The organism is Nocardia sp. NPDC049935 (assembly GCF_055586645.1).
Window position 1 is genome coordinate 333,235 of sequence record NZ_JBVJHV010000004.1, and the last position, 227,383, is coordinate 560,617.

Annotated in this window: 217 protein-coding genes, 1 tRNA gene and 2 pseudogenes (2 of these 220 running past the window's edge); 120 read left to right on the plus strand and 100 right to left on the minus strand. The window is 69.7% G+C overall.

The genetic code is table 11. The features are described from left to right. Together ACZ6SF_RS18330 and ACZ6SF_RS18335 are read right to left on the minus strand one after the other, a co-directional pair. Positions 1-290 carry the 5' portion of a hypothetical protein gene (locus tag ACZ6SF_RS18330; RefSeq protein WP_466063341.1) on the minus strand. It extends 64 nt beyond the left edge of the window, so only the first 290 of its 354 coding nucleotides appear in the window; the start codon lies at positions 288-290; the stop codon falls past the left edge of the window. A gap of 153 nt (positions 291-443) precedes the next feature. Next, entirely contained in the window at positions 444-1,460 is a 1,017-nt protein-coding gene (locus tag ACZ6SF_RS18335; protein ID WP_466063342.1) for an alpha/beta hydrolase, read from the minus strand. Between the two features lie 250 nt (positions 1,461-1,710). Here ACZ6SF_RS18335 and ACZ6SF_RS18340 point away from each other — a divergent pair, with 250 nt between their 5' ends. Continuing rightward, positions 1,711-2,853 carry an NADH:flavin oxidoreductase gene (locus ACZ6SF_RS18340; protein ID WP_466063614.1) on the plus strand — a complete coding sequence of 381 codons (1,143 nt, stop codon included), beginning with the start codon at positions 1,711-1,713 and terminating at the stop codon, positions 2,851-2,853. Positions 2,854-2,891: 38 nt separating this feature from the next. Here ACZ6SF_RS18340 and ACZ6SF_RS18345 read toward each other — a convergent pair whose 3' ends face one another. Then, complete coding sequence (locus ACZ6SF_RS18345) at positions 2,892-3,377, minus strand: nuclear transport factor 2 family protein (protein ID WP_466063343.1); 486 nt, start codon at positions 3,375-3,377, stop codon at positions 2,892-2,894. Between the two features lie 329 nt (positions 3,378-3,706). Between ACZ6SF_RS18345 and ACZ6SF_RS18350 the strand changes: the two genes are divergently transcribed. Next, positions 3,707-4,585 carry a phosphatidylinositol mannoside acyltransferase gene (locus tag ACZ6SF_RS18350; RefSeq protein WP_466063344.1) on the plus strand — a complete coding sequence of 293 codons (879 nt, stop codon included), beginning with the start codon at positions 3,707-3,709 and terminating at the stop codon, positions 4,583-4,585. A 64-nt stretch (positions 4,586-4,649) separates the two neighbouring features. Here the strand turns inward: ACZ6SF_RS18350 and ACZ6SF_RS18355 are convergent, their stop codons facing one another. Next, positions 4,650-6,092, minus strand: a complete 1,443-nt coding sequence (locus ACZ6SF_RS18355) for an MFS transporter (protein WP_466063345.1) — start codon at positions 6,090-6,092, stop codon at positions 4,650-4,652. 100 nt (positions 6,093-6,192) lie between these two features. On the opposite strand from ACZ6SF_RS18355, the gene ACZ6SF_RS18360 reads away from it, so the two are divergent. From ACZ6SF_RS18360 to ACZ6SF_RS18415, 12 genes are all read left to right on the plus strand, one after another. Further along, positions 6,193-6,582, plus strand: coding sequence for a MarR family winged helix-turn-helix transcriptional regulator (locus ACZ6SF_RS18360; protein ID WP_466063346.1), 390 nt, complete (start codon positions 6,193-6,195; stop codon positions 6,580-6,582). Between the two features lie 38 nt (positions 6,583-6,620). Continuing rightward, positions 6,621-7,487, plus strand: coding sequence for a methyltransferase domain-containing protein (locus tag ACZ6SF_RS18365; protein ID WP_466063347.1), 867 nt, complete (start codon positions 6,621-6,623; stop codon positions 7,485-7,487). A 137-nt stretch (positions 7,488-7,624) separates the two neighbouring features. Then, the gene (locus ACZ6SF_RS18370; RefSeq protein ID WP_466063615.1) at positions 7,625-8,122 is read left to right on the plus strand and encodes a (2Fe-2S)-binding protein; all 498 of its coding nucleotides are present in this window, start codon (positions 7,625-7,627) and stop codon (positions 8,120-8,122) included. A 2-nt stretch (positions 8,123-8,124) separates the two neighbouring features. Next, positions 8,125-9,114, plus strand: coding sequence for an FAD binding domain-containing protein (locus ACZ6SF_RS18375; protein ID WP_466063616.1), 990 nt, complete (start codon positions 8,125-8,127; stop codon positions 9,112-9,114). After that, a complete protein-coding gene (locus tag ACZ6SF_RS18380; protein ID WP_466063348.1) occupies positions 9,111-11,321 on the plus strand; it encodes a xanthine dehydrogenase family protein molybdopterin-binding subunit in 2,211 nt (736 codons plus the stop codon). The genes ACZ6SF_RS18375 and ACZ6SF_RS18380 overlap by 4 nt, the downstream gene beginning before the upstream one ends. Before the next feature lie 79 nt (positions 11,322-11,400). Further along, positions 11,401-12,606: an XdhC family protein gene (locus ACZ6SF_RS18385; RefSeq protein WP_466063349.1), complete on the plus strand. Its 1,206-nt coding sequence runs from the start codon at positions 11,401-11,403 to the stop codon at positions 12,604-12,606. A 445-nt stretch (positions 12,607-13,051) separates the two neighbouring features. After that, the gene (locus ACZ6SF_RS18390; protein ID WP_466063350.1) at positions 13,052-15,799 is read left to right on the plus strand and encodes an AAA family ATPase; all 2,748 of its coding nucleotides are present in this window, start codon (positions 13,052-13,054) and stop codon (positions 15,797-15,799) included. A 107-nt stretch (positions 15,800-15,906) separates the two neighbouring features. Next, positions 15,907-16,431: a hypothetical protein gene (locus ACZ6SF_RS18395; RefSeq protein WP_466063351.1), complete on the plus strand. Its 525-nt coding sequence runs from the start codon at positions 15,907-15,909 to the stop codon at positions 16,429-16,431. Positions 16,432-16,849: 418 nt separating this feature from the next. Further along, positions 16,850-17,146 carry a WXG100 family type VII secretion target gene (locus ACZ6SF_RS18400; RefSeq protein WP_466063352.1) on the plus strand — a complete coding sequence of 99 codons (297 nt, stop codon included), beginning with the start codon at positions 16,850-16,852 and terminating at the stop codon, positions 17,144-17,146. Then, positions 17,139-17,642 (plus strand): hypothetical protein, encoded by a 504-nt coding sequence (locus tag ACZ6SF_RS18405; protein WP_466063353.1) that lies wholly within the window; start codon positions 17,139-17,141, stop codon positions 17,640-17,642. Before ACZ6SF_RS18400 ends, ACZ6SF_RS18405 begins: the two co-directional genes overlap by 8 nt. A 49-nt stretch (positions 17,643-17,691) precedes the next feature. Continuing rightward, positions 17,692-18,432 carry a hypothetical protein gene (locus tag ACZ6SF_RS18410; protein ID WP_466063354.1) on the plus strand — a complete coding sequence of 247 codons (741 nt, stop codon included), beginning with the start codon at positions 17,692-17,694 and terminating at the stop codon, positions 18,430-18,432. Beyond that, complete coding sequence (locus ACZ6SF_RS18415) at positions 18,429-18,770, plus strand: hypothetical protein (RefSeq protein WP_466063355.1); 342 nt, start codon at positions 18,429-18,431, stop codon at positions 18,768-18,770. Before ACZ6SF_RS18410 ends, ACZ6SF_RS18415 begins: the two co-directional genes overlap by 4 nt. 213 nt (positions 18,771-18,983) lie before the next feature. Here ACZ6SF_RS18415 and ACZ6SF_RS18420 read toward each other — a convergent pair whose 3' ends face one another. From ACZ6SF_RS18420 to ACZ6SF_RS18440, 5 genes are all read right to left on the minus strand, one after another. Further along, on the minus strand, positions 18,984-19,307 hold the full coding sequence (locus tag ACZ6SF_RS18420) for an inorganic diphosphatase (protein WP_466063356.1): 324 nt from the start codon (positions 19,305-19,307) through the stop codon (positions 18,984-18,986). A 140-nt stretch (positions 19,308-19,447) separates the two neighbouring features. After that, positions 19,448-19,996, minus strand: a complete 549-nt coding sequence (locus ACZ6SF_RS18425) for a hypothetical protein (RefSeq protein ID WP_466063357.1) — start codon at positions 19,994-19,996, stop codon at positions 19,448-19,450. A gap of 181 nt (positions 19,997-20,177) precedes the next feature. After that, positions 20,178-20,582 carry a nitroreductase family deazaflavin-dependent oxidoreductase gene (locus ACZ6SF_RS18430; RefSeq protein ID WP_466063358.1) on the minus strand — a complete coding sequence of 135 codons (405 nt, stop codon included), beginning with the start codon at positions 20,580-20,582 and terminating at the stop codon, positions 20,178-20,180. 131 nt (positions 20,583-20,713) lie between these two features. After that, the gene (locus ACZ6SF_RS18435) at positions 20,714-21,136 is read right to left on the minus strand and encodes a hypothetical protein (protein WP_466063359.1); all 423 of its coding nucleotides are present in this window, start codon (positions 21,134-21,136) and stop codon (positions 20,714-20,716) included. Between the two features lie 296 nt (positions 21,137-21,432). Further along, positions 21,433-21,645, minus strand: coding sequence for a hypothetical protein (locus ACZ6SF_RS18440; protein ID WP_466063360.1), 213 nt, complete (start codon positions 21,643-21,645; stop codon positions 21,433-21,435). A gap of 189 nt (positions 21,646-21,834) precedes the next feature. Here ACZ6SF_RS18440 and ACZ6SF_RS18445 point away from each other — a divergent pair, with 189 nt between their 5' ends. The 3 genes and pseudogenes from ACZ6SF_RS18445 (at position 21,835) to ACZ6SF_RS18455 (ending at position 23,820) form a co-directional block, all read left to right on the plus strand. Continuing rightward, positions 21,835-22,269 carry a DUF6188 family protein gene (locus ACZ6SF_RS18445; RefSeq protein WP_466063361.1) on the plus strand — a complete coding sequence of 145 codons (435 nt, stop codon included), beginning with the start codon at positions 21,835-21,837 and terminating at the stop codon, positions 22,267-22,269. Between the two features lie 158 nt (positions 22,270-22,427). After that, a pseudogene (locus tag ACZ6SF_RS18450) lies at positions 22,428-22,691 on the plus strand (SDR family oxidoreductase); the annotation flags it as partial. Between the two features lie 184 nt (positions 22,692-22,875). Further along, positions 22,876-23,820: a DUF3048 domain-containing protein gene (locus ACZ6SF_RS18455; protein WP_466063362.1), complete on the plus strand. Its 945-nt coding sequence runs from the start codon at positions 22,876-22,878 to the stop codon at positions 23,818-23,820. 87 nt (positions 23,821-23,907) lie between these two features. On the opposite strand, the gene ACZ6SF_RS18460 is transcribed toward ACZ6SF_RS18455, so the two are convergent. From ACZ6SF_RS18460 to ACZ6SF_RS18470, 3 genes are all read right to left on the minus strand, one after another. Continuing rightward, positions 23,908-24,366 (minus strand): hypothetical protein, encoded by a 459-nt coding sequence (locus ACZ6SF_RS18460; protein ID WP_466063363.1) that lies wholly within the window; start codon positions 24,364-24,366, stop codon positions 23,908-23,910. A gap of 203 nt (positions 24,367-24,569) precedes the next feature. Next, positions 24,570-25,025, minus strand: a complete 456-nt coding sequence (locus tag ACZ6SF_RS18465; protein ID WP_466063364.1) for a hypothetical protein — start codon at positions 25,023-25,025, stop codon at positions 24,570-24,572. A gap of 329 nt (positions 25,026-25,354) precedes the next feature. Next, positions 25,355-25,954 (minus strand): TetR/AcrR family transcriptional regulator, encoded by a 600-nt coding sequence (locus ACZ6SF_RS18470; RefSeq protein WP_466063365.1) that lies wholly within the window; start codon positions 25,952-25,954, stop codon positions 25,355-25,357. A gap of 105 nt (positions 25,955-26,059) precedes the next feature. Here ACZ6SF_RS18470 and ACZ6SF_RS18475 point away from each other — a divergent pair, with 105 nt between their 5' ends. Next, positions 26,060-26,806 carry an SDR family NAD(P)-dependent oxidoreductase gene (locus tag ACZ6SF_RS18475; RefSeq protein WP_466063366.1) on the plus strand — a complete coding sequence of 249 codons (747 nt, stop codon included), beginning with the start codon at positions 26,060-26,062 and terminating at the stop codon, positions 26,804-26,806. Positions 26,807-26,852: 46 nt separating this feature from the next. On the opposite strand, the gene ACZ6SF_RS18480 is transcribed toward ACZ6SF_RS18475, so the two are convergent. The 3 genes from ACZ6SF_RS18480 to ACZ6SF_RS18490 form a co-directional block, all read right to left on the minus strand. Then, positions 26,853-27,461, minus strand: a complete 609-nt coding sequence (locus ACZ6SF_RS18480) for an SMI1/KNR4 family protein (RefSeq protein WP_466063367.1) — start codon at positions 27,459-27,461, stop codon at positions 26,853-26,855. 43 nt (positions 27,462-27,504) lie between these two features. Continuing rightward, positions 27,505-28,392, minus strand: coding sequence for a hypothetical protein (locus ACZ6SF_RS18485; RefSeq protein WP_466063368.1), 888 nt, complete (start codon positions 28,390-28,392; stop codon positions 27,505-27,507). A gap of 381 nt (positions 28,393-28,773) precedes the next feature. After that, a complete protein-coding gene (locus tag ACZ6SF_RS18490; RefSeq protein WP_466063369.1) occupies positions 28,774-29,394 on the minus strand; it encodes an MspA family porin in 621 nt (206 codons plus the stop codon). Positions 29,395-29,615: 221 nt separating this feature from the next. On the opposite strand from ACZ6SF_RS18490, the gene ACZ6SF_RS18495 reads away from it, so the two are divergent. Then, the gene (locus tag ACZ6SF_RS18495) at positions 29,616-30,752 is read left to right on the plus strand and encodes a DUF6183 family protein (protein ID WP_466063370.1); all 1,137 of its coding nucleotides are present in this window, start codon (positions 29,616-29,618) and stop codon (positions 30,750-30,752) included. A gap of 50 nt (positions 30,753-30,802) precedes the next feature. On the opposite strand, the gene ACZ6SF_RS18500 is transcribed toward ACZ6SF_RS18495, so the two are convergent. Beyond that, on the minus strand, positions 30,803-31,165 hold the full coding sequence (locus ACZ6SF_RS18500) for a hypothetical protein (RefSeq protein WP_466063371.1): 363 nt from the start codon (positions 31,163-31,165) through the stop codon (positions 30,803-30,805). 239 nt (positions 31,166-31,404) lie between these two features. Between ACZ6SF_RS18500 and ACZ6SF_RS18505 the strand changes: the two genes are divergently transcribed. After that, a complete protein-coding gene (locus ACZ6SF_RS18505) occupies positions 31,405-32,508 on the plus strand; it encodes a DUF3558 family protein (RefSeq protein WP_466063617.1) in 1,104 nt (367 codons plus the stop codon). Between the two features lie 48 nt (positions 32,509-32,556). On the opposite strand, the gene ACZ6SF_RS18510 is transcribed toward ACZ6SF_RS18505, so the two are convergent. After that, positions 32,557-33,249 (minus strand): NAD(P)H oxidoreductase, encoded by a 693-nt coding sequence (locus ACZ6SF_RS18510; protein ID WP_466063372.1) that lies wholly within the window; start codon positions 33,247-33,249, stop codon positions 32,557-32,559. Positions 33,250-33,379: 130 nt separating this feature from the next. Between ACZ6SF_RS18510 and ACZ6SF_RS18515 the strand changes: the two genes are divergently transcribed. Both ACZ6SF_RS18515 and ACZ6SF_RS18520 read left to right on the plus strand, forming a co-directional pair. Next, positions 33,380-34,315 carry an AraC family transcriptional regulator gene (locus ACZ6SF_RS18515; RefSeq protein ID WP_466063373.1) on the plus strand — a complete coding sequence of 312 codons (936 nt, stop codon included), beginning with the start codon at positions 33,380-33,382 and terminating at the stop codon, positions 34,313-34,315. An 81-nt stretch (positions 34,316-34,396) separates the two neighbouring features. After that, a complete protein-coding gene (locus tag ACZ6SF_RS18520; RefSeq protein ID WP_466063374.1) occupies positions 34,397-35,350 on the plus strand; it encodes an SDR family NAD(P)-dependent oxidoreductase in 954 nt (317 codons plus the stop codon). Positions 35,351-35,363: 13 nt separating this feature from the next. Here ACZ6SF_RS18520 and ACZ6SF_RS18525 read toward each other — a convergent pair whose 3' ends face one another. Then, on the minus strand, positions 35,364-36,017 hold the full coding sequence (locus tag ACZ6SF_RS18525; protein WP_466063375.1) for a TetR/AcrR family transcriptional regulator: 654 nt from the start codon (positions 36,015-36,017) through the stop codon (positions 35,364-35,366). 117 nt (positions 36,018-36,134) lie between these two features. Between ACZ6SF_RS18525 and ACZ6SF_RS18530 the strand changes: the two genes are divergently transcribed. After that, positions 36,135-36,863 carry a nuclear transport factor 2 family protein gene (locus tag ACZ6SF_RS18530; RefSeq protein WP_466063376.1) on the plus strand — a complete coding sequence of 243 codons (729 nt, stop codon included), beginning with the start codon at positions 36,135-36,137 and terminating at the stop codon, positions 36,861-36,863. A 14-nt stretch (positions 36,864-36,877) separates the two neighbouring features. On the opposite strand, the gene ACZ6SF_RS18535 is transcribed toward ACZ6SF_RS18530, so the two are convergent. The 6 genes from ACZ6SF_RS18535 to sucB form a co-directional block, all read right to left on the minus strand. Beyond that, complete coding sequence (locus ACZ6SF_RS18535) at positions 36,878-37,165, minus strand: putative quinol monooxygenase (RefSeq protein WP_466063377.1); 288 nt, start codon at positions 37,163-37,165, stop codon at positions 36,878-36,880. Between the two features lie 216 nt (positions 37,166-37,381). Further along, a complete protein-coding gene (lipA, locus tag ACZ6SF_RS18540) occupies positions 37,382-38,404 on the minus strand; it encodes a lipoyl synthase (protein WP_466063378.1) in 1,023 nt (340 codons plus the stop codon). Next, positions 38,401-39,174 (minus strand): lipoyl(octanoyl) transferase LipB, encoded by a 774-nt coding sequence (gene lipB / locus ACZ6SF_RS18545; RefSeq protein WP_466063379.1) that lies wholly within the window; start codon positions 39,172-39,174, stop codon positions 38,401-38,403. The genes lipA and lipB overlap by 4 nt, the downstream gene beginning before the upstream one ends. Before the next feature lie 2 nt (positions 39,175-39,176). Further along, the gene (locus ACZ6SF_RS18550; protein WP_466063380.1) at positions 39,177-39,704 is read right to left on the minus strand and encodes a GNAT family N-acetyltransferase; all 528 of its coding nucleotides are present in this window, start codon (positions 39,702-39,704) and stop codon (positions 39,177-39,179) included. Continuing rightward, the gene (locus ACZ6SF_RS18555; protein ID WP_466063381.1) at positions 39,701-40,591 is read right to left on the minus strand and encodes a TIGR01777 family oxidoreductase; all 891 of its coding nucleotides are present in this window, start codon (positions 40,589-40,591) and stop codon (positions 39,701-39,703) included. The genes ACZ6SF_RS18550 and ACZ6SF_RS18555 overlap by 4 nt, the downstream gene beginning before the upstream one ends. 10 nt (positions 40,592-40,601) lie before the next feature. After that, positions 40,602-42,350 carry a 2-oxoglutarate dehydrogenase, E2 component, dihydrolipoamide succinyltransferase gene (gene sucB / locus ACZ6SF_RS18560; protein ID WP_466063382.1) on the minus strand — a complete coding sequence of 583 codons (1,749 nt, stop codon included), beginning with the start codon at positions 42,348-42,350 and terminating at the stop codon, positions 40,602-40,604. A 254-nt stretch (positions 42,351-42,604) separates the two neighbouring features. Here sucB and ACZ6SF_RS18565 point away from each other — a divergent pair, with 254 nt between their 5' ends. Beyond that, positions 42,605-42,949, plus strand: a complete 345-nt coding sequence (locus ACZ6SF_RS18565) for an oxidoreductase (protein WP_466063383.1) — start codon at positions 42,605-42,607, stop codon at positions 42,947-42,949. Positions 42,950-43,003: 54 nt separating this feature from the next. On the opposite strand, the gene ACZ6SF_RS18570 is transcribed toward ACZ6SF_RS18565, so the two are convergent. Both ACZ6SF_RS18570 and ACZ6SF_RS18575 read right to left on the minus strand, forming a co-directional pair. Beyond that, positions 43,004-44,515: a leucyl aminopeptidase gene (locus ACZ6SF_RS18570; RefSeq protein ID WP_466063384.1), complete on the minus strand. Its 1,512-nt coding sequence runs from the start codon at positions 44,513-44,515 to the stop codon at positions 43,004-43,006. Positions 44,516-44,524: 9 nt separating this feature from the next. After that, positions 44,525-45,325: a TetR/AcrR family transcriptional regulator gene (locus tag ACZ6SF_RS18575; RefSeq protein WP_466063385.1), complete on the minus strand. Its 801-nt coding sequence runs from the start codon at positions 45,323-45,325 to the stop codon at positions 44,525-44,527. Between the two features lie 104 nt (positions 45,326-45,429). Between ACZ6SF_RS18575 and ACZ6SF_RS18580 the strand changes: the two genes are divergently transcribed. The 3 genes from ACZ6SF_RS18580 (at position 45,430) to ACZ6SF_RS18590 (ending at position 48,357) form a co-directional block, all read left to right on the plus strand. Continuing rightward, positions 45,430-46,041, plus strand: a complete 612-nt coding sequence (locus ACZ6SF_RS18580; RefSeq protein WP_466063386.1) for a GNAT family N-acetyltransferase — start codon at positions 45,430-45,432, stop codon at positions 46,039-46,041. Between the two features lie 52 nt (positions 46,042-46,093). Further along, positions 46,094-47,188: a glycine cleavage system aminomethyltransferase GcvT gene (gene gcvT, locus ACZ6SF_RS18585; RefSeq protein WP_466063387.1), complete on the plus strand. Its 1,095-nt coding sequence runs from the start codon at positions 46,094-46,096 to the stop codon at positions 47,186-47,188. A gap of 68 nt (positions 47,189-47,256) precedes the next feature. Further along, positions 47,257-48,357: a branched-chain amino acid aminotransferase gene (locus ACZ6SF_RS18590; protein WP_466063388.1), complete on the plus strand. Its 1,101-nt coding sequence runs from the start codon at positions 47,257-47,259 to the stop codon at positions 48,355-48,357. Positions 48,358-48,413: 56 nt separating this feature from the next. On the opposite strand, the gene ACZ6SF_RS18595 is transcribed toward ACZ6SF_RS18590, so the two are convergent. From ACZ6SF_RS18595 to ACZ6SF_RS18620, 6 genes are all read right to left on the minus strand, one after another. Then, entirely contained in the window at positions 48,414-49,127 is a 714-nt protein-coding gene (locus tag ACZ6SF_RS18595; protein WP_466063389.1) for an MBL fold metallo-hydrolase, read from the minus strand. A gap of 90 nt (positions 49,128-49,217) precedes the next feature. After that, positions 49,218-49,967: an adenosylcobinamide-GDP ribazoletransferase gene (locus ACZ6SF_RS18600; protein WP_466063618.1), complete on the minus strand. Its 750-nt coding sequence runs from the start codon at positions 49,965-49,967 to the stop codon at positions 49,218-49,220. A gap of 27 nt (positions 49,968-49,994) precedes the next feature. After that, positions 49,995-51,071 carry a nicotinate-nucleotide--dimethylbenzimidazole phosphoribosyltransferase gene (gene cobT / locus ACZ6SF_RS18605; protein ID WP_466063390.1) on the minus strand — a complete coding sequence of 359 codons (1,077 nt, stop codon included), beginning with the start codon at positions 51,069-51,071 and terminating at the stop codon, positions 49,995-49,997. Positions 51,072-51,283: 212 nt separating this feature from the next. After that, positions 51,284-51,925 (minus strand): maleylpyruvate isomerase family mycothiol-dependent enzyme, encoded by a 642-nt coding sequence (locus ACZ6SF_RS18610; protein WP_466063391.1) that lies wholly within the window; start codon positions 51,923-51,925, stop codon positions 51,284-51,286. A gap of 89 nt (positions 51,926-52,014) precedes the next feature. Continuing rightward, entirely contained in the window at positions 52,015-52,560 is a 546-nt protein-coding gene (locus ACZ6SF_RS18615; protein ID WP_466063392.1) for a bifunctional adenosylcobinamide kinase/adenosylcobinamide-phosphate guanylyltransferase, read from the minus strand. Between the two features lie 5 nt (positions 52,561-52,565). Continuing rightward, positions 52,566-53,246 (minus strand): DUF3043 domain-containing protein, encoded by a 681-nt coding sequence (locus tag ACZ6SF_RS18620; protein ID WP_466063393.1) that lies wholly within the window; start codon positions 53,244-53,246, stop codon positions 52,566-52,568. A 241-nt stretch (positions 53,247-53,487) separates the two neighbouring features. Between ACZ6SF_RS18620 and ACZ6SF_RS18625 the strand changes: the two genes are divergently transcribed. Together ACZ6SF_RS18625 and ACZ6SF_RS18630 are read left to right on the plus strand one after the other, a co-directional pair. Beyond that, on the plus strand, positions 53,488-53,844 hold the full coding sequence (locus ACZ6SF_RS18625; RefSeq protein ID WP_466063394.1) for a HesB/IscA family protein: 357 nt from the start codon (positions 53,488-53,490) through the stop codon (positions 53,842-53,844). Between the two features lie 418 nt (positions 53,845-54,262). Further along, positions 54,263-55,234, plus strand: a complete 972-nt coding sequence (locus ACZ6SF_RS18630) for a carbohydrate kinase family protein (RefSeq protein ID WP_466063395.1) — start codon at positions 54,263-54,265, stop codon at positions 55,232-55,234. A 75-nt stretch (positions 55,235-55,309) separates the two neighbouring features. Here the strand turns inward: ACZ6SF_RS18630 and asnB are convergent, their stop codons facing one another. Next, positions 55,310-57,253: an asparagine synthase (glutamine-hydrolyzing) gene (asnB, locus tag ACZ6SF_RS18635; RefSeq protein WP_466063396.1), complete on the minus strand. Its 1,944-nt coding sequence runs from the start codon at positions 57,251-57,253 to the stop codon at positions 55,310-55,312. Positions 57,254-57,597: 344 nt separating this feature from the next. Between asnB and ctaC the strand changes: the two genes are divergently transcribed. Both ctaC and ACZ6SF_RS18645 read left to right on the plus strand, forming a co-directional pair. Then, positions 57,598-58,686, plus strand: coding sequence for an aa3-type cytochrome oxidase subunit II (gene ctaC / locus ACZ6SF_RS18640; RefSeq protein ID WP_466063619.1), 1,089 nt, complete (start codon positions 57,598-57,600; stop codon positions 58,684-58,686). A 14-nt stretch (positions 58,687-58,700) separates the two neighbouring features. Then, a complete protein-coding gene (locus tag ACZ6SF_RS18645) occupies positions 58,701-59,117 on the plus strand; it encodes a cytochrome c oxidase subunit 4 (protein WP_450003224.1) in 417 nt (138 codons plus the stop codon). Positions 59,118-59,700: 583 nt separating this feature from the next. Here ACZ6SF_RS18645 and ACZ6SF_RS18650 read toward each other — a convergent pair. Both ACZ6SF_RS18650 and ACZ6SF_RS18655 read right to left on the minus strand, forming a co-directional pair. After that, complete coding sequence (locus ACZ6SF_RS18650) at positions 59,701-60,978, minus strand: FAD-binding oxidoreductase (protein ID WP_466063397.1); 1,278 nt, start codon at positions 60,976-60,978, stop codon at positions 59,701-59,703. 277 nt (positions 60,979-61,255) lie between these two features. Then, on the minus strand, positions 61,256-62,020 hold the full coding sequence (locus ACZ6SF_RS18655; RefSeq protein WP_466063398.1) for a sporulation protein: 765 nt from the start codon (positions 62,018-62,020) through the stop codon (positions 61,256-61,258). 165 nt (positions 62,021-62,185) lie between these two features. Here ACZ6SF_RS18655 and ACZ6SF_RS18660 point away from each other — a divergent pair, with 165 nt between their 5' ends. Both ACZ6SF_RS18660 and ACZ6SF_RS18665 read left to right on the plus strand, forming a co-directional pair. After that, positions 62,186-63,499, plus strand: a complete 1,314-nt coding sequence (locus ACZ6SF_RS18660) for a hypothetical protein (RefSeq protein WP_466063399.1) — start codon at positions 62,186-62,188, stop codon at positions 63,497-63,499. Next, positions 63,496-64,380 carry a hypothetical protein gene (locus ACZ6SF_RS18665; RefSeq protein WP_466063400.1) on the plus strand — a complete coding sequence of 295 codons (885 nt, stop codon included), beginning with the start codon at positions 63,496-63,498 and terminating at the stop codon, positions 64,378-64,380. Before ACZ6SF_RS18660 ends, ACZ6SF_RS18665 begins: the two co-directional genes overlap by 4 nt. On the opposite strand, the gene ACZ6SF_RS18670 is transcribed toward ACZ6SF_RS18665, so the two are convergent. The 10 genes from ACZ6SF_RS18670 to ACZ6SF_RS18715 form a co-directional block, all read right to left on the minus strand. After that, positions 64,289-65,014: a phosphoribosylanthranilate isomerase gene (locus ACZ6SF_RS18670; protein ID WP_466063401.1), complete on the minus strand. Its 726-nt coding sequence runs from the start codon at positions 65,012-65,014 to the stop codon at positions 64,289-64,291. The genes ACZ6SF_RS18665 and ACZ6SF_RS18670 overlap by 92 nt on opposite strands. Before the next feature lie 22 nt (positions 65,015-65,036). Then, entirely contained in the window at positions 65,037-65,762 is a 726-nt protein-coding gene (locus ACZ6SF_RS18675; protein WP_466063402.1) for a lysophospholipid acyltransferase family protein, read from the minus strand. Positions 65,763-65,985: 223 nt separating this feature from the next. Beyond that, entirely contained in the window at positions 65,986-66,960 is a 975-nt protein-coding gene (locus tag ACZ6SF_RS18680; protein WP_466063403.1) for an ROK family glucokinase, read from the minus strand. Further along, the gene (locus tag ACZ6SF_RS18685; protein WP_466063404.1) at positions 66,957-67,409 is read right to left on the minus strand and encodes a hypothetical protein; all 453 of its coding nucleotides are present in this window, start codon (positions 67,407-67,409) and stop codon (positions 66,957-66,959) included. Before ACZ6SF_RS18685 ends, ACZ6SF_RS18680 begins: the two co-directional genes overlap by 4 nt. Then, positions 67,406-68,677: an ArsA family ATPase gene (locus ACZ6SF_RS18690; RefSeq protein ID WP_466063620.1), complete on the minus strand. Its 1,272-nt coding sequence runs from the start codon at positions 68,675-68,677 to the stop codon at positions 67,406-67,408. The genes ACZ6SF_RS18685 and ACZ6SF_RS18690 overlap by 4 nt, the downstream gene beginning before the upstream one ends. Positions 68,678-68,739: 62 nt before the next feature. Beyond that, positions 68,740-69,177 carry an SRPBCC family protein gene (locus ACZ6SF_RS18695; protein WP_466063405.1) on the minus strand — a complete coding sequence of 146 codons (438 nt, stop codon included), beginning with the start codon at positions 69,175-69,177 and terminating at the stop codon, positions 68,740-68,742. Positions 69,178-69,219: 42 nt separating this feature from the next. Then, the gene (locus ACZ6SF_RS18700; protein ID WP_466063406.1) at positions 69,220-69,600 is read right to left on the minus strand and encodes a polyketide cyclase / dehydrase and lipid transport; all 381 of its coding nucleotides are present in this window, start codon (positions 69,598-69,600) and stop codon (positions 69,220-69,222) included. A 316-nt stretch (positions 69,601-69,916) separates the two neighbouring features. Continuing rightward, positions 69,917-71,041 carry a glycosyltransferase family 4 protein gene (locus tag ACZ6SF_RS18705; protein ID WP_466063407.1) on the minus strand — a complete coding sequence of 375 codons (1,125 nt, stop codon included), beginning with the start codon at positions 71,039-71,041 and terminating at the stop codon, positions 69,917-69,919. Between the two features lie 45 nt (positions 71,042-71,086). Then, positions 71,087-72,034: an NlpC/P60 family protein gene (locus ACZ6SF_RS18710; protein WP_466063408.1), complete on the minus strand. Its 948-nt coding sequence runs from the start codon at positions 72,032-72,034 to the stop codon at positions 71,087-71,089. A gap of 279 nt (positions 72,035-72,313) precedes the next feature. Further along, complete coding sequence (locus ACZ6SF_RS18715) at positions 72,314-72,892, minus strand: C40 family peptidase (RefSeq protein ID WP_466063409.1); 579 nt, start codon at positions 72,890-72,892, stop codon at positions 72,314-72,316. A gap of 535 nt (positions 72,893-73,427) precedes the next feature. Between ACZ6SF_RS18715 and ACZ6SF_RS18720 the strand changes: the two genes are divergently transcribed. Continuing rightward, complete coding sequence (locus ACZ6SF_RS18720; protein ID WP_466063410.1) at positions 73,428-75,236, plus strand: DEDD exonuclease domain-containing protein; 1,809 nt, start codon at positions 73,428-73,430, stop codon at positions 75,234-75,236. 68 nt (positions 75,237-75,304) lie between these two features. After that, positions 75,305-75,580 carry an Lrp/AsnC family transcriptional regulator gene (locus ACZ6SF_RS18725; RefSeq protein ID WP_357429319.1) on the plus strand — a complete coding sequence of 92 codons (276 nt, stop codon included), beginning with the start codon at positions 75,305-75,307 and terminating at the stop codon, positions 75,578-75,580. A 28-nt stretch (positions 75,581-75,608) separates the two neighbouring features. Here the strand turns inward: ACZ6SF_RS18725 and trpD are convergent, their stop codons facing one another. Beyond that, positions 75,609-76,667 (minus strand): anthranilate phosphoribosyltransferase, encoded by a 1,059-nt coding sequence (gene trpD, locus ACZ6SF_RS18730; protein WP_466063411.1) that lies wholly within the window; start codon positions 76,665-76,667, stop codon positions 75,609-75,611. A gap of 298 nt (positions 76,668-76,965) precedes the next feature. On the opposite strand from trpD, the gene ctaE reads away from it, so the two are divergent. The 4 genes from ctaE (at position 76,966) to qcrB (ending at position 81,379) form a co-directional block, all read left to right on the plus strand. After that, positions 76,966-77,574, plus strand: a complete 609-nt coding sequence (ctaE, locus tag ACZ6SF_RS18735; RefSeq protein WP_466063412.1) for an aa3-type cytochrome oxidase subunit III — start codon at positions 76,966-76,968, stop codon at positions 77,572-77,574. Positions 77,575-77,618: 44 nt separating this feature from the next. Next, positions 77,619-78,482, plus strand: coding sequence for a cytochrome bc1 complex diheme cytochrome c subunit (gene qcrC, locus ACZ6SF_RS18740; protein WP_466063413.1), 864 nt, complete (start codon positions 77,619-77,621; stop codon positions 78,480-78,482). Between the two features lie 105 nt (positions 78,483-78,587). Beyond that, positions 78,588-79,736 carry a cytochrome bc1 complex Rieske iron-sulfur subunit gene (qcrA, locus tag ACZ6SF_RS18745; protein ID WP_466063621.1) on the plus strand — a complete coding sequence of 383 codons (1,149 nt, stop codon included), beginning with the start codon at positions 78,588-78,590 and terminating at the stop codon, positions 79,734-79,736. Next, complete coding sequence (gene qcrB / locus ACZ6SF_RS18750; RefSeq protein ID WP_466063414.1) at positions 79,733-81,379, plus strand: cytochrome bc1 complex cytochrome b subunit; 1,647 nt, start codon at positions 79,733-79,735, stop codon at positions 81,377-81,379. Before qcrA ends, qcrB begins: the two co-directional genes overlap by 4 nt. Positions 81,380-81,448: 69 nt before the next feature. Here qcrB and ACZ6SF_RS18755 read toward each other — a convergent pair whose 3' ends face one another. Next, positions 81,449-81,946, minus strand: a complete 498-nt coding sequence (locus ACZ6SF_RS18755) for a polyadenylate-specific 3'-exoribonuclease AS (protein WP_466063415.1) — start codon at positions 81,944-81,946, stop codon at positions 81,449-81,451. 454 nt (positions 81,947-82,400) lie between these two features. Here ACZ6SF_RS18755 and ACZ6SF_RS18760 point away from each other — a divergent pair, with 454 nt between their 5' ends. After that, entirely contained in the window at positions 82,401-83,786 is a 1,386-nt protein-coding gene (locus ACZ6SF_RS18760; protein WP_466063416.1) for a class II 3-deoxy-7-phosphoheptulonate synthase, read from the plus strand. 411 nt (positions 83,787-84,197) lie between these two features. Here ACZ6SF_RS18760 and pknB read toward each other — a convergent pair whose 3' ends face one another. Beyond that, positions 84,198-86,132, minus strand: coding sequence for a Stk1 family PASTA domain-containing Ser/Thr kinase (gene pknB, locus ACZ6SF_RS18765; protein WP_466063417.1), 1,935 nt, complete (start codon positions 86,130-86,132; stop codon positions 84,198-84,200). Positions 86,133-86,258: 126 nt separating this feature from the next. On the opposite strand from pknB, the gene ACZ6SF_RS18770 reads away from it, so the two are divergent. Next, a complete protein-coding gene (locus ACZ6SF_RS18770) occupies positions 86,259-86,627 on the plus strand; it encodes an Rv2175c family DNA-binding protein (protein ID WP_466063418.1) in 369 nt (122 codons plus the stop codon). 230 nt (positions 86,628-86,857) lie between these two features. Here ACZ6SF_RS18770 and ACZ6SF_RS18775 read toward each other — a convergent pair whose 3' ends face one another. From ACZ6SF_RS18775 to ACZ6SF_RS18790, 4 genes are all read right to left on the minus strand, one after another. Then, positions 86,858-87,862 (minus strand): phytoene/squalene synthase family protein, encoded by a 1,005-nt coding sequence (locus ACZ6SF_RS18775; RefSeq protein WP_466063419.1) that lies wholly within the window; start codon positions 87,860-87,862, stop codon positions 86,858-86,860. Continuing rightward, on the minus strand, positions 87,859-89,523 hold the full coding sequence (locus tag ACZ6SF_RS18780) for an alpha-(1->6)-mannopyranosyltransferase A (protein WP_466063622.1): 1,665 nt from the start codon (positions 89,521-89,523) through the stop codon (positions 87,859-87,861). Before ACZ6SF_RS18780 ends, ACZ6SF_RS18775 begins: the two co-directional genes overlap by 4 nt. A 73-nt stretch (positions 89,524-89,596) precedes the next feature. Beyond that, positions 89,597-91,234 carry a phytoene desaturase family protein gene (crtI, locus tag ACZ6SF_RS18785; RefSeq protein ID WP_466063420.1) on the minus strand — a complete coding sequence of 546 codons (1,638 nt, stop codon included), beginning with the start codon at positions 91,232-91,234 and terminating at the stop codon, positions 89,597-89,599. Further along, positions 91,231-92,355 (minus strand): polyprenyl synthetase family protein, encoded by a 1,125-nt coding sequence (locus ACZ6SF_RS18790; RefSeq protein WP_466063623.1) that lies wholly within the window; start codon positions 92,353-92,355, stop codon positions 91,231-91,233. Before ACZ6SF_RS18790 ends, crtI begins: the two co-directional genes overlap by 4 nt. Positions 92,356-92,563: 208 nt before the next feature. On the opposite strand from ACZ6SF_RS18790, the gene ACZ6SF_RS18795 reads away from it, so the two are divergent. Further along, a complete protein-coding gene (locus ACZ6SF_RS18795) occupies positions 92,564-93,565 on the plus strand; it encodes a methylenetetrahydrofolate reductase (RefSeq protein WP_466063421.1) in 1,002 nt (333 codons plus the stop codon). A gap of 28 nt (positions 93,566-93,593) precedes the next feature. Here the strand turns inward: ACZ6SF_RS18795 and ACZ6SF_RS18800 are convergent, their stop codons facing one another. The 6 genes from ACZ6SF_RS18800 to ACZ6SF_RS18825 form a co-directional block, all read right to left on the minus strand. Then, positions 93,594-93,977, minus strand: coding sequence for a hypothetical protein (locus ACZ6SF_RS18800; protein ID WP_466063422.1), 384 nt, complete (start codon positions 93,975-93,977; stop codon positions 93,594-93,596). 102 nt (positions 93,978-94,079) lie between these two features. Continuing rightward, complete coding sequence (locus ACZ6SF_RS18805) at positions 94,080-95,279, minus strand: glycosyltransferase (protein ID WP_466063423.1); 1,200 nt, start codon at positions 95,277-95,279, stop codon at positions 94,080-94,082. Further along, positions 95,276-96,052, minus strand: coding sequence for an LppM family (lipo)protein (locus ACZ6SF_RS18810; RefSeq protein ID WP_466063424.1), 777 nt, complete (start codon positions 96,050-96,052; stop codon positions 95,276-95,278). The genes ACZ6SF_RS18805 and ACZ6SF_RS18810 overlap by 4 nt, the downstream gene beginning before the upstream one ends. Before the next feature lie 16 nt (positions 96,053-96,068). Beyond that, a complete protein-coding gene (locus ACZ6SF_RS18815) occupies positions 96,069-96,911 on the minus strand; it encodes a carotenoid biosynthesis protein (protein ID WP_466063425.1) in 843 nt (280 codons plus the stop codon). Then, on the minus strand, positions 96,908-98,473 hold the full coding sequence (locus ACZ6SF_RS18820; protein WP_466063426.1) for a phytoene desaturase family protein: 1,566 nt from the start codon (positions 98,471-98,473) through the stop codon (positions 96,908-96,910). The genes ACZ6SF_RS18815 and ACZ6SF_RS18820 overlap by 4 nt, the downstream gene beginning before the upstream one ends. Then, positions 98,470-99,084, minus strand: a complete 615-nt coding sequence (locus ACZ6SF_RS18825) for a GNAT family N-acetyltransferase (RefSeq protein WP_466063427.1) — start codon at positions 99,082-99,084, stop codon at positions 98,470-98,472. Before ACZ6SF_RS18825 ends, ACZ6SF_RS18820 begins: the two co-directional genes overlap by 4 nt. A gap of 242 nt (positions 99,085-99,326) precedes the next feature. Between ACZ6SF_RS18825 and ACZ6SF_RS18830 the strand changes: the two genes are divergently transcribed. From ACZ6SF_RS18830 to ACZ6SF_RS18945, 24 genes are all read left to right on the plus strand, one after another. Beyond that, the gene (locus ACZ6SF_RS18830) at positions 99,327-99,716 is read left to right on the plus strand and encodes an SAV_6107 family HEPN domain-containing protein (RefSeq protein WP_466063624.1); all 390 of its coding nucleotides are present in this window, start codon (positions 99,327-99,329) and stop codon (positions 99,714-99,716) included. A 197-nt stretch (positions 99,717-99,913) separates the two neighbouring features. Next, entirely contained in the window at positions 99,914-100,342 is a 429-nt protein-coding gene (locus ACZ6SF_RS18835) for a DUF3040 domain-containing protein (protein ID WP_466063428.1), read from the plus strand. Positions 100,343-100,827: 485 nt separating this feature from the next. Further along, positions 100,828-101,259, plus strand: a complete 432-nt coding sequence (gene mraZ, locus ACZ6SF_RS18840; RefSeq protein ID WP_449998187.1) for a division/cell wall cluster transcriptional repressor MraZ — start codon at positions 100,828-100,830, stop codon at positions 101,257-101,259. 279 nt (positions 101,260-101,538) lie between these two features. After that, positions 101,539-102,516, plus strand: a complete 978-nt coding sequence (gene rsmH, locus ACZ6SF_RS18845) for a 16S rRNA (cytosine(1402)-N(4))-methyltransferase RsmH (RefSeq protein WP_466063429.1) — start codon at positions 101,539-101,541, stop codon at positions 102,514-102,516. Between the two features lie 229 nt (positions 102,517-102,745). Beyond that, on the plus strand, positions 102,746-103,615 hold the full coding sequence (gene ftsL / locus ACZ6SF_RS18850) for a cell division protein FtsL (protein WP_466063430.1): 870 nt from the start codon (positions 102,746-102,748) through the stop codon (positions 103,613-103,615). A gap of 170 nt (positions 103,616-103,785) precedes the next feature. After that, on the plus strand, positions 103,786-105,546 hold the full coding sequence (locus ACZ6SF_RS18855) for a peptidoglycan D,D-transpeptidase FtsI family protein (protein ID WP_466063431.1): 1,761 nt from the start codon (positions 103,786-103,788) through the stop codon (positions 105,544-105,546). Positions 105,547-105,635: 89 nt separating this feature from the next. Next, a complete protein-coding gene (locus ACZ6SF_RS18860) occupies positions 105,636-107,252 on the plus strand; it encodes a UDP-N-acetylmuramoyl-L-alanyl-D-glutamate--2,6-diaminopimelate ligase (RefSeq protein WP_466063432.1) in 1,617 nt (538 codons plus the stop codon). Next, entirely contained in the window at positions 107,249-108,802 is a 1,554-nt protein-coding gene (locus tag ACZ6SF_RS18865; RefSeq protein ID WP_466063433.1) for a UDP-N-acetylmuramoyl-tripeptide--D-alanyl-D-alanine ligase, read from the plus strand. The genes ACZ6SF_RS18860 and ACZ6SF_RS18865 overlap by 4 nt, the downstream gene beginning before the upstream one ends. After that, on the plus strand, positions 108,799-109,875 hold the full coding sequence (gene mraY, locus ACZ6SF_RS18870) for a phospho-N-acetylmuramoyl-pentapeptide-transferase (protein WP_450003918.1): 1,077 nt from the start codon (positions 108,799-108,801) through the stop codon (positions 109,873-109,875). Before ACZ6SF_RS18865 ends, mraY begins: the two co-directional genes overlap by 4 nt. 49 nt (positions 109,876-109,924) lie before the next feature. After that, a complete protein-coding gene (gene murD, locus ACZ6SF_RS18875; RefSeq protein ID WP_466063625.1) occupies positions 109,925-111,391 on the plus strand; it encodes a UDP-N-acetylmuramoyl-L-alanine--D-glutamate ligase in 1,467 nt (488 codons plus the stop codon). Continuing rightward, the gene (gene ftsW / locus ACZ6SF_RS18880) at positions 111,388-112,833 is read left to right on the plus strand and encodes a putative lipid II flippase FtsW (protein WP_466063434.1); all 1,446 of its coding nucleotides are present in this window, start codon (positions 111,388-111,390) and stop codon (positions 112,831-112,833) included. The genes murD and ftsW overlap by 4 nt, the downstream gene beginning before the upstream one ends. A gap of 62 nt (positions 112,834-112,895) precedes the next feature. After that, positions 112,896-113,990, plus strand: a complete 1,095-nt coding sequence (gene murG, locus ACZ6SF_RS18885) for an undecaprenyldiphospho-muramoylpentapeptide beta-N-acetylglucosaminyltransferase (RefSeq protein ID WP_466063626.1) — start codon at positions 112,896-112,898, stop codon at positions 113,988-113,990. 68 nt (positions 113,991-114,058) lie between these two features. Then, complete coding sequence (murC, locus tag ACZ6SF_RS18890) at positions 114,059-115,498, plus strand: UDP-N-acetylmuramate--L-alanine ligase (protein ID WP_466063627.1); 1,440 nt, start codon at positions 114,059-114,061, stop codon at positions 115,496-115,498. 3 nt (positions 115,499-115,501) lie between these two features. After that, positions 115,502-116,197 carry a cell division protein FtsQ/DivIB gene (locus ACZ6SF_RS18895; RefSeq protein WP_466063435.1) on the plus strand — a complete coding sequence of 232 codons (696 nt, stop codon included), beginning with the start codon at positions 115,502-115,504 and terminating at the stop codon, positions 116,195-116,197. 385 nt (positions 116,198-116,582) lie between these two features. Further along, on the plus strand, positions 116,583-117,878 hold the full coding sequence (ftsZ, locus tag ACZ6SF_RS18900) for a cell division protein FtsZ (RefSeq protein WP_466063436.1): 1,296 nt from the start codon (positions 116,583-116,585) through the stop codon (positions 117,876-117,878). 174 nt (positions 117,879-118,052) lie between these two features. Next, a complete protein-coding gene (gene pgeF / locus ACZ6SF_RS18905; protein WP_466063437.1) occupies positions 118,053-118,784 on the plus strand; it encodes a peptidoglycan editing factor PgeF in 732 nt (243 codons plus the stop codon). A gap of 182 nt (positions 118,785-118,966) precedes the next feature. Continuing rightward, entirely contained in the window at positions 118,967-119,737 is a 771-nt protein-coding gene (locus ACZ6SF_RS18910; RefSeq protein ID WP_466063438.1) for a YggS family pyridoxal phosphate-dependent enzyme, read from the plus strand. A gap of 105 nt (positions 119,738-119,842) precedes the next feature. Further along, entirely contained in the window at positions 119,843-120,619 is a 777-nt protein-coding gene (locus ACZ6SF_RS18915) for a cell division protein SepF (RefSeq protein WP_466063439.1), read from the plus strand. Between the two features lie 90 nt (positions 120,620-120,709). Further along, entirely contained in the window at positions 120,710-121,012 is a 303-nt protein-coding gene (locus tag ACZ6SF_RS18920; protein ID WP_030523839.1) for a YggT family protein, read from the plus strand. 63 nt (positions 121,013-121,075) lie between these two features. After that, entirely contained in the window at positions 121,076-121,918 is an 843-nt protein-coding gene (wag31, locus tag ACZ6SF_RS18925) for a DivIVA-like cell division protein Wag31 (protein WP_466063440.1), read from the plus strand. A 59-nt stretch (positions 121,919-121,977) separates the two neighbouring features. Then, entirely contained in the window at positions 121,978-122,175 is a 198-nt protein-coding gene (locus ACZ6SF_RS18930) for a hypothetical protein (RefSeq protein WP_466063441.1), read from the plus strand. A gap of 345 nt (positions 122,176-122,520) precedes the next feature. Further along, the gene (gene ileS, locus ACZ6SF_RS18935; protein WP_466063442.1) at positions 122,521-125,658 is read left to right on the plus strand and encodes an isoleucine--tRNA ligase; all 3,138 of its coding nucleotides are present in this window, start codon (positions 122,521-122,523) and stop codon (positions 125,656-125,658) included. Positions 125,659-125,792: 134 nt separating this feature from the next. Further along, a complete protein-coding gene (locus ACZ6SF_RS18940; RefSeq protein WP_466063443.1) occupies positions 125,793-126,752 on the plus strand; it encodes a hypothetical protein in 960 nt (319 codons plus the stop codon). A gap of 275 nt (positions 126,753-127,027) precedes the next feature. Further along, positions 127,028-127,543, plus strand: coding sequence for a C40 family peptidase (locus ACZ6SF_RS18945; RefSeq protein WP_449996572.1), 516 nt, complete (start codon positions 127,028-127,030; stop codon positions 127,541-127,543). A gap of 15 nt (positions 127,544-127,558) precedes the next feature. Here ACZ6SF_RS18945 and ACZ6SF_RS18950 read toward each other — a convergent pair whose 3' ends face one another. After that, complete coding sequence (locus ACZ6SF_RS18950; RefSeq protein WP_466063444.1) at positions 127,559-128,434, minus strand: UTP--glucose-1-phosphate uridylyltransferase; 876 nt, start codon at positions 128,432-128,434, stop codon at positions 127,559-127,561. A gap of 134 nt (positions 128,435-128,568) precedes the next feature. Here ACZ6SF_RS18950 and ACZ6SF_RS18955 point away from each other — a divergent pair, with 134 nt between their 5' ends. From ACZ6SF_RS18955 to ACZ6SF_RS18975, 5 genes are all read left to right on the plus strand, one after another. Beyond that, positions 128,569-130,143, plus strand: coding sequence for a DNA polymerase IV (locus ACZ6SF_RS18955; protein WP_466063445.1), 1,575 nt, complete (start codon positions 128,569-128,571; stop codon positions 130,141-130,143). A gap of 97 nt (positions 130,144-130,240) precedes the next feature. Next, entirely contained in the window at positions 130,241-130,744 is a 504-nt protein-coding gene (locus ACZ6SF_RS18960) for a WKL family lipoprotein (protein ID WP_466063446.1), read from the plus strand. A 124-nt stretch (positions 130,745-130,868) separates the two neighbouring features. Beyond that, positions 130,869-134,096, plus strand: coding sequence for an arabinosyltransferase domain-containing protein (locus tag ACZ6SF_RS18965; RefSeq protein ID WP_466063447.1), 3,228 nt, complete (start codon positions 130,869-130,871; stop codon positions 134,094-134,096). Positions 134,097-134,130: 34 nt separating this feature from the next. Beyond that, positions 134,131-136,560: a cation-translocating P-type ATPase gene (locus ACZ6SF_RS18970; protein ID WP_466063448.1), complete on the plus strand. Its 2,430-nt coding sequence runs from the start codon at positions 134,131-134,133 to the stop codon at positions 136,558-136,560. A gap of 124 nt (positions 136,561-136,684) precedes the next feature. Beyond that, entirely contained in the window at positions 136,685-137,308 is a 624-nt protein-coding gene (locus ACZ6SF_RS18975) for a GNAT family N-acetyltransferase (protein ID WP_466063449.1), read from the plus strand. A 6-nt stretch (positions 137,309-137,314) separates the two neighbouring features. Here the strand turns inward: ACZ6SF_RS18975 and ACZ6SF_RS18980 are convergent, their stop codons facing one another. After that, positions 137,315-138,058: an AraC family transcriptional regulator gene (locus tag ACZ6SF_RS18980; protein WP_466063450.1), complete on the minus strand. Its 744-nt coding sequence runs from the start codon at positions 138,056-138,058 to the stop codon at positions 137,315-137,317. A 140-nt stretch (positions 138,059-138,198) separates the two neighbouring features. On the opposite strand from ACZ6SF_RS18980, the gene ACZ6SF_RS18985 reads away from it, so the two are divergent. After that, positions 138,199-139,305 carry an MFS transporter gene (locus ACZ6SF_RS18985; protein WP_466063628.1) on the plus strand — a complete coding sequence of 369 codons (1,107 nt, stop codon included), beginning with the start codon at positions 138,199-138,201 and terminating at the stop codon, positions 139,303-139,305. 209 nt (positions 139,306-139,514) lie between these two features. Further along, on the plus strand, positions 139,515-140,333 hold the full coding sequence (locus ACZ6SF_RS18990; RefSeq protein ID WP_466063451.1) for a PhzF family phenazine biosynthesis protein: 819 nt from the start codon (positions 139,515-139,517) through the stop codon (positions 140,331-140,333). A gap of 1 nt (position 140,334) precedes the next feature. Here the strand turns inward: ACZ6SF_RS18990 and ACZ6SF_RS18995 are convergent, their stop codons facing one another. From ACZ6SF_RS18995 to lspA, 3 genes are read right to left on the minus strand one after another with little or no spacing between them, the layout of a single operon-like run. After that, positions 140,335-141,048: a hypothetical protein gene (locus tag ACZ6SF_RS18995; RefSeq protein WP_466063452.1), complete on the minus strand. Its 714-nt coding sequence runs from the start codon at positions 141,046-141,048 to the stop codon at positions 140,335-140,337. Between the two features lie 8 nt (positions 141,049-141,056). Further along, complete coding sequence (locus tag ACZ6SF_RS19000; RefSeq protein WP_466063453.1) at positions 141,057-141,983, minus strand: RluA family pseudouridine synthase; 927 nt, start codon at positions 141,981-141,983, stop codon at positions 141,057-141,059. Further along, entirely contained in the window at positions 141,980-142,678 is a 699-nt protein-coding gene (gene lspA, locus ACZ6SF_RS19005; RefSeq protein WP_466063454.1) for a signal peptidase II, read from the minus strand. Before lspA ends, ACZ6SF_RS19000 begins: the two co-directional genes overlap by 4 nt. Before the next feature lie 223 nt (positions 142,679-142,901). On the opposite strand from lspA, the gene ACZ6SF_RS19010 reads away from it, so the two are divergent. From ACZ6SF_RS19010 to ACZ6SF_RS19040, 7 genes are all read left to right on the plus strand, one after another. Continuing rightward, positions 142,902-143,795 carry a hypothetical protein gene (locus ACZ6SF_RS19010; RefSeq protein ID WP_466063629.1) on the plus strand — a complete coding sequence of 298 codons (894 nt, stop codon included), beginning with the start codon at positions 142,902-142,904 and terminating at the stop codon, positions 143,793-143,795. Positions 143,796-143,877: 82 nt separating this feature from the next. Continuing rightward, positions 143,878-144,339 carry a VOC family protein gene (locus ACZ6SF_RS19015; RefSeq protein WP_466063455.1) on the plus strand — a complete coding sequence of 154 codons (462 nt, stop codon included), beginning with the start codon at positions 143,878-143,880 and terminating at the stop codon, positions 144,337-144,339. An 83-nt stretch (positions 144,340-144,422) separates the two neighbouring features. Continuing rightward, positions 144,423-145,169: a LytR/AlgR family response regulator transcription factor gene (locus ACZ6SF_RS19020; RefSeq protein ID WP_466063456.1), complete on the plus strand. Its 747-nt coding sequence runs from the start codon at positions 144,423-144,425 to the stop codon at positions 145,167-145,169. After that, entirely contained in the window at positions 145,166-145,534 is a 369-nt protein-coding gene (locus ACZ6SF_RS19025) for a hypothetical protein (protein WP_466063457.1), read from the plus strand. Before ACZ6SF_RS19020 ends, ACZ6SF_RS19025 begins: the two co-directional genes overlap by 4 nt. Positions 145,535-145,555: 21 nt before the next feature. Next, positions 145,556-147,313 carry a sodium/solute symporter gene (locus tag ACZ6SF_RS19030; RefSeq protein ID WP_466063458.1) on the plus strand — a complete coding sequence of 586 codons (1,758 nt, stop codon included), beginning with the start codon at positions 145,556-145,558 and terminating at the stop codon, positions 147,311-147,313. A 147-nt stretch (positions 147,314-147,460) separates the two neighbouring features. Further along, entirely contained in the window at positions 147,461-147,814 is a 354-nt protein-coding gene (locus ACZ6SF_RS19035) for a DUF485 domain-containing protein (RefSeq protein ID WP_357423175.1), read from the plus strand. Beyond that, positions 147,808-149,445, plus strand: a complete 1,638-nt coding sequence (locus ACZ6SF_RS19040) for a solute symporter family protein (protein WP_466063630.1) — start codon at positions 147,808-147,810, stop codon at positions 149,443-149,445. The genes ACZ6SF_RS19035 and ACZ6SF_RS19040 overlap by 7 nt, the downstream gene beginning before the upstream one ends. A gap of 99 nt (positions 149,446-149,544) precedes the next feature. On the opposite strand, the gene ACZ6SF_RS19045 is transcribed toward ACZ6SF_RS19040, so the two are convergent. Continuing rightward, positions 149,545-150,735, minus strand: a complete 1,191-nt coding sequence (locus tag ACZ6SF_RS19045) for a sensor histidine kinase (RefSeq protein WP_466063459.1) — start codon at positions 150,733-150,735, stop codon at positions 149,545-149,547. A 325-nt stretch (positions 150,736-151,060) separates the two neighbouring features. Continuing rightward, a complete protein-coding gene (locus ACZ6SF_RS19050) occupies positions 151,061-151,510 on the minus strand; it encodes a hypothetical protein (RefSeq protein WP_466063460.1) in 450 nt (149 codons plus the stop codon). Positions 151,511-151,791: 281 nt separating this feature from the next. Here ACZ6SF_RS19050 and dnaE point away from each other — a divergent pair, with 281 nt between their 5' ends. Continuing rightward, positions 151,792-155,343, plus strand: coding sequence for a DNA polymerase III subunit alpha (dnaE, locus tag ACZ6SF_RS19055; RefSeq protein ID WP_466063461.1), 3,552 nt, complete (start codon positions 151,792-151,794; stop codon positions 155,341-155,343). Between the two features lie 28 nt (positions 155,344-155,371). Here the strand turns inward: dnaE and ACZ6SF_RS19060 are convergent, their stop codons facing one another. Continuing rightward, positions 155,372-155,989: a class I SAM-dependent methyltransferase gene (locus ACZ6SF_RS19060; protein WP_466063462.1), complete on the minus strand. Its 618-nt coding sequence runs from the start codon at positions 155,987-155,989 to the stop codon at positions 155,372-155,374. Between the two features lie 105 nt (positions 155,990-156,094). Here ACZ6SF_RS19060 and ACZ6SF_RS19065 point away from each other — a divergent pair, with 105 nt between their 5' ends. Continuing rightward, complete coding sequence (locus ACZ6SF_RS19065) at positions 156,095-156,262, plus strand: DUF4236 domain-containing protein (protein ID WP_450001184.1); 168 nt, start codon at positions 156,095-156,097, stop codon at positions 156,260-156,262. Positions 156,263-156,288: 26 nt separating this feature from the next. Here ACZ6SF_RS19065 and ACZ6SF_RS19070 read toward each other — a convergent pair whose 3' ends face one another. From ACZ6SF_RS19070 to ACZ6SF_RS19090, 5 genes are all read right to left on the minus strand, one after another. Further along, on the minus strand, positions 156,289-156,792 hold the full coding sequence (locus ACZ6SF_RS19070) for a PNPOx family protein (protein ID WP_466063463.1): 504 nt from the start codon (positions 156,790-156,792) through the stop codon (positions 156,289-156,291). Between the two features lie 65 nt (positions 156,793-156,857). Continuing rightward, positions 156,858-157,583: an amino acid ABC transporter ATP-binding protein gene (locus tag ACZ6SF_RS19075; protein ID WP_466063464.1), complete on the minus strand. Its 726-nt coding sequence runs from the start codon at positions 157,581-157,583 to the stop codon at positions 156,858-156,860. Between the two features lies 1 nt (position 157,584). Continuing rightward, the gene (locus tag ACZ6SF_RS19080) at positions 157,585-159,381 is read right to left on the minus strand and encodes an ABC transporter substrate-binding protein/permease (RefSeq protein WP_466063465.1); all 1,797 of its coding nucleotides are present in this window, start codon (positions 159,379-159,381) and stop codon (positions 157,585-157,587) included. Between the two features lie 124 nt (positions 159,382-159,505). After that, on the minus strand, positions 159,506-160,543 hold the full coding sequence (locus ACZ6SF_RS19085; protein WP_466063466.1) for a phosphotriesterase family protein: 1,038 nt from the start codon (positions 160,541-160,543) through the stop codon (positions 159,506-159,508). Positions 160,544-160,789: 246 nt separating this feature from the next. Then, on the minus strand, positions 160,790-162,064 hold the full coding sequence (locus ACZ6SF_RS19090) for a PucR family transcriptional regulator (RefSeq protein WP_466063467.1): 1,275 nt from the start codon (positions 162,062-162,064) through the stop codon (positions 160,790-160,792). 179 nt (positions 162,065-162,243) lie between these two features. Between ACZ6SF_RS19090 and ACZ6SF_RS19095 the strand changes: the two genes are divergently transcribed. Beyond that, on the plus strand, positions 162,244-162,795 hold the full coding sequence (locus tag ACZ6SF_RS19095) for a hypothetical protein (RefSeq protein WP_466063468.1): 552 nt from the start codon (positions 162,244-162,246) through the stop codon (positions 162,793-162,795). Positions 162,796-162,828: 33 nt separating this feature from the next. Here the strand turns inward: ACZ6SF_RS19095 and ACZ6SF_RS19100 are convergent, their stop codons facing one another. Beyond that, positions 162,829-163,689 carry a helix-turn-helix domain-containing GNAT family N-acetyltransferase gene (locus tag ACZ6SF_RS19100; RefSeq protein ID WP_466063469.1) on the minus strand — a complete coding sequence of 287 codons (861 nt, stop codon included), beginning with the start codon at positions 163,687-163,689 and terminating at the stop codon, positions 162,829-162,831. Positions 163,690-164,327: 638 nt separating this feature from the next. Here ACZ6SF_RS19100 and ACZ6SF_RS19105 point away from each other — a divergent pair. Then, positions 164,328-165,554, plus strand: coding sequence for a serine hydrolase domain-containing protein (locus tag ACZ6SF_RS19105; protein WP_466063470.1), 1,227 nt, complete (start codon positions 164,328-164,330; stop codon positions 165,552-165,554). 39 nt (positions 165,555-165,593) lie between these two features. Here ACZ6SF_RS19105 and ilvA read toward each other — a convergent pair whose 3' ends face one another. Further along, positions 165,594-166,949 carry a threonine ammonia-lyase IlvA gene (gene ilvA / locus ACZ6SF_RS19110; RefSeq protein ID WP_466063471.1) on the minus strand — a complete coding sequence of 452 codons (1,356 nt, stop codon included), beginning with the start codon at positions 166,947-166,949 and terminating at the stop codon, positions 165,594-165,596. Positions 166,950-167,046: 97 nt separating this feature from the next. Further along, entirely contained in the window at positions 167,047-167,481 is a 435-nt protein-coding gene (locus ACZ6SF_RS19115; protein ID WP_466063472.1) for a nitroreductase family deazaflavin-dependent oxidoreductase, read from the minus strand. A 154-nt stretch (positions 167,482-167,635) separates the two neighbouring features. Between ACZ6SF_RS19115 and ACZ6SF_RS19120 the strand changes: the two genes are divergently transcribed. Both ACZ6SF_RS19120 and ACZ6SF_RS19125 read left to right on the plus strand, forming a co-directional pair. After that, positions 167,636-167,863: a hypothetical protein gene (locus ACZ6SF_RS19120; RefSeq protein ID WP_466063473.1), complete on the plus strand. Its 228-nt coding sequence runs from the start codon at positions 167,636-167,638 to the stop codon at positions 167,861-167,863. A 137-nt stretch (positions 167,864-168,000) separates the two neighbouring features. Next, positions 168,001-169,401 carry an amidase gene (locus ACZ6SF_RS19125; protein WP_466063474.1) on the plus strand — a complete coding sequence of 467 codons (1,401 nt, stop codon included), beginning with the start codon at positions 168,001-168,003 and terminating at the stop codon, positions 169,399-169,401. 48 nt (positions 169,402-169,449) lie between these two features. On the opposite strand, the gene treY is transcribed toward ACZ6SF_RS19125, so the two are convergent. Together treY and ACZ6SF_RS19135 are read right to left on the minus strand one after the other, a co-directional pair. After that, a complete protein-coding gene (treY, locus tag ACZ6SF_RS19130; RefSeq protein WP_466063475.1) occupies positions 169,450-171,852 on the minus strand; it encodes a malto-oligosyltrehalose synthase in 2,403 nt (800 codons plus the stop codon). Positions 171,853-172,104: 252 nt separating this feature from the next. Next, positions 172,105-172,632, minus strand: a complete 528-nt coding sequence (locus ACZ6SF_RS19135) for a cupin domain-containing protein (RefSeq protein WP_466063476.1) — start codon at positions 172,630-172,632, stop codon at positions 172,105-172,107. Positions 172,633-172,661: 29 nt separating this feature from the next. On the opposite strand from ACZ6SF_RS19135, the gene ACZ6SF_RS19140 reads away from it, so the two are divergent. Both ACZ6SF_RS19140 and ACZ6SF_RS19145 read left to right on the plus strand, forming a co-directional pair. Then, positions 172,662-173,111, plus strand: a complete 450-nt coding sequence (locus ACZ6SF_RS19140) for a MarR family winged helix-turn-helix transcriptional regulator (protein ID WP_466063477.1) — start codon at positions 172,662-172,664, stop codon at positions 173,109-173,111. A 120-nt stretch (positions 173,112-173,231) separates the two neighbouring features. Beyond that, entirely contained in the window at positions 173,232-174,551 is a 1,320-nt protein-coding gene (locus ACZ6SF_RS19145) for an adenosylmethionine--8-amino-7-oxononanoate transaminase (protein WP_466063478.1), read from the plus strand. Between the two features lie 37 nt (positions 174,552-174,588). On the opposite strand, the gene ACZ6SF_RS19150 is transcribed toward ACZ6SF_RS19145, so the two are convergent. From ACZ6SF_RS19150 to ACZ6SF_RS19175, 6 genes are all read right to left on the minus strand, one after another. Beyond that, positions 174,589-176,805, minus strand: a complete 2,217-nt coding sequence (locus ACZ6SF_RS19150; RefSeq protein ID WP_466063479.1) for a DUF2339 domain-containing protein — start codon at positions 176,803-176,805, stop codon at positions 174,589-174,591. A gap of 99 nt (positions 176,806-176,904) precedes the next feature. Further along, on the minus strand, positions 176,905-177,540 hold the full coding sequence (locus ACZ6SF_RS19155) for a response regulator (protein WP_466063631.1): 636 nt from the start codon (positions 177,538-177,540) through the stop codon (positions 176,905-176,907). Between the two features lie 139 nt (positions 177,541-177,679). After that, positions 177,680-178,852, minus strand: a complete 1,173-nt coding sequence (macS, locus tag ACZ6SF_RS19160) for a MacS family sensor histidine kinase (protein WP_466063480.1) — start codon at positions 178,850-178,852, stop codon at positions 177,680-177,682. 9 nt (positions 178,853-178,861) lie between these two features. Beyond that, positions 178,862-179,614 carry a dethiobiotin synthase gene (gene bioD, locus ACZ6SF_RS19165; RefSeq protein ID WP_466063481.1) on the minus strand — a complete coding sequence of 251 codons (753 nt, stop codon included), beginning with the start codon at positions 179,612-179,614 and terminating at the stop codon, positions 178,862-178,864. Beyond that, complete coding sequence (locus ACZ6SF_RS19170; RefSeq protein WP_466063482.1) at positions 179,611-180,777, minus strand: 8-amino-7-oxononanoate synthase; 1,167 nt, start codon at positions 180,775-180,777, stop codon at positions 179,611-179,613. Before ACZ6SF_RS19170 ends, bioD begins: the two co-directional genes overlap by 4 nt. Before the next feature lie 40 nt (positions 180,778-180,817). Next, the gene (locus ACZ6SF_RS19175; RefSeq protein WP_466063483.1) at positions 180,818-181,402 is read right to left on the minus strand and encodes a TetR/AcrR family transcriptional regulator C-terminal domain-containing protein; all 585 of its coding nucleotides are present in this window, start codon (positions 181,400-181,402) and stop codon (positions 180,818-180,820) included. A 157-nt stretch (positions 181,403-181,559) separates the two neighbouring features. Here ACZ6SF_RS19175 and bioB point away from each other — a divergent pair, with 157 nt between their 5' ends. The 4 genes from bioB (at position 181,560) to ACZ6SF_RS19195 (ending at position 184,222) form a co-directional block, all read left to right on the plus strand. After that, positions 181,560-182,594 carry a biotin synthase BioB gene (gene bioB / locus ACZ6SF_RS19180; RefSeq protein ID WP_466063484.1) on the plus strand — a complete coding sequence of 345 codons (1,035 nt, stop codon included), beginning with the start codon at positions 181,560-181,562 and terminating at the stop codon, positions 182,592-182,594. A gap of 67 nt (positions 182,595-182,661) precedes the next feature. Beyond that, positions 182,662-182,871: a biotin synthase auxiliary protein BsaP gene (bsaP, locus tag ACZ6SF_RS19185; RefSeq protein WP_466063485.1), complete on the plus strand. Its 210-nt coding sequence runs from the start codon at positions 182,662-182,664 to the stop codon at positions 182,869-182,871. 2 nt (positions 182,872-182,873) lie between these two features. Next, positions 182,874-183,566, plus strand: coding sequence for a DUF2567 domain-containing protein (locus ACZ6SF_RS19190; protein ID WP_466063486.1), 693 nt, complete (start codon positions 182,874-182,876; stop codon positions 183,564-183,566). 125 nt (positions 183,567-183,691) lie between these two features. Continuing rightward, positions 183,692-184,222, plus strand: a complete 531-nt coding sequence (locus tag ACZ6SF_RS19195) for a DUF1353 domain-containing protein (RefSeq protein WP_466063487.1) — start codon at positions 183,692-183,694, stop codon at positions 184,220-184,222. A 5-nt stretch (positions 184,223-184,227) separates the two neighbouring features. On the opposite strand, the gene ACZ6SF_RS19200 is transcribed toward ACZ6SF_RS19195, so the two are convergent. Beyond that, positions 184,228-184,989 (minus strand): NUDIX hydrolase, encoded by a 762-nt coding sequence (locus ACZ6SF_RS19200; RefSeq protein ID WP_466063488.1) that lies wholly within the window; start codon positions 184,987-184,989, stop codon positions 184,228-184,230. A gap of 63 nt (positions 184,990-185,052) precedes the next feature. On the opposite strand from ACZ6SF_RS19200, the gene nadA reads away from it, so the two are divergent. From nadA to nadC, 3 genes are all read left to right on the plus strand, one after another. Beyond that, a complete protein-coding gene (gene nadA / locus ACZ6SF_RS19205; RefSeq protein WP_466063489.1) occupies positions 185,053-186,108 on the plus strand; it encodes a quinolinate synthase NadA in 1,056 nt (351 codons plus the stop codon). After that, the gene (locus tag ACZ6SF_RS19210; RefSeq protein WP_466063490.1) at positions 186,105-187,697 is read left to right on the plus strand and encodes an L-aspartate oxidase; all 1,593 of its coding nucleotides are present in this window, start codon (positions 186,105-186,107) and stop codon (positions 187,695-187,697) included. Before nadA ends, ACZ6SF_RS19210 begins: the two co-directional genes overlap by 4 nt. Before the next feature lie 88 nt (positions 187,698-187,785). Further along, positions 187,786-188,646 carry a carboxylating nicotinate-nucleotide diphosphorylase gene (nadC, locus tag ACZ6SF_RS19215; protein ID WP_466063491.1) on the plus strand — a complete coding sequence of 287 codons (861 nt, stop codon included), beginning with the start codon at positions 187,786-187,788 and terminating at the stop codon, positions 188,644-188,646. Between the two features lie 149 nt (positions 188,647-188,795). On the opposite strand, the gene ACZ6SF_RS19220 is transcribed toward nadC, so the two are convergent. Then, on the minus strand, positions 188,796-189,098 hold the full coding sequence (locus tag ACZ6SF_RS19220; protein WP_466063492.1) for a hypothetical protein: 303 nt from the start codon (positions 189,096-189,098) through the stop codon (positions 188,796-188,798). Between the two features lie 261 nt (positions 189,099-189,359). Here ACZ6SF_RS19220 and ACZ6SF_RS19225 point away from each other — a divergent pair, with 261 nt between their 5' ends. Both ACZ6SF_RS19225 and ACZ6SF_RS19230 read left to right on the plus strand, forming a co-directional pair. After that, positions 189,360-190,094 carry a helix-turn-helix domain-containing protein gene (locus ACZ6SF_RS19225; RefSeq protein WP_466063493.1) on the plus strand — a complete coding sequence of 245 codons (735 nt, stop codon included), beginning with the start codon at positions 189,360-189,362 and terminating at the stop codon, positions 190,092-190,094. 4 nt (positions 190,095-190,098) lie between these two features. Then, positions 190,099-190,581, plus strand: a complete 483-nt coding sequence (locus ACZ6SF_RS19230; RefSeq protein ID WP_466063494.1) for an NUDIX hydrolase — start codon at positions 190,099-190,101, stop codon at positions 190,579-190,581. Here the strand turns inward: ACZ6SF_RS19230 and ACZ6SF_RS19235 are convergent. After that, positions 190,557-191,093 carry an HD domain-containing protein gene (locus ACZ6SF_RS19235; RefSeq protein WP_466063495.1) on the minus strand — a complete coding sequence of 179 codons (537 nt, stop codon included), beginning with the start codon at positions 191,091-191,093 and terminating at the stop codon, positions 190,557-190,559. The genes ACZ6SF_RS19230 and ACZ6SF_RS19235 overlap by 25 nt on opposite strands. Before the next feature lie 182 nt (positions 191,094-191,275). Between ACZ6SF_RS19235 and ACZ6SF_RS19240 the strand changes: the two genes are divergently transcribed. From ACZ6SF_RS19240 to ACZ6SF_RS19265, 6 genes are all read left to right on the plus strand, one after another. Continuing rightward, positions 191,276-192,133 (plus strand): inositol monophosphatase family protein, encoded by an 858-nt coding sequence (locus ACZ6SF_RS19240; protein WP_466063496.1) that lies wholly within the window; start codon positions 191,276-191,278, stop codon positions 192,131-192,133. Positions 192,134-192,408: 275 nt separating this feature from the next. Then, complete coding sequence (locus ACZ6SF_RS19245) at positions 192,409-193,941, plus strand: ABC transporter substrate-binding protein (RefSeq protein ID WP_466063497.1); 1,533 nt, start codon at positions 192,409-192,411, stop codon at positions 193,939-193,941. Continuing rightward, positions 193,938-194,867, plus strand: a complete 930-nt coding sequence (locus tag ACZ6SF_RS19250) for an ABC transporter permease (RefSeq protein ID WP_466063498.1) — start codon at positions 193,938-193,940, stop codon at positions 194,865-194,867. The genes ACZ6SF_RS19245 and ACZ6SF_RS19250 overlap by 4 nt, the downstream gene beginning before the upstream one ends. Then, on the plus strand, positions 194,864-195,670 hold the full coding sequence (locus ACZ6SF_RS19255) for an ABC transporter permease subunit (protein WP_466063499.1): 807 nt from the start codon (positions 194,864-194,866) through the stop codon (positions 195,668-195,670). The genes ACZ6SF_RS19250 and ACZ6SF_RS19255 overlap by 4 nt, the downstream gene beginning before the upstream one ends. Beyond that, positions 195,667-197,118 (plus strand): ABC transporter ATP-binding protein, encoded by a 1,452-nt coding sequence (locus tag ACZ6SF_RS19260; RefSeq protein ID WP_466063500.1) that lies wholly within the window; start codon positions 195,667-195,669, stop codon positions 197,116-197,118. The genes ACZ6SF_RS19255 and ACZ6SF_RS19260 overlap by 4 nt, the downstream gene beginning before the upstream one ends. Positions 197,119-197,195: 77 nt before the next feature. Then, positions 197,196-198,059 carry an arylamine N-acetyltransferase family protein gene (locus ACZ6SF_RS19265; protein ID WP_466063501.1) on the plus strand — a complete coding sequence of 288 codons (864 nt, stop codon included), beginning with the start codon at positions 197,196-197,198 and terminating at the stop codon, positions 198,057-198,059. A gap of 61 nt (positions 198,060-198,120) precedes the next feature. Here ACZ6SF_RS19265 and ACZ6SF_RS19270 read toward each other — a convergent pair whose 3' ends face one another. After that, positions 198,121-198,759, minus strand: coding sequence for a GNAT family N-acetyltransferase (locus ACZ6SF_RS19270; protein ID WP_466063502.1), 639 nt, complete (start codon positions 198,757-198,759; stop codon positions 198,121-198,123). A 31-nt stretch (positions 198,760-198,790) separates the two neighbouring features. Continuing rightward, positions 198,791-199,972, minus strand: a complete 1,182-nt coding sequence (locus ACZ6SF_RS19275) for a winged helix DNA-binding domain-containing protein (protein WP_466063503.1) — start codon at positions 199,970-199,972, stop codon at positions 198,791-198,793. Positions 199,973-200,081: 109 nt separating this feature from the next. On the opposite strand from ACZ6SF_RS19275, the gene ACZ6SF_RS19280 reads away from it, so the two are divergent. After that, a complete protein-coding gene (locus ACZ6SF_RS19280) occupies positions 200,082-201,056 on the plus strand; it encodes an alpha/beta hydrolase family protein (RefSeq protein WP_466063504.1) in 975 nt (324 codons plus the stop codon). Positions 201,057-201,087: 31 nt separating this feature from the next. Here ACZ6SF_RS19280 and hisH read toward each other — a convergent pair whose 3' ends face one another. The 8 genes from hisH to ACZ6SF_RS19320 all read right to left on the minus strand — a co-directional run bounded on the left by hisH (position 201,088) and on the right by ACZ6SF_RS19320 (position 208,502). Further along, positions 201,088-201,708, minus strand: coding sequence for an imidazole glycerol phosphate synthase subunit HisH (hisH, locus tag ACZ6SF_RS19285; protein WP_466063632.1), 621 nt, complete (start codon positions 201,706-201,708; stop codon positions 201,088-201,090). A 73-nt stretch (positions 201,709-201,781) separates the two neighbouring features. Then, complete coding sequence (gene hisB, locus ACZ6SF_RS19290) at positions 201,782-202,414, minus strand: imidazoleglycerol-phosphate dehydratase HisB (RefSeq protein ID WP_466063505.1); 633 nt, start codon at positions 202,412-202,414, stop codon at positions 201,782-201,784. A gap of 20 nt (positions 202,415-202,434) precedes the next feature. Next, positions 202,435-203,598 (minus strand): histidinol-phosphate transaminase, encoded by a 1,164-nt coding sequence (locus tag ACZ6SF_RS19295; RefSeq protein ID WP_466063506.1) that lies wholly within the window; start codon positions 203,596-203,598, stop codon positions 202,435-202,437. After that, on the minus strand, positions 203,595-204,932 hold the full coding sequence (gene hisD / locus ACZ6SF_RS19300) for a histidinol dehydrogenase (protein WP_466063507.1): 1,338 nt from the start codon (positions 204,930-204,932) through the stop codon (positions 203,595-203,597). The genes ACZ6SF_RS19295 and hisD overlap by 4 nt, the downstream gene beginning before the upstream one ends. 180 nt (positions 204,933-205,112) lie before the next feature. Next, on the minus strand, positions 205,113-205,544 hold the full coding sequence (locus tag ACZ6SF_RS19305; RefSeq protein ID WP_466063508.1) for a hypothetical protein: 432 nt from the start codon (positions 205,542-205,544) through the stop codon (positions 205,113-205,115). 68 nt (positions 205,545-205,612) lie between these two features. Next, positions 205,613-206,215 carry a maleylpyruvate isomerase family mycothiol-dependent enzyme gene (locus ACZ6SF_RS19310; RefSeq protein WP_466063509.1) on the minus strand — a complete coding sequence of 201 codons (603 nt, stop codon included), beginning with the start codon at positions 206,213-206,215 and terminating at the stop codon, positions 205,613-205,615. Positions 206,216-206,300: 85 nt separating this feature from the next. Further along, the gene (locus ACZ6SF_RS19315; protein ID WP_466063510.1) at positions 206,301-206,732 is read right to left on the minus strand and encodes a hypothetical protein; all 432 of its coding nucleotides are present in this window, start codon (positions 206,730-206,732) and stop codon (positions 206,301-206,303) included. 201 nt (positions 206,733-206,933) lie between these two features. After that, positions 206,934-208,502 carry a serine/threonine-protein kinase gene (locus ACZ6SF_RS19320; RefSeq protein ID WP_466063511.1) on the minus strand — a complete coding sequence of 523 codons (1,569 nt, stop codon included), beginning with the start codon at positions 208,500-208,502 and terminating at the stop codon, positions 206,934-206,936. 277 nt (positions 208,503-208,779) lie between these two features. Between ACZ6SF_RS19320 and priA the strand changes: the two genes are divergently transcribed. Genes priA through hisI form a run of 4 tightly spaced genes read left to right on the plus strand, consistent with a single transcriptional unit; the run spans position 208,780 to position 211,529 of the window. Then, entirely contained in the window at positions 208,780-209,511 is a 732-nt protein-coding gene (gene priA, locus ACZ6SF_RS19325) for a bifunctional 1-(5-phosphoribosyl)-5-((5-phosphoribosylamino)methylideneamino)imidazole-4-carboxamide isomerase/phosphoribosylanthranilate isomerase PriA (RefSeq protein ID WP_466063512.1), read from the plus strand. A gap of 40 nt (positions 209,512-209,551) precedes the next feature. Further along, complete coding sequence (locus ACZ6SF_RS19330) at positions 209,552-210,397, plus strand: inositol monophosphatase family protein (RefSeq protein ID WP_466063513.1); 846 nt, start codon at positions 209,552-209,554, stop codon at positions 210,395-210,397. Beyond that, positions 210,394-211,167: an imidazole glycerol phosphate synthase subunit HisF gene (hisF, locus tag ACZ6SF_RS19335; RefSeq protein ID WP_466063514.1), complete on the plus strand. Its 774-nt coding sequence runs from the start codon at positions 210,394-210,396 to the stop codon at positions 211,165-211,167. The genes ACZ6SF_RS19330 and hisF overlap by 4 nt, the downstream gene beginning before the upstream one ends. Next, on the plus strand, positions 211,167-211,529 hold the full coding sequence (gene hisI, locus ACZ6SF_RS19340; RefSeq protein ID WP_466063515.1) for a phosphoribosyl-AMP cyclohydrolase: 363 nt from the start codon (positions 211,167-211,169) through the stop codon (positions 211,527-211,529). The genes hisF and hisI overlap by 1 nt, the downstream gene beginning before the upstream one ends. A gap of 36 nt (positions 211,530-211,565) precedes the next feature. Here hisI and ACZ6SF_RS19345 read toward each other — a convergent pair whose 3' ends face one another. After that, positions 211,566-212,057 (minus strand): MarR family winged helix-turn-helix transcriptional regulator, encoded by a 492-nt coding sequence (locus ACZ6SF_RS19345; protein WP_466063516.1) that lies wholly within the window; start codon positions 212,055-212,057, stop codon positions 211,566-211,568. A gap of 138 nt (positions 212,058-212,195) precedes the next feature. After that, the gene (locus ACZ6SF_RS19350; RefSeq protein ID WP_466063517.1) at positions 212,196-212,660 is read right to left on the minus strand and encodes a peroxiredoxin; all 465 of its coding nucleotides are present in this window, start codon (positions 212,658-212,660) and stop codon (positions 212,196-212,198) included. Between the two features lie 66 nt (positions 212,661-212,726). Between ACZ6SF_RS19350 and ACZ6SF_RS19355 the strand changes: the two genes are divergently transcribed. From ACZ6SF_RS19355 to ACZ6SF_RS19395, 9 genes and pseudogenes are all read left to right on the plus strand, one after another. Then, on the plus strand, positions 212,727-214,337 hold the full coding sequence (locus tag ACZ6SF_RS19355) for an anthranilate synthase component I (RefSeq protein WP_466063518.1): 1,611 nt from the start codon (positions 212,727-212,729) through the stop codon (positions 214,335-214,337). Next, the gene (locus ACZ6SF_RS19360) at positions 214,334-215,218 is read left to right on the plus strand and encodes a TIGR02234 family membrane protein (protein WP_466063519.1); all 885 of its coding nucleotides are present in this window, start codon (positions 214,334-214,336) and stop codon (positions 215,216-215,218) included. The genes ACZ6SF_RS19355 and ACZ6SF_RS19360 overlap by 4 nt, the downstream gene beginning before the upstream one ends. Before the next feature lie 143 nt (positions 215,219-215,361). Next, the gene (gene trpC, locus ACZ6SF_RS19365; RefSeq protein ID WP_466063520.1) at positions 215,362-216,180 is read left to right on the plus strand and encodes an indole-3-glycerol phosphate synthase TrpC; all 819 of its coding nucleotides are present in this window, start codon (positions 215,362-215,364) and stop codon (positions 216,178-216,180) included. Continuing rightward, complete coding sequence (gene trpB / locus ACZ6SF_RS19370; protein ID WP_466063521.1) at positions 216,180-217,472, plus strand: tryptophan synthase subunit beta; 1,293 nt, start codon at positions 216,180-216,182, stop codon at positions 217,470-217,472. Before trpC ends, trpB begins: the two co-directional genes overlap by 1 nt. Beyond that, on the plus strand, positions 217,469-218,269 hold the full coding sequence (gene trpA / locus ACZ6SF_RS19375) for a tryptophan synthase subunit alpha (RefSeq protein WP_466063522.1): 801 nt from the start codon (positions 217,469-217,471) through the stop codon (positions 218,267-218,269). The genes trpB and trpA overlap by 4 nt, the downstream gene beginning before the upstream one ends. A gap of 178 nt (positions 218,270-218,447) precedes the next feature. Beyond that, positions 218,448-219,300: pseudogene (lgt, locus tag ACZ6SF_RS19380) on the plus strand (prolipoprotein diacylglyceryl transferase); the annotation flags it as partial. A 508-nt stretch (positions 219,301-219,808) separates the two neighbouring features. After that, positions 219,809-220,321 (plus strand): TM2 domain-containing protein, encoded by a 513-nt coding sequence (locus ACZ6SF_RS19385; RefSeq protein ID WP_466063523.1) that lies wholly within the window; start codon positions 219,809-219,811, stop codon positions 220,319-220,321. A 276-nt stretch (positions 220,322-220,597) separates the two neighbouring features. Then, positions 220,598-222,016, plus strand: a complete 1,419-nt coding sequence (gene pyk, locus ACZ6SF_RS19390) for a pyruvate kinase (protein ID WP_466063524.1) — start codon at positions 220,598-220,600, stop codon at positions 222,014-222,016. Between the two features lie 26 nt (positions 222,017-222,042). Next, on the plus strand, positions 222,043-222,933 hold the full coding sequence (locus ACZ6SF_RS19395; RefSeq protein ID WP_466063525.1) for an acyl-CoA thioesterase: 891 nt from the start codon (positions 222,043-222,045) through the stop codon (positions 222,931-222,933). A gap of 12 nt (positions 222,934-222,945) precedes the next feature. Here the strand turns inward: ACZ6SF_RS19395 and ACZ6SF_RS19400 are convergent, their stop codons facing one another. The 3 genes from ACZ6SF_RS19400 to ACZ6SF_RS19410 form a co-directional block, all read right to left on the minus strand. Next, positions 222,946-223,314 (minus strand): hypothetical protein, encoded by a 369-nt coding sequence (locus ACZ6SF_RS19400; RefSeq protein WP_466063526.1) that lies wholly within the window; start codon positions 223,312-223,314, stop codon positions 222,946-222,948. A gap of 192 nt (positions 223,315-223,506) precedes the next feature. Next, the gene (locus tag ACZ6SF_RS19405) at positions 223,507-224,136 is read right to left on the minus strand and encodes an arsenate reductase/protein-tyrosine-phosphatase family protein (RefSeq protein WP_466063527.1); all 630 of its coding nucleotides are present in this window, start codon (positions 224,134-224,136) and stop codon (positions 223,507-223,509) included. A gap of 428 nt (positions 224,137-224,564) precedes the next feature. Then, positions 224,565-224,648, minus strand: a tRNA-Leu gene (locus tag ACZ6SF_RS19410). A gap of 220 nt (positions 224,649-224,868) precedes the next feature. Here ACZ6SF_RS19410 and ACZ6SF_RS19415 point away from each other — a divergent pair. The 3 genes from ACZ6SF_RS19415 to ACZ6SF_RS19425 all read left to right on the plus strand — a co-directional run. Beyond that, positions 224,869-225,465, plus strand: coding sequence for an ANTAR domain-containing response regulator (locus ACZ6SF_RS19415; RefSeq protein WP_357429293.1), 597 nt, complete (start codon positions 224,869-224,871; stop codon positions 225,463-225,465). Positions 225,466-225,735: 270 nt separating this feature from the next. Continuing rightward, positions 225,736-226,923, plus strand: coding sequence for a branched-chain amino acid ABC transporter substrate-binding protein (locus ACZ6SF_RS19420; RefSeq protein ID WP_466063633.1), 1,188 nt, complete (start codon positions 225,736-225,738; stop codon positions 226,921-226,923). Positions 226,924-227,016: 93 nt separating this feature from the next. Then, on the plus strand, positions 227,017-227,383 hold the beginning of the coding sequence (locus ACZ6SF_RS19425) for a branched-chain amino acid ABC transporter permease (RefSeq protein WP_466063528.1). It continues 671 nt past the right edge of the window; 367 of the gene's 1,038 nt are visible here — the first part of the coding sequence; the start codon lies at positions 227,017-227,019; the stop codon falls past the right edge of the window.

The window sequence follows — 227,383 nt, forward strand, 5'->3', positions numbered from 1 at the left end:
GGAAGCAGAACATCCGCGGATCCGGTGGCCGCGCCCTGCTCGTCGCCTTCCCCGCTGACATCACCGGGGGCAGGGGTTCCGGTGGCGGGGGCCTCGGCGGAACCGGACAGCAGCAGGGGGAGCAGGGTTTCCGCCGAACCCGTGCCCGTCTCGTCCTGGATATCGCCGGTGACCGGCGCTGCCTCGGTCAGGGGAAGAGGTTCGGCGTTCGCGGCACCACTCGCCGCACCGACCCCGGCTGCGGCTATGAATACGGCACCGGCGAACGTACGGAATCTCTTGGCTCTCATTCGAGTCCTCTCGTTGATATCCCTGATGGGATAGTTGTGGTTACGCTCACATATGTAGCACTGGGCGCATTGTGTTACACCCCAATTTCACATTTCGAGCGACGAGAGGCCGAAGGCCGTCGCACCGCGATCACGCGGTGCGACGGCCGGGAATCAGTTCGGCGGCAGCCCGACCGACTGTGCCAGGAACGGCCAGGAGCTGCGCAGATCGTCTTCCCAGTAGCCCCACGAGTGGGTGCCGACGGGCCGGTCGTTCAGCGTCACCGGGATATTCAGCTCCCGCAGCCGGTTGGTGAGGTTCAGGGTGCAACCTCGGATGGCCGCCTCGATGGGCCCGCCGAACGCGATCTGCACCGGCAGCGGGATGCGGCCTTCCTGCACACGCTTGTCGAACGGGGTGTCGTGCGGCGCGGCCGGAATACCGCTGCCGGTGCTGAGGTAGACGGCCGTGCCGCGCAATCCCTCCGCGTTGACCAGCGGATCGTTGGCGCGCCACAGCGGGCCGTCGGCCGGGCCCCACATGTTCTCCACGCTCTGCCCCCCGCCCCAGTTCTCCACCGTGAGCCGGACGAATTCGTGCCCTACGGGGTCGGAGGTCTGCGCGCAGCCGCTGTAGGAGGCGACGCTCTTCCAGAAGCCGGGTTTGGCGATGGCCAGGTTCAGCACCGAGGTTCCGCTCATGGACACCCCGGCCAGCATCCGGTTGCCGTCGGCATTCAGGTGGCGCTCGATCACCGGCGGCAGTTCCTCGTTGAGGAAGGTCTGCCATTTGTTGTAGCCGAGGTTGGCGTCGTTGCGGATCCAGTCGGTGTAGTAGGAGTTGCTGCCGCCGTAGGGGGTCACGACATTGACATCTTTACCGCCCAGATAGCCGAAGGCGTCGGTCTGCACATCCCAGCCGCTCTGATTGGGTCCGCCGCCGGATCCGTTCAGGAGGTAGAGAGTCGGCCGCGACGGACTCTTCGCCCGGATCACCTGTACCGGGATGGCCCGGTTCATCGCGGGGGAGAACACGTTCACCACCTGCTGTGTGTCGTTGACCTGCTCCACCGAGACCACACCGGGTTCGGCGGACGCGGTGCCGCTGGTGGCGAACAGTCCGGCCGCGGCGAGCGCGCCGGCGAGTAACAGGCGCAGGGTCGCGGTGGGCGTGTGTCGCGGGGTTCGCACTGGGGAGACCTCCCGGGTAGTCCTCGTCGTCGGCCGATCGGGAAGAGCGCCGTGAGCGCCCTGATTCGGCATCCGAAGGGGTTCGCAGCGCGCGCCGGTGCGGTTTGGTGTCTCCGCGAACTCGTACCCGGCCGGTGCCGGCGCACTCGGGACGCGCGGCGCGGATTCTCGATGATCGGCGGCTTCCGTTGAGTAGGACGGCGGGCTGCGGCGGTCGCCCGGAGAGGCTTCCATTGCCCCTGTGATCACGATGACCGAACCGCATCCCGCGCTGTTCCGGCCCCTGGATATCCGGTCGCTGCGCCTTCCGAACCGGATCGTCATGTCGCCGATGACCCGTTCGGCCTCGCCGGGCGGCGTTCCCGGCTCCGATGTCGCGCGGTACTACGGCCGCCGCGCCGCCGGGGGGACCGGTCTGATCATCACCGAGGGAGTCGCCGTCGACCATCCGGCCGCGGTCGACAATCCCCGGGTCCCCCGGTTGTACGGTGACGACGCCCTGGCCGGTTGGCGCACAGTCGTCGACGAGGTTCATGCGGCGGGCGGCCGGATCGTTCCGCAGCTCTGGCATGTCGGGCCGCTGTGGGGCGCGATGGGTGAGCCCGACTCGACGGTCACGCCGATGCGGCCGTCCGGCCGGTGGGGCACCGTCGGCGCCACCTCCTACTCCGGCGAGTACATCGCGCGCGCCGCGCCGCCGACCCGGCCGATGACCGAGGACGATATCGCCGATGTTCTCGCGGCCTACGTGCGCGCGGCGGTCACCGCCGCGGAACTGGGTTTCGATGGTATCGCCCTGCACGGGGGGCACGGCTATCTGCTGGACGCGTTCCTGTGGCACGACACCAACACCCGCGACGACCGCTGGAGCGGTGATCATGTGGCGCGCACCCGGTTCCCCGCGGAGGTGGTCCGTGCGATCCGCGCGGCCGTCGGCGCCGAACTGCCGATCTTCTTCCGGTTCTCCCAGCACAAACAGCAGGACTACACGGCCCGCATCGCCGAGACTCCGCAGGAACTGGAGATGATCCTCGGGACGCTCGCCGATGCCGGTGTGGACGTTTTCGACGCCAGTATCCGGCGTTTCGATCTACCGGCGTTCGACGGCAGCGAGCTGTCGCTGGCCGGGTGGGCGAAGAAACTCACCGGCAGATACGCGATGGCGGTGGGCAGTGTCGGCCTGGCGAAACCGTTGCGCGACAGCCGTGCCGAGGGCGCGGCGGAGGTCGCCGACAATATCGGCGAGGTCGAGCGGCGGCTGGAGTCCGGTGAATTCGACCTGATCGCGATCGGCCGGCTGCATCTCGCCGACCCGGCGCTGGCGACCACCTTGCGCACCGGGGCGCCGCTGACACCGTTCCGGCGCACGGCCCACGAGCGCAACCTGTACTGACCCCGCGGCCGAGGCCCGGGCCGGTGCGGCGGGCCCGGTCAGTGTCCGGCGCGGGCGAGGAGTTCGCGCGCTGCCGCGCTGCCGTCGAGCAGCCGGGCGGTGCGCCGCCGGATCAGCCAGCTTCCGTCGACGCGGGCCAGATCGAAGCGGTTGGCGGTGACGCGCCACACCCGGAACGAATCCTCCTCGGCGTTACGGCGCAGCAGCAGCGAATGACAGGTCGCGACCGCCGTATCCCCGTCGATCCGGATGTGGACGGGATCGAGCAGATGCCCGCAGCCCTCGTGGATGTAGTCCTGATGCGGTGCGGTGCGCACCATCTCGGTGATCGCGTCGCGCCCCCGCATCACCCGGATATCGATGTCGTAGACGGCGTCCTCGGCCCACAGCCGGCCGACGGCCTCGGCGTCTCCGGCGTCGACGGCGGGCCCGTAGGCGGTCAGGACCTCGTGGACGGCGGCCTTGTCCTCGAGGAGTCGCACACGCTCGAGCAGCGAGGCCACCAGGTCGGCGGTGTCGGTCATGGGGATCCTTCCCGGTCGTCGGCGGTATCCGGACAGCGGTGCCGCTGGCTCTGTTCTACCGGTCGCGCGCGACCCGGGCCCCGGGCATTCCGCTCACCGGAAACGCGGGTGTGCCGTTGCGGCGGCGCGCGCACCGCACTGCGCCGACGCCCATCCGGCTCGGCGCGTCTCCACCCGGATCGGGCCGGCCGAGTGGACCCGCCCGGCGCGTAACCTGGGCATATGGCTCCTCGACGCGACGGTTTCGCTACCGGGGCGCGTGGTCGCGCGGTGATCGGCCGGAGTCCGGTGAGCGGGCCGGTCCGTCGGACGGTGCGGGGCCCGGCCGGATGAGCGGCAGAGCGCGAATAGCGGATCTCGGGTACGCGGCGGGCTGGCGGTTCGTACGCGTGGTACCCGAGCGGTGGGCGTCGCGCATGTTCGAGCGGTTCGCCGACCGGGCAGCTCGGGGCGGCGGGCCCGACCAGTTGCGGCGCAACCTTTCCCGGGTGCTGGCGACCACCCCGGAGCAGGTGCCGGACGAATTCGTACGCGCGAGCCTGCGCTCCTACGCGCGGTACTGGTGCGAGGCGTTCCGGTTACCGTCGATGGATCCCGTGCGGCTGGCCGATCGGATCGAATCCGCCGCGACCGGAATCGAGCACATCCGGGCGGCGGCCGGCCGCGGTAGCGGAGCCGTCCTGGCTCTGCCGCACAGCGGCAACTGGGATCTCGCGGGAGTCTGGCTGGTGCAGCGGGTGGGACCACCGACCGTGGTGGCGGAGCGGCTTCGGCCCGAATCGCTGTACCGGCGGTTCGCCCGGTTCCGGGAAGGCCTGGGATTCGAGATCATTCCGCTCACCGGAGGCGCGGTGCCACCGTTCGAACTCCTCACCGCGCGGCTGCGGCAGGGGCGGATGGTGGGACTGCTGGGCGAACGTGATCTGTCCGGTGCGGGAGTGGAGGTCGATTTCTTCGGCGAACCGGCGAGTATGCCGAGCGGCCCGGCCCGGCTCGCCATCCGCACCGGCGCGCCGCTGTTGCCGGTGCAGTGCTGGTTCACCCCGGGCGGATGGGGTTTCGATATCGGGGCGCCGATCGAAACCGGCGGTGGGGTCGCGCGCACGACGCAGCGATTGGCCGACCGGTTCGCCGCCGGTATCGCGGCGCACCCCACCGACTGGCATATGTGGCAGCCGCTGTGGACCGCCGATCGCCGGGACCGGTGACGTTCGAGAGACGCAAATGGGGCCGCCGATCCGGCGACCCCATCCGCTCGCGAACCGAAATCGGCTAGGCGACTTCGGCGAGTGCCGGTCGGCGGTTGAGCAGCGCCGTGGCCGAGGCGATCAGGCCGACCACCGCGACCGCGGTGACCAGGTACAGCCCGGGCCGGTAGCCGGCGATACCGTCGGTGGCGGCATGGCCGATGAGTCCGGTGGCGACGGCGAGCACCACCGCGCCGCCGATCTGGAACGAGGTCTGCACCAGACCCGAGGCCAGCCCCTGCTCGTGGTCGGCGATGCCCTCGGTGGCCTGCGACATCACCGCGGAGAAGCCGAGTGCGAAACCGAGACCCAGCAGCAGGAACGCGGGCAGGTAGTCGACCGCGTAGGCCGGGTCGGGGCTGCCGCCGCGTGCCAGGAACCAGACGTAGCCGGCGACGAACGAGGTGAGTGCCGCGATGATCATCGGAGCGGTGCCGAACCGGTCGATGAGTTTGCCGGCCAGCGGGGACAGGACGGCGACGATGATACCGGCCGGCGCCATCGCGAGCGCCATCTGCAGCGGCTCCCATTCCAGGGTGTTCTGCAGGTACAGCGACACGATGGTCTGGAAACTCAGATAGGAGCCGAAGATGGCGAGTGCGGCCAGATTCGCCCGCACGATCGATTTCACCCGGAAGATGCTCAGCCGCACCAGCGGATGGCTCACCCGGTTCTCGACCACGAAGAAGGTGCCGAGCAGGCCGACGGCCAGGATCGTGGTCGCGATGACGGTGGTCGTGAAACCGGTCTCCGGCGCGGTGACGATCGTGTAGACCGCGGCGAGCATACCGCCGGTGAGCAGGGCCGCCCCGGTGTAATCGATACGGCCCTCTTCCTTCTCGATGGTGCGGGGCACCACGATGTAGGCGGCCACGAGGACCAGTGCGACCACGGCGACCGGCATATAGAAGGTGAGCCGCCAGTCGATACCGGTGAGCAGCCCGGACACGATCAGGCCGGAGGCGTATCCGGTGGCGCCGAAAATGGTGAAGATCGACAGCGCGCGGTTGCGGTCCGGGCCTTCCTTGAAGGTGGTGGTGACGATCGAGAGGGCGGCCGGCGCGGTGAAGGCGGCGGCCACGCCCTTGACGATGCGGGTCGCGATCAGCAGCCAGCCGTCGTCGACGAGTCCGCCGACGAGGGAGGCGATTCCGAAGACCACCAGGGCGGTGAGGAAGACCTGGCGGCGTCCGAGCAGGTCGGCGGCGCGTCCACCGAGGAGCAGCAGACCGCCGTAGCCCAGGATGTAGCCGTTGACGATCCATTGCAGCGCGGAGGTGTCGAGTCCGAGGTCGGCGCCGATGGAGGGGAGTGCCACGCCGACCATGGAGACGTCGAGCGCGTCGAGGAACATCGCCAGTCCGGCGACGAAGAGAATCGCCCACAGCTTCGGCCCCCAGCGCCCGGAGGCGGGCGCTGCGGATTCGGCAGAGGCGAGATTCTGCGGTGTGGTTGCGGTGAGGGTCACCCGAGAGAATTTAGATGCGCGAGCATTGAATGTCAACGCATGAAATGCAGTCGCATGAAATGACCATGCATTAAATGACTTGACATGCTAATCTCGGGTCATGTACCACGACTCCGACAACGATGTCTGTGCGAAGTGGTCCGAAACGCTGCGTCGGTACCACGTCACCTCCTGCGAGCTGGAGAACGCGCTGCAGGCCGAGCACCGGCTCGGGCTCAGCGAATTCGAACTCCTGCAGGTTCTCGGTGGCCGCTGCGGGGCGGCGGAGTCCGCGAAGGTCAAGATGAAGGACATCGAAGCGGAGATGTACCTGAGTCAGAGCGCGCTGTCGCGCACGGTGACCCGGCTGGAGAAAGCCGGTCTGGTGCAGCGCGCGGCCTGCGATTTCGACCGGCGCGCCAACTTCCTCGCCCTCACCGACGACGGTCGCGCCCGGCTCGAGGAAGCCCGCCCCACCCACCTCGAGGTGCTGCGCAAACATCTGGGCTGACCGGGCGGCCCCGCAAATCCGGGGTTACCCTCGGGATCATGCCGAGCGAGCACCCCGTGCCGCCTCAGCGGACACCCTCGTTCCATCTCGATGCCCTCGCCGCCGACCGCGACGAGGGCGCGACGCCGCCCGGCGACGACCCGATGGCACTGCTGGTGACCATGCTCGATCTCCAGGCCGACCTGCCCGGTATCCGGCGGATGCGCGACTGGGGACACCGGGCGCTGGACGCCGGCGCGGGGGAGCGGGTGCTGGACGTGGGATCGGGCACCGGGTCGGAGGTGGTGGACCTCGCCGCCCGGGTGGGGCCCGCGGGCGCGGCCGTCGGCGTGGAACCCAACCCGGCGATGCTCGCCGTCGCCCGCGCCCGCGCCGCGGCGGCCGGGGCCCGGTGCCGTTTCGTGGCGGGCGACGTCTACCGCCTGCCGTTCGACGACGACGCCTTCGATGCGGTGCGCTGCGAGCGGGTCTACCAGCATCTCGACGATCCGGCGGCGGCCACCGCGGAGATCGCCCGGGTGCTGCGGCCGGGCGGGCGGGCGCTGCTGATCGACAGTGATTGGCAGACCGCGATCCTGCACCCCGGCGACACCGGGGTCGTCGCGCGGATGACCGCGGCGATGCTCGAGGCCACCCCGAACGCCCGCTCCGGACGCCTGTTGCGTGGACAGCTGATCGCGGCGGGGTTCGAGATCGACGATATGGGCTCGGAGGCGGTGATCTGGGATCCGGTGGCCGTCCGCCCGATGTTCGGGCAGCTGGGCGGGAGCGCGCTGGCCACCGGGGTGATCACCGAAGACGAGTTCGGGGAACTGGTCGCGCGGATCGACGCGGGGATCGCCTCCGGCGACCACCACCTCTCCGTGACGATGTTCGCGGTGCTCGCCCATCTGCCCACGTCCTGAGGGTGCCCCAGGGACGAGGCCCGTGGTCCACCCGGGTCCGGTCCGCGGGTATCGCGGGGGATAGTCGAACGGCACCCGTCGTGGCCGAGATTCCCGCACCCCCGAGCGGAGGCGCCGTGAAATACGCAGAGCCCGATATTCGTCCACCGGCCCAGGGGCCGCCGCGGCCGCCCGAGGTCGATATCACCCTCGATGTGAACGGGGCGGCCCATCATCTGCGGGTCGACACCCGGGTGACCCTGCTGGACGCGCTCCGCGACCATCTGGCCCTCACCGGGGCGAAGAAGGGGTGCGATCAGGGTGCGTGCGGGGCCTGCACCGTGATGGTGGACGGGAAACGGGTGGTGTCGTGCCTGCTCCTGGCCGCCCGGTGCGAGGGGCGCGCGATCATCACCGTCGAGGGCCTGGCCGTAGACGGGGAACCGCATCCGATGCAGGCGGCCTTCGCCCGCCACGACGCCTTCCAGTGCGGATACTGCACACCCGGCCAGATCATCTCCGCGATCTGCCTGATCGCCGAGGGCCGGGCCGGATCCGACGCCGATATCCGCGAATACATGAGCGGCAACCTGTGCCGCTGCGGCGCCTACCCGAATATCCGCGCGGCGATCCGCGATGCCCGAGAGGAGCGGTGACGGTGCATCCTTTCGAATACGAGGTGGCGGCCGAGACCGGGCGCGCGGTCGCCACGGTGACCGCCGATCCCCGCACCTCCTTCCTGGCGGGCGGGACGACCCAGCTGGATCTCATGAAGGACGGTGTGCTGCGGCCCGCGCGGCTGGTCGACATCACCCGCCTTCCGCTCACCGGTATCACCGCGACCGAGACCACGCTCCGCGTCGGGGCACTGACCACCATGGAGGAACTCGCGGCCGATCCGGTGGTGCGGGAGCGGCTGCCGTTCGTCCGGGAGGCGCTGCTGCTCGGGGCCTCGGTCCAGTTACGCAATACCGCGACCCTCGGCGGCAACCTGCTGCAGCGCACCCGGTGCCGCTATTTCCGCGATCCCACCGTCGCGGCCTGCAACAAACGCGATCCCGGGTCCGGATGCGCCGCGATCGGCGGTATCCAGCGCATGCACGCCGTCCTCGGCGTCAGCGAGCACTGCATCGCCCTGCACGCCTCGGATGTGGCGGTCCCGCTCACGGCGGTGGACGCGGTCGTGCACACCCGGGCCGCCGGCGGTACCCGCGAGATCCCGCTGACCCGGTTCTATCTGCCGCCGCACGACACCCCGCATCGCGAGAACGTGCTGCAGCACGGGGAACTCGTCACCGAGATCGAGATCCCGCTGCTTCCGGCCGGGACGCGGTCGCACTACCTCAAGGTCCGGGACCGGGTGTCCTACGAATTCGCGCTGGTCTCGGCGGGTGTGGCGCTGACGGTCGAGGACGGGGTGATCGAGGACGTGCGGGTGGCGCTGGGCGGGGTGGGGACGGTGCCCTGGCGCGCCTGGGGCGCCGAGGACGCACTGCGCGGCGCCGCCCCGGAACCGGCCGTCTTCGCCGCGGCCGCCGAAGCCGCGATGGAGGGCGCCCGGCCGCTGCGGGGAACGGCGTTCAAACTCGACCTCGCCCCACGCACCCTGATCCGCGCGCTGGAAACCGTCACGGGAGGCGTCCCGTGACCGCCGTCGATGCCCGGACCGTGATCGGCGCGGGCATCGACCGAGTCGACGCCGCCCCGAAGGTGACCGGAGCCGCGCACTATCCCAACGATTTCGCCTATCCCGGGATGGTGCACGCCGCACTGGTCGGCAGCACGATCGCCGCCGGACGGGTGCGGCGTATCGACGCGTCACGCGCGGAGGCCGAACCGGGCGTCCTGGCCGTGATCACCCACCGCACCGCGCCCGCCCTGCGTCGTGCCCCGGACAATCTGCTGGGCTGCTCACCCCCCGCCCCGTTGTGCGACGACCGGATCCTGCACTACGGACAGCATCTCGCGGTGGTGGTGGCCGAAACGCCGGAACAGGCGCGATACGCGGCGCGACTGGTGCGGATCGACTACGAGCCCGGCGAACCGGTGCTGGAGATGGACGACCCGCGCGCCGAGATCCTCGACGACCCGTGGGGCCAGGACACCGACCGCGGGGACGTCGAGGCGGGATTCGCCCGGGCCGACGCCGTCGTGGCGGCCACCTACACCACCCCCGACAACACCAACAACCCGTTGGGCCTGATGGCGACCCTGGCGGTGTGGCAGGGCGATTCGCTCACCGTGCACGACTCCACCCAGTGGCCGCACAATGTGCGGACCTCCCTGGCCGCGATCTTCGAGGTACCCGAGAGCGGGGTCCGGGTGCTCGCTCCCTATGTGGGTGGGGGGTTCGGGGCGGGATTGCGGGTGTGGTCGCATGTGATCCTCACCGCGCTCGCGGCACGGCTGCTCGAACGGCCGGTGAAACTGGTGCTGACCCGTCCCGAGATGTTCACCTCCGTGGGACACCGGCCGCTGAGCGTGCAGCGGATCCGGGTCGGCGCCACCGTCGACGGTGATCTCCTGGCCATCGAACATCACGCCCTCTCGCCGGTCGCGCGGGAGGACGACGACTACGAGGCGGTGTCGTATGGTTCGACCTTCTCCTACGCCTGCCCGAACGTCCGCACCCGCGACCGGCAGGCCCGGCTGAACATCCCCTGCCCGGGGTCGATGCGCGCCCCGGCCGAAGCGCAGGGCAATTTCGCGCTGGAATCGGCGATCGACGAAATCGCCTATGCCGTGGGGAAGGACCCGCTCGATATCCGGCTGCGCAACTACGCCGAGGTACATCCGGTCTCGGGGCTGCCCTGGTCGAGCAAGGCGCTGCGGGAGTGCTACCGGGTGGGCGCCGAACGGTTCGGCTGGGCGCGGCGCGCGCCCGAACCGGGTTCCATGCGCGAGGGCCGGTGGCTCGTCGGCTACGGGGTCGCCGGTGTCTCCTATCCCTTCTACGGGGTGCCCTGCCAGGCCCGCGCCTCGATCCGCCGAGACGGTTCGGCCTATGTGCGCAGCGCCGCCACCGATATCGGCACCGGCACCTACACCGTGATGACCCAGCTGGCCGCCGCGGAACTCGGTCTCGATATCGGCCGGGTCCGTTTCGATCTCGGCGACTCCGATATGCCGTATTCGCCCCAGGCGGGCGGGTCGGGACTCACCGGTGCGCTGGGTAACGCGGTGCGGATCGCCTGCCGGCGGCTGGTGCAGGAATTCCTCGATGTGGTCGCCGACGATCCCGAATCACCGTTGCGCGGAGCCCTACTCGACGATGTGACCGTCACCGACGGCCGGATCCATCGCCCGGCCGACCCCGCCCGCGGCGAGGCCTACGCCGATATCCTCGCCCGCCACGGCCTCGAGGAACTCAGCACCGACGGCCGCAGCACACCCGCGCGCGATACCGAGCTCGGCACGGCGGTGGCGGGCGCGTTCGGCGCGAAATTCGCCGAGGTGCACGTGGACCCCGGGCTGGGATCGCTGCGGGTGACGCGGATGGTGTCGGTGATCGACGGGGGACGGATCCTCAACGAGAAGACCGCCACCAGCCAGATCATCGGCGGCACGGTCGGCGGGATCGGGCAGGCGATGTTCGAGGAGACCCTCACCGACGAACACACCGGACGGATCGCCAACGCGACATTCGGCGACTATCTGGTCCCGGTGAATGCCGATGTGCCCGATATGGACGTGGTCTTCGTCGGCGGTCCCGACCCCGCGAGCGCGCTCGGGACCAAAGGCGTCGGCGAGATCGGGCTGGTCGGGGTGGCCGCGGCCATCGGCAACGCCGTCTATCACGCCACCGGCCGCCGGATCCGCTCACTGCCCATCGTCGTCGACCGGCTCATGCTGTGAACGCCGGGAAGGTGGTGCCGCGGCGGGAGTCCGGCCGGTCGTCCACGGCAGGGTCGCGCGGCGGCCGCGGGAGGTGGCGATGCTCGGACTCGCCCGGGAACTGAACCACTGGTTCGAGACCGGCCGGGATTTCGCGGTGGCGACCGTGGTCGCGGTGCGCGGTAGTGCGCCCCGGGGCCCCGGGGCCGCGCTCGCCGTGGACGACACCGGGACGGTCGTGGGATCGATCTCCGGCGGCTGTGTCGAGGCCGCGGTGTACGAACTGTGCCGGCAGGCGCTGACCGACGGTCACACCGCTTCCGCGCGCTTCGGACCCACCGGCGACGACCCCTTCGCCACCGGACTGACCTGCGGCGGTGCCATCGATGTCCTGGTCACCCCGGTCCGGGCCGCCGCACCGGGTCCGCTGCGAACCGCCGTGGCCGCCGTCCGCGCCGGCGAACCGGTGGCGCTGGCCCTGGTGGTGGACGGCCCAGCGGAGACGACGGGGCATACGCTGGTCGCCGGATCCGACGGTGCGTTCGAGACCACCCTGCCGGGGCCGGACCGGGATATCCGCGCTGTGGCGGCGCGGGCCCGCGCTGCATTGGCCGCGGCGCGTACCGAGCGGGTGGCGACCGGCGACGCGACGCGCGGACGGCTCACCCTGCTGATCGAATCGAGCGCCCCGCCCCCGCGCCTCATCGTGTTCGGGGCGATCGAGGTGGCCGCCGCCCTGTCGCGGCTCGGGAAATTCCTCGGCTACCACGTCACCGTCTGCGATGCGCGACCGGTGTTCGCGACCCCCGCGCGGTTCCCGGACGCCGACGAGGTGATCGCCGATCGGCCGCACCGCTACCTCGAGACCACAGCGGTCGACGACCGGACCGTTCTGTGCGTCCTGACCCACGACCCCGAATTCGATATCCCACTGCTCACCCGCGCACTGGGGCTCCCGGTCGCCTATGTGGGGGTGATGGGGTCGCGGCGGACGCAGACCGAGCGGATCGACCGGTTGCGGGCGGCCGGCGTCACCGCCGCGGAACTGACCCGCCTGCGCGCACCGACCGGCCTGGACCTCGGCGGCCGGACGCCCGAGGAAACCGCGCTCGCCATCGCGGCCGAGTTCGTCGCCGAACGGCACGGCGGGACCGGCCTGCCGCTGGCCTCGACCCACACCCGCATCCACCACGACGCGCCGCCGCAGTTCACCGACGTCGCCCTGGCGGGCACCGGTCATCCGGACGAACCCGACCGGCGGCCGGGAGGGGAGCGGGGAGCCGACCGCTGTCCGGCGCGGTCGTGACAGTCGAGGGCGTCCGGTGCCGGCACCGGTTCCGCTCCTGCCCGGCGCCGATCCATCCGTGAGCCGATCCGCAGTACGAAAGCACCCCCGGGGGCCCGGTCCGCCGCCCGGTTCCCGCCCGCACGACGAGCCGACCTCCGCCGGGCCGGTTACCCTGAATCCATGCCGACAACAGTGCTGGTCGTCGCTGCCCGGCACCATCGGGGAACAATCCGGCCCGGTTCCGGTGCGCCCCGGTCGTGGGCGCGGCCCCGGACGCCGTCGGCGGCGGATCGTCGGCCACCGGACCCATAACAGGCTCCGGCGGCCGTGAGATCCGGGACGCGGCCGAGCCGGCCCGTCCCCGTCCGGCCTCGCCGGTACCGGCAGCTCTTCCGATATGCGTCAGGCGCGCTCCCCGTACGGGAGCCGTTCCGAGTCCGTTCGACAGACCGACGGGAGCACCATGCAGCCGCGTGTTCCGGGACGAGACCGCGAATGCGAACAGCTCGACGAACTGCTGCGCGCGGTGCGCGCCGGCGAGAGCCGCGCCCTCGTGATCCGGGGCGAACCCGGTGTCGGCAAAACCCGGCTGCTCGACTACCTGGTCGAGCACGCGCGGGGGTTCCGGGTCGCGCGGGTGACGAGTATCCAGTCCGAAATGGAACTGGCCTTCGCCGGCCTGCACCAGCTGTGCCTGCCCATGACCGACCGGCTCGGCGAACTGCCCGGCGCCCAGCGCGACGCGGTCGGCGCCGCACTCGGGCTGGGCAGCGGGCACGCCCCGGACAGTTTCCTGGTCGCCCTCGGAGTGCTCGGCCTGCTGTCGGAGGTCGCCCGCGAGCGACCGCTGCTCTGTGTGGTCGACGACGCCCAGTGGCTCGACCGCGCCTCGCTGCAGACCCTGGCGTTCACCGCCCGGCGGCTCGGCGCCGAATCGGTGGCCCTGGTGTTCGCGGTCCGGGCGCAGGACGACGCGGTCGCCGAACCCGCGGAACCCCTGGGCCTGCCCGAACTGCGTCTCGAAGGCCTCGCCGACCCCGACGCGCGCGCCCTGCTGCGCGCCACCATCCCGGGCCCGGTCGACGATCACGTCCTCGACCGGATCGTCGCCGAGACCCGCGGCAACCCGCTCGCGCTGCGCGAACTGCCCAAGACCTCGACCCTCGGCGAACTTGCCGGCGGCTTCGGCCTCCCCGCCGCCCCCGCGATCAAGGCGCGCCTGCGCGACGCCTACCTGCGCCGGACCGCCGATCTCCCGCCCGAAACCCAGCACTTCCTCCTGGTCGCGGCCGCCGACCCGACCGGTGAACCCGCACTGCTGTGGCTCGCCGCCGAACGGTCCGGCGTCGATATCGACGCCGCCGCCCCCGCTGTCGCGGCAGGTCTGGTGGAGTTCGGCGACCGGGTCCGGTTCACCCACCCCATCGCCCGCTCCGCCGTCTACTGGGCCGCCTCACCCGACGACCGCCGCAGCGCCCACCGCGCGCTCGCCGCCGCCACCGATCCGGCCGCCGACCCCGACCGCCATGCCTGGCACGCCGCCTACGGCGCGTCCAACCCCGGCGAAGCCGTCGCCGCCGAACTCGAGCGCTCCGCCCTGCGCGCCCGCATCCGCGGCGGTGTCGCCGCGGCCGCCGCCTTCCTGGCCCGCGCCGTCGAACTGACCCCCGATACCGACCGCCGCCGCACCCGCGCCCTCGCCGCCGCCCAGGCGACCCACGAGGCGGGCGATCCCGATACCGCGCTGAAACTGCTCTCCCTCGCCGAGGCCGGACTCGACGACGACCGCCTGCGCGCCGAAGCCGACCTGGTACGCGCCCGTATCGCCTTCACCACCAACCGCGGCAGCGCCGCTCCCGCCCTGCTGCTCGACGCCGCGAGCCGGCTCGCGCCCCACGATCCCGCCCACGCCCGGGAAACCTATCTGGAGGTCATCGACGCCGCGATCTTCGCCGGCCCCCAGTCCTACGACCGCGGCCAGAACGACGCCGCCCGCGCCGCCCGCGACACCCCCGCCCCGCATCCGCCGCGCCCGTCCGATCTGCTGCTCGACGGCTGGGCCACCCGCATCCTCGACGGCCACAGCGCCGCCGTTCCCGCCCTGCGGACCGCCCTCGGCGCCTACCGCCGTCCCGAACTCCAGCCCGAGGAGGCGTTGCGCCGGCTGTGGCTCACCGCCGCGACCGCCGCCGGCCTGTGGGACCACGACACCCTCTCCGCCCTGAGCATCCGCAACCTCGACCTGGTGCGCCGATCCGGCCTCGCCTCCGCACTACCCCTCGCCCTCACCGTCCGCTGCCTGGTCCACGTCACCGAAGGCGACCTCGCCGACGGCGAAACCGCCGCCGCCGAGATCCGCACCGTCTCCGAAGCCGTCGGCATCCCCGCCCCCCTCTACGCCGACCTCCTCGTCGCCGCCTGGCGCGGCCACGAAACCGAATGCCTCGACCTCGGCCGCCGCGCCGAGGAAGGCGCGCTGCGCCGCGGCGAAGGCGTCGGCCCCGTGGTCAGCAGCTGGGCGTGCGCCCTGCTCTACAACAGCTTCGGCCGCTACGACGAAGCCGCCGAAGCGGCCCAGCAGGCCAACAGGGAATACGTCCAGCTGGAGGTGGGCATCCCCATCTGGTCGCTCGTCGAATACATCGAAGCGGCCGCCCGCACCGGCGCCACCGACGAAGCTCGCGTGGCCCTCACCCGCCTCACCGAGGTCACCACCCCCGCCGGTACCGACTGGGCCACCGGTATCGAAGCCCGCTCCCACGCCCTGCTCGCCACCGGCACCGCCGCCGAAACCCGCTACCTGCAAGCGATCGACAGCCTCTCCCGCACCAGCCTGCGCGGCGAACTGGCCCGCGCCCACCTGGTCTACGGCGAATGGCTACGCCGCGAACGCCGCGGCCATATCGCCCGCGAACACCTCCACACCGCCCACGACCTGTTCACCACCATGGGAATGGGAGGATTCGCGCAGCGGGCCGCCCGCGAACTCGCCGCCACCGGCGAGAACATCCGAAAACCTATCGCGGACAACGGAAACGAACTCACCGCCCAGGAAACCCAGGTGGTGCGGCTGGTGCGGGAAGGTCTCACCAATCCGGAGATCGGGGCCCGGTTGTTCATCAGCCCCCGCACGGTCGAATGGCACCTGCGCAAAATCTTCGCGAAGCTCGGCATCAAGTCCCGCCGCGAGCTTCTCGCCCCGCCCTCGTGATATCCGCGTAGCCCGTAGTTCAATTCCTCGGGCGCGCAATCCGGTTGAGGATCATCGAGCGAATTGATACTCTCCCGCACAGACGCATACCGGCTTGGGGGCTGCAGTTGACGGTGACAATCCGCGTGAAATCCCTCCGACCGTACTGTCATCTCCTGACGGCCGCCCTCGCCGCAACACTCGCGGCGGGCTGCGGCGGAGATTTCGAGGAGCCCCGGGACTGGCGCTCGCTCGACGTGTGCTCACTGGTGGAACCGGTCGAGGTCGCCGAGGTCGACGCCGGCAGATCCGCCGACGACATCACCCAACCGCAGCGATCCGACACCGATACCTCCTCCGTGTGCACCTGGGGGGAGCACCTGAAGATCTCCGTGCAGGATCGCGCCGCCGCAGAAAACGTGTCGCCCGATCACGTCCGCGATATCGAGATCGGCGGTCGACAGGCCGTCGTCGACTATCAGCGAGGCGGCGATTGTGTTGTCCGTCTGACGTTCCGCGACGCGGAGATGGGCATCCATATCGACACGGCCCGGAACAAGACGGACGTCGAACTCGACGACACGTCCCAGGCCAGCTGCGACCTGCAGCTGCCCCTGCTCAACTTGATCGTCGCCCGGGCGGATCTCCCCTGAGGCCGGCCTGTACTCTTCTATATGCCATCAGTGCCACAGATGCGGCGGTACCATATTCCGCGTTGCGCGGATCGAGCTCATCGGTACTCTCGAGGCCATGGTAGATCAAGGGGGAATCCGCATCCTGGCGTTGTTGTTGTGCCAGAGGAGGTTCGGTCCGTGGGGCGATTCGTGGCCGAAATCGCCGGCAACCTACGTTCGGGCTTGGACTCGGCCAGCATGGATGTGGACGCACTTCTCGCGGACGGGTGGACCGGGGACTCTCCGACGAGTTCTTCGGGGGTTGGACCGAACTCCGCGCCGGCGGGCTGAAAATCCTGCAGGCTTTGGACGGAATGGCGCAGCAACTGGGAGTCCAATCGGATACCTATGAGGCCACTGACAACGGCGTATCCCAACAGTTCCCGAGTTTGAACCTGTGAAGTCCGAATTCACCGTCGACCTGGACCGACTCGACGGCATAGCGGTTCGGCTGGCAAATCTCGCGACCTACATCACCGAGCAACTCGACCTCATCGACGACAGAGTGGCGGGCCTCGATGGTGCGTGGGAGGCGATCGCTGCGGCCGCTTACAGGGATGCGCATCAACTGTGGGCGACCGGAGCGCGCGAATTTGCGACCGGGATGACGGAGATGAGTGATGCCGCCCGCGAGGCCCATGATCGGTATACCGGCGCGATCGAGTTCAATCGAAAGTTACTGGGCGATGGGTGACCCGGTAATCAGGGTGGATTGGCGACTGTACTACGAGGCAGCGCAGAAATGTCACGAGCTCGCCGATGACCTTCGCGCTGCCGACAAGCCGGTCCATGACGCCGTCAAAGTCGAATGCGCGGGGATGGCAGGCGACGCTCCTGGCTGCAAGCAGTGGGGAGAGGTATATGACAAGCATGCTCATGCGGTATTGCAAGCCTGCACGAATCTCGCCGATGCATTGACAAACTTCGGTTATCTACTCCGGGCTATTGGGTATAGGCATGGGGTTGCGAACAACAGCCACCCCGACCGGCCCACTATCTTTCAGATGTCCGTGCATGACGTGCAGATCCCGAGCTCCGTCGCTGATAACGGCAACGGTCTGGGCAATGAAGGTGGGATCGCCGAGTTTTTCGATGATCTCGTGAAGAAGGTAACCGACCAGTTCGGTAAACTACCGAACGGCGATATCGACACTGGCCGGTGCCAGTGCTGCATGGGCCACATTCGGTGAACACCAGTTCGTTACCGGTTCTATTGCCCGAATAACCACGATCGCTGACATGTTCATCGGTATGGACGAGCCGGTCACTGCGCAGATGATCGGAGATCATTTCGTGGTCATGAAAAATGCTGCCCAAGGGATTATTGATTCATCTCCTTTCATGGCCTTGTGTGTAGGGAATTACCGAACCTCAACAGTCGACGTCAGCACGACCATAAAAAGCGAAGTCGAACATTTACTATTCGAGATCGGCGTTACGATTGCTGCCGCTGCCGCGATATCTTGGCTCAGTTTCGGTGGCAGTCTCGCAGCTGCGGGAGTCGGTGTCGGCGGCATGGTCGCCCGGACCGTCAAGGCAATACACGATGCGTACGTGCTCAGCAACCTTGCGGAAGTCCTGGGCCTCGCGGTCTTGGCTGATGGTGCGGTCGGTTCAACCAAGGAATTCGATATTCTTCCCGACCTCGGACCCGTCACGGCGCAATTGGCTGCGATCGTATCCAAACCGGCGCTTATCTATGAGGCATCCCCGAAACACGGCCCGAAACAGCGGGGCGACGCCGCACCCGCGCCGACCAATCCGCAGGAAACTCTCGATAACTCTGTGCGGCTGAACGAGAATACTCCCCGGCGGGTGGGGTATGATCCTGCGACCGGAGAGTTCGCAATTTTCGATCTAACCGAACATGAAACGGGTATCTACCATGGACACAGGCGCACGTGGGAAGAGCTTACTCAGGCGCAGCAGAGTGTTTTGATAAAGGCGGGCATTGTCGACAGGAGGGGTAGGCCGCTGTGAAATATGAAGAGTTGTATCCGATCGATCGTGAGGAGGCGCTCGCGATGCTCCAGGCCGGCGACGTACGGAGCGTTTCTCAAGCGATTCTGAGGCTTGCGTTACATGATTCTGATGATCATTGGGTGACGGAAGAGGCTTTGAAACTATTAGATAACCCAGAGGTGGGTATCAGGGTTGTTGCAGCTACGGCGCTTGGACATATTGCTCGAATCCACAAAAGGATCGACGAGCGTGTCGTTCCTGCGTTACAAAAGTTGTTGATCGATCCGGAAACGTCGGGACGTACGCAGGATGCGTTGGATGACATAGAAGTGTTCGCGTTGCGCTCAGCGAAGTAGGAGCGATTCCCGCGACGTCAGGGACGCGGAGATGGGAATCCATATCAACCTGATCGTCGCCCGGGCGGACCTCCTCTGACGCCAGATGCACTGGTCCCGGCCGTCCGGCGCCCCGCCGCGGAAGCCCCCGAGGTGTCCCTATCGTTTTCGTAGAGCGCCATCGGCAGGATCAGTGTCTGATGATGAGGTAGTGCCCGGCGGTCTCTTGGAACTCTACGACGGCGGTGATATCCGCGTCGTCCAGTGCTGTGGCGGGTTGGGAACGACGATGAGTTTGTCGTCATCGTCATGGAGCCGGTGGACGATCGCGATGCAGGTGCCGTGTGCTGAGGTCATCGGTTCGGAATGGCCCAGATAGTAAGCGTCGAGTTCCTCGCCGTCGGGCGCTAGTGTGCCGGGCACGTAGCCGTAGTTGGCAAGGTGGAGAAACCCGCAAGTCGGGTGCGGTTCCGTAGGGTCGGTCGATAGTGAGATCCACGGGTCGGCCGGCGCCAGCTTCAGCGATTCGGACTCCTCGAACGCTGCTGGGCCGGCCATCGTCGCAAGCACCCTGTCCGCATCAGCGGTCCGTCGACGCCACCACAGTCCGGCGACACACCAGGAGCATGCGAACGACGGGGTAAGAAGTCGTATCGAGCCTGGCTGACGTGGGGCCGGGTTCCCACGAAGACAACGGGCTACCTGACGATCTCGATACCGGGTACGGCCCGCTCCAGTGCCGTGCGGTACTCCTGCAATGTCGGCGAGGTGTAAACCGTGGGTTCACCTTTGAACCACATGATGGAGGGGCAGGTGTAGTGGGCGGCGTCGACGGTCACCTCGGCTACCTGCTCCGCCGATCGAGCTTCGAAAATCGTCACCTTCGCGCTGGAGCGTAAAACCTTCGCCGTCTCACCCTCATCGAAGGTGCAGGTCCCGACACTCTCGTGGTCTTCCCCGTGTTCGGCGCAGGCGACCAGTTGCACCTGCTTCGGGTCGCCGATGGGCTCCAGATCCGCATCGCTCGAAGAGAAACCGGTCCAACTGTTGGATGACGACGGGTGTTCGACACTCGCGTTCTCGATGATCACCAGTGGATTCCGGCCGCCCTCGTAGGCCGCCGCGTCGGGGAAGGACGTCCGCTTCGGGCCCAGGAAATCACCACCGGTACAGAGCGCGTCGAAGTCGCTCGTCTCACCGATCGGAGTCGTGCTGGCCTGCACTCCTCCACATGCCACCAGTGCCACCGATGAACCGACGACAAATGACAGCAGCGCAATCCGACCAACGGGCATTCCCCACCCACCCCATCCATACTCCGAAATTCGCTCCCTGCGGTACCGGTGGAGTGTATGTCACCGGACTGCAACCGATTCCGGAATCCCGGCACAACTTCGCGGGTGGGGTCGCGTCGGACGCACTGCCGTCCTAGGAAGCCGGCTTCTCGAGCTCCCGGACGATCTCGACACCGAGGAAGTCCGGAGCATTGATGACCCGGCGCAGCATGAACCGGATGAACAGCGGCATCCCCCGGGCCGATTCATCCCGGTAGAGGTGCGGCGAACCGACGAGATAGCGCCGCCGTCGCGTCTCCAGTTCACAGCCGCCGGCGGCGAGCACGTTCTTCACCCAATCCGATTCGGTCCCGTAGGTCAGGGCGATCACGAAACCGTTGTCCCGGCGAAACACCCACAGCGGCGTCCGGAAGACCCGGCCCGACTTCCGCCCTCGATGCACGATGACCGCCCACCCCGGAGCCCAGGGCGCGATGAACCGGGTGACCTTGTTGAGCCCGCTGCGGTTGGCGCGGGCGACCCATCGCGGTGTGGGCATCGCTGACTCCTGGCTGTTCGAAGTGACATTGGGTGGATCGGGAGATTCTGAAGGTGAGGTCAAGCGGCTCGATATCTACCAGCTCGACTGATGTCGATGCGGTAGCGGCCCTCTGGCTCCGGCGGCTTACCTCACTGCGGTTGATCGGCCACCGTGTCCACCTCCTGAAGCAGCCCCCATGAGAATCTCAGGAAGAGGTGTCTACCGGTCCTCCGGTCTCGAACGGTGTAGCTGTTGTAGGTGCCCCAGGAATCGACCTCTCGGACGTCAGCGAACTTCTCGCTCGTGTGGATTTCGAGAAACTTCCACGGGACAACCTCCTCGTCGGCACCCTCGAGGTCGACGAACTCGACTCTCTTCATGAAGGGGAGGTCGTCCAGCTCCAACCGGAGCGCGAATTCTTCCCATAGCGGGAGCCGATACAGAAGAATTTCGGATTCGGGACCGCGGGTCTCGTTCATCAGGGCCTCATGCAGAATCGGCTTCAGTGCGTGCGCCGATCCACCTTTGCCCGGCATGATCTGCTTCGATATCGAATCGGCGCTTGCGAGCATGTGTCCGGTCGTACTGTTCAGGCGCGACAGGGCGGAATCCAGGATAGGTCGAGGCGGTTGCATCGTCTTCAACAGATAGAGTTGGAAGTCGATCGAACCCAACTTGTCCGATGTCATGATCCAGTGACTCCGTTGAGCCCGCTGCCGTTGGCGCGGGCGCCCATCGCGGTGCCGGCACGGTCGCTCCTCGTATGCACCTCGCTACTATTGCCGCCCTCACGCCGGGGCCAGGTGGCGGGATCTCCATCGACAGCGGCAGCCTACTCTGCTGTCCGCCTGTCTCGGTCGCCGTCGTCCTACCCGTTCGTGCAGTGATCCCGGTCGACCACGTAGTCGCGGACCACGAACTTATCGGGGTGGTCGGAAAAGCCGGTACGAATACGGAGCCGGGTCACGGCGGATCGCGCTTCCTCTGCCGACGCGTACACCCCGATGCGTTTCACCTCCTCCACGGCATGGTGACGGTAGACGTGCTCGACCAAGAAGGCCGATTCCTCTGGATTGCCCATGTTCATGCACCCGCCTTGAAGAAACCTTCGGTCCAATGGTCTCGCCCGATCGTGTACCTCTCGATATGGAAGTCGTCGGGACGATCACGAAAACCCGGCAGGTGCTTCGCGTGCTCCCCGGAGGCGTGGCATCGGAGGACAGCATCGGGAACATCTTCGACCACGAAGAGCCGGAGTGAGGACCTTCTCATGAGCAAAGTCATTCGAGAGTACGAGGATCGATGGGTACTGCCGCTGCGCGGGAGTCATGTGATCGATATTGCGGTGAGGGGTGGCGACCTCACACTCCGAGTGGATTCGGGGATCGAAATCCGAGTGGGAATGGACGCTGAACTGACCCGCGGATCGATCGCTCGCAAGGACGGACAGTTGCGGCCATTGGAAGGAATGGACTTCGAACTTGTCCGGCAAGCTCTCGCAAGTGAGATCCTGTCGTGCGTGGTCGGAAAGTCCGGTGCTCTGCGTATTGTCTTTCGCAGCGGATGGAAGCTGGTTGTTGCCGCCGACCGAGGCGGCGTCGGGACCTCCATCATCGAAGGGACGATCCCGTTGTGGACCCGCAGCAGCGGTCTGTCGTCAGCACTCGGCTACCTGGTGCGTGATATGAACGAAGGTCGGCAGTGACGAGCCCTCGGCCCGGGGTTTCCCGCCTGTCACCTCATCGGTGTGTTATCCGACCGCAATCCGGTGAGATCCGATCGACGCCGAACAGATGAGCGTGCGCAACAACGGAATCCTCCGCCGCGCTCGGGCGCGGTAGGGCGCTCCCGGCCACCGGGAAAGTCGAAGACTTCACAGCCGGACAACTCGACCGCGCTCTCGACGTGAACTTGCGGGCACCCATGCTGATGACCCGGCAACTGCTGCCGGGGATGCTGGACCGCGGGCGTGGGCACTTCGTTTATGTTTCGTCGATCGGCGGCAAGCTCACGATGGCCCGAACCTCCATCTACGCGGCCACCAAATACGGTCTGCGCGGATTCTGTGCGGCGCTTCGCCAGGATCTATACGGATCGGGGAGTTCGCGGGTGTGGCGCCACAGCTGACAGCACGTCTCGGACGAAGAAAGGAGGTCGTCGCGTGGGGTGATCAGATGGCCGAAGGTCTCCGTCAACTCCGCTGAGAACATCATCCGGGCGTGCACGGCTTGCACTGTCGCAGGACCGTATCGGCCCCACGCCTGCCGTGCAGCGTGCGGCGTAGACTCGGGTGCGTTCGGAAGTTACCCCTATGCAGCGGCGATGGTGGTTGTGGATTGCGGCGTTCCTGACGACACTGGGGATGTGCGCGGTACTCGCGTGCAGTAGCGGCACCCGACCCGAGCGCGCTTCACCCGGTGAGGACACACCCTCCCGGGCGGGGGTACCCGTACTGGTCGCGAAAGTGGACAACAGTCCGCAGGCACGGCCACCGGTCGGGCTGGCAGCCGCCGATGTGGTCTACGTCGAGCCGGTCGAGGGTGGTTTGAGCCGGTTGGCCGCGGTGTTCTCGGCCGATAAACCGCCGGTGATCGGACCTGTCCGCAGCGCGCGGGAGACGGATCTGACGCTGTTGGATCAGTTCGGCAACCCGACATTGGCATCCTCCGGTGCCGCACCCGAGCTGACTGCCTCCGTCGACCGGTCGCCGCTCCAGAACGCCTCGGCCGAGCGGCAACCCGCGGCGTACTTCCGCGACTACGACCGCGCCGCTCCGCACAACCTGTTCGTCCAGTCCGATCAGCTGCCCGAAGGCGGCGGCTGGCCGCAGGCTACGCAGCTGCCGTTCGGTCCCACGCCTGCCGGTGGCCGGCCCACACAATACGAGGAGGCGCGGTACCAGGACGCGGTGTTCGGTTTCGACTGGTCACCCGAGAACCAGCGGTGGCTGGTGTCCATGGACGGTGCCGCCTATACCGTCGCCGATACCGGACAGGCTATGGCGAGTACGGTCGTGCTGCAGAGTGTGCAGGTAAGCGATTCGGCCGTCAGCGATGTCGCGGGCAGCGTCTCACCCCTGGTCCAGACGACCGGTAGCGGTGACGCGGTCGTATTGCGCGACGGTCGAGCGTTTCCGGCCGTGTGGTCCCGGCCCTCCCCGGAGTCGGGCACAACGTATACAACCCCTACCGGTACAGCCATCCCCTTCGCGCCTGGGCAGGTCTGGACGGTCCTGGTTCCGGCGCACCTCTGGTAACCGGGACCAGAGGGCTTCCAGATGCCGTCATCGTGAACGGGAAGCAAGGGGCCGATCGCGCGACGAATCGGCCCCAGGGGGTGCTTCCTACTTGTTGAGGGTGATCCAGGCCATGCCCGAGAGCTGTTCCAGCTCAGGGTGCTGAGGGTAGTGGTCGGCGGTGGCGACCAGGGTGGCCTCCACCCGCCCCGGTCCGGGGCCCATGCCGATACCGGTGATCACATTTCCGGGCGCGTACTCGAGGACGCCGTCGGCGAGGACCTTGTGGGACTGGCCGCCCGTGGCGCCGGTGTCGAGATTCTTCCACCGGATCGCCACCCGGTAGGGCCGGCACCCTGTCCCGACCTGGGTGATGTCCACTTTCACCCCGAGATGTCCCACCCCGGGCTGCGGAACCGTTTCGGCGTTGATGATGGCCGAGCAACCCGACCCCGGCACCCGGGCGAGGGTGGGGTTGAACTGCGTGACCTGATCGGACGGCACCGCGGCCGCTGGACTACTGAAACCGACGAGCGCGGCAACGGCCGCCGCGGCAGCCACCCCCACCTGAAGCGAAACCTGTTTTCCACAAGCGCTTTTCAGACTCATATCCGGCATATCGGCGGCCGCCGGGGCGTCGTTAGTCACTGATCGGTCTCGATGCGGGACAAGCCCGCCGGGAAATCCGGGAGTCCGGCAGGCAGTGCGATCGGGTCCGCTTCCGCCGGTAGCGCGCCTTCGTGTTGGGCGCGGGGGACGCGGATCCGGATTCAGCAGTCGGTGCGCACGAAGATCCGGCGCGTGTCACCGCCTCCGTCGTGGATGACGACGTAGCGGCGTGGATCGCGGTATTCGTCGATCGAGTGTTCGTTTCCCGTATCGGCCGACAGGACATCGGCCATTCCACTGTCGTGCCAGTAGGACGGCCATGACGGAGGAACTCCGGGCTCGAACCGGGCGAATCCGGAAAGCCGCGAGAATTCACCGACCGAGTCTGCGGGAATATCGACGACTGCCGCCGAGGTTGCCTCGCGAAAGGCGCTGTCGGTCCACGACCACAGGGCATCCATCTCCTCGGGGAAGACAATGCCTGCGCATTCGACCAGGCTACGAGCGTCTTCCTCGTCGGAGGAGCACCCGGCGAGAGTCGATACGGTGATACATGCCGCTGTGCCGATGCCGACCGCTCTCCGAATACTTCTGTGCGTCACAGATTTCCGATCCATTGTTCGAGCCTCGGCGCTTCACCGTGGACACGGAAACTCCGGGCCCATCCGAATTCTTCGAGTTCCCGCATCTCGTTGTTGACATTCGTTCCGACATTCAATCTGAACGTGTCCTGCTTCTTGTGGTCGAAGTTGTAGAACTCGTAGATGTAGATACGGTAGATGATCTCTGCTCGAAGTCCGCCGTCTACTGCCTCCTCCCGCGCCTTCGCGCCGGCTGCCGTAGGGGGTCTAAATAGAGCGGGCGTCGTTGGTGCGAACGGGAATTCGAGACGGTGCCAGAACCTCGATCGGCTTCGGATCCGAGACAGCGTGAACGGTTCGTGGTTTCAGTCGCCGGGGTGGTCCGGCAGGAGCTGGGCCGCGAGTGATCGTGCGGTGGCCGTGAGTGTGGCCGTGTCCAACCCGGTGCGGCTCATGAACACGATCCCTTGCTGCGCGGCCAGCAGGGCCCGCGCCAGTGCGATCGGGTCCGCTTCGGCCGGTAGGTCGCCTTCGCGTTGAGCCCGGGCGACGCAGTCGACGATCAGCGCGGTGGAGGTCTCGTAGGTGCGGTGGGCGTGGGCGAGGACTTCCGGATCGGCGGTGCCGAGTTCGCAGGTGCTGTTGGCCATGAGGCAGCCTCGCCGGGTATCGGCGCCGGTCGGGTCGGTGATCGGCGCCTCGAGGAGCATGCGGAGTGCGTCCAGGGCCCGTGGCTCCTCGGTGAGGGCTTTCCGGAGCCGGTCGTGGTTGTCGTCGGTGTAGCCGCGCAGTGTCCGCAGGAAGAGTTGGCGCTTGTCGCCGAACGCCGCGTAGAGGCTGCCTTTGCCCAGCCCGCTGACCCGCGTCAGGTCGTCGAGTGAGGTCGCGGCGTAACCGGCGTTCCAGAACTGCTCCCGGACCGAGTCGAGTACCTGCTTCTCGTCGAACGCGCGGGGACGGGCCATACCGATCACGATACGGGTTATTGACCGAATGGTCCAGAACTGCTTATTGTGGACCGGACGGTCAATAACTCCGTTGCATGTCATACCGAGGGAAGTGGGAAGCGCATGGGAAAGCTGGATGGCAAGGTGGCGATCGTGACCGGCGGATCGCGGGGGATCGGGGCGGCGTCGGCGCTGGCGCTGGCCGACGAGGGAGCCGATGTCGCTATCGGCTACTCGTCCTCGGCCGATCGAGCCGAGGCGGTGGTCGCCGAGCTGGAAGCAAAGGGAGTGCGCGCGGCGGCCTTCCGGGCCGACCAGGCGGACGCGGCGCAGGCGGCGGGTCTGATCCACGATGTCGTCCGGCGGTTCGGAAGGCTGGACATCCTGGTCAACAATGCGGGCGTCACCGTGCCCGGCCCGATCGACAGCGAACTCGCCGACGAGTCCGCGCTGGACCGCCAGCTCGCCATCAACTACACCGGTGTGGTGGCCGCGATCCGGGCGGCGTCCCCGCTGCTGCCCGAGGGCGGGCGGATCATCGGTATCAGCTCGGGTGTGGGAACGCGGGTGGGTTTCCCCGGTATGGCCGACTACGCGGGCACCAAATCTGCCCTCGAGGGCTACAGCCGTGGCGCGGCCCGCGATCTGGCCCACCGGGGTATCACGGTGAATATCGTCCAGTCCGGATTCGTCGACACCGAGATGAATCCCGCCGACAGCCCGGCCGCATCCATGTTCCTTCCGACGACGGCGATGGGCCGGTACGGCAGGCCGGAGGAGATCGCGGCAGGCGTTGTCTTCCTCGCGAGCCCGCAGGCCTCCTACGTCACCGGTGCGGTGTTGAGGATCGACGGAGGATACGGCGCATAGCGCGACCGCGCGGCCGGCGGCGGGCCGATATCGGAGTCGGCCCGGTTCACATCTGGTTCAAGGTGTCGATCTCCGATTGGATGAACGCTTTGAGATCGTCGTATCTGGTGAAATCTCCGTGGGCGAATTCGTAGACCGGCATGCTCGCGGTCTCGGGAGTGGGGGCGGCTTCGACGGTGATGAAGTCCGTGCCCGCCCGGGTTCCGCCGATAACGATCAAGCGGTCGAACGAGTCCACGCCGACCATATCGGGGGTGAATTCCGCGTTCTCCAGGAACACCCGGAGGTTCCCGGCGGGGATCGAGTCCGGCGCGATCTCGTCGAGCGGGAAGAAGTCGGTACCGCCGGAGAACGCCTTCCAGCCGTTCACATGGCGGAGCCACTCGGTGTACTGCTGATCGAAGTTCACTCCGAGGCGTTGTTCGGCGGCATGGATCGCCGCGTCGGACGCGGGCGGCTCGGGACCGGTCACCATCCAGGAGTCGTCGATCCCGTCCTTCTTCTCTTTCTCGTACCAGGCCCGCTGCGCGTTGGTGAGCTGGGTGATCGCGGTCCGATACCAATCGTCGGCAGCGGGCTGCGGTTCCGGGCCGGTGGTGGTGCAGGCAGTCGCGATCGCCGCGGCGAGCAGCAGGGACACTCGCAACACATTCATGAGGTGCCTCCAGCGCGGATAGGACGTGCTTCGGTCGTTCATGCTAGGCCCCGTATGCGGGTGGTGCGGACAGTCCATACGGTGTGGCTGCGGGGATGCATCGTCCGGCCGTCCACTCGCCGGGAACGAAGGCGATGGCGCGATATCCGTGGGGGTAGGCGCCGGCTTGTCCACCGATCGAGGCGTTGAGACTGCTGTCCAGCGCCTCCCATCTGTAGGGCGTGGGACTACCGGGAAGCGGGCCGCTCCAGGTGGTGTCGGGGACGTGCCCCGCGGCGGCACCGTTCGGGAATTGATACGGATCGTTCGGGTACTTTCCCGGGTTGGCGTTCCGTTCCTGTTCCGCGGCCTGGCTTGCTCTGCGTCGCAAGGCCTTGTCCACCGGAATCCGGATCGCGGGATAGCCCTGCGACCGGATGTAGTCGTTGACCCCGACGATGTACCTGTCGCGCTGCTGGGTCAACGGCGGAGTGACGGGCTCACCGGCCTTGTAGCAGACCGCCACCAGGCCCTCGCAGTCCTTCGACCTGTTCTTCCCGCCTTGGCAGTCGGCACGGTTGTTGCGCTCCTGGAAGCGTTTTCGATACAGCCGGTACCACTCGTCGCGGACCTCGTTCCACACCTGCTGCTTGATCTGATCCTTGGAACCGAAATCGCATTTGTTCAACCCGTTCGTGCGGTCGATCACCCGGCGGACGAACGGATCGTTCGGATTCTCTATTTCGAGGGGGCCGATGATCTCGATAACGACGTCGTGAACGTCTTCGCTGCTGAGGACTCGGATTCCTCCGGCGCAGGCCGGGTTGAGGTAGGGCTCGATCAGCTCGCGCGGATTCGGCGGTACCGGGTCCGAACCCGACGAGCACGGCGGACGGGGAGGGTTTCCCGGCAACGCCGGCGGAACATAGCCGGGCACCGGGATGATGGCCACACACGGATCCGGTGGCGGAGTCGGCGGTGGCGGGGTGAGTGCGGCGGCCGGTGGTGGCGGCGCTGTCGCCGATGGTGGAATGCTGGGCGTCGGCACCGATTGTGGCACCGCAGGCGGTGTGACGGGAGGGGCGCTCGGGAGGGTGGGTTCCTCGATCTCCGGGAAGTTGCCCCAGCAGGGCCAGCCCGGATGCATCTCCTGCCATTGGGGGCACGGCACGTAGGGGTTGATCGGCTTCGCTGTGGCGGACGGTTTCTCACCGACCCCGGCGCTCGTCACAGTGATGACCGACGCTGCCGCGACAGTGGCCACCACTACCGCGCACCAGCGGCCGAAGCGGCCCACGGAACCCGGAGTCCTCGCAGCAGACATCGGCGCGTCTCACAGGTAGATCGGGTCGCCGTACACGGCCAGCGAATTATCCGCGGTCGGCGTCGATATCCTGACCTGCGCGTACGATCGCAAACTGACCGGACCCAGGCAACCGTCGATCTTGATATGCACCTGATCGGAGGTGATCGACGCATGACGTCCGGTCAGCGGCTTACTCCCGAACGGGATATCGGTGATCGTGCCCGGCTTCAGGTAAACCGTCGGGGAGACTGTCGCACTGGCCCCTACCCCGGTGGTCACGCCGATCGAGATACTCGGGCCGATCGCCACTCCGATCGCGGCACCGCTGGTCACGTCGACCTGGCAGCCGATCTGGTAGCCGAGGCTCACCGAGCCGGTGTTGACCGGAGCATTTCCCGCACCGTCGATATCGGCGGCGGCCTCGAGGCTGACGAAACCTTCCCGCGTGAACGGGGTCGCTGCCAGATTCGGATACCGGTCCAGGTTCTCACCGGATTTCGTGATCCGCATCTGCCAGCCGTCATCGGTCGTGATCTCGCGTGATTTGTCCGCCAGTGGCTCCGCCGATGCGGCACCGCCGGACACGGCGCCCATCGCGGCGACAGCGAGGAAACCCAGGATCGACGTGGTCAGCGACCGCAAGCGCATAGCATCCCCAAGACTAGATCTACCCAGCCCCCGACAGGCGAATTCGGCTGCGATGCAGTCGGATTCCCCCGCTTAAAGACCGGCCCCTTCTCCGGCGGAGACGCTATCACAGCCTCGGATGCCCTGCACCGCAAGCGCACCCGGTGGGGTCACTGAGCCCAGCCGCTGCTGCGCTGAATCGGCGCCGGTGCGGGGCCGTCGATGGGAATACGCTCGGTGGTGTGGACGACCGGATAGCGAAGATCGTGGTGGGGTTGGCGGACGTCGAGAATGTCCAGAGCATCTGGAAGCTGGCCGACGACGCTCTGGGTAGCGGAGACGCCGCATTCGTCGCGGATCTCGGGATCGCGCTGGCGCGCCGCTACGATGCCGAGTCGGACCGGATGTGGCAGTACCGCAGCGTGTTCGCTCATATTCTGCGGCTACTCGCCTGCACCCGCGGTTCGGAGAACGTCACCCAGGTGCTGCGGCTGCTCGCGGCCGTGGACGATCGCCGGCGGCATCGGTACGCGGCGTCGTTGCTCGCCTCCGGGCAGGCGCCCGCGGATCTCGCCGGAGTATTCGCCGGGGGGAGTGCGCACGCCGGCGCGTCGGAGGAACTGCGTTCCTGCCTGGTTCACGAGATGCTCCTCCGCGGGGTGGATGTGGCGGCGGCAGGGGCGGTCGCGACGTGGGCGGTATCGCCGCATCGCGGTCATCATCCACTGGCCTGGCTGCCGCTGACGCTGTCCCGGTTCGAGCGGAATCCCTCGCTTCCGAACTACAGCGCACACGGCAGCAGTCATTCGATGCCGTTCGGTCCCTCGCCGGGCAGCCGTGAGCCGATCCCTGCCGGTGGCCTGGTCCCGACGGCGCTCGAGACGACAACACCGACGCGCGCCGAGGCTGTCACGGCGGCAGTGGCGAATTGGGTCGAGGAGTCCAACGGGCGTGTGGAGGCGCGAACTTTCGAATTCGCGGAGCCCGTAGTACCCCAGACGATTACGGCCACGGTGGCGAGCCTGGGATTGGCATGTCTGGAGGGCGCGGGCGGCAAGGCGGGTTTCGAGGTCACGGCCTGTTCGCCGGTGGAGGTATGGCGGATCCTCTTCGCCGCCGCGTCCACCGGGGGCGCGTACAACTCCGGCCGGTACGCCGCCTATGGGCGACTCGACGCCTGGCGCTCCCTCGCCGGGTTGGCGGGATGTCCGGCCGACGCGGACGCAGCGGCGGTCGAGGCACTCGTCCTGGACTGCGCCTGGTTCGAACTGCATGCGTCGACAGAGTGGTTCGAGCAGGTGGCGTGGGATTTCGGGGTGGTCGCGCTGAGCCCCGACGGACGGGGTATGGCCGTGCTGGCGGCCACGGATACCGATTGACGGCGCCGTGACCGCCCGCACCGCCCGGAGAAGCTATCGGGAAGCGGGTATCACTGGTCGCGCAGACTGCGTTCGTAGTCGGTTTCGGCGCTCGCCTGCCACAGGATGGGGTGGGCGCCGGGGCCGCAGTCCTCGCTCCAGGCGGTGGTCGATTCGGGCCGGATACGTTCCCCGGCCCGGTAGAGAATGCGCAGGTTGGTGCACAATCCGATCACGCCGGCGGTGGCCGCGCCCACATCGGTGTTGGTGCACTGGATATCGAGCCGGCTGCCTACCGGGACAGCGGTGCAGAACGCGTCACCGGCCGGTACCGCTGCCGCGGATCCCGCGCCGAGCGTCGACGAGACCGCGACGATCGCGAGACCTGAGATCACCGCGCCGGCCAACGGTCGGGCAGTCGTACGAATTGTCATAGGAATTCCCCCTCTTATTCTGTGCTGCAGATGAATTCGCAACACACTACGCATAACGCGACGATTCGGCACCCGGTGATCCCGCCGGTTGCCCGAAGGGCGCGGGTACGGCTGTCCCTCGTGTACCGTGCGGAGGTCGGATCGGGCTGCGCGGTCCGTTCTCTGCAGGGGGTGTCATGGGGGTCGGGCGTGGGAGTCGGACTGCGTTTCCGCTCGTTGTGTTGTGCGCGTTGCTGTGGGTGACGGGCTGTTCGTACGGACCCGATGAGCCGGAGTACCGGCCCGGCTTCTCGTCGTTACCCGCGACCTGTTCCGAGGCGATGGAGCCGCTGGCGCCGGCCGTCCGTGAGTTCGCGGGGGATCTGCACGATTCACCCGCCGGTATAGAAGACGACGACCGCCGAGCGAACTCCTACAGTCAGGATCTGTACTGCGGAGCGAAATACGCGGAGATGGTCCCCGCGGCGCCGCTGGGGTCGGCGCGGATGCCGGTGACCCGCAGTTTCAGTATCTCCTACGGGATTTCGATGCTGCCGCAGTACGCGGATGCCACCACGAGCGCTCTGCGGGACATGGACACCGGCGACGACAGCGCGCACCCGGTCGACCTGCCGGGGCTCGGCGAGGACGCCGTCACCTGGGAGAACTCCCGTGGCGAGGGTGACGTGGAGGTCGCTGTCCGCTTCCGGATCGGCAATCTGCTCGTCGCGGTACGCACGTCCGGACTGGACTGGCCCGCGGCCCGGGTGATGCCGGTCGGCGATTCGCCGGAACTCCGCGAAGACCTCCGGACCGGTGCGAAGGCCATCGCCGCGGCTGCCGCCCGGCACGCCGGCACGGACCTGCCGACCACCGAGCTCACCTGGCCGTCCGGTATGCCGACCGCCGACTCCGAGACCTCGACGACCACCACAGCGCCCCGCGGCGCTTCGTGGGATCCGTGCGGTATCCGGGAAAGCGATATCGCCGCCGCCGGGTTGGTGCCCGGTAGCAAGAAGTCGGAAGGCACTCCGGAAAGCCCGTCCTGTGAATGGAGCGGAGGATGGTTCGATATCCGGATTTCCCTCCCCGACCTCTCCTTCGAATACGAACTGTTCCGGACCGAGACATACGCGCGGCCGGAACGCGTGACCCCGCGCGGGCGCCCGGCGCTCATGGTCGTCTGGGCGGAGAGCGAGTACTTCTGCGATGTCGCGTTCGAGCTGCCCGGCGATGAGCACCGCGAACCGGGGCTGGTCCTGGTGGAAGCCACGGCGAACGAGGAGGGGAGGCTTCCCGCGCTGTGTGGCGAACTCACGAAGGTCACCGAGGCGGTGGCGGGAGCCATCCCGGCCGGCCGATAACAGGCCGGCCGGTCGGGCGCGCCGGGAACCGCTCCGGTCGAAGGCAGGTCAGGCCGGGATCCGGTCGGCGGTGAGGAAGTCGTCGACGAATCCCAGCGCCCGCTCTTCCAAACCCGCGTAATGGGCGTCGCGGACGCTGCCGGTCAGGGCGTCGTCGAGCAGGAGATTGCCCGCCGCGTCCAGTCGCTGCCGCTTCTCCTCCGCGCCGGGCAGCAGGCCCACCTTCGAATCCGAGAAGCCGCAGTAGAAGGCGATTCCGTCGTTGAGTTGCGTGCTCAGGGCTTCCTGCATGAGGTCGACGACCGCGTCGTCGTCCGCCGCGCCCGCCAGGCCCAGCCACAGCATCCGTTTGCCGGCGAGCCGGGGTTTACTGCGGCCGTAGGCGAATCCGTAGTTCCAGACCCGGTCGATCCAGCCCTTCAGGATGGCCGGGACCTGCAGCCAGTACACCGGGAACACCGCGACGATCACATCGGCGGCGAGGACGCGGCGCATATGGTCCTCGACCTCGGGGGAGTAGGCCTTTTCGCGGTTACCCCATTCCGGCAGGTCGGCGGCGGTCATCCGGGGGTCGAAGTTCTCGGCGTGCAGGTCGAGCAGGTCGATCCGGTAGCCGGCGGCGGTGAGGCGGTCGGTGGCGAGCCGGGCGATATGGGCGGTCAGCGAATCGCGGCGCGGGTGGGCGACGACGACCAGGGCGGTGCGGGTGGTCGTGGTGTCGTCGGACGGGTTGTGCGACACGGGGGCCTCCATCTCGATCCGGTTCCCCGGATATTCGGTTGTGCGGTCTGATCTCATTCCACACGGCTCTGGATGGACGATCTATGGGTATTGCTCTACATCTGATAGGAGTTCGTCTACTCTCGGAGGAGTGGATCCCTTGAGCAAATTGCTGGGCGGTATTCGTGCGGACGGGTCCGTTCTCACCAACGCGGTTCTGGAGGCGCCGTGGAGCATCCGGTTCGCCGACCGGGCGCCGCTCACCATGATCACCGTGCTGCGCGGCGGCGGCACGCTGCTGTTGCCCGGCGGGGTGCGGCGGCCGGTCACGGCCGGGGACACCGCCATCGTGCGCGGTCCGGAACCGTTCCTGCTGGCCGACCGCGCGGAGACCGTCGGCCTGCCGCACGAGGAATACGAGATCGCCTGTTTCGCACCGGATGTGAAATGCGATGCGCCGCTGGAGGACGGCCGCTGGGGCAACGACCGGGCGGGGGAGACGAGGCTGATCGTGGGCGCCTACCGGACCTCGGGCCGGCGGCACGAACGGCTCATGCGCGCGCTGCCGCCGGTGCTGGTGGTGTCCGACGATCCGGAGGTCTGCGAGTGGATGGAAACGGTGGCCGCCGACGCGTCCCGGCGGCCGGCCGGTGCGCAGGCGCTGATGGACCGGCTGCTCGACTGGGGGCTGGTGTGCACGCTGCGTGACTGGTTCGAGAGTCAGGACTCCGACGCGCCCGGCTGGTATCGCGGCCCGGCCGACCCGGTGGTCGGGCCGGCGTTGGAGGCGATGCACGGAAAGCCCGCCGCCGGCTGGACGGTCGCCGCGCTGGCAGCCGAGGCGGGGGTGTCACGGGCGCTGTTCGCGCGGCGGTTCTCCGAGGTGATGGGGCAATCGCCGCTGGCGTATCTCACCGAATGCCGGATGGACGACGCGGAGGAGTTGCTCACCGACCGCAGTCTCACGGTGGCGCAGGTGGCCAAGTCGGTGGGCTACGCGGACGCGTTCGGGTTCAGCGCGGCGTTCAAACGGCATCGCGGGATACGCCCCAGCGATTTCCGGGCCGCCTCCGAAATCGGCGCCTGACTCGCGGGGGTGCCTCCCCAGGGTGCTCGGCAGATCGGTCGACGATCACTATGCGTGAACCCGGGCCTGACCGGGCGGTCTATGCTGAAGGGGGAGGATCCGACGGATTCCGAGGGGCACGCGATGGCGACCATGGTGATGACCGGCGGAACATCGGGGTTCGGGGCCATAGCGGCCGGCCGGCTCCGGTGTTCGGGGGATATTCGACTGCTACTGGGCACGCGCACCGATCCGCAACCGGATTCGCTGTGCCTGCCGCTGGATCTTGCCGTTCTCGATTCGGTGCGGGTGTTCGCGGACGCGGTGCGCGCGGAAGTGGCCGATACCCCGGTCGACGCGCTGGTTCTGAATGCCGGGCTGGTTCTCGCCGACGCCGGTCGCCGGACCGCCGACGGATTCGAGACGACTTTCGCCGTCAACCATCTGGCCCACTACCTACTGCTCCGCCTGCTCCTGCCCTCCCTCGGTGCGGGCGCCCGGGTGGTGCTGACGACGAGCGGCACCCACGACCCCGCCATGGGCGCCGGACTCGAACCGCCCCGCCACGCCGATGCCTCCCTCCTGGCGTATCCCGATCGCGACCCCGGATTGCACGACCGTCCGCGGAAGGCGGGCGAACACGCCTACACCGCGTCGAAGTTGTGCGCCGTGCTCACGGCGCGGGCGATCTCGGAGCGCGAGGAGGTGCGGGACAAGGGGATCGTCGCGCTGGCCTACTGCCCGGGCCAGGTCTTCGGGACCGGGCTGGCCAAGGATCTGCCGTTCTATATGCGCATGGCGTGGTCGGTGATGGGATCTCCGGTGCTGAGCCGCCCGGCGCGGCGGTTCGACCCCACCCTCAATACCCGCTCCGATGCCGGGGACACCCTCGCCGACCTCGCGTCCGGAGCCGTGCGGCCGCCCGCGGGCCGGGTCTACGCGGCGTTGCGCGGCGGCCGGCTCACCTGGCCCGAGCCCTCGGACGTGGCCTGCGACGCGGCCGCGGCCCGTGCGCTGTGGGAGCGCAGCGCGGAACTCGTGGGCCTGCCCGCCTGAGCCCGCCGGGCCGTCACGGATTCGCGGTGCCGTCGGCGGCGGCGGATTCGCGGGCCGCCTGCTCGGTGAGTGCGAGAACGATCGCGGTGGCGGTATCGACGAGCCGCTCCCGCGGGAGGGTCAGCCGGCCGTCGACCCAATCCACGTACAGGGCGACCAGCGCGCCGCCGAGCGCGGTGCCGATAACCGCCAGGGTCTCCTCGCTGTCCGGTATCAGTGCGGCGGCGGCCTCGCCCAATCCGGGGACCGTGCTGCGCAGGAACAGCGGCAGGCGGTGGGCGCTGTGCTGTCGGAGGGTGTCGTCGGTCATCGGTTCGCGCAGCAGGATCCGGGCCCGCCGCGGATCTTCCTCGAAATAGGCGGCGCACACCAGCAGCGCCGCGCGGACCGTGGCGGTGAGGTCCGCCGTGGCCGGCGCCGCGGCGAGCCGGGCGAGCAGTTCGGCCTCGTGCCGGTCGTAGATCGCGACGATCAGCGCCTCGCGGTTGTCGAAGCTCTCGTAGAAATAGCGCGGGCTCAGATCGGCCCGGCGGATCACCTCCCGCATGGTCACCGCGGCCGTTCCGCCGGTGCCGAGCAGTTCGGCGCCGACGTCGAGAAGCCGGGCGCGACGATCCGCCGAGCGATCGTCGAGGGTGCGGCCGCGCCACAACTTGGGGGTGTCCACCGGATCATCATGGCATCGGCGCGAGCATCCATTGACATCGGGTGATTCAACATGAATCATCTGATTCACGTTGAAGCTCGATTGCGGTCCCACCGCGCTCGTCGAAAGGCTCGTGCCGTGTTCAGTGACGAACAGTTCCAGCAAGCCCTGCGCCGCCCCCGGCTCGCGCGCCCGGCCCCCGAATTCCTCGACGGCAACCGGGCCGTTCCGATCCGGGTGGTCCCCGAACGCGAACTGCAGGCCACCACCGAGGAATGGTTCGTGCAGTTCGACCGGAAACTCGAGTACTACGGCAAACTCGGCCTCGACCTGTCCTGGCTGATGGAGTGGGCGAAGAAGTACTGGTGGAGTTTCCTGGCCCGGGATATGAGCCTCAACCACGAGCTGTACGCGCCGGATATCCGCTACACCGATGTCACCACGTTCGGGCGCACCATCGTCGGTATCGACGAATTCGTGAAATACAACTTCGCGTTCTTCGACGCCATCCCGGACTGGCGTTACGACCCGCTGCCCGGCCAGGTGTACCTGGATGTGACGCCCGACGAGAAGGTGCGGGTCGTGATCCGCTATATCGGCAGCGGGCACTGGGACGGGCCGCTGCGCCTGTATCCCTACGACGAGAGCGCGCCCGTGCTGTACGGCACCGGCCGTTTCATCCAGTGCCCGGCGGTCGACCGCTACCACTTCGACGCGGACGGGCTGATGGAAGAAGGGGAAACCCTCTACGACGCCTTCGACGTCACCCAGCGCGGAGGGATCCTCCCGCGTGACGACAGCTGGCAGTTCAAGGCGCTCATGTCGGCGTCCAAGATCCCGGCCCTGCTACAACGCTTCACGCTCTGACCGGGGCAGCCGGTTCAGGTCAGGGAACGGATCGCGGCGATATCGTATTCGGCCACCGACGCCGCGCCGATCGCCGCGTTCTGCTCCTCGCCGGTGCCCGCGCCGCGGAACGCCTCGACCGCGTCCCGGCTCTCCCAGCGCTCGAAGATATTGATCCGGGCGGGGTCGGTGAGGTCGGCGGAGAGGGCGAAATCGAGACAGCCGGGTGCCGACCGGGCCTGCGCCACCACGGTGACGCAGCCGGCGAGATAGGCCTCCCGGGATGCCGGGTCGACGAGAAGATGTCCGGCGACGATGACCATCTGCGCTCCTGACTGTCGGGTTCGTACCACAGTCGAGACCCGTTCACCGCGCCCGATTCATCGGTGCCGGGTCCGGCATCCGCCGCGCACGGTTACGGGGGTGGCCGGCGCAGCTGGTCGATTTTCCCGCGGACCGAATTCCGCGGACCCGCGCCGTAATCGACGATCACGGTCACCTGCGGGTCGCGTTGCGCGGCGGCCTCCCGGCGCGGGAACTCAGGCCCGGGAACCGAACCGTTCCAGTACGGCGCTGGCTTCCTGGCTGGCGGTGCCCTCCTCGGCCAGATGGGACATGGTCTCCGGGATCGCGCGGCCGTGATGGGCCATGGCCTGGGCGTAGAGGCGGCCGGCGCGATAGGAGGAGCGGACCAGCGGGCCGGCCATGACTCCGGCGAAACCGATCTCCTCGGCGGCCTTCGAATGCTCCACGAACTCTTCGGGTTTCACCCAGCGGTCTACCGGATGGTGGCGCGGCGAGGGGCGCAGGTACTGGGTGATGGTGAGGATATCGCAACCGGCTTCGTGCAGGTCACGCATGGCCTGGGTGACCTCTTCGGGGGTTTCGCCCATACCGAGGATCAGATTGGACTTGGTGACCAGGCCGTCGGCGCGGGCCGCGGTGAGCACCTCGAGCGAACGTTCGTAGCGGAACGCGGGGCGGATCCGCTTGAACACCCGCGGGACGGTTTCCAGGTTGTGGGCCAGCACCTCGGGGCGGGAGGAGAAGACCTCGGCCAGTTGGTCGGGCTTGGCGTTGAAATCGGGAATCAGCAGTTCGACGCCGGTATTCGGGTTGAGTTTCTTGATGGCGCGCACGGTTTCGGCGTACAGCCAGGCGCCGCCGTCGGCGAGATCGTCGCGGGCGACACCGGTGATGGTGGAGTAGCGCAGGCCCATCGCCTGGACGCTCTCGGCCACCCGGCGCGGTTCGTCGCGGTCCAGCGGGGAGGGTTTGCCGGTGTCGATCTGGCAGAAATCGCAGCGGCGGGTGCACTGTTCGCCGCCGATGAGGAAGGTCGCCTCGCGGTCCTCCCAGCATTCGAAGATGTTCGGGCAGCCCGCCTCTTCGCAGACCGTATGCAGTCCTTCACGTTTCACCAGGCCCTTGAGCTCGGTGTATTCGGGACCCATGGTGGCGCGGGTGCGGATCCAGCCGGGTTTGCGCTCGATCGGGGTCTCGGCGTTACGGGCCTCGATACGCAGCAGTTTGCGGCCGGCGGGGGCCTGGGCGGAGGTCATGAGTGAGGACCTTTCGGTTCGCGTGCCGGGGTACCGGCGGCGTGGTCCGCGGCGGCCGGGGTGCCGGCCTGCGGAATATCGTGTTCGGTGACCGGGAGCTCCCCGTCGAGCGCGGCCGGGACGAGTTCGGCGAGCCGCGGCCGGGCCTCGGCGACGGTGACCTCGCGGCCGAGTTCCTGGCTCAGGCTGGTGGAGCCGACATCGCGGATACCGCACGGGATGATGGCGCCGAACGCGCCCAGGTCGGGATTGCAGTTCAGCGAGACGCCGTGCAGGGTGACCCCGCGCTGCACCCGGATACCGATCGAGGCGATCTTGCGTTCCGGCAGCAGGCCGCTGGCGGCCAGCCAGACACCGGAGCGCCCGGGGACGCGTCCGCAGGGCACGCCGAGATCGGTGACGGTCCGGATGAGCGCCTGTTCGAGCCGGCGCACGTAGTCGACCACGTCGAGCGGTTCGGCGAGCCGGATGATCGGGTAACCGACGAGCTGACCGGGCCCGTGCCAGGTGATCTTGCCGCCGCGGTCCACATCGATGACCGGGCTGCCGTCGGTGGGCCGGTCGGCCTCCTCGGTGCGGCGGCCGGCGGTGTAGACGGGCGGATGCTCGAGCAGCAGCAGGGTGTCGCGGCCGGCGCCGCCGGCGCGGGTGGCGGCGAGTTCGCGCTGCAGATCCCAGGCCTGCTGATAGTCGATCAGGTCCAGATCACGCACGTCGACGGGGGTGGTGTCGTAACGCGCGGACCGGGTCGCGGTGCGGGTGTCGTTCACGATCACGACGTTACGCTCATCTCCAGTGTGAGCTGCATCAGTGTCAGATCCATCCAGCCGCCGAATTTGTGCCCGACTTCGGGCAGTACGCCGACGGTCCGGAAACCGAACCGCTCGTGCAGGGCGATGGAGGCGGTGTTGCTCGATTCGACGGCCGCGATCATCGCGTGGATATCGCCCGCGTTCCGGGCGCGCGCGATCAGCTCGGTGAGCAGAGCGGCGCCGATACCGCGGCGCTGGAACCGGTCGGCGATGTAGACGGAGTTCTCCACGGTGTGCCGGTAGCCGGATTTGGGCCGCCACGGCCCGTAGCTGGCGTATCCGGCGACCTCCCCGCCGATCTCGGCGACCAGCACCGGACGGCCGTGTTCGGTGCGGTTGGAGTACCAGGCCACCCGCTCGTCGAGGCCGACCGGTTCGTCGTCCCAGATGGCGGTGGTCTCGGCGATCGCCCGGTTGTGGATCTCCAGGATCGCGGGCAGGTCCCCGGTCCGCGCGTCGCGGACCAGGGAGGCGGCGGTCCCGGTCACCGGCCCACCGCGGCGGCCAGCGCCGCGCCGACGGTGGGGTGGCGGAACTCGTACCCGGTCTCCTCGAGGACGCCGGGCAGCGCGCGCGGACTGTGCAGGATCGCCTCGTCGGCGAATTCGCCGATCGCCAGGCGCAGCGCGATCCCCGGGACGAGCAGCGGCGTCGGCCGGCGCAACGCCCGCCCCAGCGCGCGGGTGAACTCGGCGTTGGTGACCGGCGCCGGACCCACCGTGTTGAGCGGGCCCCGCACCGCGGGATTGTCCAGCGCATGCCGGATCGCGCCGACCTCGTCGTCGAGGGAGATCCACGGCTGATACTGCCGGCCGCTGCCGAGCCGGCCGCCCAGACCCAGCAGGAACAGGCCTTTCAGCTGGGGCAGCATTCCGCCGGTCCCGGCGAGCACGACCGCGCTGCGCAGCAGGACCACCCGGGCGCCCGCGTCGCGGGCGGTACGGGTCGCCCGCTCCCAGTCGCCGCACAGCGTGGGCAGGAAACCGGTTCCGGGAGGTCCGGATTCGTCCACCGCGCGGGCCCCGGTATCGCCGTAGTAGTGCACCCCACTGGCATTCACCAGCGTCGGCACACCGGCGCGGGCGACGGCCGCGGACAGCACATCGGTGGGGGTGATCCGGCTGTCCCGGAGTTCCTGCTTGTAGGCGCCGGTCCAGCGTTTGTCGCCGATACCGGCACCGCAGAGGTTCACCACCGCGTCCACGCCGTCGAGGATCCCCGGGTCGAGTTCGGCCCGGGCCGGATCCCAGCGGCGTTCGTCGGGGGCGGCGGCCGGCCGCCGGACCAACCGGAGCACCTGGACCCCGTCGCGGCGCAGTGCCGCGACGAGGGCGGTTCCGATCAGTCCGGACGAGCCGGCGACCACGACAACCATGCGGATGCCCTTACAGGCCCAGGTCGGCCTCGAACGCCGCCTCTTCGAGGCGGTGCCGGATGGTGGTGAGGAACCGGCCGGCATCCGCGCCGTCGATGAGGCGGTGATCGTAGGTCAGCGGCAGGAAGCACATCGAGCGCACGCCGATGAATTCGCTACCGGACTCGTCGGTGACCACGGTCGGACGCTTGACGATCGCGCCGGTACCCAGCATCGCCGCCTGCTGCGGCATCAGGATCGGGGTGTCGAACAGTGCGCCCTGGCTGCCGATATTGGTGATGGTGAAGGTGCCACCGGCCAATTCGTCGGGCTTGAGCCCACCGGTGCGGGCCCGGTTGGCGATATCGGCGATGGCCCGTGCCAGACCCGCCAGCGACAGATCACTGGCGTTGTGGATCACCGGCGAGAGCAGGCCCTGCTCGGTGTCCACGGCGATGCCGAGGTGCACCGACGCGTGGTAGGTGATCTCCTTGCTGTTCGCGTCGTAGTTGGCGTTGACGTTCGGGTGCACCCCGAGCGCCTCCACCACGGCCTTGGCGAAGAACGGCAGGAAGGTCAGGTTCACGCCTTCGCGTTTGGCGAATTCGGCCTTGGCCTTCTTGCGCAGCGCGGCGATCTTGGTGACATCGGCCTCGTGCACCTGGGTGAGCTGCGCGGTGGTCTGCAGCGATTCCAGGGTCTTGATGGCGGTGATCTGCCGGATCCGGTTGGCCTTCTGGGTGGTTCCGCGCAGCGCGGCGAGCGCGGGGCTCGGCGCCTGGGCGGCCGGAGCCGCGGCGGCGGGGGCGCCGGCGGACCGGGCGGGGGCCGCGGCCGGGGCGGCGGGCGCCTTCTTGGCCTCCGCGGCGGCCAGGACATCCTGCTTGCGGATCCGTCCGCCGACACCGGAACCGGTGACCGAGGCCAGGTCCACGCCGTTCTCCTCGGCCAGTTTCCGGACCAGCGGAGTGACGTAGGGGGTGGCGCCGTTCGAGGAAGCCGGAGCCGGGGCGGGAGCCGGAGCGGCCGCGGCGGGTGCCGGCGCCGCCTGGGGCGCGGGGGCGGGCTGCGGAGCCGGAGCAGGTTCCGGCTTCGGTGCCGGTGCGGGAGCGGGAGCGGCGGCGGCCGGTTCGGGTGCCGGGGCCGGGGCGGAACTCTGCGCGGGGCTACCGGAACCGATCACGCCCAGCTGTCCGCCGACCTCCACCACATCGTCTTCGTTCGCGGTGATCTCCAGCAGCGTGCCCGCCACGGGGGAGGGGATCTCGGTGTCGACCTTGTCGGTGGAGACCTCGAGCAGCGGTTCGTCGACCGCGACCTCGTCGCCGATCGCCTTGAGCCACCGGGTCACGGTGCCTTCGGTGACCGATTCGCCCAGTTCCGGCATTTTCACCGAGGTACCGGAGGTGTCGGAGGGGGCCGAGGAGGATGCGGCTGCCGGTGCCGGCTCGGGAGCCGGAGCGCTCTCCTGCGCGGGCGCGGGAGCTGCTTCCGGTTCGGCGGCGGCCGGTTCGGGGGCCGGGGCGGGCGCGGGGGATTCACCCGCGTCACCGATGACACCCAGTTCGCCGCCGACCTCGACGACGTCGTCTTCCTGGGCGACGATCTTCGTCAACACACCCGCCGCGGGGGACGGGATCTCGGTGTCGACCTTGTCGGTGGAGACCTCGAGCAGCGGCTCGTCGACCTCGACCGTGTCTCCTTCCTGTTTCAGCCACCGTGTCACCGTTCCCTCGGTGACGCTCTCACCAAGAGCGGGCATCTGGACGGAGAAGGCCATGTCCGTTGACTCCTCTAACTGCTCGACGGGTCTACAACAGTTCGTTCCGGTCGGTCCCGCCGCGGGTCGCGGTGGGGTCCCAGCCGGCTTCATTCTGCGCGGCGCCGGAGATCCGTGTGGTTGTTGTTCCGGTAACCATCCTTGCATTCGCCGCCGCGCGCGGTTACCGGAGGGCTTCCCAATCCGCCGCCTGGCACCATGGAATCACCGCCGGATTCGGTGGGATTCGGATGTCGAGCAGGAGGTCGGCGACGGTGGGTTTGCTCGACCGATTCCGTCGTGGGCGCAGCGGCGTTTCGCGGGCCCGCACCGCCGAGGCCCGCTATCTGGCGCAATGGGTGCGCGCGCGTACCGGAGTGGAAGGATTCGTCGAACCGAAGACCACTGTGACCGATGTCACGGTGGTGCTGGTGGCCTCCGACGGGGAATGGACCCGCCGCGTGGTCGGCGAGCGCGGGGCCCGGCAACTGGCCCGCGATCTGGGCATCCCGGTATACGACGTGGAGCGCACGGGATACCCGCAGCGGATGCGCGATTACGACGCGCGCCGCCGGATCGAGCGCCGGCGCGACCTCGACCGCGATCTGACCGAAGACTGAGCCGCGCCCGGCCCGGGACGGTCCGGACCCCACCCGGACCGTCCGGCGAACGCGTTATTCGGCGGCGATGTCCTCGAGCACCGCGATCAGGGTGCGCACCGGTACCCCGGTCCCGCCCTTGCCGATATAGCCGAACGGCCCGCCGGTGTTGTACGCCGGTCCGGCGATATCGATATGCGCCCACTGCACGCCGTCTGCGACGAACTCCCGCAGGTACGTCCCGGCCACCAGCATGCCGCCCCAGCGATGGGAGGTCGCGTTGACCATATCGGCGACCTTGGAGTCCAGGTCGGCGCGCAATTCCTTGGGCAGCGGCATCGGCCAGCCGTGTTCGCCCACCTCGCGGGAGATCCGCGCGACGCGGTCGCGGAACTCGTCGGTGCCCATCACGCCGGGGGTGCGGGTGCCCAGCGCGACCATCTGCGCGCCGGTCAGCGTCGCCACGTCGATCAGATACGCCGGATCGTCCTCGCAGGCACGGACCATCGCGTCGGCCAGGATGAGACGGCCCTCGGCGTCGGTGTTGGTGACCTCGATGGTGGTGCCGCCGTACTGGGTGAGCACATCGCCGGGCCGCTGCGCGGTGCTCGACGGCATGTTCTCGGCCATCGGCACCGTCGCGGTCACGGTGATCGGCAGGCTGAGCCGGGCCGCGAGCAGCGTGGTCGCCACGACCGCCGCCGCACCGGCCATATCGGAGGTCATGTTCTCCATATTGGCGGCGGGTTTGATGGAGATACCGCCGGTATCGAAGGTGACACCCTTGCCCACCAGCGCCACCCGCTTGTCGCCGCCGCGGTAGGTGAGCCGGACCAGCCGCGGCGGTCGCGAGGAACCCTTGCCCACCCCGAGCACACCGCCGTAACCGCCGTCTTCCAGCGCTTTCTCGTCGAAGACCTCGACCTCGAGGCCCGCACCCTCGGCGAGGAGTTCGGCGCGGCGCGCGAACTCGGCCGGGAACAGGTGGCTGGGCGGGGTGTTCACGAAATCACGGGCGGTGGCGACGGCTTCGGCGGTGAGCTGGCCGCGCAGCAGCGCGTCGCCGCCGAATTCCGGTTCGGGGACCAGCAGTTCGACCCGGGCGAGCGGCGCGGCCTCGGGTTTCGGCGCGGATTTCGCCGACCGGAACGGTGTGAACGAATACGCGCCGAGGTAGAAACCCTCCGCCGCGGCACCGATATCCAGGCCCGACAGCGTGGTCACGGCGCGCGCCACTCCGGTGAGGGAGCGGGCGGCGACGCCGGCGCTGCGGCGGATCTGCTCGGCGTCGAACTCGGCGGCGCTGCCCAGACCCACGGCCAGCACGCTGCCGACGCCGTCGAGGCCGGTGGGCGCGGGAACCCGGATCAGCTGTTCGGCCTTGCCCGTACCGCCGACGGCGGTCACCTGATCGAGGAGCCGGGTGCGCAGGTCGGCGTCGAGCACATCGCCGAAGAGGTCCTCGGGGACGAGGACGGGTCCCGTATCGGTGGTGGCCACGCCGACGACGAGGACGTCGGTGCCGGGCTCGATGGTCTGGGTACGTGCCAATTCCGGTCCGAGGGGACGATCTGCGACTGCGGTCATGGCCACAGGCTATTCGCCGGACGCGACATCCCGTACGGCGACGCCGTCCAGCAGCATGTCCACGGCCTCTTCCAGGAGCCGCTCGAAATCGAGTTCCGGCGGGGGTCCGGCCGGATCGAACACCTTGTGCAGGGTGGGGCGGATCCGGGGATCGATGAGTCCGGCCAGGTCGGCGGGTATCCCGGCCGCGGCCTCCGCACCACCGATCCGATCGAGCCGCTCCGAACTCCACACCAGCGCGAGTCCTTGGACGAGCGCCGAATAACCGAGATAGGCCGACATCAGCCGGGCCCGGGGTAGTTCGAGTTCGTCGAGGGCGGCGAAGGCGCGTTCCAGGGCGTCGAACAGTCCCTGGCCCAGCGGCGGCCGGACCCGCGCGAGTACCGCCAGCAACCACGGATGCCGGCGGTACAGCTGCCATTCCTGCTGCGCCTCGTAGTGCAGCCGGGCCCGCCCGCCCTTCCGCTCCGGCGGTGGCGGCGGGGTCTCGGCGAGCACCAGATCGGTCATCGACGCGAGCAGCCGGTCACGGTCGCCGATACGGCGGTAGAGCGCGGCGGTGGTCACGCCCAGTTCCGCGGCGAGCCGCCGCATGGTGAGGCCCTCGAGACCCGAGTGATCGGCGAGGGCCACCGCGGTCCGGGTGATCTCGACCGTGGAGAGGCGGCGGGGGACGGGCCGGACGCGATCGGGGACGGTGCTGCGCCGGGCGCGGTAGGCGCGTGCCTGGCAGGAGCGGGAGCAGTAGCGCCGGCGGCGGCCGCGCGCGGGCTGGCGCAGGGCGTCACCGCAGACCGAGCAGGGTGTCACGACTCCGATTTCAGCACACGAAATGCTGTGACGAAATAGTGGGCAAGGCGTGGTCACGGGCATAGGTTCGCTGGCAGGAACATCGTTCACAGAGAGGCGGCGACGTGGGTACGCAACTGCGGGTACGGCGGGCGGGGCGCGACGATTTCGATCCGCTGGTGGCAGCGATGCGGGAGGCCGCCCCGGACGAGGCGGTGACCGAATGGATGATGCGCGACCATCCGGCCGGGGAGTTTCTCGACGTCTATCTCCCCGAGATGATCGAACGCGGTCTGGACGGTGACGAGATCTGGGTGGCCGGGGTGGACGACGAGATCTGGGCGGTCTCGGTGTGGCAGTACGTCACCTCGGCCGAACGCCTGCTGGCCGAGGCGGTCGAAGCGCGCCGCAACGCGGACGGTATGCCCGGCGTCCGGCCGCTGCAGCGCTGGGCCTATGCCAGCGACCTGCTGGCGCGCGAACATCCCCGGCGCTTTCCGCACAGCTACCTGGAGCTGATCGCGACGGTGCCGAGGTATCGCGGGCAGGGCGCCGGAGCGGCCATCCTGGCCGACCGCCTCCGCGCCTGTGCCGCCGCCGGGCGGCCGGCCTACCTGGAGGCCAGTACCGAGAGGTCGGCGCGCCTGTACACCCGGCAGGGTTTCGTGCGGATCGGGCACACCGTGACCCTCCCCGAGGACGGGCCCACCCTGATACCGATGTGGTTCGAGGCCTGACCGCTGCGCGCGGGACGGGCGGCGTCCACACGAGCCGGGATAGGCTCGCCGGGTGAGCGATGCCGAACTGCAGCAGGGCCCCGTCCATGACGTGCATGTCGAACTCGGTGCGAAGTTCGCGCCGTTCGGCGGCTGGGAGATGCCGGTCTCGTACGCGGGCACCGTGGCCGAGCACACCGCGGTCCGGGAGTCGGTGGGGCTGTTCGATGTGAGCCACCTCGGTAAGGCGACCGTGCGCGGTGCGGGCGCGGCGGAGTTCGTGAACTCGGCGCTGACCAACGATCTGGGCCGGATCGGCCCCGGAAAAGCGCAGTACACGCTGTGCTGTGCGTCCGACGGCGGGGTGGTCGACGATCTGATCGCCTACTACGTCGGTGACGACGAACTCTTCCTGGTGCCCAACGCCGCCAATACGGCCGCGGTGGTGGACCTGCTCGCCGCGGCCGCCCCGCCGGCGATCACCGTGACCGGCGAGCACCGCGGCTACGGTGTGTTCGCGGTGCAGGGCCCGCAGTCGGCGCAGGTACTGGCCGCGATGGGCCTGCCCGCCGACCTGTCCTATATGGCGTTCGCCGACACCGTCTGGGCGGGACACCCCGTGCGGGTGTGCCGCACCGGATACACCGGTGAGCACGGCTACGAGCTGCTGCCCCGCTGGGAGGACGCCGAGGTGCTGTTCCGGGCGCTGGTGGCACAGGTGCGGTCGGCCGGGGGCGCGGTCGCGGGGCTGGGCGCCCGCGACACCCTGCGCACCGAGATGGGCTATCCGCTGCACGGCCACGAGCTGTCCGCCGAGATCACGCCCGTACAGGCCCGGGCCTCCTGGGCGGTGGGCTGGGCCAAGGACACCTTCTGGGGCAAAACGGCACTGGAGGCGGAACGCGCGGCCGGCGCGAAACGCGTCCTGCTGGGGCTGGAAGCCCTCGACCGGGGGATCCCGCGGGAGAACCAGGTGGTCCGCCACGACGGCATCGAGGTCGGCGTGACCACCTCGGGCACCTTCTCGCCGACCCGCCAGATCGGGATCGCGCTGGCCCTGCTGGACCCCGCGCTGACCCCCGGCGCCGAGGTCGAGGTCGACGTCCGGGGCCGGTCGCTGCGCTGCACCGTCGTCAAACCACCGTTCGTCCCCGCCCGCACCGCCTGAGCCGGGCACCGGCGATCCCACCGGACCACCGGCGGTCGCGCCCGGACCCAGGACATAGACTGCTGGTCATGACCGCTGCTGCACAGTTCGCCCGTATCCCTCATCCTGCGCCCACCCCGGCGCAGCGGGTACAGGAGATTCTGGCGGCTCCCGGCTTCGGCCGGTATTTCACCGACCATATGGTCACCATCGACTACACCGAGGCCGACGGCTGGACCAACGCCGTGGTGGAGCCCTACGGCGCGCTCACCCTCGATCCCGCCACCATGGTCTTCCACTACGGGCAGGCCATCTTCGAGGGACTCAAGGCATACCGGCAGCCCGGCGGGCAGATCGCGTGTTTCCGGATCGATGCCAATGCCGCCCGGTTCCGCCGGTCGGCGCGGCGGATGGCGATGGCCGAGCTCCCCGACGAACTGTTCATCGAATCGGTGCGCCAGCTGCTCGAGGTGGACGGCGCCTGGGTCCCCGAGGCCGGGGGCGAGGAATCGCTCTACCTGCGGCCGTTCATGTTCGCCACCGAATCGGGTCTCGGGGTGAAACCCGCGTCCTCCTACAAGTACCTGCTGCTCGGTTCCCCGGCGGGGGCGTACTTCCCGCGCGGCGTGAAGCCGGTGCGGGTGTGGCTGTCCACCGACTATGTGCGGGCCGCGCCCGGCGGCACCGGCGAGGCGAAGGTCGCCGGGAATTACGCGGCCTCGCTGCTGGCGCAGGCCGAGGCGACAGCCAAGGGCTGCGACCAGGTGGTCTGGCTGGATGCCTGCGAACGCCGCTATGTCGAGGAGATGGGCACCAACAATCTGTTCTTCGTCTACGGATCGGGTTCCGACGCGCGGCTGGTGACCCCGGAGCTGTCCGGCTCGCTGCTGCCCGGTATCACCCGCGATTCGCTGCTCACCCTCGCCGCGGATTCCGGTTACCCGGTCACCGAACGCAAGATCTCCGTCGACGATTGGCGCGCCGGCGCGGAATCCGGTGAGATCACCGAGGTTTTCGCCTGCGGGACCGCCGCCGTGATCACCCCGGTCGGATCGGTCTGCGGACCGGACGGTGAGTTCACGATCGGTGGCGGCGAACCGGGCGAAGTGACCATGGCGCTGCGCGAAACCCTCACCGGTATCCAGCGCGGCACCTTCGCCGACGTCCACCAGTGGATGCGGGTGCTCTGACCACCCCGCCCACGGGCCGGGTACCGGGCGCTGCCGCCCGGTACCGGTACCGAGGTTCAGCCGGGCATCAGGGCGTGCCATTCCGCGAGTGAGCGGGGTCGCAGCACATAGTTGTTGTCGCGGATGGAATCCAGCGAGGCGTGCGGGTCGGCGGAGTACCAGTGCCCCGGATAGACCTCGGGGTTGATCGGCATATCGGCCAGATGCCGCAGGCTGGCGTACATGGCGTCGTTGTCCCCACCGGGGAAATCGGTCCGCCCGCACCCGTCGATGAACAACGTATCGCCGGCGATGAGCTTGTCGTCGACCAGGAAGCACTGGCTCCCCGGAGTATGCCCGGGGGTGTGCAGAAATTCGATATCGAAGGCGCCGACACCGAGGGTGTCGCCGTGGGTGTGCCCGGTCAGCTCGCTGGGCGCGATCCCGGTGACATTGGCCACCCAGGATTTCTCCTCGTCGTTCACATGGACGGGAACCGTGGTGTGTTCGAGCAGTTCCTTCACGCCGCGCAGCGTGAAACCGAGCATGGTGCCGCCGATATGGTCGGGGTGGTGGTGGGTGACCAGCACCCCGGACAGTTTCAGTCCGTCGCCCTCGGCGATGGCGGCCAGATCGCCCGCGGCATAGGCGGGGTCGACGACCACGCATTCGCCGGTGTCCCGGTCACCGATCAGATAGGCGAAATTGCGCATCTGCGTAGCGATCGGGTCGCCCACGGCGAAGTCCCGACCGGCCAGCAGCTGACGAAAATAGAGACGCTCGGCTGACATACCACCACCTTATGGGCAGCGCCCGGAGGGCGAGACGCGGCGTCGTCGAGTTGATGCCGGGTGACGTCAGATCGCCTGCCGCGTTGTGGCTCAGACAGAGTTCGCGGCCACCGCGAAACCCAGTGCGGCGAGCGCGGTACCGATTTCCACCGCGGCCCCGAGCAGATCACCGGACAGCCCGCCGAACCGCCGGACGCCGTGATCCACCAGCAGGGACGCGGCGATCAGCGCGACCACCACCACCAGCGGCCCCGACCAGGGCAGGCCCGGAATCGCCCACACCGCCGCTCCGGTGGTCACGATCGCCCACCCGAATACCGCCGCCCGCGACTGCGTGCCCGCCACCAGCTCCCCGAAACGGGTTCCGGGGGCGGCCCCGATCCCGCGCCGGCACGCCGCCACCACCGCGACCCGGCCGGCCACCACGGCCAGCATCACCGCGCCCCAGCGTCCGGCACCGGCCAGCGCACCGAGAGCGCCCGCCTGGATCCCGGCCGCCAGGACGAGGGCGGCCACCCCGAACGGGCCCGCCCCACCGGTTTTCATGACCTCCCGGGCACGTTCGGGCGACCCGTAGACACCGAGACCGTCGAAGGTGTCCGCCAGGCCGTCCAGGTGCATACCCCGGGTGAGCAGGGCCAGCGCCGCGACCGCCGCGAAACCGGCCGCGGTCCCGGCCGGTCCGAGCAGCCACAGCACCGCCGCGGCGGCGAGCCCGAGCACCACTCCCACGATCGGCGCCCCGGTGATGGCCCGGCCCGCCGCGCGCCGGTCGATATCGGCCGGACCGCGCACCGGAAGCACGGTGAGCCAGGAAAAGGTGAGGCGCAGGGTCAGCATCGGCACCGGCTCACCGGACTGCCGCCGTCATTTCTGCAGGTCGACGGCCGGAACGGGTTCGGCGGTCGCGGTGCTGACACCGGCCTCGGCGAAGGTCGACATCTCGGCGAGCACGGCCACGGCCGCGCGCAGTACCGGCAGCGCGGTCAGCGCGCCCGACCCTTCGCCGAGCCGCATCTCCAGATCGAGTACGGGGTCGAGCCGGAGTTTCGTCAGTGCCGCGTCGTGCGCGGGTTCGGTGGAGCGGTGGGCGGCCACCCACCAGGCCGACGCACCCGCGGCCAGATCCTCCGCGACCAGCGCCGCCGCCGTGACGATCAGGCCGTCGAGCAGGACCGGGGTGCGCCGGGCCGCCGCCCGGGCCAGGAAACCGGTCATCGCCGCGATATCGGCGCCGCCGGCCACCCGCAGCAGTTCCACACCGTCACGGGCCACGGGGCGGGCCCGCCACATGGCGTCGCGCACAGCGGCCACCTTGCGCATCCAGCCCTGGTCGTCGACCCCGGTGCCGCGGCCGACCGCGCGCACCGGTTCGGTGCCGGTGAGGGTGGCGATGAGGGCGGTCGCGGGTGTGGTGTTGCCGATACCCATATCACCGGCGATCAGCAGATCGGTGCCCGCGTCGATCTCCTCGTCGGCGACGGCCGCTCCGGCGGCGAGGGCGGCGGCGACCTCGTCGGCGGTGAGCGCGTCCTCGCGGTCGATGGCGCCGCTGGACCGGCGCACCTTGTAGGAACCGACGGCCGGATCGGTATCGGCGGCCACCGCGATATCCACCACCCGGACGGTCGCGTCCGCGACCCGGGCCAGCGCGTTCACCGCCGCGCCGCCGGCCCGGAAGTTCGCCACCATCTGCGCGGTCACCTCGGCCGGGTAGGCCGACACCCCGTGCCGGGCGACACCGTGATCACCGGCGAACACCACGACCCGGGCCCGTTCGAACTGTTTCGGCGGGCAGACGCCCTGGCAGGCGGCGACCCAGTTGCCCAGCTCCTCGAGCCGTCCCAGCGAGCCCGGGGGTTTGGTCAGCGAGCCCTGACGCGCCTCGGCGGCCGCGCGGACCTCGGCGTCCGGCGGTGCTACGGGTGCGAATCCCTCTGTCACTGTTCGAGCCTTCCGATCGGGTGCGGGCGGGCGGCACCCTCGCGGGTAGCGCGCAGCCGTCTCCCGGACAATATTGCCCGCCGGTCCGGAAGACACCGTGGGGCACCCGGAACGTGTCGGCGGCCGGGATCGGGCAACCGGAGCGACACGGGGCACGTGATCGCACCCGCGCCGCCGGTCACCGCCTCCGCCGAGCTGTCCGTCGATCCCGATCAGGCGTCGATACGCTCGCGCAGCGTGGCCACACCGGCGCCGGTCAGATCGGCGCAGTACACGGGACGCCCGGCCATCGCCATGACCAGGGCCGATGTCGTGCCGCGCACCTCGGGCCCCGAACCGGCCCGGAACGGGCCGTCGGTCGCCGTGAGCCCCAGCCCCGCGGTGACGGTACGGCCGGGGACCGTGAAATCGCGCCCCGCGAAGAACCGCGCGACCTCGGTGACGGCGTCGAGGCCGGGCGTGCCCGGGAGCCCGAGCGGCCGTCGGATGTCCTGCCCGTGCACGATCACCTCACCGAGCCAGGCGGGCGTATGCCCGGAGGGCGCCGTCGTATTCGGCACCGCGGCGCGGAACCGCGCCAGCGTCTCGGCCGGATCGGCGCCGCGATACTCGGCCATCCGGCGCCGGTTGTGCAGATCGGCGTCGAAGCGCGCCCCCGCCATGCTCCGGAGCCACCGCAACCGGCCGACGCTCGCGGCGGCGGTCAGATGGGCGAGCACCTCCTCCACGGTCCACTCACCACACAGCGACGGGGTCTGCCACTGCGCCGGGGTGAGGCCGTCGAGCTCTGCGGCGAGAGCGGCCCGCTCCCGGTGGATCGCCGCCCAGAGGTCGGAGTTCGATGTCTTCGGCACGCCGCCGATTCAAGCACCGCCCTCCGACACCGGCCGCGCGGCACGCTGCCCGTTTCGGTGCCCGGCCCGGCCCGGTTCACCGGGCTCACCTATTTCAGGCGTTGCGCCAGCCCGGCGATGACGAAGAACACCTCGTCGCAGACCTGGGCGAGGCGCTGATTGCACAGACCGATCTCATCGCGGAACAACCGGCCCGACCGGGTCGCGGGGATCACGCCCAGACCGACCTCCGGAGTCACCACCACCAGCCGGCCGGCGTAATCCGCGACGGCCGTGACGAGGGCGTCGATATCCGGGGTGACCGTCCCGCGCGGGGCGTCCCAGGCCTGCCGGGTATCCAGGCGGGCGGTGAGCCAGGTGCCGATATCGTCGACGAGGGTCGCGTGCGGGGACCGATCGCGCAGCACGAGGGCCGGATCGGCCGCCTCGACCACGGTCCAATCGGCGGGACGGCGGTCTCGATGGGCCGCGATCCGGGCCGCGAAATCGGTATCGCCGGGGTCGGGTATCGCGGTCGCCAAATAGCGGACCGGGCCACCGGCGACCAGGGATTCGGCGAACGCCGATTTACCGGAGCGGGCGCCGCCGAGCACCAGCGTGCGCCGTCCGGGACCGGGCTGCGGAGTCGGCGGCACCCGGATCAGATCGCGTCGCCGGGGCTCACCCGCGGTTTGGGAGCGCGCATCTTGCGCATCTGGGACGCCCGGACGAACGAGTACCAACCCAGCCGGAAACCGGTATCGGTGGATTTGGGGAAGCGTTCCCGGACCCGCCGGTTGACGATGCGGCCGAGCAGGAAACCCTCGGCGATCATGAACACCATCATCACCAGCATGGCCAGCGTGATGATCGACTGCCACGCCGGAGCGGCGAACATCGACAGGATCAGCAACAGCGCCATCGGCATGAACAGCCCGACCAGGTTGCGGCGGCCGTCGACGATATCGCGGACGAAGGCCCGCACCGGGCCCTGATCGCGCGGCAGCAGGTATTTGTCCTCACCGGCCAGCATCCGCGCCCGCCGGTCCGCGGCGGCGGCCCGGCGGTCCGCGGCGGCCGCCTTGCGATCCTGCTTGGAGCCGCGGGTCTCCTTACGGCGGGCCCGGGCCTCCTTGGACGTCATGGGCGGCGGCGCCACGGGACCGCGGCGTCTGCCCTCGGCGTCACGCCGGGCCGGCGTGGGACGGCCCTTGCCCGCGGTGGGGGCGGCCTTCGCACGCGCCGAATCGGCCTCGGTGGCGCTCGCGGTGGCGGTCGCGGCCCGGGAACTGTCGTCGGGCACGCCGGTATCGCTGGACTCACCGCGTCGGAACAACTTCACGGTAACCAGGCTAATCGGTCGGCTGACCGGCCCGGAAGCGGGGCGGTAGCCGGGTGCGCCCGGTCACGCCGTCCGCCCGGCGGCGTCCCGGTCACCGGGGGATCGCCTCTCGAAACTCGCCGGGCACTGGGGCCGGTGGGGCCGGAGATGGCAAGATGGGGGAATAGCAGCCCGTCCGAGGGCGTTGATCCCTTAACCGTGCGCTGTTCACGGACCGACCACGCTGTCCATAGGAGAGTTCATGACTGTGCAGAACGAGACCGCGACCGAAACCCACGGTGTGAAGCTGACCGATGCCGCCGCCGGCAAGGCCAAGGCGCTGCTCGATCAGGAGGGCCGCGACGATCTCGCGCTGCGGATCGCCGTGCAGCCCGGCGGCTGTGCCGGCCTGCGCTACCAGCTCTTCTTCGACGACCGCACCCTCGACGGTGACCTCACCGTCGAATTCGGCGGTGTCACCCTCACCGTCGACCGGATGAGCGCCCCCTACGTGCAGGGTGCCGCGATCGATTTCGTCGACACCATCGAGAAGCAGGGCTTCACCATCGACAACCCGAACGCCACCGGCTCCTGCGCCTGCGGCGACTCGTTCAACTGAGTTGGAGCAGCTCCGCTGAGTTGGAGCAGCTCCGCTGCTCGAGGTTCGGCCCTCCTGAGCGTCGGCTGTCAGCCCTCGAGACTCGCGGCTTCGCCGCATGCGCTTCGAGGGCTGACAGCCGACGCGGGCCGAACCCTTTCACGTCGGTGGACACTCGGTAACCGGGTGGGATCGGCCGATGGTGCTGCCGAGTGACTTCTGGTTCGCCCGGGTGTCGCGCGGCGGGTGGCGTGATCGGATGTAGCGGGGTCGTTACCACATCCGGTCGGAGCTGTTACGTCACGTAGATGGGCATTTACGCCACGTGGGCAGACAATTACGACACGTAGTCGTAGCCTTGGCGAATTGATACGGTGAGTCGGGGGCGCAAGGCCCCGTTCACTTCTTGTTCGCGCTGATTCCGAAGGGGCCCACTTACGTGTCCATTGCTGTATCCGCGTCCATCGCGACGGACCACCTCATGCGCTTCCCCGGCCGTTTCGCCGACGCGCTGCTGCCCGATCAGCTCGAGCATGTCTCGCTGAGTTTCCTCGTCGACGATCTCGTGATCCGCCGCGGCGGTGTGGCGGGCAATATCGCCTACGCCATGGGTCTTCTCAACCGGTCGCCGCTGCTGATCGGCGCCGTCGGCCGCGATTTCGACGAGTACCGGAACTGGCTGCAGTCCCACGGTGTGGACTGCTCCGCGGTCCGGGTATCCGAAACCGCCCATACGGCGCGGTTCGTCTGCACCACCGACGAGGACATGGCCCAGATCGCCTCGTTCTATCCCGGCGCCATGAGCGAGGCCGGCGATATCTCGCTCACCGCACTGTCCGAGGAGCGGACCCTGGATCTGGTGCTGGTCGGCGCCAACGATCCCGAGGCCATGCTCCGGCACACCGCCGAATGCCGGGAACTGGGCGTACCGTTCGCCGCCGATCCGTCCCAGCAGCTCGCGCGGCTGGACGGCGATCAGGCGGTCCAGCTCATCGAAGGCTCCACGTACCTGTTCACCAACGAGTACGAATGGGGTCTGCTGAAGCAGAAGACCGGTCTCACCGAAGAGGAGATCGCGGCGCGTGTCGGCGTACGGGTCACCACCCTCGGCAAGGACGGTGTCCTGGTGGTCGGCACCGACGGCACCGAGGTGCGGGTCGAGGCCGTTCCGGAGAACGCGAAGGTCGATCCGACCGGCGTGGGCGATGCGTTCCGGGCCGGATTCCTCACCGCGCATACGGCGGGTCTGAGCCTCGAGCGGTCCGCGCAGCTCGGCTCGCTGATCGCGGTGCTGGTGCTCGAGACCGTCGGCACCCAGGAATGGACGCTGGACCCCGACGCCGCCCTCAAACGGCTCGGCGAGGCCTACGGCGCCGACGCCGCGGCCGAGATCGAACCGCTGCTGCGCTGAGGCGTCGCCGCACCACAGCTCGACGAGAGGGCCCGCACACCCCTGGTGTGCGGGCCCTCTCGCGCTCCGGCGGGTCTACACCTGCACGGGGTAGGTCGGTTCGGCGATCTCCGGTTTGATGCGGTCCTCCACGAAGATGCCGTGCCAGATCATGAACACCAGCAGCGTCCACAGACGGCGGCTGTGATCGGATTCCCCGGCCCGGTGCGCGTCGAGCATGGCGGCCACGGCCGCCTTGTCCAGCAGATGATCCGTCTGTGATTCGGCGATCTGCTGCCGGGCCCAGTCGTAGAGTTCGGTTCCGCGCAACCAGTGCCGCAGCGGCACCGGGAACCCGAGCTTCGCCCGGTGCAGCACATGGCCGGGCACGATGCCCTCGAGCGCCTGCCGCAGCGCGTACTTGGTGGTCTCCTTGGTGATCTTCTGCTCGAGCGGGATCTGCTCGGCGACCCGGAAGACCTCGCTGTCCAGGAACGGCACCCGCAGCTCCAGCGAATTGGCCATGGTCATCTTGTCGGCCTTGACGAGGATATCGCCGCGCAACCAGGTGAACAGGTCCAGATGCTGCATCCGGGCCACCGGATCCCAGCCGGCCGAACGGGCGTAGATCGGGGCCGTCACGTCCTGGTGGGTCCATTCCGGGCGGAACTCCCGCAGCACCGACCGCAGCTGGGCGTCGTTGAAGCTGCGGGCGTTGCCGTAGTACCGCTGTTCCAGCGACAACGAACCCCGGTGCAGGAGGCTCTTGCCGCGGGTGCCGTCGGGGATCAGGTCCGAGACCTTGCCGGCCAGCCGGCGCACTCCCCGGGGCAGCCGTTCGAACGGCGCCAGCGACAGCGGCTCCCGGTAGATGGTGTATCCGCCGAACAACTCGTCGGCGCCCTCCCCGGACAGCACGACCTTGACGTGCTTACGGGCCTCCTTGGCCACGAAATACAGCGGGACCAGCGCCGGATCGGCCACCGGGTCGTCGAGGTACCAGACGATCTCCGGGATGGCGGCCGCGAACTCGGCGGGCGAGACGACCTTGACGATATGGCGGGCGCCGATCGCGGCCGCGCTCTCGGCCGCCACATCGACCTCGGAGTAGCCCTCCCGCTCGAATCCCGTGGTGAAGGTGATGAGCTTCGGGTTGTGCCGCATGGCCAGCGCCGCGATCGCGGTCGAATCGATACCGCCGGACAGGAACGACCCGACGGTGACATCGGCCCGCATATGTTTGGCGACCGAATCCTCGAGCGCCGCGGCGATCTCCCCGTACCGTGACCCCGCGCTGCCCTGGGCGAACGGCCGGACCCCGAACCTCGGCTCGAAATACCGGGTGACCTCGGGGGCCGCGCCGGCGCGCAGCACCGCGTAGCTGCCCGATTCCAGCCGCCGGATACCGGCGTGCAGGGTTTCCGGTTCGGGGACGTATTGCAGCACCGTGTAGTGCTCGAGCGCGCGGTGGTCCAGCGATTCGTCGAGCCCGAGATCGGGCAGCAGTTCCAGCAGGCTCTTCTTCTCGCTGCCGAACGCCGTACCTCCGGGACCGGTCGCCAGGAACAGCGGTTTGATACCGAACGGGTCGCGGGCCAGGAACAACTCCCCGGTCCGGGTGTCCCAGATCGCGAACGCGAACATGCCGCGCAACCGGCGCACGGCATCCGGGCCCCAGTAGTGGAAGGCCGCGACGATCGCCTCGCCGTCGCCCTCGGTGGCGAACATCGGCGTGTCGCCGAACTCCGCGGCATACGCCTCGGCCAGCTCGGCGCGCAGTTCGAGATAGTTGTAGATCTCGCCGTTGAAGGTCAGCGCATAACGCTGCGGATCATCGGCCGGACCCCAGCGCAGCGGCTGATGCGAATGTTCGATATCGATGATCGACAGCCGGTTGAACCCGAAGATCAACCGGTCGTCGTGCCAGGTGCCGCGCTCGTCCGGGCCGCGATGGCGGACACAGTGCAGAGCGTCGTACACCCGCTCCACCGTTTCCGGAGCGGCAGTATCGGAAGTCAGAAATCCGAGCAGTCCACACACTGCGGCGCCAACCTCGTTTCCTCTGGTCGCAGGACCCGCGCCGGGGCACCGGGCGCGGCGGGCGAAATCTAGTGTCCGAGTATGCCGCACGCCGGGTCCGGTCGTGCGATACACCTCCGTACCGCCCCCCGGCCGCCGAACGGAGTGTCGAACCCGACCCGACGGCGTACCGGGCGCGTGTTTGGTCTACGCTGCGTAGTACTCGGACAGTTCCGGGTGGTGCCGCGTGGTGCGCGGAACCACCCATCGGGGCCGGGACGAGCTGTTTTTCTGTATCACCGGAGGCGGATCCCCGCCCCCGCGGATGCGATGTCGGAATGTGTGGCGACCAGGAAGGCGTGAGCGTGGCGCACAAGGCGAGCGACGAGATCGGGGCACGGCCTGCCCGGCAGCGGGGTCGTGTCCTGCGGCGGGCCGGACTGGTGGTATCCCTCGGGATCACCGCCGTGCTCGTATCCGGCTGCTCGATCGACAATGTGTGGTTGCGGTTCGGCTGGCCCTCGGGTGTCACCCCGCAGGCCCACCGGATGCGGGAACTGTGGACCTGGTCGGTCGTCGCCGCCCTCATCATGGGTGTGCTGGTCTGGGGCCTGACCTTCTGGACCATCATCTTCCACCGCAAGAAGAAGGACTCCCCGGAGTTCCCGCGGCAGACCGGCTACAACGTGCCGCTCGAACTGACCTACACCGCGATCCCGTTCGTCATCATCGCGGTCCTGTTCTACTTCACCGTCGTCGTGCAGAACTACGTGCACGAGAAGGTCGACAACCCGGACGTGGTGGTCGACGTGACCGCCTTCCAGTGGAACTGGAAATTCGGGTACCGCAACGTCGACCTGAAGAACGGCTTCACCTACAACGGTGTCGACACCGTCCGCGAGGACGCGAACCAGGAACAGCTGCAGGAATACGCCGAGCGCGTCAACGAGGACGGCCACGAACAGCCCGGCCCCGTGCACGGCCGCCCCGAGAACGACATCCTCTCGTTCCTGCACTACAACAAGATCGAGACCATCGGCTCGAGCACCGAGGTGCCCGTCCTGGTCCTGCCCACCGGCAAGGTCATCGAGTTCCAGCTGGCCGCGGCCGACGTCATCCACGCCTTCTGGGTGCCGGAGTTCCTCTTCAAGCGCGACGTCATGCCGAACCCGAAGGAAAACAACTCCGACAACGTCTTCCAGATCAGCGAGATCGACCGGGAAGGCGCCTTCGTGGGCCGCTGCGCGGAAATGTGCGGCACCTTCCACTCGATGATGAACTTCGAGGTCCGCGCGGTTTCGCCGGACAAATTCCAGCGCTATATCCAGGCGCGTGAATCCGGTATGACCAACGCCGCTGCGCTCGAATCCATCGGGGAGTCCCCGGTGGCCACGTCCACGCAGCCGTTCAACACCGATCGCACGCTCAAATCCGACGCCACCTCGAGCAAGTGAGGAACTGATCTGAGATGAGGATCGAAGCACGGCTGTTCGAACTGCTGACGGTGTTCTTCATCATCGTGGGCGTCATCTACGGCTTCTTCACCGCCCAGTCGCGGACCGGTATCGAATGGGCCGGCACCACGGCGATCGTCCTCACCGCGGGACTGTCGCTGATCATCGGCACCTACTTCCGCTTCGTGGCCCGCCGGCTCGACCTGCGCCCCGAGGACTACGAAGACGCCGAAATCGTGGACGGAGCCGGCGACCTGGGCTTCTTCTCGCCCGGCAGCTTCTGGCCCATCCTGCTGGCCGGCGCCGCCTCGGTCACCGCCCTCGGCTTCGCGTTCTTCGAACCGTGGCTGCTGGCCCTCGGCGTCATCCTGGTACTCACCGCCGCCGGCGGCCTCGTCTTCGAGTACTACCTCGGACCCGAAAAGCACTGAAGTGTTGGAGCGGCTCCGCCGCTCGAGGGCGGGGCGGTAATTTTGGAGGCGCTCCGCGCCTCGAGGCGGGGCCCTATTAACCCCGGTTCTTCACTCCCGGCGGTCGGTCGCTGCGCTCCCTCCCTCTGGTCGCTGCAGAACCGGGGCGGGCCCCGCCCAGGGGGTGCGACCGCTTGGTTGAATGTGAGAACACCCGCCTGGGATATGCCCAGGCGGGTGTTGTCGTGTGTGGGGGGTCGGTGATCGCGACTGGTGGCGGGGTGCGCACCGGTTGAAGAATGCGCCCTATGAGAGGAAGCGTTGTAAGATCCCCGCGGAACTTGGTCCGCAGATCCCCGCGACAGCTTGGTCCGCGCACCAGTTGCTTCCTCTCTCAGCAACCACCCCGAACGCTTCGGAACCGGGCGCTTCAGAACCCACGGCCCGTCGGCGCCGAGTTCAGCGAGGCCCTCAAAGGTTTCGGCCCGCGTCGTCGTTCAGCCCTCGAAGCGCATGCGCCGCAGGCGCGAGTCTCGAGGGCTGAACGACGACGCACAAGGGGGCCGAAACCCCGCGCGCGCCAGCGCGCCGAAAACACAGCCGGCTATTCGGCCGGTTCGTAGCGCATGCTGTTTTCCGAGCGGCAGATCTCGTCGATTCCGGTGACGATATCGTTCAGCTGGTCCGACGGCAGGGCGTAGGGGCGCAGGCGGCAGGTGAACGTGATGAGGCCGTGGTCGGCCGCGGGGAGGTTGTGGGCGGCCGATTCGGCGCGCAGGTATTCCGAGCGGACGCCGTAGGTCATGGCGGAGATGACGGTGAAGCAGCCGGTGCGTTCGCGGTGCCCGTTGAACAGGTCGTGCAGGCGGTAGAACACCGAGGTGTAGTTCGACAGCGGCGCGAAGACGCCGACCCGATAGGCCGGGCCGCGTTCCGACGAGCTGATCACCGTATCGGCCAGATATTCGGCGTCGCGCAGGGTGAGGACCTTGGGGGTGAACATCACCGCGCCCGCGGCGGCGTTGCGGACCGGCATCCCGGCCTTGCCGCCGGTGGCCGAGGCGATGGCGCCCAGCGATTTCCGGGCCCGGCTGCCGACCTCGCGGCGGGCCCGCAGCGACCGGGTGGGGGCGGTGGGGTAGAGGCTCGACCACTGACCGAAGCGCACGGTGCCGAGCTGCACCTGGCCGGCGCCGACCGGGCGGGACACCTTCAGCGGTGCGGTATCGACCCAGCGTCCCACCTGCAGGACCGCGTCGCGGGGGCGGCTGACCTCGGTGTGGGCGTAGTCGACGAAACTGTCGAAATCGAGGAAACGATGGGAATCGGTGGACAGCCAGGTGTTGTCCTTGTCGACCTCGACGGTGTCGAGGGTGAGCGCGGTGATGATGCCCGCCCGCCCGCCGGCGCCGAGGATCCGGTGGAATCGCTCGGTGTGATGGGTACGCCCGCACGTGCCGATCCGGCCGTCGGTGTCGACGTATTCGAGGTCGGCGATCCGATCGATGAACAGGCCGTAGCGGTGTGAGGAGGTGCTGACGCCGCCGACGGAGGCGAAGCCGCCCGCGGTGATATCGCGGTGGTCGCCCACGACCGGTAGGCCGAGTCCGTGTGCGGCGAGGCGGCGGTCGATATCGGACAGCCGCGCTCCGGCCTGCACCCGCACGGTGCGCCGGCCGAGATTGAGATCGAGGATCGCGTTCATCCGGCGCAGCGACACCACGGTCTGCTGGTCGGGCAGGGTGAGACCGTCGGTGGCGGGATCGCCGCCGTGGATGGTGAGCGGCCTGGCCTGATCACGGGAATTCCGCACGGTGCGAACGACATCCGCGGTGTCGCGAGGAAGGTACTCGGCGGGGGCAACGATGTGCGGCGTGCTCATGGCACGAAAGCTAACCACAGCGCGGCGGCGCTGGCGATATCGATTCACCGATCGAATCCCGCCCATCTGCCCGATGGTGTGTGACCTGCGGCTTCTGCGTGGTTCCGTCCGGGGTGGCGAGCGTGCCGGGCAGCGCGCCCGCCTGTTGCTGCCGGGAAGTGTAGCGCCGGAGGTGGGGGCCGGTCGACCATATCCGGAAGTGTCGCACGCCGAGTTGAACGGCAGGTCGACCGAATTCGCCGAGGCGGACAATTCCGGCCCGGTCTCGCGGGCCGGATCAGCGCGCGAGCGACCGCAACCGCTGACCGACCACCTCCACCCAGTTCACCTGTTCGAAGGTGGCGAAATCGACCCGGATCGCGTCCATGACATCGCGGCCGGGTGCGAACAGGAGGGCCCGCTTATCGGCCTCAAGGACCACGTACATGCCCTGCGGATCGGCCAGGAACGTCACCTCCAGCTGGTTCAGGCCCGGGAACTGCGGGGAGGGACCGAATTCGATCTCCTGGAAGAACGGCAGCACATGCGGGATCCGGTCCACCCGTCCGGCCTCCACATCGGCGTGCCGCAGCCCGAACCCCCACGCTTCCACCGCGGCCAGCAGTACGTGCTGGGGCGGCAGGGCGCCCACGCCGATGGGATCGGTATCGGCGGCGTCGAATCCGCCGTCCACATCGACCCGGGTCCGTACCGCCACCGCGGTGCCGTGCAGATGGCGTCCGTTGTAGAAGGTGACGGGTGTTTCCCACGGGGCCACCAGCTCGAACTGCCCCTCGAGCGGATATCCGGGCACCAGTTCGAACGGGCCGAACACCGGCTGCCGGGCGAAGGACAGGTCGACGAGCTGTTCGCCCTCGTCGTATTCGCGTTCGGCCCGGGTGATGAACTCCACGGCGACACCCTTGATCCGCGCCGGGCGATCCTTGCACCGCATCCGGATCACCCCGCGCACCGGCTGCCCGGGCTGGACGCCGGGCGTGAACAGCTCCGTCTCCACCTCGACGGTATTCGCGCCCAGCGCGCCCAGCAGTGATGTGAACATCCGAATCTCCCTCCGCCCCGCCCGCGAGTTCCGGACTCGCCGTGGGTTATCGGGTCCACAGCGTAGACGTAAACCCGCACCGATGTATCGGGTGTCCCGGTAGGGTGATGAGAATTCTTGGGCGCCTGCGGAATCCGGTGTCGGGGGCCCGAGGGAGGGGTCGGTGTGTCGAATATCGAGCAGCGGATCGACTGGGCCGTCGACTGGTTGCATCGCAGCCAGCTCGGCGATCGTGGTGGCGGCGCCGGATGGGGCTGGGTGTCGGATGTGCCGCCGAACCCGCAGAACACCGCGGAGGCCGTGGTCGCGTTGACGGCCGCGCGCCGGCCGGTACCGCGCGCCGACGAGGTGCTGACCCTGGTGCGCCGCGATGTGGTGGACACCGACAGCGGCGCATGGGAGTTCCGCTCGCCCATCGATCTGTCCTGGCGCTTGCGGGCCCTGAGCTGCCTGGGCGCTCCGCCCACGGACCCCGCGGTGGCCGGGTGCCTGCGCGAACTGCTGGCGAAACGGGATCCGGACACCCGGGGCTGGCGTTTATCGGGCCCGGTGGGCCCGGTATCCCTGACCGCCACCACGGCCGCGCTGCACGCCCTGGCGAATCTGTCCGCCGCCGACGAGACCGCCGCCGCGGCGTTGCTGCACGGAACATCGCTGGTGGTCTCGCTGATCCTGGACGAGGATCCGCGGACCCAGCCGATGTACACGTGCGCGTACACCGCGCTGCTGCTCTCGCGGCCGGAGATCGCCGCGGTGGGCGGTAAACGGGTGGACCGGGTCCGGGCGATGACCGTCGAGCGCCTGCTGCACGGGTTGCGGCAGGGCGAGGCCAGGGTGGAGGAGGAGCCGTTCCGGCGCGGGCCGGTCGCCGATACGTGGCGGCATCTCAGCCTGCATCTGGCGGTGGCCGCGGTGGTCACCGCGGACGAGCGCGCGGTATTCGATCCGGGCGTGCGGCGCGGACTGGTGGAACTGCTGGAGTTGCAGGAGACCCAGGATCTCTCCGCGGCGCGTGGCGGATTCCGCACCTCCACCGAGGGGTTCGTGACGTCCTACGCGACCGTCCAGGGCCTGGCGGCCATGGACGCGGTCCGGCGGATGGTCAACGAACGGGTCAATCCGGCGACCGTCTTCGACATGATCTGCCGGGAGCAGGGCGTGCATCCGCGCGACGCCCAGGAGGTGGTCGGTTTCCAGGGCCGTTCGGTGCTGATGAACAACGACGCCGGAGCGATGACCCTGTTCGCGGCGGTACCCGCGGGACTCACCATCGCCCTGCTCGCGATCCTGTTCGCCGAGGACCTCGGTGTGGTGGTCAGCCGCTCGCTGGTCGTCTGGGGGTCGTTCTTCGTGGCGCTGGGGACCTTCACCGGAATCGCGACCCGGCTGCCCTCGGTCCCCAAGGGCCGCACGGCCGCCGCGGTGTTCGCGGCCTATACCGCCGTGATCCTGCCGGTCGTCACCTTCCTGCTGTCGTGAACGGCACCGGCCGCGGGCTGGTGCTGCTGATCGCGGCCACCAGCCTGTGGGGTGCGTCGAGCGCGGGCATCGCCGGTGTCGGGGCCGCGGGTTTCGCGGCCGCGCCGGTGGCCGCGGGCGGCGGGCTGGCGCTGCTGGCCTTCACGGCGTTGCGGGGCGCGCGGCCGTGGCAGGACTTCCGGGACGCGCCCGGGGTGTTCCTGAAACTCGGCGCGCTCGAAGTGCTGAACCTGGTCTGCTACGTCGCCGCCTTGCATATCGGGCCGCTGCCGGTGGTGGTGGCGCTGCACCTCACCGCGCCGGTGCTGATGATCATCACCCAGATCCTGCGCGGGCGGCGGGCGGTCACCGTCGCCGTGGTCGCCGAACTCGTGGCCGTCGCGGCGGCGATCTGGCTGGTCGCCGGAAACCAGCCCGCCGATATCGCTCTCGCACCGGCTCTGGCCGGATGCGCGCTCGCGGTGGCCAGTGCCGCCTGCGTCGCCGGTCTGATCACCCTGGTGGTCCGGGAGTCGGCGGACCGGCCCAGCGGCCCGGCAGCCGGGCTGCAACTGCTCACGGCGTCGGTGCTGGGGGCGCCGCTGCTCGGGTTCGCGGTCTTCGCGGGCGCGGGCCCCTCACCGGGGCAGTCCATCGCGCTGGCGGCGATCGGGGCGCTGCTGCTGGGGCCGGGATTCGCTTGCTACTGGCTGGCGCTGCGGGATCTGAACGAGGTCACGGCGGGACTGGTGGGGTTGAACGAGGCGGTGGTGGCGACGCTGGCCGGTGCGGTGCTGGTGGGCGCCGATATCACCGGTGCGACCCTGCTGGCCGGAGCTCTCGTACTCGGGGCCGTGGGCCTGGAACTCGGTAACCCGGGTCGCTTTCGTGCGCCGTCTTGACGAATGCGGCGCAGGCCGCGAAATCCTTGTCTCCGGTGCCGGTTTCGACACCGCTGTTGACGTCCACCCCGTACGGGTGCACGGCGTCGATCGCCTCGTCGACGTTATCGGGAGTGAGGCCCCCGGCCAGGATCACCGGCCGGCCGATCCGCGCGAGATCACGGACGATCCGGGCGCTGAGCGACCAGTCGTGGGTGCGGCCGGTACCGCCGAGCCGGTCGGCGGTCCGTGAGTCCAGCAGGACCGCGTCGCAGTCCGCGGCGACGGCGCGGGCGGTCGCGAGGGAATCCGGGCCGGTGACATGGACCGCCCGGACGATCGTCCGGCCGTGGGCCGCGCGGTGTACCGCGCGCAGGGTGTCGGCATCCACCAGACCGTGTACCTGGATGATGTCGACCTCGATCCGGTCGGCGAGGTCGAGGATGGCGTGGGCGTCCTCGAGATGGGTGACCAGGACCCGGTCCACGAACGGGGGAGTGCTCGCCGACAGCTGCGCGGCTGCCTCCGCGGTCAGCACGTCCTCGCTGTAATGGGTTGTCCCGGAGATGAATCCGACGGCATCGGCGCCGGCATCCACCGCCGTGTCCAGGTCCGTCCGGGACCGGATACCGCAGATCTTCGCACGAACCGTCATTTGTCCATGGTACGCGCCGGGCTCAGCCGGCGGCGGACTCCGGGATACGCGGGGTATGTGATGCCGGTCCCGAGGGCACGCCCTTCTTCAGGCTGGCCGCGTAGACGTCCACGTACTCCTGGCCGGACATGCGCATCAGTTCGTACATGACCTCGTCGGTGACCGCGCGCTCGACGAAGCGGTTACCGCCCATCCCCTCGTACCGGGAGAAATCGATCGGTTTACCGAACTTCACCGTGACCTTGCGCCGCTTCCAGCGGAAGCCTCCGGGCGGGCTCACCTCGTCGGTGCCGATGACGGCGACCGGGATCACCGGGACCCCGGTTTCCAGCGCGAGCCGCGCCATACCGGTTTTGCCCTTGTAGAGACGGCCGTCGGGGGAGCGGGTGCCTTCGGGGTAGAGACCGACCAGCCGGCCCTCGTCGAGCAGTTTGCGCGCCGCGGTGAGCGCGTCCTCGGCGGCGGAGGCTCCGCTGCGGTCGATCGGGTACTGGCCGCTGGCGCTGAAGAAGAACTTCTGCAGCCGGCCCTTGAGCCCGGGGGTGGTGAAGTACTCCGCCTTGGCGAGGTAGCTGATGCGGCGGGGGCTGGACAGCGGGGCGAAGAGCCAATCCGCGATGGAGAGATGGTTTCCCGCCATGATGGCCGCGCCGTCGGCCGGGATATTCTCCACGCCCTCCACCTCGGGCCGGTTGTAGAGGTGAATGAAGGGACCCAGCAGCACGAACTTAAGCAGCCAGTAGAACATGACGTCCTTATCTCCGGGAACCGGGATGGAATGTTGTGGAATACCTCTCGGGGCCGACTCTACCGCTGGTTACAGATCACATCCAACCTGCCGCGGAATCTCACTCATACCTTCCCCGACACACTTCACCAGTGCGTTTCACCGATGTGAACGAATTACGACGGCTCGGATCGCGTCGCGCGGATACCTTTCGGCACGGTCGGTGGTGGCGTATCGGCCCTGGTCAGTGCCCCGCGATCAGCGCGGTCCGGGCCAATTCCGCGGCACCGACCATACCGGCCGCCTCGCCCAGCTGCGTGGTGCGGATCCGCGCCAGCGGGCGGTGTCCGTGACCGGTGACCGCCGCCGCGTACTCCTCGCGGGCCTCGTCCAGGAACAGTGGCGCCGAACTGCTCACCCCGCCCGCGATCACCACCAGGTCGGGGTCGAAGATATCGCCGACGAATGCCAGGCCCAGCCCGAGCCACCGGGCGAAATCGGCCATCACCCGGACCGCCAGCGGGTCGCCGTCGTGGGCGGCGTCGGCCACCCGCCGTCCGGTGAGGGCGCCCGGATCGGCCAGTACATCGCGCGCCAGCGTCGAGGGCGCCGCATCGGTGGCCAGCATCTCGATCGCGGTCTCGGCCAGCGCCGTTCCGCTGCAGTAGCGTTCCCAGCAGCCCTGTTTCCCGCAGCCGCAGTCGCGCCCTTGGGGGACCACCTGCAGGTGTCCGAGTTCCGGCGCCACTCCGTGCGTGCCCCGATACAGCTGCCCGTCGATCAGCAGGGCCGCGCCGATCCCGGTACCGATGGCCACCAGCACCACGTTGTGGCCGCCCGCCGCCGCCCCGAACCGGTATTCGGCCCACATGGCGGCGTTCGCGTCGTGTTCGAGCAGGACGGGCAGCCCCAGCCGCTCGGTCAGCCTTTTCGCCACCGGGGCGTCGCGCCAGGGCAGATGCGGGGCGAACCGCACGGTGCTGCGGTCCTGCGAGACGAACCCCGCGACGGCGAGCCCCACGGCGTCGAGGGTGTGCCGGCGGGCGAGTTCACGCACTGCCCGGTCCAGTGCCGATTCCAGGGCGGGGGCCGAATGCGGAGTGGGGCACTGCACCGTTTCGAGCACCGAACCCGTGTCGTCGACCACGGAGGCGCGGATATTGGTTCCGCCGATATCGATACCGACGGTCAGTGGGGCGCCCGATGCGGAGGCCGTCATTGTTTGATGTTCACGGGTATGCCGACGTAGCGCGATTTCCCGGACGCCGCCGCGCCCTCGGCGCCCGCCGCCCCTGCCGCGGCCTCGGTGCCGGTATCCGGCGACGGCTCCGTGCCGGGCCGGTGCCCGGTCGCCGCGGATCCGGGATGGTGGTGGTCGTGGGCCACCAGCGGGTCCACCGGTACGCCCGCCAGCGCCTCGCGCAGCACGGTGACGATCGCGGCGCCGTGGGTGGCGACCGCCGCCAGGACCTCGTGATGCTCACCGCGGATCAGCGCGGCCGCGGCGCAGACCGGACACCAGGTGCAGCTGGTCCATTCGGGCAGTTCCTCGGACGCGGCGGCGCGCAGCACCGGTTCCACCCGCTCGAGTACGGCCTCGGCGAGCAGGCGGAGTTCGTCGGCGAATTCGGCGATGCCGTCCGGCTGCCGATAGTGGGTTCCGGTCACTGCGGCCACTCCTGCGGGTCGGGGCGGAAACGGACAACGAGGTATCCGTCGTCGAGTTCGGCGGCACTGACGGTACAGCGCCGCAGCACCGGCGCCAGTCGTAGGCGGCGGCGGACCCCGTCGGCGCCGACGATCAGATCGTCGTCCACCCGGCCCAGCCGGAGGGTGCCGGGATCGGCGACCGGGAGATGGATGCGCAGCGCGTACACCGACTGCAGGCCGCTGCCCGACTCCAGCCGTACCGCGGGCCCGGCGGCGGCCGTCCCGCCGGCCTCCGCGCCGTCCGTGCCGGTCCCGTCACGGAGGGGATCGGCGTCGTAGGGAGCGGCGTCCGGTGTCGCGGCCACGCAGGACAGTGCCGCCAGGGGGCCGATTCCCACCGGTTCGGCGCCGGTGTGCCCGGCGACCAGCACCGGTACCTCCGGCATCGACCGGCGCAGGCCCTCGATGACGTCGAGCTGTTCGGCGTAGCGATGCAGATACCAGTGCACCGCCGGATGTTGCGGTTCCGGGCCCGGCGCCGGTACCGGGGGCAGCACCTTGTTCACCACCACCGCCTCGAGCCGCAACCCGAGCAGCGCGGTGGCCGACCGCACCCGCGCCGATTCGGCCACCGCGACCCGCTCGGGCAGGGCGATGAGGCGGGCGCCGGTGCGTTCCCGGTCGGCCAGCAGGTCCCGGACCTCGGTGACCGCCGCGACGATCCGCTGCGCCGTGGCCGCCAGTACCGCCCGGCGCAGATCGGTCCCGGCGGCGCTCATCATCCGCTGATGCGGCGGCCAGACCCGGTCCAGATAGCCGAGCACGGTCTCCGGCGCGGTGACGATGCGCAGCATATCGGCGGTGGGCGGGCAATCGAGCACGATCACATCCCACTCGTCGTCCGCGGCGTACTGCGCGATCTCCACCAGCATCAGCAGTTCCTGCACACCCGGCAGACCGGTCAGCTCGGCCGGATCCAGAGCGGCGAGATCGATCCCGTGATCGTGCCCCGTATCGGCGCGCAGAAGGTCGGCCACCGTGCGGAACCGGTCCTCGAGCAGGGCCAGCGAATCGAGCTCGATCACCTCGAGCCCCGGCACCACCCGGGTGATCCCGGGCACCGCGCCCGGGTCGTGCGCGAACCGGAACCCCAGCGCGTCGCCGAGCGAATGCGCCTGATCCAGCGAAGCCAGCAGGACCCGGCGACCGTCGCGGGCACACCGCATCGCGTGCGCGCAGGCCAGGGTCGTCTTGCCGACACCGCCCTTGCCGACGAACAGTTCGATGCGCGTGCGCGGTCGCGCGTCGCGGAAATCCGCGCGCCCCCCGCCGGTGCTGCCCGGCCCGGTCAGCCTTCGACCCGTTTCTTCAGTTCCTTGAGCGCGGTATCGGTGATCACCTTCTCCGCCTTGCGTTTGAACATGCCGATCATCGGAATGGTCAGGTCCACGGTCAGTTCATAGCGCACCTCGGTGCCGCCGTCCGGCTGCTCGACGAGTTCGTATCGCCCCTCCTGGGCCTTCTGCAACTCGCCGCTCACCAGAGTCCAGCTCACGGCCCGGTCGTCGGGCTGCCAGGTGTAGGACAGAACGTAGGTGTCCTTGACCACGCCGGCGTCCAGGACGAACCGGGCGGTGCGCGCGCGGCCGTCCGGCCCGGACTCCAGCACCTCCACGGACTTGGCCGCCGATACCCATTCCGGGTAGGACGCCAGATCGGCGATAACGGACATCACCTGCCGCGCGGGTGCCGCGATGACGATCGATCTCTGGGTCCGGTCGGCCATAGGTTCTCAGTGGTTCCTTTCGGCGGTGCGGTACGGAATACGTCAGGGCTCGCGCGGGTCGACCCCGGCCGGCCGGTCACCCTCGAGACGATCCTTGATCTCGAAGGACATGACCTTGCCCGCCACCCGGCGTGCCCGGTTGGCCGCGGCCAGCTTGCGCGGCGGCAGCGGTCGCGGTGGTTCGGCGTGCAGGAAGTAGTGCAGGATCACCCCGTCCAGCGACGGCTCCAGCCATACCTCCATGGTGCCCGACAGCGCCCCCCGCACCGACCAGCGAATCCCCTTGTCGCCACGGTCTTCCCGGACATCCAGTTCGAGATCCGGCCACCAGCCCCGCCACCGGCTCGGGGCGGCCAGCACCGCCGCCACCGCGTCGCCGGAGGCGGCGAGAAAAGTCTGGTCCGCGACCTGGATACTGCTCACCCGCGAAAGTTTATGGCGCAACCTCCCCCACGTCGCGTACCGGGTGCACTTGCCCGAAGTTCGCGCCCCCACCCGGGTCGCACCCGCCCGGACGTGAGAGCCCCCGGCCGACGCCCACCCCGTCCGCATGTGCCCGAAGCCGAGAGCCCCCAGCCGCCACCCACCCCGTCCGCATGTGCCCGAGGGTCCACACCCGCCAGGGTGGGGCCCGCCCGGTTCTGGAGCGACCAGAGGAAGGGAGCGCAGCGACCGCCCGCCGGGAGTGAAGAACCGGGACGTCAGGGCCCCACCCTCGAGCGGCGGAGCCGCTCCAAAATCACAGCCACTGCCGCAACCGCGTGCCCAGGGCGTCCCAGCGCCATTGGCGTTCGATCCAGGCCCGTCCGGCCGCTCCCATCGCGGCGGCCGCCTCGCGGTCGGCGAGGATATCGGCGACCGCTTCGGCGACGTGGTCGGCGCGGCGGCCGTCGACCACCCGGCCCGTTTCGCCGTCGAGGACGGTTTCCGGTGCGCCACCGGAGTTTCCGGCCACCACGGGAACCCCGGTCGCCGACGCTTCCAGATAGACGATCCCGAGACCTTCGACATCGAGTCCGGCGCCGCGGGTGCGGGCGGGCATGGCGAAGACATCGGCGATGGTGTGGTGGGCGGCGAGTTCGGCGGCGGGGACGCGTCCGGTGAACACGACGTCGTCGCCCAGGTCGAGGGCCTGGGCGAATCCGCGCAGGTGTTCTTCGTAGGGCCCGCTGCCCGCGATGACCAGGACCGCGCCGGGGATCCGTTCCCGGATCCGGCGCATGGCCATGAGCAGTACGTCCTGGCCTTTACGCGGGACGAGCCGGGACAGGCACAGCACGGTGGGGCGGTCGCCGAGGCCGTAGCGTTCGCGGAGTTCGGCGCGGGCGGCGGGGTCGGGGCGGAAGGTGTCGGGATCCACGCCGGGGGGCAGGTATTCGAGAGCGGCGTTGCGCCCGAACGCGGCGGCGAACCGGCCGCGGGTGTATTTGCTGACGTAGGTGACCACATCGGTGGTTTCGCCGATGACCCGCAGCGATTGCCGGGCCGCGGGCAGCATCGACCAGCCGACCTCGTGGCCGTGGGTACTGGCGACGATCCGTTCGGCCCCGGCCCGGCGCAGCAGCGGCGACAGCAGCGCCAGCGGTGCGGCGGCGCCGAACCAGACCGTTTCGCAGCCTTCGGCGCGCATGATCTTGCGGGCCCGCCGCGCGACCGCCGGGGTGGGCAGCATCAGGGTGGTGGGGTGGCGGACCACCTGGAACGGCTGGTTCGCGTCGAAGCGAGTATGGCTGTCACCCCGCCACCGGGGGGCGTAGACGACCAGGTCGTCCGGGGGAAGCTGCCCGGCCAGCGCCTGCAGATAGGACTGGATACCTCCCGGCCGGGGCGGGAAATCATTGGTAACCAGCAGAGTTCGAGCCATGCGATCCACAGTATTGGCGCGGCGCCGGGGCCGGCGCTCCGGGGCTCAGTACCGGCGGGCCGAGTGGTACGGGGTGGAGTCCATGGGGGCCACGGCCACCGGCACTCCGAAGGTGGACGCGTGCAGCATGAGGCCGTTACCGGCGTAGATGCCGACGTGGGAGATGTCGTCGTAGAAGAAGACCACGTCGCCGGGTTGCAGTTCGGACCGGTCGACCGGGGTGCCGTAGGCGGCCTGCGCCGAGCTGGTGCGCGGGACCTCCTTGCCGACCTGTGCGAACGCCCACTGCACCAGACCCGAGCAGTCGAACTGGTCGGGGCCGGTGGCGCCCCAGACATACGGGTCGCCGACGCGGGTGAGTCCGGCGGCGAGGGCGCTGGTCCCGCTGCCGGGTACGAGATCGCGCAGCAGGGTGTCGCGGTCGAATCCGGGTGGGAACGGGGATCCGGCGAGGGCGTTGCGGTCGGCGGTGGACAGGGCGCCCCAGGCTTCGATGACCCGGGCCACCGCGTTCTGCAGATCGGTTTGTTTGCGCTGCACATCGCCGCGGACGGCGTTGGCCTGGTCGGTGGCGGCGCGGGCGGTATCGGCGGCGGCGCGGGCCGCCGATTGCGCGTCGGTGGCGGCGTCGGTGGCGCGTTTGTACTGCTCGAGCTGATCGGCGGTCTGCGCGGTCACCACGTCCAGGGTCGACATCTGGTCCAGCAGTTGCTGCGGGGAGTCGCTGACCAGGACCGAGAACAGGCGGTTGGTCCGGGCGCCCTGGTAGGCGGCGATGGCGGTGCGGTCGATCATCGGCCGGTACTTCGCGACTTCGTTGCGCGCCGCGTCGACCGCCGCGGTGGCATCGGCGACCTTGGCGTCGGCATCACGCTGAACGGCGAGTTTCGCGTCGAGATCGGCCTGGGTGGTGAGCGCCTGCTGGTTGAGCTGTTCGGCCTGCCGGGACAGGTCGATCATCTGCTGGACCGCTTCGCCCGCCGAGGTGGGCATGGGGGCGGGGTCGGCTCCGGCGGGGCCGCCGCCGTACAGGGCGGCCGCGAGGAGTCCGGCGGCGAGGACGGTCCGGCCGGGCCGTCGGTCCCGTCGAGGGTTCCGAGGACTCCGCTGATCTGTTGCCACGGCCTGCCGTGCCCCGCTCTCGTAGTGACGCCTTGTGCGATCAAGCCGGTGAAGGTCTCGATTAGATTACGGAACGCCCCGTGGGGTGTCCAGTACGGCGCGGACGGTGGCGTCCGCCCGCGCGTACGACCTTCCCACGGGGCGTGCCGGTCAGTAGCGGACGGCCCCCGCGACCGGCATCGACGAGATCGGCGCCACCCGGACGGGGGTGCCGGAGGTGGAGGCGTGCACGACGTTGCCGTCGCCGGCGTACAGGCCGGAATGGCCGCCGCCGTAGAAGGACACCACATCGCCGGGCTGCAGATCGTTCATCGAGACGGCCGCGCCCTGGGAGAGCTGGGCATCGCTGGTGCGGGGTAGCTCCCGCCCGGCCTGTCTGTACGACCACTGCACCAGGCCGGAGCAGTCGAAGGCGTCCGGTCCGGCGGCGCCGTAGACGTAGGGCGATCCGACCTTCGACAGCGCCGCGTCGAGCGCGAGTTCGCCGGCGGTCTTGGTGGGGGTGACGAACGGGGGCGCGACGCCCGCGGCGGCGGGCGCGTCGACGCCGGGAATGCCGGCGGGGATCTGGATCTCGTTGGGGATCTCGAAGGTTCCCACGCCGTGGATGGTCACCGGCTGGGCGGCGGCCGGGGCGGCGGGGAGCAGGAACGCGCCCAGGGTGGCAGCGCCGACGGCTCCGGTTGCGGCAACGCGCCGCGCCTGTCGCGAGACGGTGGTGAACGCCATGATGCGGTCCTTTCGATCTCCCCGCCCGGACACACCGGCTCTGGTGTACCGAACTCTGCGAGGTCTCGAAAAGATTACGAACAGATCACGGTGTTTTGTAAAGCCTCAGACCCCGGGGAAAGTCCTCGAGCCAGCTTCCGGCGAGCAAATTGTGCGAGAGAAATCACAGCCCGGTCCGGGATTGCGCCCCGGTTACGACCGGGTGAGCCGGGGTGTCGTCATCGGGTGTTCCGTCCGGTGTCCGGCGTGGGTTCGATCTTGATTTCCGCAGCTCGAGCGGGAGCGTGTCCGTCGTCGGACAGTGGCGCGGGTGGGTCCGGCCGAATCGTTTGCCTCCGGTCGGTTCCGCGGTTTTGGGCCTTTCGACCATTTTCCCGATATTCGGGCAATTACATAGCTAATACACATCGTGTGTGAACTGGCGCACAGAAGGGTGGTAAGCGAGGGTGCGGCTGGGAACACGGACAGGTTCGGCCCCTTCGGACAACGATCCGGTCACGCGAAGTTGTCGGACCCGACCCGTACTCTGCCCGCCGTGTCCGAAGCCCAGCCGCTGCCCGCCCGGCAGCTGGCGTTCGACCAGCTCGACACCCCCCTCTACGACACGACCTTCGTGGTCGTCGACCTGGAGACCACCGGAACCAGCCCCGGCGCGGACGCCATCACCGAGATCGGGGCCGTGAAGGTTCGCGGCGGTGAGGTACTCGGCGAATTCGCGACCCTCGTCGACCCCGGCCGCGCCATCCCGCCCGCGGTCGTGCAGATCACCGGGATCACCACCGCGATGGTGCGCGCCGCGCCGCCCATCGAGGCCGTCCTGCCCGGATTCCTGGAATTCGCCTCCGGCGCGGTACTGGTCGCGCACAACGCGCGATTCGATATCGCGTTCCTGAAAGCCGCGGCCGTGCACTGTGACACCACCTGGCCGCGCGCCCAGGTGGTGTGCACCGTGCGGCTGGCCCGCCGGGTCCTCGCCAAGGACGAGGCACCGTCGGTGCGGCTCGGCGTCCTGGCCCGGCTCCTCGGCGCGAGCACCACCCCCACCCACCGGGCTCTCGACGACGCCCGGGCGACCGTGGACGTTCTGCACGCGCTCATCGGCCGGGTCGGCAACCAGGGCGTGCACAGCCTCACCGAACTGATCGACTATCTACCGGAGGTGACCGCCGGTCAGCGGGCCAAACGCGCGCTCGCCGTGGATCTGCCGGCCGCCCCCGGGGTGTACCTGTTCCGGGGCCCCTCCGATGAAGTCCTCTATATAGGGACGGCGGTGAATCTGCGCCGGCGGGTCCGCGGCTATTTCACCGGTTCGGAGACCCGCGGCCGGATCCGCGAGATGGTGCGGCTGGCCACCCGGGTCGACCATGTGGTGTGCGCGCACGGTCTCGAGGCCGGGGTGCGCGAACTGCGCCTGCTCGGCGCCCACGCCCCGCCGTACAACCGGCGCTCGAAATTCCCGAAACGGGTCTGGTGGATAGCGCTCACCGCGGAGGCGTTCCCCCGCCTGACCCTGGTCCGCGACCCGGCCGGCGCGGCGGTGGGCCCCTTCCACGCCCGCGCCGCGGCCGCCGAAATCGCCGCCACCCTGGCCGAGTACTGCGGACTGCGCACCTGCACGACCCGGCTGGCGCGGTCGGCCCTGCACACCTGCGTGCCCGAGGCCGTGGGCGGATGTCCGGCCGCGGCCGCGGAGCCCCGGACGGCCGCCGCCTACGCCGCCGCCCCGGCGCGGGCCCGCGCCCTGTTCACCGGAGCCGACGACGCCCCGATCCGAATGATGCTCGGCCGCGTCGAGCACTACGCCGCTGCCGAGCAATACGAGGCCGCGGCCCGGCTGCGCGACCGTACCGCCGCCGCTATCCGCGCCCTGCGCCGTACCCAGCGGCTCGCCGCGCTGGCCCGGATTTCCGAACTGATCGCCGCGCACCCCGACGGCGCGGGCGGCTGGGAGTTCTCGGTGATCCGCTACGGCCGGCTCGCGGGCGCGGGAACCGCCGGCCGCCGGGTCCCGCCGATGCCGGTGGTGGAGCAGATCGTCGCCGCGGCGCAGACCGTGCGCCCCACGGGTCCGGAGGTGATCGAGACGGCGGCGGGGACCCTCGGGGACGAGTCGCCACCGGACCCGTCGTGGGCGGTGGCGCCACCGCTGCGGGGCGCGCCACCGGAGGAGACCGGGGTCATCCTGCGTTGGCTCGAACGCCCGGGCGTCCGGATCGTGCGCACGGCCGAGGGGTACGCGGAACCGGTGGGTGGCGCCGGGCGCTGGACCGGCTGGGCCGACGCGGCGGACGCGGCCGCGGGGGCCGCCCGCGAAGCCACCACCTACGACGAATTACGCGGCTGACCCGGCGCGCGTGCCGCCCGGCGGCGCTGCCGCGCCCGGGACGGCCCCGCGGTGCCTAGGCTGTCCCCATGATTACCGCGATCGTGCTGATCCAGGCCGACAACGGCCGCATACCGGAAACCGCGCAGGCGGTCGCCGATACCGAGGGCGTCGCCGAGGTGTACTCGTGCGCCGGGGACGTCGATCTGATCGCGCTGGTCCGGGTGCGTGACCACGAACAGGTCGCCGAAGTGGTCACCGCGCGGATCGACAAGGTGGCCGGCGTCCAGCGCACGGTCACCCATATCGCGTTCAAATCCTATTCACGTGCCGATGTCGAGGCCGGGTTCTCGATCGGGGAGTGAACCGGGCGGCGACCGGCCCCGTGTGGGCTCAGTCGTCGCCGAGGGTCCGGGTGAGCGCGGCCCAGCGGTCGAGCAGGGCCGCCGCCGCGCCGCTGTCGACGGCGGTGGCCGCGCGTTCGATCCCGGCGGCGAGGTGATCGTCGAGGTCGCCGGCGAGCTCCGCGCCGCGTGACAGGTCGTAGGCGGTGATCGCGGCCGCCGAATTCAGCAGTACGGCATCACGCACCGCACCGGGGTTTCCGGCGAACACATCCCGCGCGACCCCCGCGTTCACCTGGGCGTCCCCGCCGCGCAGGGCGTCCAGGTCCACCCGGGGGATACCGAGACGTACCGGGTCGATCACCGTCCGGTGGACCGTGCCGCCCGACACCACGTAGGCGTCGGTGACATCGGAGGTGGTGATCTCGTCCAGGCCGTCACGTCCCCGGACCACCAGGGCGCCCGCGCCGCGGCCGGCGAACACCCCGGCGATGGTCTCGAGCAGATCGTCGAACGCGCATCCGACCAGACCGGCCCGCGGCTGCGCCGGATTGGTGAGCGGGCCGAGCACGTTGAACACGGTCGGGATCCCGATCTCCTTACGCGCCGGACCGGCGAACCGCAGCCCGGAATGGAACAGCGAGGCGAAACAGAACCCGATACCCACCTCGCGGACGCAGCGGGCCACCGATTCCGGGCCCAGCGCCAGTTTCACCCCGAGGGCCTCGAGCACATCCGCGCCGCCGCTCTTGGAGGAGGCGGCCCGGTTACCGTGCTTGACCACCGGCACCCCGGCGGCGGCCACCACGATCGAGGACATGGTGGAGATATTGACCGAACCGGACCGGTCCCCGCCGGTGCCCACGATGTCCACGGCGTCGCCGTCGATCTTCACCAGGCGGGCGTGCCCGAGCATGCCGCGCGCCATCCCGGACAGTTCGGCCGGTGTCGGGCCCTTGATCTTCATGGCCACCCCGAACGCGGCGATCTGCGCCGAGGTCGAGTTGTCGGTGAAGATCTCGTCGATCACCCAGGTCGTATCGTCCGCGGTGAGGTCCTGTCCGTCGGCGAGGGCCCCCAGCATCAGGGGCCAGCTGCGCACGCTCATCTCAATCTCCTCGTCGCACCGATTCACGGGGTGACCGAAACGGTCACGCACACCCTAAACCGCGAAGTGGGGCGAAGCTCATCCGCAGACCGGGTGCGTCCGCGGGTTCGCGCGGCCGGTGTCGCGTGGGGGTGTATCCGGGCTCTTGGCCTGCGAATGCGGACGCCGGAGCGAAGGCGGAGGATCGCAACACGCCGAACCGGTTCGAGAGGTCCACGGAGCCGGTGAATCCCGACACAAATGATCGAGTTGGGAACCCGACTTCGACTGTCGTACTACGAAGAGTCATACTTACCCCGTGACGACCGCAGTAGGTACCTCAGGATCGGCCATAACCCAGCGTGTGCATTCGCTGAACCGGCCCAACATGGTCAGCGTCGGTACCATCATCTGGCTGTCCAGCGAGCTGATGTTCTTCGCCGGCCTCTTCGCGATGTACTTCGTCGCGCGTAGCCAGGCGCCGGAGTGGCCGATGCCGCCGACCGAGCTGAACCTCACGCTCGCGATCCCGGTCACCGCCGTGCTGATCGCCTCGTCGTTCACCTGCCAGATGGGTGTGTTCGCGGCGGAGCGCGGTGACGTGTTCGGGCTGCGCCGCTGGTACCTGCTCACCTTCTTCATGGGCGCGTTCTTCGTGGCGGGCCAGGGCTATGAGTACATCCACCTGGTGGATCACGGAACCTCTATCGCCGGCAGCTCCTACGGATCGGTGTTCTACATCACCACCGGTTTCCACGGCCTGCACGTCATCGGCGGTCTGATCGCGTTCCTGTTCCTGCTCGCCCGCACCACGATGAGCAAGTTCACGCCCGCGCAGGCCACTGCCGCGATCGTCGTCTCGTACTACTGGCACTTCGTCGACATCGTCTGGATCGGGCTGTTCGCCGTGATCTATTTCGTCCAGTGACACCAGCTCACCAGCCCGGTTCCGTCTACTCCAAAGGGACACAGATGAGTTCATCGCCCCCGACAGCGCCAGCGCCCGCCAGCGGTGGGCACGGCGAGGCCAGCAAACAGCGCAGGCAGCGCCGCGTCCGCCGACGGATCGCGGGCGGGCTCGCGCTGCTGGTGGGTCTCGTCGGAGCCGGATTCCTCGCCTCGGCGCTCACTCCCGAACCGCAGGTCGCCACGGCGAACGAGGATTCGGTGGCGCTGATCCGCGAAGGCCAGCAGCTGTACGAGACCTCCTGCATCACCTGTCACGGCGCGAACCTGCAGGGCGTGCCCGACCGTGGTCCCAGCCTCATCGGCGTCGGCGAAGCGGCCGTGTACTTCCAGGTGTCCTCCGGGCGTATGCCGATGACCCGCAACGAAGCGCAGGCCGAACGTAAGCCCGCGAAGTTCGACGCCCACCAGACCGACGCCCTCGGCGCCTATGTCGCCGCGAACGGCGGCGGCCCGACCGTGATCCGCGACGCCAACGGCGAAATCGCCCAGGACTCGCTGCGCGGCGGCGATATCGGCCGCGGTAGCGAGCTGTTCCGGATGAACTGCGCGTCCTGCCACAACTTCACCGGCCGGGGCGGCGCGCTGTCCTCCGGTAAGTTCGCCCCGCCGCTGGATCCGGCGTCCGAACAGCAGATCTACGCCGCGATGATCACCGGCCCGCAGAACATGCCGAAATTCTCCGACCGGCAGCTCACGCCGGAGGAGAAGCGCGACATCATCGCCTACGTCAAGGACTCGGCCGAGGCCAAGACCCCCGGCGGCTGGGGCCTGGGCGGCTTCGGGCCCGCCACCGAAGGCCTCGCCATCTGGGCGATCGGCATCGTGGCGGTCGTGGGTGCGGCGATCTGGATCGGATCCCGGACATGACCGGGTCGATGCCCGGAGGCGGCAGCGTGCGTAACCACGGAGGGCGTCCGGTCATGTCCCATGGGAAGGGCCCTAGTCATGAGTGAAGAACAGGAGCGAAACGAGATGGGTCGCCTGGACAAAGATTCCGCGGCCGCGACCCCGGCGGAACCGACCGAGGCCGAACTGGACGCGATGTCGCGTGAGGAGCTCGTCGAGCTCGGTACCGCGCGCGACGGTGTCGAGGTCGTCTACCGGCGCGAACGCTGGCCGGTGCCGGGAACGCGCGCGGAGAAGCGCGCCGAACGGCAGGTCGCGATGTGGTTCGCGATCTCGGGCCTGGCCGCGGCCGCGCTGGTGGGTGTGTTCCTGTTCTGGCCCTGGGAGTACAAGGGCAAAGAGGACAGCGGGCACGGCCTGTACTCGCTCACCACCCCGCTCTACGGCCTCACCTTCGGTATCTCGATTCTGGCCATCGGCATCGCGGTGGTGCTGATCCGCAAGAAGTTCATCCCCGCCGAACTGTCGGTCCAGGATCGCCACGACGGTAAGTCCGCCGAGGTGGAGCGGCGCACCCTGCACGCCGAACTGACCGACGCTCTCGACACCTCGACCCTCGGCCGCCGCAAGCTCATCACCCGCACCGCGGGCGCCGGCGTCGGTGTGCTCGGTATCGGCGCCCTGCTGGTGTTCGTCGGCGGCATGGTGAAGAACCCGTGGGCCAAGGGCGACAAATCGCCGCTGTGGGTATCGGGCTGGACCCCGGACTACCCGGGCGAGACCATCTACATCCGCCGCGACACCGGCCGCCCGCAGGACATCGTGCTGGTGCGCCCGGAGGATCTGGACGCCGGCGCCATGGAGACCGTCTTCCCGTGGAAGGAATCCTGGCGCGGTGACGAGCACGCGACCCTGCAGTCGCTGCGCGGTATCCGCAACGCCGTGATGATGATCCGCCTGCGTCCCGAGGACGCGAAGAACGCGATCAAGCGCAAGGGCCAGGAGAGCTTCAACTTCGGCGACTATTTCGCCTACTCGAAGATCTGCACCCACCTCGGCTGCCCGACCTCGCTGTTCGAACAGCAGACCAACCGGATCCTGTGCCCGTGCCATCAGTCGCAGTTCTCCGCGACCGAATGGGGTAAGCCGATCTTCGGTCCCGCCGCCCGGGCGCTGCCGCAGTTGCCGATCACCGTAAACTCAGAGGGGTACCTGGTCGCCAACGGTGACTTCATCGAACCCCTCGGCCCGGCCTTCTGGGAGCGTCGATCATGAGTGCTGGAACGGGCGTAGGCCGCAAGCTCGCGGCGCAAGCCAACGAAATGGACGAGCGCTACCGCGCCGCCGCCTTCGTGAAACGATCGATCAACAAGGTGTTCCCCACCCATTGGTCGTTCCTGCTGGGTGAGATCGCGCTGTACGCGTTCATCATCCTGCTGCTGTCGGGTGTGTACCTGACGCTGTACTTCGACCCGTCGATGGCGCACGTCACCTACGACGGCGCCTATCAGCCGCTGCGCGGCGTCGGTATGTCGCGGGCCTACGAGACCGCCCTGAACATCTCCTTCGAGGTGCGCGGCGGCTTGTTCGTCCGGCAGGTGCACCACTGGGCGGCGCTGCTGTTCGCGGCCTCGATCATCGTTCACCTGTTCCGCATCTTCTTCACCGGCGCGTTCCGCAAGCCGCGTGAGGCGAACTGGGTGATCGGCTCGCTGCTGCTGATCCTGGCCATGTTCGAGGGCTTCTTCGGCTACTCGCTGCCCGACGACCTGCTGTCGGGCACCGGCCTGCGGGCGGCGTTCTCCGGTATCACCATCGGCGTCCCGGTGGTCGGCACCTGGCTGCACTGGCTGATGTTCGGCGGGGACTTCCCCGGTGAGATCATCGTCCCGCGCCTCTATATCGCCCACGTACTGTTGCTGCCGGGCATCATGCTGGCCCTGATCGCCGCGCACGTCGCGATCGTCTGGTACCAGAAGCACACCCAGTTCCCCGGCCCGGGCCGTACCGAGAACAACGTCGTCGGTTCCCGGATCGTGCCGGTGTTCGCCGCCGACCAGGGCGCGTTCTTCGCCTTCACCCTCGGTTTCGTGGCGATCATGGGCGGCGTCCTGCAGATCAACCCGATCTGGAACCTGGGCCCGTACAACCCGTCGCAGGTCTCCGCCGGTTCGCAGCCCGACTTCTACATGATGTGGACCGACGGTATGGCGCGCCTGATGCCGCCGTGGGAGCTGTACCTGGGTCGCTACACCATCCCCGCCGCCTTCTGGGTAGCGCTGATCATGGGCCTGGTGTTCGCGGTCCTGGTCATGTACCCGTGGATCGAGAAGAAGCTGACCGGCGACACCGCGCGGCACAACCTGCTGCAGCGGCCGCGCGACGTCCCGGTCCGCACCGCGATCGGCGCCATGGCCATCGCGTTCTACGTGGTGCTCACGCTGTCCTGCGTCAACGACATCATCGCGCTGAAGTTCGATATCTCGCTGAACGCGACCACCTGGATCGGCCGTATCGGCCTGCTGGTGGCGCCGCCGGTGGCGTACTTCCTCGCCTACCGGTTCTGCATCGGCCTGCAGCGCAGCGACCGGGCGGTACTGGAGCACGGTATCGAGACCGGCGTCATCAAGCGCCTGCCGCACGGTGAGTACATCGAGGTGCATCAGCCGCTGGGCCCGGTCGACGACCACGGCCACCCGCTGCCCCTGGAATACCAGGGCGCGGTCGTGCCCAAGAAGATGAACCAGCTCGGTTCCGCGGGTCAGCCCGGCACCGGCAGCTTCCTGCGGGCCGATCCTCGCGAAGAGAGCGATCACCATTTCGCGAACGAACTCGAGGAAGAGCACAAGCAGCTCGCGGTGCTCAAACGAGTGCAGGACGAAGCCGGCTCGAACGGCAACGGTCAGCACGGTCACTGACCGCGGCGCGAACGCGAAAGGCCCCCTGGAATCCAGGGGGCCTTTTCGTATGGAGGGACGTCAGCCCGTTCAGCTCGCGCGCCGCCGCCGCGCCGACTCGATGGCCTCGAACTTCGCCAGATTGTGCCGGGCATCGGCGAGCGCGTCGTGGGCGTCACGCGGTGGCGGCGGCAGCTCCGGCCGCCCATGGGCCTCCCAATGCTGGCGCAGCTCGTTGGTGTAGCGCGGCAAGGCCGCCGGCAGATCCACCATCGACCCCCACAGCTGGCAGAGCACCACATGGTCGTACGCCGCCACCCAGGCCCACATCTCCGGTTGCACCGTGGACCGGGGCACCAGGAACCGGTACAGGTCATCACGGATCTGGGCGCGGGTCCTCCACAGCGGTGAGGTCCGCGGCGGAAGCTTCGGCAGCACGTTCTTGTTCACCCACGGTCCCGCCAGCCCCGCGTCGAACTCGGAGGAGACGGCATAGAACTCCCGCCCGTCCTCGCAGACGACCCCGATCGAAACAAGATCGATAACACGGCCGTCCTCGATGAACTCCGAATCGTAGAAATATCTCAAGTAGCAGGCTTCCTAGGCAGCGGACAGACAAGCTGAGCCTAGCTCGATTTTTGGAGCTGTAATTTTGGAGCAGCTCCGCTGCTCGAGGTTCGGCCCTCTTTTGCGTCTGCTGTCGGCCCTCGAGACTCGTGGCTTCGCCACATGCGCTTCGAGGGCCGACAGCAGACGCGGGCCGAACCTTTTCACAAACCGGCAGGCCCAGGGCAGCGACCCATGGTCCGGGACAGTGACAGCTCAGCAAGTCACGAGGATGTGACGATCTGGGGGCGTGGATTCTCGAGCGCGTTCTCCACATCTGCCTCGGGGGTCACCTCCGCTGGGCGGGGCCCGCCCCGGTTCTGGAGCGACCAGAGGGAGGGAGCGCAGCGACCGACCGGCGGGAGTGAAGAACCGGGGTTAATAGGGCCCCGCCTCGAGGCGCGGAGCGCCTCTAAAATTCCAGTATCCTGAACTGGTGAATTGGACCGTCGACGTTCCTATCGACCGTTTGCCCGAGCTGCCGCCGCTGCCCGCCGAGCTGCGTAAACGTCTCGACGACGCGTTGTCGCGGCCGGCGCTGCAGCAGCCGTCGTGGGATGCGGGGCAGGCGGCGGATATGCGCACGGTGCTGGAGAGCGTGCCGCCGATCTGCCTGCCGGCCGAGGTGGACGAGCTGCGGGAGCGGCTCGCCGAGGTGGCGCGTGGGGAAGCGTTCCTCATGCAGGGCGGGGATTGCGCGGAGACTTTCGCGGACAACACCGAGCCGCATATCCGCGGCAATATCCGGACCCTGCTGCAGATGGCGGTGGTACTCACCTACGGGGCGAGCCTGCCGGTGGTGAAGGTGGCGCGGATCGCCGGGCAGTACGCCAAACCGCGTTCTTCCGACACCGACGCGCTCGGGTTGCGGTCCTATCGCGGGGATATGGTGAATTCGCTGGTCGCGGACGCGGCGGTGCGGGAGCACGATCCGTCCCGGCTGGTGCGGGCCTACGCCAACGCGAGCGCGGCCATGAACCTGGTCCGGGCCCTCACCAACGCGGGTATGGCGGATCTGCACCGGGTGCACGACTGGAACCGTGATTTCGTGGCGCAGTCCCCGGCCGGCGCGCGGTACGAGGCGCTGGCCGAGGAGATCGACCGGGGCCTGCGGTTCATGACCGCGTGCCGGGTCAACGATCCCAGCCTGCAGTCCGCCCGTATCTACGCCTCGCACGAGGCGCTGGTGCTGGATTACGAACGGGCCATGCTGCGTCTGGCCGAGAACTCCGCCGGGGCCCCGGCGCTGTACAACCTGAGCGCGCATTTCCTGTGGATCGGGGAACGGACCCGCCAGCTCGACGGCGCGCATATCGCGTTCGCCGAACTGCTGGCCAACCCCATCGGCCTCAAGATCGGCCCGACCACCACTCCCGATCAGGCGGTGGAGTACGTGGAACGGCTCGACCCCACCAACGAACCCGGCCGGCTGACACTGGTCTCACGGATGGGCAATACGAAGGTCCGCGAGGTGCTGCCGCCGATCGTGGAGAAGGTGCAGGCCACCGGCCATCAGGTCATCTGGCAGTGCGATCCCATGCACGGCAACACCCACGAATCGTCCACCGGGTTCAAAACCCGCCACTTCGACCGCATCGTCGACGAAGTGCAGGGCTTCTTCGAGGTGCACCACGCGCTGGGGACGCATCCGGGCGGGTTGCATATCGAGCTGACGGGCGAGGATGTCACCGAGTGCCTGGGAGGGGCGCAGGACATCTCCGACCTGGACCTCTCGGGCCGGTACGAAACCGCGTGCGACCCGCGCCTGAACACCCAGCAGTCCCTGGAACTGTCCTTCCTGGTCGCCGAGATGCTGCGGTAATTTTGGAGCAGCTCCGCTGCTCGAGGTTCGGCCCTTCTGAGCGTCGGCTGTCAGCGCTCGAGACTCGTGGCTTCGCCACATGCGCTTCGAGCGCTGACAGCCGACGCGGGCCGAACCCTTTCAGGTCGGGGCGCTCTCGCTGAACTGGGCACCGCGTGGGGTGGCCTTCCTGTGGGGTCGTCCGATCGGGAGTTGGTAGGTTCGGGCGTCGGCCTACTCCGGTCCACCGATAGCCCCTGGCCGCGAATCCGCTTCTCCTCCGAGCGCCGAGTTCAGCGAGGCCCTCCGAGGGTTGCGGGCCGTCCCGTGTTTCCGGCCTCGAAGCGCATGGGGCGCAGCCGCGAGTCTCGAGGCCGGAAACACGGGACACAAGGGGCCCGCAACCCCGTGGCGCCGGAGGCGCCACCAAAATTACGGCAGGGCTACCAGGGTGACCGAGGCTCCTGATTCGACGTTGGCGTTGGCGGCGGGGTTCTGGGATACCACTACCGACGAGTCCAGGGGGGCCAGCTGGCGGACCTGGACCTGTAGTCCGAGTTCCTGCAGGGTTCTGCGGGCTTCGGCGACCGATTTGCCGACCACCGAGGGCATGGTGACGGCTTCGCAGACGATGAGGGTGACCGCGGAGCCGGCGTCGACGGTGATACCGACGGCGGGGTCGGTGCCGATGACGCGTCCGGCTTCGACCAGTTCGTCGTAGGCGGGGCGTTCGCCGGCGACGGTGAGGCCGAGGTCCTCGAGTTTCTTGCGGGCCTGGTCGGGGGTGTCGGCGCGGAGGTCGGGCAACTGCACCGGTTTGGAGCCGTTGCTCTTCCAGACCTGGACGTGGGCGCCCGCGGGCAGGACCGTGCCGGGGCCGGGGTCGACCTTGGCGACGGTGCCTTCGGGGGCGGTGCTGGCGATCTCGCCGCCGTTCACGGGTTGCAGGCCCTGGTCGCGGATGAGCTGCTGGACCTCGTCCCAGTCGTCGCCGGGCGCGATGGCGGGGACCTGGGGTTTTCCGCTGGAGACCAGGATGTCGACGGCGGAGCCCTTGGTTTCGCGGGCGCCGGGGCCCGGATCGGAGCCCACGACGCCGCCCACGGGGACGGTATCGGAGGCCTTGTCGCGGGTGCCGGTGTCGAATCCGGCGTCCTGGAGTTCGGCGGTGGCCTGTTCGAGGGTCATTCCGGCGACCGAGGGCACGGTGGTGTAGCGGCCCATGCCCATCCACCAGCCGCCGATGCCGACGACGAGGGTCAGTGCCACCACGACGGCGGCCCAGATCATGCCGTTGCGACGGCCGGTGGCCCGGGTCTCCTGGTAGGAGCTGTAGTGCGTCGGATGCTGCTGCGGGGGGATGTAGGCGGGCGGCGGGGGCTCGTTGCGCGGGTGGGCAGTGGTGACCATCCGGGTGGCGTGCGCGGCGGGTGTGGCCGCGGGTTCGGGTGCGGGGTGGGTGACCGGATGCCGGGAGCTGGTGTGCTCGGCCGACTCCTGCGGCGCCGGTACCCGGTAGGGCGGCAGATTCAGGCGGTCGGCGATGGCGCGGAGTTCGGCCACCATCTCGGTGGCGTCGGCGAAGCGGTGCGCGGGTTCGCGGGCGGTGGCGCGTGCCACCAGCCGGTCGAACTCGGGTGGCACCCCGGCGATGAGATCGCTGGGGGCGGGTACGTCGTTCTCGACCCGCTGGTAGGCCACCGACAGCGAATTGTCGCCGGTGAACGGCACCCGGCCGGTGAGCAGTTCGAAGATCAGGATCCCGAAGGCGTACACATCGCTGCGGGCGTCGGCGCTACCGGAGGTCACCTGCTCGGGTGAGAGGTAGGCGGCGGTGCCCAGGATGACGCTGGCGGAGGTGGTGTTGGCGGCGGCGACGGCGCGGACCAGGCCGAAGTCGGCGATCTTCACCTCACCGGCGTCGGAGATCAGGACGTTCTCGGGTTTCACGTCGCGGTGCACCAGTCCGGCGGCATGCGCGACGCCGATCGCCTCGAGGACCGGCTCGGCGACCGCGCGCACCGCGTGCGGCGGCATCGGGCCGCGTTCGCGCAGCAGTTCGCGCAGGGTGCCGCCCTGGACTAGCTCCATCACCAGGAACGGGTACTCACCGTCCACACCCTGGTCGTACACCTCGACCAGCGACCGGTGCTTGAGACCGGCGACGGCGCGGGCCTCGAATTCGAACCGGGTCAGGAATTGCGGATCCCCGGCGAACTTGGGGTCCATCACCTTGATGGCGACCTGGCGTCCCAGCCGGGAATCCAGGCCACGGAACACCATCGACATCCCACCCCGGGCGATCGGCGCGTCGATCCGGTAGCGCCTGTCCAGAACGGCGCCGATCAATTGTCCTCCGGCTGTCACGAACCCTCTCCACCTTCGTACCGTGTCCGACACGGTGCCGCCCCGCGCGGCCCCACCGATGGTATCGGCCGAACCGGTGCGGGTGTCTCACCGCGGGCGGACCGACAAGGTCTACCGTTGTCTTCCGTGAGCGCCTTTCCTTGCAGTGCCGACGTCCTGCCCGCCTCGGTACCACTGCTCTCGCTGCCCGATGTGGCGAAGAATCTGGGTGTCGTCGTCACCCGGGTCCATCAGATGTTGCGCGATAACCAGCTGCTCGCGCTGCGCCGCGACGGCGTGGTGGGTATCCCGGAGATCTTCTTCGACGATACGGGCGCGGTGGTGAAGATGCTGCCCGGTCTGATCACGGTGATGCGGGACGCCAAGTACACCGACGAGGAGATCATGGAGTGGATCTTCACCGACGACGAATCCCTGCCCGGTAAACCGGTGGAGGCGCTGCACGGCCCGCTCGCCCGGGAAGTGGTGCGCCGCGCCGCCGCGGAACCGTTCTGAATGGTTGGAGCAGCTCCGCTGCTCGAGGTTCGGCCCTCTTTTGCGTCTGCTGTCGGCCCTCGAGACTCGTGGCTTCGCCACATGCGCTTCGAGGGCCGACAGCAGACGCGGGCCGAACCCTTTTCGGGTCTCGTGGGACTCGGCATCGAGGGGGCGGTCATGCCGGGCACCGGGGGTGTGCGCATGCTGTGGATGGGGTCGGCGGGGCGGCTGTGGTGTTCGCGGAGGTGCTAGCCGGTGATGATCGCACCGGCGGCCAATCGCAGCCGCCGGTGGTTCGGGACGACCGCGCGCGCCGCGAAGACGGCGTAGTCGTCCTCCTCGATGCGGTCGAGAATGGCGCTGTAGAGACTCGTGGCGGCCCGGATCGCGGGGCGCACGCGGGGGGCGAGCAGGTCGACACCCGGTGCGGCGGTGCGGTAGAGATCCCGGTTCAGCGCCACCAGATGCGCGAGTGCCCGGCGGAGCGGCGGTTCGGTGTACCCGGTGGCGCGGCAGTGCCGTAGGAGACCTTCGTCGACTCCGAACGCGGCGAGTGCGTCGGCGGGGAGGTAGATCCGGTCCCGGTCGAGGTCCTCGCCGATATCGCGCAGGAAATTGGTGAGCTGGAAGGCGTTGCCGAGAGCGGCCGCCGCCGGTTCGGCGTCGGTGCGGGGGCACACCGTGCCCAGGACGGGGAGCAACTGCAGGCCGATGGCGGCCGCGGACCCGCGCATGTAGTCGTGCAGTGCCGCCATCGTCGGGTAGCGGTTGCGGAACAGCGGCGAGCCCGGGACGTCCATTCGCATGGAGTCCAGGAAGGTCGTGAAATGCCGCTGCGCGATATCGAAGCGCCGGACCGTATCGGTGAGCGCGAGGAGGACGGAGTCGAACTGCGCGGGCAGTCCGGTCGAGGTCACGGATGCCGGGATGGCCGACCAGATCGTCGACAGCCGGGATTCGACGGCGTCGAGCGCGTCGATCGGCGCGGCCGCGCTCCGATCGACGGGGGTGTCGACGATATCGTCCACCGTCCGGGCGAAAGCGTAGAGCGCGTGCACGGCGGGGCGGCGGTCGGCGGACAGCAGCCGGGTGGCCAGGTAGTAGCTGCGGCCGTGCCGGGCCGCTATCCGCCGGCAGTGGCGGTAGGACTCGTGGACGGCGTCCGGCCCACCCGGTGGGGACGCGGCGCCGGGACCGGGGAGGGGGTGCGGCGGGCGGCCCGCCGCGAGGTCACTCTCGCGGCGGCCGCTCACAGTCCGTGGGTGACGGTCGGTGTAGTGACCGGGCGGGGCGCGCCGCGCAGGCGGAGCGGATCGACCGTGCGCAGCGAGAGCGCGGCGACCACGGAGGCGAAGGTCGCCGCGGCGACATGCCAGAAGTTGTAGAGGCCGATGGAGCCGTCGGGCTGGAACACCAGCATCAGCCAGGTGCAGATCCCGACCAGCGTCATGAGGGTCGTGGTCGACAGCGCGAAGCCCGCGGCCAGGGCCAGCGGCCACGAGTAGTACCAGGGCAGCGCAGCCGGGGAGAGGATGACGATCGCGACGAACGCGATCAGGATGCCCAGCACCGCGTCGCGTTCGGTGAGCTTGAACCGCCACCAGGTCCACACCAGCAGCACCACCAGCGCCACCATGCACAGCATGCGGGTGATCTCGAGCACCGAATCCAGGCCGAACGGGGTGATCCAGGTGGTGGCGTGGGCCATGACCGTGGGCAGCGACAGCCAGTTGATGATCTTGCGCGAGCCCGACAGCGCGGTCAGCCAGCCGATACCCACTCCGGCGATGGCCGAGGCCGCCACGAAGACCACGGCGAACACCGCCAGTCCCAGCGAGGCGATCTTGGCGAACATCTTCCAGTGGTGCGCCAGGAATTCGCGGCTGCTGGTGGACAGGGCAGCCGGCTGGCCGTCGGCGGCGCGTCGCTCGCGTTCGTGCAGCATCCAGATCCACACCAGGAAGGGCAGCGCCACCCCGGCGGTCGCCTTGATCGCGACCCCGATCGCCACCACCACGATCCCGGCCACATGATGGCGTTCCAGCACCAGCGCGATACCCGCGCACATCAGGCCGACCATCAGCATCTCGTTGTGCACGCCGCCGATCAGGTGGACCAGCACCAACGGGTTGAGCACCGCCAGCCACAGCGCGACCGTGGGCTTTCCGCCGAGGTGTTTGGTCAGATACGGCACCGCCCACATCATCAGGGCGAGGCCGGGCAGCATCACGAACCGCAGCACGATGGTGCCGGCCACCACACTGTCGCCGGTGACGGCGGTGATCGCGCGACCCATGAGCAGGAACGCCGGGCCGTACGGTGCGGTGGTGGTGGTCCAGACGGTGGAGACGTTGTCCAGCAGGATGCCGGGATTGGCCACCGGACCCACCTGGTACGGGTCGAATCCGTCCCGGAGCAGCGCGCCCTGGGCGAGATAGGAGTACGCGTCGCGGCTGAACATGGGGACCGCGAACATCAGCGGCGCGATCCAGATCCCGACGATGGCCCGCAGTTCGTTGAGCCGGACCTCACCGGAGTGGCCGCCGAAACCGAGGGTGATCCGGCCCAGGCGCACCCAGGCGGCGATCATCATCAGCACCCCGGCCCAGACGCAGATCATCGACAGCGCGTAGCCGTGCCCGAACCGCAGCCAGGACAGATGGACCGCCTCGAGCAACGGATCGCGTTTGCGCACCCCGCCCGCGCCGAACCCGCCGAAGGTGATCATGAGCGCGCCGGTGAATCCGAGCAGCGCCGCATGTCCCTCCGGACTGCGCAGGAAATCGGCACAGAAGCGCAGCCACCCCCACATACCGGGGGCGAACCCGGCCCGCCCGGCCGTCCGTGCGGACCGCGGGACGGTCGCGGTGGCGCCGGGATCGGCGACCTGGACCGGGGTGGCTGTGCTGTGCATATGGGGGGCTGGCATCAGGTGTCGGTCCCCCCGGATGGTCGGCGGTCGCAACCGCAGGCGAATAGGTCGGCGCTCAGTTTACGGCTTCCCTCGGATGAGACGACCGGACGGTGGCAGGGCCGCGCGTCCGGACGATGCGATTCTCGCCCACAATGCGCTGGGCCGCGAGTTTTCCGGACAGCAGTACGGTCGGTACCCCGACCCCGGGCGTGGTGCCGCAACCTGCCAGGACCACGTTCCCGCTGCCCCGCGCGAGATTCCGGGTGCGGAACGGCCCGGTCTGGCGGAACAGATGGGCGGCCGAGAACGGGGTCCCGGCGAGCATCCCCTGATCGCGCCACCGCGCGGGCGTGTCGAGGCGGTCGATCCGGAACCCGTCCGCGATCCCCCGATAGCCGCGCTGTTCGAGCACACCCAGCAACTCCCGGAGATACGCCGATCCGATCCGATCCCAGTCCAGCGGAGCCGAATTCAGGTTCGGGCACGGCGCGAGCAATGAGAAGGGTTCGTAGCGGACGCCGTCGCGGGTGATGTGCATCCCGGGATCGCTGAGGGCCGGGCGGGTGAGCAGCAGCGACGGATCGCTCATCAGGCGTCCGCCCCGGCGCGGGGTGATCTCGGCGAAGGTCCGCGACCAGGCCGCGCCGAAGTCGATCGTGTGATGCGCCTGCACCGGCCACGCCGCCGCGATCTCGGACGGAACGGTCCCGTGCGCGACCACCGCCGACGGTGACGCGCGCAGGCCGCGCGGCACCGCGACCCCGAACCGGTGCAGCGAACCGAGATCCGCGGTGAGCACCACCGCGTCGCAGTCGATACCGCGCCCGTCCGCCAGCCGTACCCGCCGGGCCCGTTTCCGGCCCCGGCCGCCGCGGGTGTATTCGAGACCGGTGACCTCGGCGCCGAGTTCGAGGGTTCCGCCCGCCGCGGTGAAAGCGCCGGCGAGGGTCTCGGCGACCGCGCGCATCCCGCCCTCCGGGAAGTACACGCCCAGACCGGTGTCCATATAAGGAATGGCGCCGTAGACCCCGAGCGCCTGGGCGGGCGCCATTCCGGCGTAGAGCGCCTGGAAGGTGAACAGCCGCGACAGCCGCGGATCGCGCAGGGTACGTGTCACCCGCCGCCCCAGCCGGCCGAACCCGCCGAGCCGCACCAGGTCCAGCAGGGCCGCGCGTTTCTCCGGGAACCGGACCAGGTCCAGCGGCGAATCGAAGTTGGTATCCAGGAATTCGTCGTATTCGGCCAGGTAGACGCGAGCCAGCCAATCGCGCAGCCGCCGGTACCGGGCGGCCTCACGCGGTCCGCAGACGCGGTCGATCTCGGCGGCCATCCGGTCGGGATCGGAGAACACCCGCAGTTGCGAATCATCGGCGAAGCGCGCGTGATACGCGGGGCTCATCGGCCGGATCCGCAGCGGCGGATCGGCGGTCGCGGTATCGAGTCCCACGGCGGCGAGCGCCTCGTCGACGAGCCCGGGCAGGGTGAGCACGGTCGCGCCGGAATCGATGTCGTAGTCGCCGAACCGGTACCGGCCCACCCGGCCGCCCACGTGATCGGCGCGTTCGAGCAGGGTCACCGAACAGCCGGCGCCGGTCAGGTACAGCGCGGCCGACAGTCCCGACAGCCCCGCCCCGACCACCACGACACGCTCCACCGGACCCACCACCGATCGCAACGACCGGGCCGCCGCCTCCGGGCGCCGACCACTCACGCCGTGCGCCGAGTCGCGGCCAGCGCCATCGCCCGCAACCGCTCCTTGGCCTCCGGAGTGGCCGAACTGGTGTCGATGGCGCGCAGGCCCTGTTCGGTAAGGGTGGCGATCCGGGTCTCCACGGCGTCCACCGCGCCGAGTCCGGTGAGCAGGGAACGCAGTTCGACCACCTGCGACTCGGACAGGTCGGTGCCGATCTCGGCGCGCAGCCGGTCGCCCGCGGCCGGATCGATATCGGCGGCCCTGACGAGTGCCTCGGCCACCAGGACGGTGCGTTTGCCCTCGCGCAGATCGTCGCCGGACGGTTTCCCGGTGACCGCCGGGTCGCCGAAAACGCCCAGTAGATCGTCGCGGAGCTGGAACGCGATACCGATATCGGTGCCGTAGGTGCGGTAGGCGGCGATCAGGCCGGGGTCCGCGTCGGCCAGGGCCGCGCCCAGATGCAGCGGGCGTTCGACGGTGTAGGCGGCGGTTTTGTACCGGTTGATCCGCAGCGCCGCGGCCACTGATTCGTCACCGCTGGCCTCGCCGTGCACATCCAGCAGCTGCCCGCCCAGTACCTCGGTGCGCATCCGGGCCCAGACAGCCGCGAACCGGGCCAGGGCCGCGGGCGGCAGGCCGGCCGCGTGCACCATATCGTCGGCCCAGGCCAGCGCCAGATCCCCGAGCAGAATCGCCACCGATTCGCCGTAGTGCGGCGAATCGCCGGACCAGTGGCGGTCGCGATGACGCTGTTCGAAGTCCACGTGCACGGTGGGGAAGCGCCGCCGGGTGCGTGAGCAGTCGATGATGTCGTCGTGGATCAGCGCGCATGCCTGCACCAGCTCCAGCGCGGAGCAGGCGTTCAGGACGGCGGCGGCCCGCGGACCGGCGGGGTCGCCGGCCGCGCCCAGCCAGCCCATCCACGCGAAACCGGGCCGGGTGCGTTTGCCGCCGCGCAGTACGAACGATTCCAGCGCCTCGGCGGCCTCGACGAACACCGGCCCGAGTTCGGCCACGGACTCGGCACGGGTGGCGAAGAAGGCGGTCAGCGCCTGTTCCACGGCCGTCGCGAAGGCCGCGGTCCCGGGGATCGCAGCGGTGGGACCCGACCGGGTCGGAGTACCGGTTCCGGCGGACAGGGTGACCTCCCAGTTCGTTGGACGACGCGCGGGCTCCGGTGGTGGGAGACCCCGCCACGGCGCCGCGATCGCCGGCGGCCCGTGTCCGCCCGCCGTGGCGGCGGGGCATGATCGCAGAATACGCGCGCGGGCGCGTGGGCCCGGACCGGGGCGCGAGCTGTGGGGAGCGGCCCCAGGGGAGAGTGCGCGCCCGCCTTAGACTGTGCCGGTGACTTTCGACAACGCGCGGGGACTACCGACCCCTGGCCGGCCGTCCCCCACGTCACCGGACGTCTCCGCGACGCGTTCGGTCGTGCAGAGGCTGGGCCGCCGTGCCGACGGCGCCGTGCCGTTCTCGGTGGAGTTCTCCCCGCCGCGCGACGAAGCGGGCGAACAGCGGCTGTGGCGTGCGGTGCGCACCTTCGAGCGGATGCACCCGGCGTTCGTCTCCATGACCTACGGCGCCGGTGGCAGCACCCGCGACCGCACCGTGCGTGTCACCGGGCAGCTGGCCCAGGAGACCACGCTGCTTCCGGTCGGTCATCTCACGGCGGTCGGGCACAGCGTCGCCGAACTGCGCTCCATCGTCGGCGCCTACGCCGATTCCGGGATCAGCAATATCCTCGTCCTGCGCGGTGACCCGCCCGGCGACCCGCTGGGTGAATGGCACCGGCATCCCGGGGGCGTCGAATACGCCGAGGAACTGGTGCGGATCGTGCGTGATCTCGGGGATTTCCACGTCGGAGTCGCGTCGTTCCCGCAGGGACATCACCGCTCGCCCGATCTGGATCGCGATACCGACTATCTCGCCGCGAAATTGCGCGCGGGCGCCGAATACTCCATCACCCAGATGTTCTTCGACGTCGACGACTATCTGCGGCTGCGCGACCGGATCGTGGCCCGGGATCCGGTGGAGGGCGCCAAGCCCATCATTCCCGAACTGATGCCGATCACCTCGCTGCGCACGGTGGAGCGCGCCGAGCAACTGTGCGGCCGGCCGCTGCCGGACCGGGTGATCGAACGACTGCGCCGCGCCGCCGGATCGGGGCCGGAGGAGGACCGCGCCGCCGTCCGCGCGGCCGGAATCGAGATCGCCACCGAGATGGGCGAGCGGCTCATCGCCGAGGGCGCGCCGTGCCTGCATTTCATCACCCTGAATTTCGCCAAGGCGACCGGCGAGGTGCTGGCGAATCTGGGATACGGGGTGACGGCGGCGCCGGTGAGCGCCTGATCCGACGGTAGCGGGCCCGCCGATCCGGCTACGCCGAAACCGCGGCGTCGGGTTCGGTGAAGACCTGGACCGTCGTGCGGCCGTCCCGCCGCGCGACCTCGATCGCCCGGTGGTCGTGGCGGACGATGACGCCCGCCGCGTCCTCGACGGGGTCGAGGATCTCGATACCGGCGATCCGCTCACCCGCGTGATCGAGGCGGTCACCGGGTTTGGCGGCGATGAACACCCGGCCGCCGACGACCCACCAGGTCCCCGGGATATCCGGCAGCCGCTCCGGGGCGTCGCCCAGCACATGGTGGGCGACGCGGTGGCTCGCGCTGTCCGGGCCGCTCAGCCAGACCGCGCACCGGTCGTGCCACTGCGTCCAGGTGGTGGTATCGGCACTCGGGTAGCCGGTGACGGTGACGGTCATGGTGCAGCCTCCTCGCAACCCGGGCCGGAAGAACTGTCCCTGCCGATCGGTCCGGGCGGTTTCATCATCCGTTCCGCCGCCGGGCGGGCACAAGGCCGAGAATCAGCGTGAGTCCAGCTCTTGGAGGGGGCTCAGCGGGCGTCCCTTCCAGGTCAGCGCGTTGCGTCGCCGATCGCGGTGTGAGCAGGCCCACAGCCCGAGATAGGCGCCGACCGCGAGGGGATGAGCCGCGGCGCTCAGCAGGTCCGCGGCCGCGGGCGGTCGTCCGGTTTCCAGGCCGCGGGCCAGCAGCCGGCCCGCGACCGCGGCCCCGTAGCCGGCCAGCCCCCAGCGACGGATCGCGCCACGGCCCAGGAGGGCGGCCGCCGGGGGCAGCCAGTAGGCCCAGGCGGCGACTGTCCCCACGGCCAGCCCGCCGGAAACCGTTCCGCCGTAGGCGGACCAGAGCCAGCGGCGGTAACCGCCCGCGAGTTCGCCCGCGCCGCGGTACATCCGGGTCGCGGCGAGTTCACCCGCCGCCGCGACGGCGGTGCGGTACCCGGCCCGGCGCAGCGCCCGCGCGAGCGCGAGGTCCTCGGTCACCGCCGCCGCGACCGGGATATGCCCGCCGATCGCGAGGTAACCCGCGGTATCGAGGACGAGGAATTGACCGCAGGCCACCACGGTGGAGGCGCGGTTGCCGCGATCGGCGAGCGCGACCGGCAGCGTGGAGGCCCACGACCAGCACAGCAACGGCTGGACCAGCAGTTCGGCGAGGGTGTTCGCCCGCTGTCGCGGCCAGGCCGTCAACAGTGTCAGCCGCCGCGCGCGCAACCGGGTGACCGCCGCCGCCAGCGCGGTGGGCGCCAGCCGCACATCGGCGTCCAGGAACACCAGGACATCCGGCACCTGCCCCGGGGCGGCGCCGGTGGCGTGCTCGGCGAGTGTCCGGCAGGCCGCGGCCTTACCGGTCCAGCCCGCCGGAGGTGCGCCGGTCGTGACGAGTAGCGCGCAGCGCGGGTCGCCGTCCATCGCCCGGCGCGCGATGTCGGCGGTGCCGTCGCGGGAGTCGTCGTCGAGGACCAGTACCCGGAGGCCGGGGATACCGGTCTGGGCCCGGAGGTCGGCGATCAGGCCGGGCAGCCGCGCGGCCTCGTCGCGGGCGGGGATGCAGACCGTCACCGCGTCGGTGACCGGCGGAGGTGTCCGGGGCAGCCGGGGCACCGTGAGCCGGTTCCAGGCCGTGAGCGCGGCCCCCGCCACGGCGAGAGCCGACCCGGCTCGTACCGCGCTTGCGGACCGGCCGCGGGGGAAACGGCTCACTGGTTGTTCTTGACTCCGTCCCACCAGCGGCGCAGCGAGAACCCGGCGGGTGCGCCCGGTGCGGCGGGATTGCGGTCCAGGTAGGCCATCGCGATGACGACGGCCGCGATGGCCAGGGTTATCCCGCCCACGATGCCCGCCCAGCCCGCGAAGGACCGGGTGTTGGGATCGGAGTAGCCGACCTCGGCCCGGACCGTGCTCACCTCACCGGCCGGTAGTTTCCACGACACCACGGAATCGCCCTCGCGGGTGCCGTTGGTCTTGGCGACCCGGGCCGGGAACGCCACGCTCAACTGCACATCGGAGCCGTGCGGAGCCAGCGTTTCGAGGTCGATCCGGCCGTTGAGGCTCACCAGATCGCCGTTGCGCTGGAACTTCAGCTGGAACAGGCCCTGCGCCTGTTCGGAGAGCTGGGACAGTTGTTCGACCTCGCCGAAGTTCAGGTCGTCGAAGTAGATCTCGTTGCCCACATAGCCGTCCTGGTTGTACGGCTCGATGCGCACCTTGGTGGCCAGCGCTTCGGGCGCGGTGAACTGCGGGCCCTTGTCCTCGGAGTTCTCGGGGACGACCGCGGCCACGATCCGGCCCGAGACCCGGTCGTTGGACGACACACCCATCGATGCCTGCACCCGCAGGCAGCCGGCGAGCGCGGGCACCAGCATCGCGGCCAGGACGAGGGCGGCGCTCACCCGCACCCGGAGGCGGCGGGCGCGCGGAGCAGGGACCGGGGAGCCGGGTTCGGCGGTGACGGGACTCGTTGGCACGGGTGACATGGTGCCAGGCCCGAACTCACCCACGCCATACGACGGGCCCGGTCGCGCCACGGTCGTGACCCGCCGTCCGCCCGGCGCCGCGGCGCATCAGCGTGACCAGCAGCGGAACACCGAGGACGCCGAGCACGACGGTGCCGTAGGCGGCCGAATACGGCAGCCCGAGGAAGACCGCGTGCGCCAGCGCCGAACCGAGCCAGGTCCACAGGAACATGAGTACCGGAACGGTCACCCGCTCCGGCGGCGGCGCGGTGCGGTCCCAGAACGTCAGGGCAGTCGCCATCACCGCCGCCACCAGCAACCAGCCGAGATAGTTGGTCCAGGGGATCGCCTCCAGGCCGGGCAGCCCGGCGCCGGTGCGGTACCACTGCCACTGCCCGTCGGCCACCATCTGCGGGTCCAGGAACAGGTCCCAGCCGACAGCGCCGACGGCGGTGGCGACGATCCGGACCCCGGCGCGGGTGCACAGCAGGCCCGTGACCACCCAGATCGGATACAGCCCGCCGGTCCACGCCAGCGGCACCACCAGCGGAACCTCGAACAGCGCCGGGCCCAGCCGTCCGGTCGCGTAGTCGTAGGCGCCGAAGGGAATTCCGGTCGCGGTGCCCACCGCCTCGGCCAGCAGCCCGGTCCCGGAGACGATGGCCGCGAATCCGAGCGCGTACCGCGCACCCCGGGTGACCGCCGCGTGCAGCAGTGCCGTCGCCGCCGACAACAGGACGACCGCCGCGGTCACCGCGTCCCGGGCCGCCGCCGTGGTGAGCGGATAGGCGATCTGCGCCCCGACCAGCGCCACCAGGCAGCCGATGGGGATCAGTCCGTACCGGGCATCGGTCCGGCGGCCGGGGGATACCGCGCTCACCGGCGTATCCACCGCCGCAACCGCCGCCCGTCCCGCAGCACCAGCCGCGCCGCGGTGCGGCCACTCGCGCCCGATACCCCGCCGCCGGGGTGGGTGGAGGCGCCGGTGAGGTAGAGACCCGGCGCGCCGGGCACCCGGTGACCCGCCAGCTCCGGCAGCGGCCGCCACAGCAGCATCTGATCCAGGCTCATCTCGACGTGCATGACGTTGCCGCCGCGCAACCCCATCTCCGATTCCAGATCGGCCGGCGTCTGCACGTGGCGCCGCAGCACCGACGCCGCCGAACCCGGTGCGTAGCGGTCGAGTTCGGCGATGATGCGATCGGCCTCGGCCTCGGCGTGGTCCGGCCAGCCGCTGCCGTCGGCGAGCCGGTAGGGATGCCACTGCGACCAGAGCGAAAGCTGATGTTGCCCGGCGGGGGCGATACTCGGGTCCACGGCGCTGAAGCTCATGGCCAGCACGACCGGTCGCGGCGGCAGCCGGCCGCCGAGCGCGTGGCCGTGCGCCAGCCGGAGCTGGTCCCGGTGGCCCACCAGGAGCTGGAGCCCGGTGGCGGAATGGTCCGGCGTCGCGCCGGGGTAACGGGGCAGCGCGTCGGTCGCCGCCCGCACCACCATGCCGATACCGGGGCCCACCCGGATCCGCCGCCGCCAGTCGTCGAGCGGCGCCGGGTCGAAACCACCGGCGCGCAACAGATCAAGGGTGGTGAGGATATGGGTGCCCGCGATCACCGTCTCCGCGTCGTATTCGCGCCCCGCGTGGGTGCGCACCCGCCAGCCGTCGACGCGGCGGGTGAGCGCGGTGGCGGCGTCACCGGAGACGATCTCGCCGCCGTCGGCGCGCAGACGCGCGACCAGTGCCTCGGCGAGGGCCCCGCTGCCGCCCACCGCCCGGCCCGGCGGCAGCGTATGCATGAGCGCCGCGAATCCCACCATCGGCGCGGTGCCGGGTTCCGACATCGGCGGCCCCGACTGGGCGCCGAACCAGGCGAGGGCCGCTTTCAGCCGTTCGTCGTCGAACCAGGTGTCGAGCAGGGCGTCGCCGGGTTGCAGGAATTCCCGGGACAGCGCGCTGCCGCCGTCTCCGGTGTCCAGACCCCAGAACGACCGCAGCAGCCGGCCCGGCACCGGCGCACCGCCGAAGGAGCGCATCACCCGCTGTGCCCGGGGTTCCCAGACCTCGGCGAACCGCCGATAGGCCGCCGCGTCGCGTTCCCCGCAGGCGGTGGCGATCGAGGCGCAGGTGCGCGCGAGATCGCGATGGAAGACGATGGGGGCCGCGCCGGTATCCGGGCAGGCGGGTACGAAGGCCCACGGATCGCAGTCCACGTAGCGCAGGCCGTATCGGTGCAGCGCCAGTTCCTCGACGATCCCGGTGTGCCGGATCATCAGATGCGCCGACGATCCCCGGTCCACCCGGTGTCCGGGGAACCGCTCCACGGTCGAGACCGCGCCGCCGAGCACCGTATCGCGTTCCAGCACCCGTACCCGGCGGCCCGCGCGGGCGAGATAACAGGCCGCGACCAGGGCGTTGTGCCCGGATCCGATGATCACCACGCTCATGACAGCGGCAACGACCGGCCCAGGATGCCGAAACGCCGGTGGTCACCGGCGAAGACGAAATCGCGCAGGACGTCCTGGAAGCCCATCCGCCGGTAGAGCCGCCAGGCCCGGTTGTCCTCGGCGTAGACCTCGGGGGTCGACAGCATTACCGAATGTTCGGGCCGGTCGCGCAGCAGCCGGTGCAGCAGGATCGCGCCGATACCGCGGCCCTGCGCGCTGGGATGCACATGCAGTTCGGTGAGTTCGAAATAATTGCCCAGCAGCCGCTGGGTCGCGGGTTCGGCCCAGCCCGCCCGCCGCATACCCGCGTGCACCTGCTGCTGCCACCACTGATGCGGACCGCCCCGGTATCCGTAGGCGATCGCGACGATGGGGGAGCGGCGCAGGTCGAACTCGCCGTTGTCCTCGGGGACCACCGCCGCGACGGCCTGCCATCCCGCGCGATGGGTGTGCTCGGTCCACATCGGGGCGCGATGGTGCTCGGTGCCCCGGGGATAGTCCATGGCCGCGACGTACACGGCGAGCGCGTCGTGCAGCCGGGCGCGCAGGGCGGCCACCGAGAGGTCGACGACGACCGGGGCGGGGAGATGGTTGGACTTGACGGCGGTCATTTCGGTATCGAGGGGCTCTTTCCCTGTCGGCGGGCCGGAGCTGCGGCTTTCGGGCTCGCAAACATGTCGGTGGTCGTCTCTATATTCAAGCTCGAGCCAAACGTTCGAAAACCTGTTCGGCCCCCAACGGTGCACGCTCAGCCTGCCATACCGGTAGACCACCGCGGGTGCGACGGGCGAGATACGGAGGGACGGCTATGTCGGATCGAAGTGTGCACCCGGGTCATGCGGGGCGGGCGGGGATGCTGCTGCGGCGCGCCGACGGGCTGCTCATGGAGGCGGCCGGCGAAAGCGACCCGGGGGAACGGTTCCGCGTGGCATATCTGGCCGCTCTGCGCGGCGCCGGTGCCGTGCTGGCACTGACGGGGGCCGACGCCGCCCCCCGGGCACGATCGCGTAACGCCTGGGTGATGCTGCAGCGCGCGGCACCCGAGTTCGTGATGTGGGCCGACTACTTCAGCGGTCATTCCGCCACCCGGGCGGCGCTGGAGGCGGGTCTGCCCCGTGACATCGATGAGACCCGGTCCGACGAGTTCTCTTCGCGAGTCGGTGCTTTTCTGCACGATGTCGAGGATCTGATCGCGCCCGCCGCCCGGCTGCGTGCCGCGGGCGACGAGAACGGCACGCCGTGATTTTCGCCGCGCCGACCAGCCGGGCCAGCGGATTTCCGCCCGCTCGGACTCGATCCGGGGACGAAGTTGGTTCCGCTGCACCCATATGGTGGTACGGCCCTGGGCGAACTCGTATCATTGGTGACAGATAGCCGCCAAGGGGTTATCTGTCGCCTACCCGGAGGCGACAGCCACGTCCTAGTGCCGGGGGAGGTACCGTGCCACTCTCCGAGCACGAGCAGCGCATGCTCGAACAGATCGAGAGCGCTCTCTATGCTGAGGATCCGAAGTTCGCGTCGTCCGTCCGCGGTGGACGTTTCCGTACGACCTCGAGTCGTCGCAGACTCCAGGCGGCGGCCCTGTTCGTCATCGGTCTGGTTCTGCTGATCGCCGGTATCGCCCTACCGGTGCGTCCCGGCGGGTTCCCGATCATCAGTCTGGTCGGATTCATCGTGATGTTCGGCGCGGGAGTTCTGCTCCTGCTCGGCGGCACGAAGTCCGGATCGTCGAGCCGGGGCGGGTCCCCGGACGAATCGGCGGGGGCGGGGCCGGCGGAGCGAGGTGCCGGGCGTAACCGGCAACGTCGTTCCGGCGGGTTCACCGAACGTATGGAAGATCGCTTCCGCCGAAGGTTCGAACAGGAGTAGCCGCCCCGGCGGCCGAACCTCGGTAACAGCTGCAGCGGTGCCGCACCGGATATCCGGTGCGGCACCGCTGTTCGCGCATGTCCGTCCCCGGACGGTGACCGGGGTGACGCGTATCGCTCCCGGCGGCCGCGGCCCACGTCCGCGCCGCCTTCTCCCACCCTTCCCCACCGGGTTCCCCCACCCCGCCCCACCGGGCGCGCCAACAGGGCTTGAACAGGGGGTTTGCTGGAAGTTGACGGGCGCCGCCACGGGTCCCGCCCGTGGACGCGCGCGGGGAGGCAGGAAGCGGGAAAAGTTCACCACGTCCGTGATAGCTGACATGACCTGCGAAATCGTTCTGCCGGGGAGGCACATCACCTCGTGTTTCGATTGAAAGTGGGGGAAAGTGGGGTAATGTGGAGCGCGCACTACAGGAGAGGCCGTAAGGCGCTCGGCCGGCTCGTCCGGCCAACACCAGTCGAGGTGGTCCGGTAGGAGGTATCGGGTTGTTTCTCGGTACTTACACACCTCGCCTGGACGACAAGGGGCGACTCACGTTGCCCGCGAAGTTTCGAGATGATCTGGCGGGAGGGTTGATGGTCACCAAAGGACAGGACCACAGCCTTGCCGTCTACCCGAAGGACGAATTCAGCGCGCTCGCCCGGCGAGCGGCGTCCGCCTCGCGGAGCAATCCGCAGGCGCGGGCGTTCATCCGGGCACTGGCGGCGGGAACGGATGAGCAGCATCTGGACTCGCAGGGCCGGATCGTCCTGTCGGCCGAACATCGTCGGTACGCCAATCTCAGCCGCGACTGCACGGTCATCGGTTCGGTCGACTTCCTGGAGATTTGGGACAAGCAGGCGTGGGAGACCTACCTCGCCGAGCACGAGGAGGACTACGCGCAAGCGAGAGACGAGGCATTGGGCGGAATCTTCTAGCCCGCGCGAGTGCCACGCGGCCTCTGCCCGGATGCGGACCCTGGCGTACTTCCCCGACGCCAGGTGCCGCTTCGGTCAGAGACCCCGCGGCATTCGTCACAGCCGCCGATTCCTTTGTGTCGCAGGCACGATCGCGGTGCCGGACCGGGACAGGCGGTGAACTCGAAATCTCACGCAGCAAACTATCGGCCGCTTCGGCAGGATGTTCGCGCCGAGGCCGCGGTGTGATGCGACCGGAATCCGGTCATTTCCCAGCGAGGCACGAATCCGGGAGGTCAGGTGAACCGTGAGCAGCACGGCACGCGACATATCCCTGTTCTGCTCACCCGCGCGGCCGAATTGCTCGACCCCGTTCTCGGCGAGCCGGACGCGGTGTACCTCGACGCGACGCTCGGCCTCGGCGGGCACGCCGAATACTTCCTGCGCACCCATCCGCGGTTGCGCCTGGTAGGGCTCGACCGCGATACCCGCGCTCTCGCCCACGCCACCGAGCGGCTGCACCCCTACGCGGACCGGGTGACCACCGTGCACACCCGTTACGACGGGATCGCCGGCGCGCTCGCCGAAGCCGGTCTGCCGGCCACCGGTTCGGTCAGCGGAATCCTCATGGACCTGGGCGTCTCGTCCATGCAACTGGACGAGGCCGAACGCGGTTTCGCCTATTCGGTGGACGCGCCGCTGGATATGCGGATGGATCCCACCACCGGCCCCACCGCCGCCGACGTTCTCAACACCTACGGCCGGGGCGAATTGGCCCGGGTGCTGAAAACCTACGGTGAGGAACGTTTCGCGAACAAGATCGCCGGCGAGATCGTACGGCGGCGCGAGAAGCAGCCGTTCCGGACCAGCGCCGAACTGGTCGCCCTGCTGTACGACAGCATCCCCGCCGCGGCCCGCCGCACCGGGGGACACCCGGCCAAGCGCACCTTCCAGGCGCTGCGGGTGGAGGTGAACGGCGAACTGGATTCGCTGCGGGCCGCGCTGCCCGCCGCCCTGGACGCGCTGCGGCCGGGCGGGCGGATCGTGGTCATGTCCTATCAGTCGCTCGAGGACCGGGTCGTCAAACACGAACTGGCCGAGCGCGCCAGATCCCGCACACCGGTGGATCTCCCGGTCGAGCTACCCGGGATGGGGCCGGAGTTCCGGATCCTCACCCGCGGAGCCGAACAGGCCGGGCCCGCCGAGCTCGAGGAGAACCCGCGATCGGCTCCGGTCCGGATGCGAGCCGCCGAGAAGATCGCGGGGGAGGCGGGATGAATCGGTTCACCGGGGCCGCGGGGCACACCGGATCGTTCGCTGTCATTGCAGCGAATTCGGTTGTCTCCCTTGCGCGGTTCCGGTACCACATGGCGTATGCGATACACGGATATCGCATCGGTGCCCGAGGCGTCGCTGCACGAGGGATGCGGCGCCCGGGCACGGACCACAGGAACGGCATCCGCGGCGCCCTGCCGCGAGCCATCACACCGATACGGGGGTGTCAGGTATGAGCGTGGCTACACGTACCGAAACCGGGCGACGGCCGGCCCGGCGCGTACACGACGCGGAGCGCGTGAAATCGGGTGCCGCGCAGCGCGCGTACGCCCGGCGCCGGCAGCGGACGGCGGTACCGCCCACGGCCGCCGCGCCGGCCGGTTCGGAACTGACGGGGCGCGTGCCCTTCGTCACCGCGATTCTGGCCATGTTCGGCTGTGGCCTCGCCCTCACCCTGGTCCTGACCACCCGCGCCGCCGAGGACAGCTACCAGCTCAGCGACGCACGCGAGGCCAACCGGGTGCTCTCCGACGAGCGCGCGGCCCTGGAACGCGAAGTGGCGGCCGCCGATTCGGCGCCCGAACTGGCCACCCGCGCCCGCGAACTCGGAATGATCCCGGCGACGGATCCGGCGCGGCTGGTGGTGGGCCCGGACGGGACCGTCACCGTGATCGGTGAACCGGTTCCGGCGCAGGGTGCCCCGGCGCCGCCGCTCAACGCCCCGCCCCGTACCGCCCCGCGCAGTGGCGCGGACCCGGGCGAACGTGTGGTGCCCGTACCGGAACTGCCGCACGCGGGCGCTCCGGCCGCCACCGTGCCGGGCGCGGTACTCGCCGCCCCGGGCACCGAACCCGTACCCGCGCAGGGTGTTCCGGCGGAGGCCGCCCCGAACGGCGTACCGCCGGCCGGACCCGGCGCCGGGGTACCGGGCGAGCCGGTCCCGAATCCCGGGGCACAGGTTCCCGGCCCGGAACCGGGTGCCGTGGCGGGCGCCGCCCCGGCCCCGGACGCCGGCGCCGCCCCGGTGGTACCCACCCCGACCGTCGAACCGGCAGCACCGGTCCAGGACCCGGCGGCGCCGGTGGGTGAGGGGATGCGGTGAGCCCCAGCGGGTCGGGACGAGGGCGCGGCGCGCCGAGATCCCGGGCCGCGGCGAACCGGGAGACCGCACCGCAGCGGTCCCCGGCCGGTCCCCGGCGTCCGGGTGGGCCCCGCCGACGCCCCGGGAAGGACGGGCCGGTCCGGATCCGGCTCGGTACCGGGCGGGTCATCATGCTGGTCGCGCTGACCGTGGTCGCGCTGCAACTGCTCTGGGTCCAGACGATTTCCGCGCCGTCGCTGTCCGCGCAGGCCGCGGGGCAGCGCACCACGTACCAGGATCTGCCCGCGGCCCGGGGCACGATCACCGATCGGCACGGGAAGGCGCTGGCCCTCACCCTGATCGCGCAGGCACTGAGCTTCCAGCCCGTGCGGGTGCGCAAGGATCTGGCCGACGCGAAGGCGAAGGACGAATCCGCGCCCGATCCCGAGGAACGGCTGAAGGAGATCGCGGGCACCATCGCGGGGGTGCTGGGTCCGGACGGGCCGAAGGAATCCGAACTGCTGGAGAAACTCCGCAGCGACGAGACCTTCGTCTACCTCGCCCGCAATGTCGACCCCCGTAAGGCCGACGAGATCACCGCGGAATTCCCCGAGATCGGTTCGGAACGGCAGGACCTGCGGGAATACCCCGGCGGCTCGCTGGCCGCGAATATCGTCGGCGCCACCGGCTGGGACGGTCACGGCCGGGTGGGGCTGGAGGCCTCGCTCGATTCGGCGCTGGCCGGCACCGACGGCTCCTACACCTACGATCGCGGTTCCGACGGCGCGGTGATCCCCGGCAGCTGGCGGGACCGGCAGCCCGCCGTGGACGGTAACGACGTCGAGCTCACCCTGGACTCGGATCTGCAGTACTACGTGCAACAGCAGGTCCAGCAGGCCAAGGACCGCTCCGGCGCGCGTTCGGCCTCCGCGGTGGTGCTGGACGCGCGGACCGGCCAGGTGCTGGCCATGGCCAACGACAACACGTTCAATCCCGCGCTCGGCCCACAGCACTGGGATCCGGCCGGACTGGACAATCCGTCGGTGACCCAGCCCTTCGAACCGGGGTCGGTCAACAAGATCGTGACCGCGGCCGCCGCGCTGGAGAACAAGCTCACCGACCCGGACGAGGTGCATCAGGTGCCCGGCCGGATCGATATGTCCGGAGTCACGGTCGGCGACGCCTGGGAACACGGTGTGGTCCCGTACACCACCACCGGAATCTTCGGGAAGTCCTCCAATGTGGGCACTCTCATGCTGGCGCAGCGAGTGGGGGAGGACCGGTTCGCCGATATGCTCTCCCGGTTCGGCCTGGGCCGGCGCACCGAGGTCGGGCTCCCTGCCGAGAGTTCCGGGCTGCTGCCCGCCCGCGATCAATGGTCCGGCGGTACGTTCGCGAACCTGCCCATCGGGCAGGGGCTTTCGATGACGACCCTGCAGATGACCGGGATGTTCCAGGCGATCGCCAACGACGGCGTGCGGATCCCGCCGCGAATCGTGCGCGCCACCGTCGCACCCGACGGCACCCGCGCCGAGGAACCGGCGCCCGAGGGCGTCCGGGTGGTGAGCCCGGAGACCTCGCGCACCCTGCGCACGATGTTCCAGTCGGTGGTGCAGAACGATCCGACCGGCGTCCAGATGGGCACCGGTTCGGCCGCCGCGGTCGAGGGCTACCGCATCGCCGGTAAGACCGGAACCGCGCAGCAGGTCGACCCGAATTGCGGCTGCTACTCGACGTCGTCCTACTGGATCACCTTCGCCGGTATCGCGCCCGCCGACGATCCGCGCTATGTCGTCGGGATGATGCTCGACGCGCCGGTGCGCAGTTCGGACGGAAGTGGAGGACAATCGGCGGCGCCGCTCTTCCACGACATCGCTTCCTGGGCTCTGCAGCGGGACCGGGTACCACCGTCGACCGAGCCCGAACGGCAGTTCGTCCTCCAGGCGTCGTGATTCGGCGAACCGGCTTGTCCGTGCGAGACGTGGCGTCGGTAACCTGACACGTCGTCGTACCCGCGCTTCATCACGCAGAGAGGAACCCTGTGCCCGCGCAGTCCAGCCAGCACGCGCTGCGGCCTTCCAGGCCACCGTCGACGCCGCTGTCCCACCTGCTGGATCTGATCGCCGCCGAACCCCGGCCACCGGCCCCCGCCGAGGTCGCGATCACCGGTATCGAACAGCGCTCCCACGAGGTCCTGCCCGGCGACCTCTTCGCCGCGTTACCCGGCGCCCGCGCGCACGGGGCCCGCTTCGCGGCGGCGGCGGTCGAACGCGGCGCGGTCGCCGTGCTCACCGATGCCGAAGGCGCCGAACTCGCCGGCGAACTCCCCGTCCCGGTGCTGGTGCGGGAGAATCCGCGCGCGGTGCTCGGTGAGCTGTCCGCGGCGATCTACGGGCACCCCTCGGAGCAGTTGCGGATCGTCGGGATCACCGGCACCTCCGGGAAGACCACGACGTCCTACCTGGTGGAGGCCGGGCTGGCCGCGGGTGGCCTGTCCACCGCGCTGATCGGCACCATCGAGACCCGGATCGGCGGCCGGCGCGTACCGAGCGCGCTCACCACCCCCGAGGCCCCGCAGTTGCACGCCGTATTCGCGCTGATGGTCGAACAGGGCGTGGACGCGGTGGTGATGGAGGTGTCCAGCCACGCGCTGGCACTGGGCCGGGTCGACGGGGTGCGGTTCGCGGTCGGCGCGTTCACCAACCTCTCCCAGGATCATCTGGACTTCCACGCCGATTTCGAAGACTATTTCGCGGCCAAGCGCCGGCTGTTCGAGGCCGGTTCACCGGTGGCCGCCCGCACCGCCGTGGTGTGTGTGGACGATGCCTGGGGCCGCCGCCTGGCCGACGGGCTGGACGCGCCGATCCGGGTGTCCACGACCGCGGCCGCGGACTGGTCGATCACCGGACCGGCGCGCGCGCACAGCGGTGAACAGGAGTTCACCGCCGCCGGCCCGCACGGCGAGACCACGGTCCGGCTCCGGCTGCCGGGCGACTACAACGTCGCCAACGGACTGCTGGCGCTCGCGGTGTGCGCGCAGGCGGGTGTCGCGCCCGATATCGCCGCACCCGCGCTGGCCACAGTGGACGTACCGGGCCGGATGCAGCGGGTGGAACGCGGCCAGCGGTTCCTCGCCCTGGTGGACTACGCGCACAAACCGGCGGCGGTGGAATCGGTGATCGCCACCCTGCGCGCGCACCTGGCCGCGGCGGAGGGCCGGGGCCGGCTGGCCGTCGTGGTCGGCGCCGGTGGCGACCGGGACCCCGGTAAGCGCGGGCTCATGGGCGCGGCCGCCGCGCGTGGCGCCGATCTGCTGATCGTCGCCGACGACAACCCGCGGACCGAGGATCCCGCGGAAATCCGCGCGGCGCTGGTCGCGGGCGCGCACAGCGTCGCCGAGGACCAGCGCGGCGAGGTCCGCGATATCGGTGACCGCGCGGCCGCGATCGAGGCCGCCGTCGGCTGGGCCCATCCGGGGGACGTGGTGCTGGTGGCCGGTAAGGGCCACGAGGCCGGGCAGGAGATCAACGGGGTGAAATATCCGTTCGACGACCGCGAGGTATTGGCGGCGGCCATCGATTCGACACTGCGGCACAGCCCCGGGGGCACGGACAACGGTTCGTGGCCGGCGGGCGCGGAGGACATGACTGTTTCATGATCGAGATGACACTGCGGGATATCGCCGAGGTCGTGGGCGGGCAGCTGCACGATATCGGTGACCCGGAGGTCCGGGTGACCGGATCGGTCGAATTCGATTCGCGCCGAATCGGTCCCGGCGATATCTTCCTGGCGCTGCCGGGCGAGCACGCCGACGGTCACGATTACGCGGCCGCGGCGGTCGAGGCCGGCGCCGTGGCGGTGCTGGCGGCCAGGCCGGTGGGCGTACCCGCCATCGTGGTCACGCCCGCCCCGGAGACGGCGCCGTCGAACGCCCTGGCGCTCTCGCACGATTCGACGGGCGCGGGCGCGGCGGTACTGAACGCGCTGGCGGCGCTGGCGCGGGAGAGCGTTTCGCGCCTCGTGGCGGCCGGGGGCCTGACCGTGATCGGCGTGACGGGTTCCTCGGGTAAGACCTCGACCAAGGATCTGCTGGCCGCGGTGCTGACGCCGCTCGGCTCGGTGGTCGCCCCGCCCGGATCCTTCAACAACGAACTCGGCCATCCGTGGACGGCGTTGCGGGCGGGCCCCGACACCCGGTTCCTGGTGCTCGAGATGTCGGCCCGCGGGCCGGGCCATATCGCCGCGCTCGCGCGGGTGGCGCCGCCGAGTATCGGCGTGGTGCTCAATGTCGGTACCGCCCACCTCGGTGAGTTCGGCAGCCGCGAGGCGATCGCCCAGGCGAAGGGTGAGCTCGTCGAAGCGCTGCCGCGGACGGGTCTGGCGGTGTTGAACGCCGATGACTCCCAGGTCGGCGCGATGGCCGTGCGGACGGACGCACGGGTGATGATGGTCGGGCAGGCGTCCGGCGCGCAGATCCGCGCCACCGGCGTCACTCTCGATGATCGAGCCCGCGCCTCGTTCACCCTCCATACCCCCCTCGGCGAGCGCGAGCTGACCCTCGCGGTGCACGGCGAGCACCAGGTGGGCAATGCGCTGTCGGCGGCCGCGGTCGCGCTGGAATGCGGATCGGATCTCGAGACGCTCGTCGCCGCGCTCGCCGGCGCGCGGGCGGCCTCGGCCCGCCGGATGGACGTGCGGACCAGCACCGACGGCGTCACCGTGATCAACGATTCGTACAACGCCAACCCGGATTCCATGCGGGCCGCACTCAAGGCGCTGGTCAGCATGGCGCGGGCGGGCGAGGCTCCCCGCCGCAGCTGGGCGGTCCTCGGCGAGATGGCCGAACTGGGCCCCGAATCCGTGGTGGAACACGACGGTATCGGCCGGCTGGCGGTCCGCCTGGATGTGGACCGGCTCGTGGTCGTCGGAACCGGACGACCCTCCCGGGGCATGCATCAGGGAGCGGTCATGGAAGGCTCGTGGGGTGAGGAGTCGGTGCTCGTCCCGGATATCGAAGCGGCCGTGGATCTGCTCGCCGCCGAAGTCGGCCCGGGCGATGTGGTGCTGGTGAAGGCATCACAGTCGGTCGGCCTGTGGACGGTGGCGGAGAAACTGCTGGACGCGGGTGACAAGGATTCGGGTGCCGGTACGCCGGCGCCGGGCGGCGCCGGCGCCGCCGACGGGGTGAGCACGGAGGCAGTGCGTTGAGACAGATCTTGTTCGCGGCGGCGATCGCGCTGACGGTGTCGATCCTGTTGACACCGCTGCTGATCCGGATATTCGCCCGGCAGGGATTCGGACAGGAGATCCGGGTCGACGGCCCGGCCAGTCACCAGTCCAAGCGCGGTACCCCCACCATGGGCGGCGTCGCGATCATCATCGGTATGTGGGCCGGCTATCTGGGTTCGCATCTGATCGGAATCGGCTACGACGCGGAGGGGCCGTCGGCATCGGCGCTGCTGGTGCTGGGCCTGGCCACCGCACTCGGCGTGGTCGGATTCATCGACGATTTCATCAAGATCCGCAAGGGCCGCAATCTCGGTCTGACCGCCGCGGGAAAGTACCTGGGCCAGATCACCGCCGCGGTGGTGTTCGGAGTGCTGGCACTGCAGTTCCCCGGGGGCAGCGGGCTGTCTCCGGCCAGCCGGCAGCTGTCCTATGTGCGCGATATCAACACCGTCTCGATGAGCGTGGTGGTGTTCCTGGCGTTCGTCTGCCTGATCGTGGTCGCCTGGTCGAACGCGGTGAACCTCACCGACGGTCTGGACGGGCTCGCGGCCGGGTCGATGAGCCTGGTGCTCGGCGGCTACGTGGTCATCACCTTCTGGCAGTACTACCACTCGTGTGAGACCAAACCCGAGACCGGCTGCTACAACGTGCGTGATCCGCTGGACCTGGCGCTGGTCTGCGCGGCGGGTACCGCCGCCTGTATCGGATTCCTGTGGTGGAACGCCGCGCCCGCCAAGATCTTCATGGGTGATACCGGATCGCTGGCGCTGGGCGGGCTGCTCGCGGGCCTGTCGATCACCACCCGCACCGAACTGCTGATGGTCGTCATCGGCGCGCTGTTCGTCGCCGAGGCGGCGTCGGTGGTGCTGCAGGTGGCGGTGTTCCGGACCACCCGGAACCGGCTGTTCAAGATGGCGCCGTTCCATCATCATTTCGAGCTGAGCAAATGGGCGGAAACCACGGTGATCATCCGGTTCTGGCTGCTGGCCGCGATGGCCTCGGCGGCCGGTCTCGCCCTGTTCTACAGCGAATATCTCTCCGCGGTCGGGTGAGCTGACGATGGAGGAGCATGTACCGCGGGCCCTGCGCTCACCGGGCCCGATGCTGGAATTCCTGCGTGGCCGCGATGTCCTGGTGGCGGGCTGGGGAGTTTCCGGCCGTTCGCTGATCGCCCCGCTGCGCGATATCGGCGCCCGCCCCGTGGTGACCGACAGCGGCGCCGGGGCGCTGGCCGAAGCGGCCGAGCTGGGGCTGGAGATCGCGCCGTCGGCGGAACTGGAACGCACCGACTGGTCGCGGTTCGCGCTGGTGATCACCAGCCCGGGCTGGCGGCCGGATTCGCCGGTGCTGGCCTCGGCGGTGTCCGAGGGCATCCCGGTCTGGGGCGATGTGGAATTCGCCTGGTGGGTGGACCAGGCCCGGATCTACGGACCGGTCCGCAAATGGCTGGTGGTGACCGGCACCAACGGTAAGACCACCACCACGCAGATGACCCATTCGATCCTGCGGGCCGCCGGTATTCCCAGCGTGGCCTGCGGCAATATCGGACTCCCCATCCTCGACGCGCTGCGCCGCAACCCCGGACCCCAGGTGCTGGCGGTGGAACTGTCCTCGTTCCAGCTGCACTGGGCGCCGTCGGTACGGCCGGAGGCCGGGGTGGTGCTCAATGTCGCCGAGGACCATCTGGACTGGCACGGCGGGCTGGACGCCTATGCGGCCGCCAAGGCGCGGGCGCTGCTGGGCCGGGTCGGCGTGGTCGGCCTCGACGATCCGATCGCCGCGGGTCTGGCCCGTCGTTCCAAGGCCCGGCGTACCGTCGGGTTCCGCATCGGGGTGCCCGCCGACGGGGAACTCGGCGTGGTCGACGGCAAACTGCTCGACCGGGCCTTCACCAAGGCGGCGATCCTGGCCGAGTCCAAGGAGATCAGCCCGCCCGGACCGGCCGGGGTGGCCGACGCGCTGGCGGCTGCCGCGCTGACCCGGGCCATCGATGTCGCGCCGCAGTTCGTGCGCGAGGGTCTGATCGAGCACAAGGTCGGTCCGCACCGGTCGGCGCTGGTCCGTGAGCTGGGCGGGGTCGAATTCGTCGACGATTCCAAGGCCACCAACCCGCATGCCGCGCGGTCGTCGATCCTCGGGCATCAGCAGGTGATCTGGCTGGCCGGTGGCCAGCTCAAGGGCGCCGGGGTCGAGGATCTCGTCGAAGAGGTCGCCGAACGGCTGGTCGCGGTGGTGCTGTTCGGCGTGGACGCGCCCGTGATCGCGGCCGCACTGGCGCGACACGCCCCGGAAGTGCCGGTCGTCGAGCTGGATACGCGAGACCATTCAGGAATGGGGCAGGCAGTTCTGGACGATGCGATCACCGGCACCCGGGATACCGGTATCGCCGAGGCCGTGATGATCCGCGCGGTGCGGGAGGCGGCGGCGTTCGCCGGGCCCGGCGATACCGTGCTCCTGGCGCCGGCGGCGGCTTCGCTGGACATGTTCACCGACTACACCCATCGCGGCCGCAGTTTCGCCGGTGCGGTGGAGGACCTGAAGGACGAGGACCTCGGGCGGCGGTTATGAGACCCCGCGGTACGCGACAGCTGCAGGTGGGCCGTTTCGGCGCCTGGCTGGCGCGGCCGCTGGCCTCCTTCCACCTGGTGGTCACCATCGCCACGCTGCTGACCCTGCTGGGCCTGGTGATGGTGCTGTCGGCGTCGAGCGTGGAGTCCTATACCGACGGTGGTTCGGCCTATTCGCTGTTCGCCCAGCAGGCGATGTACGCGACCGTCGGCGCGGTGCTGTTCTATCTGGCGCTGCGGATCCCGTTCCGGCGGCTGCGGCAGCTGTCCTTCCCGGTGTTCGCGCTCTCGGTGCTGCTGCTGGTCCTGGTGCTGATCCCCGGGGTCGGCAGTACGGTCAACGGCGCCCGCCGCTGGATCGACCTGGGCTTCTTCTCGATCCAGCCGTCCGAGGTCGTCAAGGTGACCTTCGTGGTGTGGGGTGCGCATCTGCTGGTCTCGCGGCGGGCCGCCGCCCGCGCGGCCAACGACCCGGGCGGCCTGAAGAACATCCTGGTACCGCTGGTACCGGCCGGTTTGCTGGTCTGCCTGCTGATCGTCCTGCAGCCGAACCTGTCCACCACCATCGCGATGGGCATCGTGCTGCTGGCGCTGCTGTGGTTCGGCGGGTTGCCGATCCGGCTGTTCGTCACGATCCTGGCCGCCGGTGGTATCGCCGCTCTCGTTCTCGCGTTGTCGGCCGGGTACCGCTCGGACCGGATGCGCGCGTTCTTCAACCCCGGTGACGATCCACAGGGCATCAACTACCAGGCGCGTCAGGCCCTGTACTCGCTCGCCGACGGCGGGCTGTGGGGCCGCGGGCTCGGGCAGAGCCGGGCCAAATGGAACTACCTGCCGAACTCGCACAACGACTTCATCTTCGCCATCATCGGCGAGGAACTCGGTTTTCTGGGCTGCGCCCTGGTCCTGGGGCTCTTCGCGCTGTTCGTCTACACCGGGCTGCGGATCGCGGCCCGGTCGGTCGACCCCTTCCTGCGGTTGCTGACGGCCACCGCCACCACCTGGATCACCGGTCAGGCGCTGATCAACATCGGCTACGTGGTCGGGCTGCTGCCGGTCACCGGTTTGCAGCTGCCGCTGGTCTCGGCGGGCGGTTCCTCGCTGGCGCTGACCCTGCTGATGTTCGGCATCATCGCCAACGCCGCCCGGCACGAACCCGAGGCGGTGGCCGCCCTGCACGCCGGCCAGGACGGCCGGGTCAGCCGGCTGCTGCGCCTGCCCAAACCCGAGGTCTACCATTCCGCCCGGCCCCGGGCCGGATCCCGGCCGCCCGGCGACCGCGCACCCGCCCGCCGTCCGGACCGCGACCGGGCCGGGGAGCGCGACGATCCACGCGCCCGCACCCGGGCCAGCAGCCGGGGGACCGATACCCTGCGGGCGACCCGGGCCTGGGAGCCCAGCTATTCGGTGACACACGCACGAGAACGGGGAAGAAACAGGTGAGCGCATCTCGGTCCGCCGGTGATCATTCGGCCCACGAGGATTCGACACCACGCACGGACGGGATATCGGTGGTCGTCGCCGGGGGCGGGACCGCGGGCCATATCGAGCCCGCCCTCGCCGTGGCCGACGCGCTGCGGCGGCTCGATCCGGCGATCCGGGTCACCGCGCTGGGCACCCGGCGCGGACTGGAGACCACGCTGGTGCCCGAGCGCGGCTATCCGCTCGAGCTGATTCCACCGGTGCCGCTGCCGCGGAAACCCAGCGCGGATCTGCTGCGCCTGCCGGGCCGGGTCCGCGCCTCGGTGGCCCGGACCCGGGAGATCATCGACGCGGTCTCGGCGGATGTGATCGTCGGTTTCGGCGGATACGTCGCCTTGCCGGCGTATCTGGCCGCCGGACGGGGCGTGCTGCGCCGGCGGCGGCCGGTGCCGGTGGTGGTCCACGAGGCCAACGCGAAGGCCGGTATCGCGAACAAGGTGGGCGCCCGGCGCGCCGTCCGGGTGCTCGCCGCGGTCCCGGGTTCCGGGCTCGACGCCGAGGTCGTGGGCATTCCGGTGCGGGAAGCGATCACCTCGCTGGACCGGGCGGCGCTGCGGGCGCGGGCCCGCGACCATTTCGGGCTGCCCGCGGACGGTCCGGTGCTGCTGGTGTTCGGGGGATCCCAGGGGGCGCGTTCGCTGAACGAGGCGATCTCCGGCGCGGCGCCGCAACTGGCCGCGGCCGGTATCTCCGTACTGCACGCGCACGGTCCCAAGAACACGCTCGACACGGTCTCCACCGACCCCGCCGCCCCCTATGTCGCGGTGCCGTACCTGTCGCGGATGGATCTGGCCTACGCCGCCGCCGACGCGGTGGTGTGCCGATCCGGCGCGATGACGGTGGCGGAGGTGTCCGCGGTGGGCCTGCCGGCGATCTACGTGCCGCTTCCGCACGGAAACGGCGAGCAGGAACTCAACGCGCGGCCCGTTGTCGCCGCCGGTGGTGGCAGAATCGTCCCAGACCCGGAACTCTCCCCGAAATATGTGATCGATGAGGTGATACCGCTGCTCACGGATCCAGCACGGATAGCCGAGATGGGCCGCGCCGCCGCCGGCGCCGGCCACCGCGACGCCGCCGACGAGGTCGCGCGGATCGTGCTGCGGGCGGCGGGCCGGTGAGCGAGGATCAGGTGACCGCTCCCGAGACCGCGCCCGGCGGGCTGCCCCCGGAACTCGCCCGGGTGCATATGGTCGGGATCGGTGGCGCCGGGATGTCCGGTATCGCCCGGATCCTGCTGTCGCGCGGTGGTGAGGTGTCCGGTTCCGACGCCAAGGAGAGCCGCGGGGTGCTCGCGTTGCGGGCGCGCGGCGCGCAGGTGCGGATCGGTCACGACGCCGGTGCGCTGGATCTGCTGTCCGGCGGTCCGACGGTGGTGGTGACCACCTATGCCGCGATCCCGAAGACCAATCCCGAACTGGTGGAAGCGCATCGCCGCGATATCCCGGTGCTGCTGCGCCCGACGGTGCTGGCGGCGCTGATGAACGGACATCGCACCCTGCTGGTCTCGGGTACGCACGGCAAGACCTCCACCACGTCCATGCTCATCGTCTCGCTGCAGCACTGCGGGCTGGACCCGTCCTTCGCGGTGGGCGGCGAGCTCAACGAGGCGGGCACCAACGCCCACCACGGCAGCGGCGATATCTTCGTGGCCGAGGCCGACGAGAGCGACGGTTCGCTGCTGCAGTACGACCCCGATGTCGCGGTGGTCACCAATATCGAATCCGATCATCTGGATTTCTTCGGCTCCGACGACGCCTATGTGCAGGTGTTCGACGATTTCACCGACCGCCTCGCCGACGGCGGGCTGCTCGTGGTGTGTCTCGACGATCCGGGCGCCCGGGCGCTGGCCGAACGGACCGGGCAGCGCCTGGCCGAACGCGGGGTCCGGGTCCTCGGTTACGGATCCGGTGACCTCGACGACGCGCCGGTGCCGGTGGGTGTCCGGCTGCACAGCTGGGAACCGCGGGATGTCGGCGGTATCGCCCAGTTCCAGCTCGCCGGCGAACCCGCGCCGCGGACGTTGCGCCTGGCGGTGCCCGGCCGTCATATGGCTCTCAACGCGCTGGCCGCGCTGCTGGCCGGGCGGGCCGCGGGCGCCGATGTGGACGAGATCATCCAGGGTCTGGAGGGTTTCGGCGGGGTGCACCGGCGTTTCCAGTTCGTCGGCCGGGAGAACGGGGTGCGGGTCTTCGACGATTACGCGCACCACCCCACCGAGGTGCGTGCCGTACTCGGCGCGGCCGCGGAACTGGTCGACCAGGAGGCCCGCGACGGGGCCCGTTCGCGGCGGGGCCGGGTGATCGTGGTCTTCCAGCCGCATCTGTACAGCCGCACCGCGACCTTCGCCGCCGAATTCGGCGCGGCGCTCGACCTCGCCGACGAGGTGGTGGTGCTCGACGTCTACGGGGCCCGGGAGGAACCGCTGCCCGGGGTGAACGGCGCGCTGGTCGCCCAGTCGGTGACCAGACCCGTGCACTACCAGCCGGATATGTCGCGGGTGGGCCGGCAGGTCGCCGGGCTGGCCCAGCCCGGCGATGTGGTCATCACGATGGGCGCCGGGGATGTGACCATGCTCGGCAGCCAGATCCTGGACGGACTACGCGCGCGTCCGCAGTACGGGCGGTGAGGCGTGGTACGAACCGGGGCGCGACGATTCGGCGGAGGCGGATCGCGGCGTTACCGGCTGTGGGCGTTACCCGCGGTGGCGCTGGTGATCACCTTCGCCGCGCTGGCCTGGTTCACCCCGATGTTGTCGGTTCGCCAGGTGCGGATCGAAGGGGCGGGTGCGATTCCGAAGGAGCAGATCGAGGATCTGCTGCAGGTTCCGGAGCGCGGGTCGATCCTGCGTATCGATACCGCGGAGATGGCGGCGCGGGTGGCGACGATTCCGAAGGTCCGCAGCGCGCGGGTACAGCGGGTGCTGCCGTCGACGGTGCGGGTGCGGATCGAGGAACGAACCCCGGTGCTGTACTACGACACTCCGGAGGGTGCGCATCTGCTCGACTCCGAGAGTATCGAGTACGCCATCGAACCCGCGCCGATCGGCGTCCCGCAGTTGCTGACGGCGAAACCGGGGGGCGGGGATACGCTCACTCGCGCCGCGGTCACCGTGGTCACCGCGCTGCCACCGGAATTGGAGATCCAGGTCGAGACCGTACAGGCCGCTACGGTCTCGGATATTTCTCTGACACTGCGCGACGGTCGCACGGTACTGTGGGGCAGCAGCGAGGACGGCGAACGCAAATCGGCGGTGGTGCTACCGCTGCTGACCCGGCCGGGAACCGTGTTCGACGTCTCGAGTCCCAGTCTGGTCACGGTAAAATGAGTTCTGCCAATCCTGTTCGGTTCGGCCTCGTCCGGTACGACGCCGATCGTCGGCCCGGTTCGGCCGCCCGGCCCATACTCTCGGCGGGTGCGGGGGGTGTTCCACGATGTGGGCCCCGGTCGCGGGCGAACCGTTCACGATACGACGACTACCGTCTCGGTAGAAGCGCGTTCGCCCGAGAAACTGGCTCTCGTCTCGGCGCGCCTGCGGGCGGATCGCGACGGCGGCGAATAGCGTTCGGCACCAGTCGGATACTTGACATAACTCCAACCCTATGGTTGAGGTTCAGGGTTTGTCCGGATTCCGGTTCGCGGACAGCGATCACGCGAATCGGTACCGGGCATCCGAAAACGACAGACTTTGGATCGAAGGAAGGCGAGAGCTCATGACGCCCCCGCACAACTACCTTGCCGTGATCAAGGTCGTCGGTATCGGCGGCGGCGGCGTGAACGCCGTCAACCGAATGATCGAGCAGGGTCTCAAGGGTGTCGAGTTCATCGCGGTGAACACCGACGCCCAGGCACTGCTGATGAGTGATGCCGACGTCAAGCTCGATGTGGGACGGGAGCTCACCCGGGGACTCGGCGCCGGCGCCGACCCCGAGGTCGGCCGCAAGGCCGCCGAGGATCACAAGGACGAGATCGAAGAGGTGCTCAAGGGCGCCGATATGGTCTTCGTGACCGCGGGCGAGGGCGGCGGTACCGGTACCGGCGGCGCCCCGGTCGTGGCGAGTATCGCGCGCAAACTGGGCGCGCTGACCATCGGTGTGGTCACCCGGCCGTTCTCCTTCGAGGGCAAACGCCGCGGCAACCAGGCCGAGGTGGGTATCAACCTGCTGCGGGAATCCTGCGACACCCTGATCGTCATTCCCAACGATCGGCTGCTGCAGCTCGGCGACGCCGCGGTGAGCCTGATGGACGCGTTCCGCTCCGCCGACGAGGTACTCCTCAACGGTGTCCAGGGCATCACCGATCTGATCACCACCCCGGGTCTGATCAACGTCGACTTCGCCGACGTCAAGAGCGTGATGTCGGGCGCCGGTAGCGCGCTCATGGGCATCGGCTCGTCCAGAGGGGAGGGCAGGTCGGTCAAAGCGGCCGAGGCGGCGATCAACTCGCCCCTGCTGGAAGCCTCGATGGACGGGGCGCACGGGGTGCTGCTCTCCATCGCGGGCGGGTCGGACCTGGGTCTGTTCGAGATCAACGAGGCCGCCTCGCTGGTGCAGGAAGCCGCGCATATCGAGGCGAACATCATCTTCGGCACGGTGATCGACGATTCGCTCGGCGACGAGGTGCGGGTCACGGTCATCGCCGCCGGATTCGACGGCGGCGGCCCGGCCCGGCGTACGTTCGACGCGGCGACGGCCCGGGGGTCGCTGGGTTCCGGGCGTACCGCGGAGATCTCGGCGCAATCGCGAACCGCCGAACTCGGCCAATCGCGGACGGCCGAACTGGGCTCGGCCCGCGGTCATTCCGACGAGCCGGCGCCGACCCGGTCGGCGGATACCGGATCCTCGGTCGCCCGTGGCCCGGCCCCGAGTTACCGCGATACCGAACGGGCCCGGCCCCCGGTGGATTCGCCGCTGTCGCACGGCGGCCGGTCGCATCTCCAGCCGCCGGCCACCGATCTGCCCGATGACGACGATGACGACGTCGACGTCCCGGACTTCATGCGGCGGTGATCCGCGTGCCCGCCGCGGTCTCCGCCGGCCGGGCGGTCTCGTAATGCGCCGATCCCACGGACACCCGTCCGTGGGATCTCGTGTCTCGGTACCGGCCGCGCGGACCCGTGACGCGGGGCCCGCGCCGCGGCCGGTGGCGGCCCGGCGCCCGCGCGTGCCGTTAGGCTCGAAGGCATGACAGCGGCACCGGTACTCACCGTTCGACGGGTCGTCACCACGCGCGCGGGGGGATTCTCCGCACCGCCCTACGATTCGTTCAATCTCGGCGACCACGTCGGCGACGATCCGGAGGCGGTGCGCCGCAACCGGGCCCGGCTCGCCGATACCCTCGGCCTCCCGGCCGATCACCTGATCTGGATGGATCAGATCCACGGCCGCACGGTGGCCACCGTGGACGGGCCGGTCGGCGAACCGGTTCCGGGAACCGACGCGCTGGTCACCACCCGGCCGGGGCTGGCCCTGGTGGTGCTGACCGCCGACTGTGTGCCGGTGCTGCTCTCCGACGACGAGGCGGGGGTGATCGCGGCCGTGCACGCCGGCCGGGTCGGTGCGCGGATCGGGATCATGCCGCGGGTACTGGACGCGATGATCGCCGCGGGCGCCCGGCCCGATCGCATCGGCGCGCTGCTCGGCCCGGCCGCGAGTGGCCGGCAGTACGAGGTACCCGCCGAGATGCGTGCCGATGTGGAGGCGCACCTGCCCGGCAGCGCGACCACCACCGTGCGCGGTACGCCGGGACTGGATCTGCGCGCCGGAATCCGCCGCCAGCTCACCGCGGCCGGAATCGGCGCGATCGCCGAGGATCCGCGCTGCACCGTCGAGGACACCACCCTGTTCAGTCACCGCCGGGGAGCGCCGACCGGGCGCCTCGGCAGTGTGATCTGGATGGAGGCGGGCGGAATGTGACCGGGCCGCCGGGGCTCGGATGATAACGGCGCGGGTGACTCCCGGTATACCGGGTCATGCGCGTTATACGGGGGGTCCGGCGGGTACGCCCGCGGAGCGGTCCCGGATGGTGTCGGGGTAGAGGAGGAGGGAAGGCGGATGACGGCAACGGTGTTGTGGCAGAGACGGATCGGTGGCGCCGGATGAACGGGACCGGAACCGGTGTCCCGGACACCGCTCGCCCCGGCCCCGGGAGCACCGCCCGGACCGCCGAACTGGCTCGCAGCCTCACCGCGCTGCTCACTCGTATCGACGCAGCGTGCGCGGCCGCGGGCCGCGATCCCGCCGAGGTCCGGCTGCTGCCGGTGACGAAATACTTTCCCGCGTCCGATATCGCCGAACTGCATCGTCTGGGCCGCCACGACTTCGGGGAGAACCGCCCGCAGGAGGCCGGGACGAAGGCGGCCGAGTTGCGCGAGCTGAAGCCGTTGCGCTGGCATCTGATCGGGCGGCTGCAGCGGAACAAGGCACGGCAGGTGGCGCGCTGGGCACATACCGTGCAATCGGTGGACAGCGAACGACTGGCGACCGCGCTCGGTACGGCCACCGCGGCCGCACTGGACGAGGGGGAGCGGCAGGCGCCGCTGCGGGTGCTGATCCAGGTGAGCCTGGACGCCGATCCGAGCCGCGGCGGCGCCGTGCCCACCGCGGTGCCGGCGCTCGCGGAACGGATCGCGGCCACCGCGGAACTGCGTTTAGCAGGGATTATGGCCATCCCTCCGCTGTCGGCGGACCCCGATGCCGAATTCGCCCGGCTGGCCGAGCTGCATACCCGGTTACGCGCGGATCACCCCGAGGCCACGGAACTGTCCGCGGGAATGTCGAATGATCTTGAAAGAGCTATTGCCCATGGTTCGACCTGTGTGCGTGTCGGTACCGCTCTCATGGGCACGCGACCGATAACCTCGGCGTAGCAAACAAACCTCATCAGTCACATTCGACACATATGCTGGGACACGACGAGGGCTGAGCAAGACTTCAACACCCGGCCGCCACCGGGGCCGAAGGAAGGTCGACCAATGAGCACGCTGCATAAGTTCAAGGCGTACTTCGGCATGGTTCCGCTCGAGGATTACGAAGACGACTACGTCGACGATCGCACCCCCCGCGGGGTGGAGGATCGCGGCGGGCGCCGGCCGCGTGACTACTCCGACCGGCCGCCCCGCGAATACGACGATCGTCCCGACTACGACCGGTACGCCGGGGACCGCTACGACGGCCCGGACTACCGCGACGCCCCGTACAAGTCGTCCTATCAGCCCGGCTACCCCGCGCCGCGCCGGGACGACTACCCGGGCGACGCCTACGACGACGATTACGAGGGTCCGCGCCGTCCCACCCGGATCGACGCCGCCGCGTCCGGGCGGTATCGTCCGCCCGGCGGTGCCTCCCTGCGCGGCGCGACCAGGGGAGCGCTGGCAGTCGATCCCGATGCCGAGGAGCGACGGCTGGCCGAGCGGGTCCGTCCCGAACCGGTCGCCGCCCGCCGTCCCGCGATCTTCGAGGACGGAGGTCCCTTGTCCAAGATCACCACGCTGCGTCCGCGTGACTACAGCGAGGCCGCCATCATCGGAGAGCGGTTCCGCGAGGGCAATCCGGTGATCATGGATCTGGTGGACCTGAGCAACGCCGACGCCAAACGCCTGGTGGATTTCGCGGCCGGGCTGGCCTTCGCGCTGCGTGGGTCGTTCGACAAGGTCGCCACCAAGGTGTTCCTGCTCTCCCCGGCCGATGTCGACGTCTCGGCCGAGGAACGCCGCCGGATCGCGGAAACCGGGTTCTACAACCAGAAATAGCGGTCACCGTGCCCGGCCGGGCACGGTGACGCCACCTCGGGATCGGCGCGGGCATTTTGCACCGCGCCGATTTTGCGGCAGAGTGACAGCGTGGCCTTGTTCGCGGTGCTGTACTTCGTACTGTTCATCTTCTGGCTGTTGCTCATCAGCCGGGTGATCGTCGAGTTCATCCGGAGCTTCGCCCGCGACTGGCGCCCCACCGGTGTGGTCGTCGTGATACTCGAGGTGATCTTCACCATCACCGACCCTCCCGTGAAGCTGCTGCGGCGGCTGATACCGCCGGTCTCCCTGGGCGGAATTCGACTGGATTTGTCGATTATGGTTCTGCTGTTCCTGGTCTTCATCCTGATGTCGGTCGTCAGCCGGCTCGGACAGCCGGTAGCTCCGGTGTGACAGAATGGGCCGTGACGACTTGCCAGAGCCGCTAGATCTGCCAACGCGCGAAGGGATCCTTCCATGCCGCTGACTCCAGCCGATGTGCACAACGTCGCGTTCAGCAAACCGCCGATCGGAAAACGCGGCTACAACGAGGACGAAGTCGACGCGTTCCTGGATCTGGTGGAGCAGGAACTCTCCCGGCTGATCGAGGAGAACGCGGACCTTCGCCAGCGGGTTGCCGAACTGGACGCGGAGCTGGCCGACGCCAAGAGCAACCGGGGTCCGGCCGGGGCCGGGCTGGGTAAACCGGTGCAGCCGGCACCCCCGCCGGAACCTATCAAACCCCCGGTCCAGGCGCCGCCGTCGGTGCCCATCCCGGTGGTGCCCGCCGCGCCCCCGTCGGCCGATGTCGCCGCCGACGCGAATATGCAGGCGGCGAAGGTTCTGAGCCTGGCACAGGAGATGGCGGACCGGCTCACCAGCGACGCCAAGAGCGAAGCCGAGAATTTGCTGGCGAACGCCCGGGCCAATTCCGAGCGGATGGTCAACGACGCGCGGGCACGGTCGGACGAGATGATCGCCGACGCCCGGCACAAGTCCGATTCCATGCTCTCCGACGCCCAGACCCGTTCGGACAGCCAGCTGCGCCAGGCCAAGGAGAAGGCCGACGCCCTGCAGGCGGACGCGGAGCGTAAGCACACCGAGATCATGGGGACCATCACCCAGCAGCGCAATGTGCTCGAGAGCCGGATACAGACCCTCAAGACCTTCGAGCGCGAGTACCGGGTGCGGCTGAAATCGTATCTGGAATCGCAGCTCGAGGAGCTGGAGAACCGTGGTTCGGCCGTCCCGGTGGAGGATGACTCCTTCGATACCGGCGCCAACCAGCTCGCCCCCGCCTCGTTCGGCAAGGGCGAGTAGAAGCAGCCCGCTACCGCTGGGAGCGAACGGGCGCCCGGCCTGCTGTACTGGGGGTCAACATGCTTGTCTTGACACTGGTGCTCGCCGCCATCGGCCTGGTCCTGCTGATCGTGTCCCTGACCACGGGATCGGTCGTCTGGGCGTGGGGCTGTATCGCCGTGTGCGTGGTCGGTGCCGTGGTGTTGCTGGTGAGCGCGCTGTCGATGCGCGCACCCGACGAGGAATTGCCGAACCGGGATCAGCACGCGAAACGCTGAGACGAGATACGAGCGAGAACCAAGACGTCCTTCCGGGGTCTGCGGGTGCCGCGGGCCGGTTGTATAAGTGGTTGACCGTCCTGGTTAGAATCAAACCTGTAAGTCGGCGACGATCCGGCCATCACCGGGGAGCTTTCGGAAGAACGGCGGCGCGTTCCGCGCACGCTCAGTAGAACCGAACGGGTGAGCCCGTCACAGCTCAGACGAGAGGTCCGTCCGGCCCACCGGCCCGCGGACAAGCGGGGTGGTACCGCGGTTACGGCGCACCCGATGCGCCGCCGATCGTCCCCGTGCCTACCGAATTCGCGCCCCGGCGCGCCAGGCACGAGGAGACGTGAACCCGCGATGGCGGACGAGAACACCGGTAGCAGCGCATACCCCCGCGTCGATCTCGGCGGTGGGTCCGGTATGTCCTTTCCCGAGCTGGAACGGGCCGTACTGGACGCCTGGGCCGCCGACGGGACGTTCCGGGCCAGTATCGACAACCGGGCCGGCGCCGAGGAGTTCGTCTTCTACGACGGGCCCCCGTTTGCCAACGGTCTGCCGCACTACGGTCATTTGCTCACCGGCTACGTCAAAGACGTCGTTCCACGGTTTCAGACCATGCGGGGGAAGCGGGTCGAGCGGCGTTTCGGATGGGATACCCACGGCCTGCCCGCGGAAATCGAAGCGGAAAAGCAGCTCGGTATCACGGACAAATCACAGATCGATTCGATGGGCCTCGCGGAATTCAATGCCGCGTGCAAATCGTCGGTGCTCCGCTACACCGGGGAATGGCGCGATTATGTGACGCGACAGGCCCGTTGGGTCGACTTCGACAACGACTACAAGACACTCGATCTCGACTTCATGGAGTCGGTGATGTGGGCGTTCAAGTCGCTCTACGACAAGGGCCTGATCTACCAGGGCTTCCGGGTGCTCCCGTACAGCTGGTACGAGCAGACGCCGCTGTCGAACCAGGAGGCCCGGCTCGACGACGCCTACCGGATGCGCCAGGACCCGGCGGTGACGGTGGATATGGTGCTGTCCGTACCCGCCGATCATCCGCTGCGCGAACTGGACGGCGCGAACGCGCTGATCTGGACCACCACCCCGTGGACGCTGCCCTCCAACCTGGCGATCGCGGTACATCCGGACGTCCGCTACGTCCAGGTGCGCGGCGCCGACGGTAAGCGCTACGTCCTCGCGGCCGAGCGGGTCGCGCACTATGGGCGGGAGCTGGGCGAGCAGCCCGAGGTACTGGGAGAGTTCGACGGCGCCGCGCTCGTCGATCTGCACTACGCGCCGCCGTTCGGGTTCTTCGCCGGGCATCCGAACGCGCACCGGGTGCTCTCCGCCGACTACGTCACCACCGATTCCGGTACCGGCATCGTGCATATGGCGCCCGCCTTCGGTGAGGAGGATATGGACGTCTGCAGCGCGAACGGTATCGAGCTGGTGCAGCCGCTCGATCCCGGTGGCAAGTTCACCTCCATGGTCCCGCCCTACGAGGGCCTGATGGTGTTCGACGCGAACCCGGTGATCATCAAAGACCTCAAGGCGGCCGGGAAACTGCTGCGGCAGGAGACCATCGACCACTCGTACCCGCACAGCTGGCGCTCGGGACAGCCGCTGATCTACATGGCCGTACCCTCGTGGTTCGTGGCGGTGACCCAGTTCCGCGAGCGGATGGTGGAGCTGAACAAGCAGATCGACTGGGTGCCCGAGCACATCCGGGACGGCCAGTTCGGCAAATGGCTCGAGAACGCCCGGGACTGGAACATCAGCCGGAACCGCTACTGGGGTAGCCCGATCCCGGTGTGGATGTCCGACGATCCGGCGTATCCGCGTATCGACGTCTACGGTTCGCTCGACGACCTCGAACGCGATTTCGGGGTGCGGCCCACGGATCTGCACCGGCCCGCCATCGACGAACTGACCCGGCCCAACCCGGACGACCCGACCGGGCAGTCCACCATGCGCCGGGTACCGGAGGTGCTGGACTGCTGGTTCGAGTCGGGGTCCATGCCGTATGCGCAGGTCCACTTCCCGTTCGAGAACCAGGAGTGGTTCGACTCGCATTTCCCGGGCGATTTCATCGTCGAGTACAACGGCCAGACCCGCGGATGGTTCTACAACCTGCATGTACTGTCCACCGCGCTGTTCGACAGCCCGGCGTTCAAGAACGTGGTCGCGCACGGGATCGTCCTCGGCGACGACGGGCTCAAGATGAGCAAGTCCAAGCGCAACTACCCGGATGTGAACGAGGTGTTCGACCGGGACGGCTCCGATGCCATGCGCTGGTTCCTGATGAGTTCGCCGATCCTGCGCGGCGGCAACCTCATCGTCACCGAGCGCGGAATCCGCGAAGGCGTGAGCCATGCGTTGCGGCCGCTGTGGAACGCCTGGACGTTCCTGCAGCTCTACGCCGTCGAACCCGGTGTGTGGCGTACCGATTCACCCCATGTGCTGGATCGGTACATCCTGGCCAAGCTGGCGGAGAGCGGCGACACCATGACCGCGGCGCTGGAGGCCTTCGATATCGCGGGCGCCTGCGAAGAGCTGCGGACCTTCGCCGACGCCCTGACCAACTGGTATGTGCGGCGCTCGCGTTCGCGGTTCTGGGCCGAGGACCGCGATGCCGTCGACACCCTGCACACCGTCCTCGAAGTGGTGACCCGGCTCGCCGCGCCGCTGCTGCCCATGGTCACGGAAGTGATCTGGCGCGGGCTCACCGGCGGGCGGTCGGTACATCTGACGGACTGGCCGGCCGCCGATCTGCTGCCGCGCGATCCCGAACTCGTGGCGGCCATGGACGAGGCGCGTACGGTGTGCTCCACGGTGCTGGGCCTGCGTAAGGCGCAGAAACTGCGGGTCCGGCTGCCGCTGGCCGAGGTCACGATCGCGGCGTCCGACGCCGAGCGGCTGCGGCCCTACGCCGACATCATCGCCGACGAGGTGAACGTCAAGAAGGTCGATCTCACGACCGATGTCGCCGCGCACGGCCGCTTCGAACTGGCGGTCAACGCGCGCGCGGCCGGGCCCCGGCTGGGCAAGGATGTGCAGCGGGTGATCAAGGCGGTCAAGGCCGGAGACTGGTCGGAGGGCGCCGACGGCGTGGTCAGCGCGGCCGGAATCGACCTGCTGCCGGAGGAATACGCCCAGCGCCTGGTGGCGGCGGAACCGGAATCGACCGCGGCGCTGCCCGGCAACGCCGGTCTGGTGGTGCTGAACTCGGTGGTCACCGAGGAACTGGAGGCCGAGGGCTGGGCCCGCGATATCATCCGGGATCTGCAGGAGACCCGGAAATCGCTCGGGCTCGACGTGTCCGACCGGATCACCGCGACCCTCGAGGTGCCGGCCGACCGGCAGGGATGGGCACGGACGCACCGGGAGCTGATCGCCGGTGAGATCCTGGCCGTGGAGCTGGAGTTCGGCGCTGCCGGGCCGGAGGCCGCCGAGCTGACCGGCGGGGCCCGGGCCCGGATCGCGAAGGCGGGCTGACGGTCGCCGCCGGCCGGGTCCTCCCGGTCGGCGGTACCCGCGTTTCCGGGCCGGGGGCTGCGGGCCGGGAGCCGGCGGGGCCCCCGAGGTTGCGGCCATGACCGCCGGGCCGCCGCCTACTAGGGTGGGATCCTATGGCTTCGGACAATCCCGACGAGTGGTGGCATTCCCCTGAGGGACAGCAGAAGAACACGCCGTCGGGTCAGTGGCAGCAGGGGCATCAGGGACAGCAGGGGGGCGCGCGGCCCGGTCCGGGAATGCCGTGGGGGCAGCAGCACGGGGGGCAGGTTCCGCCGCCGGCCCCGCAGCAGGGAGCCTGGGAGGTACCGCCGCTGGAATACGGCGGCCCCGGCGGCCCGCCGCGGAAGAACAACAACGGCCCGCTGATCGCGGTGCTGGCCACCGTGGTGGCGCTGATCCTGATCGGTGTGGTGGGCCTGGTCGTGCTCCGGTCCCCGGAATCCGGGGACGACGCGGGTGCCGCCGCTGCCGGAAGTTCCTCGCAGACCACGGAATCGGGTCGCACCACCACCTCGGCGCCCGCCCGCTCGACCACGACGACCACCACCGCGGCGCCCTCGGGGGACGAGCCGGCGCTGCGTGAGGGCCTGGCGCCGGTCGCGGTGCTCGGCCCGACCTGGCAGGCCGGTGAGGAGACCTACACGATGGCTTTCCAGGGCTGGCCGTTCGCCTTTCGCGCGCCCGGGTCGTGGGGCTGTATGAAGGGCTCCGTCGAGAAGATTCCGGATGCCCAGGCCTGGGGCTGTGTCGACGAAAGCAATTCCGGTGCGGGACAGCGGGTCAACCTGATCCTGCGCAAATGCCCGGCCACCTGTGATCCGGCCACCCGGACCACGTTCGATTCGGAGTGGTTCGACCATCCGGACCAGGCCCGGCAGTTCGACGAGCGCACCGCGTATGTGGAGACCGCGTCCAACGACGAGGGTAAGTACACGGTCGATTTCAGCCGCTACGTCGCCGCGGAACCCGGTGGCGAGCCGGTCTGGCAGGTGGGGGTCTTCGTGGAGTCGCCACCGGCCACCAAGGACGTGGTGTTGAAGACTCTGAACGACATCGCAACTCAGACACAGTAAACATCTTTGTGATTTAGATCACATGCTGAGAGTTTGCCAGGGCCTTGTCGGCTGCGTTCCCGGCCCGGCAGAATTCATCACGATACCGCTGCGGCCGGAAACGGTCGTGACGGGACGGTGATAATTTCGTTCGTCTCTACCTGAGTGAAGTCGCGTCGGAGCTCCTTCGCCGGCGCTATGCCAGTGGTCCGCGGCATGCCGCCCATCGGCGGATGCCGCGAGTTAACCGGGCGCCGCATGGCTCCCGCGTATCGACCGGCAAGAAGGGTGGGCACGTGATCGGAATCGCACTGCGCCGGGGTATCGCCGGCTTGGTTCTCGCATCGGCCGTCTCCGCACTGGCGGCGGCTCCGGGCTGGGCACAGCCGGGAAGCTCGGCCACCGGATCGTCCTCCGGGTCGGGATCGCTCAGCGCCAGCGGATCGGCAGGGCTGCCGATGCCGACCAGTAACGGTCTGGGTGCGCTGGCCGCAGCCACGTCACAGACCGGCAAAATGTACGAATGGGGGGCCACCGGTCCCGATACCTGGGACTGCTCCGGCCTCGTCCAGTGGGCTTTCCGGCAGGTCGGGGTGATACTGCCCCGCACCACCTGGGAACAGGCGAAGGTGGGCGCCTCGGTGCCGCGCTACGCGCTCTCGCCCGGTGACGTCGTCATCATCAACGCCGACGCCTCCCACGTGGGCATCTACGCGGGTGTCGGGCAGGTGCTCAACGCCTACGGCGCCGGCGTCCCGGTCGGGCTCACGCCGATCGACCAGTTCCACATCTTCAGTATCCGGCGGTTCTGAGCCGGTACCGCGTCGTCAGTCCACCTGGCGGCGCAGCAGTGGCCCATAGTCGGGGTGGGCCAGTGCCGAGGCGAACTGCGCGATGAGGTAGTCGCCCGGGTTGCCGGTGTCGTACCAGCGACCTTGGATGACCTGCCCGTACACCGCGTGGTTGGCGGCGTAGGCGTTGATGGAATCGGTCAGATACACCTCACCCGTGTGGTGGGTGTACCACTTCTCGGTCTGGGTGCGCAGCTCGTCGATGATGCCGGGCGTCACCACGTACCCGCCGATGGCGGCATAGGCCGAGGGAGCGTCGGCCGGTTTGGGCTTCTCCACCAGCCCGGAGATCCGCAGCAGCCCCTCGTCCAGATCCTCACGCACCACGGGGACGCCGTAGCGCTGCGATTCGTTCGGGTTCATCGGCATCAGGGCCAGGACCGGGCAGCCGGTGGACTCGTAGGCCTGGATCAGCTGCTGTGCGCGCGGTACCTCGGCGACGAAGACGTCGTCGGGCCACAGCACCAGCATCGGCTCGTCGGCAGCGGTGCGGGCCGCGTTCAGCACCGGCGTTCCGTTGCCGTAGGGCCCGTGCTGATCCAGATAGGTGATATGCCCCAGGCGAGACAATTCGCCCACTTCTTCGACGGCATCCGCGTAGGCGCTCTTACCGTCCGCGCGCAACTGGGCGACCAGTGCCGGGTTGGGGCGGAAATGGTCCTGGATCAGCGATTTGCCGCCGCTGACCACAATGGTGATATCGGTGATCCCGGAGGCCACCAGCTCGCGCACCGTGTGCTCGATCACCGGCTTGTCGCCGACCGGCAGCATCTCCTTGGGGATCGCCTTGGTCAGCGGTAGCAGTCGGGAACCGATACCGGCAGCGGGGATCACGGCCTTGCGGATCTTCATCGTCCGATCATCACATATCAGGCCCCCGCGCCGTCGGATCGCGGCATTCGCGTGCCCGCGAAGTGCCCGGTAGCGGTGCCGATGGAGTCCGGGGCGCCCGCGGCTGTCGGTAGCGCCGCGTAGATTCTGCGCTCATGGACACCCCCGCCGCGCGGACCTCCCGGCGCTGGGTGCTGCATATCGATATGGACGCCTTCTTCGCGTCGTGCGAACAGCTCACCCGGCCGACCCTGCGCGGACGTCCGGTGCTCGTGGGCGGCACGGGCGCGCGCGGGGTGGTCGCCGGCGCCAGCTACGAGGCGCGGGTCTTCGGCGCCCGGTCGGCGATGCCGATGCAGCAGGCGCGGCGGCTGGTCGGGGCGCCGGCGGTGGTGATACCGCCCCGGGGCGCGCTGTACGGCCTGCTCAGCGGCCGGGTGTTCGATACGTTGCGGGCCCGGATCCCGGTGCTCGAGACGCTGTCGCTCGACGAGGCCTTCGCCGAGCCGGAGGAATTGGCGGGAGCCGGGGCGGATACGGTGCTGGCCTATTGCGCGCGCCTGCGCGAGGAGGTCCGTGACCGTTGCGGTCTGGTCGCCTCGGTGGGCGCCGGCTCCGGTAAACAACTGGCCAAGATCGCCTCGGGGATGGCCAAACCCGACGGTGTCCGGGTGATCGCGCCCGATGAGCAGCAGGACCTGCTGGCCGCCCTTCCGGTTCGCAAGCTCTGGGGGATCGGGCCGGTGGCCGAGAGCCGGTTGCGCACTCTCGGTATCGAGACGGTGGGCGCGTTCGCCGCCCTGCCCGAGGTGGAGGCGATGTCGATTCTCGGCGGCAGCGTCGGCGCCGCACTGCACCGGCTGGCGCGGGGTATCGACGACCGGCCGGTCGCCGAACGCGCCGAGGCCAAACAGATCAGCGCCGAGACCACCTACGAGCGCGATATCGTCACGCTGGAGGGGTTGCGCCCGGCCATCACCGAGATGGCCGCCGCCGCGCATCGGCGTCTGCTCCGCGACGGTCGCGCGGCCCGCACGGTGGTGCTGAAGCTGCGGCGGGCCGATATGAGCATCACGACGCGTTCCACCACGCTCGGCTACGCCACCGAGGATCTGGCCACACTCACCGCGGCGGCCCAGCGTGCCGCGCTGGATCCGCGGGAGCTGGGGCCGGTGCGGCTGGTGGGCGTGGGATACGCCGGGCTGTCGGCGATCCGGCAGGAATCGCTGTTCCCCGACCTCGACCGGCTGGGTACTCCGGCGGATCCGGGCGGCTCCGAGATGCCGGTCCCGGTGTACTCCGGGGGCACGGAAACAGCGGGTGCCGGCAGGGGTTTCGGTGCGCCGGCCGTGGTCGCCGGCGACGCCGGAGGATATCGGGAGGTAGGGTCGGCCCGGGTGCCGGAATCTCTGGCGGCAGCCGAAGAGAGTTCTGAGGATTCGGTAAGATCCGGACCCCTGGCCGGCGCGTCGGCGGCCGGTCCCGCGGCGGGCGGCGAAATCGCGGCCGAGGCGGCGGATTCGGGTATCGCTGCAGGTGAGATCCCCTCGTGGCGGCCGGGAATCGATGTGCGGCACCCCGAATTCGGATACGGCTGGGTGCAGGGCGCCGGCCACGGCCGGGTGACGGTCCGCTTCGAGACCCGCTCGACAGGGCCGGGTATCGCGCGTACGTTCGCTGCCGACAATACGGAGTTGCGCCCGGCGGACCCGCTCGGCAGCCTGTCGTGACGGACCGCCGGGTAGGTTGGTTCCGCGCAGCGTCGCCGGTTCCGGTGGTGCTGCCGCCGCGCACGACACCGAACCCTCGAACGCAAAGGACGAGCAGTTGAAGCTTCGCAAGACCGGACGTATCGCGATCGCCGGCCTGGCCGCCGTGGCCGCGCTGACCCTGACGGCGTGTGGTAGCGATGATTCCGACTCGGGCAGCAAGAGCGCGACCACCTCCGCCGCGGCGGCCACCACCGAGGCGGCCGACGATCTGCCGCCCGTGCCCACGGCTGCCGATCTGAACACCCAGCTGCAGATGGCGCTGGATCCGGCCGTGCCGAACCAGGAGAAGCTGGAAATGGTGCAGGGCGCCGAGGCCGATCCGGAGCTGCCGGGCAAGCTGGCCCAGTTCTACACCGATTCCGGTGCCACCATCGAGGTCACCGAGGTCAACGATTTCGGTGACACCCTCAACGCCAAGGCGAACTTCAAACTGGGCGATACCCAGAACGTGGTCGATGTGCCGTTCGTCGCCGAGAACGGCGTCTGGAAGGTCGAGAAGACCTGGGCCTGCAATATGCTCGCCCAGGCCCAGGTCCAGTCGCCGGCCTGCGTCGCCTGATCCGTGCTTCCGCGTTCCGGCCGGTCTGTCCAGGGCAGACCGGCCGGTTTCGTTCGCGGCAGTATCGCCGTGCCCGTGAGAGCACCCGACGGGACGCGACGGCCTCCCGCTAGGATTGCGCCCCGTGGCTGACACGATGGTGGTGGCGGCGTCCGAGCAGGCGTTGATCTCAGAAAGTCCGCGACCGCGATCGCGGGGCGGCTGGGCCCGGCCGGTGGCCCTGGTATCGGCCCTGATCGGCGCCCTGCTGGCGGTGGCGGTGCCCTTCCTGCCGGTCGAGGTCGAGGCGGCGACCCTGACCTGGCCACAAGCCGGTTCCAGCGCTTCCGTCGAGGCTCCGCTCGTCGCCTACGCGCCGCTGAGTTTCGACGCCACCGTGCCGTGCGCCGCGATCGGGCAGCTCGACGCGCGCGGCGGCGGAGTGCTGACCGCGACCGCGCCGGCCGGGGCCCCCGATCTCGACCGCTACGGCTTCGCGGCCCGCGTCCGGCCCGCGACGGCCGAATCGGGTTCGCGTCTCGATGTGGTCCTGCGCAACCAATCGCTGTTCAGCGTCCCGGTCGCCGAGCTCCCGCCCGGCTGCGAACTGACCGTGGGCGCCGGGATGACCGAATCGGTGGCCACCCTCACCGGCCGGGAGCCGGTGGTGCTGGGCGGTGATTACCGGCCGCAGCTGGTCGGGGTGTTCAGCGATCTGGACGATCCCGCCGGAACCAGCGTCACGGCCGAGGTGGACAGCCGGTTCAGTTCCTCGCCCAGCGTGATCAAACGGGTGGCCATCTGGTCGGCGGTGCTGGCGACCCTGGTCTCGCTGATCGCGCTGCACCGCCTGGACTCCTCCGATGGCCGCCGGGCCCGCCGCTTCCTGCCGGCCCGCTGGTGGACCTTCCGCCCGGTCGACGGCGTGGTGCTGGGAACCCTGGTCCTCTGGCATTTCATCGGCGCCACCACCTCCGACGACGGCTACCAGTTCGGTATGGGCCGCACCTCGCTCAATGCCGGGTACATGGCGAACTACTTCCGGTATTTCGGGGTTCCGGAGAATCCGGTCGGCACTCCGTATTACGACCTCATCGGCCAGATGGCCCAGCTGAGCACCGCCAGCCCGTGGGTGCGGCTGCCGTCGCTGCTCGCGGGCATCCTGGCCTGGCTGGTGATCAGTCGCGAGGTGGTGCCGCGATTCGGCGCCGCCCTGCACCGCAACCGGTTCGTGCCCTGGACCGGTGCGCTGGTCTTCCTCGCCGTCTGGCTGCCCTACAACAACGGGCTGCGCCCGGAACCCATCGTCGCGCTGGGCGTTCTGCTGACCTGGTGCTCGGTCGAGCGCGGTATCGCCACGCGGCGGCTGCTGCCGTTCGCGGTGGCGATACTGATCGCGGCGTTCAGCTGCACCGCCGGGCCGCACGGCGTCATCTGCGTGGCCGCCCTGCTCGCCGGACTGCGCCCGCTGTTCAAAACCGTCGCCGCCCGGGCGCCGCGGATGGGCTGGTTCGCCCAGTTGCTGCCGCTGGCCGCCGCCGGAGTGCTGGTGCTGGTGGTGGCGTTCGCGGATCAGCCGTTCAGCGCCATGCAGGAGATGCGCCGGGTGCACGAGCTGGCCGGGCCGCATGTGCTCTGGTACGACGAATACCTGCGCTACCAGTACCTGTTCATGGGCACCGTGGACGGTTCGGTGGCCCGCCGCTTCGGCATCTTCGTGATGGTGGCGGGCCTGGTGGTCTGTCTGCTCACCCTGCTGCACAAGGGCGGCAAGATCCCGACCGCCGCGCTGGGACCCTCGCGACGGATCCTCGGGGTGACCGTCGGCGCCATGGCGCTGATGATGACCACGCCCACCAAATGGACTCATCACCTGGGTGTCTTCGCCGGGCTGGCCGGTGCGGTGGCGGTACTCACCGCGGTGGCCGTCGGCCCGCGGGTGATGCGCGGCCCGCGCAACCGGGCCCTGTTCGCCGCGGCGGTGGCGTTCCTGCTGGCGCTGGTGTTCTCCGGGCCGAACGGCTGGTGGTACGTCTCCTCCTACAGCGTCCCGTGGTGGGATAAACAGCCGTCCGTGGCGGGGATCGCCGTCAACAAGATCTTCCTGCTGGGCGCGGTACTGCTGCTGGCGCTGGCCGCCTGGTGGCATGTGCGGGCGCCGGATCGGGGCCACCACCGGATCTCGCGCTGGGGCTGGCGATTCGCCAAGGTTCCGCCGCTGGCGGTGGCCGCCGCGTTCATGGTGCTCTTCGAAGTGGCGTCCTTCGCGAAGGGCGCGGTCACCCAGTACCCGGCATTCTCGCTGGCGAGTTCCAACCTGGGCGCGCTCACCGGGAACACCTGCGGGCTGGCCCCGCATGTGCTGGTGGAAACCGATCCGAATCGCGGCGCGCTGACCCCGCTGTCCGGTGACGCGGGCGCCACGCTGGCCGGTACCGGCACCGGATTCACCCCCACCGGCGTGGCGGCCGATCTCAGCGCCGACGCCGAGGAGGGCGCCGACGCCGCCATCGCCGATTCGGTCGGCTCGGGCAGCTCCGGTGACGGTGTCGCCACCGAAACCGCCGGTCCCGCACTGCCGTTCGGACTCGATCCGGCCACCCCGGTGCAGGGCAGCTATCACGCGGACGGCCCCGCCGAACTGACCAGCGGGTGGTACCGGCTGCCGCCGGTGGCCGACCGGGCGGATATCCTCGCGCTCAGCGCCGCCGGGCGGATCTGGTCGCGCGACGCCGACGGTGTGGTGACCCACGGGCAGTCGCTGGAACTCGAATTCGGTTCCACCACCGCGGCGGGCGGGTCGGCCGCGGATCCGGTTCCGCTGCGCCGGGTCAACCCGATCGATATCGGCCCGGCGCCGTCCTGGCGCAATCTCCGGGTACCGCTGCAGCCCTACGCCGACGCCGATACGGTGCGAATCGTCGCCGCCGACCGGGACCGCGACGCGCGCCAGTGGCTGGCGTTCACCCCGCCTCGTATCCCGCGGACGCAAGATCTGAACACGGTTGTCGGGTCCAGTGATCCGGTGCTGCTGGATTGGGCGGTGGGCCTGCAGTTCCCCTGCCAGCGGCCGTTCGATCACCGGATCGGGATCGCGGAGACGCCGAAGTACCGGATCCTGCCGGACCGGGTCGGCGCCCACGACACCAATCTGTGGCAGAACCACGACGGCGGCGGCCCGCTCGGCTGGACCGGTCTGCTGCTGCACGCCCGGACCCTGCCGACCTACCTGGACGACGACTGGGACCGGGATTGGGGTCAGCTGCAGCAGTTCCTGCCGATGGATCCGGATACGGTGCCGGCCCGGCCGGAGGTGACCGTGGAAGAACACTCCGGGACCTGGACACCCGGCCCGATCAACGTCGCCTGGTAGGTCCGCGGGCGCCCGGCTGGCTACGCTGACTGCCATGTCGACAACTGTGCAGGCGGCCCGATCGGCCGGCCTCACCGCGGCCGAGGTGGAGCAGCGACGCCGGGACGGTCTCACCAACGATGTGCCGGACCGGGCCAGCCGTTCGGTGCGCGATATCGTCCGGGCGAACGTGTTCACCCGGATCAATGCCATCCTCGGTGTGCTGTTCGTCCTGGTCATGGCCACCGGTTCGGTGATCGACGGGATGTTCGGATTGCTGATCGTGGCCAACAGCGCGGTCGGCATCATCCAGGAGGTCCGGGCCAAACGCACCCTCGACCGGCTGGCGATCGTCGGGCAGGCCCGGCCCACGGTCCGCCGGGACGGGCGCGCCGAGCAGATCGCGCCCAGCGAGGTCGTACTCGACGATGTGATCGAACTCGGGCCCGGCGACCAGATCGTGGTCGACGGTGTGATCGCCGAGGCCGAACTGCTCGAAGTCGACGAATCCCTGCTCACCGGCGAAGCCGACGATGTGCACAAGGAATCCGGAGAGCAGGTGCTCTCGGGCAGCTATGTGGTGTCCGGTTCGGGCGCGTACCGGGCCACCAAGGTCGGCAAGGACGCCTACGCCGCCAAATTGGCCGAGGAGGCCAGCAAGTTCACGCTGGTGAATTCCGAACTGCGCAACGGTATCGACACCATCCTCAAGGTCATCACCTATCTGCTGATCCCGGCGGGCGCGCTGAGCATCTACAACCAGCTGGTCTCGAGCGGCGAATCCTGGCGCCCGGCGGTCACCGGGATGGTGGCCGCGCTGGTGCCGATGGTGCCGGAGGGCCTGGTACTGATGACCTCCATCGCCTTCGCCGTCGGCGTGGTCCGGCTGGGGCAGCGGCAATGCCTGGTCCAGGAACTGCCCGCGATCGAGGGCCTGGCCCGGGTGGACGTGGTGTGCGCGGACAAGACCGGCACGCTCACCGAGAACGGGATGCGGCTGGCCGAACTCCGGATGCTCGAGACCGCGGCCGGCGCCGAGGACCGGGCCCGGCGGGCGCTGTCGGCCATGGCCGCCGACGACCCCCGCCCGAACGCGAGCGTGCAGGCCATCGCCGAAGCCCTGCCCGATACCCCGGGCTGGACCTACACCGCGGTGGCGCCGTTCTCCTCGGCCAAGAAATGGAGCGGGATCTCCTACGGCGAGCACGGCGACTGGCTGCTGGGCGCCCCCGACGTTCTGCTGGACTCCGGTTCCGGCGACGCCCGCGCCGCCGAGGAGCTCGGGGCGAGCGGATTGCGCGTACTGCTGCTCGCCCGGGGCGACCGGGCGGTCGACGTCCCCGGAGCCCCCGGCGACCTCACCCCGGTGGCGCTGGTCGTCCTCGAACAGAAGGTGCGGCCCGACGCCCGCGACACCCTGGACTATTTCGCGAGCCAGGACGTGTCCATCAAGGTGATCTCCGGCGACAACGCGGTATCGGTCGGAGCGGTCGCCTCCTCGCTGGACCTGCCCGGCGGTGACCGGGCCGTCGACGCGCGCACCCTGCCCGAGGATCGCGGCGAACTCGCCGCCGTGCTCGAGGACAAGACCACCTTCGGCCGGGTGCGCCCGGATCAGAAGCGCGCCATGGTCGGCGCGCTGCAGTCGCGCGGCCATACCGTGGCCATGACCGGCGACGGTGTGAACGACGTCCTGGCGCTCAAGGACGCAGATATCGGTGTGGCCATGGGCGCGGGCAGCCCCGCCACCCGCGCGGTCGCCCAGATCGTGCTGCTGGACAACAAATTCGCCACCCTGCCGTATGTGGTGGGCGAGGGCCGGCGGGTGATCGGCAATATCGAGCGGGTCTCGAACCTGTTCCTCACCAAGACCGTGTACTCGGTGCTGCTGGCGTTCCTGGTGGGCATCGCGGGCGTGGGTTCGCAGATCTTCGGCTACGAACCCATCGGGTATCCGTTCCTGCCCCGCCATGTGACGATCGCGGCCTGGTTCACCATCGGCATCCCGGCCTTCATCCTGTCCCTGGCGCCGAACAACGAACGGGCCCGCACCGGTTTCGTGGGACGGGTGATGCGGCTGGCCATTCCATCGGGTGTGGTGATCGGGACGGCGACCTTCGTGGCCTACCTGATCGCCTACGCCGGCCCCGAGGCCAGTGAGCAGCAGAAGATGCAGGCCGGCACCACCGCGCTCATCACCCTGATCATGATCGCGGTCTGGGTGCTGGCGATCGTCGCGCGGCCCTACAACTGGTGGAAGATCGTGCTGCTGACGGTGTCGGTGGGGGCGTACGTGGTGCTGTTCTCGGTACCGTTCACGCGCGAGTTCTTCGCGCTCGACCCGTCGAACGCCGCCCTCACCACCGCCGCCTTCGTCTGCGGCGCGGTGGGGATCGTCCTGGTGGAGGTGGCATGGTGGGTGAGTGCCACGCTGCGCGGCGAATCGCACAAACTGGTCCCGGCGGCGCCGGGCGAAGGCGAGTGACCCCACGTCTGCGGGTCCGGCCGGTGCGGGTGGGAGCCGGGACGGCCGATCGCGCATAGGATCTCGTACAGGGCCCCGGCGGGTTTCCGATGGGGGCACCCTCGTACTGGGAGAGGACACAGACGTGGCGGAATCCTTCGACGTGCGTCCGGCGCGGCGCGCCGATATCGACGCGCTGGCGCGAACCCTGGGCGCGGCGTTCCAGGAGGATCCGGTGATGTCGTGGGTGGTGCCGGACCCCCGCCGCCGGGCGGCCGGTTCGCCGCGGTTCTTCGCCACGCTGACCCGGCATCACCATCTGGACCACGGCGGAGTGGATATCGCGGTCGATCCGTCCGGCCGGATCGGCGGGGCCGCGCTGTGGGACCCGCCCGGCGCGTGGCGGCCCTCGCCGCGGTCGGAACTGCGGATGCTGCCGCAGATGGTGCGTGCCTTCGGTGGTCGGCTGTTCGCGGGGAAGCGGCTGTCGGACACCATGTCCGGGGTGCATCCGGAGGAGCCGCACTGGTATCTGGCGGTGCTCGGCACCGATCCGTCGGTGCGCGGCACCGGCTACGGGCAGGCCCTGCTGCGGTCCCGGCTGGACCGGTGCGACCGGGACGGGGTGCCCGCCTATCTCGAATCGAGCAATCCGGTCAACGTTCCCTACTACGAACGTTTCGGGTTCGAGGTCACCGCCACGATCACCGTTCCCGGTGGCGGCCCCGACCTGTGGGCCATGTGGCGCACCCCGGTCACGCCCGGCTGAGGCGTGTCACGCGGACCGGCGCGCCCGGCCGGGGGTATGGCCCAGCGCCGCCCGGTAGACATCGATGAAGGCGCTGGCCGTGGCCCATCCGCACCGCCCGGCCACCGTGGTGACCGGGAGGCCCTCGGCGAGCAGCCGGACGGCGTGGTGCAGGCGCAGCTGGGTGCGCCACTGTGGGTAGGTCATGGCGAATTCGCCGCGGAACAGGCGGGTGAGGGTGCGTTCGCTCGCGCCGATCCGGCGGCCGAGGGCGGTCAGGGTCCAGACGACGGTGAGATCCGCTTCGACCAGGGCGCAGGCCCGGCGCAGCCGCTCGTCGCGTGCGGCGGGCAGCCGGAGCCGCTGTTGCGGGCTCCGGGCGAGCCGGTCGAGCAGGACCTGCCGCAGCCGGTCGGTTTCGTCGCCGGGTAGTCCCGCCGGCGCCGAGCAGAGGACCACGAGTTCGCGGAGCAGGGCGGGTGCGGCGACCACCGTGGGTGCGGTCCAGCCGGGGGACCGGCCGGGCGGGAACGCCACACAGTGGAAGCGGGTCGGTCCGTAGAAATGGTGCTCGTGCCAGTACCCGGCGGGAATCCAGATCGCGCGGTCGGCCGGGGCGATCCAGCAGCCGGTATCGGTGCGGACCTCCGCCGCGCCCGCGCTGGCGTAGACGAGCTGATGCTCGGTGTGCCGATGCCGCCGGATATGCGCGCCGCCGCCCAGGTCCTGCACGGAGGTGGGCGCGGGGAAGGTTTGGCGGGTTTCCGGCACAACTCGGCATTTTATCGGAAGCCGGCACCCGGGCCGGATTCCTACTGTGAACGCGGACAAGGGTTCACGAGAAGGGATCCGGGGTGGACATATCGGTGGCGGTCGAACCCGCGCACGGCCGGGAGCCGGCGTGGAAACGGATGCGGTACTGGGTCGCCGCGCATATCGTCGACGACTTCTATCAGGGACTGGTACCCGCCGCGGTGCCGTTCTTCGTTCTCGAACGCGGCTACAGCTATACGGCGGCGGCCGGGCTCGCCCTCGCGGCGACCCTGGGCAGCGCTCTCCCGCAACCGGTGCTCGGCATCGTCGCGGACCGCTGGAAACTGCTGTGGATGGCCCCGGCCGGGCTGGCGGCGGCGGGCGTGGGAGCGGGTCTGGCGGGTCTGGCCCCCGGATATCCCGCGGTCTGGGCCCTGCTGCTGATCTCGGGTCTGGGCGTGGCCGCCTTCCATCCCGCCGCGGGACGCGACGCGCGGCGCGCCGCCGGTGACAGCGCGAGCGCCATGAGCCTGTTCGCCGCGGGCGGCAGTATCGGGTTCTTCCTGGCCCCGGCGCTCGCGACACCCGTTCTGGTGTCGTTCGGAGTCGGCGCGACGGCGCTGTTCCTGCCACCGGCGGTGCTGATGGCCTTCGTGCTCTGGCGGCGGCAACGGCGTGGCGGCCCGGAGCCCGCGACCGCGCCCGCCGCGGCCGCCCGGGACCGCTGGCTGCCGTTCTTCCTGCTGACCGCCGTCGAGGTGGTTCGTTCGGTGGTCTTCACCGGACTCAACACCTTTCTCGCGCTCTACTGGATCGTGCGGCTGGGCGCGGACCGGTTCACCGGCGGTCTGGCGCTGACGGCGTTCCTGATCGGCGGTGTCCTCGGGACGCTGGCCGGTGGCCGGGTCGCGGACCGGATCGGGATGCCGGCCACGATCCGGATCGGCTGCGCCGCCGCCGTGCCCGCGCTGCTCGCGTTACGGCTGGTGCCGGATCCCCGGTACGGGCTGGTGGTCGCGGTACTCGCCGGGGTCGCGGTGAATCTGCCGTTCGCGGTGTTCGTGAAACTGGGGCAGGACTATCTGCCCACCCGCCCCGCGACCGCCGCCGGGGTGACACTCGGTCTCGCGGTGAGCGCGGGCGGGCTCTTCGTTCCCGTTCTCGGCGCGCTGGCCGACCGGCACGGTCCGCAGGCGGTCCTCACGGCGCTGTGCGCGATCCCGCTCATCGCCGCCGCACTGGCACTTCTGCTACCCCGGCCGTGATCGGGGGGACTCGGCTCCACCATCGCCGCACGGGCGTTGCCGGACCACCCGGATCGCGTCGCCGCCGGCGTCCTGAGCAGCGTCGGACAGTGCCGTGACAAGGCGGACGCGGCCGGGTGACCGCCGGTGACCGCGGCCCGGACGTGGGTCCATAGAGCGTCAGATGGCTTGTGCGGGGACCATATTCGGAGCTGGAGTACCTTCATGGCATGGAGGTTCTGCTGCACCAGATCGACGCGTTCGCCGACGCACCGTTCTCGGGCAACCCGGCCGCGGTGATGCCGCTGCCCACCTGGTTGCCCGATACCGTGCTGCAACAGCTCGCCGAGGAGAACAACCTCGCCGAGACGGCCTTCTATACCTCGCGGTTACCCCCGGAGGCGGGGCCGCCGCCCGGCGACTGTCCCGCCTATCACCTGCGCTGGTTCACGCCCGCCACGGAGGTGGCGATGTGCGGTCACGCCACACTGGCCGCCGCGTCCCAGATCCTCACCGATATCGAGCCCGGGGTGGACCGGGTGGCCTTCTTCACCCGCAGCGGCTGGCTGCCGGTGGACCGTACCGACGACGACGAATACATACTGGACCTTCCCGCGGTGGCCTCGACGCGGGCCGATCCCGATCCCGCGCTGCTCGCCGCACTCGGGGTGGAACCGGTGGCGGCCTATACCGGCGCCGATGTGGTGATCGTCGTGGACGGTGAGCGCCGGGTCCGCGATCTCGCCCCGGCGCTGAGCGCCTTTCCGCCGGTGCCCCGGGGTGTCGTGGTCACCGCGCGGGGGGACGAGGTGGATTTCGTTTCCCGGTTCTTCGGTCCCGGCGTCGGAGTGCCCGAGGATCCGGTGACCGGTTCCGCGCACGCCCAGCTCGCGCCGCTGTGGGCGGCGGAGCTGGGCGGGACCCGGTTCACCGCCCGCCAGCTGTCCCGGCGGGGCGGCACCCTCGGTGTGGAGCTGGCCGGCGACCGGGTGTTGCTGACGGGGCGCTGCCGCCGGTACCTCGACGGCGTGGTGACGCTGGAGTTCTGAGTCAGCCCGCCGGGACCGGGCCGTCGTCGGCGGGCGGGGCGATCGGATCGGAGGTGTCGGGGAGCAGGGGCGCCACCGCGAACCGCTCCGCCACCGCGTCGGCCGGCAGGGCCTGCACCGCGCGGACGCCCGGCCGGGCGGCGAGCTCGCGTAACCGGCCGAGCGGCGCCCGGACGACCACGCCCGGGGAGCACGCGCAGCCGGCCCGCAGCCGGCTCACCGCGAGGTCGAGAACCTGTGCGGGGCGGGTGTCCGGGGCGGTGTAGCGGAGCCGATCGGTCAGCTGCCAGGCGGCGTCGGTACCGGAGCGCCGGAGGGCGGCGTCGCCGGCCGGGACCGGTACGGCGACGAGGGGAGTGGCGACCCGTGGCACCGGGACCTGGTACAGCGCCTGGCCCACCCGGATCCCGGACATCGCGCCGGGCAGCTCCTCGGCGGCGAGGTAGGCGCCGAAGGAGACGAGCGCCCAGCGGTCGCCGTCGTCGGGGCCGGACAGCGAATCGCGCGCCCGATCGAGGTATTCGGCGACGGTGTCACCGGGTTCCGGGCCGAGCCGGTCGGTGGACACTCCCTCGTCGCGGGGCGGATTCGCGATACCCAGCGCCACCACCAGCGCGGCGCAGAGCGCGACCGCCCCGCCGTAACCGAGTCCGCGGGACCAGCGGCGTCCGCCCCGGCCGGAATCGGGGGACGGTGCCGGGAACCGGTCGGTCACGCCGGTGCTCAGGCGTCGCGCAGGGTGCGCAGCGCGTGGGTGAGATCGTCGGGGTATTCGCTGGTGATCTCCAGGTAGCGGCCGTCGGCCGGATGCTGGAACCCCAGTGACCGGGCGTGCAGCCACTGGCGCTGCAGCCCGAGCCGTTCGGCGAGCCGGGGGTCGGCACCGTAGGTGAGGTCGCCGCAGCACGGATGCCGGATCGCGGAGAAATGCACCCGGATCTGGTGGGTGCGGCCGGTTTCCAGATGGATATCGAGCAGGCTCGCCGCCTGGAACGCCTCCACCGTGTCGTAGTGGGTGACGCTGGGGCGGCCGTCGGAGGTCACCGCGAATTTCCAGTCGCCGCCCCGGGCCCGGCCGATGGGTGCGTCGATGGTGCCGCTGCTGGGATCGGGGTGCCCCTGGACCAGCGCGTGATACCGCTTGTCGACCGTGCGCTGTTTGAACGCCCGCTTCAGCACGGTGTAGGCGTGCTCGGATTGCGCGACCACCATCACCCCGGAGGTGCCGACGTCGAGGCGGTGCACGATGCCCTGGCGTTCGTGCGCGCCCGAGGTCGAGATCCGGTATCCGGCGGCGGCCAGCCCGCCGACCACCGTGGGACCGCTCCAGCCCACACCGGTGTGCGCGGCCACCCCGACCGGTTTGTCCACCGCGACGATATCGTCGTCGGCGTAGAGGATTCGCATACCCTCGACCGGCTCGGCCTCGATGGTCAGCTCGCGGCGCGGTTCCGGGAACACCACCTCGAGCCAGGCGCCGGCGGTGAGCCGATCGGATTTCCCGGCGGGGGTGCCGTCGAGCTGGACCGACCCCTCCTCCGCCAGCGCGGCCACCGCGGTCCGGGACAGGCCGAGCAGCCGGGACAGCCCGGCGTCCACGCGCATACCGTCGAGCCCGTCCGGAACGGGCATGGTCCTGGTCTCTCTCATGCGGCGGCGCCTCCGGCTCCGGCGGCCCGGTTCTCCGGTGAGCCGCCGCGATCGGGTGCGGGCGGGTCGGCCGGGGCGGGGTCGTCGTCCGCGGCGGGGGCGGGGGTCGCCGCCGGTTCCTTCCGGTAGCGGGTGCCGTCGGGTTCGTAGCCGAAGAGGGTGAGCACCACCAGCAGGATCGCGCCGCAGACGATCGAGGAGTCGGCGACGTTGAACACCGGCCACCAGCCGACGGAGACGAAATCCACCACATGACCCTGCATGGGGCCGGGCGAACGGAACAGCCGGTCCATCAGATTGCCCAGCGCGCCGCCGAGCACCCCGCCCAGGCCCACGGCCCACAGCGGTGAGCGCAGGCTCCGCCCGATCCGCAGCACCCCGATCACCACGGCCGCCGCGATCAGGGTGAACAGCCAGGTCATCCCGGTGGCCATGGAGAAGGCCGCGCCCGGATTGCGGACCAGCACCAGCTCGACGACATCACCGATGATCGGCACCCGTTCACCGGGATCGATCCAGGCCACCACGGCCACCTTGGTGATCAGATCGAGGACGAACAGGGTCGCCGCGATCGTCAGCAGCAGCCGCAACCGGGTCCGGGGTCGGGCGCCGGTGTCGGCGGGGGCGGCCGTCGCGCCCGTGCCGCCGGAGGCGTCGTCGGGGTCCTGCTCGGGCGTAGGCCGGTCGTCACTCACGCCGACCATCATCTCTCGAGCGAGCCGGGCCGGGCACCGAGGGCACCCGCGAGCAGGCCCGGCGGCCGGGCGCGCGGCGCGTCGCGACCGGTTCCGGCCGTCGCGGCGGGTCCGCCGGCGGAGATCGGTGATGTCCCAGGTCTTCCTCAGGTAGGCCTCGTAGGCTGTCGGCGTGACGTTGTGTTCGTTTCCCACGCCCCGGGTGGCGCGGTCCAGAGTGCTGATGCTGGTTCTCGCGGTGGGACTCACCGCATTCGGCGCCGGATGTGCCGACGGCGGGGAATCGGCGGCCGAATCGGACGGCACCGAACCACTGGGGATCGGGAACGAGGTAACCGTGCCGATCGCGGCCGCGGTCGTCACCACGGTCGATCCGGGCAGCGAACCGCGCTCCACGCTGCGTCCCTCCTACTACGACGGCACCGTCCAGGCGGTGACGCTGCGGACCGACCACCGGATCCAGCAGCAGATCGACAACCAGCAGGTCCGGGATTTCTCGAGCCCCTCGCTGACGATCCCGATGACGGCGACCACCGATTCCGGCGGAGTCGAACTCACACTGGGCTCGGTCACCACCCCCGACCCGGCGCTGTCGGAGGCCCTCACCGCGGCCGACGGTTCGCACGCCGGTTTCGAGATGAGCGAACTCGGCGGGATCACCGCGCTGCGCCTGGCGCCCGCGCCGGATACCTCCAATTCCGCGCGCGCCGCCCTGGAGCAGGCGTTCTACCAGGCCGTCTATCGGTCGGTCACATTCCCCGACGAACCCGTCGGCGTGGGCGCGGTCTGGCGGGTCCAGCAGACGGTCGGTGGCGGCGTCGATCTGGACCAGGTCACCACCGCGACCCTGCTGGCCCGCGACGGTGGCCGGCTGACAATCCGGCTGGACGTCACGCAGACTCCGAAATCGAATATCTGGGACCTCCCGAACGAGGCCGGGACACTCGATATCGAGGATTACGCGATGCAGGGCAGCGGCGAGGTGACCGTGGATCTGGGCCTGCCGCTGCCGATCGCCGGGTCGATCAGCATCGGCGGTCACCAGTTCTACCGCAACCCGAGCACGGCCACCGCCTTGCGCCAGGTCATCGAGACGAACGTCAGCTGGGGCGGCTGACCGTCGCGCCATACGGGCGGCCGGATGCGGGCATAGGCTTTCCAGTGTCCGGAAACCGACCCGAGACCCGGAGGTCTGTGCGATGTCCGATGTCACCCCCGTCCCCGAAGGCTATCCGACCATTTCGCCAGGTCTGGCGATCGCGGGAGCGTCCGACGCGGTCGAGTTCTACAAAACCGTGCTGGGCGCCACCGAGCGCATGCGGATGCCCGGCCCCGGCGGCACCGTCCTGCACTGTGAACTGCTGATCGGCAATTCGGTGCTGATGCTCGGCGACCCCGCGCCCGATATGGCCTTCCGCGATCCGCGTTCCATCGGCGGTACGCCGGTCAATCTCTATTGCTATGTCCCGGACGCCGAGGCCGCCCACGCGGCCGCCCTGGCCGCCGGAGCCACCGAGATCAGTGCCCCGCAAACCCAGTTCTACGGCGACCGCACCGCCTCGTTCGCCGACCCCTGGGGCCATCAGTGGACCGTCGCGACCCATGTGGAGGATATCGATCCCGAGGAGATGCGACGGCGGATGGACCGGCTCGGATCCTGACCAGGGCACCCGTCCCGCACCCACGCCTGTCGTCGGATGACTACGATGATGCGGATCTGGGAAGCAGGAGAAGGGTCTGGCGGATGCGCGTGCTGGCCGTGGACGACGAGCAGCCGGCGCTGGACGAGCTGCTCTATCTGCTGCGCGGCGAACCGTCGGTGACCGAGGTGCACGGCGCCGGGGACGCGACCGCGGCCCTGCGGATCCTGCGGGCCCACGGCGCCGACGCGGTCTTCCTCGATATCAATATGCCCGGCCTGGACGGGATGGAGCTGGCCGGGGTGCTGGGCGAATTCGCCAGCCCGCCCGCGATCGTCTTCGTCACCGCGCACGAGGATCACGCGGTGGCCGCGTTCGATCTGGGGGCGGTGGACTATCTGCTCAAACCGGTCCGCCAGGAGCGGCTGGGCGCGGCGCTGCGCCGGGTGGCCGCGCATCGGGCGCGGCCCGGGGCCGAGGTGGATCCGGCCGGGAACCACGAGGTCATCCCCGTCGAACTGGCCGGGGTGACGACGCTGGTGCATCGCTCGCAGGTGAGCTGGGTGGAAGCCGAGGGCGACTACGCCCGGCTGCATACCGATACCGGGTCCCATCTGGTGCGCATCCCGCTGTCGGCGCTCCAGGAACGCTGGCGCGACGGTTTCCTGCGGGTGCACCGGTCCTATCTGGTGGCGCTGGGGCGGGTCACCGGATTGCGCACGGTGGGGTCGTCGACGCGGGTGTGCCTGCGCGGGGCCGGTCCGGTGGAACTGCCGGTGAGCCGCCGCCAGGTCCGCGAACTCAAACAGCGTCTGGTGCACGGCCCGCATACGCCGCCGGAGCGGCGATGATCGGCCCGCCGCCGAAACCGCCGCGCGAACGGGTGGTGCTGGCCGAACGCCGGGGTGCGCGCCGGGTCCGCACCCGGGCCGAGGTCGCCGAGCAGACCGAGATCGGCGAGGCGCTGATCGGCGGTCTGATCCGGGCCCAGCTGGGGCTGGCGCTGAGCTGCGGGCTGGTGATCGCGGTCCTGCTGGCGGCGCTGCCGCTGCTGTTCGAGGTACGGGCGGTCGCCGAGACCGTGGTGCTGGGGATCCGGCTGCCGTGGCTGGTGCTGGGCGCGGCCGCCTATCCGCTGCTCTGGCTCACCGGTCGCGTCTACCTGCGGCTCTCGGAGCGCAATGAGAACGATTTCCTCGAACTCACCGGGGATTGAGGCGGCGGTGGCGGTGCGCGCGTGAACGCCTCCGGACTGACGGTCGCGGCGTTGCTGGCGGCGGCGGTGGCGACGGTGACCCTGGGCGTGTACGGGGTGCGCTGGGCCCGGACGACCTCCGATTTCCTGGTGGCCTCGCGCAGTGTGGGCCCACGCTGGAACGCGGCCGCCGTCTCCGGGGAGTACCTCTCGGCCGCGTCGTTCCTCGGCGTCGCCGGGCTGATCGCCAAATACGGCGCCGATGCGCTCTGGTATCCGGTGGGGTTCACCGCGGGCTATCTGGCGCTGCTGCTGTTCGTGGCCGCCCCGCTGCGGCGTTCGGGCGCCTATACGGTGCCCGATTTCGCCGAGTTCCGCCTCGGCTCGCCCCGGGTGCGGCGGCTCGCCGCGCTGGTGGTGGTGCTGGTGTGCGCGGTGTATGTGATCCCGCAGTTCCAGGGCGCCGGGCTGACCCTGCACATACTGCTGGGGGTTCCGGGCTGGGTGGGCGCGGTGGCGATCGCGGCCATCGTCGTCGCCAATGTGGTGGGCGGCGGGATGCGGTCGATCACCCTCGTCCAGGCCTTCCAGTACTGGCTGAAGCTGACCGCGGTGGCGCTACCGGCGCTGGTGCTGGTGCTGCACTTCTTCGGCGCCGGTCATCCCGGGCCCGACCGCGGTATCGGCGCGCCGGCCCCGCCGACGGTGAGCGAACGGACCACCGTGGAGGTGGCCACGCCGGTGCTGGTGCAATTGGCCGAACCGCAGCGGGTCACGGTGCACGGCGTACTCGCCGGGCGGCCGGTCGACGGGCCGGTCCTGCTGACCGCGGGCACCCACGAACTCGACCGTGACACCCGGCTGGTCCTGGAACCCGGCGCCGCCGTCCCGGTGGTGGCGGGGGCGCCCGCCGACGGCGCGCACTGGCTGCTGCCCGGCGGCGGTTTCGCCGGGCCGCACCCGCACTACCAGGTGTATTCGCTGATGATCGCGACCTTCCTGGGCACCATGGGGCTACCGCATGTGCTGGTCCGCTTCTACACCAACCGCGACGGCCGTGCCGCGCGCTCCACCGCGCTCACGGTGATCGCGCTGGTCGGAGTCTTCTATCTCTTCCCGGTCCTGCTCGGAGTGTTCGCCCGGCTCTACGTTCCGCAGCTGCTGATCACCGGCACCTCCGACGCGGCCGTGTTGCTGCTGCCGTCCTCGGCGCTGGCCGGGCTGCCGGGGCAATTACTGGCGGCGCTGGTGGCGGCCGGGGCCATGGCCGCCTTCCTGTCGACCTCGTCGGGCTTGGTGGTGAGTATCGCCGGAGTACTGAGCACCGATGTGCTGCGCGGCCGGATCCGGGATTTCCGGCTCGCCGCCCTGGCGGCCGGTGCCGTACCACTGGGTTTCTCCCTGTTCGTGGTGTCCCTGGACCTGTCGCGGACGGTCGGCCTGGCGTTCTCGCTCGCGGCGGCGACGCTGTGCCCGCTGCTGGTGCTGGGGATCTGGTGGCGCGGGCTCACGGCCGCGGGCGCGGCGGCGGGATTGGTGACCGGCGGTCTGGTCGCGGGCGGGGCGACGGTGGTGTCGGTGCTGGGCGGCGTCCCGGACACCCTGGCCGGAGGCTGGCCCGCCGCGCTGCTCGGGTATCCGGCGGCGGTCGCGGTTCCGCTGGCTTTCGGAGCGATGCTGCTGGTCAGCCGGTTCACGCCCGGATCTCCGGGGGTGGCACAGGCATTCGTGCGCATGCACGCCCCGGAGCGGCTCGGGATGGGCGCGGATCGCGAACCCGGAGCGGGTTCACCGGGGTAGCCGGGGGCTACCGTTCGTCGCGGCCCAGCGACCGCTCACCGCACAGCCGCGCCGGTTCGGCGAGTGATGCGGATCACATCTATCGGTGGGGCGGTCGGGCTCGCTAGTTTCTGCCAGGTAACACACATCACATTGCGAGGACCCGGCATGACCGATACGGATCTCGACGACAGCGGCGGGCAGCCCACCGGGCCCGCCGATTTCGTCGCCGCGCAAGCCAGCCCGGAGTTCCAGGAACTCCGCACCCGGCTGCGCCGCTTCATCTTTCCCATGACCGCGCTGTTCCTGATCTGGTACCTCGGCTACGTGCTGCTCGGTGCCTACGCGCACGATTTCATGGGCACCAAGGTTTTCGGTGAGGTGAACGTCGGACTGCTGCTGGGCCTGGGCCAGTTCGTCTCGACCTTCCTCATCACCGGCCTCTATGTCCGGTTCGCCAACCGGGAACTGGATCCGCGGGCCGCGGCGCTGCGTGCCGAACTGGAAGGAAGCGGATCGTGACCACGTTCCACGCGGCCGACACCACCGTCGGCAATCCGGCCGCCAATATCGGCATCTTCGCCCTGTTCGTCGTGGTCACCATGATCGTGGTGTTCTGGGCGGGCCGGAACACGCGCGGCGCCGCCGACTATTTCACCGGCGGTCGCGGTTTCACCGGACCGCAGAACGGGGTGGCCATCGCGGGCGACTATCTGTCCGCCGCGAGCTTCCTCGGTATCGCGGGCGCCATCGCCGTGTACGGCTACGACGGCTTCCTGTACTCGATCGGCTTCCTGGTGGCCTGGCTGGTGGCACTGCTGCTGGTGGCCGAGATGCTGCGCAACACCGGCAAATTCACCATGGCCGATGTGCTCAGCTTCCGGCTGAAACAGCGCCCGGTCCGGACCGCGGCGGCGATCAGCACCCTGGCGGTCTCGCTGTTCTATCTGCTCGCGCAGATGGCCGGCGCCGGCGGCCTGGTGGCGCTGCTGCTGGACGTGTCCAGTAAGACCGGGCAGGCCGTGGTGATCGCCGTGGTCGGTGTGCTGATGATCGTGTACGTCCTGGTGGGCGGTATGAAGGGCACCACCTGGGTGCAGATCATCAAGGCCGTCCTGCTCATCGCCGGCGCCGCGATCATGACCGTGATGGTGCTGGCGAAATTCGGATTCGACGTCTCGGAGATCCTGGGCGGCGCGCAGAGCGCGATCACGGGCTCCGAGAGCGAGAAGGTCGCCGCCCGCGACGTCCTGGCGCCCGGCGCCCAGTACGGCGGCAGCGAGATGTCGAAACTGAACTTCGTCTCGCTGGGTCTGGCCCTGGTACTCGGGACCGCCGGCCTGCCGCATGTGCTGATGCGGTTCTACACCGTGCCCACCGCCAAGGAGGCCCGCCGCTCGGTGGTCTGGGCGATCGCGCTGATCGGCGCCTTCTACCTGTTCACCCTGGTACTCGGTTACGGCGCGGCCGCGATCGTCGGCCCGGACCGGATTCTCGGCGCGGCCGGCGGACAGAACTCGGCGGCCCCGCTGCTGGCGTTCGAACTGGGCGGGGTGATCCTGCTCGGAATCATCTCCGCGGTGGCGTTCGCGACCATTCTCGCGGTGGTGGCGGGCCTGACCATCACGGCCTCGGCCTCGTTCGCGCACGATATCTACGCCAATGTGATCCGGGGCGGAAAGGTCGACGACGACGCGCAGGTGCGGGTCTCCCGGATCACCGCGGTGGTGATCGGGCTGCTGGCCATCGGGCTCGGTATCCTCGCCAACGGCCAGAACATCGCGTTCCTGGTGGCGCTGGCCTTCGCGGTCGCCGCCTCGGCGAACCTGCCCACGATCCTGTACTCGCTGTTCTGGCGGCGGTTCAACACCACCGGCGCGCTGTTCAGCATGTACGGCGGGCTGATCTCCACCGTCGTACTGATCGTGTTCTCCCCGGCGGTCTCGGGATCGTCCACGGCCATGCTGCCGGACCTGGACTTCGACTGGTTCCCGCTGTCGAACCCGGGCATCGTCTCCATCCCGCTGGCCTTCGTGCTCGGCGTGGTGGGCACCTATCTCGGCGGCAAGGACGGCGAGGATCCGGACAAGGCCGCGGAAATGGAGGTCCGCTCGCTGACCGGCGTCGGCGCGGAAAAAGCCGTGGTGCACTGAATCCGGAACCCGGGGCGCCGCCGCGGCGCCGCCCCGGTCCGGTGCACACGCCGGCCGGTCCCCGCTCTGTGAGGGTGAGCGGGGGCCGGCCGCTGTCGTTCAGGGACGGATTCCGGCCCGGAACTTGGGCACGCGCATACTCACCTTGGTTCCCGCCCCGGGCGCGGTATCGACCACCAGGCCGTAATCGTTGCCGAACGCCGCGCGGAGCCGGTCGTCGACATTGGCCAGCCCGATATGCGCGGCCTCCCGTCCGGCGCCGGGCCCGGCGCCGGACGCGTCCAGCGATCCCGATCGCAGCAACTCCGGATCCATTCCCGCGCCGTCGTCCTCGACGCTGATCACACAGTCGGTGCCCACATCCCGTGCCTCGATGGTCACCGTGCCCCCGCCCGGCGTCCCCGCGAGACCGTGCCGCACGGCGTTCTCCACCAGTGGTTGCAGGGCCAGGAACGGCAGCGTCACCGGCAGTACTTCGGGTGCGATCCGCAGCCGCACCTGCAGGGCGTCGCCGAACCGGGCCCGCTCCAATTCCAGATAGCGTTCGATATTGCGCAGTTCGTCGGCCAGGACCGTGTATTCGCCCGCCGCCCGGAACGAGTACCGGGTGAAATCGGCGAAATCCAGAATGAGTTCGCGGGCCCTGGCCGGATCGGTGCGTACGAACGAGGCGATGGTGTTGAGCGCGTTGTAGATGAAATGCGGGCTGATCTGCGCCCGCAGCGCCCGGACCTCGGCGCGGTCGAGCCGGGACCGGGACGCGTCGAGTTCGGCCAGTTCCAGCTGCCCGCAGGCATACCGGGCCACCTCGGCCAGCGCGCCGAGAGTGCCGGGCCCCGGCCGGGTGCCGGTGACCATTCCGAGGGCTCCGGCCACCACCCCGTTCTCGGTGAGCAGCGGCTGGGCCACCAGCGTGCGCCCCGGATGTTCCGGATCGGGAACATGGACCAGCACCGGCCGTTCGCCGGCCAGCGCGCGTTCGGCCGCCTCGGTGAACTCGCCGATCAACCCCCGGTGCGCCCCGTCCCAGGCCAGCAGTTCGCCCTCGGGGCCGGTCACACCCAGACCCTCGGCCCCGGTGAGGGCGCGCAGGTGGGGCGCCGCGTCCAGCGCGGACTCCGGTGTGAGCCCCCGGCGCAGTGAACGCGCCGCGAGGGAGGCGGTGTGCAGGGCCGCGTGGACCGCGCGTTCGGCGGGGGTGGTCACCAGCCGCCGGGGCCGGGCCCAGACGAGCAGGGCGGCCGCGAGCGCGACCACGGCGACGGCGGCCACGAGGACGGTCACGGTCATCGCGCTCGCGGCGTCGCATCGTCGCGCGCCCGCCGCTTCACCCCGTACATCATCGTCCCGCCTGTTCGCCGTTCGTTCCGGCGCACCGGTACGCGGTGGGCCCGGCCCCGCCCGCGAACAGCTCGCCGGCCTGGGCCGGTCATCGTCTCACGCTTCCCGCGGCAACCGCCATTGCCGCGGGAAACCTTCTCCGGAGGCGATAACCGGCCCGGGCCGGCGACCCGGTGCGGGCCGGGGCCGGAGCGGCCGATCGGATAGGAGGGCGGCACGTGCCGAACGGATCTGCGCCGTGCCCGTTATCGAGGGGATCGCGGAGTGCCGGCACTCACCCCTGGTACTTGGTGACGGTGAAGTCCACCGAGCCGGGCTCGGGGATATGGGCGGCGCCGACGGTGACGGTCGCGGTGAACCGGCCGATACCGGGCCGGAACAGGGCCGAACGCCCGTCGTTCATCCAGTGGCCGGGCCCGTTCGCGGTCTTGGTGACCGCTCCGGTGGCCCCGGTGTCCAGATTGCGCCAGTTCAGCGTGACCGGCAGGCTGCACGAGCCGATACCGAACATGATGGTCGAGACCGTGAACGCGGCGTGTTCGGGATAGGCGTCACCAGTGACCGAGGCGTCGAGCTGGGCGACGCAGGGGCCCTCGGCGAGCGAGTAGACCGTATCGAACGCGCCGCCGTCGGTCGCGGCGGCCGGCGCCGATGTGGCCGTGAGTGCCGCCACCGTCACCGCCGCGGCGGCGGCCGGCAGAGCGAGCACCGTCCGTGCTGTCATCGTTCACCTCGCTGGGTCGATCGGGCACTGTGCGGGTCGATCGTCGGACGCGCCGGCGGGTCTCCGGCGGAGAAGCGGTGCGGCGCATCCTCGTACGTGACGCGGACCGACCCTACCAGTGCCGGGCGACACGGGTGATCGAATCGGGGCGCGCGCACCGGAACGCCCCGGCCGACACGCCCGGCCCGCGGGGCACGCCGAACCGCCGCCGGAGCTGTCGGTGGGTGCGCATAAACTCGCTACACCAACCCCCGCCGAGCCATTGGGAGGAAGGACAGATCTTGGCCCCCTCGTCCGGATTCGTTCATCTGCACAACCACACCGAGTACTCCATGCTCGACGGGGCAGCCAAGATATCCCCGCTGTTCGCCGAGGCCGAACGCCTCGGAATGAGCGCGGTGGGTATGACCGACCACGGCAATATGTACGGCGCCGCCGAGTTCTTCCACTCGGCGAAGAAGAGCGGTATCAAGCCGATCATCGGTATCGAGGCCTACGTCGCCCCCGGTTCGCGGTTCGACAACAAGCGAATCCAGTGGGGCGATCCGAGCCAGAAGAGCGACGACGTCTCCGGCTCCGGCGCCTACACCCATATGACCATGGTCGCCGAGAACGCCACCGGCCTGCGGAATCTGTTCAAACTGTCCTCCCTCGCCAGTATCGAGGGCCAGCTAGGCAAATGGGCCCGGATGGACGAGGAGCTCATCGCCGCCCACGCCGAGGGCATCATCGCGACCACCGGCTGCCCGTCGGGGGAGGTCCAGACGCGGCTGCGCCTGGGACACGACCGGGAAGCGCTGGAGGCCGCCGCCAAATGGCAGGAGATCTTCGGCCGCGACAATTTCTTCCTCGAGGTGATGGACCACGGTCTGTCCATCGAGAAGCGGGTGCGCGAAGGCCTGCTCGAGGTCGGACGGACGCTGGACATCCCGCCGCTGGCCACCAACGACTGCCACTACGTCACCAAGGAACACGCGAGCAACCACGAGGCTCTGCTGTGTATCCAGACCGGTAAGACCCTCTCCGATCCCACCCGCTTCAAATTCGACGGCGACGGCTACTACCTGAAATCGGCCGACGAGATGCGCGCGCTGTGGGACGCCGAGGTGCCCGGTGCCTGCGATAACACCGTCTGGATCGGGGAGCGGGTCCAGTCCTATGCCGAGGTGTGGGAACACCGCGACCGGATGCCGGTCTTCCCGGTTCCCGAGGGCGAGGACCAGTCCGGCTGGCTGCGCAAGGAGGTCCACCGCGGACTGGAGCGGCGCTTCCCGTCCGGGGTGCCGCGCGAGTACGTCGAACGCGCGGAGTTCGAGCTCGACGTCATCATCGAGATGGGTTTCCCGGCCTACTTCCTGGTGGTCGGCGATCTGATCAACCACGCCCGCGAGGTCGGCATCCGGGTCGGCCCGGGCCGTGGTTCCGCGGCCGGTTCGCTGGTGGCCTACGCCATGGGGATCACCAATATCGACCCCATCCCGCACGGGCTGCTGTTCGAACGGTTCCTCAATCCCGAACGCGTCTCGATGCCCGATATCGATATCGACTTCGACGATCGCCGCCGCGGTGAGATGGTCCGCTACGCGACCGACCGCTGGGGCAGCGACCGGGTCGCCCAGGTCATCACCTTCGGCACCATCAAAACCAAGGCCGCCATCAAGGATTCGGCGCGCGTCCAGTTCGGCCAGCCCGGCTTCGCCATCGCCGACCAGATCTCCAAGGCCCTCCCGCCGCCGATCATGGCGAAGGATATTCCGCTGTCCGGGATCATGGACCCCGAGCACGAGCGGTACAAGGAAGCGGCCGAGGTCCGCGAACTCATCGGCAACAATCCCGATGTCGCCAAGATCTACGAGACCGCCCGCGGTCTCGAGGGCCTGATCCGTAACGCGGGTGTGCACGCCTGCGCGGTGATCATGTCCTCCGAACCGCTCATGGAAGCGATCCCGCTGTGGAAGCGCGCGCAGGACGGCGCCATCATCACCGGCTGGGACTATCCGTCGTGTGAGGCCATCGGCCTGCTCAAGATGGACTTCCTCGGTCTGCGCAACCTCACCGTCATCGGTGACGCGCTGGACAACATCTCCTCCAATCGCGGTATCGACCTCGATATGGACAATCTGCCGCTCGACGATCCGGCCACCTACGAATTGCTCTCCCGCGGCGACACTCTCGGAGTGTTCCAGCTCGACGGCAGCGCCATGCGCGATCTGCTGCGCCGGATGCAGCCCACCGGCTTCGAGGATATCGTCGCGGTGCTCGCGCTGTACCGGCCCGGCCCGATGGGCATGAACGCCCACAACGACTACGCCGATCGCAAGAACGGCCGCCAGCAGGTCAAACCGATCCACCCCGAACTCGAGGAACCCCTGAAGGAGATCCTCGCCGATACCTTCGGCCTGATCGTGTATCAGGAGCAGATCATGCAGATCGCGCAGAAGGTCGCCGGTTATTCGCTCGGCCGCGCCGATATCCTGCGCCGCGCGATGGGTAAGAAGAAGGCCGAGGTGCTCGAAGCCGAATTCGAGGGTTTCGAGGCCGGTATGCAGTCCAACGGTTTCTCCAAACCGGCGATCAAGGCGCTGTGGGACACGATTCTCCCGTTCGCCGGCTACGCGTTCAACAAATCGCACGCCGCCGGCTACGGGCTGGTGTCGTTCTGGACCGCGTATCTCAAGGCCAACTACAAGGCCGAATATATGGCGGGCCTGCTCACCTCTGTCGGCGACGACAAGGACAAGGCCGCCATCTATCTCTCGGATTGCCGCAAACTCGGTATCACGGTGCTCCCGCCCGATGTCAACGAATCGGAGACCAACTTCGCCTCGGTGGGCGCCGATATCCGATTCGGCCTGGGCGCGGTGCGCAATGTCGGCCAGAACGTGGTCAATTCGATCATCAACGCCCGTACCGAGAAATCGAAGTTCACGGATTTCTCGGATTATCTGAACAAGATCGATACGGTGGCCTGTACCAAGAAGGTCACCGAATCGCTGATCAAGGCCGGCGCCTTCGATTCGCTGAGCCATCCCCGCAAGGGACTCATGCTGGTGCATTCCGACGCCATCGACGCGGTGATGTCCACCAAGAAGGCCGAGGCCATCGGCCAGTTCGATCTGTTCGGCGGTATGGACGACGACAGCGGTGAATCGGTGTCCTCGGTATTCGACGTCAAGGTGCCCGACGACGAATGGGAGAGTAAGCACCGGCTGGCCCTGGAACGGGAAATGCTGGGTCTCTACGTCTCCGGTCACCCGCTCAACGGCGTCGACCATGTGCTGGCGGCCCAGGCCGACACCCAGATCCCGACCATTCTGGAAGGCGATATCAAGGACGGCACCCAGGTCACCGTGGGCGGTATCCTCGCCTCGGTGAACCGCCGGATCAACAAGAACGGCCTGGCGTGGGCGTCCTGCCAGCTCGAGGATCTCACCGGCGGTATCGAGGTGCTGTTCTTCCCGCAGGCCTATTCGGTGTACGGGATGGACGTGGTGGAGGACGCGGTCGTCCTGGTGAAGGCCCGGGTCTCGATGCGTGACGACCGGATCTCGCTCATCGCCAACGATCTCGCCGTTCCGGATCTCTCGGCCATCGGGGTGGCCAAACCGCTCGCGGTGACCATTTCCACCCGGATGTGCACCCCCGACAAGATCGGCGAACTGAAGCGGGTGCTGTCCCGGCATCCCGGTACGTCGGATGTCCATCTGCGGCATGTGGGCGCGCGGGAGAAGACGACGATGCTCAAACTGGCCGACAGTCTGCGCGTGGAACCGTCGTCGGCCCTCATGGGTGATCTGAAGGCGCTACTGGGCCCGGGCTGCCTGGCGAGCTGAGCCGCAGTGGTTCGGTTTCGGCTCGGCCTCAGTGGCTGACCGCGACCCCCAGTGATTGGGTATCGATGAAGGCCGGGCCCACCTCGCCCTTGAAAACCTCCAGGTCGCGGATGCCGAAACCGGCGGATTCGAGCAGGGCGCGGATATTGCGGTCCAGGTGGCAGCCGCCGGCGATGCGCTGCTGGATCGGGTCGAGCCGGTGCTGCCAGCGCTGGACCTTCGGGTCCGGCGCCAGTCCGTGTTCGACGAAGTGCAGGGTGCCGCCCGGTACCAGTACCCGCCGGACCTCGGCGAGCGCTGCGGCGATATCGGGGATCGTGCACATGGTCCAGGTCGACAGGGCCGCGTCGAAGCTGTTGTCCGGGAACGGCAGCGACTGCCCGTCCAGGCCCGCGCGCTCCACCGGCACCGTCGCCGCGGCGAGCCGGCGGGCGGCGAGCTTCCAGCCCAGATCGGCGGGTTCCACCGCGCTCACCGAGGTGACGGCGGGCGGGTAGAACGGCACGTTGAGACCCGAGCCGAACCCGAGCTCGACCACCCGCCCCGACAGTCCGGAGCAGACACGCTCACGCAGTGGCTCGTTGGCCTTCATCCCGCAGGCCGTATTCACCAGTCGCGGGACGAATCGATCGCGGTAGATTCCCACGACCTCTACTCTGGCACTGCCGACCGGCGAAAGCCATGGGCGACACACGGATCGGTTATACGGCCCGCGATTTGGATACCCTCTGATCGAGTCAGGGAGGTTGCCATGCCCATCAAGTACCGTCAGCGCAAGTCCTACGGACCGCTGAAGCTCAACTTCACCCAGTCGGGTCTGTCCTCGTGGAGTATCAAGATCGGCCCGTGGTCGTGGAACTCCCGGACCAAGAAGAACAGCGTCGATCTTCCCGGTCCGCTGAGCTGGCGGCAGCGCTGAACCCGCGCGGCGGCGCGACTGCCGCCTCAGATCGGTCGTAGTTCGATCACCACACCGTCCTGCTGCCAGGTCTGGTAGAGATCGGCCTGCTCGGGTTCCCCCGCGGCATCGAAGCCGATTCCGTTGTAGCCGGCGTTGGTGCGGTTGTCGCGGGCGATGATCGCGAACAACCGCATCACCTCGTCTTCGCTCCGGTGCACGAGCGGGTCGAACCGCTCGGGCCCGGCGCCCCGGGTGACGGTCAGCGGTGTGCCCGGTGTCAAGTTCTTCACCCACGGGCGCAGGGCCGTGCCGATCAGCAGCACGGAACCGTGCGGGGTGTAGGCGACCGGGATCTGATAGGTGCGACCCGATTTCCGGCCCACCACATGTAGCGTCATCAGGCGTTTGCCCACCACTTTGGACACACCGGGCACCCGCAGCAGAGTCCGGACGATCGAGTTGGTGAAACCCTGCGCGCGACCCGGGGCGCGCGGCCCGTCGGTGGTCGGCGTGCCGTAGGGGTTGGGCGCTTTCGCGTCGTCGCTCATGAGACCAGTATCGGCCTCCGTGGAGACGACCGGAACCGACGCGCGGTGAGCGGCCGGTGCCGCGCTCAGAGGACCTGGTCGAGGAATTTCCGCAATCGGGGAGTTTCGGCGTTGTCGAACAGCGCGCCCGGTTCTCCCGATTCCACCACCACTCCGGCGTCCATGAAGACGATATGGTCGGAGACGCTGCGGGCGAACCCCATCTCGTGGGTCACCACGATCATCGACATCCCGCCCGCGGCCAGTTCGGACATGAGGGCGAGCACGCCCTTGACCAGTTCCGGGTCGAGGGCCGAGGTGGCCTCGTCGAAGAACATGATGTCGGGTTTCATGGCCAGTGCCCGGGCGATCGCCACCCGCTGCTGCTGCCCGCCGGACAGGTTCGCGGGCCGCGAATCGGCCTTACCGGCGAGCCCGACCACCTCGAGTTGTTCCAGGGCCAGTGCGCGGGACTCGTCCTTGGACAGGCCGCGCAGTTTCCGCGGCCCGAGCGCGATGTTGTCGGCTACGGTGCGGTGCGGGAACAGGTTGAACTGCTGGAACACCATGCCGATGCGCTGGCGCAGCCGGTCGGGGTTCTCGGTGAGCACCGATTCGCCGTCGAGCAGGATATCGCCGGAATCGGGTTCGTGGAGCCGGTTCAGCACCCGCAGCAGGGTCGATTTACCGGAGCCCGACGGCCCGATGACGGTGGTGGTCTTGCCGGCGTCGACGTGGATGTCCACACCGCGCAACACCTGGTTGCTGCCCAGCCGGAGATGCAGTCCGGTCCCGGTGAGTGCGGCGCTCATGTTATCCCCGGCCTTCCGTGATCGTGGCCTGTTCGACCGGGTCGACCGGCTGGTCGGGACGCCCGGTGCGCATCCGCCGGTCGATGTAGTTCACCAGGTGGGTGAGGGGGATGGTCAGCAGTAGGTACATCAGACCGGCCGCCACCAGCGGGGACAGATTGCCGGTCTGGGCATTGAGATCGCGTCCGACCGCGAACAGTTCGCGCTGGGTGGCGAGCAGGCCGAGGAAGTAGATCAGGGAGGAGTCCTTGATCAGGGCGATGAACTGGTTCATCAGCGCGGGCAGGACCCGGCGCACCCCCTGCGGGATCACCACCAGGGTCATGGCCTGCCGGTAGCCGAAGCCGATCGCCCGCGCCGCCTCGAGCTGGCCGGGTTCCACCGATTGGATACCGGACCGGAAGATCTCGCCGATATAGGCCGAGGCGAGCAGCGCCAGCGCGACCGCGCCCAGCCAGTACGGATTGTTGCCGGTCAGGTTGCCGACCACGGGCCCGACTCCGAGGCCGATCAGCAGGATGATGACCACGGCGGGCAGGCCGCGGAAGATATCGGTGTACACCCGGGCGGGCCAGCGCAGCCAGCGGGTGCGCGAGATTCCGGCCACCGCCAGCAGCATGCCGAGGACGGTGCCCAATACACCGGAGACCAGGGCGAGGATCAGCGTATTCGGCAGTCCGGTCCGCAACAGGTCCGGGAACGCCTGGCGATACAGCGACCAGTCGAAGAAGGTGTCGCCCAGCTGCTCCAGGGTCGACTTCGGCGCCTGCTGTGATCGTTGCTCCGGGCCGCGCTCGGCGGCCAGCGCGGCGAAATCGGGGAGCTGCGGGGCGGGCGCGGCCTTGGACCCGGGTTTCCAGCCGGGCGGCAGTTCGCGGGGTACCCAATCGCTGTAGAGGCGGGCATAGGTGCCGTCGGCGATCACGGCGTCCAGACCGGCGTTGAGCGCGTCGGTGAGCGGTTTGTTGTTCTTCGGGACCGCCCACGCGGCGAAGTTGTCGAGGCTGAAGGAGTTCTCCACCACCGAGGTGGCGTCACCGGGGGCGATGGCGCCCTCGGCCTGCGCCGACGGCGCCACCCAGGCGTCGACCTGACCGGTTTTCACATTGGCGTAGGCGGTGTTGTAGTCGGGGAATTTCACCGGGTCCAGGCCGAGTTCGTTGACCACGTACTCGTCCTGCACGGTGCCCTGGACCACCGCCACCCGCGATCCGGGGCCGAGGTCGGCGAAACCGCGGACCGGGCTGCCGTCCTTCACGACCAGCGAGAAGTAGCCGAAGTCGTAGCCGTTGGTGAATCCGACCAGTTCCCGGCGGGCGTCGGTGGTGGTGATGTTGGAGGAGCCCGCGTCGAATCGCCCGCCGGCCACCTGGGCCAGCAGGCCCGCGAACTCGGTACCGGAGAATTCGACCTGGAGTCCGAGCTTCGCCGCCACCGCGCGCAGGAGTTCGTTGTCGAAGCCGGTGAAGGTGCCGCGCGAGTCGACACAGATACTGGGCGGAGCGTCGGAGAGGGTGCCGACGCTCAGCACGCCGGGCCGCAACAGGCCGAGCCGGGAGATATCGACCGAGTCCAGCGGCACGGTCGTCGCGGTGGTGAAGCGGTCCTCGGATCCCGCGCCGGGGGCGGTGAGATTCGCCGGCGCGGCAGAAGCCGCCTCGGGCCCCGGCGGCGCGCACAGATCGCGGGTGGCGGTATCGCCGCCACCGCCGCCACCGCACGCCGTGGCCAGCAGGGCGACGGCGAGCAGTATCGCGGCGAGCAGCGCACGGGCGCGCGGAGCGGGCAGAGCGGCCATGATCGACAACCCTAGCCCCCGACCGCGCCGCGGCCGGGGCCCCGTCCCGGGTGCGCCCGGTGCCGCGTATACCCCGCGCGGCCTCGGCGAACAGGCGATTCGTCCGGTGGTGCCCCGGTTCCGCTCAGTGCGAGCCGAATTCGGCCACGCGCCCGGGCCCGGGCGTCGCCGGCTCGGTGGCGCCTGATTCGAAGAAGGCGCGCGGCACGTCCTCGAGCATGGTCCGCAACTGCTGCGGTTCGATACCCCGGTCGAGCACATAGGGAAAGACATCGTCGAACAGATGCGTGTAGTGCCACTGCGGCAGCACCGCCTCGCGCAGCGAGGGTTCCATCCAGTCGATATAGCAGCTGGAGTCCTGGGAGAGCACCATCCGCTCGGCGTACCCCCGGCGCAGCATTTCGATGAGCGTATCGGCGCGGGCCTCGAACGTGGTGTCCAAGTTGATGCCGAACCGGTCCATGCCCAGAACGAAACCGGCGTCGGCGAGAGTGATGAGGTAGTCCAGGTCGGTGGTGTCACCGCTGTGCCCCAGCACGATCCGGCCCGGGTCCACGCCCTCCTCGGTGCACAGCACGCGTTTGACCTCGAACCCGGACCCCGAATCGGGGTGGGTGTGCACGGTGATCGGCACACCGGTCTCGTGATGGGCGCGGGCGACCGCCCGCATCACCCGTTCGACGCCGGGAGTCAGTCCCTGGGCGTCGATCGCGCATTTGAGCATGCCCGCCCGGACCCCGGTGCCGGCGATCCCGTCGCGGATATCGGCGACGAACATATCGACCATCGGGTCCGGGACCGAGGTCCCGACCATCGGATCCAGTGCCGGACCCCGGTAGTGGAAGAAGAAGGGCACATCGTCGTAGGTGTAGAGGCCGGTGGCGACGATCAACCGCAGCGGGATCCGGCGCGCGATCTCGGCGATCCGGGGAATGTAGCGTCCCAGTCCGATCACGGTGGGGTCGACGATGGTGCGTACCCCGGCGTCGTAGGCGGCCGTGAGCCGGCGGACCGCGTCGTCGACGCGCTCGCTCTCCGAACCCCATTCCGACGGAAAGTTCTGGTGCACATCGGAACTGAGCACGAAAACGTGCTCGTGCATGAGAGTGGTGCCGAGATCGGCGGTATCCGCCGGGCCGAGGACGGTGTTGATCGGGGACACAGCGAACGTCTCCTGAACGGGGTCGGGGGCACGCGAGGACGCGCGTGGACAGCGGGGGATGTGGATTCCGGCGAGACCGGCGAGTCCCGGTGACGGCGCCGAAACGGGTGATCGCCCAGGTGGCGGCCGGTTTCCGGGATACCCGCAACTCTAGGGCTACCGGCTCGGCGCGGGCAATATTCCGGCGGCATGAAAGGCCGGTGGGCATTTGTGCGCAGCGCACAGCCGGATCCGGCGGGCCCGGTATCAGCCCTCCGGTTCGCCGGGAAGCAGGATCGCGGCGCCCAGTCGCTGGGTGGCCTGCAGCGCCAGACGCAGGTGCAGATCGGCGTCGTGGCCTTCCCGCCCGCCGCCGAGCAGGCCGGTGGCCTGCCGGACGCGGTACTGCACGGTGTTGCGATGGACGGCGAGTTGCTGCGCGGCCGCGGCGTAACTGTGGTTGTGCGCCAGGAAAACCCGAAGGGTCTCACGCAGCCAGTGATTGCGCTGGTTGTCCACGGCGAGTTCGCCGAGCGTCTCGGCGACGAATTCGCGCAGCGATTCGAGATCGCGTGCGAGCAGCGCGGTGGCCGCCACATCGGCGTAGGCGAGGGCCTTCCCGCTACCGGTGCCGCCGGCGAGAGCGAGGCGGCGCACGCGTTCGGCCTGCCGGACGCCACGCCGGAAACCGTCGAGGCCGGGGGCGCACCCGCCGACCGCTACGCGTACCGGCAGGTCCCGCCCGTCGAGGACCCGTTGGACGGCGGCGGCATCGACGGTGACCGGGCCCGGCACCGCGAACCACAGCCGGACCTCGCGTTCGTCCACCGGGACCATCAGCGTCGCCCGCACCCGGCCGAAGGATCCGGCCAGCGCGGTGCGGCACCGGTCGAGTACGGCCACGGCCGTGGCCGCGGTGAGATCGGCGCCGGTCCAGGCGTGTGCCGCGAGGTGATATCCGGCGAGCGGATAGTGCAGCACCCGTTCGGCTTCGGTGAGATCGGTGGCGGTGCCCTCCAGCAGCCGGGTCACCCACTGCTGGCGCAATCCGCCGCGGCTGCTCACCCAGCGGTCGCGTTCCTGTTCGTAGGCGACGGTGACCTGCTCACAGACCCGGTCGATATAGAGGGAGGTCCGGTGCACCATCCGGACGATCACCGTGGTGGTGGCGGTGCCACCCAGTTCGACCGCGTAACGCATCGCGGCGTCGAGGAAACCGGCCTGGCCGACCCGGTAGGCGGCGATCATGGCCGATACCGGTACGTCGTGCTGGGCGAGGGCGCGGGCGTACACCACCGCCCGCTCCGGAGCCCGCACACCGTCACCGTCGTCGTCGCCGCCCAGGAATTCCAGTGCGGCCGTCAGATTGTCCGCGGTGCCGGCCTCCATCAACTCACGGAGCCGGGGATCACGGTCCAGCACGGGAACCCGGCCGCGCATCTGGGCCGAGAGTGCCTCGATGAACCCCGCGCGCTCGCCGGCGAACCGGTGCGCGACCCGCTCGATGATCTCGTCGGCGCGTAGACCGGAAAGCTGTTCCACAGTGACATCATGGCCTCCCGGGCCGGTGCGAGGACGGCCGTCGCCGAATGTCGTGGGCGTATCCGCGCCATCGGCGGCGAACAGGGTCGCCTCGCGGTGGCCCGGCCGATAGAGTCGGGCTGCCGATGTACCGGGTGGGCGCGGCGCAGGTGCAGGAACGACACGGTACGGGCGGCTCCATGAAGATTTCCGCGGGTGCTCCGGGATGGTACGAGGCGTGCTCCCAGGCCGAACGCGCCGGCACGGTCGAACTCGCCGCGACCCGGTGGAAATGGTCGGTGGTCTGGTCGGTGCTGGCCGGGGTGGGACTGATACTCGCGCTGGGGCTCGCGATCGGTGCGCTGCTGCCGCTGCGGTGGCCGGTCTCGGAGCTGCCGTTCGGGGCGTGGGCGGTCGCACTGGTGGCGCTGCTGCTGGACCTGGCCGTCCTGGTGCCCAACGGGATGGCCTGGTCACGGGTGGGACTGATCTTCTCCGGCGCCGCCCCGGATTCGGCGGTGCTGCCGTTCCGGTGGCTGCGCTGGGTGCCCACCTCGCTGGTATCGCTGTACGGCACCGTGGCCATGCTGGTGGTCGGTGTGCATCCGCTCGCCGAATACGGTGAATACGGGCTGCGCGGGCTGTCGTTCACCGATTGGCTCACCGCAGTGGTCGCGCTGCTCTGTGTGCTGTGCGGTCTGTCGACGTTGTGGTTGAAGGTGATCCTGCGACCGGTGCGCACCGGCCCGTAGCCGGGCGCCGGCATCGGTGCGGGGCCCGCGACCTCAGTTCAGGGGGCTGCGACGTTCCAGCAGAACGGCGTCGCGCCAGCGGCCCTCGAACCGGCCGATCCGTTCCCGGATGCCGACGGTGCGGAACCCCGCCGCGTGGTGCAGTGAGATCGCGACGCGGTCCTCGGGGAACAGGGTGGTCTGCAGGGTCCGCAGTCCGGCGTCTTCGGCGGCCAGCACCTGTCGCCGCAGCAGCGCGGCCCCGGCGCCGCGGCCTTCCATGGCCTCGGTGACCATTACGCAGCTGTCGGCGACATCCTGGTAGAAATCCTCGTCGGAGACCGCCGTGAGCACGGCCCAGCCGGCGATCCGGCCGTCGATCTCGGCGACCCAGCGATGGTTCGGGAGCCAGCGGCGGTCGAGCGCCTCGGGTTCGGGGGCGTCGGCGGCGAACACCGCCGGATAGGCGGTGCCGCGCGCGGCGTAGATACCGCGGACCGGAGTCCAGTCGGCCGCGGTCATGGCCCGGACCGTCACATCGTGGGGCAGGTCCTCGGGGCAGGGCGGTTGCGGGGTGAGGATCCCCATCACCGCGTCGGCGGTATGCGGGAGTTCGGTGCACCGATGCGGGTTCACCGTGACGAGGGTGGCCGTGCCCTCTTTGTGCACGGTGACGAATCCGGCGTCGGTGAGCTTGCGGACGTGATGGGAGACGGTGGGCTGCCCGACGCCGAGCGCCTCGGCGATCTCCCCGATATGGATTCCGGCCGGGCTCGTGGCGACCTGATGCAGCAGGCGGACCCGGGTGGGGTCGGCCAGACAGGAAAACCAGCCGGCGTAGAGGGTCGCATCGGCGACCGGTAGCGCGTCACCGCGCTCCCGGTCCCGCACGACCGGCGGTTCCAAGGAGGTCATGGGGTCACTATATCGACGGGAGAATTCCGCAGAATAAATTTTCCGCCGAGGGGTTTATCCAGCCCCGTCGATGGTGTGCGCCGCTCCTTTTCCGCGACCTTTTCGCGGCCCGGTGGTAACGCTATCGTCGCCCAACCGAAACAAGAACACTTCACCTCGCGCTCCGGGGCTCGGTGCTGCATCGATGGCGTTCGATGCAGTGTCCCGCGCGGTCATGATATTCATGGTTTCCGGAGTGGAACCGGTGCGTGGCGGACGGTTCGGGAGGAATTATTCCGGCCGATCGTAACCAGGGTGATCATCTGCCGGATAATCGCGGAATTGCCGATATTTCCGGTGCCGAATTTCGTCTGTGCCGAAGATTCGGTGGGCGCACAGTGGGGGATTCCGGACCACTTGCCGGAGATTTTCCGGAGCGGAAGCCGTGCGCGCGGATCGGCCGCTGTCACGCGTGACACGGGCGTGCCCGGTGGTTGCCGGGGCGGGGGACTGTCCCGGACAATCACATTCGGGTATACCGGCGAGTCGCCACCGATGATCTCGCCGGTGCCGCGCGGCCGCGGTGAGCGCCCGGTATCGGGCGTCCACCGTCCGGGACGGCATTGCAGGAAACCATCGGATGACCTTACTGTGTAAGGATGAGCAGCGTCGCTTGTGCCGGCACCGCCGGACCAGAATTCCGGCGGCTGACCTCCGCTCTCACCAGGGTCTATGGTGGCCGCCAGGGTGTGGGCGCGGCGTTGGCGGTGTACCGGCACGGGGAGCCGATCCTCGACCTGTGGGTCGGGGAATCCGCTCCCGGAAAACCGTGGACCCGGGATACCGGGGCAATGGTCTTCTCGGCGACCAAAGGTATCGCCTCCACCGTCGTGCACCGGCTCGCCGATCGCGGACTGATCGACTACGACGCTCCGGTGGCCGAATACTGGCCCGAGTTCGGGAGCAACGGTAAGAGGAACATCACGGTCCGGCAGATACTCACTCATTCGGCGGGACTGTCCGGTGTCGGGAGCCTGGCGGTACACGGGTCCGAGATGCTCGACCACGAACTGATGGCGCAGCGGCTCGCCGCCGCCGCGCCCGACCGGCTCCTCGGCGTACCCGCCTATCACGCCATCACCTTCGGCTGGCTGGTCGCCGGACTCACCCGGGCGGTGACCGGGGCGAGCATGAAGGAACTGTTCCAGCAGGAGGTCGCGGCCCCGCTCGGAATCGAGGGTATCCACCTCGGCCGCCCACCGGCGGGCTCGGTCACCATGGCCGCCGAGAGCTTCGGCGCCGGATTCTCCTTCGCCGGCACCCCGCGCGGCGCACGGCTGGTGGCCCTGCTGCAGGGCATCCCGGGCGCGCTCGGCGTGGGTAGCCGCTCGCTGTTCATCCCCGGCGCCGAGGCCATCCTGACCGGCCCGAACCCGCCCGTGCTGGATACCGAGATGCCCGCGGGCAACGGTGTCTGCAGCGCCAACGGGCTGGCGGCCATGTACGAACCGCTGGCGTGCGGCGGGCTGGCCGGCGGGCAGCGCTATCTGTCCGGCGCGGCGATCCAGGCCATCCGGCGTATCGAACGCTACCGGCCGGATACCGGCCTGTTCATGTACCTGGGCCCGCTCTGGCACCTCGGCTACCACTCCATGCCGACCGTCGGCGCACCGCGGGCCTTCGGCCATATCGGTCTGGGTGGGTCGTTCGGCTGGGCGGACCCCGACAGCGGACTCTCGATCGGATTCGTGCACAACCGGCTGTCGCTGGAGACCCTGGCCGTGGATCAGCCGGCGTTCGCCTGGTTGCTGCCGCTGGTCATGGCCGGCGCCCGTTCGGCCCGGCGGATCGAGCGCCGCACCGCGCCCCGCGAGGTCGCGGCCTGAACCGGGCGGCCGTCCCGGCCGCCCGGCCCCGGCGCGGACTCAGGTCAGATAGCGGTAGGCGGGCGAACCCGGTTCCAGCCGCTCGCAACGGATCGGCGACCGGTCGATCCGATCCAGCAGCGGGGCCAGCCCGGCCCGTTCGCCCAGTTCGATGCCGACGAGCGCGGCCCCGGTCTCCCGGTTGTTGCGTTTGACGTACTCGAACAGGGTGATGTCGTCGTCGGGGCCCAGGACCTCGTCCAGGAATCGGCGCAGCGCGCCGGGCTCCTGCGGGAAGTCCACCAGGAAGTAGTGTTTGAGCCCCTGGTGCACCAGCGAGCGTTCGATCACCTCGCCGTAGCGGGAGACGTCGTTGTTCCCGCCGGAGATGAGGCAGACCACCGTCGATCCGGGCTCCGGCGCGGTCTCGAGCAGTGCGGTGACCGCCAGCGCGCCCGCGGGTTCGGCGATGATCCCCTCGTTCTGGTACAGGTCCAGCATGGCGGTGCAGACCGCGCCCTCGTCGACCCGCAGCAGCCGGAACGTGCCCGCGCCGGTGGGGGATTCGGTCGCGGTGAGCAGCGGCAGCGAACCGTGGGAGACCACCCGCCCGCCGAATCCGGATACCGCGTCGAAGGGAATCTGCCCGATCCGGCGTACGGCGGCGCCGTCGACGAACGGATCCACCTCGGGCAGCGTCACCGGCGCACCCGCGACCAGCGCGGCCGTCATCGAGGCGGCACCGGCCGGCTCGACGCCGAGGATGGCGGTCGAAGCGGAGCGTTCGCGCAGGTAGGTGCCGATTCCGGCGAGGCAGCCGCCGCCGCCCACCGGGACGATCACCAGATCGGGCGGCGCTTCCAGCTGGTCGAGGATCTCCGCGGCGATGGTGCCCTGACCGGCCGCGGTGCGGGTGTCGTCGAACGGGGGGACGATCGTGGCCCCGGTACGCCGGACATCGGCGGCGGCCGCCGCCGCGGCGGCGTCGAAGGTTTCGCCCACCGCGATCAGTTCGACGAATTCACCGCCGTGTACCCGGATCCGGTCGCGTTTCTGTTTGGGGGTGGTGGTCGGAACGTAGATGCGGCCGGTGATCCCCATCGCCCGGCAGGCGAAGGCCACGCCCTGCGCGTGGTTGCCGGCGCTCGCGGTGACCACTCCGGCCGCCCGCTCGGATTCGCTGAGCTGGACCACCAGGTTGTAGGCGCCGCGTAATTTGTAGGAGCGCACCACGGTGAGGTCTTCGCGCTTGAGGTAGACCCGCGCGCCGGTCAGCTGGGACAGGCGCGGGCATAGCTGTAGCGGAGTCGGCTCGATAATGTCGGCGATGCGTTTTGCTGCGGCGTCGATCTCGTCCGCGGTCAACGCGGGACGGGCTTCTGGCAGGTGAGTGAGCACATCGGACACCCGCTCCATGCTGCCACCCGCCGCGCCTCAACGCTGCGGCGGGTGGCCTGTACTGGGATTTCTTTGCCCAGGGCAAGGGATCGGGCGGTGCCCGAGGCCGGGTGGGTCAGCGCGGGGTGAGGACGAAGACCGGGATCTGCCGATCGGTCTTCAGCTGGTAGTCGTCGTACGGCGGGTAGGCCGCGACCGCCCGCTCCCACCAGGCGGCCTTCTCATCGCCGAAGACCTCGCGCGCGGTGTAGTCCTTGGTGACGGCGCCGTCCTGGAGTTCCACATGGGGCTGCGCGATCACGTTGTAGTACCAGACGGGATGCTTCGGAGCGCCGCCCAGTGACGCGACGACCGCGTACTCGCCCTCGTGTTCGACCCGCATGAGCGCGGTTTTGCGGAGCTTTCCGGTCTTGTTGCCGACGGTGGTCAGCACGATCACCGGCATACCCTGGATGGTGGTTCCCTCGGTACCACCGGACTGTTCGATCTTCTCGGCCTGCTCGCGGGCCCAGTCGGATGTGGACGGTGCGTATTCTCCGGTCAATGGCATGTCACGGGCAACGTCCGGTCCGCGCCGTGTTGTTCCCGGCGTCGTACCGCGCCGGTGCGCACGAGAGCGCGGACGCTGCCGGACCGGGGGATATGTGTCCGGGAAGACAAAAGTTCGATGGACCGAAGTCGAGGTCTACGGGTAGCCTCAATACATGACCGCATCGCATTCCGTCGAACTCCGGACCGGTGGCCCCGCCGCGCCGGGAGTCGATATCGCGGGTTCGCGCTGGCCGCTGTACAAGCTGGAGGCGCTGGGCGTGGGGATGCTGGTCTTCCTGGTTCCGGCGGTGATCGTGGGTTCCGCGCAGGCCGGGGTCCTGCTCGGTGCCGCGGTGGCGGCGCTGCTGTGGACACTGGGCCGGTGGCGCGCCGCGCGGTAACGCGCGGACGGGGACGCACGGTCCGCCGATTGCGGCGCGGCGGCGGGACGGCGTACTAGGCTGAGCCGAGTTGATCACCTGTCCAACCGGCTCCGGGTCGAGATCCAGGGCCCCGAAGAGGTACGCGAGCCGCAACCATGTCCGATCGAGTACACGCCTTCACCGACGACGCGCTGGGTGACCACGACACGGTGGCGCTGGCCGAGCAGGTCCGGACCGGCGCGGTGAGCCTCGCGGAACTGGCCGATGCCGCGATCGCCCGGGCGGAGAAAGTGGATCCCCGCCTGCACGCCATCGCCTACCGGCCCCCGCGGCCGCGAATCGCCGGCACCGATACCGGCGTCTGGTATGGGGTCCCGGCCTTCGTGAAGGACAACGCCGACGTCGCCGGTATGCCCAGTTGCTTCGGCAGCGCCGCGATCACCCCGCATCCGGCGGCCGCCGACGACCGGTTCACCGCGCAGCTGCTGAGCACCGGAATCACCGTGTTGGGGAAGACCACGCTGCCGGAGTTCGGTTTCATCTCCACCACCGAGTTCGAGCACGGCGAACCCACCCGCAACCCGTGGGATACCGGCCGCACCGTGGGCGGTTCGTCGGGCGGTTCGGCCGCGATGGTCGCGGCGGGAGTGGTCCCGGTCGCGCACGGCAACGACGGCGGCGGCTCGCTGCGGATCCCGGCCGCCTGTGCCGGGCTGGTATCGCTGAAGCCCAGCCGGGGCCGGCATCGCGACAACGCCCAGGCCCGGCAGTTGCCGATCAAACTCGTCTCCGAAGGTGTGCTCACCCGGTCGGTGCGGGATCAGGCGGCCTATCACGCCGCGGCCGAACGCTACTGGCGCAATCCGAAACTCCCGCCGATCGGGACGGTGGAGGGGCCGTCGGACCGGACCCTGCGGATCGGCCTGCTCACCACTGCCGCCAACGGGCTGCAGCCGGATACCGCGACCGCCGCGGCGGTCACCGCCACCGCCGCGACCCTGGAGAAGGCCGGGCACACCGTCGAGCCGATCGCCACCCCGGTGGCGGCGAGTCTGGTCGAGGATTTCCTGCAGTACTGGGCGTTCCTGGCGCAGATGTCGGGGAGCACCGGCAAACTGGCGCACGGCCGTTCCTTCGACGCCTCCCGGCTCGATCCCTTCACCAAGGGGCTGGCGGCCTCCTTCCGCCGCCGCCTGTTCTCCACGCCGGGCGCCCTCTACCGGCTGAACAGGGCCAGGGCCGAATACGACGCCGTCCTCACCCGCTACGACGCGATCCTCTCGCCGGTGCTCACCCACACCACCCCGGAGATCGGCTACCTGAACCCGGCCGTTCCGTTCCCCGAACTGCTGGAGCGGGTCACGAATTTCGTGGGCTACACCCCGGTCAACAATGTCACCGGTTCGCCGTCGATCGCGGTGCCCGGCGGTCTCACCGACTCGGGCCTGCCCATCGGCGTCATGCTCAGCGGCGCCTACGGGGACGAGAGGACCCTGCTGGAACTGGCGTTCCTGCTGGAATCGGCAAATCCCTTCCCGCGGATCACCGCGTCCTGACGCGCCGCGGCCCGGCGCGCTCCGGACGGTCTCAGCGCTCCGACGGTCTCAGCGGACCAGGAGCGCGACCGGGAGCCGCGCGAAGAGTTTCTCGGTGCGGGCCCGGTTCTGGAAGGTGTGACCGGTGAGCCGGTCGGTCCACGATCCCGACGGCAGTTCGATATAGGTATCGCCCCAGCCGGTCTCGCCGATCGCGACACTGTGCCGGGTGACGGCCACGATGATCTCGGGTTCGGAGCCCACCCGGCCGCGCGCGTAGGCCAGGAGTTTGTCGGCGTGTTCGCCGTGCCCGAAGGTGGGCGTATAGGTGCCGCCGACGAAACATTCGGGACGTTCCCGCCGCAGCCACAGCGCGTAGGCCACGATCCACATCTTCGCCGCGCCGGTGATGTCCATCGGCGGGGTGGTGGTGAGGGTGTGCAGCAATCCGGCGCGCGAACCGAAATCGACCGGCCGGCGGTTGTCCGGATCGACCAGCGAATCCTCCCACAGCTCACAGCCCTGGTAGATATCCGGAATTCCCGGCGCGCACAGCTGCAGCAGTTTCTGCGCCAGCGAATCGGACCACGCGTGCGGGGCGAGATCGTGGGCGAGGTCGGTGAGCTGGCGGCCCACCGGGCCGTCGATCACCTGGTCGAGCCAGACGTGTACCGCGTTCTCGAAGTCGACATCGGGATCCTCCCAGGAGGTGTGCTCGCCGGATTCCCGGATCGCCTTCTCGGCGAAACGGTGCACCCGTTCACGCAGGCCCGGCACGGAGGGGGCCGGGCGGCCGTCGGCCGGCCACATACCGAACATGTTCTGCAGCAGGAACAGGGCGGTCGCGCCGTCGGGCGGGGGGAGTTTCTCCAGCCACAGTGTCACCGCGCGGGCCCACATCCGGGGCACCTGGGACAGGACGCCGATCCGGGCCCGCACATCCTCGCCGCGTTTGGTGTCGTGGGTGGACAGTGTGGTCATCGAGGCCGGCCAGCGCCGGGCCCGCGACGCGTTGGCGAGATGGAACTCGTTGACCGTGCGGCCGAAGCGGGCCGGGTTACCGCCCATCTCCTGCAGCGATACCAGCCGGACCGCCCGGTAGAAGAGGATGTCCTCCACGGCCTTGGCGCCGATGGCGTTGCTCACCTGATGGAACCGGTTCCAGGCGGTGCCGCCGGCGGTCATCGCGGTGGCCAGGATGGACAGTGGCACCCGCAGTTCGGCGTTGCGTTTCTCCACTTCGGCGAGCACCGCGCTGATCATGCCGGCCAGTGGCGCGTAGTCGGCCCGGGCGACCGGCAGGAACGACAGCACTTCGATGGTGGCGTTGGTGAGCGCCATGGTGTCGAAATCCTCGGCCCGGGCGTCCTGTTTGATCGCGGCGACCAGACGGCGGATCTCGGGGCCCAGAATGCTCTCGGCCACCGCGCGTTTGATGCGGTGTTCCTTCTCCCCGACCCAGATGCGGTCGCTGCCGTGACCGGTGATGTGGCGGGACAGTTCGGTCAGGACCGGTTCACCCGCCGGTTCCAGCAGCACCCCGCCGAAATCGGCGATGCTGTCGTATCCGGTGGTGCCGTCGATGGGCAGGGTCGGATCGAGGGGTTCGCGGTTGGCCAGGGTCTTCTCCACCAGCAGCAGCCGGTTGGGGCCGATCACCTGGCGCAGGCGCTGGAGGTAGCCGGCGGGGTCGGTGAGGCCGTCGGGATGGTCGACCCGGACACCGTCGATCAGATCGTGTTCGCACCAGGCGGCCAGTTCCCGGTGGGTGGCCTCGAAGACCTGCGGTTCCTCCTGCCGCAGCGCGGCCAGTCCGTTGACCGCCAGGAACCGGCGGTATCCACACATCCCGGACCGCCAGCTGACCAGCCGGTAGTGCTGTTTGTCGTGGATACGCAGCGCGTTGTCGCCGTCGGTGCCCGGAGCGATCGGGAAGCGCATCTCGTGCAGGGCCAGCCGGGGTTCCGGGCCGGACCGGTCCACGGTGAGCGCGGCCGGATCGTTCTCGCTGCGCAGGACCGGTAGTGCGAGGCGTCCGCCGACGCCGTTACCGGGACTCCAGTCGATATCGAAGAACGAGGCGAACTGGGATTTGCGGCCGTACTGCAGCACATGCCACCACCAGAGGTTCTGCTGCGGATCGGCGACGCCCACATGGTTGGGCACCAGATCCATGATCAGTCCCATCCCGCGATTGCGCACCTCGTCGGCCAGCGATTTCAGGCCCAGCGGGCCGCCGAGCGCCGGGGAGACGGTGGTGGGATCGGTGACGTCGTAGCCGTGTGCCGAGCCGCGCGCGGCCGTCATCACCGGGGAGAGGTAGAGGTGTGAGACACCCAGTTGCTGAAGGTATTCCGCGATGGCCGCGGCTTGGACGAAGGGGAGTCCGTCCGGTCGCAGCTGCAGCCGGTAGGTGCTGCGGACCGGAGTGGCGCGCGGTGGGCGGCGGAGGCTCGGCGGGTCTGCGGGCATACGGTTTCTCGGTGCGGTCCTGAGGTGGCTCGGCGGTGGTGGTGAACGCCCGGGCGGGCGGGCCGGGTAACGGGACTACCGGGGTCGGGGTGGGTGCCGGTCGGTCTCCGGTGGCCGGGTTCGGGCCGGTGCGATTCCCGGCGGTGCCGCTTCCCCGGGCCGTGGATCGGACGCGTGCATGGCCATGACCCTAGCGCGATTCCGGCGCCGATCGGTCAGTGGCTGTTGGTCAGGCGTTCAGTTGGTGTCGCGTCATCCGGCCCAGCGGCGTGCGCATCCGGTTCGCCGGGCGATTGCGGCCAGGCCGCCGAATATCCATCGCTGCAGCACGGGCGGTATCCCGGCCAGGTAGCCGTCCTGCAGTTCCCAGAGCAGGCCCAGTGCCAGCGGATTGCGCGGGATACCGCTGCCCAGGGTCGCCCCGGATTCGTCGAGGGCGCTCCACAGGGTGAACATCTGCCAGTGCCGCAGCGGCGGCCGGATCTCGTGGTCGAGCACGGTATCGGCGGCCAGGTTCCAGAACTCGTGCACCGCGCGGGCCGGGGCGTGGACGGTATCGCCGGGGTGGGCCTCGATATCGCGTCCGTCGATACGGAACCGCAGCGCGCCGCGGCGGACCGTCCACCGCTCGGTGAGAACCGGATGCCAGTGCGGACCGGCCTGGCGACCGGGGGTGGGCAATTCGTGCCGCAGTCTCAGGAAGGGGCCGGACTCGTCGGTGCCCTGATCGAGCACCGTGATGCGGTGGCCGTTGCGGAACGTGAGGGCCCGGGCTGTCATTCTTCAATTAGAAAGGTAACCTTCATAAAATGTCAACCACGCCGTCGCTGCTGAAACTGCTGGTCCTGGCCACCCGGGCGGTCGAGGACGAGCTGAACGCCGAGTTGCGCGCCCGGTTGCCGGGCGATCTGCGGCCCGCGCACTACGCCGTCTTCCGTTATCTGGATCCCGCCGGTTCGCGGATCGGAGATCTGGCGGAGGCGGCCGGGATGACCCAGCAGTCCATGGGGGAACTCGTCGGCCGCCTCGAATCGGCGGGGCTGGTGCGCCGGGAGGTGGATCCCGGTGACCGCCGGGCCCGGCGGGTGGTGTGCACCCCGGCCGGCGACGCGGCGCTGCGCCTGGCGGGGGAGCGGCTCGCGGCGATCGAGGCGCGGGTGCGTGGCGAGGTGGGTGCGGACGATGTGGCGCGCCTGCGCGCACTGCTCGGGCGGGTCGCCGGGGTGTCCGGCGGCGGCGATGCCACGCCGGGCCGGTGACGCGGTGGCCGGTGATTCCCGATCGGCGACCCCGATGTGCGCCGGGCCCGCGTGATTGGTAACTTGAACGCCGTTCAATACGCCGTGCTCCCCGCGCGGCCCGCGAGAGGAGGAGCACCGGTGACCACAGCCCCCGCGCCCCTCACCGCCGCGCAGATCTCCGCGCTCGACGCCCGCCACGTCTGGCATCCCTACGGTGGATTTCCCGCCACCACCGAACCCCTCGTCGTGGCCGCCGCGTCCGGAACCAGGCTCACCCTGGCCGACGGCCGGGAACTCGTCGACGGGATGAGCTCGTGGTGGGCCGCGATCCACGGGTACCGGCATCCGGTACTCGACGCGGCCCTGCTGGCGCAGGCCGGGCGGATGAGCCATGTGATGTTCGGCGGGCTCACCCACGAACCCGCCGCGCGGCTGTGCGATCTGCTGGTGCGCCACACTCCCGGTGGCCTGGACAAGGTGTTCCTCTGCGATTCCGGCTCGGTATCGGTGGAGGTCGGGGTGAAGATGTGCCTGCAGTACTGGCGTGCGCTGGGCCGGCCCGGTAAACGGCGTCTGCTCACCTGGCGCGGCGGGTACCACGGCGACACCTTCACGCCCATGAGCGTGTGCGATCCCGAGGGCGGGATGCACGCGCTGTGGACCGATGTCCTGGCCGAGCAGGTCTTCGTTTCCGCGCCGCCCCGCGAATACCGCGACGACTATGTGCGCGAACTGGAATCGGCGGTGGCCCGGCACGCGGCCGAACTGGCGGCGATCGTGGTGGAACCGGTGGTCCAGGGCGCGGGCGGGATGCGCTGGCACGACCCCCGCTATCTCGCCGATCTGCGCCGGCTGTGCGATGAACACGGGGTGCTGCTGATCTTCGACGAGATCGCCACCGGATTCGGCCGCACCGGAAGCCTTTTCGCCTGTGAACAGGCGGGGGTGGCGCCGGATGTCCTCTGCGTGGGCAAGGCGCTCACCGGCGGCTATCTGACCCTGGCCGCGACGCTGTGCACCGACCGGATCGCCGCGACCGTGAGCGCCGCGCACGGCGGGCTCATGCACGGTCCCACCTTCATGGGCAACCCACTGGCCTGCGCGGTGGCGGTGGCCTCCGTGGAACTGCTGCTGTCGCGCGACTGGCAGGGCGAGGTGCGGCGCATCGAAACCGAATTGCGCGCGGGTCTCGCGCCGGCGCGCGATCTGCCCGGGGTGGCCGATGTCCGGGTACTGGGCGCGGTCGGGGTGATCCAGCTGACCGGTCCGGTCGATATGCGCGCGGCCACGGACGCGGCGATCGGGGCCGGCGCCTGGTTGCGGCCGTTCCGCGAACTGATCTACACCATGCCGCCGTTCATCGCCGATACCGCCGATATCGCCACCGTCACCCGGGCCATGGTGGCGGCGGCCCGCACCGGTTCCGATCCGGCGCACCCACCCGACGCGACCCGGTAGCCGCCGGAGGGGACGGCTACCGGGTCGCGCCGGAGGGTCAGCGGGAGGCGTCCGGGGCGGGATTCTCGCTACCGCGGGGATCGTTTTCGGCGAAGGCCCGGGCGTAGCGGGTTCCGGCGACCAGCAGCAGGATGCCGACCACCAGGAACGCCGCGACCCGGACCACACCCCCGAGGGTGGCCAGATCGAACAGGAACAGTTTGGCCAGGGCCGCCGCGGTGAGCAGCAGGCCCGATATCAGCGCGGCTTTCGCGGTCGGCGCCGACGCCCCCTTCATCGCCCGGAGCCCGAACAGCAGAGCGGCCAGGGCCGCGGCCATCCACACGATGGTGGCGACGCTGTGCCCGATGAGGAATCCGTCCGCGTGAGCGGCCACCCCGATCGAGACCGTCACCGCGGTGACCAGGTAGAGCCCGGCGATACCGAATACGATCCAGGACAGCGTGGTCGCGAACTCGTCGCGCCGCCCGGTGAGCGGCCGCAGCAGCGCCCACAGGGCCACCGCCACGAGCGCGAGCCCGGCGAGCGCGGACGCCGTTGTCCCGGAGCCCAGTTGGCGGACCGCCGACGATTCGGTCGTCAAGGTGTGCGGCCCGGCGATCGCGAGGAAGGCGAGCCCACCCGGAACCGCGAAGCACGCGCCGATGATCGCGGCGACCCTGTGACCGGTCTGTCCCGCGATCGCCAGACAGCAGGCGGCCACCAGGAACAAGGCCAGCGGCAGTGTCGATTCGGTGGTGACGGTCAGGCAGGTCTCCAGGAGCGCGAAGGACCCGGCGATCGCGGCGACGGCCGTGACAGGACCCGGGATTCGCACGATTTCCCGGATTCCGGGGATCAGGGCGGCGGCCGTCACCGTGAGTAGTACGGCCGCGTAGACCGCGGAGACGACAACCGAGACCGGACGATCGAAGAGCGCGGGCGCGGCGAGCAGCGGTGTGGCGGCCAGCGCGAAGGCCATCGCCGATACGATATCGCCGGGGCGGTGCCGATCGGCCACGAGCGTGCCCGCCAGCCCGACAGCCGCGACGGCCACCGCGGCGGCGAGAACGAGTCCGGCCCGGCCGCCGCCGGCGGAGTCGATCACCGCGGCGACGATCGCGATATGGACCGCGAGGACGGCCGGCGCCGTCCGTACGACGTGCAGGAAGGGCCAGTCGAAGCGGTACTGCACCGGGATACAGGCCAGCTGGAGCACGATCAGGAAGGCGAGCAGGGCCAATTCGACGGTGACGATCGGTGCCAGCACCGCCGCTCCCGTGACCACCAGCACCGCCAGCGGTTGCGAACGCCACTGCATCGCCAGCCCGACCCCGGCCGCCGCGATACCGAGCGCCGCCGCGAATCCCGGAACGGGATCCAGCCATTCGTAGATCGTGGTCATCGCGATCACATCGAGATAGGTGCCGGCGAATCCGGTGGCCGCGAGCGCGATCCCGCCGACCCGTCCGCCGGCGCGTCCGTACACCCGCATCCCGGCGCCCACCAGCGCGGCGGCCAGAACGCCGCCCGCCACGACCCGGGGGATCGGCCCGAAGATCCCGGCCTGCGCGGCCAGTACGAGCAGCATGACCACTCCGATCAGGGTCACGCCCACCCCGGCCACCGCGAGGATCCGGCTGATCACCCCTTCCCGCTGCCACCACGGGGTCGCGGGTGATCCGGTCGCGGCGGCGGGCGGTCCGGGCGGGGGCGGTGGCATGGCTGTTGCCGCCGCGTAGCGTGCCCGCGACGGACGTGGCGGGGGAGTGTGCGGATGTGGGCGGCCGGTGGACGCGGATACGGGCTGCCGCGAGCCGGAGCGCGGCAGATGGGGCTGCGGCGGCACTTCCCCCGGGGACCAGGAGGGCTGGGGTATTCCCCACGGCGCCGGGGCGGGTGGGGGTGGCGGTGCGGCAGGCGGCCGGGCCGGTCGGCCGGTTGCGGAGCCGGGCCGCTCGGACGCGGCCGCACCGGAATCCGGTACGGCCGCGTCCGGGGTGCCCGGTGTGTGCACCCCGCCGACGCGCACACCGGGTGACGGCGCCGCGTCCGGCGCGGAGCCGGTGGGCGAGGCCGTGGTCGTATCCGGCTCACCGGTATCCGCCGCGCGGACCGGGGGCGTCTCATCGCTCGCCGTGACCTGCTCGCGGAGGGTGTCCAGATCCCGGCCGAGGACGCTCAGCCGGTCGCCGAGAGTGCTGAATTCGCCGGCGGCAGTGGTCAGCGCGCCGGAGAGGCGGGCGATCAGCGCCGGGTCGATCGAAGGCGTCATACCTCGATGGTCGGCGGCCGGGGGCCGGAAGAGATGAGTAGGACTACTCGGTCGACCCGCCGGGATATACCCGATTCGGCGGGGTGGGTCCTACCCCGTCTAGCTCTCCAGGCCCTGCTCGATCACGTAGCGGGTCAGTTCCACCCGGTTGGCGAGCTGGAGTTTGCGGAGGGTGGCCTGTACGTGGTTCTCGACCGTCCGGTGACTGAGATCGAGCCGGGTGGCGATCTGCCGTGCGGACAGGCCCTTCGCCACCAGGCGCAGCACCTCGGTCTCCCGGTCGGTCAGCGCGGGCCGGTGTGGGGCGGCCGGATCGGCGGGCGCGGCGGCCATCCGGCGGTATTCGCCCAGGACCAGGCCGGCCAGTCCCGGTGTGAACACGGCCTGTCCGGCGGCGGTGGCGCGTACCGCGGCGATGAGTTCGTCGGCCGACGCGCTCTTGACCAGATAGCCGGACGCCCCGGCCTTCACCGCTTCCAGCACATCGTCGCGTTCGCCGGAGGCGGAGAGCACCAGTACCCGGCTGTCCGGTGATACCCGCAGCACCTCGGCGGTGGCCCCGGCGCCGTTGCCGTCGGGCAACTGCATATCCATCAGCACCACCCGCGGCCGGGTCGCGGCGGCGCGGCGCACCGCGGCGGCGGCGTTCTCGGCGGTGGCGGCCACCTCGAAACCGGCTTCGCCGAGATCCCGCGAGACGCCCTCGCGCCAGATCGGGTGGTCGTCGACCACCATCACCGAAATCGTCTCCGCCGGCTCGTCGGTCACCGTGGCCGCTCCTTCCGGATCAGGGCGTTGCCCCCATCGTGCCAGAGCGGTCCGGCCGCGGGCCGCCGGTCGGGCGACCACCCACGCCGACAGCTGATCGCGCACCTCACCGGCGGGGAATCCGGAACTCCCATTCGGTTCCCTCCCCGACGATCCCGGCCGTCAGCAGGTCCGCCCGGCCCTCCAGCGCGGCGATGCGCCCGGTGATGGAGCGTGACACCCCCATCCGGCCCTCGTTCTCGGCTTCGGCCAGCCGGCCCGGCGCTATCCCGGCGCCGTCGTCGCGGACGCTCACGATGAGTTCGGCGCCGGTGTCCTCCAGCAGCACATACGCGCGCGCTCCGGTACCGGCGTGCAGTTCCACATTGGTGAGCGCGGCGGCCACCGCGGCGGCGATCTCCTGGGCCCGCCACCGGCCGATCCGCACCGGATCACCGGGGGTCGACACCACCACGCGCGGGGCGGCGTGCGCGGTGAGCAGCGGGCGCAGGTCCACCGTCGTCTCGCCGGTATCGGCGCCGCCGCCCTGTTCGGAGATCAACCGCCGCAGGGCGATCTCCTGCTCGCCCGCGCGCTGCGCCAGTTCCGTTGCCGGGCCGCCTATTTCGGTGCCCCGCCGTTTGATGTAGGCGAGGATCTGCAACACCCCGTCGTGGACCTGCCGGGCCAGCCGTTCGCGTTCCTCGGCGGCGGCGGTGAGCCGGACCGCGTGCTGCAATTGTTCCTGGGCGCGGCGGGCGGTGCTCGCGGCCAGCCCGAGCGCCAGCCCCACCGAGACCAGCACCGGCGCGGTGGCGTCGGCCCAGACGTCCTCACCCCACTGCTGCCGCATGGTGATGATCGCCGCCGCGACCACCAGGCCCGAGGTCACACCCGCGACCGGGCCGCGCAGGATCGCCGCCGAGATCACCGCGTTCGCCGACCACATCGTGGTGGGCAGCGGCTGATGTCCGTGGTACCAGTCGAAATCGGCCACCAGCGGGGTCGCCGCGATGAGTCCGATGACGACGAGATGGTCGCCGACCACCACCAGGCTGCGGATACGCGCGGTATCGGGCGTGGGCCAGCGGGCCAGCAGCAGCGCCGAGACACCGGACCAGATCACCATGAGCGCGATGAACACCCAGCTGAGCCGCTGATTCTGGTAGTACTGCACCGATGCGATCTGCTGGCCCACCGCGTAGAGCAGGGTGACCAGCCGGAAGGCCTGTACCGCCCGCCACAGCGGGGCGGTGGCGGCATCGGCCGGATCCGGCCGGGCCGGATGGTCCGCGGGCATACCCGAACTCTAGGCAGTGGCGTCCGCGGCCACCGGGCGAACACTCCGATCGGAATCGCCGGCCCCCAGGTAGCGCCGGGCCCATTCCGGTGCGAACCACCCCGGTGCCGCCGCCGCGAACCGGCCCGGCGCCCACGACCCCGCACCGGCCGGGACGGCGCCGACCAGTTCGGCGCCGGTGACCCGCGGCAGATCGGTGCGGTTGGTGCGGCAGGCCAGATCCGGTTGCGCGGGCCACGAACCCACCACCAGACCCGCGCAGCGCACCCCGGCCCGCTTCAGTTCCCGGGTGGTGAGTTCGGTGTGGTTGAGGGTGCCGAGACCGGGCGCGGTGACCACCAGCACCGGTGCGGCCAGTGCGCGGGCGAGATCCACCAGCGTGAATTCGCCGAGCCGCACCAGCAGTCCGCCGGCGCCCTCCACCAGCACCACGTCGGCGTCCGCGAGACCGGCCACGGCCGAGGTGGTCTCGGCCAGGGTGAGCAGCGGGGCACCGCATCGGCGGGCCGCGGTATCGGGGGCCAGGGGGTCGGGGTAACGCGCCGGTTCCACGGTCCGGGTCACTCCGGTCAGCCGGGAGATCACCGCGAGATCGCCGGGTTCGCCCGGTGCGATTCCGGTCTGAGCGGGTTTGCACACCGCGACCGTGCGCCCGGCGGCGCGGGCGGTGGCGGCCAGCGCGGCGGTGACGACGGTTTTGCCGACCTCGGTGGAGGTTCCGGTGATCAGCAGCGGGGTCCCGGCGGCCCGGCCCGGTGTCATCCCGCGACCCCCACGGTGTCCCGGGCCCGGGTCAGCAGCGGACGCAGTACCGCGGCCAGGGTGTCGAGGTCGGCGGGGGAGAGGTCGGCGCGGGCGGTGAGCCGCAGCCGGGAGGTGCCCTCGGGCACCGACGGCGGCCGGAAGCAGCCCACCCGCACCCCGCGCCCGCGGCAGGTCTCCGCGGTCTCGTAGGCGATCACCGGGTCGCCGAGGATCACCGGGACCACCGCCGATTCGGGCGCCGGCACGCCGGCGATCCGGGCGATACCGGCGGCGTTCGTGAGCACGCGCCCGGCGAGTCCGGGGTCGCGGCGCAGCACCCGCAGCGCGGCACGGGCCGCGCCGACCGCCGCGGGCGCCAGGCCGGTATCGAAGATCAGGGTGCGCGCGCTGTCGACCAGATGGGCGCGGATCCGTTCGGCGCCGAGTACGACACCGCCCTGCGCGGCCAGGGCCTTGGACAGGGTCGCGGTGACCACCAGATCCGGTTCGCCGGACAACCCCAGTTCGTGCACCAGGCCGCGACCGCCCGCGCCCCGCACACCGAGCCCGTGCGCCTCGTCGACCAGCAGGACCGCGCCGTGCGCCCGGGTGAGGCGATGCAATTCGGCCAGCGGGGCGAGATCGCCGTCGGCGCTGAACACCGAATCGGTGAGTACCAGGGCGCGTTCCTCGGTCCGTTCGGCCAGTAGCCGGGCCACCGCGGCGGTATCGCGATGCGGCGCGACGGCGACCCGGGCCCGGGAGAGGCGGCAGGCGTCGACCAGGGAGGCGTGGCAGCCGGCGTCGGAGACGATCAGCGTGCCCCGTCCGGCGAGAGCGGTGACCGCGCCCAGGTTGGCGGCGTACCCGGAGGCGAAGACCAGCCCGGCGGCGAATCCGGTGAATTCGGCCAATTCGGTTTCGAGCAGTTCGTGATCGGTGGTGGTCCCGGTGACCAGCCGCGAGCCGGTGGAGCCCGCGCCCCAGCGGCGCACCCCCTCGACGGCTCCGGCGATCACCTCGGGGTGGCGGGTCAGCCCGAGGTAGTCGTTGGACGCGAGATCCAGGAGCGCGGAGTCCGGCGTCCGCGGGCGCAGGCGGCGCCGCAGTCCGGCGGTTTCCCGCGCGTCGGCGCGTTCGTCGAGCCAGGCCAGGGGATCGGAGGTCACGAGGGGCACCATACTTGAACACCGTTCAAGGTGGAATCCCGCGCCGGTGATCTCAGCGGACGTCGGCGCCCAGGCGGTGGCGGATACCGGCGGTGAACAGTTGCAGGCCGAAATCGAAGCGGGCCGTCGGATCGGCCGCGCCGGCGGGTTCGCCGGCCGTATCGGACAGCGCTCCGGCGGAGTCCATCTGCATCCGGGACTGCTCGTCCACGGTATGGCCGAGGACGTAGTAGAGCAGGGTGTAGGCGGCGAGTTCGGCCTCCTCGCGCGGCATCCCGGCACGGATCACGGCGCCGCTGAAACGCTCGCGGCCCTTGTTCGTGGTGAGGCGGGAGGCGTAGGTGGACGAGACCAGTTCCGCGCCGTCGCGATAGGTGAGCAGGCAGTCGCGCAGGCGGTGGGCGAGTTCGGTGAGCGCGCCCGACCAGTCCGCGGCGGTCACGGGCTGTTCCATCGGTGCCAGGATCCGGTCGGCCACCGCGCCGAGGAGCGCCTGTTTGTTGGGGAAATGCCAGTACAGGGCGCCGGGCTGGACGCTCAGCGTACCGGCCAGCCGGCGCATCGTGAGGTCGGCGAGACCGTACTGGTCGAGGATGGCGAGGGCGCCGTCCACGACGTCGTCCCGGTGTAACTGCACGATTCGGTCCTCCCGCTGGCGCTGCGACTCGGGATAAACGCTACACCGGCCTGAACGCTGTTCAATCCGGGGCGCTAGCCTGTCCTGAACACCGTTCAAGTTCTGGGTCCGGGGGAGTCCGGGACCAGCGACACCCGCACGACGAAGGGACCAGCCAGTGAACCGGGCATCTGTCGACACCGCCGCCACGCCGGCCGCCGCCGAGGTACTCACCCACGCGCGGGAGCAGGTACTCGAGCGCGGAATCGGACTCACCCGGGAGCAGACGCTCGCGGTGCTGCGCCTCGGCGACGACCACCTCGAAGAACTGCTCCAGCTCGCGCACGAGGTGCGGTTGCGCTGGTGCGGACCAGAGGTCGAGGTCGAGGGCATCATCAGCCTCAAAACGGGCGGCTGCCCCGAGGACTGCCATTTCTGCTCGCAGTCCGGACTGTTCCAGTCGCCGGTGCGGGCGGCCTGGCTCGATATCCCGAGCCTGGTGGAGGCGGCGAAACAGACCGCCAAGACCGGCGCCACCGAATTCTGCATCGTGGCCGCGGTGCGCGGGCCCGACGAGCGGCTGATGGCACAGGTGGCCGCCGGGGTGGAGGCCATCCGCAACGAGGTGGACATCCAGGTCGCGTGCTCGCTGGGGATGCTCACCCAGGATCAGGTGGACCGCCTGGCCGCGATGGGTGTGCACCGCTACAACCACAATCTCGAGACCTCGCGCTCGTACTTCCCGAATGTGGTCACCACTCATACCTGGGAGGAACGCTGGGACACCCTGCGGATGGTGCGCGCGGCGGGGATGGAGGTCTGCTGTGGCGGCATCCTCGGGATGGGCGAAACCCTGGAGCAGCGCGCCGAATTCGCCGCCGACCTGGCCGCTCTCGAACCCGACGAGGTCCCGCTGAACTTCCTCAACCCGCGCCCGGGCACCCCGTTCGGGGATCTCGAGGTGCTGTCGGCGGCGGACGCACTGCGGGCCGTGGCGGCGTTCCGGCTGGCACTGCCCCGCACCATCCTGCGTTTCGCGGGCGGCCGGGAGATCACCCTCGGCGACCTCGGGGCCCGGCAGGGCATCCTCGGCGGGATCAACGCGGTGATCGTCGGTAACTACCTCACCACCCTCGGCCGCCCCGCCGAACAGGATCTCGACCTGCTCGGCGAACTGCAGATGCCGATCAAAGCCCTCAATGAGACCTTCTGAGCGCCGGGACGAGCCGATCGGCGGCGTCAACCGGGCAACCGCGCGACCCGTGAGTACTGTCGGCCCTATGGACGAGCGCTACAACCCGTTCACGGGCCGGCCGATCGCGCCCGGGTACGACGAACCGGTATCCCGGGCCGTCGCGCTCGGCCTGGAACCGCCCCGGTTCTGCGAGCACTGCGGCCGCCGGATGGTCGTGCAGGTGAACCCGGACGGCTGGTCGGCGACCTGCTCGCGGCACGGCGTCAGCGATTCCACCGCCGCCGAGGCGCGGTAGCGGTGCCGGGTACACGTTTCGCCGGCGCGGGCCGGGAACTCCGGGCCGCGGGTGTTCTGCTGGTCGCCGTGGTGGTGGTGAGCCTGGTCGTCGGTGGTCTGTGGGGCCTGCTGGCGCCGACCGAACGGCTTCTGGTGGTCGAACCGGGCCGGGGTGCGGGACTGGTCGGGGAGAGCCTGCACCGTTTCGACGCGATGGCCCTGTTCACCGCCGCGGGCGCCGTCACGGGCCTGCTGTCGGCGGTGGTGGCGTGGCGGCAGCGCCGGATGCGCGGGCCGATCCAGTTCGCCGGACTGCTGCTCGGGTCGGTGGCGGGGGCCTGGGTGATGTCCTGGTCCGGGCACGCGGTCAACCACTGGGACAACCCGCGCCCGGTGGACCCGCCGGTGGGGCAGATCGTGGCGCTCCCGGTCGATCTGGACGGTTCGATGGCCCTGCTGGCCCAGCCCCTGCTCGCGTCACTGGTGATCCTGCTGCTCGCCGGTCTGAGTACGACCGAGGATCTCGGCAGCGGATTCCTGAGCCCGTTCGGTGAGTCCCGGCGTCAGCCGTACGCGGATCCGGAACCGGGTGCCGTGCCGTACGAGCAGGTGCCGCCCGATCCGGCCCCGGTGGGCGGGACGAGCCCGGCGGCCCCGGTACCGGAAGACGGCCCATCCCCCCGGGATTCGCCCGCCACGACCCCGCCGAACTGAACTCCGCGTCCCGGCTCGGCCCCTGTTCCCGGTCATCGGGACCGCCGCGCCGGTCCCGCGCGCGTAATCCCGTAGTCCGGTCGTAGGCTGAGCGAAATCGACGGGACGACAGGGGAGATGGTTCGGTGGGGTTCACCAGTGCGCTCGTAGTCGAGGAGATCGACGGGACGTTCTGGAAGACGCGGGAGCCGCTGCGCTACGCGGGTTCACAGGAAGAATTCGAAGTGCCCGCGGGGTTCCGCACCGATTTCGCGTCGGTCCCGCGTCCGGTGGTCTGGCTGGTGCCGCGCTACGGGGTGTACACCCGCGCGGCGATCCTGCACGACTACCTGCTGCGGTCGGAGGTGGTCAGCGCGGTCGACGCCGACGGGATATTCCGGCGGGCGCTGCGCGAATGCGATGTCTCGGTGCCCCGGCAGTGGATGATGTGGACGGCGGTGCGGTTCGGCAGCCGGTTGAAGGGCATCACGCCGCCGGCCTTGGCGGTGTTCACCGTGGTCGCGGTGCTGTCGATTCTGTTCCTGGCGATTCCGACCGTCGTGGTCGCGGTGTTCCTGGTGCTGTTCTGGTTCATCGAGGTGATCGCGTGGGCCGTGGTGAAGGTGCTGCCGCACGAGAGCCCGGCACGGGTACCGCGGCCGGAGATGAAGATCTGAGTGGGTCAGGCGCGGGGGCGCAGGGCGGCGAATTCGTCGGTGACCCGCAGACCGGAATCGGAGAACCGGTACACCGAGGCCGGTCGCCCGCCGGCCCGGCCGGGAGCGGCGGTGTCGCCGGTGGGGGTGATGACCTTGCGCCGGGTGAGCACGCGCTGCAGGTTCGTCGTATCGACATCGTAACCCAGTGCCGCGCAGTAGATCTCGCGCAGCGTCGACATGGTGAACCGTTCCGGCGCCAGGGCGAAGGAGATATTGGTGTAGGAGAGTTTGGCGGCCAGCCGGGCGCGGGCGTGTTCGACCACCGTGCCGTGGTCGAACGACATCTCCGGTAGCGCCGAGACCCGGTGCCAGGAGGTGTCCGATGGCAGTCGGGGGTCCACGGTGAGCGGGACCAGGCCCAGATAGGCCGAGGCGATCCGGCGCGGTCCGGGGACCCGGTCCGGGGCGCTGAACACCGACAGCTGTTCGAGGTGGTTCACCTCGCGGACGTCGACCTTCTCGGCGAGCTGGCGCCGGGCGGAGGCGTCGAGATCCTCGTCGTTGCGTAACCGGCCGCCGGGCAGGGACCAGGTGCCCTGTTGCGGGTCCAGCGCGCGCTGCCACAGCAGGACCGCGAGTTCGCGGCGCCCGGCGCCCGCCCGGCGCCCGCCCGCCCCCTTGTGAGCGCCCTCACCTGGGGTGATGGTGGCCGGGAAGTGGCGAACCTGGAACACCGCGGTGAGCGATTCATGGATGGTGCTAAACTGGTCCACGTTTTCGATCATAAGTCGAAAACCTGGTGAGTGCGAATCGGCGGGGTTGCCGGTCGCACGGAGGAAGGAGCGACCATGGCGACGATGGGAGCAGAATTGGCCCCGGCGCCGGGTACCGCACTGCGGGAGCGGATCAGCGACGGGCCGTCGGGCTATACCGGGGTCGAGGCGACACCGGAATGGGCCGCCGAGGTGAAACGGCTGGCGCGACAGCGCAACGCGACCATTCTCGCGCACAACTATCAGCTGCCCGAGATCCAGGACGTGGCCGATCATGTGGGCGATTCGCTGGCGCTGTCCCGGATCGCCGCCGAGGCGGCCGAGGACACCATCGTGTTCTGCGGTGTGCATTTCATGGCCGAGACGGCCAAGATCCTGAGCCCGGAGAAAACCGTGCTCATCCCCGACCAGCGGGCGGGCTGTTCGCTGGCCGATTCCATCACTGCGGAGGAACTGCGGGACTGGAAGGCCGAGCATCCCGGCGCGCTGGTGGTGTCGTATGTCAACACCACGGCCGCGGTGAAGGGACTCACCGATATCTGCTGCACCTCGTCCAACGCCGTCGACGTGGTGGCCTCCATCGACCCCGGCCGGGAGGTGCTGTTCCTGCCCGACCAGTTCCTCGGCGCGCATGTGAAGCGGGAGACCGGTCGCGAGAACATGCACATCTGGATGGGCGAATGCCATGTCCACGCCGGGATCAACGGTGACGAGCTCAACGAACAGGCCCGCACCCACCCCGACGCCGAACTCTTCGTCCACCCCGAATGCGGTTGCGCCACCTCCGCGCTGTACCTCGCGGGTGAGGGCGAGTTCCCGGCCGACCGGGTGCACATCCTGTCCACCGGCGGCATGATCGACGCCGCCCGCGCGGCGAAATCGTCGCAGGTGCTGGTCGCGACCGAGGTCGGCATGCTGCACCAGCTGCGCAAGGCCGCCCCCGGTATCGATTTCCAGGCCGTGAACGACCGCGCCGCCTGCCAGTACATGAAGATGATCACCCCCGCCGCGCTGCTGCGCTGCCTCACCGATAACCGCGACGAAGTGCACGTCGACGCGGAAACCGCGGCCCGGGCCCGGAATTCGGTACAGCGCATGATCGAAATCGGTAATCCCGGCGGCGGGGAATGACACCGTCACCGCACGGTGACCGGCAGGATGCCGCGGTGTGGGAGGACCACGCCGACCTGGTGGTCATCGGCGGTGGCGTGGCCGGCCTCACCGCGGCGCGCGCGGCCTCGCTGCGCGGGCTGCGGGTGCTCATCCTGAGCAAGGGCGGGCCCACCGATACCGCCACCCAGTACGCGCAGGGCGGTATCGCCGTCGTGGCGCCGCACGGGGATTCGGTCGATTCCCATGTCGCCGACACCCTGGCGGCCGGCGGCGGGCTGTGCGATCCCGGCGCGGTGCGGTCCATCGTCGAGAGCGGGCCCGACGCGGTCGCGGCGCTCACCGATCTCGGCGCGGTCTTCGATCTGGGCCGCGACGGTCAGGTCTCGCGCACCCGGGAAGGCGGGCACAGCACCCGCCGCATCATCCACGCCGGTGGCGACGCGACCGGGGCGGAGGTGCAGCGCGCGCTGTCGGCGGCGGGGCTGCCGGTGCGGTTCGGTACGGCGGTGCTCGAGGTGGTCACCGGTCCCACCGGTGTCCAGGGTGTGCTCGCGGTCTCCGCGCGCGGCCCGGGAGTCGTGCACGCGCCGGCGGTACTGCTGGCCACCGGCGGATTCGGCCGGCTGTACGCGCTGAGCACCAATCCGGCCGGCGCCACCGCCGACGGAGTTGCCCTGGCGCTGTGGGCCGGGGCCGCGGTGGCCGATCTGGAGTTCGTGCAGTTCCACCCCACCGTGCTGCACTCACCGGACGGTGTCGGCCGCCGGCCGCTGATCAGCGAGGCGGTGCGGGGGGAGGGCGCCGTTCTCGTCGACGCGCGGGGCGATTCGGTGACCGCCGGGGTGCATCCGCGCGGTGATCTGGCGCCCCGGGATGTGGTGTCGCGCGCGATCGCGGCCCGGATGCGGGAGCTCGGCACCGATCACGTCTACCTCGACGCCCGCGCCGTTCCCGATTTCACCCGCCGCTTCCCGACCATCACCGCCTCCTGCCGGGCGGCCGGTCTCGATCCGCGCCACGATCTGGTGCCGGTGGCGCCCGCGGCGCACTACCAGTGCGGTGGCGTGGTGACCGATCTGCAGGGCCGTACCGCGGTCCGCGGGCTCTACGCGGCCGGAGAGGTCGCGCGCACGGGGCTGCACGGGGCGAACCGGCTCGCCTCCAACAGCCTGCTCGAAGGTCTGGTGATGGGCGAACGTGCCGGGGTGGCCGCCGTGGAACGCCTGGGCGAACCGGCGCGGGTCCGGGAGTGGTCCCCGCCGCAGCGTCCGGCCGTCGCCCGTGACCTGCTGCAGCGGACCATGACCGAACACGCCGCGGTGGTCCGCGACGGCGCGGGCCTGGACGCGGCCGCCCGCATCCTGGAGACCGGAACCGATCCCGCGGCCGCCGATCCGGTGCCCCGGTTCGAGGACGCGGCGCTCACCGTGACCGCCCGGGCGCTGCTGCTGGCCGCCCGGACCCGGACCGAGAGCCGCGGCTGCCACACCCGCTCGGACCATCCCGCCGCCGATCCGGCGCGGGCCCGCGATATCGCGGTGTGCCTGGACCGGTCGGGGGCACCGCGCGTGGTCGCCGCACCGGCGGCCCTCCCGGCGCCGTCGTGACCGGCGGCCCACCGAACCACCCCGCCCGGCCGCGCGTCACGCGGCCCGGCCGCCGGTCGCCCCGGCGGACGAGACGAGGAGAACGACGATGACTGTGGATACCGGCCTGGATCCCGACGCGGTCCGCGGACTCATCCGCACCGCACTGGACGAGGATCTGCGCTACGGCCCCGATATCACCACGACGGCCACCGTCCCGGCCGAGGCCGTGGTCAAGGCGTCCGTGGTGGCGCGGCAGCCGGGGACGGTCGCCGGAATCGATATCGGCCTGCTCGTCCTGGACGAGGTGCTCGGCGAAGGCGGATACGAGATCACCGAACGGGTGGCCGACGGTTCCCGGATCGTGCCCGGCGAGGCGGTACTCGGGCTCCTCGCCCCGACCCGCGGCCTGCTGACCGCCGAACGCACCATGCTCAACCTGATGTGCCATCTGTCCGGTATCGCCACCGCCACCGCCGCCTGGGTGGACGCGGTCGCCGGCACCGGCTGCCGGATCCGGGACAGCCGCAAAACCCTGCCCGGCCTGCGCGCCCTGCAGAAATACGCGGTCCGCGCCGGCGGCGGGGTGAACCACCGGATGGGTCTGGGCGATGCCGCGCTCATCAAGGACAACCACGTGGTCGCCGCGGGGTCGGTGGTCGCCGCGCTGCGGGCGGTGCGCGCCGCCGCGCCCGAGATCGAATGCGAGGTCGAGGTCGACACGCTCGAACAGCTGGACGCGGTACTCGCCGAGAACGTACAACTGGTGCTGCTGGACAACTTCCCGCTCTGGCAGACGCAGGCCGCGGTACAGCGCCGCAACGCCGTCGCCCCCGCCACGAAACTGGAATCCTCCGGCGGCCTCACCCTCGACCAGGCCGCCGAGTACGCCCGCACCGGCGTCGACTACCTCGCGGTCGGCGCGCTCACCCATTCGGTCCGGGTGTTGGACCTGGGCCTGGATATGTAGCGCCGTTTGTGCCTGGGTGAGATCGGTTCGATCTGATCGCGTGGCCGAAGTGGTTCGGTGCTGCGATCATCACGGCCACCAGATCGTCGCCGCGATCACCAGCAGCGGTAGTCCGATTGCGATGGCGAAACCGACCGTCACCAGGCCGCTCATGGTGTCACCTGCGTCGATGACCAGCGGGCGAAGCTCAGTCGTGGTGCCACAGTTTCCACATCGGCCACGTCCATCACCGCATTGAGATCGAGTGGGCTCAGATGGTCGGGTGCGGGCAGAATCACCAGATCGGCCCGGGAGTTGCGTACCTGGTCGGACAATCGGAGCACCGATCGTTCGCAGGGCCACACGACGCGGTATCCGAGTCGGTCCGCCAGGCGGCGCACCTGGGCACGATCCCATTCGGGTGCGAGGCTGATGTCGTAGTCGATCCAGCCGAGCGCGATCGAGTGGTTCATGGCGCCACCTGGCCGGGCAGCTCGTTGTCACGGAATGGGATGTCGGCCCGGACGGAGGCTGTCGGGTGAATGCCGTGTAGTGCGCGTTGTCCAGCGGCGACCTGTTCAATGAGGGACTTCATCGAAACCCTTTGTGTTGGGTGGGATTACATGAGCCGGGAACCGATGTAATCTCCGGCGCAACAAGAGTCCCGCGACATACAGGGACGAAATAACCCAAAAACTGGGACACATAGGGACGCTTTCGGCTAGAACCCCGACATGGCGAACGAACGGCTGCGGGGTGCAATGGCCACCGCGAACCTGACGAAACATGCTCTGGCGGAGCGGCTCGACGTCAGCACGAAAACTGTCGAACGGTGGATCACTCAGGACCGATGTCCGCACCCCGGCCTGCGCCTGAAGGCGGCGCGAGTACTCGATCGGGACGAAACCTACCTGTGGCCCGAGTTGCTTGCCGGCAGCAGGTCCGCGGCCGCTTCACTCTCTGAGCTGGTGCAGATTTGGCCGACCCGGCCCGAAGTGCCCCATGAGGTATGGCGCTCGCTCATGAAGCAAGCCGGTGACCGCATCGATGTCTTGGTCTATGCGGGCGGCTTTCTGGTCGAGTCACTGGACTTCGTGAACGTCGTCCGCGCCAAGGCGGGTGCCGGTGTTCGGATTCGGATCCTCCTGGGCGAAAGCGACTCACCGCAGGTCATAGCGCGCGGGCGCGAAGAAGGCCTGCCCTCGCTGCCGCAGCGGTGTGAGTCGACGCTGGAGTATCTCCGGGAAACGATGGAGCTGCCGATGGTCGATATCCGGACGCATCGCACCATGCTGTACAACAGCATCTACCGCTTCGGTGACTCGCTGCTGGTAAACAATCACAGCTACGGTGCGTACGCGGCGAAATCCCCGGTTCAGCACCTCCAGAAGGTTCCCGGAGGACGGCTGTTCACCTACTACATGGATTCGTTCGAGGCCGTCTGGAAGACAGGCCGCACCGTAACCTGACCTCATGGGACAGCGAATCGACTACCACCAGGACCCCCACGCGCCGGCCGCGAACAGTGTCCGCCCGAGCGCAGCCGCATTCGTCCAGAAGGACGGGGAGATCCTGCTGATTCGCAGGTCGGACAACGGCAACTGGTCCATGCCGGGAGGCGCGCACGACCCAGGCGAATCCCTCAGTCGCACCGCTGTTCGCGAGACCCGAGAAGAGACGGGAGTGGATATTCATGTCACCGGCATTGTCGGCATCTTCACCGATCCGACCCACGTCATCCACTACACGAGCAACGACGAGGTCCGTCAGGAATTCACGGTTGTCTACAGGGGTGAGCCGATCGGTGGCAAACCCAGGACGAGCAGCGAGAGCACGCGCGTCGAATGGGTGCCGCTCGAGCAGATCCCCGGCTTGGTGATGGACCGCAGCCAGCGTAAACGCATCGACTGGGCGCTGAACGAGAACCAGCCCTACATCGATCCCGATGCGCGCTGAGCCGCTGCCCGCAGTCGCGGTTCGGCCCTCGTGATCGCGGTGTGAACGACACTGCCCGGGTCGTACCGCCGCAAGATTTCGGTCAGCCGCTCGTCCACCGTGAAGGATTCCCCGTTCGGACCGGTCGACAGGTCGGACCACCACAGGAAATCTTCGGCCTTTTCGAGGCCGGTCACACGCGAAAGCCGGAACTCATCGAATACCCCGGCGTCCAAGCCTCTCACGCCTGCCTCGACCTCCGCTGCCGTGTGAAACGCGACCAGATGGCACACGACCGACGAGTAGCCGCAGGATCGCAGCAACCGTGCACCGTCTACCGGGTGAAACCCGAGGTCGGGATGCCCGTAGCCGACGTCGTGCAAATAAGCGGCCATGACCGCGTCCTCACGAAGATCAGCCGGGAGCCGGTGCACTACGGATTCCATTCGACGCCCCACTGCGACCGAGTGAGCCCGACGCGATTCGGTCAGCGGAGCCAACAGGTCGGTCACAGCCCGGTACACGGCCGCCATGGTACGCCCGAGGTCCCTCCGCAAACTACGGTCCGTACCAGCGATGAGCCCACCCGGAATCGAGCTTCCCTTGGAGTTGCGATGATCGACCTGGAAAGTACAACCACGTGAGCAGCGGGTATGCCGAGCTGCCTCGAATCGCGGGACCTCTTGTCGGCCTCGTCCGGCGGATCATGCTCGAAATGCGGCCGCGCTTGATAGCTGCCGCGCTGTCCGGCCGCCGCGGTGAGAACGAGAATCTGCGCCACCGTGACAACTTCCTCTCCGATCACGACCTCTGGATGCACCGGCGGTACAGAGAGCTGCTCGCCGAATTCATTCCATCGTTCGTCTACGCGTCGGAGGAGGCCGATCCGGAGGTCATCGGAGCGGACGGCGACCCGGATCTCTGCGTCCTGGTGGATCCGCTCGATACCAGTGAACTGGCCGTTCGGGCGTTGCACGGCTATACCCATGTCCTGGTCTATTCGCGGGCACTCGGCCGGCCGATCGTGGCCGTGGTGGGAGATTTCTTCCATCATGTGCAGATCTTCGCGGCCGCCCGGGATGCCGAAGGCCGGGACCGTGCGTTCATCGTCACCGCGGACGGAGCGGAACACCCGCTGGCCAGGCCTTCGACCGCTTGCTTGGCCGACGCTCTGCTGACGAACTACCTCATGCGCCCCGAACAGCGATTCCGCCCCCTCGCGCGGCAGGACGATCTGATCGACGCGTTGAGCGTCGTGTCGAACGATGGGAAGGCACGCGGCCGGATCGGAGTCGATTTCGGGTCCATCGGCCTATGCCATGTGGCGGCGGGATTCTCCGACGCGATGGTCGAATTCGCCAAGGGGTTCGCGATATGGGATCTGTCCCCGGGGCATTACATCCTGCGGGCTGCCGGTGGCACGGTGACGGACCTCGACGGTTCACCGCTCTCGCTGGACTACGACCTGCACACCCTGGCCGATATCGACAGGGCGATGGGTAGACGCCAGAAGTTCATCGCCGCCGGGAACACTGCGCTGGCCGGAGAGATTCGGACAGCACTGCGACTCTGAAGCCCGACGCTCGGGTCGCGGGCACGATCATCCAGCATCGGATTCGGTGCTGGTGATCGCTTCTCGCACAGTGCTATCGATTTCATCCGCCGACACCGCATGCCCGAAGCGCTGGTGTGATCGTTCGGAGCCGCGTGCGCGATCGGTGTCGGCGGGCTGAGGTAGCCGATTCCCGGTGGAACGGAAGCCGATTCGATATTGCTCAGCCCACCGGACCGGGGTTAACCTCGTTCGAGTTAGTGGAGGCTAACCTCCAGCGACGATCGGGGCGAGCGGTGGATATCAACAGGCGTCAACTCTTCCATGCCGGGCTCGGAGTCGCCGGACTACTGGCGCTGGCCGCGTGCGGGGACGGGTCCTCCGGCGCGGGCGGCGACGCCGGGCCGCCGCGGCCCGGGGGTACGTTGCGGGTCGGTGCGCTGGGGAAAGCGTCGAAGATCGAGCGGGATCCGCATGCGACGTTGAGCAACGACAGCGATTTCCTCATCATTTCGCTGGTCTACGATCCGCTGACGGTGCCCGGGAACGATCCGAACGTCGCGCCCCGGCTGGCGTCACGCTGGGAATCCGACGCGCAACAGCGGAAGTGGACATTCACCCTCGCCGACGGCGCCCGGTTCCACGACGGACGGCCGGTGACCTCCGCCGATGTCGTCTGGTCGTTGCGCCGCCTGCGTGAGATCGCCGGGGAGACCAAGGTTCCCGTGGCCTCGGCCGCCGATATCACCGCCGCGGGGCCGAATTCGGTGGTGCTGACCTGCGCCGGGCCGAACAGCCAGTTGCCGCTGCTACTGCGGTTGATGACCTTCACGGTGCCCGAGGGCACCACCGATTTCGCCGCGGCCGTCGGCAGCGGCCCGTTCCGGCTGGAGAGCTACGACGGCGGCAACGCCCGGCTGGTGCGCAACGAGGACTGGCACGGCGGGCCGCCGCTTCTCGACGCGATCGAGGTGACGCTGTTCGACAGCCCGGAGTCGATGTCGAACGCCGTCCTGGCCGGGCAGATCGACCTGGCGTCCAATGTCGGCGCGATCGCCGGCCGCACCGCCGAGACCCGCGGCGATCTGAAAGTGGTCCGGCGCCCGGACGATATCGCCGTCGCCGTCGCGATGCGCACGTCCGACGGCCCGTTCGCCGACCCCCGGGTGCGCGAGGCGTTGCGGCTCGCGGTGGATCGCGAGGCGATGGTGGACCAGGTGCTGTCGGGGTACGGCTCGGTCGCCAATGATGTGCTCGGCACGGCCGACCCGTCCTTCGATACGGCGATCCCGCAGCGCACGCGCGATATCGATCGGGCGAAACAGCTGCTGGCGGAGGCGAAGTTCGATACGTCGAAGACCTACCGTCTGGTGACCAAACAGGAGGCCGCCGGCGAGGTCGAATCGGCCAAGGTGTTCGCGACCCAGGCCGAGGACATCGGCGTCCGGATCGAGGTGGCCGTCCAGGAGTCGAACGTCTTCTACGACGACACCTGGCTCCAGGCGCCCTTCTACACCGTGAACTGGGGAACCAACGATTCGGTCGTGTTCTTCGCCAGCAAGGTCATGTACTCGCGGACGAAATGGAACGAGACCGGCTTCCGGGACCAGGCCTTCGACCGGGCCTACACCACGGCGCTGGCGGCTCCGGCGGGTCCGGAGTTCGTCGCGGCCAGTCGCGACCTGCAGCGGATCCAGCACGAGCGCGGCGGTTACATCGTCTGGGGTATGGCCGACGGAATCGACGTCGCGGCCACCGCCGTCCGTGATCTTCCCGAACTCGGCGGCTACGGCCGCGTCCAGCTCGAACGAGTCTGGCTGTCGCAGTGAAAGCCGTCGCCGGCCTGGTGGTCCGGCGGCTCGGCCTGCTGCTCGCCCTGCTCGCGCTGGTGTTCGTGGTGGTGGATCTGCTGCCCGGTAACGCGGCGCGCGCCGTCCTGGGCCGCGACGCCACCGCCGATCGGATCGCCGCCAAGGAACACGAACTCGGATTGGACCGGCCGCTGGCCGTGCGGTTCGCCGATTGGCTCGGCGGGGCGCTCACCGGGGATTTCGGTACCACGGCCCGGGGGCAATCGGTGAACGCTCTGCTCGCCGGCAAATTTCCGCAGACGCTCCTGCTCGCATCGATCGCGATGGCTGTCACGGTGGTGATCGCGTTGCTGGCCGGGGTGTGGTGGGCGGCGCGCCCCGACGGGTTCGCCGCCCGGATCCTGCGGCCGGGTTCGGCCTTCGTGATCGCGGTTCCGGAGTTCGTCGTGGCGACGCTGCTGGTGCTGGTGTTCTCGCTGTGGCTGGACCTGCTGCCCGCGGTGACCTTCACCGGCCGGTCCGGATTCCCGGCCGGTCCGCAGATGCTGATCCTGCCGGTGGTCGCGCTGGCGATACCGCAGGCGGGCTGGAACCTGCGGGTGGTGCGCGGGGCGCTGGCCGACGCCGCCGCGGCTCCCCATGTGGACAACGCGGTCCTCAACGGGCTTCCGGAACGGACCGTGCTGATCCGGCATGTGCTGCCCTTCGCGCTGCCGACCATCGCGGCCTCGTTCGCCACCTCGGTGGGCACCCTGTTCGGTGGGGCGCTGGTGGTCGAGACCATCTTCAACTACCCGGGAATGGGCGCCATGATCGCCGGATCGGTCTCCGACCGCGATACCGCGCTGGTCGCGGCGGTGGTCACGGTGACCGGTACGACCATCCTGGGTGTCCTGCTGCTGGCCGACGGTATCCGGCTCTGGGCAAACAGGGGCCGGCGATGAGCACCCTGACCGTCCCCCGGCGGCTGTGGCCCGCCCTGATTCCCGCCGGAGTGATCGTCGCGGTCGCGGCGGTGGGGCCGGCGTTCGCCCCGCATCCGGTCGACCACGCGGTGGGTATCACCTTCGCCGAACCCGGCGGCGCGGCCTGGCTGGGCGGTGATCGGCTGGGCCGCGATGTGCTGAGCCAGCTGCTGCACGGCGGCTGGGGACTGCTGCTGATCAGCGCGGTGATCGCGGTGCTGGTCACCGGGTTCGCGGCGGTGCTCGGCGCGGTCGCCGCCCTGTACCCGGGAACCGGGGCCTGGATCGAACGGACCGCCGATCTCGGCATGATGCTCCCGCCCGTGCTCGCGATCCTGCTGTTCATGCTGTCCTGGCCGGAATCGGGGGCCGTCGGGCTGGTGGCAGTCGCGGTGCTCGCCGGTACGCCCTATACCGCCCGGGTATTCGCCGCGGCCGCCGCGGGGGTGGCGGCCGCGGGATTCATCGAAGCAGCCCGGGCCCGGGGGGAACATCCCGGCTATCTGGTGTTCCGCGAGTTGTTGCCGAATCTGCGCGAAACCCTGCTCACGCAGCTGGGCCTGCGGTTCGTCGAAGCCATGTACCTGGTCAGCACCGCCTCGTTCCTGCAACTGCCGACCACCCTCGGTGACGCCAACTGGGCGGTGATGGTGCGGGAGAACGCGCCGGGGATCCTGCTCAACCCGGCCGCGGTGCTGGCGCCGAGCCTGGCGATCGGGCTGCTGGCGGTCAGCGTGAACACCGCGGTCGCGGCTTTCGGGAAAGGACGGCGCGGCCTGTGACCGGCGGTGTGACGGTAGACGAATTGTGTATCCGGTCCGGCTCCGGTGCCGCGGTGCTGGCGCCGACCTCGCTCTCGGTCCCGCCCGGTTCGGTCACCGCGGTGACCGGTCCGTCCGGCGCCGGGAAGACCACCCTGATGCGCGCCCTGTTCGGCCGGCTGGCGCCGGGCCTGGTCCGGTCGGGGGGGTCGGTGCGGGTCGCCGGTCACGATGTCTTCGCCCTGGATCGGCCCGCACTGCAGACCTTCCGCCGCGAGCATCTCGCCTATGTGAGCCAGGACCCGGGCGCCGCGCTGAATCCGGCGTACCGCACCGGATCGCTGCTCACCGAGTCCGCCCCCCGGATCGGCGCGGCCGCCATGCGGGCGGCGCTGGCGCGGGTCGGGCTGCCGGAGCACTATCTGCGGCGGCGCCCCGGCGAACTCTCCGGCGGCGAACAGCGGCGCCTCGCGCTCGCGACGGCGCTGGTCCGGAACGCCGGTGTCCTCGTCGTCGACGAACCGCTCGCGGGGTTGCACGGCGAACTGCGCAGCGGGATCGCCGACCTGCTGCGGTCGATCGCGGTCGAGGACGGACGGGCCGTCGTCGTGTCCGGGCACGACACCGAGCTGATCCACCGGCTCGCCGACCGGGTCGTGGTGCTGGGCGAACCGCCGCGGCGCCGGGTGCCGGCCCCGGCTGCGGTGCCCGCGCCGGCTGCGGTGCCCGGTCCACCGGCGCTGCGTGCCGGGGCGATCTCCGCGACGGCGGGCGGCAAGGTACTGCTGCGGGCGATCGATATCGGCGTGGAGGCCGGGGAAGCGGTCGCGCTCGCCGGACCGTCGGGCGCCGGGAAGACCACCCTGGCGCGGGTGCTGACAGGTATTCATACGGCGGCCTCGGGAACGCTGGAGGTGAACGGCCGGGCCCTGCCGGTCGGGCGGGCGCGCCGGTCCCGGCGTGACCGGCGGCGCGTGCAACTGGTGCCGCAGGATCCGTTGTCCACGCTCAATCCCCGGCGGACGGTGCGGGAAGCGCTGTCACGTCCGCTGCGGCTCGGCGGTATGCGGGCGCGGGCGCAGATCACCGAACGCGCCGCGGCGCTGCTGGACGATGTCGGGCTGGACACCGGTCTGCTGTCCCGCTATCCCGGTGAACTGTCCGGTGGCCAGCGGCAGCGGGTGGCGATCGCCCGGGCCCTGGCCGCCGCGCCCGATGTGCTCATCTGCGACGAGATCACCTCCGCGCTCGACGACGCCACCGCCCATACGGTGATGGAACAGATCGAACGCGCCCGGCTCGCGCACGGGATCGGCGTCCTGGTCATCAGCCACGATATGGCGCTGGTCGCCCGGTACTGCCCCCGTATCGTCGTCCTCGCCGACGGTGTCGTCGCCGAACACGGCGCGACGGCGGCGGTCCTCGCCGACCCCGGCACCACGCACACCAGGGCACTGCTGGTCCGGTGAGGTCCGGGAGGGGTCCGGGGGAACATCCGCGTTACCGGCACGGTTGCTCGTGACGACCCCGGAGAAACGAGGAAGCCATGCCGAAACCGGCCGACCCCGCCTACCACTGGAACGGTGCGGACCTGGACCTGGACCGTTACCTGGACCGGATCGGCTACCGGGGGCCGCGCGTCCCCACCCTGGGCGTGCTCCGTGATCTGGTGGCCGCGCACACCACCGCCATCCCGTTCGAGAACCTCGAGGCCGTACTCGGCCGCCCGATACCGCTGGACCTGGAATCACTGCAGGACAAGCTGCTGCACCGGCGCCGGGGCGGGTACTGCTACGAGAACGTCACCGTTTTCGCCGCGGCCCTGGAACGGCTCGGGTTCGGGGTCACGGGGCTCAGCGGGCGGGTCACCATGGGATCGGGCGGGCTGCGCCCCGCCACACACGCGCTGCTGCGGATCACGACCACCGACGACGACCGGATCTGGCTGGCGGATGTCGGATTCGGGGCCGGGCCGAGCGAACCGTACGCCCTGGCCGACAGTCCCGACGAGTTCACCCTCGGCGGGTGGCGGTTCCGGCTGGCGCGGGGCACCGGCGAACTCGGCGAGGCGGAATGGGTACTGCACCAGTTCGCGGGTAACGGCTGGGTGGACCGGTACACCTTCACCCTCGAACCGCAGTACCGGGTGGACTACGAAGTCGGCAACCATTTCGTCTCGACCTCCCCGCGGTCGCCGTTCACGCAGCGCCCGTTCGTCCAGCGGTTCCTGCCCGGGGCGCACCACATCCTGGACGGCCGCACGCTGACCACCGAGTATCCCGACGGTTCGGCCGATTCCCGGGAGCTCGACCTCGCGGAACTGCCCAAAGTGCTCACCGAGGTGTTCGATATCGAACTCCCGGAGGACGATATCGCGGCCCTGCTGCGGGCCCCCTGGGCCGCGAACTGACCGGTGTGGCCGAGGGCCGCCCCGGCCGGCGTATACCGGAACCACCGACCGAGGGGTGGGATCAGCAGTCGCGCACCATGGTCCGCTGATGCACCCGGCCGCCCTGATACCGCAGGCCGGGTACAACAGGGGTCGGCCCGTACGGGGTGAACCCCATCCGCTCGAAAAATCGGACAGCGCGCCCGTTCTCGACCAGGGTCTGCAGATGGCAGCCCGCGGCTCCGGCCGCCTCGAGCCGGTCGAACCACCCGCGCATCAGCGCCTCGGCCGCGCCGGTGCCGCGCGCCTCCGGCGCGACATTGATGTGCAGGTGCGCGGGCCAGCGCGGATCGTGGATCTCCCCGGCGGCGGATTCGCGGCGCAGGGCGGCCGAGGCGGCGTCCAGCGCGCTGCGCGCGAAGAACAGGGCCGGTGCGCGCCGCAGGATCAGCCGGTACCGGCGAATGGCGTTCTCGATCCGTTTCTCCTCGCTCGGAAAGGATTCGGTGTCCACACAACCGGTGAGGTAGCCGACCAATTCGCCGTCGGTCTCGGCCAGCAGCAGGGACTCCGGCTCCAGCTCCATATACGGTTCGAGATAGATCATCGCCTCGGATTCCGGGTGACCCCACAGGGTTTCGGTCGGCGACCCCTGGCCCGCCCGGACGAAGAGTCGCCGCAGGGCGTCGCGGTCGGAATCGTCGAAAGCCCGAATCTGCATATCCGACAATCTACGTGGGTTCCGGCCGCCGTCAGGCCGTGAGTTCTCGCTCCAGGGGAGTACGGAACCGCGGAATCGGGCGCACGCCGCCGAACCAGCCGGCGGCGCGTTCGGTCTCGGCCGTGATCAGCGCCGTGGCCTCCGCGCCGACGTCCTCGAGCAGCCGGGTGACGATCTCGCCGTCGGCGCGCTGGGCCCATCCACCGACGATCCGGCCGTCGTACCAGATACTGGGCCCGATATTGCCGTTGCGGTCGAACAGCTGCGATTTGTGGGGGCCGAGATACCAGTCGCGGGACTGCCATCCCATCGGCGTGGGATCGAGCGCGGGTAGCAGGGCGGCCCAGGGTTGCGGTGGCGCCACCGGTTCCAGATCGTCGGCGAGCAGCAGGCCCGGGGTGCCGTCCAGATCGACCTCCACGGTGTCCAGGGTGGCCAGCGCCTCCCGGACCCGGGTTCGGGTCCAGCCGGTCCACCAGGCGATATCGCCGGGCGGGACCGGGCCGAAGGCGTGCAGGTAGTGCCGCACCAGTTCACGGCGGGCCTGCGCCGCGTCGAGATCGGCGATGCCCCCGGGTAGCCAGGATTCCACCGGCGCCCACGAGTACTGACTGCTGGACCAGCTCCCGTTGGGGCGGCCGCGCACGATCCGGCCCTCGGTGCCGAGCAATACCAGGACCCAGGTGGTGATACCGGTCGGCCGCGAATACGCCTTTCCCGGGCTGGGGTCGATCCGGGTGGTGCGCAGCGCGGGTACATCCTTGCCCAGCTGGGCGCCGGTGGCACTGCCCCGGGCCAGCAGCGCGCGGTGCGTCCGATCCGCGACCTCGGTGAGCCAGCTCGCGGCGTCGCCGTCCCCGATACCGGCGTCGCTCAGCAGTTTCGCGTAGGTGCGGTGTTGCCTGGTGGCGAGATCCCCCGCGCAGGAGGCGTGCAGTATCGGCACCAGGTCCACGGGGGCGACGAACATGGTGCGCCGCATCGCCAGCATGCGCAACAGGCTGCGGTCGTCGTACAGGGCCTGCTCGACCTGTGCCGGGCCCAGTCCCACACCCCGGGCCACCACCGACAGATGTACGGTCGCCGGATCGGTGGCGTGCAGGACCACCAGGGAACGCGCGATCTCGGCCACGTCGTCGCAGCGGTCGGCGCCGGCCAGCCGGTGCCGGACCCCGAGCCGGGCCCGGCGCTGGGCCACCGTGATGCTTTCCATGCCGCGGATGCTAGCCGCGGGCTCCGACAGGCGGCGTGTCGGACGCGAATTGCCGACCGGCCCACCGAGGTTCCCGCTCCGGCGGCCTCCGCCGTGGAATATTCGAAGGATGAGCAGACGTGCGGTGAGCTATCTGGCCGGGGCGCTTCTCCCGGTATTGGCGGCGACCCTGCTGGCCGCGGGCCCCGCGGCCGCGACCCAGGGATGCGCGGTGCAGACCCGCCCCGTCGCGGTCCCGGTCGACGGCGAACAGGCCACCGGCCTGCTCTTCCAGCCGCAGGGCTGCGCCACCGGCAACGCGCTGGTGGTGGCCGCGCACGGGCACAACGGCTCCGCCGCCCAGTACTCCGAGTACCTGACCTCGATCGCGGCGCGCACCGCCACCCCCATCCTGTCCATGGACCTGCGCGGCAGCCCGCAGTGGCGCACCGGGGAATGGAACCTGTGGGCGGGCTGGCGGGACCTGGTCGCCGCGACCCAGTGGATCAAGGGCTCCCGGCCCGGAATCGCGCGCACCATCCTGTGGGGCTGGAGCCAGGGCGCCATGACCACGGGGCTGGCCGCCGCGTACGGCCCGCCGGGATTGTTCGACTACTGGGTCGACACTTTCGGGCCGTCGAACCTGTTCACGCACTACCAGGGCCCGGCCGCCGACTATCCGGCGCTGCAGGCCCAGATCCGGCGCGACGCCGGCGGCTGCGACCCCCTCGCGTGCCCGCTCGCCTACGCCGACCGCTCGCCCGCCCTGCAGGCCGGGCGGATGAACCTGCGGCACGCCTTCCTGGTCCACGGCACCGCCGACGAGGTGGTGCCCTATACCGCCAGCGTGCAGATGCGGGCCGCGCTGATGCTCACCGGCAAACCGAGCACCCTCTACTCCGTGGTCAGCGGGCGCACGCTGAACGGGGTGATCGAACCGGGCCGCCACAACGTCGGCCCGGTCCTGTTCGAGGCGGGGTGCGTGGTGGAACGGCTGGCGCTGGGAACCGAACCGGTGGACGGCAACCGCGACTACGTCGTGGACGTCGCGCGCGGAATCGTCGCCGCGCCGCCCCCGCCGCCGAACGCCAAATGCGCCGCGTGAGCGGTACGTGACGGGCCCCGGGCCCGCCGGCTCAGAGTGACTTGATCCAGTTGGCGAGCAGCTGGGCGCCCGCGTCGCCCGATTTCTCGGGATGGAACTGGGTGGCCGACAGCGCGCCGTTCTCCACCGCGGCCAGGAACCGTCCACCGTGGTCGGCCCAGGTGAGCCGGGGTGCGGCCAGATGCTCGCTCGGCGGCAGTTCCCAGGAGCGGGCCGCGTAGGTGTGCACGAAATAGAAGCGGGTGCCCGGGTCCATACCCGCGAACAGCACGCTGTCCGGCGGGGCGTCCACGGTGTTCCAGCCCATATGCGGCAGGACCGGGGCCCGCAGTTTGTCGACCGTGCCGGGCCATTCCCCGCAGCCCTCGGTTTCCACCCCGAACTCCACGCCCCGGTCGAACAGGATCTGCATGCCCACGCAGATCCCCAGCACCGGCCGCCCGCCCGCCAGGCGCTGTCCGATGATGCGCTCCCCGCGCACCGCCCGCAGGCCCTCCATACAGGCGGCGAAGGCGCCGACCCCGGGCACCACCAGACCGTCGGCGGCGAGCGCGGCCTCCGGGTCGGCGGTCACCTCCACGGTCGCACCGGCCCGGACCAGGGCGCGTTCGGCGGAATGCAGATTGCCGGACCCGTAGTCCAGCAGAACCACGCTGGTCACAGTGCTCCTTCCCCGGCGGCCGGATGCTGTCCGCGGAGGCCGGAGCCGAGCCGGAGGTATCGCATCACAGTGCGCCCTTCGTCGAGGGCACACCCTGTACCCGGGGATCCGGTTCGACCGCGGCGCGCAGCGCGCGGGCCACCGCCTTGTACTCGGCTTCGGTCACATGGTGCTGGTCGCGGCCGTAGAGCACCCGCACATGCAGCGCGATCCGGGCGTTGAGGGCGATGGACTCGAAGACGTGCCGGTTCAGCACCGTCGAATACGGCGCGCCGGGAGCGTTGCGGCCGCGAACCGGGGAGCCCGGGATCACGGCGTGCAGCAGATGGTCCGGTTCTCCGGTGTGCACGCAGTACGGGCGGCCCGAAACGTCCACCGCCGCGTGCGCCAGTGTTTCGTCCATCGGGATGTAGGCGTCACCGAAGCGGCGGATACCTTTCTTGTCGCCGAGGGCCTGCCCCAGCGCCTGCCCGAACACGATGGCGGTGTCCTCGACGGTGTGATGTGCCTCGATCTCGATATCCCCGTCGGCGCGGACGGTCAGGTCGAAACTGGCGTGGGCGCCGAGCGCGGTGAGCATATGGTCGTAGAAGGGGACGCCGGTGGCGATATCGGTCTGCCCGGTGCCGTCCAGGTTCAGCTCCACCACGATGCTGGATTCCTTGGTGGTGCGCTCCACTCGCGCGGTTCGGTTCATACTCACTTCCGTCTCGGCGCTCACCGGAGCGCGATCAGTTCGGTGGCCGCCAGTTTCGCGCTCACCCGCAGGAATTCGTCGTTCTCGGCGGCCAGCCCGATGGTGGCGCGCAGATGTCCGGGGATACCGACATCGCGGATGAGCACACCCTCGTCGAGGTAGTGCTGCCAGGCCCGCGGCGCGTCGGCGAACCTGCCGAACAGCAGGAAATTCGCGTCGCTGGGCACCACCTCGAAACCGAGTCCGGTGAGCGCCGCGGCCACCCGATCGCGCTGCGCCGCCAATTCCGCGACACTGCCGAGGGTTTCGTCCGCGTGCCGCAGCGCCGCCCGCGCCGCGGCCTGGGTGACCACCGACAGGTGGTAGGGCAAACGCACCAGCAGCAGCGCGTCGATCACCGCGGGCGCGGCCACGAGATAGCCGAGCCGGCCGCCCGCGAACGCGAACGCCTTGCTCATGGTCCGGCTGACCACCAGTTTGGCGGGATAGCGGTCGATGAGACCGATCGCGCTGGGCCGGGCGGAGAACTCGCCGTATGCCTCGTCCACGATGACGATTCCGGGGGCGGCGTCGAGGATCCGGGCCAGTTCGGCGTCCGGGATGCTGTGCCCGGTGGGGTTGTTCGGGCTGGTCACGAACACCACATCGGGGTGGCGTTCGGCGATCGCCGCGAGGGCGGCGTCGATATCGATGGTGAAATCTCCGGCGCGTTTCGCCTCGACCCATTCGGTATCGATGCCCTCGGAGATGATCGGGTGCATCGAATAGGACGGGACGAATCCGAGTGCCCGCCGCCCGGGCCCGCCGAACGCCTGCAGCAGCTGCTGCAGGATCTCGTTGGATCCGTTGGCCGCCCACACATTCGCGGTATCGACCGGGACGCCGGTCTGCCGGGTGAGGTAGGCCGCGAGGTCACCGCGCAGGCCGACCGCGTCGCGGTCCGGGTAGCGGTGCAGGTCCGCGGCCGCCGCGCGCACCGCGCCGGCCACATCCTCCACCAGCGCCCGCGTCGGCGGATGCGGATTCTCGTTGGTGTTGAGCTGGACCGGGACCTTCAGCTGCGGCGCCCCGTAGGGGGATTTACCGCGCAGGTTCTCCCGCAACGGCAGCGCGTCCAGCCCGATACCGGAACCCGGGACGGCCGCGGCGGCGCCGGTGGCCGCCTCGGTGCCGCGCCCGCTCACGACAGCGTCTCGAAACGCGCGCGCACCGCCTGCCCGTGGGCGGGCAGATCCTCGGCCTCGGCCAGGGCCACCACATGGCCGGCGACATCCTTCAGCGCGGCCTCGGTGTAGTCGACGATATGGATACCGCGCAGGAAGGTCTGCACGCTGAGCCCCGAGGAATGCCGGGCGCAGCCCGCGGTCGGCAGCACATGGTTCGATCCGGCGCAGTAGTCGCCGAGACTCACCGGGGCGTAGGGGCCGACGAAGATCGCGCCCGCGCTGCGCACCCGCGCCGCCACGGCCGCGGCGTCGGCGGTCTGGATCTCCAGGTGTTCGGCGGCGTAGGCGTTCACCACCCGCAGCCCCTGGTCGATATCGTCCACCAGCACGGTTCCGGACTGCGCGCCGGTGAGCGCCGCGGTGACACGCGCGGCATGCTTCACCACGCTCAGCTGAGTGGTGAGGGCGGTGTCCACCGCGTCGGCCAGCGCGGGCGAATCGGTGACCAGCACGCTGGCGGCCAGCACATCGTGTTCGGCCTGGCTGATCAGGTCGGCGGCCACGTGGACCGGATCGGCGCCGGAATCGGCCAGGATGGCGATCTCGGTGGGACCCGCCTCGGCGTCGATACCGACCAGCCCGCGGCACAGCCGTTTGGCGGCGGTCACATAGATATTGCCTGGACCGGTGATCAGGTCGACCGGGGCGAGCGCGGCGCCGTCGGTATCGGTACCGCCGTAGGACAGCAGTGCCACCGCCTGGGCGCCGCCGACCGCCCAGACCTCCTCGACACCCAGCAGTTTCGCGGCGGCCAGGATGGTGGGATGCGGGAGCCCGCCGAACCGCGCCTGGGGCGGTGAGGTCACGACCAGCGATTCGACTCCGGCGGCCTGCGCCGGAACCACGTTCATCACGACACTGGACGGGTAGACGGCGTTACCGCCGGGCACGTAGAGACCGACCCGTTCCACCGGGACCCAGCGCTCGGTCACGGTTCCGCCGGGCACCACCTCGGTGGTGGTATCGGTGCGCCGCTGGTCGGCGTGCACCTTGCGGGTGCGATCGATCGCCACCTCCAGCGCGGCGCGCACCGCGGGGTCCAGCGCCGCGAGCGCCGCGTCCAGCTCCGCCGCGGGCACCCGTACCGTCGCCGGGGTGACCTGATCGAATTTCGCGCCGAATTCCAGCGCCGCGGCCGCGCCGCGATCCCGGACCGCTTCCACCACCGGCCGCACCTGATGCAGTACCGAATCCACATCGACCCCACCGCGCGGCAGCGCGGTGCGCAATTGCGCGGTGGTCGGAGTGCGACCGCGTAGATCGACGCGGGCGAGCTCGATACGGGATGTCATGGTGGTGTCGATCCTTGTCCGGAGGCCTGGGTTGATACGCACTGGGTGCGCTACCAGCCTAGTAGGTGCCGTCGAGCCGATTTCGCCCCAGCCCGCGCACGGCCGGGGCGAATGCGGTGGTACGCGGCGCGCGTCCGGCCGGAGTACTCGCGTGCCCCGCCGCCGCGACCGGTCCCCGGATCAGGGGATGCGGGTGTAGACGATATCGAGTTCGTGCTCCCAGTTGCGCGGATCCAATTCCGATTCGGAGCGCTCCCAGGTGGCCCGCAAGGTGTTCCCGGTCTCGTCCAGGCTGCCGGTGAAACGCTGGGAGTTACCGGGGGCGTCGCGCCACACCCGCCACAGCGGACCGTCGAACGAGCCCTGGTAGACGCGGTGCTCGCCACGCTGGTCGTACTGCAGGATCACCAGCTGGTCCTGGTAGAGGTCGTCGGCGCCGACGATCCAGGTCCGGCCGAGACCGGGCTCCGGCGCCGTGTAGCGGACCGTCAGGAACCGGGCATCGGGCAGCCATTCGATCGTGGTGTGGCCGGTCATGCCGGGGTAGAGATCGGAGGTCGTCGTCCAGTCGCCGACCATCCTGGCCAACGCCTCGAGTGCCGTTTCGGTCATCTGCGCGTCTCCCATCGGTACGGCGTACTCGGAGTCCGGCAACTACGGGGGTGGATCCACGGGGCATCTCACGTACAGCGGCGGCGCAGCTCCGGGACACCGTCGCCCTCGAGTTCGCCGAGCACCACCGGACGGCCCACCATGGCCAACGCTAGCGCCTCACCGCGGCCACGTACCTCAGGTCCGGTGCCGGTGACCCAGTCGAGATCTGTCGCGACGAACCGTAACCCCCGGGTCAGCCGCCACGGCCGGGCGAACGGATCGGGCCGGTCGAGCACGGCCCGCAGCCGGTCGGCGGGAATCTCGCGATCCCGGCCCAGGGGCCGCCGGATGTCCTGCTGGTGGACGAACAGGTCGGCCAGCCCGAGCCGCGGCCACAGCCGTGAGACGGTACGTGGTGCGCCCGCGAATTCCGCCAGGAGATCCGCGGGCGTCCGATGCGTGCCTTCGGCGGCCATCGCGTTGTTCACGCCGTCGATCGAGAGCCGGTGCGCTACCGCGATCCGGGTGTATTCGCCCAGCGAGATGGCGTCGTAGCGCAGATGCCCGACGATCTCGCGGACCCGCCACCCCTCGCACAGTGTCGGTGCGTCCCAGTCCGCCTCGGACAGGTCCCGCAGCAGGGCGGTCATTTCCGCGCGCTCGTCGGCGAGCATCCCCCGGATATCCATGCCACGCAGCCTAACCCGGCGTCCGGTCCCGCCGGTGGGATCACCGGCACCGGCTGTCCGAGTCACAGTGGGCCGCGGGAGGGGCTCAGGAAATCCGGGTGTAGACGAGATCGAATTCGTGTTCCCAGTCGCGTGGATCGGTCGGGGAATCGGAGCGTTCCCAGGTCGCCCGGAAAGTATTTCCCGATTCGTCCATGGTCGCGGTCAGGCGTTGTGACGCGCCGGTGGCATTGCGCCAGACCCGCCACAGGGGGCCGTCGAAGAACCCGTGGTAGACACGGCGGCTCCCGTCCCGGCCGTGCTGCAGGATCGCCAGCGAGTGCGAATCCCCGTCGTCGGCGCCGATCACCCAGGTCCGGTCCGCGTCGGCCTCCGGAAGTGTCGTGGTGAGCACCAGAAACGATTCACCGTTGAGCCAGCGCACCGAGGAGCGGCCGGTACGGTCCGGAATCTGCGGGCTGGTGACCTCCCAATCGCCGACCATCTTCGTGAGCTCACCCAGTGGCGAATCGGTCATCGGTGTCTCCCATCGCTCGGTGCGTCAGGAACCTCGGCGACGTGGGCCGTCGGCCGCTTCCGCCACCGCGGGTGTCGCCGGTGACCACGGTACGGCCTGTTCCGGCCGTGCCGGGCGCGCCGCCGCGACCGGTGGTCGCTGCGGCCGCAGACTTGATCCGATCGCAATCCCGGCGTGACGAAGTTCGCCCGGAAGCCGGGCTCAGCGCGTATCGCTGTCGATGAGCAGCGCGCCGCCGGAGTTCACGACCCGCAGCGTGGGATTGCGGGTCTGCCCGCCGTAGCTGAGGTTGTTGACCCGCATATCCACCGAGCCGTCCGGATTGTTGCCCTTGAAGGCCTCGATCCGGTTGAAACTCTGCACCGTGCGCGTCGACCAGTAGGTCTGGAACTCCTGCTGACTGCCGTACACCTGCTGCGCGGCGGGGGTCAGCAGCGCCCACGATCCGGTGGGGTCGAGATAGAACTGCTCGATCATCTGACCGGCCGGCACCCACTCCACCTGACCGTTGCTGGGAGTGGACCCCAGCGCGGCACTGCTGGTGGCGGTGCTCCCCGGCGATTGCGGCGCGGTGGAGGTGGCGGAGGTCTGCGCCTGCGCGGAACCGCCGTCGCCGGAATCGGAGGAGTTGAAGAACAGCACCCCGCCGACCACCGCGGCTCCGGCGATACCGCCGATGATGACCGCGCGTTTGACGCCGCCACCGGAACCGCCCTTGCCCTGTACCGGCTGCGTGGTGGTCGGGGGATGGCCGGCCGCGTGCCGCGGCGGGCGGGTGTCGTGCGGATCGCGTCCCGCCGTGCGCGGTTCGGGCCGGCGCCGGGCGGGACCGGCCTCGGCCGCGCCCCGGGGCCGGACGGGCGCGGGCGATTCCATGGTGCTGACCGCGCCGCCGCCGTGTCCGTTGTGGTTGCCGTTGCGGTCGAACGCCTCCCGCGCCGGCACGAATCCGGCGTGCTCGGCGGCGGAATCGTCGTAGGCGAACCGGGCCAGCTGTTCGCGCGCCTCACGCATGGTGGGCCGCAGCCGGGGGTCGGCCTCGAGCAGGTCGAGCAGGAAGTCGGTGGCCGGGCCGGCGTTCTGCGGGTCGCTGACCTGACCGTTCGCCGCGGCGTACAGCACCTTCAGAGGGTTGCCGGATCCGAACGGAGGCTCACCCTCCAGGGCGTGGAACAGCGTCGCGCCGAGCGCGAACACATCGGCGGCGGGCGTCGGGTCCGCGCCGCGGGCCACCTCCGGGGCCAGATAGGCGGCGGTACCGCAGATCAGGCCGGTTTCGGTGAGGGTCACATCACCGGTGGCCCGCGAGATCCCGAAGTCGGTGATCTTGACCGTGCCGTGATCGTCGAGCAGCACATTGCCCGGTTTCACATCGCGGTGCACGATCCCGGCCTGGTGGGCGGCGATCAGCGCCGAGGCCACCTGTTCGCCGATCCGGGCCACCTGGGGTAGCGGCAGCGGGCCCTGCGCCGAGAGCACCATCGCCAGGCTCCGCGACTTCATGTACTCCATCACCAGGCACGGATCGCCACCGTGCTCGGTGATATCGAAGACCACGATGGCATTCGGATGCTGGAACCGGGCCGCGTTGCGGGCCTCCCGGGTCGCGCGCTGGCGGAGCACATCGCGCTCCGCGGGCGGCAGACTGGGCTTGATGTGGATCTGCTTGATCGCCACCGACCGTTGCAGACGCTCGTCGACGGCACGCCAGACCACGCCTGTGCCGCCGCTACCAATCTGCTCGACCAGGCGGTAGTGATCCGCGATCAACTGACCGGTATCGATGGCGCCTACTCCGAACCTTCTCGAAATCGTGACATACCGCGTACTTGACCACTCACGCGTTCGGGACGAGTGTAGCGGGCACCTCGACCGCCCCAGTGGGTGATGTCACTTTAGCGGGCCGCCGCGGTGGCGCCGACGGCGGCGGGGCGGGGCGGAAACCACGCCGGGCCGGATGGGCGAACGCCCGGCTACCCGGCTCGCCGGGCGCGGCGCGCGGACTGCGAATGGGGGTCGCCGAACCGCACCAACTAGGCTGTTCCGAGTGAGTCTTGTGCTGCTGCCCGCTGTCGATGTCGCCAATGGAGAGGCCGTGCGCCTGGTACAGGGCGCGGCGGGCAGTGAAACCAGTTACGGGTCGCCGCGCGACGCCGCCCTCGCCTGGCAGCAGGACGGCGCCGAATGGGTGCATCTGGTGGATCTGGACGCGGCGTTCGGCCGCGGATCCAACCGGGAGCTGCTCGCCCGGGTCGTCGGCGAACTCGATGTGGCCGTCGAACTGTCCGGCGGTATCCGTGACGACGAATCGCTGAAGGCCGCCATGGCCACCGGCTGCGCCCGGGTCAACCTGGGTACCGCCGCGCTCGAGGATCCGCAGTGGTGCGCCCGGGCCATCGCGGAATACGGCGAACGGGTCGCGGTCGGCCTGGACGTGCAGATCGTCGACGGCGAATACCGGCTGCGCGGCCGGGGCTGGGTCAGCGACGGCGGCGATCTGTGGGAGGTGCTCGAACGGCTGGAGCGCGACGGCTGCTCCCGCTACGTCGTCACCGATGTCACCAAGGACGGCACCCTCACCGGCCCGAACCTGGATCTGCTGCGCGAGGTGACGATGGCCACCGAGGCGCCCGTGATCGCCTCGGGCGGGGTCTCGGCCCTGGCCGACCTCACCGCGATCGCCGAACTGGTGCCCGAGGGAGTGGAGGGCGCCATTGTCGGCAAGGCCCTCTACGCGGGCCGCTTCACGCTGCCCGAGGCCTTGGCCGCCGTCCGCTGACCGGCGCCCGAACCGTAACCCCGAAGGAAACGCTGAGGCGATGACCAGGGCAGATACCGAACTGGCCACCCTGATGGCCACCGCCGCCGAGGTGCTCGACGGTGTGAGCGCGCGGTTCCTCGAGGGGCGCGGCGCACCCAGCGCGGTCGCCAAGGGGTCCAAGGATTTCGCCACCGAACTCGACCTCGAACTCGAACGCACCATCTCCGGGCAACTCCTCGACCGCACCGGTATCGAGGTGCACGGCGAGGAATTCGGGGGCCCGGCGCTCACCGACGGCACGGCCTGGGTGCTCGACCCCATCGACGGCACCTTCAACTACTCCAACGGCCATCCCCTCACCGGCACCCTGCTGGCCCTGGTGCGCGACGGCGAACCGGTGATCGGGCTGGCCTGGTTCCCGCCGCTGGACCGTCGCTACGCCGCCGTCGCGGGCGGCCCGCTACTGCTCGACGGGGTGGCCCGGCCGCCGCTGGACCAGGGTGTCCTCGACGAGGCGATGATCGGATTCGGCGCCTTCAACATCGAATCCACCGGACGGGTGCCGGGCCTGTTCCGGCACCGGGTGCTCGGCGCGCTCAGCAGTCTGTCGTCGCGGGTCCGGATGCACGGGTCCACCGGAATCGATCTGGCGTTCACCGCCGACGGCACCCTGGGCGGCGCCATCGTGTTCGGCCACCACCCGTGGGACAACGCGGCGGGCGCGCTCATGGTGCGCTGTGCCGGCGGGGTGGTCACCGACCTCGAGGGCCGGGACTGGACTATCGAATCCGGGTCGGTGCTGGCGGCCGCGCCCGGCGTGCACGCCGAACTGCTCGATATGATCGCCGCGACCCGTGGCGCCGTCCAGGCCCCCGCGGCCGGCGGCGCGGAGGAGACCCGATGACACTCGCCACCCGCGTCATTCCCTGCCTGGACGTCGATGCCGGGCGTGTGGTGAAGGGCGTGAATTTCCAGAACCTGCGCGACGCCGGCGACCCGGTCGAACTGGCCGCCGCCTACGACGCCCAGGGCGCCGACGAACTCACCTTCCTCGACGTCACCGCCTCCAGCGGAGATCGCGGCACCATGCTCGACGTGGTGACCCGGACCGCGGAGCAGATCTTCATCCCGCTCACCGTCGGCGGCGGGGTCCGCACCGTCGAGGACGTGGACCGGTTGCTGCGCGCGGGCGCGGACAAGGTCTCGGTGAACACCGCCGCCATCGCCCGGCCCGAGGTGCTGCACGAGATGTCGCAGCGGTTCGGGTCGCAGTGCATCGTGTTGTCGGTGGACGCCCGCACAGTGCCCGACGGCGAGCCCGATACCGCGTCGGGCTGGGAGGTCACCACGCACGGCGGTCGCCGGGGCACCGGGATCGACGCGGTGGAATGGGCCGAACGCGGCGCCGAACTGGGCGTGGGCGAGATCCTGCTCAACTCGATGGACGCCGACGGCACCAAAACGGGTTTCGACCTGCCCATGATCACGGCGGTCCGGGCCGCAGTCTCGATCCCGGTGATCGCCTCCGGCGGCGCGGGCGCGGTCGAGCATTTCCCGCCCGCGGTGCGCGCGGGCGCCGACGCGGTACTGGCGGCCAGTGTGTTCCACTTCGGTGATCTGACCATCGCGCAGGTCAAGGACGCGCTGCGGGCGTCGGATCTGGTGGTGCGCTGATGCCGGCGCTGGATCCGGCCGTCGCGGCCCGGCTCAAACGCACCGCGGACGGTCTGGTGGCCGCCGTCGCGCAGGAACGGGAGACCGGCGCGGTCCTGATGATGGCGTGGATGGACGACGAGGCCCTGGCCCGGACCCTGGCCACGCGCCGCGCCACGTACTACTCCCGGTCGCGGCAGCAGTACTGGGTCAAGGGGGAGACCTCCGGGCACACCCAGTACGTGCACGAGGTCCGGCTGGACTGCGACGGCGACACCCTGTTGCTGGTGGTCGATCAGGTGGGCGCCGCCTGCCACACCGGTACGCATACCTGTTTCGACAGCGATGTGCTGCTGGCCGCCGAGCCGGCGCCGGAGCCCTGATACGGGAGCCGGCCTACCGGGTCCGCAACGGTGCGATCAGCGCGGGGAATCCGTCGGCGCCGGTTGCCCGGCCCCGCCCAGCACCGTGCCCAGGTGGGTGGTGAGGGTTTCACCGAGATCGGCCAGCGCCTCGGTCTGGCCGGCGTCCAAGCCGTCGAAGACCAGCCGCCGCACCACATCCATATAGCCGGGCGCGGCCTCCACCACCTTCTGGTGTCCCTCGTCGGTGAGCAGGGCCAGCACGCCGCGGCGGCCGGTGGTCGCCATGCGGGTGGCCCAGCCCATCCGCTCCAGTTTGGACACCACGTGGGAAAGTCTGGATAGCGATGAATTAGCTCGATGGGCGAGCTCGCTCATCTGCAGCCGGCGGTCCGGGGCCTCCGAGAGGAGCGTGAGCACCCAGAACTCGAAATGGGTGACCCCGGATTCCCGCTGCAGGTCGGTGTCGAGAGCCCCCGGCAAGCGGTTCAAAAGTGCGACCACCGCGCGCCAGGCGCGTCCTTCGATCGGGTTCAGCCACTCGGTCACTGGTCCGCCTTCTCTCCGGCCCGGTGACGACAGCGGCAGTGGTCACCCGGTTACAGAGAGTTTGCCACGACTTCGCTCGATCATGTGGCAACTACGAAACTATGGTGAGGTCATTCACAACCGTAGCGGCCGTTACGGTTACGCCTCCGCGCGTGCGCGCAGGAACTCCAGCGCCCGGTCGGCGTGCACATTCGCACGCAGTTCGCTGCTGATCACCTCGAGGACGCGGCGGTCGGGGCCGAGCACGAAGGTGTGTCGTTTGACCGGCATGAGTTTGCCCAGCAGACCGCGTTTCACGCCGTACTCCTCGGCCACCGATCCGTCGGCGTCCGAGAGCAGCGGGTACTCCAGCCGCTGCGAACCGGCGAAGCCGGCCTGGACATCCACCGCGTCGGCGGAGATCCCGGCGCAACTCGCGCCGAGCGCGGCGAATTCGGCGGTGAGGTCACGGAAATGGCAGGCCTCGGCGGTGCACACCGGAGTGTTGGCCGCCGGATAGAAGAAGAGAACGAGCGGGCCGTCGGCCAGCAGGGAATCGAGGGAACGCGGGGTGCCGGTCTGATCCGGGAGTTCGAACGCCGGGGCGAGCTGGCCGATCTTCATACCCGGACACTACCTCCGATGGCGCGTCGGACGGGGTGCGTCACGAGTTCGCCGGGATCGGCTGGAATGATGATACGAATGCACGGCGCGCACACTCCCGCGACTACCACCCGCGACCGATTCCGTGAACTGGCCGCCGAACACCGGGTCGTCCCGGTGACCCGGAAGGTGCTGGCCGATTCGGAAACCCCGCTCTCGGCCTATCGGAAGCTGGGCGGTGACCGCGCGGGCACCTTCCTTTTCGAATCCGCCGAGAACGGGCGGTCCTGGTCGCGCTGGTCGTTCATCGGCGCGGGCAGCCCGTCGGCGCTCACCTCGGTGGACGGCGCGGCGACCTGGCTGGGCACCACGCCCGCCGACGCCCCGTCGGGCGGCGATCCGCTCGACGCGCTGCGCGAGACCCTCGAGTTGCTGCGCACCGAACGGCTGCCCGGCCTGCCCCCGCTGACCGGGGGCATGGTCGGCTACCTGGGCTACGACGCGGTCCGCCGGATGGAACGGCTGCCCGAGCAGACGATCGACGATCTGCAGCTGCCGGAGATGGTGCTGCTGCTGGCTACCGATCTGGCCGCCTTCGACCATCACGAGGGCGCGATCACCCTCATCGCCAACGCGGTGAACTGGAACGGCACCTCCGACAACGTGGACGATGCCTACGACGACGCGGTGGCCCGGCTGGACCGGATGACCGCCGCGCTGGCCGCGCCCGCCGCCTCCACCGTCTCCGTCTTCGACCAGCCCGAACCCGATTTCCGCCGCGCCCGCACTCCCGACGAATACGGCGCCGGGGTGCGCCGGCTGGTCTCGGAGATCGAGGCCGGTGAGGCGTTCCAGGTGGTGCTGTCGCAGCGTTTCGAGATGGACTACGGCGGCGCGCCGATCGACCTCTACCGGATGCTGCGCGCGGCCAACCCGAGCCCGTACATGTTCCTGCTGCATATCCCCGACGGCGCCGGGGAGACCGCCTTCTCGATCGTGGGGTCCAGCCCGGAGGCCCTGGTGGCGGTGCAGGACGGGGTGGCGACCACCCATCCGATCGCGGGTACCCGCTGGCGCGGCGCCACCGAGGAGGACGACCTCCTGCTGGAGAAGGGGCTGCTGGCCGACGACAAGGAGAACGCCGAGCATCTGATGCTGGTGGATCTGGGCCGCAACGATCTGGGCCGGGTCTGTATGCCGGGGACGGTGCGGGTCACCGAGTACCGCCATGTCGAGCGGTACAGCCATGTGATGCACCTGGTCTCCACCGTCACCGGGCGGCTCGCCCCGGGCAAGATCGCGCTGGACGCCGTACGGGCCTGTTTCCCGGCCGGCACGCTGTCGGGGGCGCCCAAGGTCCGGGCCATGCAGCTCATCGAGGAACTCGAACCGACCCGGCGCGGCGTGTACGGCGGAGTGGTGGGATACCTCGATTTCGCCGGTGACGCCGATACCGCCATCGCCATCCGCACCGCGCTGCTGAAGGACGGCATCGCCTACGTGCAGGCGGGCGCCGGAGTGGTGGCCGATTCCGAGGCCGAATACGAGGACACCGAATCGCGGAACAAGGCGATGGCGGTGCTGCGCGCCGTCGCGGCCGCCGAGACCGTGCGCGCCTTCGACGGCGCCGCGCCCGAAGAGGCCGGTAGCCGCGCCCTGCGCGAATCGGCCGCCTCGGCGGCCGGGGGCGGATCGTGACCGCCGGCGACGCCGAACGCCCCGCCGGCGAGGCCGCGCCCGGTCCCGGCGCGCTACGGCCCCGGCCCGCCGATTGGGGCGACGACGAGCCCGAGACCGCCCCGCCGGCCCCCACCCGCGGCCGGTATCCGGTGGCCGCGCTGGCACTGCTGGCCTTCGGCGCGGCCGCGCTGTGGGGCTCCTCGCGACTCACCTGGGTCACCGTGACCTCCGCGGACGGACTCACCGAGCCCCGTACCGACGAACTGAACGGCGGGGTCTGGTTCGGCGCGCTCACCCCGCTGGCCCTGGTCCTGCTGGCCGCCATCGCCGCGGTGCTGGCGACCCGGGGCTGGATGCGCCGACTGGTCGGAGTGGTGGTGGCGTTGATCGCCGCGGTCACCGCGGTGCCCGCGCTGGCCCTGCTCACCGGGTCGGGGGCCACCGAGCAGCGGGCCGCGGATCTGGCCGGGCTGCCGGGCCGCGCGCAGGTGCAGGAGGTGGTGACCGCGGCGGCGCCCGCCGTGCTCACCATGTGCGGTGCGCTGGCGGCGTTCGGCGCCGGACTGCTGCTGGCGCGGATGCCGGCCGCGGCCAAACCGCTCTCCGGCAAATACGACAATCCGGCGGCCCGCAAGCTCGCGGCGACCCGGGCCGTCGAACAGGGCGCGGACGGGGGACCGCTGCCCGAACGCGTGCTGTGGGACGCGCTGGACGCCGGTGCCGATCCGACCGATCCCGGGGGCGGCGATCCGGACACCGGGCGGACACCCGCCGCGGACGCGGCGGCGCCGGGCCGCGGTACGGACCGGGAATCGGCCGCCGGTCCGGGAACGGACGAGCACGACGAGCCGGGCACGCCCGGGAAATCGCGTCCGCCGGAGGCCGGCGATGCGCCCTAGCAGGTCGGCCGGGGCGCGATGACCCGCCCCCGGCGTCACCGCGCCGCATGCTCCCATTTACTCTTGTTCAGCATCGGTGAGACACCGCCTGGGGGAATCCTGCAGGCAGTAACACGCGTCTCCCCAGAAAGGATTCGAGCCAGATGACGGTACTCGACTCGATTCTCGACGGGGTCCGCTCGGATGTAGCCGCTCGGGAAGCGGTGCTGGACTTTCCCGCGGTGAAGGCGGCGGCCGCCGCCGCCCCACCGCCGTTCGACGCGAAGGCCGCACTGCTCGAGGACGGTATCGGCGTCATCGCCGAGGTGAAGCGGGCCAGCCCCTCGAAGGGGGCCCTCGCCGAGATCATCGACCCGGCCAGCCTCGCCAAGGCCTACGAGGACGGCGGGGCCCGGATCATCAGTGTCCTCACCGAGGAGCGGCGTTTCCACGGATCGCTCGACGATCTCGACGCCGTCCGCGCGACGGTGAACATCCCGGTCCTGCGCAAGGATTTCGTGGTCGGGCCCTACCAGATCCACGAGGCGCGGGCGCACGGCGCGGATGTGATCCTGCTGATCGTCGCCGCGCTCGAACAGGACACCCTGTCCTCGTTGATCGACCGCACCGAATCGCTCGGGATGACCGCGCTGGTCGAGGTGCATACCGAGGAGGAGGCCGATCGCGCGCTGACCGCCGGGGCCTCCGTCATCGGGGTCAACGCTCGCAACCTGAAAACGCTCGAGGTCGACCGCGACTGCTTCTCGCGGATCGCGCCCGGTCTGCCCACCGAGGTGGTCCGGATCGCCGAATCCGGTGTGCGCGGCACCGCCGACCTGCTGGCCTACGCGGGCGCGGGGGCGGACGCGGTCCTGGTCGGCGAGGGTCTGGTCACCAGCGGTGACCCCCGCGCCGCGGTATCGGAGCTGGTGACCGCCGGCACCCATCCGTCCTGCCCGAAGCCGGCGCGGCGGGGCCGGTGATGGCCGGGTCCGGCGTGTCCTCCACCAGCGGGCCGCTGCCCACCGCCAGCCGGGGGGTGGCGCAGCGCAGCGCCCACGAACCCGACGAGGGCGGTCATTTCGGCGTCTACGGCGGCCGCCATGTGCCCGAGGCGCTGATGGCGGTGATCGAGGAGGTCACCGCCGAATACGACAAGGTCCGCCTGGACCCGGACTTCCTCGGCGAACTCGACCGGTTGCAGCGCGACTACACCGGCCGGCCGTCTCCGGTGTTCGAATGTGCCCGGCTGGCCGAACACGCCGGTGGCGCGCGGATCCTGCTCAAACGCGAGGATCTCAACCACACCGGATCGCACAAGATCAACAACGTGCTGGGCCAGGCGTTGCTGGCCAAACGGATGGGCAAGACCCGGATCATCGCCGAAACCGGGGCCGGCCAGCACGGGGTCGCCACCGCCACCGCCTGCGCGCTGCTCGGGCTCGACTGCATCGTCTATATGGGTGCGGTCGATACCGCCCGGCAGGCGCTGAACGTGGCGCGGATGCGGCTGCTCGGCGCCGAGGTCGTCTCGGTGACCACCGGCTCGCAGACCCTCAAGGACGCGATCAACGAGGCCCTGCGCGATTGGGTCACCAACGCCGAGGACACCTACTACTGCTTCGGCACCGCCGCCGGTCCGCACCCGTTCCCGATGATGGTCCGCGATTTCCAGCGCGTCATCGGGATGGAGGCCCGCGCCCAGGTGCGCGAACTCACCGGCCGGCTGCCCGACGCCGTCACCGCGTGCGTGGGCGGCGGCTCCAATGCCATCGGTATCTTCCACGCCTTCATCGACGACCCCGGCGTCCGGCTGATCGGCTACGAGGCGGCCGGTGACGGTGTGGAAACCGGCCGGCACGCCGCCACCTTCACCGGCGGCACGCCGGGCGCGTTCCAGGGCGCCTACTCGTACCTGCTGCAGGACGAGGACGGCCAGACCATCGAATCGCATTCCATCTCCGCGGGTCTGGACTATCCCGGAGTGGGTCCCGAACACGCGCTGCTGCGCGATATCGGCCGCGCCGAATACCTGCCGATCACCGACGGCGCCGCGATGGACGCCCTGCTGCTGCTCAGCCGCGCCGAGGGCATCATCCCGGCCATCGAATCCGCGCACGCGGTCGCGGGGGCGCTGGAACTGGGCCGTGAGCTCGGCGAAGGCGCGATCATCCTGGTGAACCTGTCCGGTCGCGGTGACAAGGATATGGACACCGCGGCCCGCTGGTTCGGGCTCTTCGACGACCCGGACAGCGGCAAGGAGAACGGTCAGTGAGTTCCGATTCGCGTCTCGGCGCCACCTTCGCGGCCTGCCGGGCCGATAACCGCGCGGCGCTGATCGGCTACCTGCCCGCCGGATATCCGGACCTGGCGGGGTCCCGTGCGGTCGTGCGGGCCATGGTCGAATCCGGTTGCGATATCGTCGAAGTCGGCGTCGCCTACTCCGATCCGGTGATGGACGGGCCCACGATCCAGGCCGCCGCGGAACAGGCGCTGCGTGGCGGGGTACGGGTCCGCGATGTCTTCTCCGTGGTCGAGGCCGTCACCGAGGCGGGCGCGCAGGCCGTGGTGATGAGCTACTGGAATCCGGTGCTGCAGTACGGCGTCGACCGGTTCGCCCGGGATCTCGCCGCCGCCGGCGGTGCCGGGATCATCACGCCGAACCTGATCCCGGACGAGGCCGGGGAATGGATCGCCGCGTCCGAGGCCCACCGTCTCGACCGGATCTTCCTGGTCGCCCCGTCCTCCACCGAGGAACGCCTGGCCACCACCATCGAGGCCAGTTCCGGATTCGTCTACGCCGCGTCCACGATGGGTGTCACCGGCGCGCGGGACGCGGTATCGACCGCGGCGCCCGCCCTGTGCGCCCGGATCCGGACGCACGGCGATATCCCCATCGGAGTCGGGCTCGGGGTGCGCTCGGGCGCGCAGGCCGCGGAGATCGCCGCCTACGCCGACGGCGTGATCGTCGGTTCGGCGCTGGTTTCCGCCGCGGGCGAGGGGCTCGACGCGGTGCGCACCCTCACCCGGGAACTGTCGGACGGGGTGCGCGCGGCGGCCGCCGTCTCCTAGGCATCCGGCGCCCGGGCCCGCGGAGACCTACGACGCCCGGGCTCACGGACACACGGCCCGAGGCCGGGCGTGCGATCTCCGGGGTCTCCGCTACGGTTGCCCCGTGACCGTTCAAGCCGCACCGGATACTGTCCCCGCCGCCGGAAACTCCGGAGGCGCCGTACCGCACGCCGCCGATCTGCTGGCCTATCTGCCCAGCCCGCCGCAGGGCGTCTGGGATATCGGCCCGTTCCCGCTGCGCGCGTACGCGGTCTGCATCATCATCGGCATCGTCGTCGCCATCTGGTGGGGCGAGAAACGCTGGCGGGCCCGGGGCGGCGAGGCGGGCACCGTGCTCGACGTCGCGGTGTTCGCGGTTCCCTTCGGCCTCATCGGCGGCCGTATCTATCACGTGGCCACCGACTGGCAGAAGTACTTCGGCGCCGACGGCAACCCGATGGACGCGCTGAAGATCTACCAGGGCGGTCTCGGTATCTGGGGGGCGGTGTTCTTCGGCGGTATCGGCGCCTGGATCGCCTGCCGTATCTACAAGGTCCCGCTACCGGCTCTCGGTGACGCCATCGCCCCGCCGATCCTGCTCGCCCAGGCCATCGGACGTCTCGGCAACTACTTCAACCAGGAGCTCTACGGCCGGGAAACGGATCTGCCGTGGGGCCTGGAGATCTATCTGCGTTTCGACGACGCGGGCCGGCTGGACATGATGAACGGCGTCTCCTCCGGTGAGGTGCATTCGGTCGTGCATCCGACGTTCCTCTACGAACTGGTGTGGAACGTCGCGGTGGTACTCGCCCTGGTCTACCTCGACCGCCGCTTCCGGATCGGCCACGGCCGGCTCTTCGCGCTGTATGTGGCCGGCTACTGCTTCGGCCGGTTCTTCGTCGAGCTCATGCGCGATGACGAGGCCACCCAGATCGCCGGTATCCGGATCAACTCGTTCACCTCCGCGCTGGTCTTCTTCGCGGCGCTCGCGTACTTCCTGTTCGCCACCAAGGGGCGGGAGACCCCCGCGCAACTGAGCCCCGACGCCGGACCGCGCCCGTGGCCGTGGCAGCTGGGCGCGTTGCGCGCCGCCGGCACCGCCACGAGCGCCGACGCTGCGAAAACGACCGTGGACAGCGGTGACAGCGACGACGCCGGGGAGTCCGCGGACGGCGCCGGTGATAACACCGACGCCGAGAGCGGCGATACCCCGGCCGAATCCGATGACACGGAAAAGACCGAGGTCACCGGTAGCGAGGAGGGCGGCGCGGCGGCGGAGCCGGACGCGGAAACCGGCGAAAAGCCGGGTGCCGCAGCGGCGGCGGAGCCGGAGTCCGGATCGGCCGGGGATACCACCGGGCCGGAATCCGCGGGTACGCCCGCGGGAACATCCGAGGACGAGAAGGCCGAGGCGGACGGCGAGAACGCCGAATCCGCCTCCCCGCGAGCGAAATAGGGTGCCGCCCGGCGGCCGCGGCGGTCGTCTGGCAGCATCTCCCGCAGGGGAGGCCACGAAATCGGATGTCCTCCACTGCCGGGGGCACCATACAAGGAGGAACAATGACCGATCCGTACCAGCAGGGTGGACCGCAGTACGGCCCGCCGGGGACCGGACCGGACCTGAGCAAATCGGGCGGGGCGCCGGGGTACCCGTCACAGCCGCAGCAGTATCCGTCCGGCGGGCAGCCGTATCCGTCGGGTGGGCAGCCCTACCCGTCGCAGCCGCAGTACGGCGCCGCGCCCGGGTACGGCCAGCCGCCCGCGGGTTACGGCGCCCCGATGGGTGGTCCGGGGATGTACAACCCGATGGATCCCGAAGCGCCGTACGGCCGGGATATGAACGGCGTACCGTACTCGGACAAGCAGAAGCTGACCGCCGGCCTGCTGCAGATCTTCCTGGGTTCGTTCGGCGCCGGGCGGTTCTACATCGGTGATACCGGTATCGCGATCGCCCAGATCGCGGCCACCTGGCTGACCTGCGGTATCGGCGGTATCTGGCCGCTCATCGACGGGATCATGATGCTCACCGGCAGCGTGCAGGACACCCACGGCCGCCCGCTGCGCGAGAACTGACGCGGTAACGACTGCGCGGACCCCCGGTGCGCCGGGGGTCCGTTTCGTCGTTACGGGGTTGTGATCAGCGGGAATTCCGGCGGCACCGACGGTGTCGCCGTGCGGAACCGGACGTATCGCGCACTGTGGAATTCATCGAGAAGTAACAGGGCGATCAACCCGGCGGTTCACCCTGATTCACGCAGTGCCGCGTAGCGGTTCACCCTCGTGTTACCGGTATCGCCCACCCCGCGGGGCGGGCGGGACGGGACATCCCGGCAGGATTAGGCTCGACACGTGATGCGACGGACGAAGATTGTGTGCACCCTCGGCCCGGCCACTGCCACCGAGGAACGTATTCGAGAGCTCGTCGAGAGTGGTATGGATGTGGCCCGGCTGAACTTCAGCCACGGCGAGCACTCCGACCACGCCGAAAACTACAAGAAGGTGCGGCAGGCCTGCGACGATCTCGGCCGCGCCGTCGGCATACTCGCCGATCTGCAAGGCCCCAAGATCCGGCTGGGCCGTTTCGCCGAGGATCGGACCTACTGGGCGACCGGTGAGGTCGTCCGGATCACCGTCGACGAGATCGAGGGCACCCACGATCGCGTCTCCACCACCTATAAACAGCTCGCCCAGGACGCCAAGTCCGGTGACCGCCTGCTCGTCGACGACGGCAAGGTCGGGCTGGAGGTCGTTCGCGTCGAGGGCAACGACGTGGTCTGCGAGGTCACCGAGGGCGGACCGGTCAGCAACAACAAGGGTGTTTCGCTGCCGGGGATGGACGTCTCGGTGCCCGCCCTCTCGGACAAGGACATCGAGGATCTGGAATTCGCCCTCAACCTGGGCGTGGATTTCATCGCACTGTCGTTCGTGCGCTCGCCGTCGGATATCGAGCTCGTGCACGATGTGATGGACCGGGTCGGCCGGCGGGTGCCGGTGATCGGGAAATTGGAGAAGCCCGAGGCCATCGACAATCTCGAGGCCGTCGTGCTGGCCTTCGACGCGGTGATGGTGGCCCGTGGCGACCTCGGCGTGGAGCTGCCGCTGGAGCAGGTCCCGATCGTGCAGAAGCGGGCCATCCAGATGGCCCGGGAGAACGCCAAGCCGGTCATCGTGGCCACCCAGATGCTGGAATCCATGATCGAGAACTCGCGGCCCACCCGCGCGGAGGCCTCCGATGTGGCCAATGCCGTGCTCGACGGCGCGGACGCGGTGATGCTCTCCGGTGAGACCTCGGTCGGTAAGTATCCGATCGAGACCGTGCGCACCATGGCCCGCATCGTGCACGCGGTGGAATCCGAATCCACGAGTGTGCCGCCGCTGACCCATACGCCGCGCACCAAACGCGGTGTCATCTCCTATGCGGCCCGCGATATCGGCGAACGCCTCAACGCCAAGGCGCTGGTCGCCTTCACCCAGTCCGGCGATACGGTGCGCCGCCTGGCCCGGCTGCATACGCCGCTGCCGCTGCTGGCGTTCACCCCGCTGCCGGAGGTGCGCAGCCAGCTGGCGCTGACCTGGGGTACCGAAACCTTCATCGTGCCCACCGTCGACAGCACCGACGCCATGATCCAGCAGGTCGATCAGGCCCTGCTCAGCATGACCCGGTACCGCAAGGGCGATCTGGTGGTCATCGTGGCGGGCTCCCCGCCGGGTACCGTCGGTTCCACCAATCTCATCCACGTGCACCGTATCGGCGAGGAGGACCACTGAATGACCCAGCTCCGCGGAACCGCCCGATGAGCGCGCCGGTGGACGACAGGACCGGCCGGCACACCGATCTCGACACCCTGCTCGAGCTGCTGGACCTCGAGGCGATCTCCGAGGATGTATTCCTCGGACGGCATCCCGAGAAGGTCGCCAGCCGGACCTTCGGCGGTCAGCTGGTGTCCCAGGCGGTCGTCGCGGCGGGCCGCACGGCGGGCGAGCGCCCGATCCATGCGCTCAACGCCCATTTCGTACGCGGCGGCGATGTGAAGAAGCCGATCGAATTCCATGTGGAGCGCCACCGCGACGGTCGCGCCTTCGCCAACCGGACGGTGACCGCCACCCAGGACGGCCAGGAGCTGTTCGTCATGCTGGCCTCGTTCCAGGAATGGGGCAAGGGGCTGGAACACGCGCACGAACGGCCGGAGGTGCCCGATCCGGAGAACCTGCCCCGGATCCAGGAGACCTTCGCGGGCTACGAAGACAAACTGGAGATGTTCGTCAACGCCCCGCATCCGATCGATATGCGGTACACGAACGATCCGGCCTGGATCCTCAAGGGCACCGGCGAGAAGCTCAACCACAACCGGGTGTGGATGCGCGCCGACGGCACCCTGCCCGATGATCCGCTGATCCACGTGGCCGCGTTGAGTTACTCCTCCGATACGACCGTGCTGGATTCGATCATCACCACCCACGGCCTGTCCTGGGGTCTGGACCGGATCGTGGCGGCCACCGTGAACCATTCCATCTGGTTCCACCGGCCGTTCCGGTTCGACGAGTGGGCGCTGTATGCCACCGAATCCCCGGTGGCCGCGGGTTCGCGTGGCCTGGCGACCGGGCGTTTCTACTCGCGCGAGGGTGACCTGCTGGCCACCACCGTGCAGGAGGGCGTGATCCGGCACTTCCCGTCGCGTCGCTGACCGCGGCGGTTCCTACAGCCGTTCCGCCGGGAGCGGCTCGATACCGACATCGGTGCGCTGTTCGGCGCTGAAGGTGAACGGGGCTCCGGGGCCGAGCGTATCCAGGCTCCGGAGCAGCCGGTTCTCCAGCGCGCCGATATAGCCGTCGGTGAGTTCCGCGGGATCGCCGACCAGGCTCAGCGCTATTTCGAAGGTCGCGTGCCCGTGCGGCTCCACGCCCGGATTCCCGGCCCGCCAGCGGCTGTCGAACTCCCGGTGGCGCGAATCGTCGTCGGCGACCGGGAGGGTGAAACGCCAGGCGCAGACGTCACCGTCGTCCAGATGGTCGTCCAGCTCCGCCCGAACCGTCTCGACGAGGCGATCCAGGGATTCCGGCGTCACATAAACATGAAGCGAAACATCCGAAATGCGTTTCGGCATGCCTGATTCCTGTCGTGTGTCGAACCTTCAACGGGAGTGGATCTCGGATCGTGTTCCGGACCGCGAGTGTAGTGCCCTTGCGGCGGATTATCGGGAGGCGGGTGCGTTTTCGCGCCGGATAGTCGTTCCCGGCCGGATACGGCGGCGGCGCGCTCAGGCGTACCAGCCCGTGTGCTGGGCGGCCACCAGCGGTGAGAGCCGGGTCTGCGTCACCGGCGGCCCGACCACCAGCGGCGGCCGGCCCCGGGAGTGATCACCGGGCGTGGCGGTCGGCGCCAGCGCCACCAGCAGCGGCACCAGCGCGTCCGCGATCTTGTCGCCCACCTCGCAGTACGCCTTGGCCGACAGCCCCACCGGGTCGGCGATGTTCTCCCGTCCCACCCGGGACAGATTGTGCCGGCTGCGGTGCAGGTGCTCGATCGTGCGCGATCCGGTGACTCGTGCGATCCGGTAGGCCTCGAGCAGTGTGAACGTACGGGATCCCGCCCCGAAGGCCAGCTCGCCCACCTCGTCGCGGATGTTCTCGGTCATGGTGAGGACCAGATCCGCGCGGTCGATATGCTCTGGTTTGAGTTTGCGGGCCCGGAAGTTCGCGGGATCTCCACCGAGCCCCGTGATCGCCTCGGCGGCCCGCGGCTCGACCGGGAACCCCACCAGCGCGCGGGTCCCCGCACTCTCGGCGGTGATCCCGCCGAGCCGGTATTCGACCGCGATGGAGCGGGTGAGCCGTTCGGCGATGACCGACCGGCACACATTGCCATTGCAGACGAACAGGATGTGCATAGCGCTACGCTAAATCGGGCACAGGCCCCTTCAGAAGCGCAGTCTGTTCAATATCACACCACCGTACGGTTAATTCATCTGCGCGTAGCATCCCGTACACGGACCGCCCGAGGATTTTCCCGCGGTACGCATTTTGTTTCCGTGACAATTCGCCGTATTCGAGATTCGAAATACATTGCCCCGCCATGATTTCAATTCATCCGCCCCCCGCCGCCGCCCGCTCCCAGCCGACCGCGAACAGCCCGACCACGCCCGTTCCCGTCAACGGATCCGGCATGACGTCGAGCCCCGCGAGACGATAAACGGGTTCGGCCCGCGTCTGCTGTCGGCCCTCGAAGCGCATGTGGCGAAGCCACGAGTCTCGAGGGCCGACAGCAGACGCAAAAGAGGGCCGAACCTCGAGCAGCGGAGCTGCTCCAAAAATACAGTGCCGAGTGTGGGACTCGAACCCACACGTCCTTCCGGACAACGGTTTTTGAGACCGTCGCGTCTGCCAGTTCCGCCAACTCGGCGCACCGGGTGCACATGATATCCCCTCGGTGCCCCGTTTACCGAATGCCGGGGTCCCCGATCCCCCGGTTGGCCACTTTGCGCAGGGTACGGGCACTGGTGGCGGGGGTGAAAGGTAGTCTTTACAACACCCGATCGCGTGACGGCGGATCGACGGCCGTGGCCCGGCCGGATCCGCCGTCGGTGTATCGGGACGAGGCATCGGAACCAGAGGGGTCGTTTATGAGCACTAGTGCGGACGCCGCGGCGAAACGCGTGGTCGTCGCCGAGGACGAGGCGTTGATCCGGATGGATCTGGTCGAGATGCTGACCGAAGAGGGGTATCGCGTGGTGGGGGAGGCCGGTGACGGCCAGCAGGCGGTGGACCTCGCGGTGGAGCACCGGCCGGATCTGGTGATCATGGATGTGAAGATGCCGCGCCGTGACGGTATCGACGCGGCCGCCGAGATCGCGTCGAAACGGGTTGCGCCCGTGGTGATCCTGACCGCGTTCAGTCAGCGGGATCTGGTGGAGCGCGCCCGCGACGCGGGTGCGATGGCCTATCTGGTCAAACCGTTCACCAAATCGGATCTGGTGCCGGCCATCGAATTGGCGGCGAGCCGCTTCCACGAGATCACCGCGCTGGAGAGCGAGGTGGCGGGCCTGTCGGAGCGGCTGGAGACCCGCAAGCTGGTGGAGCGGGCCAAGGGTGTGCTGATGCAGACCCAGGGGCTGAGCGAGCCGCAGGCCTTCAAATGGATTCAGCGCACCGCGATGGATCGCCGCACCACGATGAAGGCGGTGGCCGAGGTGGTGCTGGAGAACCTCACCCCGCAGTAGGCCCTATAGTCCGCGCGTTCGCCTTTGTCGCCGCGACCGGTCGTGTTTTTACCTCGCCGAAACACAAGCCGGAAAACAATTTGCGACGACATCATCCCGATGATCCGAATGTGACGCGGGATCAACATGGCGAGGCTATGTTTCTCACGAGTCGGCGTTGCCGGCTCCCTCGGCCGGCCGGGGTTTTGATGAGGAACATAGGGGAAGATCGTGCTTGGTTCGATATGGCTGTCGGGGGTGTCTCGCCGCGGCCGCACGGCGCGGGCGCTCATGGGTGTCACCGCCGCGGCGGCGCTGGTGCTGACCGGATGTAGCGAGAAGACCACCGGTGATTCGGGTGCGGCCGATACCGGCGGGCTGTCCATCAAACCGGTGATGCAGGTCGACGACGCCGGTAAGGAGGTCCCGGCCGCCGATGCCGCTGCCGCCGCCGATCCGGCCGGCGACGGTTCCGCGACCTGCCCGCCCACCACCTCGATCGCCATGGCCGGCGCGCTGACCGGCCCGGACGCGGCGCTGGGCATCAATATCGTCAACGGTGTGAAGCTGGCGCTGGACCAGCACAACAAGGCCAATCCGGGCTGCCAGATCCAGTTGAAGGAATTCGATACCGAAGGCGATCCGCAGAAGGCCAGCCAGGTGATCCCGCAGATCGTCAACGATCCGTCGGTGATCGGCCTGGTCGGACCAGCGTTCTCCGGGGAGACCAAGGCCACCGGCCAGATCCTCAGCGATGCCGGACTCGTCTCGGTGAGTTCCTCGGCCACCAACGCCACGCTGACCAAGAACGGCTGGAAGTCCTTCTTCCGCGGTCTGGCCAACGACGACGTGCAGGGTCCGTCGGTGGCGAAGTACCTGGTGGACAATGCCGGGTACAAGAAGGTGTGCGTGATCCAGGACAACACCGATTACGGTGTCGGCCTGGCCGCCAGCATCACCGAAGGACTGGGCGCGGCGGCGGATCCCGCCTGCGCGGCGAGCATCAAGAAGGGTGACAAGGACTTCTCCGCCACGGTCACCAAGATCTCGGGTGCCCAGCCGGACGCCATCTTCTACTCCGGCTATTACGCCGAGGCCGCTCCGCTGGTACAGCAGTTGCGCTCCGGCGGCGTGGACGCCACCTTCGTCTCCGCCGACGGCACCAATGATCCGCAGTTCGTCTCGCAGGCCGGAGGTTCGTCGGAGGGCGCGGTGCTGTCCTGCCCCTGTGGTCCGGCGCCCGGCGAATTCGCGACCGCCTACCAGGAACTCAACAAGCAGGCGCCCGGCGTGTACTCGGTCGAGGCCTACGACTTGGCGACCATTCTCGCGACCGGTATCGACGACGGGAAACTGACCCGCCCCGATCTGCTGGAGTACGTGCGCGGCTACAGCGGTGACGGGCTGGCGCGGCACTACCAGTGGAACGCCGACGGCGAACTGTCGTCCGCGCTGATCTGGATCTACGAGGTCGGATAACGCTCGGCGCGCGGTACGCGCACCCGGGGGTGCCGGGGGCGCGTACCGCGCGCTGCGCCGAGCAGGGCCGATGATGATGAGGGCGGATTACGAATGACAGCATCCATGCCGGCCGAGGTGGCCGTCTGGGCGCAGGGATCGATCGATTTCAACTACGAGGGCGTGATCGATCAGTTCTGGAGACTGACGGTCGACGGCCTGTCCTACGGGGCGATCTACGCACTGGTGGCCGTGGGCTACACCCTGGTTTACGGGGTGCTGCGGTTGATCAACTTCGCGCATTCCGAGGTGTTCATGCTCGGTATGTTCGGGCAGTACGTGGGGCTGATGCTGCTGGGATTCTCACCGAGCGGCAACGTCTACAGCGAGGGTGTCGTCCTCACGGTCACCTATCTGGCGCTGGCCATGGTCTTCGGTATGGCGGTCTCGGGCGCGACCGCGGTCGGGCTCGAACGCGTGG

What these genes read in the sequence shown, in the direction of transcription:
- qcrC (WP_466063413.1), top strand. Translation starts at nt 77,619, where the DNA reads ATGAGTTCATCGCCCCCGACAGCGCCAGCGCCCGCCAGCGGTGGGCAC.
- ACZ6SF_RS18340 (WP_466063614.1), top strand. Translation starts at nt 1,711, where the DNA reads ATGACCGAACCGCATCCCGCGCTGTTCCGGCCCCTGGATATCCGGTCG.
- ACZ6SF_RS19070 (WP_466063463.1), bottom strand. Translation starts at nt 156,792, where the DNA reads ATGAGCGACGACGCGAAAGCGCCCAACCCCTACGGCACGCCGACCACC.
- ileS (WP_466063442.1), top strand. Translation starts at nt 122,521, where the DNA reads ATGGCGGACGAGAACACCGGTAGCAGCGCATACCCCCGCGTCGATCTC.
- ACZ6SF_RS19210 (WP_466063490.1), top strand. Translation starts at nt 186,105, where the DNA reads ATGACACCGTCACCGCACGGTGACCGGCAGGATGCCGCGGTGTGGGAG.
- ACZ6SF_RS18600 (WP_466063618.1), bottom strand. Translation starts at nt 49,967, where the DNA reads ATGCTGACCCTGCGCCTCACCTTTTCCTGGCTCACCGTGCTTCCGGTG.
- ACZ6SF_RS18570 (WP_466063384.1), bottom strand. Translation starts at nt 44,515, where the DNA reads ATGACCGCAGTCGCAGATCGTCCCCTCGGACCGGAATTGGCACGTACC.
- ACZ6SF_RS19020 (WP_466063456.1), top strand. Translation starts at nt 144,423, where the DNA reads ATGCGCGTGCTGGCCGTGGACGACGAGCAGCCGGCGCTGGACGAGCTG.
- ACZ6SF_RS19025 (WP_466063457.1), top strand. Translation starts at nt 145,166, where the DNA reads ATGATCGGCCCGCCGCCGAAACCGCCGCGCGAACGGGTGGTGCTGGCC.
- ACZ6SF_RS19080 (WP_466063465.1), bottom strand. Translation starts at nt 159,381, where the DNA reads ATGGCCGCTCTGCCCGCTCCGCGCGCCCGTGCGCTGCTCGCCGCGATA.
- ACZ6SF_RS19170 (WP_466063482.1), bottom strand. Translation starts at nt 180,777, where the DNA reads ATGGTGCCCCTCGTGACCTCCGATCCCCTGGCCTGGCTCGACGAACGC.
- ACZ6SF_RS18950 (WP_466063444.1), bottom strand. Translation starts at nt 128,434, where the DNA reads ATGAAGATCCGCAAGGCCGTGATCCCCGCTGCCGGTATCGGTTCCCGA.
- ACZ6SF_RS18680 (WP_466063403.1), bottom strand. Translation starts at nt 66,960, where the DNA reads ATGACGGCCTCCGCATCGGGCGCCCCACTGACCGTCGGTATCGATATC.
- ACZ6SF_RS19125 (WP_466063474.1), top strand. Translation starts at nt 168,001, where the DNA reads ATGTCCGATCGAGTACACGCCTTCACCGACGACGCGCTGGGTGACCAC.
- ACZ6SF_RS19385 (WP_466063523.1), top strand. Translation starts at nt 219,809, where the DNA reads ATGACCGATCCGTACCAGCAGGGTGGACCGCAGTACGGCCCGCCGGGG.
- ACZ6SF_RS19140 (WP_466063477.1), top strand. Translation starts at nt 172,662, where the DNA reads ATGTCAACCACGCCGTCGCTGCTGAAACTGCTGGTCCTGGCCACCCGG.
- ACZ6SF_RS19050 (WP_466063460.1), bottom strand. Translation starts at nt 151,510, where the DNA reads ATGACAGCACGGACGGTGCTCGCTCTGCCGGCCGCCGCCGCGGCGGTG.
- ACZ6SF_RS19200 (WP_466063488.1), bottom strand. Translation starts at nt 184,989, where the DNA reads ATGATCGAAAACGTGGACCAGTTTAGCACCATCCATGAATCGCTCACC.
- ACZ6SF_RS18465 (WP_466063364.1), bottom strand. Translation starts at nt 25,025, where the DNA reads ATGGATCGGAAATCTGTGACGCACAGAAGTATTCGGAGAGCGGTCGGC.
- ACZ6SF_RS19235 (WP_466063495.1), bottom strand. Translation starts at nt 191,093, where the DNA reads ATGGCGGCCGTGTACCGGGCTGTGACCGACCTGTTGGCTCCGCTGACC.
- sucB (WP_466063382.1), bottom strand. Translation starts at nt 42,350, where the DNA reads ATGGCCTTCTCCGTCCAGATGCCCGCTCTTGGTGAGAGCGTCACCGAG.
- ACZ6SF_RS19405 (WP_466063527.1), bottom strand. Translation starts at nt 224,136, where the DNA reads ATGCACATCCTGTTCGTCTGCAATGGCAATGTGTGCCGGTCGGTCATC.
- ACZ6SF_RS18940 (WP_466063443.1), top strand. Translation starts at nt 125,793, where the DNA reads ATGGCTTCGGACAATCCCGACGAGTGGTGGCATTCCCCTGAGGGACAG.
- macS (WP_466063480.1), bottom strand. Translation starts at nt 178,852, where the DNA reads ATGCCCGCGGACCATCCGGCCCGGCCGGATCCGGCCGATGCCGCCACC.
- ACZ6SF_RS18715 (WP_466063409.1), bottom strand. Translation starts at nt 72,892, where the DNA reads ATGGCGTTCACCACCGTCTCGCGACAGGCGCGGCGCGTTGCCGCAACC.
- ACZ6SF_RS19240 (WP_466063496.1), top strand. Translation starts at nt 191,276, where the DNA reads ATGCGGCCGCGCTTGATAGCTGCCGCGCTGTCCGGCCGCCGCGGTGAG.
- hisF (WP_466063514.1), top strand. Translation starts at nt 210,394, where the DNA reads ATGACACTCGCCACCCGCGTCATTCCCTGCCTGGACGTCGATGCCGGG.
- treY (WP_466063475.1), bottom strand. Translation starts at nt 171,852, where the DNA reads ATGCCCGCAGACCCGCCGAGCCTCCGCCGCCCACCGCGCGCCACTCCG.
- ACZ6SF_RS19000 (WP_466063453.1), bottom strand. Translation starts at nt 141,983, where the DNA reads ATGAGAGAGACCAGGACCATGCCCGTTCCGGACGGGCTCGACGGTATG.
- ACZ6SF_RS19015 (WP_466063455.1), top strand. Translation starts at nt 143,878, where the DNA reads ATGTCCGATGTCACCCCCGTCCCCGAAGGCTATCCGACCATTTCGCCA.
- ftsL (WP_466063430.1), top strand. Translation starts at nt 102,746, where the DNA reads ATGAGCGTGGCTACACGTACCGAAACCGGGCGACGGCCGGCCCGGCGC.
- ACZ6SF_RS18345 (WP_466063343.1), bottom strand. Translation starts at nt 3,377, where the DNA reads ATGACCGACACCGCCGACCTGGTGGCCTCGCTGCTCGAGCGTGTGCGA.
- ACZ6SF_RS19225 (WP_466063493.1), top strand. Translation starts at nt 189,360, where the DNA reads ATGGCGAACGAACGGCTGCGGGGTGCAATGGCCACCGCGAACCTGACG.
- ACZ6SF_RS19330 (WP_466063513.1), top strand. Translation starts at nt 209,552, where the DNA reads ATGACCAGGGCAGATACCGAACTGGCCACCCTGATGGCCACCGCCGCC.
- ACZ6SF_RS19255 (WP_466063499.1), top strand. Translation starts at nt 194,864, where the DNA reads ATGAGCACCCTGACCGTCCCCCGGCGGCTGTGGCCCGCCCTGATTCCC.
- ACZ6SF_RS18350 (WP_466063344.1), top strand. Translation starts at nt 3,707, where the DNA reads ATGAGCGGCAGAGCGCGAATAGCGGATCTCGGGTACGCGGCGGGCTGG.
- ACZ6SF_RS19350 (WP_466063517.1), bottom strand. Translation starts at nt 212,660, where the DNA reads ATGAAGATCGGCCAGCTCGCCCCGGCGTTCGAACTCCCGGATCAGACC.
- lipA (WP_466063378.1), bottom strand. Translation starts at nt 38,404, where the DNA reads ATGACCTCCGCCCAGGCCCCCGCCGGCCGCAAACTGCTGCGTATCGAG.
- ACZ6SF_RS19075 (WP_466063464.1), bottom strand. Translation starts at nt 157,583, where the DNA reads ATGAGCGCCGCACTCACCGGGACCGGACTGCATCTCCGGCTGGGCAGC.
- ACZ6SF_RS18830 (WP_466063624.1), top strand. Translation starts at nt 99,327, where the DNA reads ATGCTGCTGCGGCGCGCCGACGGGCTGCTCATGGAGGCGGCCGGCGAA.
- ACZ6SF_RS18410 (WP_466063354.1), top strand. Translation starts at nt 17,692, where the DNA reads ATGTTCATCGGTATGGACGAGCCGGTCACTGCGCAGATGATCGGAGAT.
- ACZ6SF_RS18360 (WP_466063346.1), top strand. Translation starts at nt 6,193, where the DNA reads ATGTACCACGACTCCGACAACGATGTCTGTGCGAAGTGGTCCGAAACG.
- ACZ6SF_RS18910 (WP_466063438.1), top strand. Translation starts at nt 118,967, where the DNA reads ATGAACGGGACCGGAACCGGTGTCCCGGACACCGCTCGCCCCGGCCCC.
- ACZ6SF_RS18710 (WP_466063408.1), bottom strand. Translation starts at nt 72,034, where the DNA reads ATGCCCACCTCGGCGGGCGAAGCGGTCCAGCAGATGATCGACCTGTCC.
- ACZ6SF_RS19010 (WP_466063629.1), top strand. Translation starts at nt 142,902, where the DNA reads ATGCTGGTTCTCGCGGTGGGACTCACCGCATTCGGCGCCGGATGTGCC.
- ACZ6SF_RS18930 (WP_466063441.1), top strand. Translation starts at nt 121,978, where the DNA reads ATGCTTGTCTTGACACTGGTGCTCGCCGCCATCGGCCTGGTCCTGCTG.
- ilvA (WP_466063471.1), bottom strand. Translation starts at nt 166,949, where the DNA reads ATGGAGCGGGTGTCCGATGTGCTCACTCACCTGCCAGAAGCCCGTCCC.
- ACZ6SF_RS18705 (WP_466063407.1), bottom strand. Translation starts at nt 71,041, where the DNA reads ATGGCTCGAACTCTGCTGGTTACCAATGATTTCCCGCCCCGGCCGGGA.
- ACZ6SF_RS18500 (WP_466063371.1), bottom strand. Translation starts at nt 31,165, where the DNA reads ATGACAATTCGTACGACTGCCCGACCGTTGGCCGGCGCGGTGATCTCA.
- ACZ6SF_RS18800 (WP_466063422.1), bottom strand. Translation starts at nt 93,977, where the DNA reads ATGACCGTCACCGTCACCGGCTACCCGAGTGCCGATACCACCACCTGG.
- wag31 (WP_466063440.1), top strand. Translation starts at nt 121,076, where the DNA reads ATGCCGCTGACTCCAGCCGATGTGCACAACGTCGCGTTCAGCAAACCG.
- ACZ6SF_RS18365 (WP_466063347.1), top strand. Translation starts at nt 6,621, where the DNA reads ATGCCGAGCGAGCACCCCGTGCCGCCTCAGCGGACACCCTCGTTCCAT.
- ACZ6SF_RS18650 (WP_466063397.1), bottom strand. Translation starts at nt 60,978, where the DNA reads ATGAGCACGCCGCACATCGTTGCCCCCGCCGAGTACCTTCCTCGCGAC.
- ACZ6SF_RS18855 (WP_466063431.1), top strand. Translation starts at nt 103,786, where the DNA reads ATGCTGGTCGCGCTGACCGTGGTCGCGCTGCAACTGCTCTGGGTCCAG.
- pgeF (WP_466063437.1), top strand. Translation starts at nt 118,053, where the DNA reads ATGACAGCGGCACCGGTACTCACCGTTCGACGGGTCGTCACCACGCGC.
- hisB (WP_466063505.1), bottom strand. Translation starts at nt 202,414, where the DNA reads ATGAACCGAACCGCGCGAGTGGAGCGCACCACCAAGGAATCCAGCATC.
- ACZ6SF_RS19120 (WP_466063473.1), top strand. Translation starts at nt 167,636, where the DNA reads ATGACCGCATCGCATTCCGTCGAACTCCGGACCGGTGGCCCCGCCGCG.
- ACZ6SF_RS19150 (WP_466063479.1), bottom strand. Translation starts at nt 176,805, where the DNA reads ATGACGCCTTCGATCGACCCGGCGCTGATCGCCCGCCTCTCCGGCGCG.
- ACZ6SF_RS18825 (WP_466063427.1), bottom strand. Translation starts at nt 99,084, where the DNA reads ATGACCGCCGTCAAGTCCAACCATCTCCCCGCCCCGGTCGTCGTCGAC.
- ACZ6SF_RS18970 (WP_466063448.1), top strand. Translation starts at nt 134,131, where the DNA reads ATGTCGACAACTGTGCAGGCGGCCCGATCGGCCGGCCTCACCGCGGCC.
- ACZ6SF_RS18865 (WP_466063433.1), top strand. Translation starts at nt 107,249, where the DNA reads ATGATCGAGATGACACTGCGGGATATCGCCGAGGTCGTGGGCGGGCAG.
- murC (WP_466063627.1), top strand. Translation starts at nt 114,059, where the DNA reads ATGGTCGGGATCGGTGGCGCCGGGATGTCCGGTATCGCCCGGATCCTG.
- ACZ6SF_RS19115 (WP_466063472.1), bottom strand. Translation starts at nt 167,481, where the DNA reads ATGCCATTGACCGGAGAATACGCACCGTCCACATCCGACTGGGCCCGC.
- ACZ6SF_RS18625 (WP_466063394.1), top strand. Translation starts at nt 53,488, where the DNA reads ATGACTGTGCAGAACGAGACCGCGACCGAAACCCACGGTGTGAAGCTG.
- ACZ6SF_RS19105 (WP_466063470.1), top strand. Translation starts at nt 164,328, where the DNA reads ATGAGCAGCGTCGCTTGTGCCGGCACCGCCGGACCAGAATTCCGGCGG.
- ACZ6SF_RS19415 (WP_357429293.1), top strand. Translation starts at nt 224,869, where the DNA reads ATGAGCACTAGTGCGGACGCCGCGGCGAAACGCGTGGTCGTCGCCGAG.
- bioD (WP_466063481.1), bottom strand. Translation starts at nt 179,614, where the DNA reads ATGACACCGGGCCGGGCCGCCGGGACCCCGCTGCTGATCACCGGAACC.
- ACZ6SF_RS18445 (WP_466063361.1), top strand. Translation starts at nt 21,835, where the DNA reads ATGAGCAAAGTCATTCGAGAGTACGAGGATCGATGGGTACTGCCGCTG.
- ACZ6SF_RS19315 (WP_466063510.1), bottom strand. Translation starts at nt 206,732, where the DNA reads ATGACCGATTCGCCACTGGGTGAGCTCACGAAGATGGTCGGCGATTGG.
- ACZ6SF_RS18915 (WP_466063439.1), top strand. Translation starts at nt 119,843, where the DNA reads ATGAGCACGCTGCATAAGTTCAAGGCGTACTTCGGCATGGTTCCGCTC.
- qcrA (WP_466063621.1), top strand. Translation starts at nt 78,588, where the DNA reads ATGGGTCGCCTGGACAAAGATTCCGCGGCCGCGACCCCGGCGGAACCG.
- ACZ6SF_RS19265 (WP_466063501.1), top strand. Translation starts at nt 197,196, where the DNA reads ATGCCGAAACCGGCCGACCCCGCCTACCACTGGAACGGTGCGGACCTG.
- ACZ6SF_RS19420 (WP_466063633.1), top strand. Translation starts at nt 225,736, where the DNA reads ATGGGTGTCACCGCCGCGGCGGCGCTGGTGCTGACCGGATGTAGCGAG.
- ACZ6SF_RS18480 (WP_466063367.1), bottom strand. Translation starts at nt 27,461, where the DNA reads ATGAATGTGTTGCGAGTGTCCCTGCTGCTCGCCGCGGCGATCGCGACT.
- ACZ6SF_RS18490 (WP_466063369.1), bottom strand. Translation starts at nt 29,394, where the DNA reads ATGCGCTTGCGGTCGCTGACCACGTCGATCCTGGGTTTCCTCGCTGTC.
- ACZ6SF_RS18670 (WP_466063401.1), bottom strand. Translation starts at nt 65,014, where the DNA reads ATGACGGTTCGTGCGAAGATCTGCGGTATCCGGTCCCGGACGGACCTG.
- ACZ6SF_RS18675 (WP_466063402.1), bottom strand. Translation starts at nt 65,762, where the DNA reads ATGTTCTACTGGCTGCTTAAGTTCGTGCTGCTGGGTCCCTTCATTCAC.
- ACZ6SF_RS18645 (WP_450003224.1), top strand. Translation starts at nt 58,701, where the DNA reads ATGAGGATCGAAGCACGGCTGTTCGAACTGCTGACGGTGTTCTTCATC.
- ACZ6SF_RS18420 (WP_466063356.1), bottom strand. Translation starts at nt 19,307, where the DNA reads ATGGCCGGCCCAGCAGCGTTCGAGGAGTCCGAATCGCTGAAGCTGGCG.
- ACZ6SF_RS19065 (WP_450001184.1), top strand. Translation starts at nt 156,095, where the DNA reads ATGCCCATCAAGTACCGTCAGCGCAAGTCCTACGGACCGCTGAAGCTC.
- ACZ6SF_RS18990 (WP_466063451.1), top strand. Translation starts at nt 139,515, where the DNA reads ATGGAGGTTCTGCTGCACCAGATCGACGCGTTCGCCGACGCACCGTTC.
- ACZ6SF_RS19275 (WP_466063503.1), bottom strand. Translation starts at nt 199,972, where the DNA reads ATGGAAAGCATCACGGTGGCCCAGCGCCGGGCCCGGCTCGGGGTCCGG.
- ftsZ (WP_466063436.1), top strand. Translation starts at nt 116,583, where the DNA reads ATGACGCCCCCGCACAACTACCTTGCCGTGATCAAGGTCGTCGGTATC.
- ACZ6SF_RS18810 (WP_466063424.1), bottom strand. Translation starts at nt 96,052, where the DNA reads ATGTCACCCGTGCCAACGAGTCCCGTCACCGCCGAACCCGGCTCCCCG.
- ACZ6SF_RS19305 (WP_466063508.1), bottom strand. Translation starts at nt 205,544, where the DNA reads ATGACCGAAACGGCACTCGAGGCGTTGGCCAGGATGGTCGGCGACTGG.
- trpB (WP_466063521.1), top strand. Translation starts at nt 216,180, where the DNA reads ATGGCCGGGTCCGGCGTGTCCTCCACCAGCGGGCCGCTGCCCACCGCC.
- ACZ6SF_RS18590 (WP_466063388.1), top strand. Translation starts at nt 47,257, where the DNA reads ATGACCGCTGCTGCACAGTTCGCCCGTATCCCTCATCCTGCGCCCACC.
- ACZ6SF_RS18595 (WP_466063389.1), bottom strand. Translation starts at nt 49,127, where the DNA reads ATGTCAGCCGAGCGTCTCTATTTTCGTCAGCTGCTGGCCGGTCGGGAC.
- ACZ6SF_RS18535 (WP_466063377.1), bottom strand. Translation starts at nt 37,165, where the DNA reads ATGGTCATCGTCGCCGGACATCTTCTCGTCGACCCGGCATCCCGGGAG.
- ACZ6SF_RS19355 (WP_466063518.1), top strand. Translation starts at nt 212,727, where the DNA reads ATGATGATACGAATGCACGGCGCGCACACTCCCGCGACTACCACCCGC.
- ACZ6SF_RS19270 (WP_466063502.1), bottom strand. Translation starts at nt 198,759, where the DNA reads ATGCAGATTCGGGCTTTCGACGATTCCGACCGCGACGCCCTGCGGCGA.
- ACZ6SF_RS18475 (WP_466063366.1), top strand. Translation starts at nt 26,060, where the DNA reads ATGGGAAAGCTGGATGGCAAGGTGGCGATCGTGACCGGCGGATCGCGG.
- ftsW (WP_466063434.1), top strand. Translation starts at nt 111,388, where the DNA reads ATGAGACCCCGCGGTACGCGACAGCTGCAGGTGGGCCGTTTCGGCGCC.
- nadC (WP_466063491.1), top strand. Translation starts at nt 187,786, where the DNA reads ATGACTGTGGATACCGGCCTGGATCCCGACGCGGTCCGCGGACTCATC.
- ACZ6SF_RS19035 (WP_357423175.1), top strand. Translation starts at nt 147,461, where the DNA reads ATGACCGATACGGATCTCGACGACAGCGGCGGGCAGCCCACCGGGCCC.
- hisD (WP_466063507.1), bottom strand. Translation starts at nt 204,932, where the DNA reads ATGACATCCCGTATCGAGCTCGCCCGCGTCGATCTACGCGGTCGCACT.
- ACZ6SF_RS18390 (WP_466063350.1), top strand. Translation starts at nt 13,052, where the DNA reads ATGCAGCCGCGTGTTCCGGGACGAGACCGCGAATGCGAACAGCTCGAC.
- ACZ6SF_RS18820 (WP_466063426.1), bottom strand. Translation starts at nt 98,473, where the DNA reads ATGAGCGTGGTGATCATCGGATCCGGGCACAACGCCCTGGTCGCGGCC.
- ACZ6SF_RS19395 (WP_466063525.1), top strand. Translation starts at nt 222,043, where the DNA reads ATGAGCGCGCCGGTGGACGACAGGACCGGCCGGCACACCGATCTCGAC.
- ACZ6SF_RS19045 (WP_466063459.1), bottom strand. Translation starts at nt 150,735, where the DNA reads ATGACCGTGACCGTCCTCGTGGCCGCCGTCGCCGTGGTCGCGCTCGCG.
- ACZ6SF_RS18440 (WP_466063360.1), bottom strand. Translation starts at nt 21,645, where the DNA reads ATGGGCAATCCAGAGGAATCGGCCTTCTTGGTCGAGCACGTCTACCGT.
- ACZ6SF_RS18695 (WP_466063405.1), bottom strand. Translation starts at nt 69,177, where the DNA reads ATGGCCGACCGGACCCAGAGATCGATCGTCATCGCGGCACCCGCGCGG.
- ACZ6SF_RS19135 (WP_466063476.1), bottom strand. Translation starts at nt 172,632, where the DNA reads ATGACAGCCCGGGCCCTCACGTTCCGCAACGGCCACCGCATCACGGTG.
- ACZ6SF_RS19310 (WP_466063509.1), bottom strand. Translation starts at nt 206,215, where the DNA reads ATGGATATCCGGGGGATGCTCGCCGACGAGCGCGCGGAAATGACCGCC.
- ACZ6SF_RS18655 (WP_466063398.1), bottom strand. Translation starts at nt 62,020, where the DNA reads ATGTTCACATCACTGCTGGGCGCGCTGGGCGCGAATACCGTCGAGGTG.
- qcrB (WP_466063414.1), top strand. Translation starts at nt 79,733, where the DNA reads ATGAGTGCTGGAACGGGCGTAGGCCGCAAGCTCGCGGCGCAAGCCAAC.
- trpD (WP_466063411.1), bottom strand. Translation starts at nt 76,667, where the DNA reads ATGAGCGTGCGCAGCTGGCCCCTGATGCTGGGGGCCCTCGCCGACGGA.
- ACZ6SF_RS18385 (WP_466063349.1), top strand. Translation starts at nt 11,401, where the DNA reads ATGCTCGGACTCGCCCGGGAACTGAACCACTGGTTCGAGACCGGCCGG.
- bsaP (WP_466063485.1), top strand. Translation starts at nt 182,662, where the DNA reads ATGGACGAGCGCTACAACCCGTTCACGGGCCGGCCGATCGCGCCCGGG.
- ACZ6SF_RS19155 (WP_466063631.1), bottom strand. Translation starts at nt 177,540, where the DNA reads ATGGTGGTCGACGACCACCCGATCTGGCGCGAGGGCGTCTCGCGGGAT.
- trpC (WP_466063520.1), top strand. Translation starts at nt 215,362, where the DNA reads ATGACGGTACTCGACTCGATTCTCGACGGGGTCCGCTCGGATGTAGCC.
- murD (WP_466063625.1), top strand. Translation starts at nt 109,925, where the DNA reads ATGCTGGAATTCCTGCGTGGCCGCGATGTCCTGGTGGCGGGCTGGGGA.
- ACZ6SF_RS18455 (WP_466063362.1), top strand. Translation starts at nt 22,876, where the DNA reads ATGCAGCGGCGATGGTGGTTGTGGATTGCGGCGTTCCTGACGACACTG.
- ACZ6SF_RS19095 (WP_466063468.1), top strand. Translation starts at nt 162,244, where the DNA reads ATGAAGATTTCCGCGGGTGCTCCGGGATGGTACGAGGCGTGCTCCCAG.
- ACZ6SF_RS18780 (WP_466063622.1), bottom strand. Translation starts at nt 89,523, where the DNA reads ATGCACAGCACAGCCACCCCGGTCCAGGTCGCCGATCCCGGCGCCACC.
- ACZ6SF_RS18470 (WP_466063365.1), bottom strand. Translation starts at nt 25,954, where the DNA reads ATGGCCCGTCCCCGCGCGTTCGACGAGAAGCAGGTACTCGACTCGGTC.
- ACZ6SF_RS18430 (WP_466063358.1), bottom strand. Translation starts at nt 20,582, where the DNA reads ATGCCCACACCGCGATGGGTCGCCCGCGCCAACCGCAGCGGGCTCAAC.
- ACZ6SF_RS19100 (WP_466063469.1), bottom strand. Translation starts at nt 163,689, where the DNA reads ATGACCTCCTTGGAACCGCCGGTCGTGCGGGACCGGGAGCGCGGTGAC.
- ACZ6SF_RS18520 (WP_466063374.1), top strand. Translation starts at nt 34,397, where the DNA reads ATGCTGAAGGGGGAGGATCCGACGGATTCCGAGGGGCACGCGATGGCG.
- ACZ6SF_RS18985 (WP_466063628.1), top strand. Translation starts at nt 138,199, where the DNA reads ATGCGGTACTGGGTCGCCGCGCATATCGTCGACGACTTCTATCAGGGA.
- ACZ6SF_RS19220 (WP_466063492.1), bottom strand. Translation starts at nt 189,098, where the DNA reads ATGAACCACTCGATCGCGCTCGGCTGGATCGACTACGACATCAGCCTC.
- ACZ6SF_RS18435 (WP_466063359.1), bottom strand. Translation starts at nt 21,136, where the DNA reads ATGCTCGCAAGCGCCGATTCGATATCGAAGCAGATCATGCCGGGCAAA.
- ACZ6SF_RS18555 (WP_466063381.1), bottom strand. Translation starts at nt 40,591, where the DNA reads ATGGTTGTCGTGGTCGCCGGCTCGTCCGGACTGATCGGAACCGCCCTC.
- ACZ6SF_RS19230 (WP_466063494.1), top strand. Translation starts at nt 190,099, where the DNA reads ATGGGACAGCGAATCGACTACCACCAGGACCCCCACGCGCCGGCCGCG.
- ACZ6SF_RS18955 (WP_466063445.1), top strand. Translation starts at nt 128,569, where the DNA reads ATGGACACCCCCGCCGCGCGGACCTCCCGGCGCTGGGTGCTGCATATC.
- ACZ6SF_RS18725 (WP_357429319.1), top strand. Translation starts at nt 75,305, where the DNA reads ATGATTACCGCGATCGTGCTGATCCAGGCCGACAACGGCCGCATACCG.
- nadA (WP_466063489.1), top strand. Translation starts at nt 185,053, where the DNA reads ATGGCGACGATGGGAGCAGAATTGGCCCCGGCGCCGGGTACCGCACTG.
- hisI (WP_466063515.1), top strand. Translation starts at nt 211,167, where the DNA reads ATGCCGGCGCTGGATCCGGCCGTCGCGGCCCGGCTCAAACGCACCGCG.
- ACZ6SF_RS19280 (WP_466063504.1), top strand. Translation starts at nt 200,082, where the DNA reads ATGAGCAGACGTGCGGTGAGCTATCTGGCCGGGGCGCTTCTCCCGGTA.
- ACZ6SF_RS18405 (WP_466063353.1), top strand. Translation starts at nt 17,139, where the DNA reads ATGGGTGACCCGGTAATCAGGGTGGATTGGCGACTGTACTACGAGGCA.